Here is a 196259-nt window from a genome sequence, read left to right on the forward strand (position 1 = left end):
AGCCGTGGATCAGGACGACGGTGTCGGGGGCGGACGGCGCGGTCATGGCGTTCTCCTCGCGGTCGGGATCGTGGTGGCAGCGACCCTGGCAGCGCGTCCCCACCCCGGATCGGCCGTGCCTGCACGCCTGTGGTCCGTACGTGCCACGACACCTTCCCGACCGCGCGCCCCTCTGCCACGCTCGGCCGCGACCCGACGAGGGACGTCGCCGGCCCTGGGGGCCCCTGATGTTGCTGCTGGACACTCACGACCTCCCACGCGCCGACCGCGTGGAGGCCTTCCGCGTCGCCATGCAGGAGGCCTCGGTGCCCTGCCGCGTGGACCACCGGACGCCACCGGAGCGGATGTACGCGCGGATGCACCTGTTCCCCCTCGGCCGGGCGTCGGTCTTCAACACGGACGCCTCGGCGTTCGGCCTGATCCGGACCGCGCGGCACGTGCGCCGGGAGAGCCCGGCGGTCGTCGTGCTGGCGTTCCAGGCCGAGGGCCGCGGCGAGTTCAGCCAGCTCGGGCACGAGCAGCTGGTGCAGGGCCGCGACCTGATGCTGGTCGACCTCACCGCGCCGTACTCGTTCGGCTGTTCGGTGGGCGGGGGCTCCCGGTCGTTCCAGGTGCTGCACGACCAGCTCGGCCTGCCGGTGGACGTCGTCCGGCGCGCGTCGCCACGGCTGCGGGCCAGCCGGCTGCACGGTCTGGTCCGGACCCATCTGGGGCAGGTCTGCACCCGGGCCGGAGAACTGTCGGGCGATCCCGGCGCGACCACCCTCGGGACGGCGACGGTCGAGTTGCTGCGGGCGCTGATCGTGTCGGCCGCCGGCGACCCCCGGCTCACCGGTCCGGTGCGCGACCAGACGCTGCTGACCCGGGTGCGCACGCACATCGGCCAGCACCTGACCGACCCGCACCTGACACCGGAGTCGATCGCCGGCGCCCACGCGGTGTCGGTGCGCCACCTCTACCGGGTGTTCAGCGACGCCGGCCTGAGCCTCGAACAGGAGGTCATCGGGCAGCGCCTGGAGCTTGCCCGCGCCCAGCTGGCGTCGCCCGCCGGCCGCCGCCGGTCGATCGCCGCGGTCGCGCGCTCCGCGGGCTTCGTCGACCCCAGCCACTTCGGCCGGCGGTTCAGGCTGGCCTACGGCGTCACCCCACGGGAGTGGCAGCGGTGCCCCAGGGGCTGAACCGGGCCGGCTCGGTGGACGAGCAGCCGGTGTCGCCCAGTACTGCGACCTCATGACGATCTCCGCCCACGCTTGACCCGGACGCAGCACCTTCGGGACGTTGGAGGGGCGAGGTACCACCCCTGACCGGCCGCCGCGCGGCCCGACGACGCACTGCGCGCGCCCGGTCAGGGCACCCCGACACCGAGAGGAACCTCCACCATGCTCACGTTGACCCCGCAGGCGGCCACCGCGATCCGCGGCATCCTCGACCAGACGGAGCTGCCCGACCAGGGCGGGTTGCGGATCGCCGACGACCCGTCCGGGCAGTCCCTGGCACTGGGCCTGGCCGCGGTGCCGGCCGAGGACGACCAGGTCGTCGACCAGGACGGCGTCCGGGTGTTCCTGGACCCGAAGGCCGCGACGCTGCTGGACGACAAGACCCTCGACGCCGTCCCGGACCCCTCCGGCAAGGTGCAGTTCGGGATCGCCGACTCCGCCGGCTGACCGCCGGACCCGCACGACGACCGCCCCGCCCCGGCCCCGCCGGCGCGGGGCGGTCGTCGTTCCCGGACCCGGCCCAGCCGTGGTCACCCGCTCACGCACCGTTCGGGCACGCGCGACCGACGGCAGATGGCCGGACCACCGACCGCGCCGTCCGACACGCCGACCGCCGCCGAGGGGTCGTTCGAGGCCCTGCAGGTCGGCTTCGGCGAGTCGTGTCGCGGCCGGCAACGGGCGGTCTCGTTTCGACGTCTGCAGCACCCGATCCGGCCACCAGCGGGGTCCCGGAAGGCCGCTTACGGTCGTGCCGCCCGCCGGGTTCGAGACGTCACCGCCCGTGGTGACGACCCGCCGGGCACCGCCGAACCGGGCGGCCGCTGAGACACCGGCGGCACGATCGCCCGGGCCGGGGACCCATCGCAGTTCTGGGGTGAAGCGCGAGCCAGCACGGTCGCGCCGGGCGAGTTCCCCGCCCGAACCCGTCAGCTAACTCGGTAGGCGGTCGAGGAGAACCAGGAGACACGTCGTCCATGACGACCATGCACACCTCGCCCCGCCGCTCCCCCCGAGCCGGACGGCGGGCGCTGATCGCTCTGCTCACCGGCGCGGGAGTCGTGCTCACCCCGCTGACCGCGCAGGCCGCGGCCGGTGGCGGCGCCCCGCCGGTGGCCGCTCCGGTGGCCCCCGTCGTCGCCCCGAACGTCGCGGCCCAGGTGGCCGTCGACACCGCGCTCGCCCAGCAGGGCAAGCCCTACGTGTGGGCCGGCGCCGGCCCGAACTCCTACGACTGCTCGGGCCTGACCCAGTACGCCTTCGCCGCGGCCGGCGTCTCGCTGCCGCACTCCTCGCGGATGCAGTCGACGATGGGCACGCCCGTTGCCCGGGCCGACCTGCAGCCCGGTGACCTGGTGTTCTTCTACGACCCGGTGGGTCACGTGGGCATGTACATCGGCAACGGCCAGATGGTGCACGCGCCGACCAGCGGCGACGTCGTCCGGATCGCCGACGTCGACCAGATGTGGGGCTACCACTCCGCCCGCCGGCTGGTCTGACACCCCGGGGGTGACGGCTCCGCGGGTGCCCCCGGCCGGGGGCACCCGCGGTGCTCACCAGCGGTAGGTGCAGCTGCCGGTGGCGGTCTGGCCGGTGGCGTCGGTGACGACGGCGGTGACCTCGAAGCTGCCCGGGGTGGCGTACGTGTGCGAGAAGACGGCGGACAAGTGCTGGTCGTCGTGGGTGTAGACGTCGCCGTCGCCGTAGTCGATGGTCACCGAGTACGGCGCGGTGGCCGTGACGTCGTGGCCGAACAGCGGCGAGGCGCCCCACCCACCGGGGCAGGTGATCGCCAGCGCGGGCGCGGCCGCCACCGGGGCGACCTGCTGCGCCTGCGGGGTGGCGGGCGCGGCGTCCAGCGCCGGGTCGGCACCGGCCCCCGGCGTCCCGGCGGCGAGGACGACGGCCGCACCGAGGGTCACCGCGCCGACACCCAGCACCACCGCGCCGGCCGGGCGGCCGACGACGTGCAGGCGGTGCGCCTGGCCCCGCACCAGCGCGACCGCGCCGACGGAGGCCACGACGGCGCCGAGCACGCCCACGGCGGTGGGCAGCCCGCCGGCGATCGCGACCAGGACGACCAGCAGCGACAGCAGCGTGCCCGCGCAGACCAGGGTGCGGTCCTGCGGTGCGGTGCCGGTGCGCTCCTGGGTCACGTCACTCCTCTGCTCGAGCGCCCACTGGCGCTGCTGAGGGGAGACTGCCGACCAGTGGACCGGTGGCGGGTCAGGCCGGCGGTGTCGCGCGACGACTGGGTCGGAACCGTGCACGAGTGGCAGCTGTGACGGGGCCGGTCAGGCGGCCAGCGCGACGGGGGCGGGCGCTCCCCAGCCGGGCGGGAAGGGGCGGGCCCGGTCGCCCCCGCGGGCGGCGAGGAACGGGCGGGCCAGCCGCTCCTTCTCGATCTGGTCCCAGGCGGCGAGCAGATCCGACACCCAGCGGGCGAGGGTGAGCGCACCGCTGGCCAGCGGGTCGCCGGCGGTGACCCGGGTCGGGCGCAGGGCCATCCGCGGCCAGCGCGGGGCGACCAGGCTGCGCCGGGACGACGGCAGTGCGGCCAGGTGCGCGGCGAAGGCGGCGTCCAGCGCACTGGTCTCGGCGACGATCGCCATCGCCAGGGCGCCGACGTCGGAGCCGCGACCGAACCGCGCGGCGGCCTTGTCGGTGGCGACCAGCACGCGGCCGGTCAGCAACGTGCCGATACGAGGGTCGTCGGCCGGCAGCACCCAGGCGCCGGCCATCGTCGACTCCAGGCCGTCACCGACGCTGACGTGCCAGCCCACGACCCGGTCCTCGACCGGCTGGTCGATCACGACGATCCCGCGCATGTCGTACTCCTCGTTCCCCGATGACCACGTTCCCCGGTGATCACTCGGGTGCAGAGTGGGGCACACGGAGTCGCGGAACGCCCACGGCGCGTGGCCGTTGCCGAGTCGTCACACCACCCGGCACAGCAGTCCCACCCGGCTCAGCGAGCCCCGGTGCGCGCCGCCAGCTGCTCCGGGGAGAACGCCAGGTCCAGCGCCTCCCGGCCGGCGCCGAGCAGCGCGGCCTGCTGGCCGACCCGGCTCACCGCGATCTCCAGACCGTCGGTGATCATCGGCGGGCACTGCGCGTAGATCGCCGAGCGGACGCCGGCGACGAAGGCCTCGGCGCTGCTCAGGTGCCCGCCGATGACCAGCCGCTGCGGGTTGAAGAAGTTGAGGATGGTCGACAGCACGGTGCCGGTGCTGCCGCCCGCCTCGCGCAGCAGCTGGGTGGTCAGCGGGTGGGCGTCGCGGGCGAGGTCGAGCATCCCCTCGGTGCCCGACGAGGCGACCCCCCGCTCGGCGAGCTGCTCGACCAGCGCGGCACCGCTGGCCACCGCGTCCAGGCAGCCGACGCGCCCGCACGAGCAGGGCACCGGCGGGGCGCCGGGCACCGTGGTGTGGCTGATGTCGCCGGCGAACCCGCCGCTGCCCCGGTGCAGCTGCCCACCGACGACGACGCCGCAGCCGATGCCGGAGCCGACCTTGACGAACACCATGTCCTCGGGCGCGGACCCGCCGGCGGCGTGCTCGCCGAGCGCCATCAGGTTGGCGTCGTTCTGCACGCTCACCGGCACGTCCAGCCACTGCCGGGCGATCGCGGCGACGTCCGCGCCGTTCCAGCCGGGCATCCGGGCCGGGGAGACGACCTGGCCGGTGCGCGCGCTGACCGGCCCGGGCACGCCGACGCAGACCGCGAGCAACGGCGGGGCGTCGTCCAGGCCGGCCACGGCCTCCTCGATCGATGTGGTCACGGTGCGCAGCACGGCCTCGGGGCCGTCGGCGATCACGATGGGCAGGTGCTGCTCGGCGACCTGCCGGCCGGCGGCGTCCAGGACGGCGATGGCGGCGTGCCGCTCCCCGAGGCTCACCGCCGCGACCAGGCCGGCCGCGCCGCACATCTCCAGCCGCCGCGGCGGCCGCCCGCCGGCCGATGGCCCGCTGCCGGTCTCCACCAGCCAGCCGCGCCGGATGAGCATCTCCACCCGGGCGGCGGCGGTGGTCGCCGACAGCCCCGTCTCGCGGGCGACGTCGGCCCGGGAGGTGGCGCGGCCGAGCCGGACCAGGGACAGCACCTCGCTCGGTGAGGTGGCCGACCGGTCAGCGGCGGGGGTGGGCATGGCGGTCAGTGAAGCAACGGCCGTCGTCCGAAGCAACGGATACTTACTCCGGAAGTGGAAATACTTGATGGACTTCTCGTTGTAACGATCGCCACTTAGCCTTCCTCCAACGTTCAGGGTCGATCGTGAGGAGCAGGGCGATGAGCACGCCGATGGTGAGCACGCCGATGGTCCGCATGCGTGGCGTCGACAAGCACTTCGGCGACCTGCACGTGCTGCGCTCGATCGACCTGGACGTCGCCCCGCGCGAGGTGGTCGTGGTCATCGGGCCGTCCGGTTCGGGCAAGTCGACGCTGTGCCGCACGATCAACCGGCTCGAGCCGATCGACGCCGGCGAGATCCGGGTCGACGGTGAGCCGCTGCCCGAGGAGGGCCCGCAGCTGGCCCAGCTGCGCGCCGACGTCGGCATGGTCTTCCAGTCGTTCAACCTGTTCGGCCACCTGAGCGTGCTGGACAACGTGATGCTGGCGCCGCTGAAGGTGCGCCGGGTCGCCAAGGCCACCGCCCGCGCCGAGGCGATGACGCTGCTGGAGCGGGTCGGCATCGCCGACAAGGCCGACCGCTTCCCCGCCCAGCTCTCCGGCGGCCAGCAGCAGCGCGCCGCGATCGCCCGCTCGCTGGCCATGCACCCGAAGCTGATGCTCTTCGACGAGCCCACCTCGGCGCTGGACCCGGAGATGGTCAACGAGGTGCTCGAGGTGATGACCTCGCTGGCCGCCGACGGCATGACCATGGTCGTGGTGACCCACGAGATGGGCTTCGCCCGCCGCGCCGCCGACCGCGTCGTCTTCATGGACGCCGGTCAGATCGTCGAAGAGGCCCCACCGGCGGAGTTCTTCGACGCCACCCGGAGCGAGCGCGCCCGCTCGTTCCTCTCCAACGTGCTGGCCCACTGACGGCCGAGCGCACCCCGGGCAGACCTGCCCACTCCCCCGCCCGGCGCCGCTCCCCCGGCAGGGCTCACCAGAAAGGCAAGGCATGCGTGACATCCGCCTTCCCCGGCGTCGCCTCCCGCTGATCACCGCCGTGCTGGCCACCGCCTCGGTGGCGATCGCCGGGTGCGGCTCGTCCGACTCGTCGTCCGACGCCGTCCCCGGCGGTGGCGACGACACCGCCGCCGCGGGCCTGGACGCCGTCTACGAGGACGCGCCGGTCGCCGACGACTCGCTGATCCTCCCCGAGTCGACGATGGCCGAGATCAAGGACCGGGGCGTGCTGCGCGTCGCCGCAGCCCTGGACGCGCCGCTGCTCTCCCAGCAGGACCCGAGCAACCCCGACGACGTCGAGGGCTTCGACATCGACCTGGCGAAGATGCTGGCCATCTACATCCTGGGCGAGCCGAACATCGAGATCGTGCCGCCGGCGTCGGAGACCCGGGAGGCGCTGCTGCAGAACGGCACCGTCGACGTCGTCTTCAACACCTACACGATCACCGAGGAGCGGGCCGAGCAGATCAGCTTCGCCGGCCCGTACTTCACCTCCGGTCTCGCGGTGGCGGTCGCCGCCGACAACGACGACATCACCAGCGTCGAGGACCTCGACGGCAAGAACGTCATCGTCGGCGCCAACACCCCGGCCGTCACCGCCGTCCCCGAGGTGGCCCCCGGCGCCGAGGTGACCAGCTTCGCCACCGACCCGCAGGCGGTGCAGGCGCTGGTGCAGGGCCGCGGCGACGCCTACGTGCAGGACTACACCCTGCTGCTGGCCGCGGCCGACGCCAACGACGACATCAAGGTCGCCGTCCAGCCGTTCACCGAGGAGCCCTACGGCATCGGCCTGCCCCCGGAGGACCCGGAGTTCAAGGACTTCGTGAACACCTGGCTGACCGAGATCCAGGACGACGGCTCCTGGGCCGAGATCTGGGAGGCGACCCTCGGCACGGTCGTCGAGGGCGACGCCCCGACGCCGCCGGAGATCGGCTCGGTGCCGGGCTCCTGACCCGGCACGCCTGAGGCAGCAGCAGCGCCAGCAGAGGACGACGACGTGACTGCAGTGATCGAGAACCTGGACCCCCTGCTGAGAGCACTGGGGACGACCGCGCTGATCCTGGTGGTCTCCGCGGCCGGCTCCCTGGTGCTCGGGGTGCTGGTCACCGTGGCCCGGGTGAGCCCCATCCCGGTGCTGCGCGGGGCCGCCTGGGCCTACGTGCAGGTGTTCGTCAACATCCCCCTGCTGGCGCTGCTGCTGCTGGCCGTCTTCGCACTGCCCGACGCCGGCCTGCTGATGCCGCTGCTCACCACGGTCATCGTGGTGCTCGTCGTCTACGAGGCGGCCTACGTCGCCGAGGCGGTGCGCAGCGGGATCAACACCGTCGCGCCCGGCCAGGTCGAGGCGGCCCGCGCGCTGGGGCTGCGGCTGTCGCAGACGCTGCGGTACGTCGTCGTCCCGCAGGCGGTGCGCGCCGTCGTCCAGCCGCTGGGCAACGTGATGATCGCGCTGCTGATGAACACCGCGCTGGCGGCCACCGTCGGCGTGGTCGAGCTGACCTCGGCGGTGAACAAGGTGAACCTGGTCGAGGCCCAGCCGATCCCGATCTTCACCGCCGCCGGCCTCACCTACATGGCGCTCGCGCTGGCCATCGGGCTGGGCGCCGGGCGGATCGAGAAGAAGGTGGCGATCCACCGATGAGCCACAGCGGTGCGTTCCTCTACGACGCCCCCGGGCCGCGTGCCCGGCGGCGCATCCTGCTCGGCTCGGTGGTCAGCGCCCTGGTGCTGGCCGGGTTGCTGGCGCTCGCGCTGGCGCAGTTCGCCTCGCACGGGCAGCTGGACGCCGACCGGTGGACGCCGTTCCTGGACTGGCCGATCTGGTCCTACCTGCTGGTCGGGTTGCGCGGCACCGCGCTGGCCGCCGCGCTGGTCGCCGTCCTGGCCGGGGCGTTCGGGGTGCTGCTGGCCATCGGCCGGCTCTCGCGCAACCGGCCGGTGCGCTGGCTGGCCACCGGCTACATCGAGGTGGCCCGCACGCTGCCCGTCCTGCTGCTGATCTACCTGATGCTGTTCGGACTGCCGGCGTACGGGATCAACCTGCCGGTGCTGTGGAAGCTGGTCGTGCCGCTGACCATCGCCAACGCCGCGGTGGTCGCCGAGATCGTCCGCGCCGGGGTGCTCGCCCTGCCGCGCGGGCAGACCGAGGCGGCGTTGAGCCTGGGCATCCGCCGCGGCCAGGCGATGCGCTTCGTCGTCCTGCCCCAGGCGCTGCGGCACGTCACGCCGTCGCTGATCACCCAGCTGGTCAGCCTGATCAAGGACACCTCGCTGGGCTACGTGGTGGCCTTCACCGAGCTGCTCTACCGCGCGCAGGTGCTGAGCGCCTACAACCGGCTGCTGATCCAGACCTTCCTGGTCGTCGCGCTGGTCTACCTGGTGTTCAACGGCGCCCTGTCCTATCTGGCCGCACGGCTGCGCACCCGGGTCAGGCGCCAGGTGGCGCCGCCGTCCGCGCCCGCCGAACAGGCCGCCGACCGTGAACTGGAGACCCCCGTTGCTCGCTGAACTCGCCGTCGTCCGCCGCTCGGGCCTGGTGGAGAGCCGGCACCTCGGCTCGCTGCTCGCCCTGGACGCCGACGGGTCGGTCGCGCTGTCCCTGGGCGACCCGGACGCCACGGTCCTGCCGCGGTCGACGACCAAGCCGCTGCAGGCGCTGGCCTGCCTGACCGCCGGTGCGCCGCTGACCGGGCCGGAGCTGGCGATCGCCGCCGGCAGCCACACCGGCGAGGACGCGCACGTCGACGTGGTCCGGGCGCTGCTGGAGCGGGCCTCGCTGGACGAAGCGGCGCTGCAGTGCCCGGCCGACTGGCCGGAGGACGAGGGCACCCGCCACCGGCTGATCCGGGCCGGCTTCGACCGGAGCCGGGTGCGGATGAACTGCTCGGGCAAGCACGCCGCGATGCTGCTGGCCTCCGCGGTGAACGGCTGGGACACCGAGACCTACCTGGACCCTGCGCACCCGCTGCAGCAGCGCGTGCGCGCGGTGACCGCGGAGCTGACCGGCGCGCCGGTGCGGCACGACGCGATCGACGGCTGCGGCGCCCCGCTGTTCGGCACCACCGTGCGCGGGCTCGCGACCGCCTTCCGGTCGCTGCGGGTCGCCGCCGACGGGCCGGCTGCTCTCGTCGCATCCGCCATGCGGACGCACCCGTACTTCGTCGGCGGCACCGGGCACCAGAACTCCGCGGTGATGGAGCTCGTGCCGGGCACGGTGGCCAAGGGCGGCGCCGAGGGCGTGATCGGCGTGGCCGGGCCTGACGGTCAGGCCGTGGCGATGAAGGTCGTCGACGGCAACCCGCGGGCCACCACGCTGCTGGCGCTGACCGTGCTCGGTGCCCTCGGCGTCGACGTGTCGGCCGCGGCCGCCTGGACGTCGGTGCCGGTGCTCGGCGGCGGCGTGCCGGTCGGCGCGATCGAGCCGGGCGCCGACGTCCAGGCCTGGCTGGAGAGCCGGTGACCGCGGTCGAGATCTGCATCGACGACGTCGCCGGCGCCCCGATCGCCGAGGAGTGCGGCGCCGACCGGGTGGAGGTGTGCGCGGCGCTGTCCGAGGGCGGGACGACGCCGTCCATCGGGCTGGTGCAGGCGGTGCTGGCCCGGGTGTCCCGGATCGGGGTGCAGGTGCTGATCCGGCCGCGCGCCGGGGACTTCGTCTACTCCCCCGCCGAGGTCGACGTGATGCTCGCCGACATCGCCGCCGTCCGGGCGCTCGACGCCGCCGTGCCGGTGGGCTTCGTGGTGGGTGCGCTGACCGCCGACGGCGGGATCGACGTCGACGTGCTGGACCGGCTGGTCGCCGCGGCCGGGCCGTGCCCGGTGACGTTCCACCGCGCGTTCGACACCCTGCCCGACCTGCCGTGGGCGCTGCCGGTGCTGATCGAGGCCGGGGTGTCCCGGGTGCTCACCTCCGGTGGCGCGCCGACCGCCGCGGAGGGTGCGGACGTGCTGCGCCGGCTGGTGGAGCTCTCGGCCGGACGCATCGCGGTGCTGGCCGGCGGGTCGGTGCGCGGAGCGAACGTCGCCGCCCTCGTCGCGGAGACGGGTGTGCCCGAGGTGCACCTGCGGGCGGCCGCGCCGGTCGCCGCGTCGGCCGGATCGGCCACCGCGGTCAGCTACGACGCCGTCCCGCGGCTGGCGACCTCCGCCGCCCCGATCCGCGACGTGGTCGAGGCGCTCGCGTCGTGAGCTCGGGTGCAGCGGTGCTGGCGATCGATGTCGGCGGCAGCTCGATGAAGGGCGCGGTCGTCACCCGGGACGGGCGGCCGGTGGTGGTCGAGCGCTGGCCCACCGACCCAGCGACGGACACCGTCGGCGCGATCGCCGGCCACCTCCGCGCACTGGCCGTCGTGGCGGGCGACCACGACCTGGACGTCGTCGGCGCCGGCGTGGTGACCCCCGGGATGATCGACGAGGCGAGCGGCACCGTCGTCTACGCGTCCAACCTCGATTGGCGCGACGTGCCGCTGCGCGCCCAACTGGCCGCCGCGACCGGCCTGCCGGTCGTCACCGGCCACGACGTCCGGACGGCGGGCCTGGCCGAGCAGCTGCTCGGTGCGGCGCGCGGCGTCTCCGACTTCGTGCTCGTCACGATCGGCACCGGCGTCGCCGCGGCGCTGGTCACCGACGGCCGGCCGGTCACCGGCGACGGCGGGGCCGCCGGCGAGCTCGGCCACATCCCTCTCGTCCCGGGTGGCGAGGCCTGCACCTGCGGCCAGTTCGGCTGCCTGGAGGTCTACGCCTCCGGCGCCGGCCTGGCCCGCCGGTACGCCGCTCTCTCCGGTGTCCTGTTGCCAGCGGAGGACGTCGTGGCCCGGCTCGGTGCCGACCCACACGCCGACCGGGTCTGGGCCGAGGCGATGGCCGTGCTCGCGCAGGGCCTGGTGACCGCGACCCTGCTGCTGGACCCGACCACGATCGTGCTCGGCGGTGGCTTCACCGCCGCCGGCGACGCCCTGCTGGAGCCGGTACGCGCCGCCCTGGCCGCCGGCCTGGCCTGGCGCGCCGCCCCACCGGTCAAGCTGGCCGAACTCGGCAGCGAAGCCGGCTGGATCGGCGCCGCCGCCCTCGCCCTCCGCCACGCCGGTCACCCCGACGCCCTTCAGACCTGGACCCGAGCCCCCTTCCTCGGAGCCCCCACCCCCTGACGCCCCCGGGCGGCCATGTTCGCCAACATGGCCGCCCGGGGGGCTCCGGATGGGATCGGCTCAGCCGGTCGGCGGCGGAGGGCGGTACGCCATGGCTCGGTGCGCAACGCGCACCACGAGGACCGTTCTGGTCGGCTCGTCGATGACGATGAGCACCCGGAAGTCGCCACGGCGGGCGCTGCGCAGCCCCTCGAACTCACCTGTCAGTGGCTTGCTCAACCGCAGCGGATTCTCCGCCAGGACTGCGGTGATGAACTCGACGACGGCCGGCGCCACCCGGGGCGGGAGCTGTCGCAGTTGGCGGTGCGCCGCCGAGGAGATCCGGACGTCGTAGGGCGAGCTCACTCCGGGAGCCCGAACTCCGTCCGGACGTCCTGAGCGCTCGTGGTCGTCCCCTCGGCCAGTTCCCGACGGGCCGACTCGACGTCCTCGCGGACCCCCGGCTGCGACAGCCAGAAGATCGTCTCGTGCAGCGAGTCCAGATCGGACTTCGCCATCAGCACGGCCGCCTCACGACCGTGCCGGGTGATCGTCACGATGTCGTGCGTGGTCTCCGCCGCCTCGACCAACGCAGACAACTTGTCCTTGGCCTCGCTCAGCGGCACGGTCGTCATGTCTCCAGTTTAGCCAGAACTCAGGCCAGATAGCGCCATGAGCCGAGTGCTCACCGACGAGCCCGCACCTGCACTGTCTGAGCGCCTACCGACCGCGGGCGGACTCGTCCACACCCGCCCTTGCCCGACCACGTCGCCCCGACGACACCGTCTGCATGCCGGTCAGACCCCGAAGGGCCAAAGTCGCGACTTTGGCCCCTCGGAAGTCACGACCAGCGGGGGTCGGCGGGGAGGCGGGGGTTGAGCAGGTGGGCAACCAGCGCCGTCCAGCCCGTCTGGTGTGTCGCGCCCAGCCCCTCGCCGGTGTCGCCGTCGAAGAACTCGCTGAAGCTCGGGTGCTCCCTCCACAGCGGTGAGTCGCTGGACTCGATCCGCTTGCCGTCGGCCGGCCGCTTGCCGTCGACCGGGCGGAACAGCCCGGTCAGCGAGCTGTCGATCAGGTCGGCGGCCTCGACCAGGGTGCGGTGGTTGCCCGAACCGGTCGGGATCTCGATGGTGAACGAGTCGCCGTAGTGCCGGCCCAGCGTGCGCAGCTTGTCGGCCAACAGAACGTTCACCGGGAACCACACCGGCCCGCGCCAGTTGGAGTTGCCGCCGAACAGCTTGGTGCGCGACTCCCCCGGCTCGTACTCGATGGAGACGTCCCGCCCGCCCACGTTGGCGAACACCTGCCCGGTCGACTTTGACAGCGAGCGGATGCCGAACGGCGACAGGAACTCCTCGCTGTCGAACATCCGCTGCAGGATGCGCTGCAGCCGCTCCTTGCTGACCAGCGACAGGATCATCTTCCGACCCTCGGGCGTCGACCGGCTCCGCAGCGGGCCCATCAGCTCCGGACGGCGCTTCTGCAGCCACCGCACCCGCGCGGCGACGTCCGGCAATTGGCTCACCCACTGCGGGATCTCGGTGGCCGCCAGGATCGGCAGCAGCCCGACCATCGAGCGCACCCGCAGCGGCTCCGACGTCCCGTCCGGGGCGACCAGCACGTCGTAGAAGAAGCCGTCGTCCTCGTGCCAGAGCTTCACCTCCTGCGAGCCGAAGGCGTTCATCGCCTGCGAGATCGCCAGGAAGTGCTCGAAGAACTTGGTCGCGACGCCGTCCCAGGCCTGGTCGTGGCGGGACAGCTCGAGGGCGATCTTCAGCATCTGCTGGCAGTAGAACGCCATCCAGCTGGTTGCATCGGACTGCTCCAGCCGGTAGCCGGGCGGCAGCGGCGCGGACCGGTCGAACAGCGCGATGTTGTCCATCCCGAGGAAGCCGCCCTCGAAGACGTTCGAGCCGTCGGCGTCCTTGCGGTTGACCCACCAGCTGAAGTTCAGCAGCAGCTTGGTGAACACCCGGATCAGGAACTCGCGGTCGCGGCCTCCGTCGAGCCGGTAGACGTGCCAGGCGGCCCAGGCGTGCACCGGCGGGTTGACGTCACCGAACGCCCACTCGTAGGCCGGCAGCTGGCCGTTGGGGTGCATCGCCCACTCGCGGCACATGAGCAGCAACTGCTCCTTGGCGAACGCCGGGTCGACGTGCGCCAGCGGCAGGCAGTGGAAGGCGGTGTCCCACGCGGCGAACCACGGGTACTCCCACTCGTCGGGCATGGATATGACGTCGGCCAGCGCCAGGTGCCGCCAGGCGGTGTTGCGCCCGCCGCGCTTCTTGCGCTCCTCGGGGGCCGGCTCGTCGGGGCTGCCGTCCAGCCACTGGGCGACGTCGTAGCGGTAGAGCTGCTTGGTCCACAGCAGGCCGGCGTAGGCGCGGCGGGCGACGTGCCGGTCGTCGGCGGGCAGGCTCGGGTGGATGACGTCGGCGTAGAACTCGTCGGCGTCGGCCCTGCGAGCGGCCAGGACGGCGTCGAACTCCGCACCGAACGTCTCGTCGTCCGGAGCCGCCTGGCTCAGCCGCAGCTTGACGGTGACGGTCTCCCCCGGCGCGACGGAGTCCCAGCGGTACCAGAACGCGGCCTTGGTACCGGTGTCGGCGGGGTTGACCGCCGAGGTGTCGCCGTGGGCGACGCGGCGGTTGATCCCGTCCTTGGGGTACCGGCTGGCGTTGCGCTCGGCGCCGAAGAGGGCGACGGCGTTGGTCTCGTTGTCGCAGAAGAGCACCTCGGGGGCGCCCTCCGCGGCCAGGACGTAGCGGCCGAGGTAGCCGTGCTCGGCCTCGATCGCCTCCAGGCCGTTGACGGCCAGCGTCGGGGCGAGCAGCTGGGTGAGCACGCCCTGTCGCTTGTCGCCGCCCCACGACCAGGTGTTGCGGAACCAGACCTGCGGCAGCAGGTGCAGCGGCGCGGCCTCGGGCCCGTGGTTGGTGGCGGTCACCACGATGCAGACGTCGTCCGGGGCGTCCTTGGCGTAGGTGACCTGGACGTCGAAGAACCGGTCGCCGTCGAGGACGCCGGTGTCGGCGAGCTCGTACTCCCGCTCGTCGCGGCTGCGACGGGCGTTCTCCGCGCGCAGCTCGCCGTAGGGGAACTCGGCCTGCGGATAGCGGTAGAGCCACTGCATCCAGGAGTGCGTGGGCGTGCCGTCGACGGCCCACCAGTACTCCTTGGCGTCCTCGCCGTGGTTGCCCTCGGCGTTGGTCAACCCGAACAGCCGCTCCTTGAGCACCGGGTCGTGGCCGTTCCACATGGCGACGGAGAAGTTGAGGAAGCCGTAACGGTCGCAGATGCCGCCCAGGCCGTCCTCGCCCCAGCGGTAGGCGCGGGCGACGGCGTGGTCGAACGGGAACGACGCCCAGGCGTCGGAGTCGGCGGAGTAGTCCTCGCGGACGGTCCCCCACTGCCGCCCCGCCAGGTACGGGCCCCACATCCGCCACGGTGCGGACATGTCGGCGGACTCGGCGAGCCGGGCGTGCTCGGCGCTGCGCGGGGTCGGGGTGTCTCGGGGAGCGGGCGCCGGGTCCACGTGCTGGAGCGGGGCGCCGGGTTCAGCGGCAGACACGACCTCCACAGTGCCACGGCCGGGTTGCGTGCAAGTGTCGTACGCGGCCGTCCGAGACACGACTCACCACCGGGCGCCCCGCCCGCCGCATCCGCCCCGGGTGCTCGACGTCAGAGGGACGGCTCGCAGGCGCCGGCTCCGAGCCGACTCAGCCCGGCGAGGTCGCCTGCCGCGAAGTCCAGCACGTCGGACGTCGTCGGGTACATGAGCTGCGTCGGGTCGTCCACGTGGTCCAGGCCCACCAGGTGCGCGAACTCGTGCAGCACGATCGCGCGGGCGACGGCCTGACCACCCGGCCGGCTGAGGATGTCGGTGAACTGGGCAGCGTCCAGCTCGACGGCGCCGGTGACGTAGACACCCGGGCCGTCGCCGACGGAGACCGCGAGGCTGCCGGCCTGGCCCGCGACGTCGGCGGCGAAGTCGGGCTGCTCGGTGACGGTGTCCCAGGTGACGAGCACGGGCGCCCAGCGGTCGCCGTACCGGTCGGGCTGGAAGGGTTGACGCTGCTCGTCCGGGGCCTCGTCGGTGGCGCCGTCGACGATGAACCTCAGCCCCGTGACCGCGGACATCTGGGCGACGGCATCGGTGATGAGCTGTTCGCCGCCGTACGGGGCGTTGTCCGGCCGGACGACGTAGTGCACCGGCCGGCACGGGTCATAGGCGACCGGCGTGACGCCGTCGTCCTGGAGCTGGGCGAAGGCGAAGGTCCCACCGGCTGCTGGCGGTGTCAGGGGCGTGCCGAGCCGGCCGTCGGATGCCTCCACGCCCGGACTCGGCGCAGTGCGGTCGGCGTCCGTCGTGGCGACGCCGGGCAGCAGACCGAGGAACCACGCCGCTGAGAGGACAGCGACCACCACCACCGCTGTCCCGATGCCCGCCCACGGGCGCTGCTTCCGCGCCGGGAGAGCGGGTGGCTCCGCTGGAGTCCAGGCGCGCCAGGCCGCCGACGGCTGCCTTCCCCCGACCGCCTCGTCGAGCACCCACTGCGGCACCCGGCCGGTCGGCGACGTGCGGAGGCCGCGAGGTGTTTGCGACCGACCGTCCTGCTGCTGGCGCACTGATCCCCCCATCGGCCGGTCCCGTTCCGTTGTCCTTCGTAGTGGACGGGTGGCTCTCGATGGACCCCTCATCGCCCCTTCGGGGCAGGGTGCTCGGCCCTCAGCGCACGTTGGAGAAGGCGCCGTCCACCGACCGGGCGTCGAGCCACACCGCCAGCTCGGTGACCGGCATCGGCCGGCCGTACAGCCAGCCCTGGCCGTACCGGCAGCCGAGCCGGCGCAGTGCGGCGTCCTGCTCGGCGGTCTCCACGCCCTCGGCGACCAGCCCGAGGCCCAGGTTGTCGGCGAGCGCCACGATGCTGGCCAGCAGCTGCTCGCGGCGCGGGGACGTGGTGATCGTCGCGGTGAACGACGTGTCGAGCTTGAGGTGCTGGACGGGCAGCACGTCGATCCGACTGAGCGAGGAGTACCCGGTGCCGAAGTCGTCGGCGGCGACGACCGGACCCAGCGCCATGAGCGCTTCCAGGTTCTGCCGGACGACGGCGACGTCGGACTCCAGCTGGGTCTCGGTGACCTCGACGATCACGTGGTCGGCCGGCCAGCCGAACTCGGCGAACAGCGCGGTCACCCGCGGCACGTAGCTCGGGTCGGCGAGCTCGTGCACCGACACGTTGATGCCGAGCCGCAGCTGCCGCCCGGTCGCGGCGCGGAGCGCGGTGAGCTGAGTGAGCGCGGTGCGCAGCACCTGCTCGCCGAGCGCGGGGATGAGGCCGTGCTGCTCGGCGAGGGCGACGAACTCGTCCGGCGGGACGGCGCCCCGCTCGGGGTGCTCCCAGCGGGCGAGCGCCTCGACGCCGATCACCCCGTCGGCGCCGAGTTCGACCACCGGCTGGTACGCGATGTCGAGGCCCCCGGCGGCGATCGCGGCCGCGAGCTCGGTGGCCAGCCGGCTGTCGCGGTCGCCGTCCAGGGCGCTGCGCCCGCGGCCGGCGGCCTTGGCGGAGTAGAGCGCGGCGTCGGCGCGGCGCATCAGCTGCGCCCCGGTCTCCCCGGGGACGTGCTGGGCGACCCCGCAGGAGACACCGGTGCCCAGGTCCAGCCCGGTGAGCCGCTCCACCAGGGCAAGCGTGGCGTCGCCGGTCAGGCCAGGGGTGAGCAGCGCGAACTCGTCGCCACCGTGCCGGGCGAGCACCGCGCCGGTGGGCAGCCGGGCGCCCCAGGTCTCTGCGGCCCGGACGAGCACCAGGTCGCCGGCCTCGTGCCCGTCGGTGTCGTTGATCTGCTTGAAGTGGTCGAGGTCGAGCAGCGCCGCGGACAGCGGTTCGCTGCGGCGGTCGGCGGCGGCGAGCAGCTCCTGCAGCGCGTCGTCGAAGCCGCGCCGGTTGGCCAGCCCGGTGAGGGGGTCACGGCTGGCGCTGGCCGCCCGCCGGGACAGGTCGCGGGCGACCGTGCCCAGCGCCACGACCACGGCGACCAGCGCCAGCGCGGTGGGCACCGGGACGTCGCCGCGCAGCACGAGCACCGTGGTGACCCCGACCAGCGCCGTCCCGAGGTGCACCACCGCCGGCCCGGGCCGGAAGAAGAAGAACGCGTCGACCGCGACGAAGCACACGATCGACGCGATCGCCAGCGCGGTGAGCGGGTCGGGAGCCAGCGCGACGGCGGTTCCGATCAGACCGGTGGCGGCACCGACCGGCAGGTGGAACGCGGCGCGCGGCCAGCGCGGACCCCAGTGGCCGAGCACGGCAGCGGTGAGCAGCGCGCCGGTCGCGATCCCCGCCACCGCCCAGCTGTGGTCGGAGTGCGGGCTCGCGCCGAGCAGGGCGAGCAGCCCGGCCACCCCGCCGAAGGCGTAGAAGACGGCGAGGACGCGCGCGGTCATCCGCGGCGTCGCGACCTCGGGCGCTCCCGACCGGACCTGCCGCACGAGCCGCCTCCTCCGCTGTCGCCTGCTCCGGAGCGGGGAGCCGCCTCAGCCACGGTAGGCGGCGCGGGAGACGGCTGCCTCCGGACCGGCCCGGAGCCCGGCGAGCAGCTCGGGCAGCGGCACCGGCCGGCCGTAGCGCCAGCCCTGCGCGAAGGTGCAGCCCATCGCGCGCACGGCGTCCTCCTGCTCGGCGGTCTCCACGCCCTCGGCGACCACGTCGAGCCCGAGGCCCAGGCACATGGCCACCAGGGTCTGCAGCATCTGCGCCCGGCGCGGGGAGGAGTGCACCGTCGCGATGAACGAGCGGTCGAGCTTGAGGACGTCGGCCGGCAGGGTGTCCAGCCGGTTGAGCGAGGAGTAGCCGGTGCCGAAGTCGTCGATGGAGACCTTCACGCCGGCGGCGCGCAGCGCGTGCAGGGTGGCGACGGCGGTCGGGGACTCCCCCTCCAGCAGGGTCTCGGTCACCTCGAGCACCAGGTGGCCGACGGGGAAGCCGGTGTCGGCGAGCACGTGCCGCACCCGCAGCGCGCAGCCGGGGTCGTTCAGCTCCCGCCCGGAGACGTTGACGCCCAGGGTGACCGGCAGACCGGCCGGGGTCCGGACGTCGGCCAGCTCGGCGCAGGCGGTGCGCAGCACGTGCGCCCCGAGGGCGTGCACCAACCCGCTCTGCTCGGCCACCGCGACGAACTCCTCGGGCGGCACCGGGCCGCGCTCGGGGTGGGTCCAGCGGGCCAGCGCCTCCACGCCGACGACGGCGCCGTCCGAGAGGTCGACGATCGGCTGGTAGTGCACCTCGATGTCGCCGGCGGCGAGCGCGGCCGCCAGGTCGCGGGCCAACGGGGAGCCAGTGCCGCCCTCCAGCTCGCACCGGCCCCGGCCGGCGGCCTTCGCGTCGTAGAGCGCCCGGTCGGCCCGGCGCATCAGCTCCGCGGCGCCCTGGCCCGGGCGGAGCTCGGCAACCCCGCAGGAGACGCCGATCTCCGGGTGCTGGGCCGAGATGCGGCGCACCAGGGCGAGTGCGTCGGGGCCGGCGAGCCCGGGCAGCAGCAGCGCGAACTCGTCGCCCCCGTGCCGGGCGAGGACGGCGGAGCTCGGCAGCTCACGGCGCCACACGTCGGCGATCCGGCAGAGCACCCGGTCACCGGCCTCGTGGCCGGCGGTGTCGTTGATCTGCTTGAAGTGGTCGAGGTCGAGCAGGGCGGCCGACAGCGGTTCGCCGGTGCGGGCCGAGGCGGTGCGCAGCTCGTGCAGCGCGTCGTCAAAGCCGCGCCGGTTGGCCAGCCCGGTCAGCGGATCCCGGCTGGCGCTGGAGGCACGGATCACCAGCCCTCGGACGACGGTGCCCAACGCGACGATGACCGCGTCGAGGGCCAGCGCGATGGACGCCGGGACGTCGCCCTGGGCGAGCAGCGCGGCGGTCACCAGGCTGAGTCCGAACGCCATGTGCGCCCAGGCCAGCGGCAGGCTGAAGAAGAAGCAGGCGTCCACGGCGATGAACGCCATGATCGAGGCGGCGGCCATCGCGGTGGCCGCGTCGGGGCTGGCCGTCACCGCGAAGGCGACGAGCACGGCGGCCGAGGCGACCGGCCAGTGGAACACGTGCCGCGGCCAGTGCCCTGCCCAGCGGAACGAGACGGCGCCGCAGGCAAGCGCGACCAGCGCGACGGTGAGGATGACCCAGCGGCCCTGCTGGCCGGCGTCCGGCCCGAAGACGGCGAACAGCCCGGCGATCCCGGCGGCGACGTAGAACGTCGCGAGGATGCGCGCCATCATCCGCGGTGTCGCCACCGCGGGCGCCGTCGACCAGGTCACCCGGTGTTGGTCGGTCCGGTCGTGCACGAGGTTGATGGCCCCCGGCGGACTGACTGGTTCAGCTACCCCGCGTGGGTGACGTGGTGCGCTCCTCGACGCCACACAGCACCCAGAAGCGGGTCCGCCGGGCACCGTGCTGTCCCTCGCCGGGAACGCTGCGCAGCGCGCGGTCGATCCGCGACATCGCCGCCGGGTCGGCGAGCACCCGCGGGAGGTCCTCCACGCCGAGCACCCCGTGCGCGACGAGGATGCGGGCGTAACGCAGCACCGCCTCGGCCTTGGGCACGCCACCTCGGGTCGACGTCCGCTGCCGGTTCTGCGCCGCCTCCTCCAGCGCCTGCTCGTCGGGGAAGCGGGCGAGAAGGCGCGGCAGCGGGTGGCTGTCCGCGCCCGGCGCTGTCTCTGTAATGAGCGGTCCTGTCGCTGCGGGTTCGAGCACCCGGTGGGCCAGGGGGACGACGACCCGGTCGTGGTCGGCGCCTCCGCTCCAGACGGCGTCGAGGACGCAGGCGGCGAGGCTGGTCCAGCGCCGCTGCGGTCGCGGGACCGGGCGGACGACGGCGTCCGGCGCGTGACCGAGCTCGTCGTCGAGCTCGTCGTCGAACTCGTCGTCGAACTCGTCGTCGAACATCGACGGCGCCGCAGTCGTCACCTGTACCCCTTCGCCAGGTTGGCCCGCCTGCGCCGGTCGCAGCGAGCCGATCCAGGATGCCGTCGGCGGGACGCCGGAGCCGGGCGACACAGCGGCGTCCGTGCGGCTCTCAGCCGAGCTGGGCCAGCTCCTCGTCAAGCTGGGCTACGTGGGCGGGCGCCTCGGCCTGCACCCAGGCGGCCCGGGCGGCGGCGCAGTTCCGGTGCACCGCCTCCAGCCGGTCATCCGCCAGCCGGGCCGCCTGCTGCCCTGCTATGGAGCGAGTTGCCTGGCGCGAGCGAAGTGCTCGGGGACCGTGACCAGTTCGACGTCGAAGACAGCACGCATCCGCGCCAGGCGGTCCTTCCAGACGCGGGACTGTTCGGAGAGCTCGGGGACGACGACAGCGGCGCGACAGGCGGTCTGGTCGAGGTCGAACTGCTCGAACCACGGGGCAAGGTGCGTCGCGCGCTGGATGAACTCGCGGTAGAGCACTGCCTGGGTCACCGCGTGCCGGTAGTAGGACGCCACGCCGGCCGACCCGGAAGTCTTGATCTCGAGAGTCCACGGGGTCGAGCCTGAGCGGAGCAGCGCATCGAGGTACCGCCGGCTGGTCGACGACGTGAGTCCCCAGCGCGTTGGGAAATGCGACCCCCAGCTGACCCGATGCTGGTCATCACCCCGCAGCAGGTCCAGCCGCCCACTGGATGTGTGGATCGGGACAGCGCCCCGCAGAATCCGTGATTCGAGCGCGTGCTGGCTGTGCTTGATCCCGCCGTCGACGCCTTCTCCCATGAGTCCGCGAAGGAGTTGATGACCTCCGCTGCCCGAGCCACGGACGCGTCGTCGTCGACGACCGGAACTCGTCCCTCGGGAGCGATGTCCAGCCAGGCCGCACGTTCGGGGCCCCCGTCGTCCCTGATAGTCCCGGCCGACATCGAGCCGACCGTGACGCGGCCCCATCTGGGCGACCTCCAGGCCCTCGAGCCGCAGTGACCACCAGTTCTTCTGGGTCAACATGGGGTATGCGCGGAACGCCTCCCGTGGAACGCCCGCCAAGAGCCGTTGGACGAGTGCAGGCGGTTGCTCCCCCAGGTCCATGAGGTAACGCAGCCACTCGGTGTACCGGTACTTCTGGTGGTCACCCAGGTCGTCAAGGCCGTGAGCACTGATGGGCAGCACATCACCCTCGCCGGTCAACCGTCGCAGGGAGACCGTGATCGGCGCGCGCAGCCGAGCTGCCAGCGTCCGGAGAGCGCCTCCTGCCTCGGTGTCCCACCTGTCCTGGACGAGCAACAACGTCGCCTCATCCGGTGCAACCGGCGTGTCACCCGACGACGCCCGGCGCCTCCAGATGGAGCTCGACCAGGTCGACCAGCGAGTTGATCTGGGTCTTGGGATCGGCGTCCACGACGACGGTCCGACGGCCGTCGTACACGCAACGCACCACGCCCGCTGCAATGGAGTTGGCTCGGTCGGCAGCGGCCTCGATCTGGGAGACCTCGGGCAGCTGGTTGAGGAGCGCGACCACGTCCTCGACGGGTATTCGGACCCTTCCGTTGAGTCGGTCAGTCAGCACGACGGTGCTTCGCGTGAGCGAGATGGGCTACGACCACTCGTCAGAGAGGAACCGCTCGACGGCTGCCGGTTCCTCGATGAGAGCGAGGCCGTCACTGATCAACTGGACGTCGCTGTCCATGGTCCGAACTCCTCGAGGCACAGGGCGGGAGTGTGGGCTCCGAATGGGGACGCGGCCTGCTCACACCGACGGCAGCGACTCCAAGAACACGGCTTCACCGATCACCCGGACCCCGAGCGCACGGGCCTTGCGCGCCTTGCCCGACTGTGACTCGGGATCGGCGCAGACCAGGACGTTGGTCTTGCCCGAAACCGACGCCACAGGGACCCGCCCTGCAGTCCGAGCCGCCTCCTCGAAGTCCGACCGCGGCCGCGACATCTCCCCGGTGAACCGCTACAGCTCACCCACTCTCCGTACGGCGCGCGTGACAACGCGGGCCAAGTCGACACATCGCTGCAAGTCACCCGGCAAGACCTCACCGGAGCCGTGCACAAGTTTGTTGCGCGTCTCCACTAGAAAGTGCACATCTTCCGAAGGCAACCCGACTGGAATCCGCTCGGCGGACAATTCAAGCAGTTGCCGCAGCCCTGCGTGTCTCGACCCCCGCCGCCCATCCGGGCGACCATCTCCGATACCCCCCTCCGGAAACGTCAACCTCAAAGCTCGCTCCATTTCGATAACCTCTAGCAGCGCAGAACTTCTGAGGTCGATGTCTTTTGCCCTAGACGCCGACAAGGGAGCCTCGTCGAAGAAGCTAAGTTGACCGCTTACACCGGTTGCCCAGTTGGCGATTACCTCTGCCACCTCCGTCCACCCATCCACAGATGGCGGTGGCGCCATGGTGTACTCATCGTCATCATCCGTCGACCTACCGACAACGAATACGTTCTCCCTTCCAACCGACGCAATAGCCCGTCGCACGACAGGGTCGCCAACTCGATTCGTATGGATGACAACTTGAGACGAGATTCGAAGGAGTGCTTCAGTGGTAGCTACTCGAAACCCTGGCGGATGCGCTACATCCTGCCTCGTTAACGGCAACAATCCTCGATCCGCGATGTTCGGGAAGACGAAGTCGTCGTAAACGCTAACCATTTCGTCTGGCAACAGGAACAAAACTGCTTCGTCGACGCGAACTCCGGCTCTCAGTAGTGCCCGCACCGGGGCCGTCGTTCCTTGCAGACGCGAAGGAAAATTTGCGATCCAGTAGTCGTACAACGCATCGAATAGTTCCGTGAGCACGCCGTAGCCCAATGGTCCCCAGGGAAGGTTGACAACCCTGACGCCGCGACGCCTGTACCGATCAATCTTAGCTGGGTCCGCGCCGACTTCGATAACATAAAGGTCCGGCGACGCCTCTCCTAGCCTACTGCGGACCATTGCGATGATTTGGCGAAAGTCTGCATCATCCAAGCTGTAACCAATCAGAACGCCAGTTTTTGAGATCAACTGATTGGCGAGCCAGGTGACAAACATTGGCCGCCGGAGAGAAAACTCGTCGTAATCTCTCTCGGTAAGAACGAGGCTTCCAGGGTGGTGCACATCCCCATGAAGCTTCAGCAAGGTCGGCGCCTCGTATGGGTTGGCCAACCGCAGCTGCTGCTCCTCTATTATCGCCAGGACATCGCCGTGTCGAGATCTGTAGGCAGATTCGAGTAGCTGCTCGACGTTGGTCGTGACCACCGAGTCGAAAGGAATCTGGCAGAACGCCTCGTGCATGGCGCCTGGCAGTGCATCCCGAACTCTAAGCGCACGCATCACTCGCTCAACGAGCTTGTTTCGTCCATAGGCGTGCTCGTACGAGGAAAGACTTTCCAGTGGCGAGTCGCTTCTGTACTCCGGCGGCAGTTCTTTCCCGACCCGCTTGCCGAGGCCTCGCCAGTCCGGCAGGCCACCATCAGTGCCCGGCACGACGGCGTTTCGACTCAAGCCCGCACCTACGACAGGCAGCCAGCGACCTGCGACAAGGTCATCCAAGAGGGGTCGCGGCAAGTAGTCGATGATTGAACGATTAGGCACGCCCCATACCTACACGAAGACCAAGACCGGCGTGCTCTCGCCACGCCACCTCTGACCGGCCAGCTCAGCCCGAGACTGCACCAACTGGGGTCAACCAGTGGCGTTCAGTCGGTTGGACGTACCAGCAGCGCACTTGCGCCTATGCTATCTCCACCTCGCTGGCCGAGGGTCATTGCAGCGAGTTCTGGCGGCAGCAGATCGGAAGACTTCAAATGCTTCATTGCTTCAGCCGATACGGGCGGTTGCACCCCGTCCAAGTCGTCGCCGACCCGCCTCCGAATCTCGCGGACTGCGTCACGGACCACACCGGCCGCCGCATCACCGCGCAGCTTGATGTACCGGTTGTCGTAGCGATCTAGCTGATCGACTACTCCGGTTTCCACCGCCACTAGGGCCGCGGCCAGCGTCGCGTTGGCCCGGCCACCTGCCCACGTCCACCAACGTGCCTGCCCCCTGTCGTGCGGCAGCACGAGGCTGCTGTCAGCGGCAACGGCCAGCAGCACCTCCTCGCGCACAGCCGACAGCCGATCGGTGGCTCGACGCGTCAACGAGACGCCCGCCAAGTCCGCGCCGGGGACCACCCGGCGCGTCGCATCGGTCAACGCGAACGACAACGGCTGCCCCCTCCCCGACCTCTTCGAGGCTCCTACGAGGTCTGTCGGCTCGACGAAGGCCCGGTAGCGCTTCCAGTCGATATACGTGACCTTCCACGGCCGGCCGCCCAGCGACAGAACACGAGGCCCCTCGACCCGGCGGGTCATGACGATCGGGTCGACAGTGCCCAGCTCTGCGCGACCGTGCAGCACGGTGAACTCGGGGTCCGCGGTGAACGCCGACAGCAAGTCCAAGAAGTGCTTGTGCCCGTACCGACGTTCCGCCTCGGGTCTCACAAACAACATCCCGAAGTCCTGGTCGAGATGGCCGGTCTCGATCATCCACTCGGTGATCCGCTCGACCTCGTCCGGGCGAGCGAACTCCAGCCCGGAGAGGCTCTCGCTCCAGCCGGTGCGCGCCCGACTCGTGATCTCTGAAGTGCGAGCACCAGCAGCTGCTGCCCCAGCAGATGCCGCGGCGACTCCGGCGCCACCGCCGGCTCGACGTAACCCTCCGACCACAACTGAAGCAGCCCAGCAGCCCTCAGCAACGCGTCATCATCCGTGGCGAGGAACAGCATGTTGCGCGTAGTGCCCGAGCGGCGACCAGTCCGACTGCGGGAGCAGCTCACGCACGATCCGTAGGCCCTCGGCCTCGTGCGGGATCGGCGAGGGGGTCACCTCAATTCAGCGGGGCGGCTGCGGCACCCGTCCTCCTTCGCTCGTGGCTGATCTGCATGAGTCTGACAGCCGTCTGCGATTCGCCTGACTCCCTGGCTACAAGTTCCACTCGTCCGAGAGCGTGGAGAGGAGCTCCTGCTGGCGCTTCTCGAGCACCTCCGGCGTCCACGCTGCCTCGGTGACGACGCCCACCGTCAGCGCGAACGGCGCGACACCGGTCTTGCCGGTGAAGTAGCGCGCCTTCTTGGTGTCGAAGTCGTAGTTCTGCGCCTCGGAGTTCTTGGCACGGTTGAGCAGAACCAGGTTCCCCAGGCGGTGCGTCCACTGCAGCCGGTCGTCGTCCGTGAAGTCCTGGACCCACTTCGAGGTGGTGGAGGGGTTTTGCGGCAGTACGTGCTCGACGGTGATGATCGCATGGTCATACGTGACCCCGGGGTTGTTGGCCAGGGCCTCATCCAGCCGCAGGAGGACGTATTTGCGCACCTTGGTGACGAGGTAGATGTCGCCGTTCAAGCGGTCGACGGTCTCGGCGCGCTCCTCGGGCGTCAGCTCGAAGCCCGGCGCGTCCAGGCCAACCCGTTCTAGATCAGCCAACAAGTCCGCGTACCGCTGTGCTCGTGGGGTGGCGTAGACGCGCCGCAGGAGCATGCTGGCCGCGAGCCGCTCGAGCTTGCGGAAGAACTCGTCCAGCCAAGTGGCGTCATCCGGGTGGTGGCGCAACGCCCACAGCGCCGGCGGTCGCCAGTCGTTGTTGTCCAGCTGGGACAGGCGCGTCAGCCAGCGGTTGACCTTTTCCGCACCCACGCTGGCGGAGTACGACTGGTCGCGCAGTTGCTCGTACGCGTCGGCGTACGGCAGCAGGACCTGATCGATGAACGCGGCTGACTTTCCCTTGAACTGAGCCAGCACCTGCTCGGGAAACTCCTTGAGCAGCTCCCTGCGCGCGCGTTCCTTGGAAAAGATCATGCGCAGGTGAAGGAACAGGTCGGCGAAGTCGTCGCGTCCGAGCGCCTCTTCGGCGTCCTCCCACTTGGTGGCGTACTCGCTGGATGCGCCGCCGGGCAGCTCGCCGATAATAAGCGACTTGAAAATGTCAGCCGGCGACAAATCTAGCCCTCGAGCGTTCATCACACTGAAGATGCGGTGCGCGCTGTCGAGGTCGGGCGTGCTCACCACCACCAGGAAGGTCCGCTCGCTGAGCATCCCAACCAGCTCGAGGCGTCGATCCTCGTTCCAGGTCTTCAGCTTCTCCCGGAGGGCGATGGCGTTCTCTCGGACTGACCGCTGGGCGTCGGTTTTGAGGCTGTCCTTGTTCACCGCGACCAAGGTGGTGGTCGCGCCACTGCCCTGAATGTGGTCGTGGAAGAAGCCAGCGTCACGAGCCCGGAGCGCCAGACGAGGCTTGGGCGCCAGCTTCCGGATCTTGCTGCCCGGCTCGACGATCAGCGTCTCCAGGTTCTGACGCAGCTCGTCGTCCTCGGTCAGGTCGCGGAGGACCGCCAGGAGGATGGTGAGCGTCGTCAGCCGCTGCTGGCCGTCGATGACCTCAGCCTCCGACACGCTCTTCCGCTTGACCAGCACGATCGAGCCCAGGAAGTACGGCTCTTCGTCACCGCGGTTTAGGGCATCGACCAGGTCCTCCAGCAGCTGGGTCGCCTGCTCCCGCTCCCACGCATACGGGCGCTGGTAATCGGGGATGCGAAAGTCGTAGTCACTGCAGAAGATCTTGTGCAGCGGGACTTCGTGGGCTTCCAGCTGTTGCATGCCCGCAGTCTGCGCGATGCCCGCCTCCGCCCGGACGATCCGGCCGACCGCGTGTCGGCTCTCTTCCGTTTCACGCGACTCGGGGCTGCCACGGAACTCGCGAGGCGCGTGCCCGTCACCGCGGCTATGTCGGTCGTTCGGCAACCAGTCTCGGAGCCGTGGACTCGAAGCCATCGCCCGTCTGCCAGATGACCGCGACATCCTGGCTGGCCGCGAGGTCCTGCAAGTCAGGTCGCGGCTTTCCGGGCAGGAGAACAGCGCGATGCGTGGCGTCCACGAATCGGCTGTAATCGGCGAGCTGCCCCAGTGCCATCCGCACGGCTTCCCGTGACGTGGTTCCCTTCGCCTCCACCAGCGCCATGACTGTGTCGTCGTAGAGGTCCGTGTACATCGGCTTGTGCTCCCCAGGCGGGAGGACTCGCTTACGGGACACAGCCCGACCCCTCGCCCGTAGGTGGGCTTCGAAGGCGAGCACCAGCTTCGCCTCTCGACGTTCGGCCTCGATCGGTTCGGCCTTCGGGTTGGTCCAGGCCTTCTCCGTGTGCTGCTGTTCGATAGGGACGTCAGCAACGATCGGGCCAACGGTGACCGACGCAAGTGGGGAGCGCTCCGCTGGTGCACTTGCCGTGAGCGAGCGAAGCCGGAAGACGATCACCTTGCGAACAGGCCCGTCGCCCGTCTCGGGGGCGTCTGTCTCGTAACAAGGCTCGCGCTCGTCGAGTTCGAACCGGCCCATGTACCGGACGACGTCCTTCGAGCCCTCGAAGACCTGAAGCGCCCGACCGGTCGCCCGGTGGTCCACGATGGCCCGGTTCCCCCGGATCATCAGCTGGTCCCCGCGCTGCCCCTCGCCGGTGTAGTGGAACAGCCCATCCGCCTGCCAGCCGTCGAAGTAGCCGTGCTGCTCCCCGGTCTTCGGGTCCGTGAAGATGAGGATGTTCGGCGACTGCGACGACGGGCTGATGCCACCCTGTCCGCTGCCCCCATACCGCTGGTGCAACGCAGTGCGCTTGATCTGTTCGCCCGGCTTGAGGTGCAGACCGCCGCTGCCCTGCGCCTTGCCGCCGGCGAACCGGCTGTCAGCATCGAGCAGCGAGACGACCGACGGGGCGCCAGCGACGACGACGTCCTCCCGGCTGGCGAGAACGGCGCCAACGAACGAGCTCCGGTGTCCGAGCGTCGGGACGTCGACGGTGACCTGCCCGTCCCGACCAAGCAGGTCGAGGGCTGTCTGCACCTCGGCGATGGGGACCAGCTGCCCCTGGGGGGACTTCGACGTTGCGACCAGGACGTTCGGCGGTTCGACGGCGAGGACCTCATTGACAGCGCCAGTCGTCGACTCAAGCCTGCGTCCGATGAGCCCGGTCAGGAGATCGACAGCTTCCTGGTTCTCGTCCTCACCGGCGTGGACCTCCGGCGCTGGAGATCCCGCTGGGAACAGCGAGCCGAGGGCGGTCTGCAGTGCGGGATGCTCCGCGACCGGCGCGGTGAGGAGCTCGATGGCGCGGCTGCGGAACGCCTGGTCGTCTCGCACACGGTCGTGAGCCGCCCGGGCCAAGCCCGCGACCGGATTCTCCGTGCGGACGAAGTCCCTGCCTCCTCGGGGCACGGGACCGTCTGGTGCCCCGAACAGCTGCCACCACGGCGACTTGCGGAGCGCGAACCAAGGAAGCTCCGGCTCCGGCTGGCTCTCGCCGACCGCGAACGGCCCCAGCAGGTTGCGCAGCTCGTCCCGTACATCGGAGAAGGGCTGCATCCGCTCTCGGCCGTGTATCGCCTTGCTGATCGCCCACAGGAGGACGAGGTACTGATAGGGCGTCGGCTGACCAAGCTGTCGGTCCACCTTCAGCTCGGTCAGCGCCTTGAGCAGCGGCTCGTCCGTGTCGACTGGCAGCGGCGCCGGCGTCCTGTCGCGGGCGCGGTGGGGCTCGAAATTCTCGGCCAGAAGGATCGTCAGATGCTCTGCTCGCTGGAGGTCGATGCGTGGAAACTGAGGCAAGCGAACGGTGTCGATGCCGACGGTGCGCTTGAGCTCAGGGCCCGCCATGGCGACCGGCGCGGCAGGCTCGTCGAGAACCTCGACCGGGATGAGCGCCTTGTAATGCTGTGGATCCGGCCAAGGGACTTCTTCGGTCCCGGCAGGGCGACGTGCATCTTCAGTGGCCCGGCAGCGCGCCAGCCAGCCCTGCTTCGAACCCCAGATGAAGAGCTCATCTCCCGCCCGCACGCCCAGCGCGGTAGGGGTGTTCGAGCCGAAGAGCGACTCGCGCTTGCAGATCTGCCAGTTATCACGCTGTTCGAAGGAGATCGAGCCGACCCAATACGTCACTCATCCGCGCCGTCCGGTGTTCGCAGCGGGTGAGGGCATGTCCTGAGGGAAGCCCGTTGGGCCGTGCTCGCTGTGCCGACACCCATCGCGCCGGCCCGTTGACTATGCGAGGCCGCCGGCAGGAGCGTGGAACGACACTCCGACGTCCTCGTCAGTCGCGAACAGGAGCGACGCCCAGGTTGGTGGCAACCGGAAAGCGGTGGCTGTTTGCTTCCAGCTTGGACCGAGCCGCAGCAGCGAGGTCGACACCGGCCACGTCGGCCAGCCGCACCAGGTAGAGCAGGACGTCCGCCAGCTCTTCCCCCAACCGTTCACGCAGGTGACCGCCCTCCGCTGTCCCGCCTGCTCCCTCAGCAGGCAGCCACTGCACGAGATCGGCGACCTCCCCCACCTCGCCTACCAGCGCGAGCGTGAGGGACTTGAGGTCGTGGAAGCGACCCCAGTCGCGGACCTCGGTGAACGCACGCATCCGGGCGGTCAAGTCAGCCAAGTCGCTCACTCCTGGAGTATCGGTCACCGGATGTGACCGGCGTCCCGTCTAGGGTGACGAGTACGCGGTCCGACTGGCTTCCGATCCCTGGACATGCCCCCACCCGCACGTTGATTCGTGCTGCCCGGGGACAGGTCCTTGCCACTTCTTCGCACGTCCGGCCATGGCCTCAAGACGCTCGCTGACGCCGGCACGCTGGCGACCACGCTGGCGACTCAGATGTCGCACCGCATGAACCGCTCGCCCTCGGCCGGCGAGACGCGCTCCTGGGACGCCAGCCTCACCGCTCTCGCTGCCGACCTCGAGCAAGCCGGGCTGGGCGGCGTCGAGGTGCTGCTCGAGTACCAGCTCCCCCTGTCCAGCAAGCGGATCGACGTCATCCTCGCCGGCGAGCACCCGAGGCGCGGTGGGCCGTCCTACGTCGTCCTCGAGCTGAAGCAGTGGACGCAGGCAACCTTGTTCGAGAACGAGCCGGAGCTCGTCGTCCAGCCGACGTACGGCGACCGTCCCGTGCTGCACCCGGTCGCCCAAGTGCGCTATTACGGCGAGTACCTGCTCGACTTCCTTGGCGTCCTGCACGGCACGACTGACGTCCTCGCCGGAGCCGCCTACCTGCACAACGCGACCGATGACCGCGTCAGTGCGCTCCGCGGCTACCCGCAGGACGAGCTGGGGCGCCTGTTTACCGGACGCGAGCGCGGCGACTTCCACGATTTCCTTCGGTACCGCCTCTCCCCCGCCAATGCCTCGATCCACGCCGACCAATTGCTGCGGTCGTCTGTCGCCCCGAGCAAGCAGCTGCTCGCCGTCGCGGCGGAGGAGATCCGTACGCGCGAGCAGTTCGTGCTCCTCGACGAGCAGCGGGTCGCCTTCGACCTGGTGCTCCACGAGGTGGAGAAGGCCCGCGGAGGCGACCACAAGTCGGTCGTCATCGTCTCCGGCGGGCCTGGCAGCGGGAAGAGCGTCATCGCGCTGTCCCTGCTGGGTGAACTCAGTCGGCGCGGCGTCCGCGTCGCGCACGCCACCGGATCTCGGTCGTTCACCCAGACGCTCCGTAAGGTGGCCGGCCGCCGAGCCCCACGCACGGCAGCTCTGTTCCGGTACTTCAACCAGTTCATGGACGTCGCCAGGAACAGTCTCGACGTGCTCATCGCCGATGAGGCGCATCGACTGCGAGAGACATCGGCCAACCGCTGGACGAAGGCCGAGCTGCGCAGCGACAAGCATCAGATCGACGAGCTGATCGACGCAGCCTTCGTGTCGGTGTTCCTGCTCGACCAGAACCAGGTCGTGCGCCCCGGGGAGATGGGCACGGTCCAGGACATCGAGAAGCACGCGCGCGAACGCGGCATCGGTGTCCACGAGATCGACCTGTCGACCCAGTACCGCTCCGGCGGGAGCGCCACATATGTGGAGTGGGTCGAGCGGCTGCTCGGTCTGGCGACCGGGGGTCCAGAGAAGTGGACGGGCGACGAGCGGTTCGAGGTCCGGACGGCGCCGTCGCCGTCCGCGATGGAGGCTGCGCTGGCCGAGAAGCTGGCCGCCCACCAGAACGCGCGCATGGCTGCTGGCTACTGTTGGCCGTGGAGTGATCCGCTCAAGGACGGCTCACTGGTCCCGGACGTGCAGATCGGCGACTGGTCGCGGCCCTGGAACCTCAAGGGCGACCGCTCCGTGGGCAATGCGCCGCCGGCTGCGCTGTGGGCGAGCGATGAGCGCGGCTTCGGCCAGGTGGGCTGCGTCTACACGGCCCAGGGCTTCGAGTACGAGTGGAACGGCGTCCTACTTGGTCCCGACCTGGTATGGCGGGACGACCGGTGGGTGGCCGTACGCAACGCCAACCGAGACCCGGACTTCAAGAACACCAAGAAGGTCAGCGATCAGGACTTCGACGCCCTTGTACGCAACGTCTACAAGGTGCTGATGACCCGGGGCTTGCGCGGGGTGTACCTCCACTCGACCGATCCGGAGACGCAGCGGATGTTGGAACGTCTCGTCGATTGAGCCCCGGCCACTGCGTGACGGGCGTCCAGCTCCAGCTCACCGCGAGCCGCGGTGAGCTGGAGCCGTGAAGCAACTCGGGTAGGACCTGGCTACTCGCAGCCGACTCCGTCACCGTCGCGATCCAGGTGACCCGCATAGCCCGGGTCGCCGACCCGAACAGGAGCCGCCCCAGCGGCACGGGCAGCATCACAGTTCTTAAAGTAGGTGCTCGCTGGGGCCTGCGGTGCAGGCGCGGCGGAAGGCGCCGCCTTTGGGGCGGGAGCCGGCTGGAGGACTGCCCCTGACTGGGCGGACACCCGCAGTGCACTCTCACGCCCGGCCAGCTCTGTCTCTCGCTGGTCGAGTGCCACCGTCCGCTGCTCGAGCTCCGTAGCCTGCGCGGCGAGACGCGCCTCGCCGTCTGCGGTCGCCTGACGGATCCGGGCCTCGGCATCGGCCACCTCGTCCGCGAGCTGCTCGGCCTCCTGCTGGGAATCCGTCAGCTCACTTTGCAGCGAGAGGTAAGCCGGCGATACCTCCACGTCTGGCTCAGCGCCCGCCGTACCCACGCCGGCACCGATCAAGAAAGCCAAGACAGGGACGCCCCAGCGCAGCCACTTCTTCGGCTGCTTTTCCTGTGCGGCGGGCGGCTGCGCCCCATAGCTCGGCATGGCAGTGGTGTCAGGCACGATCGCTCTCCATCCCCGGAAGTGGAACGCGACCGTATAGCGAAGGCGCTATACCGAGGGAGAAAGGCGAGTCGGCTGGTTCAGACGGCGCGTATGTGGCGGAAGAGATAGCGCCTGACTTGCCCACTCGGCGACCCGATGACCCGATTGGCGTGGACCGGTGCCCGCGCCGGCCTCACCGCTGCGCTCACCGGGGTGAGGCTCGATGAACTGCTGAGAACCAGCATTCAGTGGCGGGGCCATCGCTGCATCGTGCGATGGTTGCTGCCCGGCTTACCCGACGGAGGTGACGCCACCGTGCCCGGACGGCTCGACGACATCGACGAGCTCACCGCCCGGCTCCTGACCTCACCGTGGGGCCGCCCCCGGACGCGGGCCCGCTCCCGCCGCTGTCCAGCGGCTCCTCGTGAGCGGGCTGCAACGGCCTCGGTCACCCTTCCTGTGGGCACCGCGCCACGTCGGCCGACTGCTCGATCCCGGCTGCACGACCTCGACTCCGACGCAGTCGACCTCGACCACAGCTCGAGCTGCTGCGCGCCTCATCCGCTCTAGCCACGGCGGGCGCGGCGCACGCCCGGAACTCGCCGACGTGTCGCTGTTCCGCGATGTGCAGAGGTGGCGGGATCTCAGCCGGAAACCCGCCACCGACGCACACCTCTGGCCGGTGATCCGGTCTGAGTGGGGCATCACGTATCGCCGCGCGCACCGTCCCGCCAGCGCTTCCGGGCATCGCGCACAAACTCGTACAGCGGGTGCGACTGGTTGTCGGCCTGGTTGAGCGGCGGTTCCAGCGCGGCGATGACCTGGGCCTCGACAGTCCAGGGCTCGGGGTGCTCCGCCCAGGTCAGCCGGAGCTTCTCCCCCATCCACTCCGACAGCCGCAGCTCGTCGGCGTTGACCAGCACCGGCCGGGTCGTCCACCGGCTGCGCCAGCCCTGCTGCTCGCTGAGCAGCGCCGCCAGCGACCGGCGGAGCGTCGAGGAGCCCGTCGTCCCGCGGATGTGGTCGCCCACCACCCGGCTGCGCAGCGTGGCCTGCGACGCCGCCCCGTTCGGCGCGATCCCGACGTACAGCAACTGCAGCGCGGCTTCCGGGTGCCGCGGCCCGGAGATGCCGGGCAGCGCACCGAACCGTGCCCACCAGGCGTACAGCCCGGGCGCCGCCGGCAGCTCGGCCTGCACCTGCTCCAGGGAGACCGGCTCCGAGCAGAGCGCAGCGGTCACGTCGTCCATGCGCCCAGTCAACGGCACGACGCAATCAGCCTGTGGACGACGCCAGCGGGAGGGGGGCCTGGTCACCGGGACGTCAGGGTGCAGCCGGGTCTCCATGGCCGAGGACTTCGCCGCGAAGCGCCTGTCAGTCGAACGACCCACTGCCCCCTCCGGGTCGGCAGAGCAGGCACATCCCGGCGCGACCGGGCCGTATCGGTTATGGTCGTGCGGTTCCTGTAACTCGTGTGTAACAACCTGCGGCCGGTGGACCCGGTGGAGCAAGGCGGCACGCCCGACACCGCCAGCAGAGGTCATGTTCCACACGCGCTCCTCCCGCTCCGAGCTCATCCGGCACGCCGGGTTCTCCTACTTCCCGCTCGCCTTCATCGCGCGGCTCCCGTTCGCGATGATGACCGTCGGCGTCCTCACCCTCGTCGTCGCCGAGCGCGGCTCGGTCACCCTCGGCGGGCTCAACTCCGCCGCTGCCGGCATCGGCACCGCGCTGGCCGGGCCCCTGCTCGGCGCGGCCGCCGACCGGTTCGGCCAGCGGCGGGTGCTCGTCCCGGTCGGGCTGGTCAACGCCGCCCTGCTCGGCGCCTTCCCGTTCGTCGTCGGGAGCTCCGCCTCGGCCCTCGCGCTGCTCGCGCTGTCGGTGCTCATCGGTGCCTCCGCCCCGCAGATCGCCCCGATGTCCCGCACCCGGCTGGTCGCCATCATCAAGCGGTCGATCCGGCGCGACCGGCGCGAGAAGGTGCTCAACGGGACGATGGCCTACGAGTCCGCCGCCGACGAGACCGTCTTCATCGTCGGCCCCTTCCTGGTCGGACTGCTCGCCACCGCCATCGCCCCGTGGGTGGCCATCGCCGGCGCCTCGGCGCTGACGCTCGTCTTCGTCACCTGGTTCGCGCTGCACCCCACCGGGCGGCTCGACCCGAGCACCCCGCACACCACCGCGCAGCAGGCGCCGGCCCGCGAACTCGCCCGCTTCTCGCTGCTCACCGTGGTCGCCGGCACGCTCGGCATCGGCTTCTTCTTCGGCGCCACCCTCACCTCCCTCACCGGGTTCCTCGCCGACGGCGGGGACGGCGACCGCGCCGGGCTGCTGTACGGCGTCATGGGCATCGGGTCGGCCGCCCTCGCGCTGGGGTCGGCGGCGTTCCCGGAGCGGTTCAGCCTGCGCGCCCGGTGGCTGGTCTTCGGGTCGCTGATGCTCGCCGCCGCGATCGTCTACGCCACCGCGCGCTCGGAGCTCACGCTGGTCGTCGCCCTGGCGGTGCTCGGCTGCGGCATCGGCCCGACCCTGGTCAGCCAGTACAGCCTCGCCGCCCAGCTCAGCCCGCTCGGCCGCTCGGCGACCACCATGACGATGCTCGGCTCCGCGGTCGTCGTCGGCCAGGCGGTCTCCTCCGCGGTCACCGGCGTCGTCGTCGACCGGCTCGGCTCGGGCACCGGGCTCGCCGTCCCCGCGATCGCCGCCGCGTTCGTGGTCGCCGCCGCCGTCGCGCACGCCGCCGCCACCCCCCGCGTCGACCAGCAGCCGGAGCCGGTCCCCGCCTGAGGGGCCAAAGTCGCGACTTTGGCCCCTCAGGCGGGGCCGGGTCGGGCGTGGGCGAGACTGCCGGCGTGGACGTCGAGGCCTTCTACCTGCCGCTGGGGAACAACCGCTTCTCCCCCACCCGGGCCACCGAGAGCCCCTGGGAGACCACCGCCCAGCACGGCGGGCCGCCGTCCGCGCTGCTGGCCCACCTGGCGACCAGCGCGACGGGTGAGCACCTGCGCGCGGCCCGGGTGAGCGTCGATTTCTTCGGCGCCATCCCCCGCCGCGAGCTCACCGTCGAGGTGTCTCCGCTGCGCCCGGGCCGGCGGATCGACCTCACCGAGGCCACGATGACCGTCGACGGGCGCACCGTCGCCGTCGCCCGGGTCTGGTCGATCGCCACCGGGCCGACGCCGCCGGTGGTCACCGAGCTCACCCCGCCACCCGCCGTCCCGGCCGAGAACGACCACTTCCTCCCGCACCTGTCCGACTGGGGCTACGGTCAGGCCCTCGACTGGCGCTGGACCGCCGGCTCCCCCGACCGGCAGGGCCCGGCCGACGTCTGGACCCGGGTGCGCATCCCGCTCATCGCCGGCGAGGAGCTGACCGGCACTGACCGCGCGCTCATCGCCGCCGACGCCGCCAACGGCCTCTCCGCCGAGCTGCCGATCAGCAGCTGGCTGTCCATCCCGCCGGGCATGACCACCCACCTGACCCGCGAGCCGGACGGCGAGTGGGTGCACCTGTCCTGCCGCAGCCAGCTCACCGACGACGGCATCGGACTGTGCTCCGGCACGCTGTCCGACACCCGCGGTTCGATCGGCGAGGTCTCCCAGCCACTGCTGGTGCGTGAACGCTGAGCGACGAACGAGGTCACGCGGAGGTCACTTCACGGACTCGTTACCCGGCTGACACGGACCACGACCAGACGGCCCGTTGAGTGCAGGCCGACGGCGCACCGCGCGCCGTCCGCCGCCTCTGAGGAGACCAGTTGAGCCCCTCCGCCGTCCGCCGTGCGATCGCCGGCACCGCCGTCGCCGCCGCCGTCCTCTCCCTCGCCGCCTGCGGCTCGGACTCCGCCGAGGCGGACGCGTCCGGCAGCGGTGAGACCCAGACGGTCACCGTCGGCACGCTGCGCGGCCAGCCGCACTTCTACGCACCGTTCCTCTACGAGGACCACGCGGTGGACGGCGTGGAGTTCGAGGTCGTCACCCTGGACAGCACCCCTGCGCTGACCGACGCGGTCTCCTCCGGCACCGTCGACTTCGCCATCACCGGCGTCACGGCCACCATCTCCGGCATCTCCCAGGACCGCGACCTGACGATCGTCGCCTCGGCCGCCGACGGCGGTTCCGGGTTCATCGGCGGCGACGACATCGAGACCGTCGCCGACCTGGCCGGCAAGAAGATCGGCTACATCCAGGGCAGCGCCCCGGAGATCGCGATGCGGTTGATCATGGCGGACAACGGCCTGGCCGACGGCGACGTCGAGCTGATCGCCGTCCCGCCGACGGAGATGGCCTCGGCGTTCGAGAGCGGCTCGATCGACGCCTTCTTCGGCACCGAGATCGCCGTCTCCCTGGCCACCGCCGCCGGCGGCCACTCGATCACCGACCCCTACGACACCCCCATCGGCAAGGTCAACATCGGCCTCGTCACCACCGGATCACTGGTCGCCGACGACCCGGAGCTGGTGCAGAAGGTCGTGGACACGCACGCCGCCACCACCGAGTACATGACCGACAACATCGACGAGTGGCTGCCCGAGATGGTGCAGGAGTTCGGTGGTGACCAGGAGGTGCTGGAGTCGGCGCTGGAGAACTTCTGGCTGCGCGCCGACCTGAACGAGGAGTACCAGGGCCAGGTCCAGGCGCTGGCCGGCGCGATGGTCGAGCTGGGGCTGATCGAGACCGCCCCGACCGCCGAGGACCTCGTCGACACCCAGTTCGCCCCCGAGGCCTGACCCACCGGGGCGCCGGCGCGCTCAGCGCCGGCGCCCCGCCCCCACCCCGGAGGACCGCCCCATGAGCACCGACGTCGCCACCGTCCCCGTGGCCGCCGCTGTCCCCACGGCGCCGGCCGAGCCCCCGCGGAAGGGCCGTGGGCGGCTGCGCACCGTGCTGCTCGGCCTGCCCGTCCCGCTGCTGTTCCTGCTCGTCTGGCACCTGGGCCGCGCCGGCGAGTGGGAGCTGCCCTTCGGCATCCGGATGGGCTTCCTGCCCTACCCCACCGACGTCGCCGCCGGGCTGGCCAACTACGTGGCCGGTATCCGGGACGACGCCTTCAGCAACCTGCTCTGGGAGGACCTGCCGGCCAGCGCGCTGCGGGTCTTCTCCGGTTTCGCCCTCGCCACGCTGATCGCCGTCCCGCTGGGCGTGCTGATGGGCCGGTTCAGCACGGTCAACTCGCTGTTCGACCCGATGATCAACCTGTTCCGGCCCATCCCGGCGACCGCCTGGGTGCCGCTGGTCGCCCTGCTCATCGGCTACGGCGACCAGGCCTCGATCTTCCTGATCACCCTGTCGGCGTTCTTCCCGATCGTGCTCGGCACGATCAGCGGCGCCCGCCAGGTGCCCGAGCGGCTGCTGGAGGCCGCCCGCATGCTCGGGACGACGGGCGTCGGCACGCTGCTGCGGGTCGTGCTGCCCGCCGCCGCACCGGCGATCGTCAACGGCATGCGGGTGGGCCTGGGCCTGGCCTGGGTGATCCTCGTGCTCAGCGAGACCACCGGCGTGCCGACCGGGCTGGGCTCGACGATCTTCCTGGCCCGCGACGTCGTCCAGACCGACCAGATCGTGGTCGGGATGATCTGCATCGCCGTCGCCGGGTTCCTCTCCGACCGGCTGCTGATGCTGGTCTTCCGTGTCCTGTTCCGCGACCGCCCGCTGATCAAGTAGGAGCCGACGATGGACACCGAACACCTCGCCGCCGGCCGCACCGCCGACGTCCGCATCGCCGGGCTGAGCAAGGTCTACGCCGGCGCGGTCACCGCGATGGCCGACGTCGACCTGACCATCGCCTCCGGTGAGTTCGTCGCCGTGGTCGGCGCCAGCGGCTGCGGCAAGAGCACCCTGCTGCGCATCCTGGCCGGCTTCGAGCGGCCCACCGCCGGCACCGTCGAGGTGGGCGGGACGCCGGTCACCGGGCCCGGCCCCGACCGCGGCGTCGTCTTCCAGGACTACGGGCTGTTCCCCTGGCTGTCGGTGCGGGAGAACGTCGCCTACGGACCCTCGCGCAAGAAGCTGTCCAAGGCCGAGGTCGCCGCCGTCACCGACCGGTTCATCGCCGCCGTCGGCCTCACCCGGTTCGCCGCCAAGTACCCCGCGCAGCTGTCCGGGGGCATGCAGCAGCGGGTGGCGATCGCCCGGGTGCTGGCCAACGACCCGTCACTGCTGCTGATGGACGAGCCGTTCGGCGCCCTCGACGCGCTCACCCGCACCGACCTGCAGGCCGAGCTCAAGCGCATCCACGTCGAGACCCGGACGACTGTGGTGTTCGTGACCCACTCGATCGAGGAGGCGGTCTACCTCGCCGACCGGGTCGTGGTGATGACCGGCGGCGCCTCGCACGGGGTGCCCGGGCACGTTCAGGCGATCGTCCCGGTCGACCTGCCCGACCGCGACGTCACCTCTCCTGCGTTCAACGAGGTCAAGCGGCAGGTCGCCGAGCTGGTGCACACGGTGCCGGTGGCCGTCTGACGGCACGGGGTGCCACCGGCCCGGGCGACTGCCGATGACAGGGTCCATGAGCACCACCCGGACCGACGACGCGCTGGACAGCTGGCTGGCCGACCTCACCGGCGGCGAGCCCTCGATGCGGCGGCTGCGCCGGCGGTTGACCGCCGAGGGCGCCGTCACCGCCGACGCCTGCCCCACCTGCCACCGCGCAGCCGACGACCACACCGCGAACTGGGTCGCCGAGCCCCTCGACTGAGCCGGGCACAGCACAGCACGGCTGCAGCGAGAACCAGTGGTGCTCAGACCGCCGGCGACCAGCCGAGCGCCGGGCCGAGCTTCTCGGCGGTGTCGGTGAGGATCTGCACGTAGTCCTCGTGCTCGAAGCTGAACGGCAGCGCGAACGCCACCTCGGTCACCTCGCGGAAGCCGGCGTGGGCGTACAGCTGCTCGGCGATCTGCTCCGCCGTCCCGATCAGGTCGGCGGCGAACATCATCCGCGCCGGGCCCTGCGGTGACCGGGTCCGCGGCGTCCGCGCCTCGACGTAGGCCTCGTACCGGGCCCGCTGCGCCGGGGTGGCCGAGTCGGTCGGGATGACCACCAGCCCCTGCGACACCCGCCCGGCCGGGTTCGCTGCCTTGAACGCCTGCACCTGCCGCGCCTGCTCGGTGGCGAAGTCCTCCGATGCCTCCGCCTTGACCACCGACGAGGTCAGGAAGTGCATCCCGTTCTCCCCCGCCCACTGCGCCGACCGCCGCGACCCGCCGCCGTACCAGAGCCGCGACCGCAGCCCGGGCGAGTGCGGCTGCACCCGGGACGACCACTCCTCCACCACGCCCTCCCGGCCGGCGAACGACGCCGCCGGCTCACCGGCGACCAAGCGCAGGAACCGGGCCACCCGCTCGTAGGAGAAGTCCTCCACCTCGGCGGTGTCGGGGTAGAGCGCGGACCGGACGTCGTCCCAGTGCATCGGCGGGCCGACCGACACCCCGGGGTTGAGCCGGCCGCCGCTGAGCACGTCGACGGTGGCCAGGTCCTCGGCCAGCCGCAGCGGGTTCTCCCACGCCAGCGGCGTCACCGCCGTCCCGAGCTCGATCCGCGACGTCCGCTGGGTGGCCGCCGCCAGCACCGCCACCGGTGAGGAGATGCCGTACTGCAGGTGCCGGTGCCGCAGCCACGCGCTGTCGAAGCCCAGCTGCTCCCCGAGCTCGATGATCCGCAGCGTCGTCTCGTGCCCGGCGCGCGGATCGGCCTCGTCGAACAGACCGATGGTCAGGAAACCCAGCTTCTCCAGCGGCACCCCGGGCGATGGCATGCCTCGATCATCCCCGTCCGGCGTGTCGGGCGCCGACGCCCCCACGAGCCTTGACGCCCCACTGTGCCCTGGGCCACAGTCGCCGCACGGCAACCGCTTTCCCGATCGATTGGAACGATTCACGACCTGGCGGGGCCGGCCCCGGACAACTCGAGACGAGGACACCCACATGCGGACGACGAGGTCCCCATTCGTACGAGGCCTGGCGGTCGTGGCCGCCGGCACCGCCCTGCTGGCCGCCGGCCCACCGGGCATCGCGACCGCCGCCCCGGCGCGCGACGCGGCCCGCGGCCCCCAGCTCGAGCAGCTCGACCGCGGCCTCGTCGCGGTGACCACCAGCGAGGGCACCTTCCTCAGCTGGCGGCTGCTGGGCACCGAGGTCACCGGCGCGGGGGCGACCGGCATGACCGGCCCGGACTTCCGGGTCTACCGCGACGGCCAGCTGCTGGCCACGGTCACTGACAGCACCAACCACCTGGACGCCGGCGCACCGGCCGGTGCCAGCTACCGGGTCGCCGCCGTCGTCGACGGCACCGAGGTCGACGTCTCCGCCCCGGTCACCGCCTGGGCGCAGGGCTCCTACGACCTGCCGCTGACCAAGCCCGCCGACGGGGTCACCCCGGCCGGGGAGGCCTACACCTACGCGGCCAACGACATGAGCGTCGGCGACGTGGACGGCGACGGTCAGTACGAGTACGTCGTGAAGTGGGACCCGTCGAACTCCAAGGACGTCTCCCAGGTCGGCTACACCGGCACCGTCTACCTGGACACCTACGAGCTCGACGGCACCCTGCTCAACCGGCTCGACCTGGGCCCGAACATCCGGGCCGGCGCGCACTACACCCAGTTCCTGGTCTACGACTTCGACGGCGACGGCCGCAGCGAGATCATGCTGAAGACCGCGCCGGGCACGAAGAGCACCACGTACACCGACGGCCGGGCCGAGGAGCGGTACATCACCCTGCCCGCCGAGGACGTCGCCGCCGGCGTCACCAACGCCGACGACTACCGCCTCTCCGCCGAGGGCTACGCCGAGCACCTGGTCGACGTCTTCCAGGGCTGGAGCAGCCACCCCGGGGTCGTCGCCGGCAACTGGCCGGCCACCATCGAGGAGGCACTCGGCATCGAGCCGCGCTACGCCTACCCGCTGAGCCGGGCCGACGCGACGGCGCTGGTCGACCACTTCATCGACGTCTACGCCCGCAACCGGCACTCCAACCCGGCCTACAACCAGCTGCGGCAGTTCGAGGGCTTCATCCTCACCGGCCCGGAGTACCTGTCGGTGTTCGACGGGGCGACCGGCCGCGAGCTGGACACCGTGCCCTACACCCCCGAGCGGGAGGACGACGGTCTCCGCTGGGGCGACTACTCCGGCACCCGGATCGAGCCCGGCAACCGGGTCGACCGCTTCCTGTCCGGGGTCGCCTACCTCGACGGCGCCCACCCCTCGGCCGTCTTCGCCCGCGGCTACTACACCCGCTCCACCGTCACGACCTGGGACTGGGACGGCCGCGACCTCACCGAGCGCTGGGCGGCCGACAGCGGCTGGGTGCCGATGAGCAACCCGTTCAACGACAGCCCGCACGGCCGCGACGGCACCGACCCGGAGTACGGCAGCCTGGCCAACCAGGGCTTCCACTCCCTGTCCGCCGCCGACGTCGACGGCGACGGCAAGCAGGAGGTCGTCTACGGCGGCGCCACCCTGGACGACGACGGCGGGCTGCTCTACAGCTCCACCGGCGTGATCCCCACCGGTGCCAACGCCGGGAAGACCGCGAAGCTGGGTCACGGCGACGCCATGCACGTCACCGACATCGACCCGCAGCGCCCGGGCCTGGAGATCTTCACCGTGCACGAGAACGGTGCCGGCGCCCCGTACGGCTACCTGCTGCGCGACGCCGCCACCGGCGAGGCGATCTACGGCGGCTACACCGGCCGGGACACCGGCCGCGGCATGGTCGGTGACATCGTGCCGGGCGAGCCGGGCCTGGAGACCTGGGCGACCCAGCTGCGCAGCGCGGACGGCGACGTGCTCGGCGCCCGCTACCCGGGCACCAACCAGAGCATCCACTGGGCCGCGGACATGACCACCCAGATCGTCGGGGGCAGCGGCGACGCCGACGTCACCATCGACGACTGGCAGGACGGCCGACTGCTCACCGCCACCGGCACCCGGTCCAACAACGGCACCAAGGGCAACCCGTCGCTGGTGGCCGACGTGTTCGGCGACTGGCGGGAGGAGCTGTTCGTGCGCACCACCGACAGCAGCGCGATCCGGGTGTTCACCAGCACCGAGGTGACCGACCGGAAGCTGTACACGCTGATGCACGACCCGCAGTACCGGGCCGAGGTGGCGCGTCAGCAGACCGCCTACAACCAGCCGTCGTACACGTCCTTCTACCTGGGCTCGGACATCGACTGGTCGGCCACCCCGGTGCCCGACCCGTGGCTGCCCGGCGCCCTGCCGGCGCTGCGCGCCGACCTGGAGGCCGTGCTCGCCGGCGGCGGGGTCAGCCGCGGGACGGCGGCGCAGCTGCGGGCCGACCTGGACGTCGTCGCGCGGCACGTCGAGGGCGGCCGGGACCGCCAGGCGGTGCGCACCCTCGAGTCGTTCGTCGACCGGCTCGACCGCGACCGGCGCCGTGACCAGATCAGCGACGCGGACCGGGCCTCGCTCACCTCCCAGGCCCGCTCGCTCATCGCGATGCTGAGCTGACCCGGACGGGGTGGCGCCGCGGATCGCGCGGCGCCACCCCGCACCTCAGAGGTCCTTGCGGCGGAACGACAGCGCCGCCAGCCCCCAGATCATCAGCACCCAGAACGCCGCCCACGCCAGGTAGGCCACCGTCAGCGGCGCCTCGCTCAGGAACGGGAAGCCCTCCATCTCCTGACCGAACTGCAGCAGCGCCGCCGGGTCCTGGAAGGCGTGCATCGCCCCGCGCCACAGCCCGTCGGTGGGCAGCAGCATCCGCGAGATCGTGCCCACCCGGGCGACGCCGTCGTTGCCCAGCGCCTCCCCGATGCCGCCGACCACCCCGGCGATCCAGGTCGCGCCGAACAGGCCGACCGCGACCACCCCGGAGGCCATCGGCGAGATGACCGTGGACAGCAGCAGCCCCAGCGTCAGCAGCACGACCGTCTGCGCGGCCAGCAGCGCCAGCGCCACCACCGGCTGCGGCGGCCAGTAGCCGACCGTCGCCTGGACGACGAGGCACTGCGCCAGCCCGGCCAGGACGACGAACCCGCTGCCGAAGGCGGCCAGCCCCAGCCACTTGCCGGCCAGCACCGCCCAGCGCCGGACGGGGCGGGCCAGCAGCGACAGCGAGATGCCCGACTCGATCTCACCCGAGAGCGTCGGGCCGGCCAGGAACGCGGTGCCCAGCGCGGCGATCAGGCTGAGCCCGAACATCACCAGGTTCAGCAGCTGGGAGGCGACCAGCCGGGCCTCGCCGCTGGTCAGCGTGCCGAACTCCGACTCCGCCGACAGCCGGGAGAACCCCCAGGCGCTGAGCACCAGCAGCACGATCGTCAGCCCGGCCAGCGCCCGCAGCACCTTGCGCCGCGACGCCTCGCGCAGGGTGAGACCGGCGATGGTCAGCACGGTGCGGGCGGTGCTCATGCCCGCTCCTCCGCCTCGGCCCGGGCATCCGCAGTGGCGCGCAGGATGCCCAGCAGCCGCTCCTCCAGGCTGATCCGCACCGGCTCGACCGCGTGCACCCGGACCCCGGCGGCGACCAGGTCACCGACCAGGTCGGGCACCGCGTCGCCGGCGTCCTCGGCGGGCAGCGCCACGGTGAACCAGTCGCCCTCGCGCTCGACCAGCCCGGTCGCGGCCAGGCGGGCCTCCGCCGCCGGGGTGACCCCGGTGAGCTCCAGCCGCAGCTCGCGCTGGCCGAGCAGCTCGGCCAGGGTGCCGGAGGTGGCGACCCGGCCGCGGTCGAGGATGACCACCCGGTCGCAGACCCGCTCGACCTCACCGATCAGGTGCGAGTTGAGCAGCACGGCGACCCCGCGCTCGCGCAGCGACAGCACGATGTCCCGGACGTCGGCGCGGCCCAGCGGGTCCAGGGCGCTGGTCGGCTCGTCGAGCACCACGAACTCCGGCCGGGCCACCAGCGCCACGGCCAGCCCCAGACGCTGCTGCATGCCCTTGGAGAAGCCGCCCACCCGGTCACCGGCCCGCTCGCCCAACCCGACCAGGGCCAGCACCTCCCGCTGCTCGGCCGCCGGCACCGCCACTCCGGAGAGCCGCACGTGCAGCGCCAGCACCTCTGCGGCGGACAACCACGGCTGGTAGCGGAACAGCTCTGGCAGATAGCCAACCTTCGTGCGGGACGCCGGGTCGGCCGCGGGCGAGCCGAAGAGCATCGCCTCGCCGGCGTCCGGGGTGACCAGACCCAGCAGCATCTTGATCACCGTGGTCTTGCCGGCGCCGTTCGGGCCGAGCAGGCCGACCACCTCGCCGCGGCCGACCTGCAGGGACACCTCCTCGACCGCCTGGCGCTTGCCGTACCGCTTGCGCAGCCCGGAGCACCAGACCGCGGGCGCCGGCGGCAGGTCGGCGACCAGCTGCGCCGCCGCCTGCCGTGCGGCGTCCCCGGCCGGGGACGCCCCGGCCGGAGCGGCTCCGGCCGGGGCGTTCGTGGGGTCGGCCGCCATGCTCAGCGCAGACCCTGCGCGACCGACAGCACCTCGTCGACGTCCAGCGACCCGGCGACCGCGGTCACCACGCCCTCGTCGACCCAGACCACCGCCGACATCGACAGCTCGTCCAGCCCCAGCACGGTGGCCTGCACGCCGTCCACCTCGGCGGTCGAGGTGCTGACCCGGTCGCTGGGCACCGGCAGCGGCAGCGTGCCGCCGTCCGCGGTGAAGGTGCTCAGCTGCGCGGCGACGTCGTCCGGCAGGCCGGGCAGGGAGAGCAGGTGGTCGCGCACCGTCTCGAACGGGACGCCGGAGGAGTACGCGGTCGGGGCGACCGCGCGACCCACGACCAGGGCGGGCACCCCGGCCGAGGACTCCCACGCCTGAGCGACGCCCGGGCCAGCGACCATCCGCACCGTGGCGCCGTCCAGCCCGGCGGGCGCCGGCGGCAGGGTCTCCCCCGCCGCGGCCGCGGCCTGGGCGGCCCGGTCGGCGGAGAAGGTGAACGTCGCGCTGATCTCGCTGCCCACCTGGTAGGTCGGCTCGCCGCTGATGCCGCGCGGCAGGTCGGCCACCTCCGGCAGCTCCAGGCCGCTCTCCGCCTCGGCGGCCGCCGCGTCGTCGACGGTGCGCAGGTCGCCGTCGCCGGTGACCACCACGTCGCCGTAGGCGCTCAGGTCGGGCAGCGCGATCAGGTCGGCGGTGCTGAGGGCCACCGGCTGCACCTGCTCGGTGCGGAAGATCTGCAGCCAGTCGTTGGCGGCGGCGGTGCCGGCACCGGTGAGCACGACGGCGGCGGCGACGGCCGCGACCACCGGCCGGCGCATCGCCGGGCGGAACCGGCCGGCCCGGGCGGGGGTCGCGACCCGCTCCGGCTCGGCGGTGGCCGCGGACAGCCGGCGCCAGGCGGCGTCGACGTCCGGGCTGCCCTGCGGCGCCAGCGCCGAGTCGAGGGCGGTGGCGTCGGTGCGCATGGTGGCCAGCGTGCCGAGGCACTGCGGGCAGCCGGTCAGGTGCGCGCGGTCGGCGTCGGAGACACCGGCGGGCTCGTCGAGCAGCCGGCGCAGCACGCCGTCAGAGGGATGACGCATGACGGTTCAACTCCTTGCGAAGAGCGGACTCGGCGCGCCGCACGGTGGTGCCGACGCTGCCTGGGGAGAGGTCGAGGGCGGCCGCGACCTCGGTGTAGCTCAGGCCGCTGTGCCGCAGCACCAGGGCCACGGCCTGCTTGCGGGGCAGCTGGGCGAGCGCCGTCCGCACCCGGCGGCGCTCCTCCCGGGTGACCACCGCGTCGGCGACGTCGGAGACGACGGCGTCCTGCGCGACGGCGGAGAACTCCTCCCGGGACGCGCGGCGGCGCCCGGAGCGGAGCAGGTTGAGCGCGGTGTGCGCGGCGGCCACCGACAGCCAGCCGCGCGCCTCCCCGGCCGGCACCGCGGAGTGCCCGAACGAGAGGAAGACGTCCTGGGCGACGTCCTCGGCCTGGTCGCGGGAGCCGAGCACGCGGGCGGCCACCCCGACGACGAGCGGGTAGTCGCGGCGGAACACGTCCTCGAGGTCGGCGCGCACGGCACCGGGGGACGAACGTGACACCGCCCCGCGCTCCCTCCCCACGGCCCGTCCGGCCGAGATCCCGCCGACCGCTCCGGGGGCGGCGAGGGCGGCCGCGGCCCGCGCTCCCCCGTGCCTGATCAGTTCCATGTCTCTACAGCACCGCCGGCGCCGGGAATGTGACACGGCCCCCGCAGGGAGTTCCTGCGGGGGCCGTGTCGGTGTGCCTCGGGGGTCAGCGCTCCTCGGAGAGCGGCTGCAGCAGCTCCGCCGCCGGGCGGGGCGCCGGGACGGTCGTCGTCCCGTACAGGCTGACGCCGGACGGCGCGGCCATCATGGCCTCCAGCTCGCCGGTGTCCAGGGTGGGCTCGACGGTCGGCAGCGTCGGCTCGATCAGCGCGGGCTCCGGCAGCGGCTTCGCAGCCGGGCCCTGCCCGGTGACCAGCCGCACCAGGCGACGCAGCGAGCGCGCCTCCTTGCGGCGGGCCTTGCGCTCCGCGGCGCGCTCGGCCTCCTCGCGGGCGGCGTTCTCCCGGTCCAGGATCTCCCGGGCCATCCGGTCGGTCTCGGCGGCGACGATCAGGTCGGCCCGGGCCTGCTGCGCCCGCTGCCGGCCGTCGCGGCGGATCTCCTCGGCCGCGACCTCCTCGTCGTCCCGGACCTTGAGCAGCCGGTCGTAGGCACTGGGCAGCTGCATGTTCAGCAGCGCCTTCATCAGCACCGGGAGGATCTCGACGCTCAGGAAGAGCAGGAACAGCATGAGGTGCGCGGTGCCGACCATCGGCCGCTCGGCCGACAGCCGGTCCATCGCCTCGAGCCGGGCGAGGATGCCGTCGCTCTGGGAGTTCTCCGCGTCGAAGGCGGCCTGTTCGGCCCGCCGCGCCTCGGTGAGCCGGGCGAGCTCGGCCTTGTCGGTGACCAGGTCGGCCTGGGCGAGGGCGACGCTGCGGGCATCGGCGCTGGCCGCGGCCTTGCCGGCGTCGGTGCGCACCTGGGCGAGCTCGGTCTCGGCGGCGTCCAGCTCGGCCTTCGCCGCGTCACGCACGCCGGCCTGCTGGGTGGCCGCCGTCGCGGCCGCGAAGTAGGCCGCGCCCTGACCGACGTCCCCGGAGCCGCAGGTGCCGTCCAGCTCGCACTGTGCCTTGGCCTGCAGTTCGGTGAACCGGTCGACGGCGGTCTGGAAGGCGGTCTGCTTGGCGTCCCGCTCGGCCTGCGCCGCGATCACCCGCGGGTCGGCGTTCGGGTCGGCGGTGCCGCCGCTGGCGATCACCGCCTGCTCCTCGGCGACCCGCGCCTCGAGCGTGGGGATCTGGGCGTACCGGGCGTCGGCGTCCAGCTCGGCGGTGAACTCCTCGGCGGCCTCGGCCTGCATCGTCACGATCGTCGCGTCGATCTCCTTGCCGAACACCTGCAGCGTCAGCGGCGTCGAGATCACCGTGCCCAGGACGACGGCCAGCGCCACCCGCGGCAGCGCCATCCCCAGGTTCCGCTTCCAGGACGGCTCGTGGGACATGCCGACCAGCAGCATCCGGTCCAGGTTGAGGATCACCAGCCCCCAGCCCAGCCCGACCAGGACGGCGACCACCCACGGCGCACCGAGCGCCATGTGCAGGGCGAACGCCATCGACAGCGCGGCCAGCGCGCCGGTGCTGATCAGCACCCCGCCGAGGGCGATGAACCTCGCCCGCGCACCGGGGGCGACCCGCAGCAGATCGAGGCGGGCCCCGGCCAGCACGGCCAGTCGGTCGCCGGAACGGGTGCGGGTGCGGCTGCGCACGGGGTGGGGTCCTCTCGCCGAGTTGTACCCACCCGTCATCGGCCGTCCGGCTCCCCGCCGGTACCGCCGCCCACCTGTGAGGTGGACCCCGTCCGGCCATGTTGGCGAACATGGCCGATCGCTCGGCCATGTTCGCCAACATGGCCGGGCAGCGGCGGGTCAGACGCCGAGGTGGGCCAGGGCCTGGAGGAGCAGGGTGCTCTGGCCGTTGGCCAGCTCGGCCAGCACCTCCGGACGGCGGGCCTCCTCCGGGCTCACCCAGGTCAGCTCCAGCGCGTCCTGCTGCGGGGCGCAGTCACCCTCGACCGGGACGACGTAGGCCAGCGACACCGCGTGCTGGCGGGGGTCGTGGAACGGCGTGACGCCGGGGGTCGGGAAGTACTCGGCGATGGTGAACGGCTGCGGCGCCGGCGGCACCCGCGGCAGGGCGAGCGGACCGAGGTCCTTCTCCAGGTTGCGCAGCAGGGCCGAGCGCACCCGCTCGTGGTACAGCACCCGGCCGGACACCAGCGCCCGCTTGACCTGGCCGTCCTCGCCGATCCGCAGCAGCAGGCCGACCGCGGTCACGACACCGTGGTCGTCGACCCGCACCGGCACCGCATCGACGTAGAGGATCGGCAACCGCTCGCGGGCGGCGTCCATGTCCTCCCGGGAGAGCCAGCCGGCATCGGTGAAGTTCACGTCGGTCATGTGCCCTGTCTATCCGACGCGGCCCGGACGCGAACCCCGGACGCGGCCGAACCGTCCCGCCGAGCGACCCCGGACCGTCGCCGGCGCATGTGTCGCCCCCCGCCGGATCGGGCACGGCGGTTGTCATGGCCGACCAGTTCACGTTCACCGACCCGACCACGCAGTACCGCACCGACGGCTTCCCGGAGCAGACCCAGGACGCCCCCGGCCTGGCCGCAGACCTCGAGCCCGGCGCCGACCACGGCGAGCAGAGCTACCGCGGCACCGGCCGCCTCACCGGCCGCAAGGCGCTGGTCACCGGCGCCGACTCCGGCATCGGCCGCGCCGCCGCGATCGCGTTCGCGCGGGAGGGCGCCGACGTCGTCCTCAACTACCTGCCCAGCGAGGAGACAGACGCGAAGCAGGTCGCCGGGCTGATCGAGGAGGCCGGCCGCAAGGCCGTGCTCGCCCCGGCCGACATCTCCGACGAGGCCGCCGCCCGGGCACTGGTGCACACCGCGGTCGACGAGCTCGGCGGGCTGGACATCATCGCCAACGTCGCCGGCAAGCAGACCTACGTCGACGACCTCGCCGACCTCACCAGCGAGCAGTTCGACGCGACGTTCAAGACCAACGTCTACGCGCTGTTCTGGATCGTCCAGGAGGCGCTGCCGCACCTGCCGGCCGGCGCGACGATCATCAACACCAGCTCCATCCAGGCCTACCAGCCCTCCCCCGGCCTGGTCGACTACGCCACCACCAAGGCCGCCATCAACACGATGAGCAAGGCGCTGGCCCAGCAGCTCGCGCCCAAGGGCATCCGGGTCAACGTGGTGGCGCCCGGCCCGTTCTGGACGCCGCTGCAGGCCTCCGGTGGCCAGCCCACCGAGGCGCTGCCCGAGTTCGGCCAGGAGACCCCGATCGGGCGCGCCGGACAGCCGGCCGAGCTCGGCCCGGCCTACGTGTACCTGGCCTCCCCGGAGTCCAGCTACGTCTCCGGGGAGACCCTCAACGTCAACGGTGGGATGCCGACCCCGTGACGCCGGAGCACTCCACCCGGCGCCGTCCGACCCTGCACTGGGGCGCGGACGGCGCCGGGGCCGGCCCGGTCGACGAGCGGGACGCCGACGGCTACGCCGACCTGCGCTCCTACGCCGCGATCGGTGACGGCCGCACGATCGCGCTGATCGCCCGGGACGGCCGGATCGACTGGCTGCCGCTGCCGGACATGGACTCGCACGCCGTGTTCGGCGCGCTGCTGGACGCGGAGAACGGCGGCTGCGTCGAGCTCTGCCCGGTCGAGGAGTTCACCGCCGAGCGGGAGTACGTCGAGCACACCAACGTGCTGACCACGACGTTCACCACCGCCTCGGGCCGCGTGCGGATCACCGACTCACTCAACTCCGGCATCGCCGGCCGGCTGCCGTGGTCGGAGCTGGGCCGCCGGATCGAAGGGCTGGACGGCGAGGTCGAGCTGCGCGCCGCCGTCCGGCCCGGCACGTGCCTGAACACCGTCTCCCCGTGGGTGCACCAGACCGCGCAGGGCCCGGTGCTGCGGGTCGACGACCTGACCCTCGCCGTCCGCACGTCCGGAGCGGACGACGTCCGGGCCGGTGACCGGCGGATCGACGTGGAGTACACGACCAGCCCCGGGTCACGGCACCTGCTGGCCCTGGTCGCGACCGAGCGGGAGCCGCTGTTCCTGCCGCCGGTCGAGGCGATCGACGCCGGGATCGACCGGACGATCGGGAACTGGGCGGCGTGGATGCGCGCCTTCGAGTGGGACGGGCCCTGGGGCGCCGCCGTCCGGCGCAGCACGCTGCTGCTCAAGCTGCTGATCCACGCCGAGAGCGGGTCGATGGTCGCTGCGGCGACCACCTCGCTGCCGGAGGACCCGGCCGGCGGCAAGAACTGGGACTACCGCTATGCCTGGGTGCGCGACTCCGCCTACGCGCTCACCGCGCTGTTCCGGTTCGGCCTGCGGGAGGAGACGCACGGGGCGATCAGCTGGCTGCTGTCCACGATCCGCGAGCACGGCCCCGAGCCGCAGGTCGTCTACTCCCTGGCCGGCGGGCCGGTGCCGCGAGCGGATTTCCGGGACGCACCCGGCTGGCGCGGCACGGCACCGGTGGTGGTCGGCAACAACGCCGCCGAGCAGCTGCAGCTGGGTGTCTTCGGCGACCTGTTCTCCATCGTCTCGCTGTACGTGGAGAACGGGAACGTGCTCGACGCGCACACCGGCCGGCTGCTCACCGAGATCGCCGACATCACCTGCGACCGGTGGCAGAGCAAGGACTCGGGGATGTGGGAGCTGCCCGAGCACCGGCACTACACGACCTCGAAGCTGGGCTGCTGGGTCGCGCTGAGCAAGGCCGTCGAGCTGGCCGAGGCCGGGCACATCCCCGGCGACCCGGCCCGCTGGCGCAGCGAGGCCGAGCGGATCCGCACCTGGGTGTCGGACAACGCCTGGTCCGAGGAGCGCGGCGCCTACGTCTGGTACCCCGGCACCCAGGAGCTGGACGCCTCGATCGTGCTGCACGCGATCAGCGGGTTCGACCGCGGCGAGCGGATGAGCCGCACCCTGGACGCGCTGCGCGAGGAGCTCGGCGACGGCCCCCACCTCTACCGGTACAGCGGCGCGGCGAAGGAGGAGGGCGTCTTCCTCGCCTGCTCCTACTGGACGGTCTCGGCGCTGACCCTGTGCGGCCGGGTCGAGGAGGCGCGGGAGCTGATGGAGCAGCTGATGGGCGCCGCGAACGACGTCGGGGTGCTGGCCGAGATGCTCGACCCGGCGACCGGCGACCTGCTCGGCAACCTGCCGCAGGCGCTGAGCCACCTGGCGCTGGTGAACGCCGCGATCACCGTCTCCGAGGCGCTCGACGCCGACTGAGCGGTGCGTGCCCGGCCGGGTGCGGACGGTGGGCACGCACCGTCCGCACCCGCCGAGACAGGCCCGCGGGACGCCGGCGGAGCGGGCGTGCGAGGACCCTCGAGGCGACGGCGGCGCCGTCCGGGCACCGCCAGGGAGGAGGGCGCCCGATGTACGCCAGGACCACCACCGTCCGCGGCGACCCGGCCGCGGTGGACGACGGGATCGCCTACGTCCGCGAGGCCGTCTGGCCGATGCTGCGCGGCATGAGCGGCTGCGTGGGCACCTCGATGCTCGCCGACCGGGACGCCGGCCGCTGCATCGTCACCGCCGCCTGGGCCACCGAGGAGGCGATGCGCGCCAGCGCCGTCCCGGTCGGTGAGCTGCGGGACCGGGCGGCCGAGGTCATGCGCGCCGATGCCATGCACGTCGCCGAGTGGGACATCGCCGTCCTGCACCGGCTGCACCCCACCGGCGAGGGCGCCTGCGCGCGGGTCGTCTGGACCGAGAGCGACCCGGCCCAGCTCGACCGGGTGGTCGACGCGGTCGGCATCAGCCTGCTGCCCCGACTGTCCGACCTGCCCGGCTTCTGCAGCCTGAGCCTGCTCGTCGACCGGGCCACCGGCCGCGCGGCGACGACCACCACCTACACCGACCGGGCGTCGTTGCAGCAGTCCCGGGACATCGGCGCGGCCCTCCACGCCGACGTCGCGATCGCGCTGGGCATGCGGACCATCGAGGTGGCCGACTTCGACCTGGCGATGGCGCACCTGCGCGTCCCCGAGCTGGCCTGACCGGTCGCTCCCCCTGCCGGGACCGCAGGATGGTGGCAGGGTGCAGGGTCGGCGCCCGACCGGGCGCCCGGTCCGGAGCACCACCACCGACCAGCGACGCCGACGACAGGGGACGACGTGCAACCGCGGGTGCTCGGCGGGCGGTACGAGCTCACCTCCCTGATCGCCACCGGCGGCATGGGCCAGGTCTGGCAGGCCCGTGACCGGGTGCTGAGCCGGGACGTCGCGGTCAAGCTGCTGCGCAGCGAGTACACCGGGGACCCCACGTTCCTGGCCCGCTTCCGGGCCGAGGCCCAGCTGGCCGCCGGCCTGGTGCACCCCAACATCGCCACCCTCTTCGACTACGGCGAGGTCCCGCCGGCCGGCCCGGGCGAGGAGCACCTGGCCTACCTGGTCATGGAGCTGGTCCGGGGCGAGTCGCTGTCCGGGCTGCTGCGCCGCGAGGGCCGGCTGCCGGCCGACCGCACGCTGGAGGTGCTGCGGCAGAGCGCCGCCGGGCTGGCCGCCGCGCACGCCGCCGGGGTGGTGCACCGCGACGTCAAGCCGGGCAACGTGCTGCTCGGTGCCGACGGCACGATCAAGATCACCGACTTCGGGGTGGCCGTCTCCGGGGCCAGCGTCCCGCTCACCCAGACCGGCCAGGTCATCGGCACCCCGCACTACCTCTCCCCCGAGCAGGCACAGGGCGCCCGGGCCACCCCGGCCAGCGACGTCTACGCCCTGGGCCTGATCGGCTACGAGTGCCTGGCCGGCCACCGCGCCTTCGACGCGGACAGCTCGGTGCAGGTCGCGCTCATGCAGATCCGGGACACCCCGCCGCCGCTGCCCGGCGACGTCCCTCCGCCGGTGCGGGCGTTCATCGACGCGACGCTGGTCAAGGACCCCGCCGCGCGCTTCCCCGACGGCGCCGCCGTCGTCGCCGCGATCGACGCCGTGCGCGCCGGGCGGCCGCTGCCCCTCCCGGCCGGCGACGACCGGACGACGGTGCTGCCCGCCGACGACGACCGGACGACGGTGCTCCCCCCGGCCGCCGCCCAGACCTCGGTGCTGCCGGCGGTCGGTACGGCCGCGGGAGCCGCCGCCCGCCCGATGCCCCCGTTGCGCCTGCCCCCGGAGGCCGAGACCGGGGCGCGGGCCTCCGGCGCACCGGCGGACCGCCCGGCACGCCGGTGGCGGCAGGTGCTCCTCCCGCTGATCGCCGTCCTGGTGCTCGCCGGGCTGGTGTTCGGCGGGCTGCAGCTGGCCGGCAGCGACGGCGACGAGCCCACCGCCGACACCAGCACCTCCCCCAGCTCGACCGGTCCTAGCTCCACCCCGTCGGCGACCGCGGAGCAGGTCACCATCTCCTCGTCCGACTACGAGGGGCGGCCCTACACCGACGTCCAGGCCGACCTGACCGCGCTGGACCTGCAGGTGGCGCTCCGCCCGGTGACGACCGGCGACGCCGACGACGGCGACGTCCTCTCGGTCAGCCCGGACGGCCGGCTGACGGCCGGCTCGACCGTGACCGTCAGCTACGCCGTCGCCCCGGCGGCCACCCCGACCCCGTCGCGGCAGCCGGTGCCGGTCCCCAGCGTCACGCCCGACTCCGGGGGTGAGGGCAACGAGGACGAGCCGGACGAGGACGAGCCCGACGAGGACGAGGGCGGGGGCAACGGCAGCGAGGGCGGGGGCAACGGCAGCGAGGGCGGCGGGAACGGGAACAGCGGCGGCAACGGGAACGGGAACGGCGGCGGGAACGGCCAGGGCAACGGGAACGGCTGACCGGGCCGCTCCACTGCTGCCCCTCCCGCCGGCGCCCGCCGCAGGGGAGGATGAGCGCGTGCAACCGGACGGGCAGCTCCTCGGCGAGCGCTACGAGCTGCTCGGGTCGATCGCGGTCGGCGGCATGGGCGAGGTGTGGCGGGCCCGGGACACCCGGCTGAACCGGGACGTCGCCGTGAAGGTGCTGCGCCGGGAGTTCACCGCCAACCCCACGTCGCTGGCCCGGTTCCGCGCCGAGGCCCAGCACTCCGCCGGCCTGCTGCACCCCAACATCGCCACGCTGTTCGACTACGGCGAGGTCCTGCCCGGCCCGGCCGGGGGTGAGCACCTGGCCTACCTGGTGATGGAGCTCGTGCGCGGCGAGTCGCTGTCCGGACTGCTGCGCCGGGACGGCCGGCTGCCGGCCGACCGCACACTGGAGGTCATGCGGCAGGCCGCCGCGGGCCTGGCCGCCGCACACGCCGCCGGGGTGGTGCACCGGGACGTGAAGCCGGGCAACGTGCTGCTGGCCACCGACGGCGCGGTGAAGCTCACCGACTTCGGCGTCGCCGTCTCGGCGGCGAGCATGCCGCTGACCCGCACCGGCGAGGTGATCGGCACCGCCAACTACCTCGCCCCCGAACAGGCACAGGGCCTGCGGGCCACCCCGGCCAGCGACGTCTACGCCCTGGGCCTGGTCGCCTACGAGTGCCTCGCCGGGCAGCGCGCCTTCGACGGCGACGACCCGCTGGCGGTCGCGCTGCGCCAGGTGAACGAGACACCGCCCCCACTGCCGGACGACGTCCCCGAGCCGGTCCGTCGGCTGGTCGAGCGGACCATGGCCAAGGACCCGGCCGAGCGGTTCGCCGACGGCGCCGCGCTGCACGCCGCGGTCGACGACGTCATCGCCGGGCGGCCCGACGGTGCGGCCGGTGAGCCCCGCACCGCGGTGATGCCGGCGCTGCGCGCACCGGAACCGGCGGCGCGACGGACCCCCACCCCGGTGCCGCCGTTCCCGCCGACCCGCGCCTTCGCCGTCCCCGACCCGAGCGCCACCGGGCGGCACCACGCTGCACCCGAGCCGGCGGACCGACACCTGGCCGACCTGCCCGACCTCGACGACGAGGAGCTCGACGACCTGGAGCGCCGGCGCCGGTGGCCGATGGTGCTGGCCGCGGTGCTCACCCTCATCGTCGTCGCCGGGGGCACCGTCGCCTTCCTGCAGCTGGCCGGCGACCGAGGGGCCGAGCAGGCAGCTCCCCCGACGGCGAGCGCCCCGGCGACGTCGTCCGCGCCGGTGGTCACGCTGATCAGCCTCTCGACCGCCGACCACGTCGGCCAGCCGATCGCCGACGTCGAGGCGAGCCTGGTCGAGCGCGGGCTGCAGGTGACCCGGCAGCCGCTGGAGACCGACGACGTCCCCGACGGTCAGGTCATCGCGCTCAACCCGGTCGGCCAGGTCATGCCGGGCACCGTCGTCACCGTCACCCATGCGGTCGCCCCACCCCCACCGGCGCCCGCGCCGTCGCCGTCGCCGGAACCGGAGCCCGAGCCCGCCCCCGCGCCGGCACCGGAGCCGGCTCCCGTGGAGGAGCCCGCCGAGCCCACCGGGGACGACGGCCAGCGCTGGGACGGCGAGGACTGGGAGCGCTGGCTCGAGGAGAACTGGGACGGCTGGGAGGACCGCCGCGGGCGGCAGGGCGGCTGAGCGCCACCGCCGTCCGGCCGGTCCGGGGGTGACCGCGGGTTGACAAAGCAGCTTGCCGTGTCAGCAAACTGTTCGGCATGAGCGACGTCGACGCGGTGCTGCAGGCCGTCGGACCCCGGCTGCGCGCACTGCGCCAGCGCAAGGACACCACGCTGACCCAGCTGTCGGAGACCACCGGCATCTCGATCAGCACGCTGTCCCGGCTGGAGTCCGGCCAGCGCCGGGCGACCCTGGAACTGCTGCTGCCGCTGACCCGGGCGCTGCAGGTGCCGCTGGACGAACTGCTCGACGAGCCGCCGTCGGCCGATCCGCGCGTCCACCCGAGGCCGGTGCAGCGCAACGGCATGACGATGCTGCCGCTCACCCGCCGTCCCGGTGGCCTCCAGGCCTACAAGATGATCATCCCGCCGGGCTGGCCGGGCGGCCAGATCGAGCTCAAGACGCACGAGGGCTACGAGTGGGTCTACGTGCTCAACGGCCGCTTCGTGCTCTTCCTGGGCGAACAACGACTGGAGCTCACCCCCGGCGAGGTGGTCGAGTTCGACACCCACGTGCCGCACGCGCTCACCAACCCCGGCCCGGCTCCGCTGGAGCTGCTGGCGCTGTTCGGCCCGCAGGGCGAGCGGATGCACGTGCGCGCCCGCCCACGCGGCAGCGACGACGCGCGGGGCAGCGAGCAAGCGGGCACCGACGACTGACCCGGAGGTGGCCGGCTCACCGTGCGAGGCGGCGCGGACTCCGTGAGGCTGGGGAGAGCGGGACCTGAGTCCACGGGCCCGCTCCACCCGCTCCCCCGGAGGTCAGTCGTGCCCGACCGCGAACCGCAGGAGATCGCCCAGGTCGCCGCCGCGACCGGGGCGAAGAAGACCCGCCGCACCTGGGACCGGGTGGTGGTCAGCGCCTTCCTGGCCGGTGCCTACATCGCCTTCGGCGGGCTGGTCGCCATCACCGTCTCCTCCGGGCTCGACCCGGAGACCTGGGGCACCCTGCCCACGCTGTTCACCGGCGCCACCTTCACCCTCGGGCTGGTGCTGGTGCTGATCGCCGGCTCCGACCTCGCCACCGGCAACATGGCGCTGGTCCCGCTCGGCGCGATGCGCGGCAAGATCGGCGTCGGCGACGTGGCGAAGAACCTCTCCCTGGTGCTGGTCGGCAACCTGCTCGGCGCGCTGTTCGTCGCCTACTTCCTGGCCGTGCAGACCGGGGTGATCGGCGACTCCGGCGCCACCGGCACCGGCGGGCTCACCTACGAGCGGCTGGCCTCGATCTCCGAGGGCAAGGCGCTGGGCGAGTCGGCCTGGCAGACGTTCCTGCGCGCCGTGGGCTGCAACTGGCTGGTCTGCCTGGCGGTCTGGATGTCCCTGGCCGCCAAGACCGTCTCCGGCAAGATCCTGGCGATCTTCTTCCCGATCATGGCCTTCGTGGCGATGGGCTTCGACCACGTGGTGGCCAACATGTTCTTCCTGCCGGCCGCGATCTTCGCCGGGGTGCCGGACATCGGCTGGGGCGACGTGCTGCTCAACTGGCTGCTGGCCGGGGTCGGCAACCTGGTCGGCGCAGTGGTCTTCGTGGCGACGTCCTACTGGTACCTGTTCCTCAAGGACGCCCCGGACGAGGCGGACACCTCCGAGAACACCCGGACGCCGGACGCCGAGCGCGCCTGATCAGGCGGCGGGGCCGTCCCGGGGGTCGACGACCTCGGCGGCCCCGCCGTCCTCGGTGGCAGCCAGCTGCTCCTGCTCGCGCCGGAACCGCCGCGACTCCAGCACCACGTAGCCGAAGACCACGACCAGGGCGAAGTTGAAGAACGCCTCGCCCGCCTGGCCGTCGAACAGGTGCTGCACCAGCTGCACGACGTTCCAGGCGGCGGCAGCGGCGGCGGCCACCTGGACGCCGACATGACCGAACCACGGGGGGCGGGAGGGGGCGTCGGCCATGCCCCGAGGCTAGCCGGGCGGGGAACGCCACACGCGAGCCGCACTGCGCCTCGGTCCCCGGTCGGGGAGGGTGGGGTGGTGAGCACCGAGCGAAGCGGCAGTGGATACGTCGAAAAGGGCCAGGAGTACCAGCGCGACCAGAACTACATCACCGACCGCATCACCTCGGACGGCTCCGGTGGCTGGCCGGTCGAGGCCGGCCGGTACCGCCTGGTGATCGCCCGGGCCTGCCCGTGGGCCAACCGGGCTGCGATCGTCCGGCGGCTGCTCGGCCTGGAGCAGGCCATCTCGATGGGCATCTGCGGGCCCACCCACGACGCGCGCAGCTGGACCTTCGACCTCGACCCGGACGGCCGTGACCCGGTGCTGGGCTACGAGCGGCTGCAGCAGGCCTTCTTCGCCCGCGACCCGGAGTACCCGCGCGGCATCACCGTGCCGGCGATGGTCGACATCCCGACCAAGGCCGTGGTCACCAACGACTTCCGGCAGATGACCCTGGACTTCTCCACCGAGTGGACCGCGTTCCACCGCGACGGCGCCCCCGACCTCTACCCCGAGCACCTGCGCGAGGAGATGGACGAGGTCATGCAGCGGGTGTTCACCGAGGTCAACAACGGGGTCTACCGCTGCGGCTTCGCCGGCTCCCAGCGCGCCTACGACAAGGCCTACGAGCGGCTCTGGACGGCGATGGACTGGCTGGAGGAGCGGCTGAGCACCCGCCGGTTCCTGATGGGCGACACGATCACCGAGGCCGACGTCCGACTGTTCACCACGCTGGCCCGCTTCGACGCCGTCTACCACGGCCACTTCAAGTGCAACCGGCAGAAGCTGACCGAGATGCCGGCGCTGTGGGGCTATGCCCGCGACCTGTTCCAGACCCCGGGCTTCGGCGACACCACCGACTTCCCGCAGATCAAGGAGCACTACTACGTGGTGCACGCCGACATCAACCCGACCCAGATCATCCCGATGGGGCCGGACACGTCGGTGTGGCTGACCCCGCACGGCCGCGAGGAGCTGGGCGGCCGCCCGTTCGGCGACGGCACCCCGCCCGGGCCGCCGATCGACGGCGAGGTCGTCCCGCCCGAGCACGGCCCGGGCGGCATCGGCCACCGCTGAGCGCACGCGCCCGGAGTTCCACGACCAGGGCTCCGGGCGCATGCTGGCGCCCATGACCGGCCCGGTGCACGCCGACGACGTCCGGCCCGCCCTCGACCTGCCCAGCGCGGGGCCGGAGCCGCTGCCCTGGTCGACCGCGCTGGCCGCCGTCCTCGGCTATGCCCGGGGCCGGCGGCCGCTGCGGTACCGCTCCCCCATCGAGCGCGAGGGCCGGTGGGTGCAGGTGCCGGCGTTCGGCCACGACCGGTTCGACGCCCGCCCGGTGCCCGCCGGCCCGCTCGGGGACGACGACGTGCTGGTCGCCGAAGGGCTGCACGGCCGGCTCGACCCGGACGGCTGGACGGCGGTGCGCACCTGCCTGGACGACGTCCAGCCGGCCGCCGAGGCGCTGGTCGCCCGCGCGGCCGGCCGGGCGTTCTGGGAGCTGCCGGACGAGGAGCTGTCCGTGCTCGGCGAGCCGGGCACCGTCGGCGCCGCGCTGCGCGGGCTCGGCGAGCTGCCCGACCAGCGGGCCCGGTACGTCGTCGCCGCGCTGCACCACCGGCACCCGGCACTGGTCCCGCTGTCGAACCGGGCCAGCTGGCTGCAGACGGTGCCGCACCTGCGCGAGGGCGACAGCAGCGTCGCCGCGGTGGTGCACCGGGAACTGCGCGCCAACCCGGCTGCCTTCGCCGCGCTGGAGGTCGCCGCCGCCGAGCTGCTCGGCCGGGAGCTGACCCGGCTTCGGCTGCACGACGTGCTGGTCTGGCTGGCCGGCACCCTCCGGCTGACCACCGCGGTGGCCCTGGGCGAGAGCACCGAGGAGTGGCGGCAGCGGACCGCCGGCCGCACCGGCGTCAGCCGCTGACCGGCGGCGCCCAGCGCGGGTCCCGCCCGGTCGCACCCAGCAGCCGGTCCAGCGGCGGGGCGTCCGCGGCCACCGGCACGGCCGGACCGAAGAGGCCCGGCGCCTCGTCGGCGGGGGCGTCGGTCCGGTCACCCACGAAGGCCAGGCACTCCGCGACGCTCGCCGGGTCGGGGTGGTAGCCGGCGCCGACCGCCGCCGCCACGTCCCAGCCGTGCACCACGAGCTCGTCCAGCACGACCCGGGCCCACACCGCTGCCGGGAGCACGACCCCGGCGCCCTCGCCGACGCCCTCCCAGGCCGCCGGCGCTCGCCAGGCGGCCACGAGCGCGTCGAGCTCTTGCGGGATCCGGGTGCGCCAGTCGGCCGGCAGCGCGTCCGCCCCACCGGCCGGCGGCCCGCCGGGCGGCTGCTTCTCCGCCACCCGCCGCAGCCCCACCGCGAGCCCGTGGACGTGGGCGAGCAGCGCGGCTACGGAGGTGTCCGCGCACGGCGTGGGGTCGATGAGCTGGTCATCGCGCACCGCGGCCACCACGCGGACGAGGTCGTCAGCCGCAGGGCCGAGGTCGAGATCGATCGTCGTCGTCATGCAGGTCAGACCGGAGCGGGCCCGGGAACTCACCGCCGGCGCGGACCGGTGTGCCGCGCAGTGGGCGCGTGCTGCACGCGCGAGGTCCTGGTGGGCTGACCGGAGGGGTGACCAGCGCCGGGCTGATGGCGGCCGGTCGTGTTGGACTGATCGGAGCTGCGGTGGGCCGCCACTCTCGGGGGCGGGCGGCCCTCCGCAGCCACCCGCTCGCGGAGGGTGCTGACCCGCCCGGCGAGCGCGCGCGGCACCCGTCGTCGACGCGCCGTGACCGCGCCCGGGCGAGCACAGTCGCCCCACGGCAGCGCTGCCGGGGCTCTGCCGGTGTCCCGCTCTCCGGAGAGGAGCCGCAGATGTACGCACGGACCGCCACACTGCGAGGCGACCCCAGGCGGGTCGACCAGGCGATCACCTTCGTCCGCGACGAGTGGCTGCCGACCGCCACCGACCTGGACGGCTGCACCGGGCTGTCCATGCTCGTCGGCCGCCGCACCGGCCGGTGCATCGTCACCAGCGGCTGGGCCGACGAGCAGGCGATGCTCGCCAGCGCGGAGAGCATGCGCCCCGACCGCGCCCGGCTGGGCAAGGTCCTGGGCGCGGTGCCGGTGGTTGCGCAGTGGGAGATCGCGGTGCTGCACCGGGTGCAGCCGACCGGTCCGGACGCCGTCTGCCGGCTCGTCTGGAGCACGCGGCCCGACCCGTCCGCCCTGGACGACGACGTCGCCACCTTCCGGATGGCCCTGCTGCCCCGGATCGAGGAGCTCACCGGGTTCTGCAGCGCGAGCCTGCTCGTCGACCGGGTCTCGGGCAACACCGTGCTGGCCGTGGCCTACGCCGACCGGGAGGCGATGCTGGTGGCCGGCCAGCGCGCCGACGCGGTGCGGGAGCAGTACGCCCGGGCGATGTGCGGCCGGATCACCGAGGTGACCGATCTGGACCTGGCCGTCGCCCACCTGCGGGTCCCCGAGACCGTGTGAGGGCGGGTCAGGTGGTGGGGCGACCGAGGTACACGACGCCCGTCGCGCCGGGGACGGCGATCTCGGTGAAGCCCAGCCGGGCGTAGAACCCCAGCGCCCGGTTGTTGGCCGGGTCCACGCCCAGGTTCACGCCCGGCGCCCCGGCCGCGGCCACCGCGGCACAGAACGTCTCGATCAGCGCCCGCCCCCAGCCGGCGCCCTGCACGGCCGGCAGGAGGTCGACGTGCAGGTGCGCCGGGTGGCCCGCGAGCTCGGGCAGGAGCATCCGCTCCGGCCGGTGCAGCAGGGCGGTCATCGCCTCCTCCGGTGTGCGCGGCGGGTCGGGCGGTGCGGGGTACCGGTCGGCCAGCCGGGGCAGCCACCTCTCCCGCCAGGCGGCCACGAAGCCGGCCGTGTCCGCGGTGCCCAGCACGTAGCCGACCACCTGCCCGCCGTCGTCCAGCACGAAGGCGCGCTCGGGCTCCAGGTCGACGTAGGGCCCGGCGAACAGGTCGGGCATCAGGTCGTCGGTCGACCACCGGCCGCGGGCGTCACCGCCGGCGTCGGCGGTGCGCACGCAGACGTCGTAGACCGCCGCCCGGTCCGCGGGCCGGTAGGGCCGGACGGCGGCTTCCCCCGCGGGCTCAGGCATGCCGGGCCGCACGGGGGTCCTCCCTCACACGACCCGGGTCAGCGCCGGCCACAGCGCGTCGGGCCCGTCGCCGAGCAGCCCGGCACCGAGCACCCGGGCCCACGCCGTCTCGGTGCCGGCCTCGTCCCGCCACGACCAGCAGCGCCGGGTGAGGTGGTGCAGCCGGTGCTCCTGGGTGAAGCCGATCGCGCCGTGCACCTGGTGGGCCAGCCGGGCGACCACCTCGACCGCGGCGCCGGCCCGCACCTTCGACGCCGCGGCCGCCAGCACCAGCGACTCCCCCCGCTCGACCGCCTGCACCGCCGCGTCGACCAGCGCCGCCACCGCGGTGACCTCACCGGCCATCTCGGCCAGCTCCATCTGGATCGCCTGGAACCTCCCCAACGGCCGGCCGAACTGCTGCCGTTCTCCCGCGTACTGCACCGTCCAGGCCAGCACCTGCTGCAGCGCCGCGGACAGCTGCACCGCCCGGGCCAGCGCGTACCGGGCCCGCAGCTGCTCGGCCTGCGCACCGGTCAGCAGCGCGCCGGGTGCGGTCACCCCCTGCAGCACGTACGAGCCGCGCGGCTCACCGGCCAGGTTCGCCGCGGCGGTGACCTCCCGGCCGGCGACGTGCACCAGCGCGAGCACCGGTCCGACCGGGCTGGTCGCGAGCACGGCGAGGTGCTGGGCGACCCCGGCCCAGGCCACGTCCGTGGCGGTGCCGGTCAGCGTCCAGCTGCCCGGGCCGTCACCGTCGTCCCGGGGCTCTGCGGTGACCGCGCCGTCCACCGCGATCGACAGCGGCTCCTCGGGCGCGGGCAGGTCCAGGTCCGCGGCGAGGACGGCGGGAGCGGCCACCAGCAGCTGCTCCGCCACCGGTACCGCGGCCGCGCCGGCGGCCAGCGCGCCCACGATCGCGACCGCGTCGGCGAGCTCGCCGCCGGAGCCGCCGGCCTCCTCGGGCACCCCCACCCCGGTCAGCCCGGCCTCGGCCAGCGCCGACCAGAGCCCGGCGTCCCAGGGCCGCTCCGGCGTGAGCACGAACGGCTCGTGCCCGGTCAGGATGTCCCGGACGGTCTCGACGACCAGGTCCACGTCGGAGGAGGTCATCGCAGGCCCAGCCCTCGTGCCACGATCCCGCGCAGGATCTCGTTGGTGCCGCCGCGCAGCGTGTAGCCCGGCGCGTGCAGCTGTGCCTCGGCCAGCGCCCGGCCCAGCGGGTCGGGTGAGTCCAGCGACGCCGGGACGTCGACCGCTCGGCGCACCTCGTCGATCACGTCGGCCTCGAACGTCGTCCCCACGTCCTTGACCAGCGCGGCCGGGATGTCGGGCAGCTCGCCGCGGTCGAGTGCGCCGGCGATCCGCAGCGACAGCTGGCGCAGCGCGAGCAGCCGGGCGGAGATCCGGCCGAGGGCGGCGAGCTGGGCGGGGTCGGACGCGCGCCGGGCGAACTCGGCGATCAGCGGGTAGGTCGACAGGAACCGCTCCGGCCCGGACCGCTCGAACGCCAGCTCCGCGGTCACCTGGTGCCAGCCCGCGCCCTCCTCCCCCAGCAGCATGTCGCCGGGGACGACGACGTCGTCGAAGACCACCTCGTTGAAGTGGTGGCCGCCGTCGAGGATCCGGATCGGGTTGACGGTGATCCCGGGCAGCGACAGGTCGACCAGCAGCTGCGACAGCCCCGCGTGCCGGTTCGCCGGGTCGGCCGGCGACGTGCGCACCAGGGTGATCGCGTAATGGCTGGTGTGCGCGTTCGACGTCCAGACCTTGGCGCCGTTGACCACCCAGTCGCCGTCGCCGTTGCGGGTGGCCCGGGTGCGGATCGAGGCGAGGTCCGAGCCGCTGTCCGGCTCGCTCATCCCGATGACGAAGTAGCACTCCCCCGCCGCGATGCGGGGCAGGATCTCGGTGCGCTGCGCCTCGGTGCCGTAGCGCAGCAGGTTCGGCCCGGACTGCCGGTCGGCGATCCAGTGCGCCGCGACCGGGGCGCCGGCGGCCAGCAGCTCCTCGGTCACCGCGTAGCGCTCCATCGCCGTCCGCTCGTGCCCGCCGTACCGCTTCGGCCAGGTCATGCCCAGCCAGCCGCGCTCACCGAGCTTGCGGGAGAACGCCGGGTCGACCCCGGAGAGCCAGGTGTCCACGTGCGTGGTGAAGCTCCCGGCGGCCAGCTCGGCGGCGAGGAACTCGCGCACCTCGGCCCGTACCTCCTCGGCGGCGGCCGAGCGCGGCGCGGGCGCCAGCGTCAACGAGTTGCTGCCCATGCAGTGCTCCCCACGTCGGTGTGGTGCCCGGTCGGTGCCGGTCCGGTGTCGGTTCTACAGGGCGGGCTGCGACGGTGCGCACCGGAGGTCGGTCCGCCCGGACCGTTGCGGGCCGAGTGGCCCGGCGGACGGACGGGGCGGCGCCCGCTGGTGCGCCTCGTGGTGGACTGGACGCCGCCCAGCCGCCGACCCCGGGAGCCACCGATGAGCGACCCCTTCGACCTGCAGCGGTTCGTCGACGCCCAGGAGGGCGGCGGCACGTACGACCGGGCGCTGGCCGAGCTGCGCGCCGGCCGGAAGACCAGCCACTGGATGTGGTTCGTCCTCCCGCAGCTGGCCGGGCTGGGCTCCAGCGAGATGGCCCGGCGGTACGCGGTCAGCGGCGCCGACGAGGCACGGGCCTACCTGGCGCACCAGGTGCTCGGCCCGCGGCTGCGCGAGTGCGCCCGGGTGCTCACCGACCTGGACACCGGCGACCCGGTCGCCATCCTCGGTGGGATCGACGCACGGAAGCTGCGCTCGTCGATGACGCTGTTCGCCGAGGTGTCCGACGACCCGGTGTTCGGCGAGGTGCTCGACCAGTACTTCGACGGCACCCGTGACCCGGAGACGACGTCCCGGCTCTGATCGGCAACCGGACGCCGAACGTCCGCAACCGCCCCTACGGTGCCGCCATGAGCGACGACACCCCCTGGGAACCACCGATGGACGGCACCGAGGCCGAGCACCTCCTCGGCGCCCTGGACCGGCTGCGCACCACCTTCCGCTGGAAGGCCGCCGACCTGGACGCCGCCGGGCTGCGGACCCGGATCGGCGCCTCGAGCCTCACCCTCGGCGGACTGCTCAAGCACCTGGCCGTCGTGGAGGACGACGTCTCCGCCCAGCGGCTGAGCGGCGCGCCGATCGGTGAGCCGTGGGAGTCCAGCTGGGCCGGCGACCACGACTGGCCGTTCACCTCCGCCGCCGACGACAGCCCCGAGCAGCTCTACGCCTCCTGGGACGACGCGGTCGCCCGGTCGCGTGGCCGGCTGACCGCCGCTCTGGCCGAGGGCGGGCTGGACCAGCGGGTGCACCTCACCGGACCGGAGGACGAACCGGTCGGCCTGCGCCGGCTGGTGTGCGACCTGATCGAGGAGTACGGCCGGCACACCGGCCACGCCGACCTGCTCCGGGAGGCCGTCGACGGGCTGGTCGGTGAGGACCCGCCGGCCGGCTGGCACCCGAGGGTGGGTCGCCGACCGGTCGGCTGACCCGGCACCTCGTCGTCGCCCTCGACCCCTCCGCGCGGGAAGAGGTTGCCAGGCACTGGCTAAGTACGTTAGCTTGGGGCTAAGCGCATTAGCCACATGGGAGGCAGACATGACCGAGCACCTGACCGTCGACGGCGGCACCCTCGCCTACGAGGTGACCGGCGACGCCGGTGACCTCGTCGTGCTCGCCCACGGCATGGGCGACAGCCGCGAGGCCTACCGTTTCCTCGCACCGGCCCTGGTGGCGGCCGGGTACCGGGTCGCCGCCGTCGACCTGCGGGGCCTCGGCGAGTCCAGCGTCGGCTGGGCGTCCTACAGCCGGACCGACATCGCCGGTGACCTCATCGCCCTGGTGGAGCACCTGGGCGGCCCGGCGGTGCTCGTCGGTCACTCCATCTCCGGCGGTGCCGTCACGATCGCCGCAGCGCAGGCTCCGTCGCTGGTCACCGCGGTGGTGGAGCTGGCGCCGTTCACCCGCAAGCAGCAGGTCGGCCTCGGCGACCTGCGGGTGGCCCGCTTCCGGCGCGGCATGCGGCACCTGCTCGGCACCGCGCTGCTCGGCAGCACCGGTCAGTGGCGCAAGTACCTCGAGGTCGCCTACCCCGGGCCGAAGCCGGCGGACTGGGACGTCCGGCTCGACCGGATCGAGGCGATGCTCCGGGAGCCGGGCCGGATGGCGGCCATGCAGCAGATGGGCAAGAGCACCCCCGCCGACGCCGGCGAGCGGCTGGCCGACGTCCGCTGCCCGGTGCTGGTCGTGCAGGGCACCCTGGACCCCGACTGGGCCTCGCCGCAGGCCGAGGGCGAGGCGATCGTCGCCGCGCTGCCACCCGGGCTGGGGCAGCTGGCCCTGGTCGAGGGTGCCGGGCACTACCCGCACGTCCAGTTCCCCGACCAGGTGAGCGCTCTGGTGCTGCCGTTCCTGGCGGCCGCCCGTGCCTAGGGCGGGCCTCGACCAGGCCGCGGTCGTCGCGGCCGGAGCCGCGCTCGCCGACGAGATCGGCTTCGCCGGCCTGACCATGGGCCGGCTGGCCGAGCGGCTCGGCGTGCGCACCCCGTCGCTGTACAAGCACGTGGCCGGCCAGGAGGACCTGAACCGCGGGATCGCTGCACTGGCGCTCACCGAGGCGGCCTCCGCGGTCGGCACCGCGATCCAAGGGCGGGCGGGCCGGGACGCGCTCGGCGCCGCCGCCCACGCGTTCCGCGACTTCGTGCTCGCCCACCCGGGCCGGTACGCGGCCACCATCGGCGTCGAGCCGACCGGTCCGGACGACCCGATCGCGGTCGCGGGGCTGGGGCTGCTCGAGGCGTTCTCCGCGGTGCTCCGCTCCTACGCCGTCGGGCCCGCGGAGACGGACCACGCGCTGCGCACGGTGCGCAGCGCCTTCCACGGCTTCGCCACCCTGCAGTCCGCGAACGGCTTCCAGTGGTCCGCCGACGTCGGCGAGAGCTTCGAGTGGCTCATCGACCTCCTCGACCGCGGCCTGCACACCGCCGCAGGGCCGGTCAGCTGATCGGCGGCTCGGTGGCGGCGAGCAGCCGCCGGCCGAGCTCCCGGGTGGTGTGCTGCAGCTCGGGGCCGCCCACCACCCGGAACGGCGCGGGCAGCGCGGCGAGCTGCTCGGCGTACCACCACGGGTTGCCGGTGCTCCCGACCAGCGAGGTGGTCGACCCGTCCACCGCCGTGAGCCGGCCGAGCGAGCGCGGCACGCACCCGGCCAGCCGGTCCAGCGGTGCGTCCACGAGCACCTCGCACGTGTACTCCCAGCCGACGGCGAGGTGCTCCTCCAGCTCGGCGACCGGGTCCAGGCCCGCCGGGACGACGAACGTCTGCTCCAGCCGCTCGACGCCCCGCACCCGGTCGACCCGGTAGGCCCGCCGGGCGCCTGCCGCGTGCGCGTGGCAGAGCAGGTACCAGCGGCCGTGCCGGACGACGACCGCCCACGGGTCGACCTCGGCGGTCCACTCCGTCCCGGCCTCGGAGCGGTAGCCCAGCCGCACCCGCCGCCGGTCCGCGCAGGCCTGCACCAGCGCGCTGGTGGTCGCCGGGTCCGGGCGGGCGGCCGACCGGTCGACCGCCGGCGCCGCACTGCGGCGGACCGCCTCGGCCTGGGCAGCCACGCCCTCGGGCAGGGCCCGCAGGATCGTGCCCAGCGCGCTGCCGACCGGGTCGGTGCGGTCACCGGCGTCGTGGTGGCCGTCGAGCACCGCCATGACCAGACCGAGCGCCTCGGTGGCGGTGAACACCAGTGGCGGCAGCCGCAGCCCCCGGCCCACCCGGTAGCCGCCGTGCGGGCCGCGCTCGGACTCGATCGGGATGCCCGCCTCGCGCAGGGTGGCGACGTACCGGCGGGCGGCCCGGTCAGAGACGCCGAGCTCGGCGGCGAGCCCGGCGGCGGTGATGCCCGGCCGGCCCTGCAGCACCTCCAGGGCGATCAGTGCCCGTGCTGTGGGGTTCCCGTCCGGTCGCACGACTCCGCCCATCCGGACGCCCCTCGTCCGGTTCGGACCGTAGCCTGCCCGCCTGACCGACGACAGGGAGCAGGTACCCGGGCATGGAGCTGGAGTTCAGCGGCGCGATCTGGCACTGGCGCGGGCCGGCACCGTTCCACTTCCTGACCGTGCCGGACGACGAGTGCGACCGGCTGCACGAGGTGGCCCGGGCCGTCACCTACGGCTGGGGCATGGTGCCGGTGCAGGCCCGGATCGGCGCCACCACCTGGCAGACCTCGCTGTGGCCCAAGGACGGGCGCTACCTGCTGCCGGTCAAGGACGCCGTCCGCCGGGCCGAGCTGATCGACCTGGGCGACACCGTCACCGCCCGGCTGACCGTGGCCGCCCCCGGCTGACCGCTGGTTCAGCGGTCGCGGACCAGCCAGACCAGCCGGCTCCTCCGGGGTGAGCACCAGCCGCTCGGTCTCGATCCGCAGCGACATCGGCGTCAGCGGCACCTGCCCGCGCGGCCCGGTCGCCATGCCGAGATCCTGCCCGACCACCCGGGCCGCCGCCGCTCCACCGGGTGGGCGGCATCGCACCGACCAGAGCGCCCCGACGTGACAAGGTGGACGCCGCCGTCGCACGACGGCACCGCCGCGACCGGCCCGCCGGTGCAGCCCCATCCCCCCTCCCGAGGAGACCGCGCCCGTTGTCGAGCCACTCCCCCCGGCCCATGACCGACTCCGCGGCCGGGGCAGACCCGGAGCTGGCGGCCGAGCAGGTCGCCGTCACCGACCTCTACCGGCGGCTGGACGCCAACCGGGACCACGCGGTGCACCGCTTCAAGCAGGCGCTGGCCATGCCGGTGATCAACCCGCAGTCCCTCGGTGAGCGGGAGGCCGCCGCCCGCTTCCAGTCCGCCCGGATCACCGCGCTGGACGCCGCCGACCACGCCCTGGTCATCGGTCGGCTGGACCGCGAGGAGCAGCCGCAGCCGCTCTACATCGGCCGGGTCGGTCTGCCCGCCGACGACCCGGCCGGCGACCCGGCGCTGGTCGACTGGCGCGCGCCGGCGTCCCGGCCGTTCTACACGGCGACCCCGTTCCGCCCCGAGGGCGTGGTCCGCCGCCGGCACATCCGGCTGCGCGGCCGCACGGTGACCGCGGTGCACGACGAGGTCCTGTCGATCGACGCGACGGCCACCGACGGCCCGGCGCTCACCGGCGAGGCCGCGCTGATGGCCGCGCTGACCGCCGAGCGCACCGGCCGGATGACCGACATCGTCGCCACCATCCAGGCCGAGCAGGACGCGATCATCCGCAGCGACGCCCGCGGGGTGCTCGTCGTCCAGGGCGGGCCGGGCACCGGCAAGACCGCGGTCGCGCTGCACCGGGCGGCCTACCTTCTCTACACCCACCGCGACCGGCTGGCCCGCAGCGGACTGCTGGTGGTCGGCCCCACCCCGACGTTCCTGCGCTACATCGCCGACGTGCTGCCCTCCCTCGGCGAGACCGGCGTGCTGCTGGCCGGGCTCGGCCAGCTGCGCCCGGGCCTGGACGCCCAGGGCACCGAGTCGCCGGAGACCGCCGAGGTCAAGGGCCGGCTGGCGATGGTGTCGGTGCTGACCTCGGCGGTCCGCGCCCGGCAGACCGTGCCCCGCACCGGTCGCGAGCTGGTCATCGACGGGGTGCGGATCACCCTGCGCCCGGCCGACCTCAACGGCGTCCGCACCGCCGGCCGGCGCGCCTCCCGGCTGCACAACCTCGGCCGCCCGGCGTTCGCCCGGGCCCTGGCCCAGCTGATCACCGACCGCTACGTCGGCCGGATCAGCGGCGACGTCCGGGACGGCGGCGAGCTGCTCGACCGCCGCGACGTCGAGTCGCTGCGCGATGAGATCGCGACCGAGCCGGCCGTGCGGCAGCTGGTCGACGAGCTGTGGCCGGTGCTCACCCCCGAGCAGCTGCTCACCGACCTGTACTCCTCCCCCGCTCGGATCAAGGCCGCGACCCGCGGCTGGAGCGACGCCGACCGCGCCCTGCTCGCCCGCCCGGCCGGCAGCCCCTGGACCCCGGCGGACGTGCCGCTGCTGGAGGAGGCCGACGAGCTGCTGGGCCACGACGACAGCGCCGAGCGGGCCCGTGAGGCCCGGCGCCGTCGGCAGGCCCGCGCCGAGGCGCAGGACACCCTGGACATGCTGCACGGCTCCCGCTCCACCGACCTGGACGACGACGAGGAGGGCGAGGAGCTCACCGCCGGGGACCTGCTGGACGCCGAGTCGCTGGCCGAGCGCAGCTCCGAGGTCGACTACCGGACCACCGCCGAGCGGGCCGCCGCCGACCGCACCTGGACCTTCGGGCACGTGGTCGTGGACGAGGCGCAGGAGCTCTCGGCGATGGCCTGGCGGCTGCTGGTGCGCCGCTGCCCGACCCGGTCGATGACCGTCGTCGGCGACCTGGCCCAGACCGGCAGCCTGGCCGGCGCGTCGGCCTGGGACGAGGCGCTGCGGCCCTCGGTCGGCGACCACTGGCGGCTGGCCGAGCTGACCGTCAACTACCGCACGCCCACCGAGATCATGGCCGTCGCCGCCGACGTGCTCGCCGCGAGCGACGCGGTCACCGCCGCTCCGCAGTCGGTGCGCAGCAGCGGCAACCCGCCGGTCGCCGAGCGGGTCGAGGAGGACCAGCTGCTCCCGCGCGTCGCCGCCCGCACCGCCGAGCTCGCCGGCCTGGGCGGCACGGTCGCGGTGGTCGTGCCGCCGAGCCGGGCCGCGGCCGCCGCCCGCGCCGTCGCCGACGCACTGCCGGCGCAGCGGGACCCCGACCGCGCCCCGGTGGTGCTGGTGCCCGCCGAGGCCAAGGGGCTGGAGTTCGACTCGGTGCTGCTGGTCGACCCGGCCGCCGTGCTGGCCGAGGGGGTGCGCGGGCACAGCGACCTCTACGTCGCCCTCACCCGCGCCACCCAGCGGCTGGTCGTGCTCCACCCCGGCGAGCTCCCGACAGTGCTCGATCGCCTGGCCGACGACCCGGCGCAGCTCGACTGAGCAGTTCCGGTCGCCCGGCACGGCGTGCCGCCGCGCGTCGGCGACCGGAACTGCGCACTCGCCGGGTCAGCCGACCCGGCGCACCTCAGGCGTCGCGGGTGAGCGCGAGCAGGGCGATGTCGTCGGCCCGGTGGGTGCCGGCCAGGTCGGCGAGCAGCCGGTCGCACAGCTCGTCCGGACCGACCGCCGCCCAGCGCTCCGCGGCTGCCCGCAGCCGGCCCAGCCCGGCGTCGATGTCGCTGCTGCGGCTCTCCACCAGGCCGTCGGTGAACAGCACCAACGTGGCGCCGGGCGGGACGGCGCCGGACCACTCGACCGCCGGGGCGGGCGGGGCGCCGAGCATCCGGCTGGGCCGCACCGGCAGGTACTCCGCCCGTCCGTCGGCGATCAGCAGCGGCGGCGGGTGGCCGGCCGAGGCGACGTGCAGCAGGCCGGTGGGCAGGTCCAGGGTGGCGAACAGCGCGGTGGCCATCCGCTGGAGGCCGAGCAGCGGCCAGCTGGCCTGCAGCCGGTCGATGACGGCAGCCGGCGCGGGCGCCTCGACCAGCAGTGCCCGGTACACGCTGCGCAGCTGGCCCATGGTGGCCGCGGCGGTGATGTCGTGCCCGACGACGTCGCCGACCGCGATGGCCACGTGGTCGCCGGGCAGCGGCGCGACGTCGTAGAAGTCCCCCCCGATCTCCACGCCGGAGGTGGCGGCCAGGTAGCGCACCGCCACGGTCATCCCCGGCACCTGCGGCGGCGGCGGGGGCAGCAGCGTGGCCTGCAGGGTGTGCGAGGTGCGGGCCTCCAGCTCGTAGCGCTGCGCCTTGGCCATCACCAGCGCCACCTGGTTCGCCAGCTGCTCGACCACCTCGACGTCCCCGGCGGTGAACGGGCCGCGCCTGCGGTCGGTGCTCAACGTCAGGGCCCCCAGCGACCGCCCCTCCGCCACCAGCGGGACGCTGATGATGCTGGCCAGCTCCAGCTGCTGGACGGCGGCGAGCTCCCGCGGGTCGCGCACCACGCCGGCCAGCCAGGCGTCGTCCGGCGCGACCAGCCACTGGGTGCGGCCCTCGGCCAGCGCCCGCTGGGCCGGGTAGGGCAGCTCCCGGGCCGGGGGCGCCCACTCCAGCAGGGCGTCGACCACGTGCTGCCGCGCCGGGTCACCGTGCCGGGCCACCACCCGGCGCGCCCCGTGCTCGGTCACCAGGTCCAGCAGGCAGACGTCGGCCAGCTGGGGCACGGCCAGGTCGGCCAGCCGCTCGACCGTCTCGCCCACCCCGGTCGCCCCGGCCATCTGCCGGGCGGCGTGCAGCAGGAAGGCCGAGCGCTCGGCCTGCCGGATGGTCTGTTCGCGCAGCTTGGCGCGCTCCAGGGCCTGGCCGGCCTGGCGCCCCAGCGTCCAGAGCAGGTCGACGTCCCCGTCGGAGAGCTCACCGGCCTCCGGTGCGTCCAGGTCGATCAGCTCGCCGTCGTCCGGACCGCCGAGCCCCAGCACCAGCACACCGAGCCGGCGGGTGTCGGCCGCCACCACCGGGACGACGGCCATCGCCCGCAGCCGCGCCGCCTCCAGGGCGGCGGCGACCCGCGGTCGGCGCTCGTGCAGCCGCTGGTCGACGGTGACCACCCGCAGCCCCTCGGCCAGCTCGAGCGCGATCCGCCCACCCGCCGCGGTGGCCAGCTCCGTCAGCAGCTCGACGGGCAGCCCGTCGCTGCGGGCCACGAACAGTTCCGGTTCCGCAGCGGGGACCGGGCCCCCGCCGACCGGAGCCGGGCCGGGCGTGCCCTCGTCGACCAGCAGCAGCGCCGCGCCGCGGGTGCGCAGCGCCGAGCCGGCCTGCTGGACGACGACCGAGGCGACGTCGGCCACCGACGTGGCCCCGGCCAGCTCGACCACGACCTGGTGCAGCGTGCGGGACCGCGCCTCGGAGGCCTCGGCCGCCCGGTGCGCGGCGAGGATCTCGCGCTCGTACCGGCGCCGGGCCGTCGCCTCGAACAGCGTGGCGCGGACCATCAGCGCCTGGCCGTCGGGGCCGCGCACCTCCACCGCGTTCACCAGGCAGGGCAGCAGCGAGCCGTCCGCCCGGACGACGTCGAGCGCGACCTCCCGCACGGCCCCCTGCATCCGCAGCAGCGGGGCCAGGTGGGTGTCGTGGAAGACCTGGCCGCCGGTGCTGAGCAGGTCGCGCAGCCGGGTGCGCAGCACCTGCTCGGCGGGCAGCCCCAGCCAGGTGCACATCGTCCGGTTGACCTTGACGATCGTCCCGTCCGGGAGGGTGGACAGGTACCCGCACGGCGCATTCTCGTAGAGGTCGGCGGGGTCGTCCTCCAGGAGCTGGTCCAGCCGCGCCCGCTGGTCCCCCTCGTGGCGCCGTTCGGCCGCAGCCACGTGGGGCGCCGTCACAACCAGGCTCGGACGGCGGCGGTCGTCTCCTCCGGGTCGCTGAGGTGCGGGCAGTGACCGGTCGCGGCCAGCTGGGTGAACACCGACCCGGCGATGTGCTCGTGCACGTACCGACCGGCCGTCTCCGGGGCGATCACGTCCTCGGAGCACTGCAGGACGAGGGTGGGCACGTCGACGCCGGGCAGGTCGGTCCGGTTGTCGGAGAGGAACGAGACCCGGGCGAACTGGCGTGCCACGTCGGGGTCGGTCCGGCAGAAGCTGTTGGTCAGCTCGGCGGCCAGCTCGGGCCGGTCGGGGTTGCCCATGATCACCGGGGCCATCGCCGCGGACCAGCCCAGGTGGTTGGCGTCCAGGCTGGCCAGCAGCTCCTTGATCTGCTCCCGGGAGAAGCCGCCGACGTAGTCGCCGTCGTCGACGTACCGGGCGCTCGGGCCGACCATCACCATGGCGCCGAACAGCTCCGGGGCCATGGCGTGGGCCAGTACGCCGATCATCGCGCTGACCGAGTGCGCGACGAAGACGGCGTCGGTCAGCTCGAGCTCGCGCATGACCTCCACGACGTCGGCGGCGTACCCGCGCAGCGAGCCGTAGCGCACCGGGTCGTAGGCCGACAGGTCCGACTGCCCGAAGCCCACGTGGTCGAAGGTGACCACCTGGTGGTCGGCCTCGAAGTCGGGCGCGACGAAGCGCCACATGTTCTGGTCGCAGCCGTAACCGTGCGCGAAGACCATCGGCCGGCCGCCGATCCGGCCGCTGACACGGACGTCGTTCCGTGTGCGGACGCTCATGACCCCGAACCTACGCGACCGCAGCGTCCGATCACCAGCCTCCGTGCCGGCCGGTCCGGGGTCAGCCCGGCCGGACCCCGCTGAGCACCATGCCGCTGGCCGGCCGGGACGGGATGCGCCGCAGCGAGATGCCCAGGTCCTGCTCGGGCACCGTGTACTGCAGCCGGGCCAGCCGGATGGAGAGCGCCGAGAGCACCGCCACGGTGATGTCCTCGCCCGGGCAGCGGTGCCCGGTGCGCGGGTCACCCGCTCCCTGCGGCACCAGTTCCCAGGCGCCGATCTCCCGGACCTCGTCCCCGTCGAGGAAGCGCTCCGGGCGGAAGGCGAACGGCTCGGGGAAGAGCTCCGGGTCGTGGCCCTGCCCCCACAGGTCCAGCAGCACCATCGAGCCGGCCGGCACCCGCTCGCCGTCCCACTCGACCTCCCGCGGGGACCGGCCGCCGATGAACGGCGCGAACGGGTAGAACCGGCGCACCTCGTGGGCGAAGGCGACGGCGAAGGCCCGGTCACCGGAGCGCAGCCGCTCCCGGTGCTCCGGCCAGCGGTGCAGGGCGTGCGCCGCGTAGGCGACGAACCAGCAGATGGCCGTGGTCGGCCGGATCACGTTGAGCACCTCGACCGCAGCCACCCGCGGCTCGAGCACCTGCCCCTGGGAGTCCCGGTGCGCGGACACGGCCTCCAGCACCGATCCGGCCGGCGCCGTGCGCGCACCGGAGCGCACGTCCGCCACGATGCCGGCCAGCCACGCCTCCCGCCGCTGCCGGGCCCGGCGGGCCCGCCAGTGCCGCGGTGCCCCGGTGGCGAAGCCGTCGACCATCGTGGTCAGGTCCCGGGCCAGCGCCGGCACCTCCTCGTCGGTCACCGGGACGCCGGCCCAGGCGCAGATCCCGCGGGTGAGCACCTGGGCCGCCGCGTCGATCAGCACGACCTCGTCCTGCTCGGCCCAGCGGGGCACGGCCTCGTCCCAGGCCGCGGTGATGCACCCGACCGCCTCCCAGACCCGGGCCGGGTCCATCAGCAGGTCGACGAACATCGACTTGCGCACCCGGTGCGCCTCGCCGTCCAGGGTGTGCACCGCGCCGTGGCCGAACAGCGTGCTCACCACCGGCTCGGGCAACGCCCCGCTGCGCCGGACGTGGCCCTCGTCGTAGAGGAACCGGGCTCCGGCCGGCCCCTCGACGCCCAGCGTCTGGCGCAGCATCACCCGGGTGCGCACGGTGTCCCGTCCGGCGGCGCGGCGCCGGTCGGGCAGCCAGGCGTAGCCCTTGGCCAGCATCGGGATCGACTCGTCGAAGCGCGGCCTGCGGATCATGGGAGACCCCGTGCCCAGCCCGGCGCCGGCACAACCACCCGTCCCCTCCCCGGCCGGCTCAGTCGCCGTGGTCGCCGTGGCCGAGCCGACGCAGCAGCCGCAGCACCTCGTGGCCGGCCCAGCTCCGCCCGGAGCCGGTGGCCAGCGCCGCGCCGACGTGGCCCAGCGCGTCGGCCAGCGCGGTCTCCTCCTCGTCCAGCAGCCCGCGGTAGGCCGGGTCGAGCAGGTACCCGGTCGGCTGGCTGGACAGGCAGCCGAGCAGGTCCAGCAGCACCTCCAGCCGGCGGGCCGCCTCCGCGTCGGAGACACGGCCTGCCTCGTCCGCGGCGGCCATCGCCACGGTCGCCACGTCCCGCTCCCAGAGCCGGGCCCGCACCGGGTCCTCCTGCAGCGCCAGCACCGTGCCGCTGCGCCGCTGGGTGGCCCGGTCGCCGAGCACGGTGCGCACCTGGTGGGCGATCCGGATGAGGTCGTCGTCGAGCATCGAGGTCCCGACGAACAGCACGTGCCGGGTGAGCAGCAGCGACTGCAGGACGCCGGCCAGGGCCGTGCGGTGGTCGCCGAGCTCCAGGTACTGCTCCCGGGTCAGCACGATGCTCTCCGGGTGGTCGGCGTCCCCGTGCAGCTTCAGCAGCCAGGGCCGCCCGGGCGCGGGCTCGTCGAAGGGCAGCAGCTGCAGCGGCCGGCCCACGTCGGCGGCGGCCAGCTCGACCAGCGGGTCGTAGTTGGTGGTGACGTGCTCCTGCACCGGCAGCCCGGCGATCAGGGCGTGCGCCAGGGCGTACGGGCCCGGCCCGAACCGCTCCTGCACGTACCCGGTGAGCTGGTCCCGGCCCAGTTCGCGGGCCAGCAGCGCGGCGGCGTCCTGCGGCGGCAGACCGGCCAGCCCGGCCCGCAGTCCGTCGTCCAGGCCGGCCCGGTCGGCCAGCTCCCCCAGCAACGCCTCCCAGGTGGGGAGGCCCGCGGCCGCGCTCACGCCGGCGCCCAGGAACACCGCCAGCTCACCGTCGCGGGCCCGGGCGCCCAGGTCCTCGGCGACGGCCCGCAGCTCCGCCGGCAGCGCCCACCCGCCGCCGGCGGCCCGGCGGACCCGCTGGGCCGCGGCCAGGTCACTGGGCCGCCGCAGCACCAGGGCGACGTCGTAGCCGTGCTCCTCGGCGGCCCCGCGCAGCACCGGCAGCAGCTGCTGGAGCAGCTCGCCCCGCCGTCCGGCCGCGCCGCCCCAGCCGGTGCCCAGCGCGGGCAGCCCGACCAGCCGCCGGGCCCGTCCGTGCGCGGGGGCCGGGACCTGCCGCCGGGCCACCGCGGCCAGCGCCTCCCGGGCACCGTCGAGCAGCCAGGTCAGCCCCGCGTCGTCGGCCCGGTGGTCACCGTCGGAGTCGCCGGCGTCGTCCACGGTGTCGACCAGCCAGGCCCGTCGCTGCCCGCAGCCGGGCACCTCGGCGACCCGTTCGTCACCGGCCCACGCCCCGGCCACGCACGCCCCGTCCGCGTCCTGCTCGGCGAGGGCCTCCGCCGGGAGCAGCGGAAGCCAGCTGCCGGTGACCCGCCGCGTCCGGTCGGTGGGCACCAGCACGTCGTCGCAGGACAGCCGGGCCAGGTCGGCGCCGACGACGAACACGTGCCCGGTCACCGGCTCCCCGGTTCGTCGGCCAGCGGCTGCCCCAGGGCGCGCCGCGCCGCGGCGTAGGCCGGCCGTCGGAACCGGGCCAACGGCCCGTCGGCGCGCAGCCCGGGCGGGGCGTGCAGCACCGCGTCGAAGTGCACCGGCGGATCGGGCGGGTCCGGCGGGGTGCCGAGGGTGATCCGGGCGAAGGGCTCCCAGGGGCCCGCCCCGATCGCGGCGCACAGCGTGACCTGCAGGCCGGGGCCGGCGGCGATCAGGCCGGTGCGGTCGGACGGCAGGCCTGTCGCCGCCGGGGAGGCGGTCAGCCAGACCGGCCCCGCGCAGCTCCGGTAGGCCATGATCGAGCCGTAGGGGCCGGCGGCGTCCCGGCGGAGCAGCGGCACCCGGCGGGTCAAGCGCCCCTCCCCGGCCGAGGACAGCAGCAGGTCGACCGGCGGGTCACCGGCCACCCGGACCGCCAGCCCGAGCAGGTCCGGGAGGGGGCGGGGCAGACCGGCCCCCCGCGACAGCCGGACGACGACGTCCTGGGTACCGGTCCCGTCCAGCCACCCGATGCCCGTGCGGCGGCCCAGCCCGGACCGTTCCAGCCGGCCGGGGAACGCGACGCCGACAGGGTGCATCGGCTTGCCGGCGCGCGCCCGGGCGAGGGCGGCGAGCGGGCGGGCGACCACCCGGCCCGCGGCGTCGATCAGGAGTGCGGGGACCGGGCCGACCATGCCCTGCGGATTACCAGCCGGCGGTGCGGTCACCCATCAGTTCACGCAGTGGTGCGCTGCTGCCGCGGCCGGGCGCGCCCTCGGGCACGGCCGCGGAGCGGTGCCGATCAGTCGCGGGTGGTGCCGCAGTCGGCGCAGCGCTTGCGGGCGCTGGAGTTGGTGCGCCTGCAGTTCTCGCAGGTCCACACGGTCCGTTCGATGGTGCGCATGTCCGGTTCCTCTCGCCCCGCCAGGTGTCCCGGCGTCGTCCAGGCGGCAGGCAGGGCCCACCCGCCGCCTGGACCGACGCTAGGTCGCCCTCGTGACGCGGAGGTGTCCGTGGTGGAACCACTGGATGGCACCGGGCGTCACCCGCCCCGGACGTGTGCCCCGGGTGGCGACGGGGAGCAGGGCTCAGCCGCGAGAGCCGCAGCCGCCGGCCCCGCAGGCGCAGCCGCCGCAGCCGGCCGAGGGAGCCGGCTCGGGTCGGCGGGCGATCCGGGCGAGCCCGCCGGCACCGGCCAGGTTCGCCACCCCGAGGACACCGACGACCAGCGCGCCCAGCAACCGGCCGGCGTCCAGCAGGGTGTCCACCCCGCCGAGCGCCGCCAGCAGCACCGCCGCCGCGGCGACGACGACCGCACCGGCCACGGCGGCGGCCCGGCGCACGGCAGCGACCGCAGCCAGCGCGGGCAGCGCGAGCACCCCGGCGACGACGAACGCCCAGCCGGTGGCGGTGCCCGACAGCAGCGCCACCCCGACCAGCACGGCGCTCAGCCAGGTCAGGCCGGCACCGACCAGGGCGCCCGACCGGTCGAACCGGCCGTTGCGGGCACCGCGCAGCATCGTGGTCCCGCGGACGGCGGCCAGCACGCCGATCCCGGCCAGCAGCAGACGCGGCCCGACGCCGTCCCAGACCGCCGCCACGACGGCGAGGACGAGGAGGACGGCGCCCAGCAGGGCCATCCGGGGCCAGGTCGACCGGGCCTGCGCCGGGGTGGTCGGGGCGGTCGCGGCCAGCCGGCCGGCGGTCACGGCGTTCGTCACGCCGACCAGTCTCCCCCACCGTCGGCGCGGTGCACGGCTGCCCCGGCGGAGCACGCCCCGCTGTGCCAGGCTGAGCGCCGCCATCCCGGCGATCGCCGAGCACACGGGCGGCAGGAGGAACTGGTCATGGGCACGTCGGACACGGTCTCGGCAGCGGGGCGGGCGGGCGACAGCGACGCCCTCGAGCACCTCGCCCGGGTGGGCCTGGTCGCCTACGGCGTCGTCCACCTGCTGATCGCCTGGCTGGCGCTGCAGCTGGCCTGGGGCGGTGGCGGCGGCTCGGCCGACCAGTCCGGCGCGATGGCCACCCTCGCCGCCCAGCCGTTCGGCACCCCGCTGCTGTGGGTGCTCGCGGTCGGCCTGCTGGCGCTGGCCGTCTGGCAGCTCGCCGTCGTGCTGCGGTACCGCGGCGCGCTCAGCGGCTCCGGCGACGCCCGCAAGCAGGCAGCCACCAAGGTCGGCAAGGCGGTGGCCAAGACGGTGGTCTACGTGTTCTTCGCCGTCACCGCGATCCGCTTCGCCACCGGCAGCGGGCAGTCCAGCTCCGGGCAGGAGGAGCAGACCGTGGCCGGCGTGCTCGGCTGGCCGGGCGGGCGCTACCTGGTCGGGGCGGCCGCCCTGGTGCTGCTCGGCGTCGGGGTCTACCACGTGCACAAGGGCCTGACCAAGGGCTTCCTCAAGGAGATCGACACCGTTGACGCCTCCACCGGGCAGCGCCGGGTGATCGAGCGGCTCGGCCAGGTCGGCTACCCGGCCAAGGGCGTCGCCCTGGGCGTGGTCGGCGGCCTGATCGGCTGGGCGGCGATCACCTTCGACCCGGAGAAGGCCAGCGGGCTGGACGGCGCCATGCACACCCTGCTCGACGCCCCGTTCGGGCAGGCGCTGCTCACCCTGGTCGCGCTGGGCATCGCGGCGTTCGGCGTCTTCTGCTTCTTCCGCGCCCGGTTCCCCCAGCGCACCTGACCCGCAGCACCCGAGCGCCCGCAGCACCCGGGCGCAGCACCGAGCGCCGCGCCGGCGGGTCGGGCACCATCACCGGGTGAACGCCGTCCCGCAGCGGGTGCACGACGCGGTCACCCGCGCCCGCGAGGTCACCGACCACCCGGTGCTCGAGCACCTGGCCCGCGTGGGGCTGGTGGCCTACGGCGTCCTGCACGTGCTGATCGGCTGGCTGGCGTTCCGGATCGCCTGGTTCCTGCAGCCGGGCACCGAGGACGCCGACCAGACCGGCGCGCTGCAGACCGTCGCCGACACCCCCGGCGGCCAGGTCCTGCTGTGGGTGATCGGGCTCGGCATGCTGGCGCTGGCGCTGTGGCAGGCCGGGGAGGTGCTGCGCTGGTGGACCGGGCTGCTGCGCCCCGGGCACCGGCTGCGGGTCGCCGTCGTCTGCGCCAAGTGCGCGGCCAAGGCGGTGGTCTACGCGGTGCTCGGCGGGACGGCGCTGTTCTTCGCCGCGGGCGTCCGGTACCAGGCCGACGAGCGGTTCCAGGAGATGACCGACGACGTGCTGGAGTTCCCCGGCGGCTCGACCCTGATCGGGGCGGTGGGCGTCGGGGTGGCCGCGGTCGGGCTGTACGTGCTGGTGCGCGGGGTCACCGGGAAGTTCATGCGGGACGTCGACCTGGACGCCACCCCGGACCGCTGGGAGCCGCTGATCCAGCGGGTCGGGACGGTCGGCTACGTGGCCAAGGGCGTCGCGTTCACCGTCTCCGGCGGCCTGCTGGTGTACGCGGCCGCCACCCGGGACGTGTCCACGGCGACCGGCCTGGACGGCGCGATGAACGCGATCGGCGCGGTGCCCACCGGGCAGTGGCTGCTCACCGCGGTGGCCGCCGGGTTCGTCGCCTTCGGCGGCTACGCGCTGGTCCGGGCCCGCTTCCCCGACCGCGACCCCGCCACCTGAGCCCCGCGGCAGAGACGGCGTCCGGCGGCAGGGTCAGCGGAGCTGGACCAGGCCGGCGCCGGTCGGGGTGAAGCCGCACTCGGCGAGGTAGAAGCCGCGCAGGTGGTCGTCGAAGTCGACGTGCAGCCACTCGCAGGCGCTCTGCCGCGCCCCGGCCACCGCGGCGGCCACCAGGGCCCGGCCGATGCCCCGGCGCCGCCGGTCCGCCCGGACGACGGTGTCGAGCAGGAAGGCGTGCACCCCGCCGTCCCAGGCCACGTTCACGAACCCGACCAGCTCGCCGTCCTCGACCGCGGTCACCCACCCGAGGCTGAACCGCTCGACCTGGGCGACCCAGTCGTCGTCGAGCAGCCGGTGCCCGAACCCCTCTGCGTGCAGCGCGTTGACGTCGGTGTTGGCGAACGGCCCACGCCACGAGTACTCGATCACCGGGGCACCGTAGGCGCGCTGGGTCCGCATCCGCACCCCGGTTCTGCGCGGTCCGGTCACCCGGGGAGCACCAGCCGGGCCGCGCGGTCGAGCACGAGGGACAGGGCGGCGTCGGCTGCCGGGGAGAAGGCGACCAGGTGGGCGAAACCGTGCGGCATGTCCGGCAGCTCGAGCAGCTCGGCCGGGCTGCCCGCGGCACGCAGCCCCTCGACGTACGCCCGGCCCGAGTCGCGCAGCGGGTCGACCCCCGCGGTCACGACCAGGGCCGGCGGCAGCCCGGCGAGGTCGCCCTCGGCCGGGCTGATCCGCGGGTCGCCCAGGTCCGTCCCGCGGGGGACGTAGCTGCGGGTGTACCAGCCCATGTCCGCCAGGGTCAGGAACGGCAGGTGCCCGAACTCGCGGACCGACCCGTGGTCGGCGCCCCGCGCCACGTTCGGGTAGAGCAGCAGCTGCGCGGCCGGCTGCGCTCCCCCCGCGTCACGCAGCTGCTGGCAGGCGACCGCGGCGAGGTTGCCGCCGCCGCTGTCGCCGGCCACCACGACCCGCGCCGGGTCCCCGCCCAGGTCGGTCGCGTGGTCGAGCGCCCAGCGGGTGGCGGTGACCGCGTCCTCGACCGCCGCCGGGAAGGAGTGCTCGGGCGCGCGCCGGTACTCGACCGACAGCACCACCGCGGAGAGCCCGGCGGCCACCCGGCGGGCCAGCCCGTCGTACTCGGCCACGCTGCCCAGCGTCCAGCCGCCGCCGTGCAGGAGGACGACGGTCGCACCGCCTGGGCGGGCAGGGCGGTACACCCGGCCGGACAGCCCCTCGGCGAGCGCCACGTCCTCGGCCGGGACGTCGGGGCCGGCTGCCAGCCCGGCGTCGAGCAGGGCGGCGAAGCGGGTGCGGGCCGCCTGCAGGCCGGCCTCGCGGGCCGGCGGGCTGAGCAGGGCGCTCAGCCGCGGTACCAGGGCGGCGAGCTCGGGGTGCAGCTGCGGAGGAACGGCGTCAGTGGCGTCCATCGGGCCATCCTGGCCCCCGCTGCGGGGCCCAGCGGCCAGGGGAGCTGCCCAGGTTCCCCGGCTCAGGCGTCGACGACGGTGAAGAGGTTCCAGAGACCGGTGATCTGCAGCGGGCGGATGACCGCCCGGGCGGTGCCGCAGCGCATCGACAGCTGACGGCCGGCGGACTCGGCGGCCCGGTGGGCGGTGGCCAGGGCGGAGAGCCCGGCCGAGTCGAGGAAGGTGACCCCGCTGAGGTCGACCTCGACGCTTGCCGTGCCCGGGCGGCCGAGCACCTCGAGCAGGCAGTTGCGCAGCCCGGGAGCGGTGGCGGAGTCGACCTCACCGCTGATCGTGATCGTGCAGCCGGCCGAGGAGGTGGCGGCTCGTACGTCGATGCGGGTCGGGTCGATGTCGATCGGGAGTGCGGTCATCAGGACCTCCGGCAGACCCATCGCGGCCGACAGCAACGCCGCCGGCCTCGTGCGCCGGGCAGTGGTGCGCCCGGTCGCGGCTGGTGGTTGAACCGCACACGCGACGTTAAGGACACGGACGGTTGCGCACAAGGGGCCTCCGGCGTGGCGGGGTCCGCCACTCCGATCGCCGGTGACCGGTGTGACGGGCGTGTCCACCCCGGGTCCCGGAGTGCCACCCCGCTCCTCGTCGGGGGAACGGGCGGATACTGGTCGGCATGTCGAAGCCGGCCCTGTCGCAGCGGACCCTGGTGGCCGGGCTCGCCTGGGTGGCGCTGACCGTCCTGGCGTTCCTCACCGACCCGGTGCTCGGCGCGGTGGTGCTCATCTTCGGCGGCATCGGCGTCGTGGTCGTCCAGCTGTCCAGCACCTGGTCCGAGCACCCCGACTTCGAGGCCCGCGAGCAGGCCCGCGCGGCACGCCGCAAGGTGAAGTGGGAGAAGAACACCCCCAAGCGGGAGAAGGACGCCGCGCGGTACGCCGCACACCAGGCCCGGCAGGCCGCCAAGGCCCGGGAGTCCGAGGCGCGGCAGTCCCGGGACCGGGCGGGTTCCTGACCCGGTAAAGCGGTGGACGGCGCCGGACGCCGTCCCTACCGTCCCCTGCATGGGCGACACCTCGCTGCGGCTGCGGCTGCACACCTCCTGAGCTGATCCCCGGGCGCCGCACTGCCGGCCCCGCCGTCCGCCGGTCCGTGACCGGCCGACTCCTCCCCCGTTCCCGGCGCGCCCGCGCCGACGTCGCGGGCTGCCCCCTGCCCTCCTGGAGGTCCCCCATGTCACGACCCACCCCTGCCCTCTCCGGCCCCGCCGGTGATGCCCGCGCCCAGCTGCCGGAGGACGCGCACGCCGGCTTCGACCGGCTGGTGCACGCCGTGCTGGCCGCCCCGGGGGCGAGCAGGCGCCCCGCGCTCGGCGCAGCGCTGCGCAGTCAGCTGCCCGGCACCGCCGGGGTGCGGTGGCTGCACGCCGAGGGCCTGTCGCCCACGTCGCGGGCCGGCGACCTGACGGCCGCGCACTGGCTGTCGCTGTACGAGGCGTGGCTGGCCAACCAGCAGGCGCCACGGGCCGGTGGCCGCGAGAGCGGGCACGGTCCCCGGGCCGACAGCCGGCACGGTCACGCCGCCGGTGCGCAGGCCATCCCGCGGTACTACTGAACCGGCCCCTGGCCGACGGCGTCCTCGGCGGCCAGCTCGGCCGCGCGCTGCGGATGGGCGAACGCCTCGGCGAGTGCCTGGCGCTGCGGCCACGCGCCGCAGCGCCAGGCCAGCGCCCGCCCGAGCGCGCCGGGGCTGCCGTCGACGGCGTCGACGTCCTCCCCCGGCCACCACGCGACCGTGCGGCCGCCGGTCACGGTGAGCTCGGGGTGGACGGCGACCGACCCGGGGAGCTCGACCAGCCCGAGCCGGGCGGCGGCCAGTCCGGCGCCGGGCACCTCCCCCCACGGGACGGTGCGGGCCGGGCGGCTGGTCACCCGGGCGCGCACCCGCTCGCTGGCCAGCGGCAGGTCGAGCAGGTCGGCCACCGCTGCCGGTGCTCCGCCGGCCGGCACCGCTGGCACTCGCTCCAGTGGCTGCAACCACGGCGCATCGAGCACGACGGCGTCGCCGACGACCTCGGCCGGACCGACCCGGACCCGGTCGGGCGGGTCGACGTCGACGTCCGCCAGTGCCGCGGCGAGCTGGGCGTACACCGTGCGGAGCAGCGCCGGGGAGACGGTGCGGGCCGGGTCGCCGAGCCGGTCGAGCAGGTCGAGGGCGTCGTCGACGTCGGCCACCACCTCGCTGACGGCGGCCAGGGGGCACAGCAGGTCCAGCACCGCCGGCGCCAGCTCGCCCACCGGTTCGTACAGTCCCTGTAACTCGACTGCTCCTGCGGCCCGCAGCCGGTCAGGCCGGGCACCGTCCAGCACCGGCGACGTCCGCAGCCACCAGCGCAGGTAGCCCGGGACGGGCACGCCGCCGAGGTCGACGTCGGCCCGGGCCGCCGCGGGCAGCGCCGCCAGCATGGGCAGCGCCCGCTCCCAGTCGCGCACCAGCTCCAGGTCCCGGACGGCGGTCAGCGTCGGCCAGGCCGGCGGCGGCGCGCCGGCCGGCAACCGGTCCAGGACGGCGTCCACCCACTCCTCGACCCGGTCGACGTCCAGCTCGTCGGGGTCGTCGGCGGACAGCAGCGCGAACGTGTCCAGCACCCCCACCGCGCGCAGCGCCCGCTCCTCGTACGCCCGGGCGAACTCCGGGTCCAGTGCGCCGAGCGCGCCGGGGCGGAGCACGTCGGCCAGCGGCGACCCCGGGCGCACCAGCTCACCGGCCGGTGCCCAGCCGCCGTCGTCGTCGGGCAACGCCAGCTCGGCCAGCCACGGCAGCTCCCCGGGTGCCGGGTCGGCTGCCGTGACGAGCGTCAGGACGGCGTCGGCCAGCTGCTCCACGTCCTCGCCGTCGTCGGCGCGGTCCAGCGAGCTCTCCACCGCGGCCCGCACGTCAGGATCGGCGAGCACGGCGGCAGCCGTCGCCGGCCGGGCACCGAGCCGCTCGAGCACCCGGCGCGCCGGCCCGGCCGCCGCCACGGGGTCGGCGATCCGCAGACCGAGCGGGGCCAGCCGGGCAGCGGGCAGCTCCGGCTCGGCCAGCAGCACCCCCGCCGGGCTCTGGGCGACCCGGCCGTCGGCCAGCGGCACCGGGAGGGCGGCCAGCTCCTCCCGGTCGGCGCCGTCCAGCGCGGCGTAGAGGTCGGCCCACCACTCCCCCGGCCGCCGCACACCGCGGACGGCCTCCACCACGTCGGCCAGACCGGCGCGTCGGACGCCGAGCGCGCCGCGCACCGGGGCGTCTGCGCGCCTGGACCAGCCGGCGGGCAGCAGACCGGGCAGCACGCCGACCAGCGCGGCCACCCGCTGCTCGGTGGGCTCGTCGAGGGCCACGGCGCGGTCCGGTCGCAGCGGCGGCTCCTCCGGGTCGGCGGCCGGCAACCAGGCGTGCTGCCGGAGCCGCTGGAGCACCGCCCGGCAGAGCGCCGCGTCGAGCTCGGCGGCAGCGAGGCCGACCGCGGGGACCAGCCGCAGCAGCGCGGGGTCGGCAGGCAGGTCGGTGAGCAGCTGGAGGAAGGTGTCGGCGGCCACCTCGACCAGTGCGTCGGTGACCGGCCCGGGCGCGACGTGCCGCCGGTCGGGGCCGAGCGGGAACGGCGCGATCAGCCGGGCCGGCAGGGAGAGCGGCTCGTCGCTGGGGGTGGGTGCGTGCAGCACCTGCCGACCGGGCAGCGGAGCCGGGACGCCGCCTTCGGTGGGCACCGCCCAGGTGACGGTGTGGCCGCGGCGCTCGCGTTCCTCCACCGGCCGGTCGGCGAACAGCTCCGGGGGCAGCTCGCCGGACCGTCGGAGGACGCGCCAGGTCGTCGTCCGCTCGCCGTCGCGCAGCCGCACCTCGGCGCCGTCCCGCTCGGCGGTGAGGGCGCGGGTCGCGCCGTCCACGACGACGTCGATCCGCGCCAGTGCCGGCAGGGCCAGCAGCAGGTCGGCGTCCAACGCGCCCAGCGCCGAGCGGACCTGGTCGAGCACCTCCGCGCGCAGCGGCAACACCACCTCGGTGGCGAACCCGGCGGGCGGGTACCCGTCCGCGGCGAACGGGAGCCGGAGCACCGGGACGCCGCCGTCCCGGCGGGCCAGCTCGGTCGCCAGGGCGGGGACGGCGGCGACCGCGGCCCGGGTGTCGGCGGCACTGAACCGCACCGACCGGTCGGTGGACAGCACGACCGGCTCGTCGGTGACCGCGAGGACCGCGGCGAAGCCGACACCGAAGTGGCCGACGCTCGCTGCGCTGTCCCGCTTCGCGCTGGCCCGCAACGTGGCCATCGCCTGCACCCCGTCGTCGTCCAGCGGTGCGCCGGTGTTGGCGGCGCGGAGCGTGCCGCCGCTCAGCTGCAGCCGCAGGTGGCCGGGCACCCCGGCCCGGGCCGCGGCGTCAGCGGCGTTCTGCGCGAGCTCCACCAGCAGCCGGTCGCGGTACCCGCCGCGGACCAGGTCCTCCTCGGCGTTGGCGTCCTCCCGGAAGCGCGCCGGGGAGTCGGTCCAGGCGGCGAGGACGCGGCGACGCAGCTCGGCGGGCTCGGGCATCCGCGCAGCATCCCACCCGCCCGACGCCCAGCCGGCCCGTTCGTCGCTGCGGCAGGTCCCGCTGGCGCGGCCGCCCCTCGCAGCCGGTCAGCCCTCCATCGGCTCGGCCACCTGCCCGGTCGCCCCATCGACGACGACGCGGTCTGCCAGGGGCGCGCCGAGCGTCACCGTCACCGAGTCCTGGCAGGCGTCGCCGGGGTCCCGTCTCGTCGAGACGACGGTGATGGTGACCTCGTCGTCCGCCTCGACGACCTCGGCCGCCGGATCACCGTCACAGGTGCCGACCCACACGTGGACCACGTCCTCGGCTGCCGACCACCCGGCGATCGGCTGCGGCGCACGCTCCTCGGTGGCCGAACACGCCGCCAGCACGGTGACGACCGCCGCCGCCCCGACGAGGCTCCTCGACCGGTGGGCTCCCGCACCCACCGCCGACGCCCTGATTCGCATCGCACCCTGCCTCGAGTCGTTCGTCGTGACGCTGCGCAGGATCGACCGTCCGTGGTGCCGCCGCCACACATCGCCCCCCGGCCGGCACGGTGGCTGCGGAGAGGTGACACCGGTGTCGCGTGACCAGGCCACGTGACCGGGCCCGCGCGGCTGGGCCGCCTGAGTGGGCCGCGTGAACTGAGCCGCGTGACTGGGCGGCGTGCCGCTCCCGCCCACGGCGTGCGGCATCTCCGTGAGTCGCCATCACGGACCAGCTCAGGCGCGCAGTGGCGCGATGAGGACCTCGGTGCCGTCGGGTCGCCAGGTACGCCATCGCCCGCCGGGATCTCGCTCCACCCGGAACCCGTGGTGGACCTTCGTGTGGTGCCGCTCGCACAACAGCGCCGAGTTCTCGATGCTGGTCCCGCCACCGTGCAGCCAGTGGATCAGGTGGTGGACGTCGCACCACCACGACGGGGCACCGCAGCCGGCGAACACACATGACCTGTCCCGCCGCTCGACAGCCTTGCGCAGCCCAGGGGTGACCACCCGGTGGTCCCGGCCCAGGTCCAACGGGGTCCCGTCCGGGCCCATCACGATCCGCGAGACGCTGCCGTCGCAGGCCACCCAGCGGGCCCGGGCCGCGGAGATCGTCGCCCCGAACCCCATCTCGGCAGCCCCGGCACCGGTGGCCGGGTCGACCAGGTCATCAAGGTCGATGCCGACGACCACGTGCGGCTTCACCGTCCGCAGGATCGGCAGGTCACCCGAGGCCAGCTGGTTGTCACACAGCTGGATGAAGGCATCGGCTTGCCGCTGAGCGCGGGTCCTGGTGTCACCCCTGGGTCGGTCGGCCTGGACGATCGACTCGATCGCCGCCTGCACCTTCTCCCCACCCACGGCGTCCAGGTCGAACCGCCCGGTCACCGTCCCGTCGGCGTGCTTGGCGATCGTCAACCGCCGCCCCTCGGTCGGATCGGGCTCGACACCGTCGGGGTCCAGCGCCGCCTCGAACGCCTGCACCGCAGCGACCAGCGACTGGTGCGGCGACCCCACCGCCACCGCCGCCCACGCTTGGTCGAACGCACCCAGGTCCACGCCCTGCTCAGCCGCCCGGGCACGCTCGGGCTCCCCCACCGCGCTGGCGACGACGTCCATCTGCGCCGCCGTCACCGCACCGTCGGCGAACCCCGCCGCCAGCACCGGAGAGTGCGCCAACGCCCGCCCCGACCGCACCACCCGCGACGCATCCGCCGCCGACAACCGCACGTGCCCGATCAGCCACGACCGCATCGACGTCAACCCGTCACGCTCAGGCGCCCGCGTGACCTCTCCATGCCGCACCGTGCGCGTCAACTCCGCCGACGCCCGGTTCACCAGCCGGACCAGCTCCGCCGTCCGATCCAGCACCTGACCATCCGTGAGACCGTGCAGGTCGTCAGCCGCCAGGGCGTCCAGAGCCGACATCAACTCGCTCACGACACCTCCCGGCCGCTTCGAACGTGTGTTCGAAGTCTACCGCCAGTGGGATGGTCGAACAACCCGAACGCCCAGCTCAGAAGCCTGTCCACAGATCTCTTCGCGGCCTTGACGGCCACGGGATCCAGCCGGCGGGTCGGCGGGGGCGCCAACGGATGAGGCTGGCTCGCAGGCTGACGACGCGGTCGCCACCGGTGAGCCGCACCGGCCGGCCCGGCGGAGCCCGCGACGGGGGCGCCAGCGGTGAGGGCGCCGCGACACATCCGGACATGGCCGTGCGGCAACGGGGCATGCCTGGTGCATGCCCCTCTCCGACGTCCTCTTCGGTGACCTGTCCGCCACCGGTCATGCGGCACTGAAGGCCGTGCTCATGTTCCTGACCGCGCTGGCCGTCCTCCGGTTCAGCGAACGCCGCACCGTCGGCCAGATGACGCCGTACGACTTCATCGTCGCGGTGGCGGTCGGTGCGATCGTCGGGCGCACCGCGACGTCCGCGCAGACCCCGTGGCTGACCGGCGCGGTCGCCCTGCTCGCCCTGGCCCTCGTCCACACGGTGGTCAGCCGGCTGCGGCTCCTCCCCTGGGTGCACCGGGCCATCGACCCCCAGGTGCACGTGCTGGTCCGGGACGGCGAGGTCGACCACCGCAAGCTCCGCCGGGCCGGCCTGCTCGACTCGGACCTGGCCGCGCTGCTCCGCCAGCAGGGGGTCTCCGACGTCGGCCAGGTGCACCTGGCGGTGTTCGAGTCCAAGGGCGGGGTCTCGGTGCTCACCTCCCCCGCCGAGCACCCGGACAGCTCCACCGAGCCGGCCACCTCCTGAGCAGCCGCCCGCCCGATGTGATCAGTCCCTCGCTCGGATGCGCCCGGTGACCGGACGGGTCTGGCAGAGTGAGGGCACCGGCGCCGCCCCCCGCTCATCCGAGAGCAGGTGGACTCGACGTCGGCGCGAGGCTGCGCCACCGAGGCGCGCCGGCGACCCGACGTCCGACCCGGACATGCGACGCGGCCCCACTGTGGCGGCCCCGCACCGGTGGACGAACGGTGGCCACCGGAGTGTTGAGGACCACCAGATGACTTCCAGCCCGTCCAGTCCTGCTCAGAACGACGGCGCCGACCGCCAGCGCCGTCGCGCCACCCGCCCGGCCGCCGCCCCCTCGGCGACCACCGGCTCCCCCGCCTTCCGCGCCCCCACCGCGCCGTCCGGCTCGCCCGCCGAGGGCGGCTCCGAGGGCGGTCGCCGCCGCCGTGGCGGCCGTGGCCGCGGCACCGGCCCGCGCCCGGAGGGCCAGCCGACCGCCACGCACGGCCCGCAGGACTTCCCGGCCCGCGCCCAGGAGACCGTGCCGGTCGCCCCGGTCGTCCCGGCCGGCGACGTCGCCACGGTGCTGCCCACCGACACCACCTTCGCCGAGCTCGGCGTGCCCGCCCCGCTGGTCGAGGTGCTCACCGCCAGTGGCATCACCGCGCCGTTCCCGATCCAGGTCGCCACGCTGCCGGACACCCTCGCCGGGCGCGACGTGCTCGGCCGCGGGCGCACCGGCTCGGGCAAGACGCTGGCCTTCAGCCTCCCGCTGGTCGCCCGCCTCGCCGGCTCCAGCAGCAAGCGCCAGCCCAAGCGGCCCCGCGCCCTGGTCCTGGTGCCGACGCGCGAGCTGGCCAACCAGGTCAACGCCGTCGTCGACCCGCTCGCCCGGGCGCTCGGCATGCGTTCGACCGTCGTCTTCGGCGGCGTCGGCCAGAACCCGCAGGTGCAGGCGCTCGCCGCCGGCGTCGACGTGCTCATCGCCTGCCCCGGCCGGCTGGAGGACCTGATCGGTCAGGGTCACGCCGACCTCGGCGCGGTGGAGATCACCATCCTCGACGAGGCCGACCACATGGCCGACCTGGGCTTCCTGCCCGGCGTCAAGCGGCTGCTGGACCGCACCCCCAAGGTCGGCCAGCGGCTGCTGTTCTCCGCCACCCTGGACAACGGCGTCGACGTGCTGGTCAAGCGTTACCTGACCAGCCCCACCACGCACTCGGTCGACCCGGCCGTCGCCCCGGTCTCGACGATGACCCACCACGTGTTCCGGGTCGACGCAGCCGACAAGGGCGAGATCGTCAAGCAGCTGGCCTCCGGCCTGGGCCGCAGCGTGCTGTTCACCCGCACCAAGCACCAGGCGAAGAAGCTGGCCAAGCAGCTGACCGCCGCCGGCGTGCCCGCCGTCGACCTGCACGGCAACCTCAGCCAGAACGCCCGCGAGCGCAACCTCGAGGCGTTCAGCTCCGGCGAGACCCGGGTGCTGTGCGCCACCGACATCGCCGCCCGCGGCATCCACGTGGACGACGTCTCGATCGTCGTGCACGTCGACCCGCCTGCTGAGCACAAGGCCTACCTGCACCGCTCGGGCCGCACCGCCCGCGCTGGTGCCGGCGGCACCGTGGTCACCATCGCCACCCCCGACCAGGCCGCCGAGGTGCGCACCCTGGCCCGTCAGGCCGGGATCACCCCGGAGGTCTCGGCGATCAAGCCCGGTGCCCGGGAGATCACCGCGCTGACCGGTCCGGCCGCCCCGTACGTCGAGCCGGCCCCGGCACCGGCCCCGCAGCCGCAGGGCACCGGCGGCGGTCGCCGTCGCCGCTCCGGCGGTGGTGGCGGTGGCGCCTCGACGTCCACCGGTCAGTCGTCGTCCGGTGGTTCCGGCCGCGGTGGTCAGACCCGGTCGGCCGGGCCGGCGCGCACCCGCGCCGAGCTGGCCGCGCGTGCCGGTCAGGCACCCAGCGGCGCCGGCCGCGGCCGCGGCCGCACCGGCCGCTGACCCCGAGCTGAGCACCGGCGGGCCGGTGGTGGTCGTCCTCCGTGGACGGCCACCGCCGGCCCGTCCTCGTTCCCGGCCCCGGTCGCGGAGTGGCTGCCGGACGGAGACGATGATGTTGAGAACTGCAGCATCCCCGTCGCGAGTGAGGTCCCCATGCGCCTGCCCATCACCCCCAGCGAGATCGCACCGCGCATCGCCACCGGCGCGTTCATCCTCAACTCCGGGCTCGGCAAGCGCGGCGCCGACGCGGAGACCGCCGCGGGGCTGCACGGCTTCGCCGCCGGCACGTACCCGGTGCTGAAGAAGGTCCCGGCGACCACGTTCGCCAAGGGGCTGTCCACCGCCGAGATCACCATCGGCGCCCTGCTGCTGACCCCGCTGGTGCCCGGCGCGGTCGCCGGCGTCGCGCTCACCGGCTTCTCCGCCGGGCTGCTGGGCCTGTACCTGCGCACCCCGGGCATGACCAAGCCCGGCAAGAGCGTCGCCCCGACCCAGGACGGGCTGCCGATCGCCAAGGACGTCTGGATGCTCGGCATCGGCCTCGGCCTGATCACCCAGGGACTGGTCGGCCGTGAGGCGCGCATCGGCACCCGCAAGCCCTCCCGGGCCAGCCGGAAGGCCACCAGGAAGGCCGCCGCGGACGCCGCGAAGCTCTCTGCGGCGAGCAAGGCCCTGACCCGCGCCCGCGAGGCCGTCGCCGCCTGACCGGCGGACGTCCGGGAGCGCCGGCCGCGCGGTCACCAGGCTCAGGTGGCCCGGCGGCCGGTCAGCTCACGGGCCAGGGCTGCGACGGCGTCCGGGCGGGTGATCGGGAGCATGTGCGCCGCGCCGGGCAGCTCGACCAGCCGCCCGCGCGGCGCGCACGCGGCCAGGTGCACCGCCCAGTCGTGCGCGCACAACGCGTCCCGCGCACCGCGGACGACGAGGACCGGCACCTGCACCCGGCGCAACCGCTCGTCGACCCGGTCCGGTGAGGTGCGCTGCCAGAGCCGGGTCATCGCCGGTGGGCCGGTGCGCAGCCACTGCCGGACGATGAGCGGTGCGTGCCACCACTGCTCGCACAGCGCGGTGCGCAGCCAGCGGCCGGCCAGCACCCGGGTCCGGCGCAGCCGCGGGTCGGTGGTCGGGCCGAGCAGCAGCAGGCCGACGACCCGAGGGTCGCGCTCGGCCGCGGCGACCACCACCTGGCAGCTCTGCGAGTGCCCCGCCAGCACCACCGGCCCGGGTCCGAGCGCGGCGACCAGCTGGTCGGTCAGCTCGCTCAGGGAGCCGACCGGAGCCCGCTCCCCCATGCCCGGCAGCCGCACGACGACCCCGCCGGAACGCCGCCGGACCCGCGTCCAGGAGCGGTCGTCGAGACCGAGACCTGGGACGCACACCAGTTCGGGAACACCGTTCGCCTCCAGGCTGCTCTCCTTCATGCCGACTGTGTCCGGGACGACGGCGCCCCGCAGCGGAGGGCGGCCGGAAGATCCAGAGCAGTAGTGGGAGGATGAGTCATCATGACGACATCAGGAGGCACCGTGACCACCGCAACCCAGTCCACCGGACGTCGGCCCCGGGTGGTCATCGTCGGGTCCGGGTTCGGCGGTCTCTTCGCCGCCCAGGGCCTGAAGAAGGCCCCGGTCGACGTCACGTTGGTCGCCAAGACCAGCCATCACCTCTTCCAGCCGCTGCTCTACCAAGTCGCCACGGGCATCCTCTCCGAGGGCGAGATCGCCCCGGCCACCCGGGAGATCCTGCGCAACCAGGACAACGCCCGCGTGGTCCTCGGTGAGGTCACCGACATCGACCTGACCGCCCGCACCGTCACCTCCACCGTGCTGGGCCGCACCACCGTGCACGAGTACGACGAGCTCATCGTCGCCGCAGGCGCCGGGCAGTCCTACTTCGGCAACGACCAGTTCGCCGAGTACGCCCCGGGCATGAAGAGCATCGACGACGCCCTGGAGCTGCGCGGCCGCATCTTCGGCGCCTTCGAGCTCGCCGAGCTGGCCACCGACCCGGCCGAGATCGACCGGCTGCTGACCTTCGTGGTCGTCGGCGCCGGCCCCACCGGTGTGGAGATGGCCGGCCAGATCGCCGAGCTGGCCCGCCGGACGCTGCGCAAGGACTTCCGGCGCATCGACCCGACCTCCGCCCGGGTGATCCTGCTCGACGCCGCGCCGAAGGTGCTGCCGCCGTTCATCGACAAGCTGGGCCAGGCCGCGGCCAAGCAGCTGAACGAGATCGGCGTGGAGATCCAGCTCGGTGCGATGGTCACCGACGTCGACGCCGACGGGATCGTGGTGAAGGACGGCGACGGCCACGAGCGCCGCATCCACGCCGCCACCAAGATCTGGGCCGCCGGCGTGCAGGCCAGCCCGCTGGGCAAGATCCTGGGCGACCAGTCCGGCGCGGCCGTCGACCGCGCCGGCCGGATCTCGGTCGAGCCGGACCTCACCCTGCCGGGCCACCCCGAGGTGCACGTGGTCGGCGACATGATCTCGCTGAACCGGCTCCCCGGTGTCGCGCAGGTCGCCATCCAGGGTGGCAAGTTCGCCGCCGAGGCCGTCAAGGCCCGCGTCGCCGGGCGACCCACCAAGCCGGAGTTCCACTACTTCGACAAGGGCAGCATGGCGACCATCTCGCGGTTCCACGCGGTCGCCGACACCTGGAAGTTCCAGTTCAGCGGCTTCATCGCCTGGGTGCTCTGGCTGGCGGTGCACATCATGTACCAGGTGGGCTTCAAGAACCGGTTCAGCACCGTCTTCCACTGGGCGGTCAGCTTCCTCGGCCGTGGCCGCTCCCAGCGGACCGCCACCCAGCAGCAGGTCTACGGCCGGCTGGCGCTGGAGGAGCTGGGCTCGGACTTCGAGGTCTCCAAGACCGGTGGCCGGCGCCACCTCGGCGAGCCGGTCGACGTCACCGGGCGCGAGTCCGCCTGACCCCGACGCCCCACGACGACGGCCCGGCCCCCGCAGCTGCGGGGGCCGGGCCGTCGTCGTCCGGAGCTCCTGGGCCGAGGCGCTAGGTGTCGGATCTCAGAAGGGGTAGACCGGCAGGTCCCCGCGCAGGGTGACCCACTGAGTCTCGGTGAACGCCTCGATGTTGGCCTGCGCCCCGCCGTGCCGGGAGCCGGTGCCCGAGGCGCCGACGCCGCCGAACGGGGCGACCGCCTCGTCGTTGACCGTCTGGTCGTTGATGTGCACCAGCCCCGCCGGGATCCGCTCGGCCAGCTGCAGCCCGGCGTGGACGTCCCGGGTCAGGATGCCCAACGAGAGGCCGTACTCGGTGCCGGCGGCCAGGGCCGCGACCTCGTCCACCGAGGAGAACGGCGTCACCGGGGCCACCGGCCCGAAGATCTCCTGCTGGTAGGCGGGTGCGTCGACCGGCACGTCGCCGAGCACGGTCGGCCGGTAGAACAGCCCCTCGAAGGTGCCGCCGGTGCGCACGGTCGCTCCCCCGCCGACGCTGCTGGTGACCAGCTCGTGCACCCGGTCCCGCTGGCCCGCGTCGATCAGCGGGCCGAGGGCCACCTGCTCCCGGAACGGGTCACCGACCGGCAGGTGCTCGACCTTGCCGGCCAGGACGGCGGTGTACTCCTCGGCGATCGACTCGTGCACCAGGTGCCGGCTGGTGGCCATGCAGATCTGCCCGGAGTGGGCGAAGGTGCCCCAGGCCCCGACCGAGGCGGCCGCGGTGACGTCGACGTCGGGCATGACGATGAGCGCCGAGTTGCCGCCGAGCTCCAGGTGCGCCCGCTTGAGGTGCTGCCCGGCCAGCGCACCGACGGCGCGGCCGGCCCGGGTCGAGCCGGTGAAGGCGATCACCCGGACGGCCGGGTCGGTCACCAGCGCCTCACCCACGTCCGCCCCGCCGGGCAGCACCTGGAACACCCCGGCCGGCACGCCGGCCTCCTCGAAGACCCGGGCGAAGACGGCGCCACCGCAGATCGCGGTGCGTGGGTCGGGCTTGAGGACGACGGCGTTGCCCAGGGCGAGAGCGGGGGCGATGGCCCGGATCGCCAGGATCGTCGGCACGTTGAACGGCGCGATGACGCCGACCACGCCGGCCGGCACCCGGCGGGAGAAGGACAGCCGCGGCGACCCGCTGCGCAGCAGCTCGCCGTAGGGGTGGCTGGGCAGCGCCGAGGCCTCGTAGCACTCCTGCGCCGAGGTGTGCACCTGGAAGTCGCCGAAGGGCTGGATGGCCCCGGACTCCCTGGCCAGCCACTCCTTGATCTCCTGCGCGTGCTCGGTCAGCAGGTCCCCGGCCCGGCGGAGCACGGCGGCGCGCTGCTCGAACGGCAGCGCCGCCCACTCCCGCTGCGCCGCGACGGCGCGCACGCCGGCCGCTGCCACGTCGGCGGGGGTGGCCTTCCCGACCTCACCCAGCTCGGCGCCGGTGGCCGGCTCGACGGAGGTGTAGGTGCCGCCGCTGCCGTCGGTCCACGACCCGGTCCAGACCTTCCCCTGCCACGCGCCGTCCTGGAGCAGTGCCATGTGTGTCCTCGTCTCGTCGGTGAGCTGTGGTGAGCGTGCCGTACCCGCCCGAGCGGACGGCACGGGGCGTTCCGTCCAGCAGAAGGCCCGATGCGGTGGCGCAGGTCACCGCGCCCTAATCTGCCACGACGCCGCAGCGCCCCACGCCGCAGCAACGACGCTCGCCCCGGAGGCCCCGCGTGACCACCGCCCCACCCCCGACCCCGCGCGCCTCCGGCTGGGTCGCCGCGCTGTGCTGGGTCGCCGTCCTGCTCGACGGCTTCGACCTGGTGGTCGTCGGCACGGTCGTCCCGACGCTGCGGACGCCGGAGGAGTGGGCGCTGTCGGACGGCGGCGCCACGTTCGTCGTCACCATCGGCCTGGTCGGGATGACGATCGGCGCGCTCACGATCGGCGCGCTCACCGACCTGGTGGGCCGGCGCAAGGCGCTGATCGGGGCGGTGGCGTCGTTCTCGCTGTTCACCCTGCTCTGCGCGGTCGCGCCGAACGCCGGGGTGTTCGGGCTGCTGCGCTTCCTGGCCGGGCTGGGGCTGGGCGGCTGCCTGCCCACCGCGATCGCCATGGTCAACGAGTTCACCCGGCGGGCGGCCGGGCGGGCCACGACCACGATGATGACCGGTTACCACGTGGGTGCGGTGCTCACCGCGGCGCTGGCGATCGTCGTCGTCGAGCCGCTGGGCTGGCGCTGGATGTTCGTCATCGGCGCGGCGCCCGCGCTCGTCGTCGTCCCGCTGATGCTGCGGCACCTGCCGGAGTCGCCGTCCTTCCTGCTCGCGCACGGACGCCGGGCCGAGGCCGAGGAGATCGCCGGACGGCACGGCCTGACGCTGGAGGCGGCACCCCCGCCGGCGACCGGGGCGGGCGCGACGATCCGCACGCTGTTCACCGGTGGGCGGCTGGTCACCACCCTGGCGATCGCGGTCACCTCGTTCATGGGGCTGCTGCTGGTCTACGGCCTCAACGGCTGGCTGCCGACGATCATGCGCGAGGCCGACTACGAGCTGGGTGCGGCGCTGGCCTTCCTGCTGGTGCTCAACGTCGGCGCGGTGGTGGGCCTGCTGGTGGCCGGCACCGTCGCCGAGCGGATCGGCCCGCGCGCCGCCGGCATCGTCTGGTTCGCCGCCGGCGCGCTGTTCCTGGCCCTGCTCTCGGTGCGGCTGCCGCTGCCCGGCGTGTACGCGATGACCTTCCTGACCGGCTGCTTCGTGTTCAGCGCCCAGGTGCTGGTGTACGCGTTCGTCAGTGCTGACCACCCGCCGCAGGTGCGGGCAACGGCGCTGGGCTGGGCCGCCGGGGTCGGCCGGGTCGGGGCGATCACCGGTCCGGTGATCGGTGGCGCGCTGCTCGGTGCGGGGATCGCGTTCCCATGGGGCTTCTACGTCTTCGCCGTGGTCGGCGCGCTGGGCGCGCTCGCCCTGGCGGTCACCCGGGTGCGCCGCGACACCGCCACCGTCGCCTGAGCGGCGCTCACCCCGTGGGGGTGCCGCATGCCCCAGGATCATGCCGCTGAGTGCCTGCTCAGCGGCATGATCCCCCGGGGATGAGCACCGGGACGGGGACGGGGGCGGCGTGGGGATGAGCGGCCGACTGCCTCCGCGGGTGGGACTGCTCGCCCTGCTGCACGGCTCCGGGGGCCTGCTGTGTGCCCTCAGCGCCCTCCACCCGATGAGCCCGCGGACGCCGGTGGGCCTGCTGTGGGCGCTGGCCGCCGTCGGCGGGGTGGTCGCCGCCGCACTGCTGCTGGCCGGCCAGCGGGTGACCGTCGCCGTCGGGCACGTCGCGCTGGCCCTGTACTCGACGCTGCTGGCGGTGCTCGCCGCCTGCTCGGCGACCGCGGTCGGGGTGGTCGGGCTGGGGCCCGTGCTCATCGTGGTGGGGCTCTACGCCGCGCACTTCCTCCCGCTCCGGGCCGCCCGGGCGCACGCCGTCTGGCTGGTCACCGCCGCGACCGCCGGGGCCGTGGTCGCAGTGCCGAGCGGGTTCGCGATGGCCTGGCTCGTCGCGGTGGTGAACACGCTGCTGCTCACCGAGGCGCACGGCCGGCTCAGTGGCCGGCTGCGCACCGACGCCGCGACCGACCCGCTCACCGGGCTGGCCAACCGCCGGGCCTGGCAGGAGGAGGCCGAGCGCTGCCTCGCCCGCGCGCAGCGGGTCGGCGAGCCGCTGACCGTGGCCCTCCTCGACCTGGACGACTTCAAGCTGGTCAACGACCGGGACGGGCACAGCGCCGGCGACCGGCTGCTGCACGAGGTCGCCGCGCACTGGCAGGCCCGCCTGCGCGCCTCCGACCTGCTCGGCCGGCACGGCGGCGACGAGTTCGTGCTCTGCCTGCCCGACACCGACCTCGCCGGGGCCGAGGACCTGCTGGCCCGGCTGGACGGCGCCCCGATCAGCTGGTCGTTCGGGACGGCGACCGCCCGGCCGGGCGACTCACTGCAGTCCTTGCTGCAGCGGGCCGACGCCGAGCTCTACGCCCTGAAGCGCCGCCGCGGCCGGGCCGCCGACCCCGGCGCCCGTCTCGGCGACGGCTGATCCGGGGGCCGGTCAGCGATCGGCCAGCGACCGGCCGCCGGGCAGCCGGCGACCGCCGAGCAGCGCCACCAGCGCACCGCCGTCCGCCCGGACGACGTCACCGCTCCCCCAGCTCCAGTCGGCGTCGGTGGCCTCGAGCCGGACCCCGTCGAGGACGAGACCGAAGAACGCACCGTCGACGGCGGTGAGCTGGTCGAGGACGGCGACCACCGCCGCGGCCGGCGCCACCGCCGGTCGGCCGAGGGCGACGGTGACGTCCAGGGAGTGGATGACGGCGTGGCTGAGCGCACCGGCGGCGCCACCGCCCGGGGGCTGCCACGCGTGCAGGGCCGGCGACCGGAGCGCGGCCAGCAGCTCGGTGACCGGCAGGTGTGCGTCGCGGGCGGCCACGGTGTCCGACAGCCGGGTGAAGTCCCCACCGGCCGCGGCCATCTCGGCGCCGAACTCCTCGGCCGACAGCCGCGCCGGCATCGTCACGTGCGCCACCACGTGCCGGACCTGCCACTCCGCGCACAGCGACGCGGCGTCCCAGGTGTCGGTGGTCCCGGCTGCCAGCAGAGCGGCCAGGCCGTCGTAGGTCTCCCCCACCCAGGGCTGGCGGTCGTGCGCGTCACCGTCGTGCTCGGTCATCCCGGTCTCCTCCCGCGCCACCGATCGCGGCGTCCCCAGCCAGGACGCCGCCCAGTACCGGAACTCATCGCCCGGCCGACGTGTCCCGGTTCAGTCGGCCCCGGCGGCCAGCTGCTCGACCCGGGCGGCGGCCCGGTCGCGGATCGCGGCGGCGGTCTCGGCCCGGCGGACGGCGGCGTCCCGCCGGTGCTCGGCGTGGCCGACGGCGGTGACCGCCTCCCCCGCCCGGCGCTCCAGCCGGCGCAGCTCCTCGGCCAGCCGGGCGGCCTGCTCCTGCAGCTCGTCGCGCCGGTCGGTGGCGGCGACCAGCTGCTGCTCGGCGTCCTCGGCGGCCGCGGCGGCGTCCCGGGCGACGCCGGCGGCCTCCTCGGCGTCCCGCCGGGCCTGCTCCAGCTCCCGGCGGCGGCGCTCCTCCTCCCGCCGGCGGTCCTCTTCCTGTCGGCGGCGCTCCTCGGCTTCCCGCCGGCACTCCTCCGCGTCCTGCTGCCCATCGGCGGCGTGCGCCGGGCTGGGCGGTCGCACCGTCGTGGCGGGTTCGGCGACCCCGCTCCCCGCCGGCGCCGTGCGGCCCGCGCGCACCGGTGTGGCCACCGCGCCGCTGAGGTCGACCGGGCCGAGCCCGCTGTAGGTGAGCGCGGTGGTGAGCCGGCCGGCCAGCAGCGCCTGCCCCGCGTCCGGGTCGGCCATCGCGGCGCGCAGCGTCCCCTCCACCTGCTCGGCCACCGCGCTGCTCACGTCGTGGCCCTCGCCGTGCGCGACCGCCCGGGCCTGCCGGGCCAGCGCCGCGACCACCTGGTTGCGCTGCCGGCCGAGCGCACGCAGCTGGTCGGCGGAGAGGTCGACCTGGGCCTGGCGCAGCAGCTCGCCCAGCAAGATCAGCTGGCCGACCTCGTCGGGCCGGCGCCGGGACAGCAGGTTGCACACCCAGGCGGCGGTGGTCGGCTTGGGCAGGGCAGCGACCGCCTTGGCCAGCTCCTTGTCCCCGGCGGCCCTGGCCCGGTCGCGTGCCGCGGTGCGCGCGGCGACGAACTCCTCCGGCGGGACGGCGTAGAGCTCGTCGGCCAGCTCGTCCAGCTCGGGCACCGGGCCCCTCTCTCGTGGGTGGTCAGGGGGCGGCGCCAGTCGTCGGCGGTCAGGTGCGAGCCGGCCTGCGGCCCATCTGCATCATGCCGCCGTCCACCGGCCCGGACGCGCCGGTGACGTAGCCGGCGGCCTCGGAAGCGAGGAAGGCGACCACGGCGGCGACCTCCCGGGCGTCGCCGGGCCGCGGCACCGGGATGCCGGGACGTCGCTTGCCCGGCGCGGTCGGGTCCTTCTCCTCCTGGCCGGTCATCGCGGTGGCGATCTCCCCGGGGCGACGGCGATGGCCCGGCCCATGCCCGACTCCGAGCCGGTGACGACGGCGACGCGCTGCGGGCTGCTCCCGGTCATGGCCGCCCGCCACCCGGCCTCGACCCGCCCGGCGCACGGCCGACTTGTTCTAGTCTGCATAGAACAGTTAGGTTGCTGCCGTGCTGGTGCGCATCGACCCCGACTCGTCGGCGCCGCTGCACGCCCAGATCTCCGCGGCGATCCGGCGGGGCATCGCCCAGGGCGAGATCGCACCCGGCGAGCGCTTGCCCGGCGCCCGTGACCTCGCTGCCGCCCTCGGGGTCAACCTGCACACCGTGCTGCGCGGCTACCAGGAGCTGCGCTCCGAGGGCCTGGTGGAGCTGCGCCGCGGGCGCGGCGCCCAGGTGCGCACGGACGCCGCACCGGCGGTGGCCGCGCTGCGCCAGGCCGTGCACGCGCTCGTCGAGGAGGCGCGGCGGCTCGGGCTCAGCGCCGGCGAGGTCACCGCCCTGGTGCGCGAGGCGATGACGTGAACGGACGGGGCGCACACCACCCCCGGTCGACGGCAGGTCCACCCAGGACGAGGACGGAGCGGCGGAGATGAGCAGCAGCACGAGGAACGGCCCGGGCAGCACCGAGGGGCCGCTGCGACGGGTCCGCGCGGTCGTCGCGGTGGCCGCCCCACTGGCCGCCTGGGCCGCCGGTGTGGCCGTCGTGGCCGCCTGGCGGGCCGAGCTCCCCGACCCGGTCGCCGTGCACTGGGGCACCGCCGGCGCCGACGGCTTCGCCGCCCCGCTGACCACCGTGCTGCTCACCGGCATCGTGCCGGCGCTGGGCGCCGCGGTCAGCGTGCTGACGCTGCGCGCCCGCCGGTTCGCCGTCCCGGAGCGCCGGCTGCTGGTCGGCTCCGCCGCGGGTGTCTCGCTGTTCTGCACCGGTCTCACCGTCGGCAGCATCGCCGGGCAGCGCGGGCTGATCGACCCGGCCGCCGCGCCCTCCCCCACGGCGGCCGTGCTGGTCGCCGGCGCGCTGGCCGTGTTCGGTGGCCTGGCGGTCGCCCGGCTCCTGCCGGCCGCACCGCCCGGGACCGCGCGGACGACGGCGGCGCCGCCTGAGTCGGCGCCCCGGGTGCCCCTGGCCGCCGGGGAGCGAGCCGTCTGGTCGGGCTGGACGACGATGGAGCCCACCGGCCTGGCCCTGCTGGTCAGCACCGGCATCGTGTTCGGCGGGCTGGTCGTGTTCGGCATCGCCCCGCCGGTGCTGCTGCTGGCCCCGGCGCTGCTGCTCGGGATCGGCCTGGTGTTCGGCAGCGCCCGGGTCTGGGTGGACGAGCGCGGGCTGACGGTGCACTCCCCACTGGGGTGGCCCACCTGGTCGGTGCCGCTGGCCGAGGTCGCCGAGGCAGGCGTGACCGACGTCCACCCGCTGCGGCAGTTCGGCGGCTGGGGCTACCGGGTGGGCCGCGACGGGCGCACCGGCGTCGTGCTGCGCGCCGGCGAGGCGGTCGAGGTGGTCCGCGGCGACGGCCGGCGCTTCCTGGTGACGGTGCCGGGCGCGGCCGGGGCGGCGGGGCTGCTCAACAGCCTGGCGAGCCGGCAGCGGGCCTGACCCGGCTCGTCCCGGCCCCCAGGACGGCCGGCCGTCCTTCGTCCCCGCGGACGAAGACCGCTCCCCGGCCACCCAGCAGGCTCGACCCATGGGTCGACCGCTCGCGCTCGAGGACGTCCTCTCCCTCCAACTGCCCGGGGAGCCCACGATCGCCCCGGACGGCCGCCAGGTCGTCTACGTGCTGCGCACCACCGACGCCACGGCCGACGCCGACCACTCCGCGCTGTGGTCGGTCGCGGCCGCCGCCGACGGCTGGTCGGCGCCCCGACCACTGACCCACGGCACCGCGGACACCGCCCCGGCGTTCTCCCCGCAGGGCGATCGGGTGGCCTTCCTCCGCGGCGGCAACACCCCACCCCAACTGCACGTGCTGCCGCTGGACGGCGGTGAGCCCGAGCGGGTGACCGACCTGCCCGCCGGTGCCGGCGCCCCGGTCTGGGACCCGGCCGGCACCCGGATCGCGTTCACCGCCCCGGTGCGCCCGGAGCGCGCCGACCACGACCCGGTCCGCGCCACGCGGATGGGCTACAAGGCCGACGGAGCGGGGCTGCTCCGCGGCGCCCACCAGCACCTGCACGTGCTCGACCTGGCCACCGGCGAGGTCGAGCAGCTGACCTCCGGCGACTGGCACGCCGGCCGGCCTGCCTGGTCCCCGGACGGCGCCCGGCTGGCCTTCGCCGCCGCCACCGACCCGGACGCCGACCTGACCCACCGCACTCCGGTGCACGTGGTCGACGCCGGGGGCGGGCCGCTCCGCCGGGTGGGTGACGGCCTCGGCATCGCCGGCCCGCTGCTGTGGACCGCCGATGGGACCGCGCTGCTGGTCGCCGGCCAGCCCACCGTCGCCGTGGGCCACACCGGACTGCTGCACCAGCCGCTGGACGCAGCCACCGCCGGGCGCGACCTGGCCGCACCGCTGGACCGCAACGTCATGCCCGGCGGCCCCGGGTACCCCGGTGGGCTGCCGCAGCTGACCGCCGACGGCGCCGACGTCGTCTTCTGCGTGCGCGACCGGGGCTGCTCGCACGTGTACGCCACCGCCGTGGACGGCTCGGGTGCCCCGCGGCCGGTGGTCACCGGGGACGACGTCGTCGTGTCCGGGCTCGCGGTGGCCGCCGCCGCGGGCGTGGCCGCGATCGTGCTGGCCGACCCGGCGACCTACGGCGAGGTGGCCGTCGTCGACCTGGCCGACGGCACCCTCACCCGGGTCACCGCACACACCGCCGCGAGCCTGCCGGACGTCGACCTGGTCGCCCCGCGACCCCGGACGTCCACCGTGCACGACGGCACGCAGGTGCACGGCTGGCTGCTGCTGCACCCCGACACCCCCACCCCGGCACCGCTGCTGGTCGACGTGCACGGCGGCCCGCACAACGCCTGGTCACCGGTGGCCGACGCGGCGCACCCGTACCACCAGGCGCTGGTCGCGGCGGGCTGGGCGGTGCTGCTGGTCAACCCGCGCGGCAGCGACGGCTACGGCCGGGAGTTCTTCACCGGCGCGGTCGGCGGCTGGGGCACCGCCGACGAACGCGACTTCCTCGACCCGGTCGACCAGCTGGTCGCCGAGGGGGTGGCCGACCCGGCGCGGCTGGCGCTGACCGGCTACAGCTACGGCGGGTACATGACCTGCTGGCTGACCGGCCGCACCGACCGGTTCGCCGCGGCGATCGCCGGCGGGGTGGTCGCCGACCTGACCAGCATGGCCGGCACCAGCGACGCCGGGGAGGCACTGGGCCTGGAGTACGGCGACCCGGTCACCGACCCCGACGGCGTCCGGGCGCACTCCCCGATCACCCACGTGCACCGGGTGCGGACGCCGACGCTGGTGCTGCACGGCGGCGCCGACGAACGGTGCCCGGTGGGTCAGGCCGAGCAGTGGTTCGCCGCCCTGCGCGCCCAGCGGGTGCCCACCGAGCTGGTGCTCTTCCCCGGCGGGTCGCACCTGTTCATCCTCACCGGCCGCCCGTCCCACCGGGTCGGCTACAGCCGCCGGCTGATCGACTGGGCCGAGCGGCACGTGACCGGCCCGCGGCTGGACCAGCAGCACTGGCAGCGCCGGCTGACCGAGCTCGCCGCGGCGCACGGGGTGCCCGGGGCGAGCCTGGCGATCCGGCGGGTGCGGGCCGGTCGCCCCGACGAGCTGGTCGAGGCAGCGACCGGCGTGCTGAGCCGGGCCACCGGCGTCGAGGTGACCCCCGACTCGGTGTTCCAGATCGGCTCGATCACCAAGGTCTGGACGGCGACCCTGGTGATGCAGCTGGTCGACGAGGGGCGGCTGGACCTGGACGCGCCGCTGGTCGAGGTGCTGCCCGAGCTGCAGCTGGGCGACCCGGACGTCGCGAAGCGGGTGACCATGCGGCACCTGCTCACCCACACCAGCGGCATCGACGGCGACGTCTTCACCGACACCGGCCGGGGCGACGACTGCGTCGCGCGGTACGTGGCGGGCCTGGCCGAGGTGCCGCAGAACCACCCGCTGGGCGCCACGTTCTCCTACTGCAACTCCGGCTTCGTGCTGGCCGGCCGGGTCGTCGAGGTGCTCACCGGCCAGACCTGGGACGCCGCACTGCGCGAGCGGGTGGTCGAGCCACTGGGGCTGGGGCACACCTCGACCCTGCCGGAGGAGGCGATCCTGCACCGCGCCGCGGTGGGGCACGTCGCCCCCGAGCCGGGCGCCGACCCCGAACCCGTCCCCACCTGGATGCTGCCGCGCTCGCTGGGCCCGGCCGGGCTGGTCAACGCCACCGCCCGCGACGTCACCGCGTTCGCCGCGGCGCACCTGCGCGGTGGCCTGGCCGCCGACGGCACCCGGCTGCTGTCCGCGGAGTCGGCGGCGGCGATGCAGGCCCACCAGGCCGACCTGCCCGACGCGCACACCCTCGGCGACTCGTGGGGGCTGGGCTGGATCCGCCACGACTGGCACGGTGCCCGCCTGGTCGGCCACGACGGCGGCACCTTCGGGCAGGGCGCGTTCCTGCGGGTGCTGCCCGGCGAGCGCCCCGGTGAGGGTCTGGTGGTGTCGCTGCTGACCAACGGCGGCCAGATGCTGGACGTCTACGCCGACGTCCTCAGCGAGGTCTTCGCCGAGCTCGCCGGGGTGCGCCTGCCGGCCGCCCTGGAGCCCCCGGCGCAGCCCCCGACGGTGGATCCCGCCCGGTACGTCGGTGAGTACGAGCGCAGCTCGGTGCGCACCGAGGTGTTCGAGCGGGACGGCGGGCTGGTGATGCGGCAGACCGCGTCCGGCGCGGTGGCCGAGGCGACCGGCCGGCCGGTGCAGGAGCACGCCCTGGTGCCGGTGTCCGAGGGACTGTTCGCGATGCGCGCCCCGGGTACCCGGGGCTGGTCGGCGGTCACGTTCTCCGAGCTGGCCGACGGCACCCGCTACGTCCACTCCGGTGGCCGCGCCAACCCGAGGAAGGGCTGATCCCCCGGTGACCGACCTGCGCCCCGACGTCCTGCCCGCCGACCTCTCCCCCGCCGGCTTCGCCGGCCTGCTCCCGGCGATGCTGGCCGACCTCGAGGAGCTGGTCACCTGCGAGACCCCGTCGGCCGACCTGGCCGGGGTGGCCGAGGGCGCGCAGCGGGTGGCCCGGCTGGGCGCCCGCGACCTCGGCGCCGAGCCGGAGGTGCTGGTCCGTGCGGGCTGCACCCACCTGCGCTGGCGGCTGGGCACCGGCCCCCGCCGCGTGCTGGTGCTCTGCCACCAGGACACCGTGTGGCCGCACGGCACCCTGGCCGCGATTCCCTGGTCGGTGACCGACGGTGTGGTGCGCGGGCCGGGCTGCTTCGACATGAAGGCCGGCATCGTCCTGGCCGGCACCGCCCTCGCCCGGCTCCGTGCCGCGGGCGTGGACCTGGACGGGGTGACCGTGCTGGTCACCGGGGACGAGGAGGTCGGCTCGCCGACCTCGGCCGACCTGATCCGCGACGAGGCCCAGAGCTGCGCGGCGGTGTTCGTGCTGGAGGCCAGCGCCGACGGCGGCGCGCTGAAGACCGGCCGCAAGGGCGCCTCGATGTACGACCTGGTCGTGACCGGCCGGGCCGCGCACGCCGGGCTGGAGCCGGAGAAGGGGGTGAGCAGCACCGTGGAGCTGGCCCACCAGGTGCTGGCGATCACCGAGCTCGCCGACCCTGGGCTGGGCACCACGGTGACCCCCACGGTGCTCACCTCGGGCACCACCACCAACACCGTGCCGGCGACCGGGCGGCTGAGCGTGGACGTGCGGGCGCTGACCGCCGCCGAGCAGCAGCGCGTGGACGCCGGCATGCGGGCACTGACCCCGCGGCTGCCCGGCGCGGTGCTGGAGCTGCACGGCGGGATCAACCGTCCGCCACTGGAGGAGGCCGCCTCGGCCGGGCTGTTCGCCCTGGCCGAGGAGGTCTCCGCCGGGCTCGGGCTGCCCGCCCCGGCCGGGGTGACCGTGGGCGGTGCCTCGGACGGCAACTTCACCGCCGGCATCGGGGTGCCGACCCTGGACGGGCTGGGCGCGGTCGGCGGTGGGGCGCACGCGGTCGACGAGCACGTGCTCGCCGATGCCCTCCCCGGCCGGGCGGCGCTGCTGGCCGGCCTCGTGCAGGCGGTGCTCGCCGGCGGGGGCCTTGGCCTACCGGACGAAGAGCCCTCCGGTGAATGAGCAGCCCGCACCAAGCCCGGCCGGGGTCGCCGCACCGACCATGGGCGGCGTGACCGAGCTGATCGACGCGACGCCGCCCGCCTCGCTCGCCGTGGTGAGCACCGCGGCCGCCCGGGCCGCCACCGACGTCGCCGCCGGGGCCGCCGCCCGGTCGGGGGTGCAGGTCCTCGAGCTGACCGCCCTGGACGACCTGCGGGCGGTGCAGGCGCTGTTCGACTCGATCTGGCACCCCGCGCCGGACAACCCACCGGTGACCGTGGAGCTGATGCGGGCGCTGACCAAGGCCGGCAACCCGCTCACCGGCGCCTACGCCGACGGGGTGCTGGTCGGCGCCTGCGTCGGGTTCTTCGCCGCGCCGTCCGGCACCGCGCTGCACAGCCACGTCACCGGCGTGGTCCCGGCCGCGCAGCGGCGCAGCGTCGGCCGGGCGCTGAAGCTGCACCAGCGCGCCTGGGCGCTGCGGCACGGCATCACCCGGATCACCTGGACCTTCGACCCGCTGGTGCGCCGCAACGCGTGGTTCAACCTCGGCCGGCTGGCGGCCAGCCCCGTGGAGTACCTGCCGGACTTCTACGGCCCGATGGAGGACACGATCAACGCCTCCGACCAGTCCGACCGGCTGCTCACCCGCTGGGACCTCGACAGCGCCGCGGTGTCGCGCGCGGCCGCTGGCGAACCGTGGACGGTCGACCTGGGCGCCGTACGTGCCGCCGGGGCGGTGGCCGTCGTCTCCACCGGACCCGGTGAGGGCCCCGTCGTCGCACCGGCTCCCCCCGGCGTGCCCTGGCTGGTCGCGGTGCCGCCGGACGTCGAGGCGCTGCGCGCCCGGGACCCCGCGCTGGCCGCGGAGTGGCGGGTCGCCGTGCGGACCGCGCTGGGCGGAGCGCTGTCGGCCGGTGCGCAGGTGCTCGGGTTCGCCCGCGAGGGCTGGTACGTCGTCGACGGTGCGGCACCCGGCCGCGCCCCCGAGGCCGGGAGGGCCGCACGGTGAAGCTCGAGTCCGTGGAACTGCGCCGGATCGCCATGCCGCTGGTCGCGCCGTTCCGCACGTCGTTCGGCACCGAGACCACCCGTGACGTGCTGCTGGTGCGGGCCCGCACCGACGCCGGCGAGGGCTGGGGGGAGTGCGCCGCGCTCGCCGAGCCGAAGTACTCCGCCGAGTACGTCGACGGCGCCGCGGACGTGCTGCGCCGCTACCTGGTGCCCGCCCTGGCCGCCGTCCCCGACCTGGACGCCCACGCCGTGGGCCGCACCCTCGCGCCCTTCACCGGGCACTTCATGGCCAAGGCGGCGATCGAGACCGCGGTGCTGGACGCGCAGCTGCGCGCCGCCGGGCAGTCGTTCGGGTCGTTCCTCGGCGCGGCGGTGGACCGGGTGCCCTGCGGGGTGTCGGTCGGGATCATGGACTCGGTCCCGGCGCTGCTCGACGCCGTCGGTGGGTACCTGGACGCCGGGTACCTGCGGATCAAGCTGAAGATCGAGCCCGGCTGGGACGTCGAGCCGGTGCGCGCCGTCCGCGAGCGGTTCGGCGACGTGGCGCTGCAGGTGGACGCGAACACCGCCTACGCCGTCTCCGATGCCCGGCACCTGGCCCGGCTGGACCCGTTCGACCTGCTGCTGATCGAGCAGCCGCTGGCCGAGGACGACGTGCTGGGGCACGCCGAGCTGGCCCGCACGGTGCGCACCCCGATCTGCCTGGACGAGTCGATCACCTCCGCGCGCACCGCGGCGGCGGCGATCAGCCTGGGCGCCTGCTCGATCGTCAACGTCAAGCCCGCCCGGGTCGGCGGATACCTGGAGGCGCGCCGGATCGCCGAGCTGTGCGCGGCGCACGGCGTGCCGGTGTGGTGCGGCGGGATGCTGGAGACCGGGCTGGGGCGGGCGGCGAACGTCGCGCTGGCCGCGCTGCCGAACTTCACCCTGCCCGGGGACACCTCGGCGTCGAACCGCTACTACGCCACCGACATCACCCCGCCGTTCGAGCTGGCCGACGGTCACCTCGCGGTGCCCACCGGGCCCGGGCTGGGGGTCTCCCCACTGCCGGAGATGCTGGAGGACGTCACCACCTCGGTGGTGGAGGTCCCGCTGCGCTGACTCGTCCAGCCGCACCAGATCCGGTCGATCAGTGGTGCGCGCGGACCAACCGGAACGGCCCGGGTGGTCCTAGGGTCGGCCCGGTGAGTGCCTCAGCGATCACCGTGCCGGGCATGACCCCGTTCGCCGTGCCGCCCGCCGCGCCGCGGGCCGGCCTCGGCCACCTGCTCGCGCACCTGGGCACCACGCTGCTGGAGGTGGCCGCCGGCGACCCGTCGCTGCCGCTGGCCGCCCAGGGCATCGGCGGGGTGGTCATCCACGACCCCGTGGACGCCCCGGTGCTCCCCCCGGGGGCGCTGGTGCTCGGCGTCGGCGTGCACGAGCCGGACGACGTCCTGGCGCTGCTCACCCAGACGGCGGTGGCCGGCGGCGCCGGGCTGGTGGTGCGCGCCCCCGCCCCCGCCGATCCCCGGATCAGCGAGGTCGCCCAGCGCACCGGCACGGTGCTGCTGGCGCTCACCCGCGGCGCGAGCTGGAACCAGCTGGCCGCGCTGGTGCGGGCGCTGCTGGGCGAGGGCGAGGTCGGGACCGCGGAGCCGGAGTCGTTGGGCGGGGTGCCGGCCGGTGACCTGTTCGCGCTGGCCAACGCGATCGGCTCGCTGCTGGACGCACCCGTGACCATCGAGGACCGCAGCTCCCGGATCCTGGCGTTCTCCGGCCGGCAGGACGAGGCCGACGAGTCGCGGATCCAGACCATCCTGGGCCGGCAGGTGCCCGACCGGTTCACCCGCGGGTTGGAGGCGCACGGGGTGTTCCGGCAGCTGTACGCCAGCGACCGCCCGGTGTGGCTGTCCACCGACGTGCTGTCCATGCCCGAGGTCACCGTGTCCCGGGTGGCGATCGCGGTGCGGGCCGGCGACGAGATCCTCGGGACCATCTGGGCGGCGGTCGACGCACCGCTGGACGCCGCCCGGGAGCAAAGCCTGGTCGACGCCGCCAAGCTGGTCGCCCTGCACCTGCTGCGGATGCGCGCCGGCGCCGACGTGGAGCGGCGGCTGGCCAGCGAACTGGTCGCCACCGCGCTGGAGGGCGGCCCGGGCACCGTGGAGGCGCTCAGCCGGCTCGGCCTGGCCGGTCGGCCGCTGATCGTGCTGGCCATGGGGCTCACCGACCCGGACGCCGAGCCGGGGACGCTGACGCTGGCCCGGCGGGAGGCCGAGCGGCAGCGCTCCGCCGACGCCCTGGCGGTGCACCTGACCGCACTGCACCCCGGCTCGGTGGTCGCCGTCGTCGGTGGGGTGAGCTACGCCGTCCTGCCGGTCACCGCCGAGCTCGCCGGCGCCGACGAGCGGGCCGCCGCGGTCGCTGCCGAGTTCCTGCAGCGCACCGGCGGCCGGGTGCCCGGGATGATCGGCGTCGGCACCGTGGCCCCCGACGTCTCCGCGCTCACCCGCTCCCGGGACGGCGCCGACCGGGCACTGCGGGTGCTGCGCAGCGGCACCACCTCCCGTCGGGTGGCTCGCGCCGCGGACGTGCACATCGAGTCGCTGATGCTGCAGCTGGCCGACCTGGCCGCCGCCGAGGGGTACGAGGCCTCCGGCCCGGTGGCCCGGCTGGCCGCGTACGACGCCGCGCACCGCACCCAGCTGGTGGAGACGCTGCGCGCCTGGCTGGACGCCTTCGGCGACGCGATCACCGCCGCCGGGCAGGTGCACGTGCACCCCAACACCTTCCGCTACCGGCTGCGCCGGATCGCCGAGGTCGGCGGGATCGACCTGGACGACGCCGACTCCCGGTTCGCGGCCATGCTCGAGCTGCGGCTGCTGCGCTGGTGAGCCCGCTCAGTCGCTGACCGCCCGGGCGAACCTCGCCGACCAGTCGGCCAGCCGCTGGCGCAGCTCGTCCGGGGCGAGCACGGTGAACTCCGCCCGCGTCGCGCCCAGCACCAGCGCCGGCCAGTCCAGGTCGTCGGTCTCCAGGTGCAGCCGGCAACGGTCCGGTCCGTCGTCGGTGACCCGCGCCCAGCGGCCCACCCGGTCGCGGACCACCGCCGCAGGCGCCTCGACGACCGCCTCCACGACCACCGGCGTGCGCCACCGGTCGATGCCTGCCCGGACGAAGGCCGCCGCGTCCTGGGCCGGCAGCGGCCGCGGGGCGAACCGGGCACCGGTGCCACGGGCGGCGGAGACCCGGTCCAGCCGGAAGCTGCGCCAGTCCCCGCGCGAGGGGTCGTAGGCGACCAGGTACCAGCGCCGGCCCAGCGGCACCAGCCGGTGTGGCTCCACCAGCCGCTCGGCCGGGTCCCCACCGGCCGCGGTGTGGGTGAAGGCCAGCCGCTCGCCCTCCCGGCAGGCCTGGGCGACGGTCACCAGCAGCTCCGCGTCGACCGGCGGGCCGCCGTCGGACCAGGGCTGCGCGGGCACGGTCATCGCCTGCAGCGCGTCGACCCGGCGGCGCAGCCGGGCCGGCAGCACCGGCACCACCTTGGTCAGCGCCCGCACCGAGGCCTCGGCCATGCCGCCGACCGCGCCGGCCGCGGCGGTCTGCAGCCCGACGGCGAGCGCGACCGCCTCGTCGTCGTCCAGCACCAGCGGCGGCAGGGCGGCACCGGGGGCCAGCCGGTAGCCGCCGTCGACGCCGGGCTGGGCCTGCACCGGGTAGCCCAGCTCCCGCAGCCGGTCGACGTCCCGGCGCAGGGTGCGCAGCGAGACGCCCAGCCGGTCGGCGAGGTCGGTGCCGGACCAGTCACGGCGCCCCTGCATGAGGGTGAGCAGCCGGAGGGTCCGGGCGGTCGGGTCGGCCATGCGCCCAGATTGCCACCGATCGCGGACAGGATCTGGCACCGATGCCCACCAGCATGGTCTGCAGCACGCCCCATCGATGAAGGAGCAGACCGATGACCAGCACCGCCGTCCCCACCGAGACCACCACCGGCGAGCGCGCCGACCTGCTCGACGCCCTCACCACGCACCGCCGGTTCCTCACCCACACCGTGCAGGGCCTGACCGACGAGCAGGCCCGGCTGCGCCCGACGGTCAGCGAGCTCACCCTCGGCGGGCTGGTCAAGCACGTCACCGCCACCGAGCGGACCTGGGCCGAGTTCGTCGTCGTCGGCCCCGCCGCCTTCCCCGCGTTCGACGAGTCGACCGCCGCCGACTGGGCCGCGGAGTTCACCATGCTCCCGGAGGAGACCCTGGCCGGGCTGCTGTCCGACTACGCCGTGGTCGCCGCGCGGACCGACGAGCTGGTGCGCACGCTGCCCAGCCTGGACACCGCGCACCGGCTGCCGGAGGCGCCGTGGTTCACCCCGGGGGCGAGCCGGTCGGCCCGCCGGGTGTTCCTGCACATGATCGCCGAGACCGCCCAGCACGCCGGGCACGCCGACGTCCTGCGCGAGACGATCGACGGCCAGAAGACGATGGGCTGACCGGTTCGCCCGCGCCTCAGTCGGCGGCGCGGGCCAACGGCTGCTCGGCTGCGGCGAAGTGGCAGGCGGCGGCGTGCCGGTGGTCGGTGGTCGGCTCGGTGGTGCGGCAGACCTCGCGCTCGGGCCGGGCCAGCGGGCCGACCGGGCAGCGCGGGTGGTACCGGCAGCCCGGCGGCGGGGCGTGCGGGTCGGCGGGCTCGGCCGCGGCCACCTCCGGCGGCACCGCGGTGTCCGGTGCGGCCGGCGACCAGCCGGGCACTGCGGCCAGCAGGTCCCGGGTGTAGGGGTGCTGGGGGTCGCCCAGCACCTGCGCGGCCGGCCCGTGCTCGACGATCCGGCCGAGGTACATCACCGCGATCTCGCTGGCCACGTACCGGACGACGGCCAGGTCGTGGGAGATGAAGAGCATCGAGGTGCCCAGCTCGTGCTGCAGTCGGCGCACCAGGTTCAGCACGGTGCCCTGGATGGAGACGTCCAGGGCGGAGGTGATCTCGTCGGCCACGACCACCTGGGGCCGGGCGGCCAGCGCGCGGGCCAGCGCCACCCGCTGGCGCTGCCCGCCGGAGAGCTGACCGGGGTAGGCGCCGGCCCGGGACGGGTCCAGCTCCACCAGCTCCAGCAGCCGGGCCACCTCCCGGCGCCGGTCGGCGGAGCGGATCCCGCGCGGGACGGCCTCGGCGACGCTGTCCCCGATGGTCATCCGCGGGTCCAGGGAGGAGTAGGGGTCCTGGAAGACCATCTGCACCGGGCGCGGGCCGGAGGTGCGCCGCAACGGCTCGCCGTCGAGCAGGATCCGCCCCGCCGACAGCGGGGTGAGCCCGACGGCGGCCCGGGCCAGCGTCGACTTCCCCGACCCGGACTCCCCGACCAGGCCGACCACGGCGCCGTCCGGGACGGTCAGGTCGACCCGGTCGACCGCGGTCATCCCCCGCCGCCGGGTGCCGTAGCGCACGCTGACGCCCTCGAACCGCAGCTCGCTCATGCCCGCTCCCCCAGGGCCAGCGCGACCGGCGCGGCGCCGGGCACGTCGCGGTCGGCGGCGACCTCGCCGGCGTGCCAGCAGGCCACCCGCCAGCCGGCGCCGTCGTCGTCGAGCGCCGGGTCCTCGTCGGTGCACCGCGCCGACGCCAGCGGGCACCGCGGGGCGTAGGCGCACCCCGGTGGCTGGTGCGCCGGGTCGACCGGCCGGCCGGGGATCACCGGCAGCGGCTGGTCGAGGTCGACGTCCATGTCCGGCACCGCGGCGACCAGCGCCCGGGTGTAGGGGTGCCGCGCGCCGGTGCGCAGCTGGTCGGCGGGCAGGTCCTCCACCACCCGGCCGGCGTACATCACCAGCACCCGCTCGCAGACCTGACCGACGACGGCGACGTCGTGGCTGATCAGCAGCAGCGCCACGTCGTCCTCGGCCCGGACGGCGGCCAGCAGGTCCAGCACCTGCCGCTGCACGGTGACGTCGAGGGCGGTGGTCGGCTCGTCGGCGACGATCAGCGACGGCTCGCCCATCAGCCCCATGCCGATCATGGCCCGCTGCCGCATGCCGCCGGAGAACTCGTGCGGGTACTGGTGCGCGCGGCGCTCGGCGGCGGGCACCCGCACGCTGCGCAGCCTGTCGACCGCCCGGGCCAGCGCCGCACCGCGGGACATCCCCTGGTGCTCCTGCGCCACCTCGGCGAGCTGGCGGCCGATCCGCCGGGTCGGGTTGAACGAGGTCATCGGGTCCTGGAACACCATGGCGAACGACGTGCCGAGCAGCCGGCGGTGCGCCCGGTCGGGCCCGGTGAGCAGGTCCGCACCCTGGAAGTGCAGCCGGCCGGCGGTCACCTCGCCCGGCTGCTCGACCAGCCGGGCGATCGCCAGCGCGGTGAGCGACTTGCCGGACCCGGACTCCCCCACCACCCCGACGGCCTCGCCGCGGCCGATCCGGAAGCTCACCCCGCGCACCGGCCGCACTGGGCCGTGGGCACCGGGGAAGGTCACCGAGAGGTCCTGCACCTCCAGCACCGGCCGGCCCGGCTCCGGGCCCGGGTCGGTCACCGGCAGGCCCTGGTCCTCGGTTGCGGCCCCGCGCCGCGCGTCCCGCCGGGTGGCCTCCCGGCGGGACGCACGACCCGGGGCGAAACCGCCGCCCAGGGCGGTGGTCAGCCCGATGCCCTTGGCCACCGCCTCACCGAAGAGGTTGAAGGCCAGCCCGGCCACCACGATCGCCACGCCGGGGGCGAGCGCGGCCACCGGGTGGATGTAGATGCCCGACAGCCCGTCCTGCAGCAGCCGCCCCCAGTCGTAGCTGGGGGCCTGCACCCCCAGCCCGAGGAACGACAGCCCGGCGAAGGCCAGCAGCGCGCCCCCGGCGCCGATCGTCGCGTTGACCACCAGCGGCTCGCCGATGTTGGGCAGCACGTGCCGCAGCAGCACGCGGAACCGGCCGACGCCGGCGATCCGCGCGGCGGCCACGAAGTCCCGCTCGGCGATCCCGGCGGCCAGGGTCTGGGACAGCCGGGCGAAGGCGGGGGCGCCGGCGAAGCCGATCGCCAGCACCGCGCCGGTCATGCCGACGCCGAACACCACCGCGAAGAACAGCGCCAGCAGCAGCCCGGGGAAGGCGACGGCGATGTTCACCCCCGCGGTCACCAGCCGGCCGCCGCGGCGGCCCAGCAGCAGCGGCGCGCAGCCCAGCAGCAGGCCGAGCACGACCGCGATCGAGGTGGCGGCCAGCGCCAGCCCGATGGACAGCCGGGTGGCCACCAGCACCCGGGCGAAGACGTCCCGTCCCAGGGCGTCGGTGCCGACCCAGTGCTCGGCGGAGGCGCCCTGCAGCACCGCGGAGGTGTCGATCCGGTCGGCCTGCCCGGACCACAGCAGCGGCGCGACGAGGGCCAGCACCAGCACCAGGGCCAGCAGCAGGCCTGCGCCGGCCCCGACCGGGGTGCGCAGCACGGCCAGCCAGCGGGCCCGAGCCGCCGAGCGCCGCGGTGCCACGGCGGGAGCGTCGAACGTCGTCGAGGTGGTCATCCCTCAGCTCTCCCGGATCGCCGAGCGGGGGTCCAGCAGGGCCAGCACCACGTCCACCGTCAGGTTCACCAGCAGCACTCCCGCGCCGTAGACGAGCACGATCCCCTGCACCACCGGGTAGTCCTTGAGCAGGATCGAGGAGGCGATCGTGCTGCCCAGCCCGGGCCAGGCGAAGACGTTCTCCACCAGCACGGTGCCGGCGACCAGGGCGGTGAGCAGCAGCCCGCCGAGAGTGATGGTGGCGGTCAGCGCGTTGGGCAGCGCGTCGCGCAGGTAGATCCGGCGGCGGGGCAGTCGTTTGGCCCGGGCGGTGCGCAGGAAGTCGGCCTGCAGCACCGACACCATCTCCACCCGCATGATCCGGGCCAGCGCCGCGGCCGGGCCCAGGGCCAGCGAGAGGACCGGCAGCACGTAGGACTCCGGGCCGCCCCGCCCGGCCACCGGCAGCCACCCCCACTGCACGCCGAACAGGTAGACCAGCCCGACCCCCAGCAGGAACTCCGGGATGGCGCCGAGCACCACGCTCGTCGTGGAGAACGCCAGCTCCCCGCCGCGGCGCCGGCCGCCGCGGGTGAGCACGCCCATCAGCACCCCGAGCGGGACGGCGAGGGCCAGCGCCACGAGGAAGGCCAGCAGCGCCAGCTGCAGCGTGGCCGGCAGCCGCTGCGCGATCACCTGCGAGACCGGCAGCCGCGAGGTGAGGGACTCGCCCAGGTCGCCGGTGAAGAGCCCGCCCAGGAAGTGCACGTACTGCACCAGGAGCGGGTCGTCCAGGCCGAGGGACTCCCGGCGGGCGGCCACCAGCGACGCCGGGGCGGTGGGCCCCAGGGCACTGCGCACCGGGTCACCGGGGATCAGGTGGATCATCAGGAACGAGGCGGTGACCAGCACCCACATCGAGACGACCAGCTGGCCCCCGCGCCGGACGGCGAACCGGACCCAGGGCCCGTCCAGGACCGCGGTGCCCCGCCGGCTCGCCCCGGTCGCGGGGTGCGCCTCCGCCGTGCTGGTCACCCGCGCCTCCTCCTGCTCGTGCCCACCCGGTCCCCGGTCCGCTGCCGGCTGCCTCCCGTCCGGGTGCTCAGCCGGCCGTCATCCGGATGCTGGTCGGGACGACGGCGACGCCTCCGGACTCGAAGCGGGCCCCGCTGCCGAAGGTGTTGACGGTCTGGTTGGCGAAGGGGATGACGTCGGCGTCGCGCACCAGGGCGGACTCCGCGGCCAGCCAGGTGTCGCAGCCCTCGCTGCCGTTCATCGCCATCGCCTCGGCGACGCCGGCCGTGTAGTCGGCGTTGTCGATGGAGGCGAAGTTGTTGCCCTCCGGGGCGGCCGGCCCGGACACGAAGGGCACCAGCTGGTCGGGGCTGCTGACGTTGAGGGGCAGCCAGGTCACGTCCCAGTTCCCGCTGCCGAAGACGGTCTCCAGCAGCGCGGTGTCGTCCTGGCCGCTCATGCTGACCTCCGCGCCCAGCTCCTGCCAGGTGGACGAGGCGAGCTCCGCCGCGGCCGAACCGCCGGTGCCCAGGCCGCTGTTGTAGATGAAGGTCAGCTCCAGCGGCGTCCCGTCCTTGGACCGGGTGCCGTCGGGTCCGGCCGTCCAGCCCGCGGCGTCCAGGGTCTCCGCGGCGGCCTCCGGGCCGCCGCTGGGCAGCGCGCCGGACACCGAGTCACCGGGGCAGGCGACCGGCGCGGAGGTCGCGAACGTGGTGCCCGGGGAGCCGGTGCCGCCGGTGAGCACCTCCTGCAGCTCGCCGAGGTCCAGCGCTTGGGTCAGCGCCGTCCGGACGGCCGGGTCGGCACCGGGCCGGCCGGCCGCGTGGTTGAACCACATCTCCCCCAGCACCGCGTCCTGGGTGCTGGCGAACAGGTCGGCCCCGGTCAGCCGCTGGGCGTCCGGGCCGAGCACCGTGGCCGCGTTCAGGCCGCCGGAGAGCAGCAGGTTCGACGACGTCGTCTCGTTGGGCACGACCTGGACGACGACCTCGTCGGGCATGCCCTCGGCATCGGTGCCTGCCCCGTCCGGCCCCCAGGTGTAGCCCTCGCGCAGGCTGTAGGTGACGTGGTCGGTGGGCACGACCTCGGTCAGCTCGTAGGGCCCGGTGCCCCGGCTCTCACCTGCCAGCACCGACCGGTCGGCCAGCCCGCTCGCGCAGACCATCGGGAGGCTGGTCAGCCCCTCCAGCACGAACGGCGCCGGGGACTCCAGCGTCATCGTCACCGTCGAGCCGTCGGCCGTGGCGGTCGCCCCCGGCGGCAGGAAGGTGCCCAGCAGCGGGCTCTGGTTGGCCGGGTCGCCCACGTAGTCGATGTTGTCGGCGGCGTCGGCAGCGGTGAACGGCTCGCCGTCGGCGCAGGTGATGCCGTCGGCGATGGTGAGGGTGACCTCCTGGCCGTCGACCTGCCAGTCGCTGGCCAGGCCACTGACCAGCTGCCCGTCGGCGTCCATGTTGAGCAGCGGGTCGTAGGCGAACCGGCTCAGCTGGAGGACGTTGGACGACGCCGACATCTGCGGGTCCAGGCTGCCGGGGTCGGCGTCCATCGCCATGGTGAAGGTGCCGCCGTCGACGACCTCGCCGCCGGCGGCGCCCCCGCCACCGTCGTCGCCGCCGCACCCGGCGAGGACGGTCACGGCGACGCACGCACCGACGCCGGTCCGGATGAGCCTCATGGTGTGTCCTCTCCCTGGAACGCGACCACCGGGTACGCGAGCACCTGGACTGCGATTGCGAGAAGGCTGCCCCCGACGGGGCGGGGGGTCTTCGTCCGACCGGACGAGGTGGCCTGCCTCCGCTCGTCGGCGCTGACCAGCCGCGGCGTCACGCCCGGGCCCGGGGCACGGCGCGGCCGATGTGCATGAACCGGGCGTGACCCTCGCCGTCGTCGCCGAGGAAGGCGAACGGCACGTGCAGGCCCGACTGCGGCTGCACCGGGATGAGCGTGTCCGGGGCGAAGGAGACGAGCTCGGTGCGCTCGGGGTGCTCCCCCAGCTCCAGCGCCTCCTCCTTGGGGCGCATCTCCAGCCAGATGCGCCCGTCGTCCTCCTGGCTGACGACCAGGTCGGCCACCCGGCTGCGGTAGGTGCCGGTGTACCGCGTCGCGTCGATGCGGGGCGGGTCGGCCGGCGGGGTCGGCAGCTCCCGCAGCCCGACGTCGGCCAGCTCGCGCAGCACGTGCCCGACGACGTCCCGGTAGAGCCCGTAGGGGTCCCCGCCGTTGGTGAGCAGGACGACGGCGATGCCCCGCTCGGGCAGCACCCGCAGGAACGAGGCCTGGCCGATGGTGTTGCCGTCGTGGCCGACCACCGGGGTGCCGTGGCCGTCGAACAGCTCCCAGCCCAGCCCCCAGGCGTCGCCCATCACCCGGATGTCGGGCAGCTGCACCCGGTGCTGCTGCATCGCCGCGACCGTGCCGGCGTCCAGCACCGTCGAACCGTCGGGCGCCTTGCCGGCCTCCAGGTGCATGCGGGCGAAGGCGAGCAGGTCCCGTGGGCGCATCGCCAGCGTGGAGCCGGCCGGGGCGTTGGACCGGGCCAGCGCCCACACCGGAGCCGGCACCTCCGGGGCGCCCGGCTCGGGTCGCACGTGGCCCACCGCGACGCGGTGCACGATCGCCTCGTAGGGGCTGGCCGCGGCGTGGGTGAGGCCGAGCGGGGCGAACAGGCGCTCGGCCAGGCACTGGTCGAACGGCGTGCCGCGCAGCACCTCGACCAGCCGGCCGAGCACGCAGTAGCCGGCGTTGTTGTAGGAGAACTGCTCGCCGGGCAGGAAGAGCTGCGCCAGGTCGCCGAGCCCGGCGACGTAGCGCTCGAGGGCGTCGTCGCCGCGGCCGGTGTCGGTGAAGACGTCGCCCTCGAACCCGGCGGTGTGGCTGAGCAGCTGCCCGACGGTGAGGGTGCGGGCGGCGGCCTCGTCGGCCAGCGTGAAGCCGGGCAGGTGCCGGCTGACCGGGTCCTCCAGCGCGACCAGGCCCTCGTCGACCAGCTGCATCACCAGGGTCGCCGTCCAGACCTTCGTGATCGAGCCGATCTGGAACAGCGCGTCCGGCGTCGCCGTCACCCCGGTCGCGGTGCTGAGCAGCCCGGCGGCGGCGTCGACCACCGCACCGTCGGCGAGCACCGCCACCCCGGCGGCCGGCACCTCGTGCTCGGCCAGCAGCGCGGGCAGGCGGTCGCGGATCCAGGCTCCGACCTCGTCCAGCTTCGTCATGTCGGCACGGTAGGAGCGCCGGTGAGCTGGTGGTTCGTGGTCGCGGCCAGCCCTGGTCCGCCGCGTTCGTCGTCGCGGACGAAGGCGCGCGGCAGGGCACGCGGCAGGCTGCGGCCACGGGCCGACCAGGTGGACGCCGACCCGCGCAGCCCGACGGACGGAGCAGCACGTGACCAGCAGCCCGACGACCGACGCCCGGCCCGCACTCGACCGGGAGCACTGGCAGGAGCGGCTGGACGAGCTCGCCGCCAAGCACCAGGTGCCCGGGGCGAGCCTCGCCGTCCTGCGACTGGGGCCGGCCGGCGACGAGCTGGTCGAGGCGGCCACCGGCGTGCTGAACAAGTCGACCGGCGCGGTGGTCACCCCCGACTCGGTCTTCCAGATCGGCTCGATCACCAAGGTCTGGACGGCGACCCTGGTCATGCAGCTGGTCGACGAGGGGAAGCTGGACCTGGACGCCCCGCTGGTCGAGGTGCTGCCCGACCTGCGGCTCGGCGACCCCGAGGTCACCCGCCAGGTCACCATGCGGCACCTGCTCAACCACACCAGCGGCATCGACGGCGACGTCTTCACCGACACCGGCCGCGGCGACGACGTGCTGGAGCGCTACGTCGCCGCGCTGTCCGACGTGGCGCAGAACCACCCGCTGGGAGCCACGTTCTCCTACTGCAACTCCGGCTTCACCCTCGCCGGCCGGGTCGTCGAGGTGCTCACCGGCAAGACGTGGGACGCCGTGCTGCGGGAGCAGCTCGCCGAGCCGCTGGGCCTGACGCACACCTCGACGCTGCCGGAGGAGGCGATCCGGCACGGGGTGGCGGTCGGGCACATCACCCCGGAGCCGGGCCAGGAGTCACAGGTCGCCCCGGTCTGGATGCTGCCCCGGTCGCTCGGCCCGGCCGGCCTGGTCAACGCCACCGCCCGGGACGTGACCGCCTTCGCCCGGATGCACCTGTCCGAGGGCCGGGCGGCCGACGGCACCGCGGTGCTGTCCCCGGCGTCGACCGCGGCCATGCAGGCGCACTCCACCGACCTGCCCGACCGCTGGTCCCTGGGTGACTCGTGGGGGCTGGGCTGGATCCGCTTCGACTGGCAGGGCGAGCGGCTCTACGGCCACGACGGGACGACCTTCGGCCAGAACGCCTTCCTCCGCGTCCTGCCCGGGCAGGGCATCGCGGTGGCCCTGCTGACCAACGGCGGGCAGCCCCGCGACCTGTTCAACGACCTGTACAGCGAGGTGTTCTCCGAGCTGGCCGGCGTCCGGGTCGCCGAGCAGCTGGAGCCGCCGGCGGAGGCGCCGGAGGTGGAGCTGACCCGCTACGTGGGCACCTACGAGCGCAGCTCGATCACCACCGAGGTGTTCGAGCGCGACGGCGGCCTGGTCATGCGGGTGATCCCGACCGGGCGGATCGCCGAGGAGTCCGGCGCGACCGTGGAGGAGCTGGCGCTGCACCCGGTGGAGCAGGGGGTGTTCGCCACCCGCGCTCCGGAGTCGGAGACCTGGATGGCGGTGGTCTTCTACGCCCTCCCGGGCGGCGCCGAGTACCTGCACTACGGGGTGCGGGCGAACCCGCGGATGGCCTGATGCCGGCACCGGTCGCCGACCTCGTCCTGACCGGGGCCCGGGTGATCGACCCGGAGACCGGCCTGGACGGGGTCCGCGCCGTCGGGCTCACCGGCGGCACGATCACCTCCGTCGGGGCGGTCGCCCCACCGGCCCGCGAGGTCTGGGACGTCACCGGGCAGGTGCTGGCGCCGGGCTTCATCGACCTGCACAGCCACGCGCAGAGCACCACCGGGCTGCGGCTGCAGGCGCTGGACGGCGTGACCACCGCGCTGGAGCTGGAGGCCGGCGTGCTGCCGGTGGCCGGCGCCTACGCCCGCGCCGAGGCGGAGGGCCGGCCGGTCAACTTCGGCTTCTCCGCCTCCTGGACCGACGCCCGGATGCACGTGCTGGACGGCGTGCCGCTGGACGCCGACGGCTCGCTGGACCTGTTCGCCACCCACCAGTCGCTGCCGAACTGGCGCGGGCCGGCCGGCGACCGGGACGTGGCCCGCGTCCTCGACCTGCTCGAGGGGGCGGTGGCCGACGGGGCGCTGGGCATCGGGGTGCTGGTCGGCTACGCCCCGGACAGCGGCCGGGCGGAGTACTTCCGGCTGGCCGGGCTCGCCGCCCGGCTCGGCGTGCCCACCTTCACCCACACCCGCTACATCTCCACCGCCGAGCCCGGCACCTCGCTGGAGGGCGCGCTGGAGGTGATCGCCGCCGCGGCCGGCACCGGCGCCCACATGCACATGTGCCACGTGAACAGCACCTCGACGCGGATGATCGACGAGGTCGCCGGCGCGATCGACACCGCCCGCCGTCGTGGCGTCCGGGTCAGCACCGAGGCCTACCCCTACGGTGCCGGGGCGACGGTGATCGGTGCGGCGTTCCTGGCCCCGGAGGTGCTGTCCCGGCTGGGGATCGGCCCGCAGCAGCTGACCTACCTCCCCACCGGGGAGCGGGTGGCCGACGCCGCGCGGCTGGCCGAGCTGCGCGCCGCCGACCCGGGCGGTGACGTGGTGGTGCACTTTCTCGACGAGGACGACCCCGCCGACCTGGCCGTGCTGGAACGCTCGTTCACCCTGCCCGACACCGCGATCGCCACCGACGCTATGCCCTTGGTCGCCTCCGGCGGGATGCCCCTGGTCGCCTCCGGCGGGATGCCCTTGGTCGCCTCCGGCGGGATGCCCTTGGTCGCCTCCGGCGGGATGCCCCTGGTCGCCTCCGGCGGGGAGCCCGGCCCCGGTGACGCTGCCGGACCGGACGAGTGGCCGCCGGCGCCCGGGCTGCTCACCCACCCCCGGTCGGCGGGCTCCTACGCGCGCACCCTGCGCTGGCTGGTCCGGGAGCGCGGCCTGCTCACCCTCACCGAGGCGCTGCGGCGGTCCTCGCTGCTGCCCGCGCAGCTCCTGGAGGACGCCGTCCCGGCGATGCGGCGCAAGGGCCGGGTCCAGGTGGGTGCCGACGCCGACCTCGTCGTCCTCGACCCGGACACGGTCACCGACCACGCGACCTACACCCGGGTCGTGCCGTCCACCGGGTTCCGGCACGTGCTCGTCGGGGGCACCCCGGTGGTCCGGGACGGCGAGCTGCAGCTGTCCGCACTGCCCGGCCGGCCGGTGCGCTCGGGTGACCGCTGAGCGGCTCATGACCATCTCGTGACCTCTCCGCCGGCCGGGCGTGTGCCCGCCGGCCGGGGGTAGGCGGAGCCGGTGAACGCCGTCCGGGTCCTGCTGTCGGCCCTGCTGGTGCTGGGGGCCACCAATGGGTGCGCCGTGGTCGAGCAGGGCTCCGTGGCCACCGCACCGCCACCGGGGTCGGCACCGGCCGGGGACCCGTCGGCGCCGCCCGAGGAGCAGATCGCCCGTGCCGTCTTCGACCGGGTCAACGCCGAGCGGGAGGCCCGCGGGCTCGAACCGGTGGCCTGGGACGACGCGCTGGCCGGCGTCGCCCGGGACTGGAGCGCGGAGATGGCCGACACCGGCCGGTTCGAGCACCAGGACATCGGCGCGGTGCTGCAGCGCGACGAGCTGTCCGGCTTCCGGGCGATGGGCGAGAACATCTTCCGGGCCACCGGCCCCGTGCCCGCCGGCGCTGTCCACGCCGGCTGGATGCGCTCGGACGACCACCGGGTCAACGTGCTCAACCCCGGTTGGGACCGGCTGGGTGTCGGGGTGTTCTGCGCCGCCGACGGGTCGGTGTGGGCCACCCAGGAGTTCGGCCGGACCGCGGGCGCCGACCGGCCGCCGGTGGCCAGCACCACCCCGCCGGTCGAGCCGATCACCCGCCCGGACGAGGACGGCCCGACCTGCTGAGGGCCCGCACCGCGCTGCTCGCGCTCGGCGCCTCCGTGGTCCTGACCCTGGTCATCCGCCGTGGGGTTGGCGGGCACCGCGCCCCGGGTAGCCGGGGCAGGATGATCGACGTCGACGCCTCGCCGACCGTCACCCCACCGGCGGATCCGGCGGACCTGCCAGGCTGCGCCGGTCCCGCCGGGCGAGCGGCCGCCCGGGTGCCGGGGGCGCTGCGCCCGGCGAGCACCCGACCGAGGAGCCATCGATGAGGCGTCGAGCCAGGGCGGCCGACCGCGCGCGGTCGCGGGACGCCACACCCACCGCCGCGCGGGAGCCACTACCCACCGCCGCGCGGGAGGCAGTACCCACCGCCGCGCAGGACGGCCACCGCCCGGCGGCCCCGGCCCCCCTCGCGCCGCCACCTGCTGCGCCCCCGGCGTCCGGACCGCGCGGGACGGCGTCCGGCGCGGTCCCCGGCTGGGCGTTGCGGGTGATCGTCCTCGGGGGTGCGGCGGTCGCCATCAGCGCGGTGGTCTGGCTGGTCTTCTGGCTGCTGTTCCGGCTGCCGATGGTCACCTTCGCCGTGGCCGTGGCCGTGCTGCTCACCGCGCTGACCGCCCCCATCGCCGGGCTGCTCCGCCGGGCCGGCGCACCCGCCGCGCTCGCCGCGCTCGCCGGCGTGCTGACCCTGCTCGCCGTCCTCGGCGGGATCGCCTTCCTCGTCGGCTTCCGGGCCGTCGCCACCCTGCAGGACCTGACCCGGCCGCTCGCCGCCGGCATCGACCGGATCCGGGTCTGGCTGATCGAGGGCCCGCTCGCGCTGGACCCCGCGCAGGTGGCCGAGGTGCGCAACCAGATCGTCAGCCGCCTCTACGAGGCAACACCCAGCCCGGGCGACGGCGCCCGGATGGGCCTGGTCGTGCTCGGCGCGATCGTGCTCGTCTTCTTCCTGGTGTTCTTCCTGCTCAAGGACGGCGACCGGATGTGGTCCTGGCTGCTCGAGCGGGTGCCCGACCGCAACCGCTCCCGGGTGGACGGCGCCGGCCGGGCGGCGTGGAGCGCACTGGGCGGCTACACCCGCGGCGTCGTCGTCGTCGCGTTGATCGACGCGGTCGGCATCGGCGCCGCGCTGCTCCTGCTGGGCGTGCCGCTGTGGCTGTCGCTGACCCTGCTCACCTTCATCGGCGCGTTCGTGCCCATCGTCGGCGCCACCGTCAGCGGGGCCGTCGCCGTGCTGGTCACCCTGGTCACCAACGGCGTCACCGACGCGGTCATCGTGCTGGTCGTCGTCCTGGTCGTGCAGCAGGTCGAGGGCAACGTCCTGCAGCCGGTGATCATGGGGCGGGCCCTGCAGCTGCACCCGATCGTCATCCTGCTCGGGGTGACGGCCGGTGGACTCGCCGCCGGGGTGCCCGGCGCCCTGCTGGCCGTGCCGATGCTGGCGGTGGCCTACCGCGTGGCCGAGTACCTGCGCACCCACCCCGCGCCGCGGGACGAGTCGCCTACGCCGGCTGCTCCGAGCTGACCCGGTCAGTCGGCGCCGTCGCCCTCCAGCCGCACCTGGTCGGCGGCGACGGCCAGCCGGCCGGCCTCCTCTGCCAGGAAGGCGTCCGGGTCGTCCAGGAGGACGTCGGCGGCGATGCCGAAGTCCCGTTCGAAGCTGCTGCGCTGCACCCGGGTGGCGGTGCCGGTGACCTGCACGACGTCGCCGGGGTCGAGGTCGGCGACCGGGGTGGCGGAGACCACGCTGACCGTGGCCCCCGACTCGGTGGACACCCGGACAGCGGTGCCGATGTCGGTGGTGGCGACCAGGTCGACCACCTCGCCGCGGAACGACACGTCATCCCCGGCGCGGAAGGTCGGGGTCGGGGTGGCCGTCGGGGAGCTCGTCGCGGTCGGGGTCGGCGGTGCGGACGTCTCCCCCGATGACGGCGCCGACGACCGGGCGGCCTCCAACTCGGCGACCCGCTCCTCGAGGGCGGCCACGTCGTCCTGCACGTCCCGGAGCTGCTCGGCGGTCACGCCGTCCGGGGTGGCCTGGTCCTGCCCGCAGGCGGCCGTCCCCCCGAGCCCGAGGACCGCGACCAGGGCTGCTGCCGCCCGGCGCCCGGTCGGCCGATCGGCGGCACTGCTCATGACTGCTCCTCTGCTCCGCTGCTGCTCGGCGCTGCTGGCTCTGCGTCCATGCTCGGCTCTGGGTTCATGCTCGGCTCAGCGTCCGTGCCCGTCCGTGCGTCCCTGCCCGGCTGTGCACTCCTGTCGGGCCGGGCGCCCCGTCGTTCCGCACCACCGTCCCGACCGGCCTACCCGGGCCGGCCGAGGTCCAGACGAGCGGATCCCCCAGGGTGCCCGTGCCGGGCCACGACCGTCAGGTGAGGTCCCGGCGCACCACCAGACGCGGCAGCCCGCCGGCCACGGCATCGGTCGTCCCGATCACGCGGAAGCCGGCCCGCTCGAACATCGACCGGGTGCCGACGAAGGCCATGGTCAGGTCCATCCGCCCGGGCGGGTCGACCGGGTGGGCCTCGACCGCCGGCGCACCGTGCGCGGCGGCGTAGGCGACCGCACCCTCGAGCAACGGCTGAGTCACGCCCTGCCGGCGATGGCCCGCGCGGACCACGACGCACACGATGCTCCACACCGGCAGGTCGTCGACGGGCCGGATGAGCCGCGAGCCGGCCAGGCGGGTGATCTCGGCGCGCGGACCGATGTTGCACCAGCCCACCGGCTCGCCGTCCCGGTAGGTCACCACCCCCGGTGGGTGCTCCCGCTCGCACAGCCGCCGCATGGCCTGCTCCCGGCTGCCGCCGCCCAGCTCCTCGATCTCGGCGGCGCGCAGCCGATGGGACAGGCACCAGCAGTGGTTGGCCCGGCGGGTGCGGTTGACGACGTCGGCGAAGTCGTCGAAACGGTCCGGGGTCACCGGGTGGGTCTCCCACGTCATGCGCGCACTCCACCACAGCCCACCGACGACCCGGGCCGCCCGGCGACCGGGGCCCGACGGCGCTCAGGAACGGTCGCCGACCGGGGCCGGCCGACGCCGTGCCGCCATCGCCGCCCCGCTCCGTCAGGGCAGGGTGTAGGCAGTCGGCCGGACCTGCAGGGTGCCGGTGCCGGGGTCGACGGAGAACAGCAGCGCACCGGACTGCCGGCTGCGCGGCGGGACGTAGGCGATCGTGGCCGTGGCCTCCTGGAGCTCCTCGCCGTCGCGTTCGAGCACCCCGGTCACCTGCACCTCCTCGGCCGTCGTGCCGCCCGAGTTGTGCACCTCGAACGGCACCGACCAGCCGTCGTCCACCGGCTCGGCCGTCGCTGAGGTGACCGACAGCTGCGGGTCGCCGTCCCGGACGACGACCGCCTGGTGCGCCAGGAAGCCCAGCACCAGCAGGACGATCAGCGCACCGAGCACCCCGAGCGCGTACTCGCCGCGGCTGGTCTCCCCCTCGGCGTCCACTCCCGGCTCGCGGCCGTCCCCCTCGCGGGGCGGGCCGTCGTCTGCCGTCACCCCGTCCACCGTCTCCCCGTCCACCGTCTCCCCGTCCACCGTCTCCTCCTCACAGGATCAGCCGGGCGGCGGCCGCGCCGAGACTGGCCGGCAGCGCCAGGACCACGGACTCGGTCACCGCCATCAGCAGGCCGACGTCGTCGAACCGGCCGAAGGTCCACAGCAGGTAGGCCGACAGCAGCAGCGCGATCACGTAGCCGACGACGGTCAGGGTGAGGAACGAGCGCAGCACCCCGCCCACGGCGGCCTCCTGCCCGCGGAACCCGACCCAGTAGACGAAGCCGTGCATGAAGACCAGGCACAGCACGACCAGGGCCACCGGGTGCCAGGGACCGACCTCGGCCGCCAACAGCACCACCTCCTCGGTGGGGGCGATGTTCGCGGCGAAGACGATCGCCCCGGCCGCCATCAGCAGCAACTCCCCGCCGTAGGTCGTCGTCGGTACCCGCCGGCCGCCCACGCCCAGCTGGCTGCGCGCGAACGAGGCGCCGATGGCCGCCGGGAGCATCTCGATGGCGATGACCGAGAGGCCGTCGCGCCAGCCGCGCAGCGGTTCGACCACCGACAGCACCCCGAGGACCAGGGCGGCGGCAACCGCGGCCATCGCGAACGCCACCCCGGCGTCGGCCAGCGACCCGCGCCAGCCGACCCCGGGCGACCCGGCACCGAAGTGCTGGGACAGGAAGACGACGAGCAGCACGGTGCCCACCATCAGCAGGGCGAGCCGGTACCGCGGGATGGTGAGCCCCAGCTGCCAGACCTCCATGGTCATCAGCAGTGGCAGCGAGAAGAGCAGCGCACCGCCGAACGCCCGGCCGCTGCTCTGGGCGAGCTGGTGCGCGCCGGTCACCGCGGCCCCCACCGGGTCCACCCTCCCCGCCGTCCGTGGGCGGCCGGTCGAGGCCACCGCCGCTGCCCGGCGCGGGCCTCGCTGTACCCAGCGGTGATCATCTTCCGGCCCTACCCGCGGCAGCGTGGCTGACCCCTTCGTGGCTGCCCGACCCGGGTACGCGGCCCGACACGCCACTGGCCCGGTCCCCCGAAGGGGACCGGGCCAGTGAGACCGGGCACTCAGGCCAGCGAGTCCAGGTCAGCTGCCCACCCGGACGCCGTGGCCGCCTGCGTCAGCTGCAGCCGCTGGTGGAGCCGCAGCCCTCGCAGACGTAGCAGCTGCCGGCCGGGCGCATCTTCGTCCCGCAGGTCATGCACAGCGGGGCGTCGGTGGCGGTGCCGGTGACCAGCTCCAGCAGCTCGGCCGAGGAGTGGGCCTCCTTCACCGACTTCGGGCCGGCCGGGGTGACCTTCTCCTCCACCTTGGCGGTCTCGATCGGCGCGGAGCCGCGCAGCTGCTCCAGGTCGACGTCCTCCTCCTCGGTGACCGCGGGGGTCGAGGCCGTGGTGCTGCCGTAGGAGCCGGACACCTGCGCCGCGCGCTCCTCGGCGGAGAAGATGCCCAGGTTGGCCCGGGTCTCCACCGGCAGGTGGTCCAGTGCCAGGCGACGGAAGATGTAGTCCATCACCGACTGGGCGATCCGGATGTCCGGGTCGTCGGTCATGCCGGCCGGCTCGAACCGCATGTTGGTGAACTTCTGGATGTAGGTCTCCAGCGGCACCCCGTGCTGCAGGGCCAGGGAGATCCCGATCGAGAAGGCGTCCATCACACCGGCCAGGGTCGAGCCCTGCTTGCCCAGCTTGAGGAAGACCTCACCGAGGCTGCCGTCCTCGTACATGCCGGCGGTCATGTAGCCCTCGGCGCCGGCGACGCTGAAGGACGTGGTGACGCTGGTCCGCTTCTTCGGCAGGCGCTTGCGCACCGGGTGCGCCAGGGCGGTGGCGGCCGGGGCGGTCTCCTCGACGGTGGCCTCGGCCTTGGTGCCGTCGTTCTTGCCCTTGCCGCCGGACAGCGGCTGGCCGACCTTGCAGTTGTCGCGGTAGATGGCCAGGGCCTTGATGCCCATCTTCCAGCCCTGGAAGTAGATGTCCGCGACCTCCTCGACGGTCGCCGACTCCGGCATGTTGACCGTCTTGCTGATCGCGCCGGAGATGAACGGCTGCACCGCGGCCATCATCCGGACGTGGCCCATCGGGGAGATGGAGCGCTCGCCCATCGCGCAGTCGAACACCTCGTAGTGCTCGGGGCGCAGGCTCGGGGCGTCGACGACGTGCCCGTGCTCGGCGATGTACTCGACGATCGCCTCGACCTGCTCCTCCTGGTAACCCAGGCTCTTCAGTGCCCGCGGGACCGTCTGGTTGACGATCTGCATCGAGCCGCCGCCGACCAGCTTCTTGAACTTGACCAGCGAGAAGTCCGGCTCGATGCCGGTGGTGTCGCAGTCCATCATGAAGCCGATGGTGCCGGTGGGGGCCAGCACCGAGGCCTGCGCGTTGCGCCAGCCGTTGTCGGCGCCGATGGCCAGGCAGTCCTGCCACTGCTGGGTGGCGACCTTGAGCACGTCGGCGTCGTCGGCGCCGACGGGGCGGATGGCGTCGTTGGCCGCGGCGTGCTTGCGCATGACCCGGGCGTGGGCGTCGGCGTTGCGGGCGAAGCCCTCGTAGGCGCCGACGACGCCGGCCAGCTCGGCCGAGCGGCGGTAGGCGGTGCCGGTCATCAGCGAGGTGATCGCCGCGGCCAGCGTCTGACCGCCCCGGGAGTCGTAGGCGTGGCCGGTGGCCATCAGCATCGCGCCGAGGTTGGCGTAGCCGATGCCCAGCTGCCGGTAGGCCCGGGTGGTCTCACCGATCGGGGCGGTCGGGAAGTCGGCGAAGCAGATGGAGATGTCCATCGCGGTGATGATCAGCTCGACGGCCTTCACGAAGTTCTTGGAGTCGAACGTGCCGTCGTCCTTGAGGAACTTCATGAGGTTCAGCGACGCCAGGTTGCACGAGCTGTTGTCCAGGCTCATGTACTCCGAGCAGGGGTTGGACGCGTTGATCCGCCCGGTCTCGGGGTTGGTGTGCCAGTCGTTGATCGTGTCGTCGTACTGGATGCCCGGGTCGGCGCACTCCCAGGCGGCCTTGGTGACCTTGCCGAACAGCTCCCGGGCGTCGACGGTTTCGATCACCGAGCCGTCGGAGCGGGCGCGCAGGCCGAACTCCGTGCCGTTCTCGACCGCGCGCATGAACTCGTCGTTGACCCGGACGGAGTTGTTGGCGTTCTGGTACTGGACGCTGGTGATGTCCTTGCCACCGAGGTCCATGTCGTACCCGGCGTCCCGCAGCGCGCGGATCTTGTCCTCCTCGCGCGCCTTGGTCTCGATGAACTCCTCGATGTCGGGGTGGTCGATGTCGAGGACGACCATCTTCGCCGCGCGGCGGGTGGCGCCACCGGACTTGATGGTGCCGGCGGAGGCGTCGGCGCCACGCATGAAGGAGACCGGACCGGAGGCGGTGCCACCGGAGGAGAGCAGCTCCTTGGAGGAGCGGATGCGGGAGAGGTTGAGGCCGGCGCCGGAGCCGCCCTTGAAGATCAGGCCCTCTTCCCGGTACCAGTTCAGGATCGAGTCCATCGTGTCGTCGACCGCGAGGATGAAGCAGGCGCTGACCTGCTGCGGGGACGAGGTGCCGACGTTGAACCAGACGGGCGAGTTGAAGCTGAACACCTGGTGCAGCAGCATCCAGGTCAGCTCGTGCTCGAAGACCTCGGCGTCGGCCTCACTGGCGAAGTAGCCGTTCTCCCGGCCGGACGCGCCATAGGTGAGCACCACCCGGTCGATGAGCTGGCGCAGGCTGGTCTCGCGCTGCGGGCTGCCGACCGCACCCCGGAAGTACTTGGTGGTGACGATGTTGGTGGCGTTGATGCTCCACTCGGCCGGGAACTCGACCCCGCGCTGCTCGAAGTTGATCGAGCCGTCCCGCCAGTTGGTCATGACGACGTCGCGGCGCTCCCACGCGACCTCGTCGTAGGGGTGCACACCAGCGGTGGTGAACACGCGCTTCACCTTCAGCCCCTTGCCCCGGGTGGGGGCCTTGGCGGTGGTGCGGCGGTTGCGGCTGGTGGCGACGCGGTCGGCTGTCTCGGTCAAGGCGTGCTCCCCTGGAAGGCGTTCTCGTGTGCGAGTGGTGGCTGCGACGTCGATGGGCGTCACGAGCCGCTGGTCGTGCTGCTGCCGGCGCGGGCGCCGGTGTCAGCGGGACGGGGCGGGTCCGGCGTCGTCGCCGGGCGGGGCCCCGTCGGTGGGGTCGGTGGACTCCGGGTCAGTGGAGTCGGACTCGGGGCGGCCGGTGGCCCCGTAGCGGAGCCGCCGGAGCTCGGCGATCTCCTTCTCGAAGTCGGCCGCAGAGCTGAAGGACCGGTAGACGCTGGCGAACCGGAGGTAGGCCACCTCGTCGAGGTAGCGGAGCGGGCCCAGGATGGCCAGGCCGACCTCGTTGCTCGGCACCTCGGCCGAACCCGTGGCCCGCACGGCGTCCTCGACCTTGGCGGCGAGGACGGCCAGCTGAGCCTCGTCGACGGGCCGGCCCTGGCAGGCCCGGCGCACCCCGGCGATGACCTTGTTGCGGTCGAAGGGCTCGCTGACGCCGCTGCGCTTGACGACGGCGAGCACCGGCTCCTCCACGGTCGTGAACCGGCGGCCGCAGACCGGGCAGGACCGGCGGCGACGGGTCGTCGCCCCCTCGTCGGTCTCCCGCGAGTCGACGACCCGACTGTCAGGGCTGTGGCAGAACGGACAGCGCACCGGGCACCTCCTCGATCGGCGGGCCGCGAGTGCGACCGTCCGACGCTCCCTGTGGACCGACCGGGGGACATCCGGTGGATGTCCTGGGGCTGACCTGGGGAAGCGCCTGTGGATGGGAACTACATCTCTGTCACACAAGATGTTGGGGTCAGGTTAGCTCCCAACCCCTACAGGTATGCAACCCCGGGGCGGCGTGTCGTCTTCCTCCGTCGCGCCAGCCCCGCCCGCACCAGGCTCGGGAGCCTGCGACCGACGCCCCGTCGCGACGCGACCGGGCAGGTCAGGGCAGCTGCAGCTCCGCGCCGGGCAGCAGGCCGACGCTGTCGAGCCCGTTGAGCTCCACGATCGCGTCGACCACCGCCCGGGGGTCCTCCTCCGGCGCCACGTCCCGGGCGATGGACCACAACGTGTCCCCCGACTGCACGACGACGGTCGAGGACCCGGCCAGCCGGAGACCACCGTGGTCGCCACCGAGCTCGACGACGACCACGGTGGCCGCCGCGATCGAGAGGCCGATGGCGACCGACAGCCCGGCGACCACACGCCGACCACGCTCGGTCAGCCGCAGGGGCGCGGGAGCGTGCTCGTACGGCGGGCGCACCCCCACACCTCGACCGACGGCGCCGGACCCCTCGCGCCCACACCCTCCCCGGACCGGACGGCCGGCGGCGACCCCGTCGGTCCGGAACGGCCGACCACCCGGCCTGACCGGGTCGCGGCGGACGACGGCCGGCGCGACGGGCTGCGAACCCCGGAGCCCGGCGGCACGCACCGGTGCCGGACGGGCCGAGGCAGGCCGGACCGGACCCGGCCGGGACGGCGCCTGGGTGGGGGTGGTGAGGCTGCGCTGCGGGCTGACCATCGGGGACGCTCCTGCTGTCTGACTGTGCCGGACGGGACGACGACCGCGGGACCAGGCGATGTGCGCTCGCGGATGAGCACCCGCACTCGAACGCCTGTTCGACTCGAACGTCTGTGCGATGTCTACCGCACGCCGGTGACAGATCCACCCCTCGACACCGGATTTCTTCGAACACCTGTTTGAACTACACCGGTGCAACCCGCTACGGTGCACCTGCGATCGACACGGGGCCGCCCCACCCAGCCGCTGGTCCGGCGGCCGGGCGCCCCGGTCGACAGGCACCCGGAGACGCTGCCCCGGCAGCCGGACGAGGAGGACACATGGCGGCCGACGGCCCGACAGCAGACGGCGGCACGGGCTCCTCCCGGCGCAAGCGCGCCACGGAGGACACCGCCGCCGCAGGTGGCGCGGCGGTCCGCGAGTTCCCCGACCGCGGGGAGGCCGGCGACGGCCTCACCCAGCGGCAGCGCCGGGTGCTCGAGGTCATCCGCGACTCCATCGAGCGGCGCGGCTACCCGCCCTCGGTCCGGGAGATCGGCGAGGCCGTCGGCCTGTCCTCGGCCTCCTCGGTGGCCCACCAGCTGTCGGTCCTGCAGCGCAAGGGCTGGCTCCGTCGCGACCCGAACCGGCCGCGCGCCCTCGACGTCCGGCTGCCCGGCGACGCCACCGGCGCACCGGCCGCCGACCCGGCCGCCATGGCCGGCGCCGGGGCCGGCAGCGACCTCGACGAGGCCTCGACCCCCCGCCCCACCTACGTACCCCTGGTCGGCCGGATCGCCGCCGGTGGCCCGGTGCTGGCCGAGCAGGCGGTGGAGGACGTGTTCCCGCTGCCGCGGGAGCTGGTCGGCGAGGGCACCCTCTTCATGCTCAAGGTGGCCGGTGACTCGATGGTGGACGCGGCGATCTGCGACGGCGACTGGGTCGTCGTGCGCCAGCAGCCCACCGCGGAGAACGGCGAGATCGTCGCGGCCATGATCGACGGCGAGGCCACGGTGAAGACCTACAAGCGCCGCGACGGCCACGTGTGGCTGCTGCCGCACAACGACGCCTACGAGCCGATCCCCGGTGACGACGCCACGGTGCTGGGCCGGGTCGTCACGGTGCTCCGCCGGGTCTGACCCCGACGCGGGGGCCGGGCCACTCGGGCACGAGGCGGCCCGGTCCCCGCCGGGAGCGCAGGGCGTGGCCCGTCAGGACGGCTCAGGCGGGGCGACGACGCAGCTTGCCACCCAGCCAGACCAGCACCGTGGCGACGCCGGCCGCGATGAGGCCGGCCGTCACCGGTGCGACGCGGCGGGTGTCCCCGCCCGGGCCCGCAGCGGCGTCCGCGGGGGCGCTGGCTGGCGCGACGGAGAGGTCCCCGCCCGCCGGCACGAGGGTGACCACCGAGGGGAGCCCCTCGCTCGCGACCAGCAGGTCACGGTCGTTGGCCGCGAAGGCGATCGCCTCGCCCTGGGGCGCCTCGGGCAGTGGCACCCGCACCGGGGTCCCACCCAGCGCGCCGACCACGTCGGAGCCGGACAGCGGCCACACGTAGGCGTCGGTGTAGGTGCGCAACGCGATCCGCTGGCCGTCCGCGGAGACCGCGCCGCCGGTGACCAGCAACTGACCCGCCCGTCCGACCGGGCCACCCGGGGTGCCGGTCAGCGTGAAGCCCAGCCCCAGGACCCGGCTCATCGGCACGGTCGCCCCGTCGGCGAGGGGTGCGTCGGGCCGGTAGACCGAGCTGGCCCCCAGCACCTCCTTGGTGACCAGGTACGGCGTCCCGTCGGGGGCCATCAGCAGTGCCTCGGCGTCGTGCGCGCCGTCGGGATAGGTGAGCCGGGTCAGCGTGCTGCTGCCGTCGGGCCGGATGCCGATCAGCGCCACGGTGGCCCGCTCGCCGGCGTTGTCCCCGATGTCGGCCAGCCAGAGCGTGCCGTCCGCGGCGAGGGCCAGGTCCTCGGGGTCGTAGGGGTCGACGGCCGCGGTGCGCACCTCGGCGACCGCGCAGTCCCCGCCGAGCACGAACACCTCGGCCTGGTCACCGCCGTCGTTCATCGCGAGCATGGTCTCGCCGGCACCGGCCAGGCCGGAGAGCTCCGGCAGCCGCGGGTCGGTGATCTCGCAGCGGGTGCTGGGGGTGCCGTAGGGAGCGGCGTCCTCCGCAGCGGCCGGGGCGGCCGGCAGGAGGGCCACGAGCACGCCGAGCGGCGCGCAGGCCAGCAGACCGGAGGGCCGCACGCGGCGACCGGTCCGGCTACGCCTGCCTTCGGCCCGCCCTGGCACGGACCCAGCGTGACACCGTGACCGCGTCGAGTGCATGAACCACGCCCAAGAGCAGCAGCCCCACGGCCAGGCCGACGACCGCGTCGGTGACCCAGTGGAAGTCCAGCGCCACCATGGCCACTCCGGTCACCACCGGCCCCGCGATGCTGAGCAGCCAGGCGGCACGCTGCACCGGGGCGGGCAGGGAGAACTCCACCGCCTGCCAGCGGGCCACGCCCCACATGAGCACCGCGTTGGCCACGTGGCCGGAGGGGTAGCTGGCGCCGTCGCGGTGGAAGAAGGAGCCGGGGAACGCCGGCGCCGTGCGACCGGTGCCCCACTTGAACGCGTAGACCACGGTGGTCAGCAGCACCAGCGCCATGACCACCCGGGCCAGCGGAACCAGTGTCCGCTGCCGGACGGCCAACCACCCGACGAGACCGGCCAGCACGATGAGGATGAACCCGCGCCCGCCGGCCTGGGTGAACGCCCAGACCAGCCAGTAGGCGTCGGAGTTCCGCAGGTCCCAGTCGCTGACCACCTCGGAGACCCGCAGGTCCATCCGTTCCAGCCAGCCCCGGCTGAGCAGGTCGATCGTGACCACGACGGTGACCAGAGCGGCGAGCACCAGCACCCACCAGGGCGGGCGTCCGATGCCGATCCCCGGGGGCGACGGCGCCGACGGGGGGCCTGCCGCCGGGGACGACTGGTCCACCGCTCCCCTGGTCACCGCGTCACGGTACCGGGACCGTGACCTCTCCGTGATCCGCCAGGCCGTCCCGCGGCCCCGCTGCCCGAGCCCATCGCCCGAGCGGTGGAGGGCAGCGGGGTCCTCGTTCAGACGCCGGCGACCGGTGCGGCGAAGTCCCCGAGCTGGGCGGCCAGCCCGGCGTCCACGCGCGCGGTGAGCCGGGTGCCCTCGGCCTCGTGCCGCTCCTCGATGACCTCGCCGTCCTGGTGCACCCGGGAGACCAGGTCACCCCGGTCGTAGGGGACGAGGACGTCGACGTCGATGTGCGGGTGCGGCAGGCGCTGGGCGACCACGTCACGCAGCGCCTCGATGCCCTCGCCGGTCCGGGCCGAGACCCAGGCCGCCCCCGGCAGTGCCTGGCGCAGCGCGAGCACGTCGTCCTCGCTCATCGCGTCGATCTTGTTGACCACGATCAGCTCGGGCACCGACCGGGCGTCGATCTCCTGGAGCACGACGCGCACCGCGTCGATCTGGCCCAGCGGGTCGGGGTCGGAGCCGTCGACCACGTGCAGGAGCAGGTCGGCGGCGGCGACCTCCTCGAGCGTGGAGCGGAAGGCGTCGACCAGCTGGTGGGGCAGGTGCCGCACGAAGCCGACGGTGTCGGTCATCGTGAACTCCCGGCCCTCCGGGGTCTGCGCCCGCCGGACGGTGGGGTCCAGGGTGGCGAACAGCGCGTCCTGCACCAGCACCCCGGCGTCGGTGAGCTGGTTGAGCAGGCTGGACTTCCCGGCGTTGGTGTAGCCGGCGATCGCCACGCTCGGCGTGGCGTTGCGGTCGCGGGAGTTGCGCTGCGTCGTCCGGGCGGTCGCCATGCCGGCGATCTCCTTGCGCAGCTTGCTCACCCGCGACCGGATCCGGCGCCGGTCGGTCTCGATCTTGGTCTCACCCGGGCCACGGGTACCGATCCCGCCACCGCCGGCGACGCGGCCACCGGCCTGCCGGCTCAGCGACTCACCCCAGCCGCGCAGCCGCGGCAGCATGTACTGCATCTGGGCGAGCTCGACCTGGGCCTTGCCCTCCCGGCTGGTGGCGTGCTGGGCGAAGATGTCCAGGATCAGCGCGGTCCGGTCGACCACCTTGACCTTGAGGATCTTCTCCAGCTGGTTGAGCTGGCCAGGAGCGAGCTCCCCGTCGCAGATCACGGTGTCGGCGCCGGTGGCGGCGACGACGTCGCGGAGCTCGGCGGCCTTGCCCGACCCGACGTAGGTGGCCGGGTCCGGCTTGTCGCGGCGCTGCATCAGCGCGTCGAGGACCTGCGAGCCGGCCGTCTCGGCGAGGGCGGCGAGCTCGGCCAGCGAACGCTCCGCGTCGGCCGCGGTGCCCTCGGTCCAGACCCCGACCAGGACGACGCGCTCCAGGCGCAGCTGCCGGTACTCGACCTCGGTGACGTCGGTGAGCTCGGTGGAGAGCCCGGCGACGCGCCGCAGGGCGCCGCGCTCCTCCCGGACGTAGGAGCCGGTGGTGTCGTCGGGGGCGTCCCACTGGCCGGCCGGCGCGGGCCGGGCTCCGGCGGCGCGGGCGCGCGCGGCCTTGTCGACCCGGGCCTCGGCCTCGTCGAGGACCGAGCGGTTCTGGGCTGTCGTCATCGGGTCCAGCGTGACATGCCTCTCCGCGGAGGGCGACTGACTTGTGGTGCGAGCTGTTGTCATCGCCGGGTACAACGCATCAGGGGTCCGGGTGCATCCCGAGGTAGACCGACCACTTCTCGCCGTCCGGGTCGGCTGGCAGCCGGGCGTACTCGTCGAGCAGCCCGTAGAGCCGGCGGCGGAACTCGGCCAGGTCCCCTGCGCCCAGCCGGAGCCCGAGCCGGCTGCTGGACAGCCGCTGCTCCCCCACCGCCGCGACCTCGGCGAGGAACGCGGCCAGCATCGGGTCCCGCGCCGGGGCGGGTCGGCCCTCGAGGTCCATCAGCCAGCTCTTGCCGGTCGCCCGGTAGGGCACCTCCCGCGCGCCGCGGGTGCCGCGCCGGGCGCCCTCGGCGACCAGGAAGCCGGTGTCCACCAGCGTGCGCACGTGGTGCAGCACGCTCGCCGGGTTGCGGTCCAGCCGCTCGGCGATCTGCTTGTTGGTCAGCGCTTCGTCCAGGCACAGGCGGAGGATCCGGATCCGGACGGCGGAGGCCAGGGCCCGCGCCTCGGCGTCGGTGGCCGGCCGGCGCTCGCCCGAGATCCGCCCGACGGGCTCGGGCGCGGGCTGCTCGGTCATCCCGGCCAGCCTAGGACGACGCGCCGTGCAGTGATTGACATCTCTCAATCGCTGGCGGGAGGCTCGCCCGGTGACGACCGACCGGAGCCTGCTGCGGCACCGCGACTTCCGCCAGCTCTGGGCCGCCGAGACGGTCAGCCAGGTCGGCACCCAGGTGACCCTGCTCGCCCTCCCCGTCCTGGCGGTCTCGCTGCTGGACGCGACGCCGCTGGAGATGGGCTTCCTCACCGCGCTGGAGACGGCGGCCTTCCTGCTCATCGGGCTGCCGGCCGGCGCCTGGGTGGACCGGTGGCGGCGCAAGCGGGTGCTGGTCACCGCCGACCTGGTGCGCGCGGCGTTGCTGGCCACGCTGCCGGTGGCCTACCTGCTCGACGTGCTGAGCCTGGGCCAGCTCTTCGTCGTCGCCGCGCTCACCGGCGCCGCGACGGTCTTCTTCGACGTCGCCTACCAGAGCTACCTGCCCGCACTGGTCGACCGGGACCAGCTCGTCGACGGCAACGGCAAGCTCGAGGCCAGCCGCGCGGTCGCCCAGGTCGCCGGTCCCGGCGTCACCGGGGTGCTGCTGCGGGTGATGGGCGCCCCGTTCCTGATCGCCCTGGACGCGGCGTCCTTCCTGCTGTCGGCGTTCTTCCTCGGCCGGATCCGCCGGCCCGACGTGGTCCCCGACCGGGCCGGCCGCCGGTCGCTGCGCGCCGAGATCGCCGAGGGCCTGTCCTTCGTCGTCCGGCAGCCGCTGCTGCGCCGGATCGTGGCCTGCACCGGCACCTCCAACCTGTTCTCCTCGATCACCACCACGCTGCTGGTGCTCTACGCGCTGCGCGAGCTCGAGCTGTCGGAGAGCACGCTGGGCCTGGTCTTCTCCGCCGGCGCGGTGGGCGGGCTGGTCGGCGCGGCGACGGCGGCGCGCTTCGCCCGGCGGGTCGGCGAGGGCCGGGCCATCCCGTTGGCGATCCTGGTGGCGCTGCCGTTCACCGCGCTCACCCCGCTCGCCGCCGTCGGCGCTCCGCTGGTGCTGCTGACGCTGGGCCAGCTCGGGTTCAGCTGGGCGGTCGTGGTCTACAACGTCACCCAGGTGAGCTTCCGGCAGCGGCTCTGCCCGCCGGCGCTGCTGGGCCGGATGAACGCCTCGGTGCGGTTCCTCGTCTTCGGCACGATGCCGCTGGGCGGGCTGCTCGGCGGCGTGCTCGGCACCTGGGTCGGCGTGCTGCCGACGCTGTGGATCGCCGTGGCCGGCCAGCTGCTCGCGGCCGGCTGGGTCGTGTTCAGCCCCCTGCTGCACCTGCGTGAACTCCCCGACGGCCTCGACGACCCGGTCCCCACCGACCCGGGCGCGGTCGACGCGACGTCGCTGCCCGAGGCCCGCACGCCCACGGCCGGCACCGACCCCGAGCGGGCCGGCTGAACCCGCCGACCGGTTGACCAGCCGGACGCCGGGTAGGGCGGCGGGACCAGTCCCACCGCTCGAGAGGACGACGATGACCAGCCCTGAGCAGGAGATCGACGACCCCGGCCGCGACCCGGCCGGCCTGGACCCGCCGCGCAACGTCTTCGGCGGCGCCGACCAGGACACCGGGCGGGGCGCCCCCCGGGGCACCGGCAACGTGGGCCCCGGCGACAAGCCCGAGGCCCCGACCGACTCGCCCGAGACCCGCGCGGACGAACCCGACCGGACCTGACCGGGTCAGCCGGCGAGCCACTCCGAGGTGAGCACGCCGGTGGCGACGACGACGGCCGGGCCGGACAGCACGGTCGTCGCGCCGTCGAACTCCACCGACAGCCGGCCGCCCGGGACGTCCACCGCGACGGTCCCGGCGGTCCGGCCACCGGCCGCCAATGCCGCGGAGGCGGCCGCGCAGGCGCCGGTGCCGCAGGACCGGGTCTCCCCCACCCCGCGCTCGTACACCCGCAGCCGCACGTGCGCGCACGCCCCGGCCGGCGCGTCCTCGGCGGCCAGCACGTTGACCACCTCGACGTTGACCCCGTCGGGGAACATCGCCGCGTCGACGCCGGGCAGCACGGACAGGTCGAGCGTGTCGATCTCGACGTCGGTCAGGCAGACCAGGTGCGGGTTGCCCATCGACACGCCCACGCCCGGGAACGACCGGCCGGCGATCTGCGCAGCACTGGGCCCCAGCGGCCGCGCGGGGCCCATGTCGACCCAGTAGCCGCCCTCGGGGCGCGCGCCCACCCGCCGCGGGCCACCCCGGGTGCCGACCAGGACCCCCGCCTCGGCGGCCGACCGGTCCAGCAGCCCCTCGGCCAGCAGGACGTGCAGGAACAGCCGGATCCCGTTGCCGCACATCTCTGCGTGCGAGCCGTCGGCGTTGCGGTGGTCCATGAACCACTCGCACTGCCCCAGCGCCTCGCCCAGCACGGCCGGGGCGTCGGGCACCAGCCGGCTCGGGACGACGCGCAGCACGCCGTCCCCGCCGAGCCCGGCCCGGCGGTCGCAGAGCCGGCGGACCAGGTCGGAGTCCAGCCGGGCCTCCGGCCAGACCGAGCCGTCCGGGTCGGGGAGCACGACGAAGTCGTTCTGCGTGCCGTGCCCCAGGAGGACCCGCGGGCCGCCGTCGCTGTCGATCACAGCTCGATCGTACGGTCGGCGAGCAGCGCCCCCACCGCGTCGACCAGGTCGGGGCGAGCGGCGTCGAACCAGGTGGTCGCGGTGTCCCGGCGGAACCAGGAGCGCTGGCGCCGGACGAACCGCCGGGTGGTGCTGACCGTGCGCTCCCGTGCCTCGGCGGCCGACAGCTGCCCGTCGAACTGCTGGAGCACCTGGGCGTAGCCCAGCGCCCGGGAGGCGGTGGGCCCCTCCCGCAGGCCGTCGGCGTCCAGCGCCGACACCTCCTCCACGAACCCGGCGGCCCACATCGCGTCGACCCGGCGGGCGACCCGCTCGTCCAGCTCGGCCGGCTCGCGGTCCAGCCCGACGGTCACCGCCGGGTAGTGCGCGGTGGGCTCAGGCAGCCGGGCGGTGAAGGGCTGCCCGGTCAGCTCGATCACCTCCAGCGCCCGCACCACCCGCCGTCCGTTGCTGGGCAGGATCGCCGTCGCGGCGGCCGGGTCGAGCTCCGCGAGCCGGGCGTGCAGCACCGCAGCGCCCTCGGTGGCCAGCTCGTCGGTCAGCCGCGCACGGACCACCGGGTCGGTGCCGGGGAAGTCCAGCTCGTCCAGCACCGCGCGCACGTACAGCCCCGACCCGCCGACCAGCAGCGGGACGACGCCGGCGGCGCGCAACCGGTCCACCTCGGCCCGGGCGCGCTGCCGGTACTCCGCCACCGAGGCGGGCTCGCGGACGTGCCACAGGTCGAGCAGGTGGTGCGGCACGCCGTCCCGTTCGGCCACGGTGGGCTTGGCGGTGCCGATGTCCATGCCGCGGTAGAGCTGCATCGAGTCGGCGTTGACCACCTCCGCACCGACGCCCTGGTCGGCCAGCCGGTGGGCCAGCGCCACGGCGAGCGCGGTCTTCCCGGTGGCGGTGGGGCCGACCACCGCCACCACCGGCGGCCCGCCGCTCACCGCACCTGCCAGGTGGCGACCGGGTACGCCACGCCGAAGGGCGCGTCGTCGTGCCGGAGCTGGGCGCGCGGCGCCTGGCCCGCCAGCGCCGCCCCCACCGCCCGCCAGACCGGGACACCCGCCGCCAGCAGCCGCTCACCCACCGCGGGGTCCAGGGCGGCGAGGGCCGCCGGGTCACCGGCGGCGAGCGCCGCGGCGACCGCGGCGTCGAACGGTGCCGCCGCCGGGTCCAGCGCCCCGGGGGCCTTCCCCCCACGGCGCGCCGAGCCGTCGCCCATGGCCAGCACCCCGACCGGGCCGGGCACGTCGGCCAGCGCCGACGCGAGGTCGTCGGGGCCCACCCCCAACCGCACACCGGTGTGGCCGGCGTTCTCCAACAGCCAGGCTCCGACCAGGTGCGGCAGCGGCACGCGGCGGCCACCCGGGCGCGCCCACCCGGCGAAGGGCACCTCGAGGTCGACTCCGAAGCCGCGCAGGTCCCCGGCGTCCCCGGGGCCGAACCGCACCCCGCCGGCACCGTCCCCGACGACGACCACCACCTCCGGCTCGTCGGCCAGCAACGTCTGCACCGCGCCGAGGACGGCGGCCCGCAGCACCGACAGGGCGTACCCCGGCGCACCGGCCACCGTGGGCAGCAGCAACGGCGTCTGCGGACAGAAGGCGACCGTCACCGGACGAAGAGGTCTCACGCCAGGGAGTGTCGCGGATGCATCGTGGGAGACTGCTGCCGTGTCGAGCACGGAGAACACCGGAGACCGGACGCAGCAGCCCGCCACCGCCCCCGAGGAGGCGGTCCTCGAGGCCACCCCGGTGGACGAGGGACCGCTGGCAGCGACGCCGGACGCCGCCGTCCCGGCGGCCGAGGCCGAGCAGCCCGCGGTCACCGAACAGCCCGCCGGCGGTGAGCCGGACGACGCCGAGCCGCCCGTCGTCCCGGCGATCGGTGAGGGCGTCGAGGGGACGACGTCGCAGGCCGTGACCCCCGAGGCCGGGACCCCGGCCGCTGGGTCGCCCGCCGAGGCGCAGGTCGCCGACCCGACCACCGACGCAGCACCCGCCCCGGCCGCCCCGAGCGCCGGCCCCGCCGACGTCCCCAGCATCGTCCCGGCCGTGCCGACCTCCGACCCCACCGCCTGGGGCCGGGTCGACGACGACGGCACGGTCTACGTGCGCACCGCCACCGGCGAGCGCTCCGTCGGCTCCTGGCAGGCCGGCTCTCCGGCCGAGGGCCTGGCGCACTACGGCCGGCGGTTCGACGACCTGGCCACCGAGGTCGCCCTGCTCGAGGCACGGCTGGCCGCGCACACCGGCAACCCCGGGGAGATCCGCACCAAGGCCCAGGAGCTGGCCGACGCGATCCCGCTGGCCCAGGCCGTGGGTGACCTGGACAGCCTGTCCGCCCGCGCCCGGGCGATGGTGAGCATGGCCGACACCGCGGTGGCAGCCAACCGCGCCGAGAAGGCCGCCCAGCGTGCCGGTCAGATCGCGCGCAAGGAGGCCCTCGCCGCCGAGGCCGAGCAGATCGCCGCCGAGTCCACCCAGTGGAAGGCGGCCGGAGACCGGCTCAAGGCGATCGTCGAGGAGTGGAAGACGATCAAGGGCATCGACCGCAAGACCGACGAGGCGCTGTGGCAGCGCTTCGCCGCGGCGCGCGACGCCTTCGGTCGACGGCGCGGCGCGCACTTCGCCGAGCTGGACAAGCAGCGCGGGGAGTCGCGGGCGGCCAAGCAGGAGCTGATCGCCGAGGCCGAGCGGCTGTCCACCTCCACCGAGTGGGGCCCGACCAGCGCGGCGATGCGCTCGCTGATGGACCGCTGGAAGGCCGTGCCGCGGGTCGGCCGGGACACCGACGACGACCTGTGGAAGAAGTTCCGCGCCGCCCAGGACGTCTTCTTCGCCGCCCGTACGGCCAACGACCAGGCGCGCAGCAGCGACGAGCTGGCCAACCAGAAGGCCAAGGAGGAGCTGCTCGCCGAGGCCGAGAAGCTCGACCCGGCCAACAAGGGCAACCAGAACGCGCTGCGCAAGATCCAGGAGCGCTACGACGCGATCGGGCACGTGCCCCGCGGCGCCATGCGCGAGCTGGAGGACCGGATGCGGACCGTGGAGGAGAAGTTCCGCGGCGCCGCTGAGTCCTCGCGGCCGCGGGTGCAGCCGGAGAACCCGCTGCTGACCTCGATGCGGGCCGCCGTCACCAAGGCCGAGGACCAGCTGGCCAAGGCGCAGGCCGCCGGCAACGCCAAGCGGATCAGCGAGGCGGAGGCCAACCTGGCCACCCGCCGGGAGTGGCTGGCCGAGGCGGAGAAGTCCGCCGGCCGCCGCTGAGGCACTGACGACGAAGGGCCCCCGACCGGCTGGTCGGGGGCCCTTCGTCGTCCCCTGCCCGGTTCGTGGGCACGGGGTCGTCCGCGTCAGCTGCAGGCGGCCACCGCGGCCGGCAGCGGGGCCGGCACGCCGACCGCCGGCATGCCGAGGGAGATCCCCTGGGTGGTCGGCCGGGTGCCGGCCTCGCTGGCGTCGCCGGCCTGGGTCCGCCGATGCGACAGCAGCTCGCCGTCGGCGACCAGGAAGTGCGGCTTGCCCTCGGTGACCACGGTCTCGACGACGTCGCCGGGCCGCACGCCGTCCGCGGCGGTGAAGTGCACCAGCCGGCCGTCACGGGCCCGCCCGGACAGCCGGCCGCGGTCGGCGTCCTTGCTGCCCTCACCCGCGGCGACCAGCAGCTCCACACGGTGGCCGACCAGCGCGCGGTTCTCCGCCCAGCTGATCTCGTCCTGCAGCGCGGTCAGCCGCAGGTACCGCTCCTGCACGACCTCCTTGGGCAGCTGCCCCTCCATCTCCGCGGCCGGGGTCCCGGGGCGCTTGGAGTACTGGAAGGTGAAGGCGCTGGAGAAGCGGGCCTGCCGGACGACGTCCAGGGTCTGCTGGAAGTCGGCCTCGGTCTCGCCGGGGAAGCCCACGATGATGTCGGTGGTGATCGCCGCGTCGGGCATGGCGGCCCGCACCCGGTCGATGATGCCGAGGTAGCGGTCCTGCCGGTAGCCGCGGCGCATCCGGCGCAGCACGTCGTCGGAACCGCTCTGCAGCGGCATGTGCAGCTGGTGGCAGACCGCCGGCGTCTCGGCCATCGCGGCGATGACGTCGTCGGTGAACTCCCGCGGGTGCGGGCTGGTGAACCGGATGCGCTCCAGCCCCTCGATCCGGCCGGCGGCGCGCAGCAGGTCGGCGAACGCGCCGCGCTCGCGGAACTCCACGCCGTAGGCGTTCACGTTCTGCCCCAGCAGCGTCACCTCGAGCACGCCCTGGTCGACCAGCGCCTGCACCTCGGCCAGGATCTCGCCGGGACGACGGTCCTTCTCCTTGCCGCGCAGCGCCGGGACGATGCAGAACGTGCAGGTGTTGTTGCAGCCGACGCTGATCGACACCCAGCCGGAGTAGGCGGAGTCCCGCTTGGCCGGCAGCGTGGAGGGGAAGACCTCGAGGGACTCGACGATCTCCACCTGGGCCTCGGCGTTGTGCCGGGCCCGCTCCAGCAGCACCGGCAGCGAGCCGACGTTGTGGGTGCCGAAGACGACGTCGACCCAGGGCGCGCGCTTGACGATCTCGCCGCGGTCCTTCTGCGCCAGGCAGCCGCCGACGGCGATCTGCATACCGGGGTGGGCGTCCTTGACCGGGCGCAGGTGGCCGAGGTTGCCGTAGAGCCGGTTGTCGGCGTTCTCCCGGACGGCGCAGGTGTTGAGCACGACGACGTCGGCGTCGGTGCCCTCGGGAGCTGCCGTGTAGCCGGCCGACTCGAGCAGCCCGGAGAGGCGCTCGGAGTCGTGCACGTTCATCTGACAGCCGTACGTGCGCACGAGGTAGGTCTTGCCGTTCACCACCGCATCGTACGGAGCCGCCGGCGCCGGCCGGTCGCGCGTCAGCGGCGGGGCGCGAGGAACCGGTCGTGCACGAAGGCGGTGGCCTGCAGGGCGACGTACTTGTCCAGCACGTCGACCACCCAGTCCTGCCTGCTCCAGCGGCTGGGGTGGTAGACGCCCAGGGCCATCGCCACCAGGACGTCGGCGGGGTAGCCAAGGGCGAAGACGACGTGCACGGCCCGCTGCCCGCGCAGCCCAGCCCCGGAGGCGAGGGCGTGGCCGGCGCCCCACACCGTGCCGAAGCCGAAGTGCGCGACCCAGTTCAACCGGCTTCGCGCCGCCGGGGTCGAGGGGTGCACCGGCAGGAGCGCCTCGGCGATCTCCGCCGGCGCCAGGCTGTCCGGGCGCCTGGTGATCGGCTGCTCCACCAGCCGCTGGAAGGCGGTCATCACGGCGGTGCCGGCGAGCCCGGCGCCCACGCCGCGGGCGAGGGTGGCCAGGACGGTGGGGGTGCGCATGCGTCCTCCGGTACCCGCGGGAGCGCCTGCGACGCCCGCAGATCGTGACCTGCCCGACACCGAGGCAGGGAACTCACGGCCAGGCCAACGCTTCGTTACAGCTTCGTGATGGCCCGGCGACGTCCCGGCTGGTGAGCGCCGCCTAGGGTCACCCGCTGTGACCGAACGTCCGACCGGAGAGCCTCTCGTCCGCCTGACCGGCGTCAACAAGTGGTTCGGCCAACTGCACGTCCTGCAGGACATCGACCTGACGATCGACCGCGGCGAAGTGGTCGTGGTCATCGGGCCCTCGGGCTCGGGCAAGTCGACGCTGTGCCGCACCATCAACCGCCTGGAGTCGATCGAGAACGGCGAGATCACCATCGACGGCCAGCGCCTGCCCGAGGAGGGCAAGGAGTTGGCCCGGCTGCGCGCCGACGTCGGCATGGTGTTCCAGAGCTTCAACCTCTTCGCGCACAAGACGGTGCTGGAGAACGTCACGCTCGGCCCGATCAAGGTGCGCAAGCAGTCCAAGGCCGACGCCGAGAAGCGGGCCCGTGAGCTGCTCGACCGGGTCGGCGTCGGGCACCAGGCCGACAAGGTGCCGGCCCAGCTGTCCGGTGGCCAGCAGCAGCGCGTGGCGATCGCCCGGGCGCTGGCGATGGACCCGAAGGTGATGCTCTTCGACGAGCCCACCTCGGCACTGGACCCCGAGATGATCAACGAGGTCCTCGACGTGATGACCTCGCTGGCCCGGGACGGCATGACGATGATCGTCGTCACCCACGAGATGGGCTTCGCCCGCCGGGCGGCCAACCGGGTGGTGTTCATGGACGGCGGCCGGATCGTCGAGTCCGCGACGCCCGAGGAGTTCTTCACCAACCCGACCTCGGACCGGGCCAAGGACTTCCTCTCCAAGATCCTGAACCACTGATCGTCCGTACACCCACGAGAGGACCCACCATGCGCATCACCCGCTACGCCGCCGCCCTCGCGGCCGCCGGCGTCGTCCTCGCCGGCTGCTCCAGCGACGCCGGTGAGACGGCCGACGACGCCGCGGACAACACCGCTGCCGTCGCCACCGACGTCGAGTTCGAGCCCGGCAGCACCATGGCCGAGATCGTGGAGGCCGGAGAGCTGCGCGTCGGCACCAAGATCGACCAGCCCGGCTTCGGCCTGGCCAACACCGCCGGCGACCCCGAGGGCTTCGACGTGGAGATGGCCAAGCTCATCGCCGCGAAGATGGGCCTGACCGAGGACCAGATCACCTTCACCGAGACGGTGTCGGCCAACCGCGAGCCCTTCCTGCAGAACGACCAGGTCGACATGGTCGCGGCGACGTACACCATCAACGACGCCCGCAAGCAGGTCATCGACTTCGCCGGGCCGTACTACGTGGCCGGGCAGGACATCATGGTGGCCGCCGGCAACCCCGAGGGCATCGAGGGCCCGGAGGACCTGGCCGGCAAGACGGTCTGCTCGGTCGAAGGCTCGACCCCCGCGGAGACGATCCGCTCGGAGTACCCGGAGGCCGAGCTGGTCCTCTACGACGTCTACTCCAAGTGCGCCGACGACCTGCGCAACGGCAACGTGACCGCCGTGACGACCGACAACGTCATCCTCACCAGCTTCGTCGCCGGTGACCCGGAGAGCTTCGAGCTCGTCGGCAACCCCTTCACCGAGGAGCCCTACGGCATCGGTGTGCAGAAGGGCGCCGACGACTTCCGCGACTTCATCAACGACGTGCTCGAGGAGTCCTTCGAGGACGGCACCTGGGCCGAGGCCTGGGACCGCACCGCCGGTGCCATCACCGACACCGAGGCCCCCGAGCCGCCCACCGTCGACCGCTACTGATCGACCGCTCGACACCGCTGGCGCCCCGGACGACCGGGGCGCCAGCGGTGCGCTCTGACACCATCTGAACGAGAGGAGGCTCGATGTCCTTCCTGGCCGACAACTTCCCGCTGCTCCGGGACGCCTTCCTGACCACGCTCAGCCTCGCCGTCCTCAGCGGGCTGGTCGCGCTGGTGCTGGGCACCGTCCTCGCGGCCATGCGGGTCAGCCCGATCGCCGCACTCCGCGGGCTGGCGACCTTCTACGTCGAGACCTTCCGCAACACGCCGCTCACGGTGGTGTTCTTCTTCCTCGCGTTCGGCATCGTCTACATCGACCTGCAGTTCCCGAGTCGCTTCATCACCGCCGTCGCCGCCCTGTCGCTGTACACGGCGGCGTTCGTCTGCGAGGCCGTGCGGTCGGGCATCAACGCGGTGCCGCCGGGCCAGGCCGAGGCCGCCCGGGCCATCGGGCTGGACTTCCGCCAGAGCCTGTCCACGGTCGTGCTCCCGCAGGCCTTCCGCACCGTGGTCCCGCCGCTGGGCAGCGTGTGGATCGCCCTGGCCAAGAACACCTCGATCGCCGCGGGCTTCGCGGTCACGGACCTGACCGCCGTGCTCCAGCGGCTGGCCAACGCCAACGCCGACCAGCTGGCCATGGTCTTCATCGCCGTCGTGGCGGCCTATCTGCTGATCACCCTCACGTCGGCGTGGCTGATCGGCATCCTCGAGCGCCGGCTGGCGATCGTCCGATGAGCGACTCCCGAGTCCTGTTCGACCTGCCCGGTCCGCGGGCCCGACGCCGGCAGCGGCTGGGCAGTCTGCTGGGCGCCCTGCTGGTGCTGGTGCTGATCGGCCTGGCCCTCTGGCGGCTGGGCATCAACGGGCAGCTGGAGCCCGAGCGGTGGGCCATCCTGTTCGACCCGGCGACCAACGTCCCGCAGCGGCTGCTGGAGGCGCTGGGCAACACCCTCGAAGTGGCCGCCGTCGGCATGGTCGCGGCGACCGCGCTGGGGGCGCTGCTGGCCGTCGGCCGGCTCTCCGAGCACGCCTGGGTGCGCGTCCCCGTGGTCACGGTCATCGAGTTCTTCCGCGCCGTGCCGCTGCTGGTGCTGATCCTGTTCTGCTTCCTCTTCCTGCCACAGGTGGGGGTGTCGCTGAGTGCGTTCGGCGCCCTGGCGCTCGGGCTGACCCTCTACAACATGGCGGTGCTCGCCGAGATCTTCCGGGCCGGCATCCTGTCGATCGACCGCGGGCAGAGCGAGGCGGCCTACGGCCTGGGCCTGCGCAAGTGGCAGGTGATGACCTTCATCCTGGTGCCGCAGGCGGTCCGCCGCATGCTGCCGGTGCTCATCGCCCAGCTCGTGGTGCTGCTCAAGGACAGCTCGCTCGGCTTCATCGTGGGCTACCTGGAGCTGCTGCGGACCTCCCGGAGCCTGGTCGAGACGCTGAACTTCAGCTTCGGGCCGCGCTACACCTTCCAGCTCTACGTGGCGGCCGGTCTGATCTACATCGTCGTGAACGTGCTGCTGTCGCAGCTGGCCAAGTTCGTCGAGTCGCGCACCCGCCGCAGCCCCAGGACCACGGGCACCGCCGACGCGGTGCCCACCGGCGCGGCCTCGGCCTCGGCCCTGGGCCCGGCCATCAGTGCAGGCCCGGCCAGCGCGGTGGTGCTCAGCCCGGGGCGACCCGGCGAGGAGAGCTGACCGGCACCAGCACACGGAGCGCAGGGCAGCCACCGGCAGGTGGCTGCCCTGCCGCGTTCCCGGGGCCCGCTGCCGCCGGACGTGGCCACCCTCGGGCTCCTGGCCGCGGGCGCATCGCCGAGCCCGTGGGAGGCACCGACCGCGAGCGCACCCGGAGGGTGTTGCGACCCGCGCCGTCCGGCGTGGCGCCTGAGGTCCCATCGCCCTCCACTGCCCCACCTGGCGCTCCTCCCCCGGCCGGCTGGCCGACTGCCCGAGTCCGCGGTCCGAGTTGGCACATTCAGCCGATGACGATGGCGTGCCAGCCTGCCGAGAGTGGAGGTGTGACCTCGACTGCCGCCGCGCCGCGCCACATGCACCGCGACCTCGACGACGACAACGACCTGGAGACGACCACCCAGATCTTCGTCGGCAAGCTGCGGGCCAGTGCCCGGCGCTTCGCCTCCGCCGCCGGTGCCGAGTCGGCCATCGTGCGCGAGGCCGTGCCGCCGGCCCGCCACCGCCGGGCCCGGTGCCGCGTCGTGCTGCTCTACCCCGCCGGCCGCGAGGCCGACGTGACCTTCCTCGGCCCGGCCAGCGCCATCGCGGGCAAGGAGATCACCATGTCGCAGTTCGACACCGCCATCGAGCTGTGGCTGCGCGCCGGCCAGGAGCGCAGCCGCCGGTGGCTGTCGCCGGACGAGGAGGCCGCGGACGGCGTGGCCATCGACATCACCGCTTGGCTCAACCGCTGACCAGCCATCCTGGCCGCTGAGCCTGTCGTCGCCGATCGTCCGCCGGGGCGATGGACGACGGGCTCAGGGCAAGGATCCCGGACACCCTTGATCTCCTGCCCGGGCGCAGCGGCCGCGCTCGGGCGACCGAGGCACCGAACGCAGTCAGCCGATGCGACGTCCGTCGCATCGGCTGACTGCGTTCCTGGGGTCGGCAGACCGCCCAGGTCAGGGCAGGTCGTCGGCGGGCAGAGCACCTGGAGGTGGCCGCAGCCGGCCGACCGGCCGGGCGAGCCCCTCCCCCACCTCTGCGGCCGGGTCCAGTCCGCCGGCGGGGGCGGCTGCGCCGGCGCGTGCCGCAGCCCGCGCGGCAGAACGCTCGCGGGACCAGGGCACCGGGGAGGGCGCGTCCGGGTCGTCGTCGGCGAGCGGCTCGTCGACCTCTTCCTCCGCCGCGGAGGCTGCCGTGGCGCCCCGCCGCCAGGAGCTGCCGCGACCGCCGTTGCGCGAACTCCCGAACGAGGAGTTGCCGAACGAGGACCGGCGGGCAGCAGGCGCCTCGTCGGTCGAGTGGCCCACGGAACTGGCATCGTCCGCGGCAGCGGCCGGTGCGTCGTCCGCGGCGTCCTCGGCCCTGAGCTCCTCGGCCAGGGCGTCGAGCGCCTCGCGGACGACGTAGCCGGCCAGTCCGCCGCCGTAGCCCTTGCGGGCGAGCATGCCGATCAGGCGGCGCTCGGCGGTGACCCGGTCGAGGCGGCGCATCGCCGTCATCTTCCGCGCCACCAGCGCCCGGGCAGAGTCCCACTCGTCCTGCGGGTCGACCTCGGCCACCGCGGCGGCCGCCACCTCGTCGTCGACGCCCTTGGCCCGCAGCTCTGCGGTCAGCGCCCGGCGGGCCAGCCCCCGACCGGACTGCCGGGAGGTGACCCACGCGGCGGCGAACGCCGCGTCGTCGATCAGACCGACCTCGGTGAACCGGTCGAGCACCGCGGCCGCGGCGTCGGCCGGCACCTCCTTCTTGGCCAGCAGGTCGGCCAGCTGCTTACGGGTCTTCGCGGCGCCGGTGAGCGCCCGCAGGCAGATGCCGCGGGCAACGGCCTCCGGGTCCTCCATCTCGGCGGGGCCATCGGCGTCGTCGCCGGCCGTGGAGCTGCGGCTCCACTGCGGCCCGGAGCTGCGCTTGCCACGGCCCCGGGAGCCGCCCGTCGACCCGTCGTCCGGCCCGCCCGATCGGGCTGCCGCGTCCGGGCGACCGGTACGGCGCCGGCCGGACCGGCGGCCTGCGCCGCCGGTCCGGCCGGCGTCGTCTCCGAAGCCGCCGCCCTGGCTCTCGCCGAAGAGCGTGTCGGACACCGGGACGATCAGAAGTCGGCGGGGGCAGCCGCGGCCTCGGCCGGCGCGGTGACCCCGATGCCGAGCTTCTCCTTGATCTTCTTCTCGATCTCGTCGGCCAGGTCGGGGTTGTCCCGCAGGAAGCCGCGGGCGTTCTCCTTGCCCTGGCCCAGCTGGTCGCCCTCGTAGGTGTACCAAGCGCCGGACTTGCGCACGAAGCCCTGTTCCACGCCCATGTCGATCAGGCCGCCCTCACGGCTGAAGCCCTGGCCCCAGATGAGGTCGAGCTCGGCCTGCTTGAACGGGGCGGCGACCTTGTTCTTCACGACCTTGACCCGGACCCGGCTGCCGACGGCGTCGGTGCCCTGCTTGAGGGTCTCGATCCGGCGCACGTCCAGGCGCACCGAGGAGTAGAACTTCAGCGCGCGGCCACCGGTGGTGACCTCCGGGGAGCCGTAGACGACGCCGACCTTCTCGCGCAGCTGGTTGATGAAGATCGCGGTGGTGCCGGAGTTGTTCAGCGCACCGGTGATCTTCCGCAGCGCCTGGCTCATCAGCCGGGCCTGCAGGCCCACGTGGCTGTCACCCATCTCGCCCTCGATCTCGGCGCGGGGCACCAGGGCGGCGACCGAGTCGATGACGATGACGTCGAGTGCACCGGAGCGGATCAGCATGTCGGCGATCTCCAGTGCCTGCTCACCGGTGTCGGGCTGGCTGACCAGCAGCGCGTCGGTGTCGACACCGATCGCCCGGGCGTACTCGGGGTCGAGCGCGTGCTCGGCGTCGATGAAGGCGGCGATGCCACCGGCGGCCTGGGCGTTGGCCACCGCGTGCAGGGCGACCGTCGTCTTGCCGGAGGCCTCGGGGCCGTAGACCTCGATGACCCGGCCGCGGGGCAGGCCGCCGATGCCGAGGGCGATGTCGAGGGCGACGGACCCGGTCGGGATGACCTTCATGGCCACCTCCGGCGAGTCGCCCAGTCGCATGACCGAGCCCTTGCCGAACTGCTTGTCGATCTGGGCGAGGGCCATGTCGAGGGCCTTGTCGCGGTCGAGCGTTGCCATGGTGGCCACCTTCGGATGTCGCTGTAGCGGGTCGTCGCCGACGCTAGGGCGGGGGTCTGACAGTTTCCGCGGGCCGGGCTCGTCTGTGGACGGGGACCGGACCTGTGGACGCCACGGTATGCCGAACACCTGTTCGATTCCAGTGACACGCCGACATCGGCGCGTCCCGGGTGGCGCGAGGGGTCAGCGGGCGGAGCGGGCCTCGTCGGCGGCCGCCCGGGCGGCCCGCACGGCCGGCATCCGGGTCTCGACGAACTCGATCAGGCCGAGCAGGTGCGGGACGAGCTCGGCACCGGCGTCGGTGAGCCGGTACTCCACGTGCGGCGGGATCGCCGACCGCACCTCGCGGTGCACCCAGCCGTCCCGCTCGAGCGTCTGCAGGCTCTGGGCCAGCATCTTCTCGCTGACCCCCTCGATCCGGCGGCGCAGCTCGCCGAACCGGTGCGGGGACTCCGCCAGGGCCGACAGCGCCAGCAGCGACCACTTCCCGGTCACGTGCTCCAGCGCCTCGCGCGAGGTGCAGGCACGGCTGAAGACGTCGGCCACCAGCTCCTCGACCGCCTGCTCCACCACACCTCCCTCTGCCAGGACGACAGCCAGCGTACCGTCCAGCCCGACCGTACTAACGATTCGTTAGTGCACGCCTGACAGCTAGCACTCGGAGGAGCCACCTTGATCACCGTCACCGGAGCCACCGGCCACCTCGGCCGTCTCGTCGTCACCGGACTGCTGGACGCCGGCGTGCCGGCCGAGCAGGTCGTCGCCGTGGTCCGCAGCCCGGAGAAGGCCGCCGACCTCGCCGACCGCGGCGTCCAGGTCCGTCAGGCCGACTACAGCGACCCCGCCGCGCTGCAGACCGCCCTGCAGGGCACCGACCGGCTGATGCTGGTCTCCGGCAGCGAGGTCGGTCAGCGGGTCGCCCAGCACGGCAACGTCCTGCAGGCCGCGACGGCCGCCGGCGTCGGACTGGTCGTCTACACCAGCGCGTCGAAGGCCGACGACACCTCGCTCCCGCTCGCGCCCGAGCACATCGCCACCGAGCGGCTGATCGCCGACTCCGGCATCCCGGCGGTGGTGCTGCGCAACAACTGGTACCTGGAGAACTACGACGACCAGATCCGGACGGCGGCCGAGACCGGCGAGGTCGTCGGCAGCTCGGGCAGTGGCCGCATCGCCGCGGCCACCCGTGCCGACTACGCGGCCGGGGCGGTCGCCGTCCTCGTCGCCGACACCCCGGAGCCGGGCGTCCTGGAGGTCGGTGGCGACGAGGCCTTCACCCTGGCCGAGCTGGCCGCCACCGTGGCCGCCGAGTCCGGCCGGGAGGTCGCCCACCGCGACCTGTCGGCGGCCGAGCACCTCGAGTTCCTGATCGGGCTCGGGCTGCCGCAGCAGACCGCCGAGTTCGTCGTGGGCCTGGACCAGTCGATCGCCCAGGGCGCACTGGACACCGGCAGCACCGCCCTGTCCACGCTCATCGGCCGGCCGACCACCACGCTGGCGCAGTACGTGCGCACCGTGCTCGGCCGCTGAGCACCGCGCCGTCCCGCCGGAGGAGCTCAGCGCTCCTTCGGCGGGACGTCGTACTCCTTGCAGATCTCCAGCCAGACCCGGCGCACCGGGACGCCGGCGTCGATCGCCTCGAGGGCGGTCAGGCCGCCCAGCTGACCGAAGACGTGGTCACGGGCCACGCTCTGCGACCGGATCGACCCGAACTGCCCTTCCATCCGGGCCCAGAACTCCTGCAGACGCACGCCGACGACCGTACCCACCGCCGTCCACCCCGCGGCACGCCCGGCGGACCTAGGCTGGCCGCATGATCCCCAGCACCGGCTCGGCCACCTGGGACACCGTCGGGCAGATCGCCATCGCGCTGATGCTGGCGACCTCACTGGTGCTGATGGTCCGCCACTACCGCAACCGGCGCTGAACCCCGCGCCCCCAGACCAGCGCCAGCGGGACGACGAGCGCGGCCGAGACCGCGGCCACCAGCCCGAATCCGCCGAGCGCCAGCAGCGGTCCGCCGACCGCGCCGGCGACCGCCGCCCCCAGGCCCATCAGCAGGTCGGTGGCGCCCTGCGCGGTCGGCCGCAGGTCGGCGTCCACCGACTCGGTGACCATCGTGGAGCCGGCCACCAGCCCGCACGACCAGCCCAGGCCCAGCAGGAAGAGCCCGATGCCGAGCTGGACGGCGGCCCCGGCGGGCGCGGTGCCGGCGACCAGGGCGGCCAGCAGCAACAGCAGCCCGCCCAGGGCGACGGTCGCCGCCCGGCCGGCCCGGTCGGCGAGCCAGCCGACCACCGGCGAGAACAGGTACATGCCGGCGACGTGCACGCTGATGACCAGGCCGATCACCCGCAGCGTCGTCCCGTCGGCGGCGGCGTGGCCCGCGCCCATGTGCACCGGCGTCATGACCATCAGCCCGACCATCACCGCGTGCGAGACGACCACCGCGGTCAGCCCGAGGCGGCCGCCGGGGGTCGCCCAGACCGCTCGCAGCGCCGCGCCGGAGCCGGTTCGCGGCGGCGGGCCGGCCGGTCCGGTCGTCGTCGCCAGCCGGCGGGCCAGCAGCAACGGGTCCGGCCGCAGCAGGAGCAGCGCGCCGAGGACGACGACGGCGAACACCGCGATGGAGAGCACGAACGCCCCGCCCAGCGCCGGCAGCCCGAGCGCCCGGCCCAGCTCGTCACCCGGCCCGGCGAGGTTGGGCCCGAGCACCGAGCCGATCGTGGTCGCCCACACCACCAGTGACAGCGCCCGGCCGCGGTGCTCGGGCTCGGCCAGGTCGGCCGCCGCGTAGCGGGCCTGCAGTCCACTGCTGGTCGCGGCACCGAAGAGGAACAGGCCGACGAGCAGCAGCGTCAGCGACGAGAGCGCGGCCGCGGCGACGACCAGCAGCGCGCCGAGGACGGCCACGCCGTAGCCGAGCGCCAGGCCGGCCCGACGGCCGTGCCGGTCGCTGACCCGGGCCAGCGGCACCGCGACGAGGGCGGCACCCAGCACGCTGGCGGTCTGACCCAGCCCGGCGGCCGCGTCACCGCCGGCCACCTCGCGAGCCAGCAGGCCGCCCACGGTGATGCCGATCGTCACGCCCAGACCGCCCAGGGCCACTCCGGCGGAGAGCACCGCCACCGTCCGCCGCTGCACCGCGGCACGGTCGGCGGTCACCAGCGGGGTCCCGGTCACGGCGCGAGTCTGCCGGACGCCCGGTCGCGCCGGCAGTCGGCGGACCGGGTCACCGACCCACGGCCGACCCGCCGGCGCCCGGGCACCGGCGGGTCAGCGGGTGGTCAGCGGATGCGGACCGAGTCGGTCAGCCGGACGTCGTCCGACGCGGTGCCGACCAGCACCGGACGAATGCCGGCGGCGGGCTCCCACCGGTCCTTGCGGGCGTTCCAGACCGAGAGCTGACGTTCGTCGACCTGGATCGTCACCCGCTGCCGCTCCCCCGGTTCCAGGGTGACCCGGTCGAAGCCGGCGAGCTGGACGGCCGGTGTGCCCGCCGCCGAGCCCTGCCCCAGGTAGACCTGGGGCACCTCGGTGCCGGTCACGTCGCCGGTGTTGGTGAGCACGAACGACACCTCCATCCCGTCCCGACCGGTGCGGGTGCGCAGCCGCGAGTAGTCGAACGACGTGTACGACAGCCCGTGCCCGAAGGCGAACAGCGGCTCGGTGCCGGTCGCCTGGTACCACCGGTGGCCGACGTTCGTGCCCTCGGTGTAGGTCTGCTCGTCGGGCACGCCATCCCCGTCGGTGTCGGTGCCGGGGTAGTTGGCCGGGTCGCTGACCGGGGTCCGGGCCGGGTCGGCCGGATAGGTCTGCGGCAGCTTGCCGGCCGGGTTGGCGGCGCCGGTGAGCAGGTCGACGGTGGCCTCGGCGCCCTCCTGGCCGGGGTACCACATCTGCAGCACGGCGGAGACGTCCGCGAGCCAGGGCATCAGCACCGGGTCGCCGGTGTTGAGCACGACCACCGTGCGGGGGTTGGCCGCCGCGACCGCGGCGATCACCTCGTCCTGGAAGCCGGGCAGTGCCAGCGACGCCCGGTCCTCGCCCTCGGTGCCCTCGTTGTAGCCGAAGACGACGGCGGTGTGCGCGCCCCGAGCGGCCGCCACGGCCTCATCGATCCGCTGCTGCCTCAGCTGCGGGGTCGTCCAGTGCAGCCGCAGCTGGACCGGCGCCGCCGCCGTCCCGGTGCCGCTGACCGTGAAGGCGACCTGCTCACCGGCCGCGAGGTCGACGGTCCAGCTGTCGTTGAGGTAGCCGTCGGAGGTGGGGATCAGGCTGCCACCGAGGGCGCCGAACCGGTTCTGGGTGGACGCCACCTGCTCCTCCCCGACGGTGACCTGGGCGCCGGGCCCGGTGGTCTGCAGGTGGAACGTGTAGGTGCCGGCCTCGGGTGCGGTGACGGTGACCGCCTCGCTGAACTCCCCGGTCAACGCCGCGTCGCCGGTCCGGTCCAGCGGGGTGCCGCCGCCCAGCGCGGAGCCGGGCACCAGCTCGCCCTCCAGGTCCTCACCGGTCGCCCAGGTCACCTCGGCACCGGCGGCCGCGAGCACGTCGACGGTGCTTTCGACCGCACCGGCGTCGGGGTTCACCCGGGCGCTGCCGCCGCCGCCGATCAGCGGGGTGGCCGCCGTGGGGCCGACCACCGCCAGGCTGCCCAGCGCGTCCTCGGACAGCGGGAGCGTGCCCTGCTCGTTGCGCAGCAGCACCGCGCCCTCGGTGGCCACCTGCCGGGCCACCGCGGCGTTCTCCTCGACCGCCCGCTCGGGGTCGTCGGTCGCCCCGTCGAGCAGCCCGACCTGGTCCATCGCGGTCAGCACGCCGGTGACCGCGCGGTCCAGGGCGGCCCGCACCGGACGGGAGAGGTCCCGCTCGGTCACCCGCCCGTCGCCGTCCACGTCCTGGGCGAGCTCGGGGAAGGCCGCCGGCCGGGGCATCTCGACGTCCAGCCCGGCCACGAGCGCGTCGGGTCCGTGGATGGCGAACCAGTCGGTCATGACGAACCCGTCGAAGCCCCACTGCTCGCGCAGCACCTCGGTGAGCAGCTCGGCGTTCTCGCAGGCCTGCACGGAGTCGACCTGGTTGTAGGCGCACATCACCGCGCCGATGCCGGCGTCCACGACGGCCTCGAAGCCGGCGAGCTCGGTCTCGTGCAGCGTCTTCTCGTCGACGTGCACGTCGATGCCGGCGCGGCCGAGCTCCTGGTTGTTGGCCGCGTAGTGCTTGGCGGTGGCGATCACGCCGTGGTCCTGGATCCCGGCGACCTGCGGCGCGGCCAGCGAGGCGGTCAGCAGCGGGTCCTCGCTGAGCGTCTCGAAGTTGCGGCCGGCGTAGGGGGTGCGGACCAGGTTCATCATCGGCCCGAGCAGCACCTCCATGCCCAGCGCGTCGGCCTCCTGACCGAGCACCCCGCCGTAGGCGGCGGCCAGGTCCGGGGAGAACGTGGCCCCGAGGGCCACCGGCGCGGGCAGCGCCGTCGCCGGCTCCGCCGCCCGGACACCGGAGGGCCCGTCGGCCATGTCGAGGGTGGGGATGCCGAGCCGGGGCACCCCGGCCAGGGCTCCGGCGGCGCCGTTGCTGCCCGTCGTCCCGCCGAGCAGGCCGAACTTCTCCGGCACGGTGAGCTGAGCGACGAGTGCGGCGATCCGCCGGCTGTCCGGGTCGTGGTGCCCGTGCCCCTGGCCGTGCCCGTGGCCGGGGCCGTTGCCGTGCGGACCGGCGAGCGCCGGGGCGGCCCCGCCGGTGACCACCACGGCCGCGGCGGCGAGGGCGACGCCGGCGCGCAGGCGTCGAGTGCGGTGCGGTCTCATGAGCGACTCCTGTGTCGCGCCCAGGGCGACCCCGATGTCCCCCGGACCTGGAGGGCACCCAACCCGGCGCTCAGCGGGCGCACAACCACGGTTCCGGTGAGCGGGAGCGTCAGAGCCCCATGGACCGGCCGATGATCTCCTTCATGATCTCGTTCGTCCCGCCGTAGATGGACTGCACGCGCGAGTCACGCCAGGCCTTGGACACCCGGTACTCGCTCATGTAGCCGTAGCCGCCGTGCAGCTGCAGGCACCGGTCGGCCACCTTGTGCTGCAGCTCGGTCGTCCACCACTTGGCCATCGCCGCGTCGGTGGCCGTGAGGTCGCCGGTGCCCAGCTGGCGCACGCACTCGTCGACGAACGTGCGGGCGACGGTCACCTCGGTCTGCAGCTCGGCGAGGACGAACCGGGAGTGCTGGAAGGAGCCGATCGGCCGGCCGAACGCCGTCCGGCTGGTCACGTACTCGACGGTGAGCGCCAGCACCGTCTCGGCCGAGGCGACCGCGGAGACGGCGATGTGCAGCCGCTCCTGCGGCAGGTTCTCCATCAGGTGCGCGAAGCCGCGGCCCTCGGTGCCGAGCAGGTTGGCTGCAGGCACCCGGACGTCGTCGAAGAAGAGCTCGGCGGTGTCCTGGGCCTTGAGCCCGACCTTCTCCAGGTTCCGGCCCCGGGAGAAGCCGGGCATGCCGCGCTCGACCACCAGCAGGCTCAGCCCGCGGGAGGCCGGGACGTCGACGTCGGTGCGGGCCACGACGACCACCAGGTCGGCGTTGATGCCGTTGGTGATGAAGGTCTTGGACCCCGACAGCACCCAGTCGTCGCCGTCCCGGCGGGCGGTGGTCTGGATGCCCTGCAGGTCGCTGCCGGCCCCCGGCTCGGTCATCGCGATCGCGGTGATCAGCTCCCCGGCGCAGAAGCCCGGCAGCCAACGTTGCTGCTGGTCATGGGTGGCCAGGTCACGCAGGTAGGGGCCGACCACGTCGTTGTGCAGCCCGAACCCGACGCCGCTGGCGCCGATCCAGGTGAGCTCCTCGCTCAGCACGCAGGACCAGCGGAAGTCGCGCAGGCCACCGCCGCCGTGCCGCTCGGGCATCTCGATGCCCAGCAGGCCCTGCGCGCCGGCCGCCGTCCAGAGCTCCCGGGGCACGATGCCGGCGCGCTCCCAGTCGTCGTGGAACGGCGCGACCTCCGCGTCCAGGAAGGCGCGCACGCTCTGCCGGAAGTCCTCGTGCTCGGCCTCGTACCGGGTGTGGCGCATGCCACGGAGTCTGGCGCAGGGGTACGACGGTCCGACAGCCCCGCGGGGTCAGCTCGCGCGTGGCACCGGCCGGCACTCGTAGGCGGGCTTGATCTCGGCGTTGAGGTGCCGGCCGATGCTGTCGGCCTCCAGCAGGGCGAGCGCGGCCTCCGGTGGGACGTCGAGGTAGTGGTAGACCCCGCCGCCGACGAACCCGACCTCCAGCACCTGTTCCTCGAGGTCGTAGCCGACCCACCGCACGCTCGAGGACTCGACTCCGGCTCGCTGCACGGCACCCACCCGGATGACAACGCCGTAACTACTTCGGTGTCATCCCATGCTCCCCTCGACGAATCGACTTGTCGACCGGTCGACGTGGCGGGCAGCCTGCCGGGGTGCCGACGTTCGAGGAGCTGGTCGCCGAGGGAGCGGCCGTGCCGACCGACGGCTGGGACTTCTCCTGGTTCGCCGGCCGGGCCACCGAGGAGCGCCCGTCCTGGGGCTACGTCGCCCGGCTCACCGCCGCGCTGTCCGCCGCGTCGTCGGCGCTGGACCTGCAGACCGGCGGTGCCGAGGTGTACGCCGAGGCCCTCGGCCGGGCCGGCCGCCGGCCCGGCCGGGTGCGGGCGACGGAGTCCTGGCCACCGAACCTCGCACTGGCCCGCCGCCGGCTGGCCGCCTGGGACGGCGCGGTGGCCGAGGTGCCCGACGACGCCCCGCTCCCCTTCCCCGACGGGGCCTTCGACCTGGTCAGCAGCCGGCACCCCACGACGCAGCACTGGGGCGAGATCGCCCGGGTGCTCGCCCCCGGCGGCACGTACCTCTGCCAGGGCATCGGCTCGGGCACCCACCGGCTGCTGGCCGAGGCGCTCCTCGGCCCCCGCCCGGAACCGGACGAGCCCACCGCGGACCTGGTCGCGGCGGCTGCCCGGGCGGCCGGTCTGCAGGTCGTGGACCTGCGGTCACAGGCCTGCCGGGTCGAGTTCGGCGACGTCGGCGCGGTGGTGCACTTCCTGCGCAAGGTGGTGTGGACCGTGCCGGACTTCTCGGTCGAGCGGTACCGACACCAGCTGCTCGCCCTGCACCGGCGGATCGAGCGGGACGGCGCCTTCGTCTCCTGGTCGCAGCGGTACCTGCTCCAGGCCCGCCGCCCCGGCTGACCCGGGACCCGCCGCCCGGCCGGCCGCACGTCCGCGCACCGGCTGGCTGCACGTCCGCGCACCGGCTGGCCACGGCGAACTGTCGGACCCGCGTGGACACTGGACGGCGTGTCGGCTCTCGATCGCTTCTCCGCACCCACCCGGGCGTGGTTCACCGGCGCGTTCGAGCAGCCCACCGCTGCCCAGGAGGGCGCGTGGTCGGCGATCAGCAGCGGCGAGCACGCCCTGGTCGTCGCCCCCACCGGCTCGGGCAAGACGCTGGCGGCGTTCCTCTGGTCGCTGGACCGGCTGGCCACCGCACCGCCACCGGATGAGCCGCTGGCCCGCTGCCGGGTCCTCTACGTCTCCCCGCTCAAGGCGCTGGCCGTCGACGTCGAGCGCAACCTCCGGGCGCCGCTGGCCGGCATCGGCCAGGCGGCGGCCCGGCTCGGCCAGGAGCGTCCGGAGATCACGGTCGGCATCCGGTCCGGCGACACCCCGGCCGACGAGCGGCGCACCTTCGCCCGCCGTCCCCCGGACATCCTGATCACCACCCCGGAGTCGCTGTTCCTGCTGCTCACCAGCCAGGCGCGGGAGGCGCTGCGCGGCGTGGAGACGGTGATCCTCGACGAGGTGCACGCCGTCTGCGGCAGCAAGCGCGGCGCGCACCTGGCCGTCTCCCTCGACCGGCTCGACGAGCTGCTGGAGCGGCCGGCGCAGCGGATCGGCCTGTCGGCCACCGTGCGGCCGATCGAGGAGGTCTCCACCTTCCTTGCCGGTGGCCGGCCGGTGCAGGTGGTCGCCCCGCCCTCGCAGAAGCAGTGGGACCTCTCGGTCGTCGTCCCCGTCGAGGACATGTCCCAGCTGGGCCAGCCGACCGGTGAGCTGGAGGGGTCGGCGGCGGGCAACCAGCCGCGGACGTCGATCTGGCCGGCGGTCGAGGAGCGGGTGCTCGACCTGATCGAGGCCCATCGCAGCACCATCGTCTTCGCCAACTCGCGTCGGCTGGCCGAGCGGCTCACCAGCCGGCTCAACGAACTCGCCTACGAGCGGGCCACCGGCGAGCCGCTGCCGCACGGGGCGAACCCGGCCGAGCTCATGGCGCAGGCCGGCTCGGGCGGAGGCCTCCCCCCGGACGTCCGACCGGTCGCCTCGGCCCACCACGGCTCGGTGTCCCGGGAGCAGCGCGCCGTGGTGGAGGAGGCGCTGAAGTCCGGGCAGCTGCCGGCGGTCGTCGCCACCTCCTCCCTGGAGCTGGGCATCGACATGGGCGCGGTCGACCTCGTCGTCCAGGTCGAGTCACCGCCCAACGTCGCCGCCGGGCTGCAGCGGGTCGGCCGCGCCGGTCATCAGGTCGGCGCGGTCAGCGAGGGCGTGATCTTCCCGAAGTTCCGCGGTGACCTGGTGCAGAGCGCCGTCGTCGCCGAGCGGATGCGGGCCGGGGCGATCGAGTCGACCCGGTACCTGCGCAACCCCCTGGACGTGCTGGCCCAGCAGATCGTCGCGATGGTCTCCGAACGCCCGCGCACCGTCGACGAGGTCGCCGCCGTGCTCCGCCGCTCGGCCGCGTTCGCCTCGCTGCCCGAGTCCGCGCTGCACGCGGTGCTGGACATGCTGGCCGGCCGCTACCCCTCCGACGCCTTCGCCGAGCTGCGTCCCCGCCTCACCTGGGACCGGGTCACCGACACCCTCACCGCCCGCACCGGCGCCCAGCGGCTCGCGGTCACCAGCGGCGGCACCATCCCCGACCGCGGGCTCTTCGGCGTCTTCCTGGTCTCCGGCGCCGGGGAGAACGGCGGCCGCCGGGTCGGCGAGCTCGACGAGGAGATGGTCTACGAGTCCCGGGTGGGCGACGTCTTCCTGCTCGGGTCGTCATCGTGGCGGATCGAGGAGATCACCCACGACCGGGTGCTGGTCAGCCCCGCGCCCGGGCTGCCCGGGAAGATGCCGTTCTGGCACGGCGACACCCTGGGCCGGCCGCTGGAGCTGGGCCGGGCGCTGGGCGCCTTCCTCCGTGAGGTCGGCTCGGCGACCCCGGAGGCCGGGGCGGAGCGGGCCCGCGCCGCGGGCCTCGACGAGTGGGGCGCGGCCAACCTGCTCGCCTACCTGGCCGAGCAGAAGCAGGCCACCGGGCACCTGCCCGACGACCGCACCATGCTGGTCGAGCGGTTCCGCGACGAGCTGGGCGACTGGCGCCTGGTGGTCCACTCCCCCTTCGGCGCGCAGGTCAACGCCCCCTGGGCACTGGTGCTCGCCGCCCGGCTGCGCGAGCGGTACGGCGTCGACGTCGCCTCGATGCACTCCGACGACGGCATCGTGCTGCGGCTGCCCGACACCACCGGCGAGGCGCCCGAGGCCGACCTCGCGATCCTCGACCCGGACGACGTCGAGCGGGAGGTCACCGCCGAGGTCGGCAACTCCGCGCTGTTCGCCAGCCGGTTCCGCGAGTGCGCGGCCCGCGCGCTGCTGCTGCCCAAGCGCGACCCGCGCAAGCGCACCCCGCTGTGGCAGCAGCGCCAGCGGGCGGCCCAGCTGCTCTCGGTGGCCAGCGAGTTCTCCGGCTTCCCGATCACGCTGGAGGCGGTCCGGGAGGTGCTGCAGGACGTCTACGACGTGCCGGGACTGGTCGAGCTGATGCGCGACGTCCGCGCCCGCCGGGTGCGGGTCGTCGACGTGCAGACCCAGAGCGCCTCGCCGTTCGCCCAGTCGCTGCTGTTCGGCTACGTCGGCCAGTTCATCTACGAGGGCGACGCCCCGATGGCCGAGCGCCGCGCCCAGGCCCTGGCCCTGGACACCGGCCTGCTGGCCGAGCTGCTCGGCCGTTCCGAGCTGCGCGAGCTGCTCGACGCCGACGCGATGGGCGAGATCGAGGCCGAGCTCCAGCGGCTGCCGACCGAGCGGCACCCCCGCGACGTCGACGGCGCAGCCGACCTGCTGCGGGTCGTCGGCGACCTGACCGTCGCCGAGGCCGCCGTCCGCGGGGTGTCCGCCGACTGGCTGAGCGAGCTGGTCACCACCCGCCGGGCGCTGGTCGTGCGGATCGCCGGCGAGGAGCGGTACGTCGCGATCGAGGACGCCGGCCGGCTCCGGGACGCGCTGGGCACCGCCCTTCCGGTCGGGGTGCCCGAGGTGTTCACCGAACCGGTCGCTGATCCGCTGGGCGACCTGATCGGCCGGTACGCCCGCACCCACGGACCGTTCGTGCCCGCCGACGCCGCGACCCGGCTGGGGCTCGGGGTCGCGGTCGTCACCGCCACGGCGCAGCGGCTGGTCGGCACCGGCCGGCTGGTCACCGGGGAGTTCCGGCCCGGCGGGACCGGCCAGGAGTGGTGCGACGCCGACGTGCTGCGCTCGATCCGGCGCCGTTCGCTGGCCAAGCTGCGCCAGGAGGTCGAGCCGGTGCCGATCGGCACCCTCGCCCGGTTCAGCCCGTCCTGGCAGTCGGTCGGCGGGCGGCTGCGCGGCGTGGACGGCGTGCTCGCCGTGGTGGAGCAGCTGGCCGGCGCCCTCGTGCCGGCCTCAGCGCTGGAGTCCCTCGTGCTGCCGTCCCGGGTACGCGACTACTCCCCCGCTCTGCTCGACGAGCTGACCAGCGCAGGCGAAGTGCTGTGGGCCGGCGCCGGCGGGCTGTCCGGCGGCGACGGCTGGGTCACCCTGGTGCCCGCCGACCTGGCGCCCCTGCTGCTGCCCGAGCCACCCGGCGCCGCCTCGGTCGAGGGCGGCTACGGCGCGGCGCTGCTCGACGAGCTCGCCGGTGGTCAGGCCCTGTTCTTCCGCTCGCTGTCCGACCGGGTCGGCGCCACCGACGACCCGGCGCTGGCCGAGGAGATCTGGGACCTGGTGTGGGCCGGCGCGCTCACCAACGACACGCTCGCCCCGCTGCGCACCCGGTTGTCCGGCGGCGGCACCCACAAGCGACAGCCGGCCGCTCCCCGGGCCCGGCTGGACCGCACCCGGCACGGGCGCACGCGACTGGGTCGCCCGGCGATGCCCAGCCGGACCGGGCCACCGTCGATGGCCGGCCGCTGGTCCCGGCTGCCCGACCTGGAGACCAACCCGACCAAGCGGACCACCGCCCGGGCCGAGGCGCTGCTGGAACGGCACGGCGTGCTGACCCGCGGCGCGGTGCAGGCCGAGCAGGTCACCGGCGGGTTCTCCGCCGTCTACCCGGTGCTGCGCGCGTTCGAGGAGAACGGCCGGGCCCGCCGCGGCTACTTCGTCGAGACCCTGGGGGCCGCCCAGTTCGGCACGCCCGGGTCGATCGACCGGTTGCGCAGCTTCGCCAGCCCCGACCGGGTGCCGGCCGGCCCGGTGGTGCTGGCGGCCACCGACCCGGCCAACGTCTACGGCGCCGCGCTGCCGTGGCCGGAACGCGCGGTTGCCGCCGGAGCCGACGACGCCGTCGACCTGGGTGAGGGCACCGGGGCCGGCACCAGGAAGAGCGGCCACCGCGCCGGGCGCAAGGCCGGGGCACTGGTCGTGCTGGTCGACGGCGAGCTGGTGCTCTACGTCGAGCGGGGCGGCAAGACCCTGCTGTCCTGGACCGAGGAGGAGACGGTGCTCAAGGAGGCGGCCACGGCCCTGTCCAGCGCGGTGGCCTCCGGAGCGCTGGGTCGGATGACGGTGCAGAAGGCCGACGGGGCCTCGGTGCACGAGTCCGGCCCATTGAGCACCGCGCTGCAGGCGGCCGGTTTCGCCGCCACCCCCCGCGGCCTCCGCCTGCGCAGCTGACCCGGCTGCACCCGTCGCCGTCCAGCCTCGGCGCCGTCCGACACCGTTGGGCGCTCGTCGTCGGTCCGAGCCGACGGAAGCGACGATCAGCGCACACTGACCGCGGCTGGGGCCTGCCCGGGCCGGAGGCGGCTCAGCGGCGGCGGCCGCCCTGGAGCCAGCCACCCAGCCAGCGGCTCAGCCGCGGCATGGCCACCCGCAGCCCGCTGACCACGTAGACCGCCGAGACCAGCAGCCGCAGCGGCCACGGCCAGTCGCCGATCAGCGGCACCGCGACCAGCTGGAAGCTGCTGGTGAAGACCAGCACCGCGGCCACGGTGAGCAGCCAGCTGCGCCAGGCCGGCCCCGGTCGCGCCGGCACCGCGAAGAAGCTCTCCAGCCCGACCGCACGGGACACCCGCTCGTCCTCCACCAGCCGGTGCACCCGGTCCAGCGCCGTCCGCCGCTCCTCGGACCGCTCCCAGACCGCCAGGGACTCGTCGTCCCGGAAGCGGTAGACCAGGTGGTACTCGTCGCTGGCCGGCCCGGGCCGCAGCAGCGAGGAGCCCAGGTGACCGGGGAAGCGCGCCACGAGCTCCTGCACGTCGGCGGCCCAGCGCTCGAAGGCGTCGTGCTGCTCGGGCCGCACCACCCGGGCGACGGTGATGGTGACCGGCTCCGGCCGCGCGACGGGCTGGCGGGCCACGGTGTTGCCGGTCAGTCGCTCCGGCAGGCTGCGCAGGCGGGTCGTCACGGTCACAGGGTGCCCCAGCGCTGAGGAAACGCAGGCTGTTCCCGCCTGTCGCCCCACTCACAGGAGGCCACCCGGCCGAGGGAGTCCTCCGATCATCGGCAGCCCACCCGGCCGTCACTGGTGCGCCGGCACGGCTGACGGGCGCCGGGGACCATGGACCGCGTGCCCGAGGGAGACACCGTGTGGTTGGCGGCGCAGCGGATGAACACCGCCCTGGCCGGTGCCACGCTCACCACCGGCGAGCTGCGCGTGCCCCAGCTCGCCACGGTCGACCTCGCCGGTGCCACCGTCACCGAGGTCGTGCCCCGCGGGAAGCACATGCTCACCCGCTTCGCCGACGGGCGGACCCTGCGCACGCACTACCGGATGGACGGCAGCTGGCACATCTACCGGCCGGGGACCCGCTGGCGGGGCGGCCCGGCGTTCGCCGTCCGGGCCGTGCTGGCCACGGACGCGTGGGAGTGCGTCGGCTACCGGCTGCACGACATGGCCCTGGTGCCCACCGCGCGGGAGCACGAGCTGGTCGGCCACCTGGGGCCCGACGTGCTCGGCCCGGACTGGGACCTCGACGAGGCGCTGCGCCGGCTGCGCTCCCACCCCGACGAGCAGATCGGTGTGGCGGTCCTCGACCAGCGGAACCTCGCCGGCATAGGCAACCTCTACAAGGTCGAGTCGCTGTTCCTGACCGGCGTCAACCCGTGGGCCCGGGTCGCCGACGTCCCGGACCTGCGGGCACTGGTGGAGCGGGCCCGCACCCTGATGCTGGCCAACCGGGACCGCCCCGCGCAGAGCACCACCGGGATCACCCGGCGCGGGCAGGACCACTGGGTCGCCGGCCGGAAGGGGCGCCCCTGCCGCCGCTGCGGCACGGCCGTGCTCCTCGGCGACCAGGGCCCGGACCTGCAGGAACGGGTCACCTGGTGGTGCCCCACCTGCCAGGCCACCCCGCTGCCGGTCGACCCGCGGGCGCGCACCGGGCTGCCGGGGACCGAGGCCCGTCGCGCCTCGTACTGACGCACGCGGCGCCGGCGGGCACGGCCGGGGATCATCAGGGGATGCCCGAGGGAGACACCGTCTGGTTGGCGGCGCAGCGGATGAACACCGCCCTGGCCGGTGCCACGCTCACCACCGGCGAGCTGCGCGTGCCCCAGCTCGCCACGATCGACCTCGCCGGCGCCACCGTCACCGAGGTCGTCCCCCGCGGGAAGCACATGCTCACCCGCTTCGCCGACGGCCGCACCCTGCGCACGCACTACCGGATGGACGGCAGCTGGCACATCTACCGGAAGGGCACTCCATGGAAGGGCGGCCCGGCGCACAGCATCCGGGCCGTGCTGTCCACCGAACAGTGGGACTGCGTCGGGTACCGGCTGCACGACCTGCGGATCGTGCCGACCAGCGCGGAGAGCGAGCTGGTCGGCCACCTGGGGCCCGACGTGCTCGGCCCGGACTGGGACCTCGACGAGGCGCTGCGCCGGCTGCGCTCCCACCCCGACGAGCAGATCGGCGTGGCGGTTCTCGACCAGCGGAACCTCGCCGGCATCGGCAACCTCTACAAGGTCGAGTCGCTGTTCCTCACCGGCACCCACCCGTGGACCCGGGTCGCCGACGTCTCGGACCTGCCCGGCCTGGTCACCCGCGCCCGCACCCTGATGCACGCCAACCGCGACCGTCCGGAGCAGAGCACCACCGGCTCCACCCGGCGCGGCGAGGACCACTGGGTCTTCGGCCGCAGGGGCCGCCCGTGTCGCCGGTGCCGGACGCCGATCCTGCTGGGTGACCAGGGTCCCGACACCCAGGAGCGGGTCACGTACTGGTGTCCGCGGTGTCAGGCGGCGCGCAACCCGATCGACCCGTCGGCCCGCACCGGGGAGCCCGGCCACCCGGCGTCCATCGCCGCCACCTGACCGGACACAGCCCGACGGCCGCCCCACGCAGTGCGCGGGACGCCGTCGGGGTGGTGCCGGAGTGCTCAGGCGCGCTCGGGTCGCTCGGCCGGCTGGTCGGCGCCCAGCGCGGTGCCGTCGACCGAGGGGGTGCCGGACTCGATCGCGCCGGCCGCCTGGTTGCCACTGATCGCCTGGGTGCCGCCGCCCATCGACGCGCGGATCTCGGCGAGGCGGGACGCACCGGCGACGTCGATGGTCGCCTTCTCCACCTCGAGCATCCGGCCCTCGACCGAGTTCTGCGCCAGCTCCGCCTGCCCCAGTGCATTGGCGTAGCGGGCCTCGATCTTGTCGCGGACCTCGCTGAGGCTGGGGGTGTTCCCCGGCGCCGACAGCTCGTTCACCGACCGGAGGGAGGCGGAGACCTGCTCCTGCATCTTCGCCTGCTCCAGCTGGGACATCAGCTTGGTGCGCTCGGCCAGCGTCGACTGCAGCCGCATCCGGCTCTGCTCGACCGCGCCCTTGGCCTGCTCGGCGGCCTGCAGCGCCTCGTCGTGGCTGCGCTTGAGGTCCTCCATCGCCTGCTCCTCGCTCACCAGCTGGGTGGCGAAGGCCTGCGCGGCCTGCTCGTACTCGGCGGCCTTGGCCGCGTCACCGGAGGCGCGGGTCTGGTCGGCGAGGTTCAGCGCCTGCCGCGCCGAGGCCTGCAGCTTCTCGACGTCCCCGAGCTTCCGGTTCAGCCGCATCTCCAGCTGACGCTGGTTGCCCAGCACGGCGGCTGCCTGGTTGCTCAGCGACTGGTGCCGCTGCTGCTCCGCCTCGATCGCCTGCTGGATCTGGATCTTCGGGTCGGCCCGCTGGTCGATCTGGTCGTTGGCCGAGGCCGTCAGGTACTTCCACAGCTTCACGAACGGGTTGGGCATGGCGGCTTCCTCCTGATCCGGTGCTCCGCTCCGCCGGCGGCGGTCCGGCGCGCACACGGGCGACGCTGTCCCGATCATCGTCCCAGGCCGCTCACCCGGCCAGCCACCGCACGCACTCGGCCACCCTCGCGCGGTGTCCCGGCGCACGTCCTGCTGCACCGATGGCCGTCCTCCAACACCATCGCTGGTGCGGGAGGACGGCCGTTGATCAGGTCACCAGATCAAACCCCGCGGACGGCAGGCGGGTCAGACGGGGCGGCCGCGGAGCCGGCGGTAGTGCTCGACCAGGGCGACGGTGGAGGCGTCCTGGTCCATCTCCGGGGCGGTCTCGCTGACCAGCGCCGGTGCGAGCTGACGGGCCATGACCTTGCCCAGCTCGACGCCCCACTGGTCGAAGGAGTCGATCTGCCAGATGACGCCCTCGACGAAGACGGTGTGCTCGTAGAAGGCGATCAGCTGGCCCAGCGTCCCGGGGGTGAGCTTCGGGGCGAGGATCGTCGTCGACGGCCGGTTGCCCGGCATGACCTTGTGCGGGACGACGTCGCTGGGGGTGCCGTCGGCGGCGACCTCCTCCGCCGTCCGGCCGAAGGCGAGCACCGCGCTCTGGGCGAACATGTTCGCCATCAGCAGGTCGTGCATGTCCTTGATGTCGTGGTTGGGCTCGCCGAACCCGATGAAGTCGGCCGGGATCAGGCTGGTGCCCTGGTGCAGCAGCTGGTGGAACGCGTGCTGCCCGTTGGTGCCCGGCTCGCCCCAGTACACCTCACCGGTCGCGGTGGTCACCGGCTGCCCGTCCCACTGCACGGACTTGCCGTTGCTCTCCATCGTCAGCTGCTGCAGGTAGGCCGGCAGCCGGGACAGGTACTGGCTGTAGGGCAGGACGGCGTGGGTCTGTGCGCCGAAGAAGTTCGTGTACCAGACGTTGAGCAGGCCCTGCAGCACCGGCAGGTTCTCCGCCAGCGGCGTGGTGCGGAAGTGCTCGTCGACGGCGTGGAAGCCGGCGAGCATCTCGTCGTAGCCGTCCGGCCCGATGGCGACCATCAGGGCCAGCCCGACCGCGGAGGTGAAGGAGTAGCGGCCGCCGACCCAGTCCCAGAAGCCGAACATGTTGTCGGTGTCGATGCCGAACTCGGCGACCGCGTCGGCGTTGGTGGAGACGGCGACGAAGTGCTTCGCGACCGCCGACTCGTCGGCGCCGGAGGCCAGCAGCCAGTCGCGGGCCACGGTGGCGTTGGTCAGCGTCTCCAGCGTGGTGAAGGTCTTGGAGCAGACCACGAAGAGCGTGGTGGCCGGGTCCAGGTCGCGGGTCTTCTCCGCGAAGTCGGTCGGGTCGATGTTGGAGACGAACCGGGCCGTCAGGTCGCGGTCGCTGTGGTCGGCCAGCGCGGTGTAGGCCATCGCCGGGCCGAGGTCGGAGCCGCCGATGCCGATGTTGACCACCGCGCGGATCCGCTCACCGGTGTGCCCCGTCCACTCCCCCGACCGCACCCGGTCGGCGAACCCGCGCATCTTCGCGAGCACCTCGTGCACGTCGGCGGTCACGTCCTGGCCGTCGACGGTCAGCGGCTGGGACGCCGGCGCCCGCAGCGCCACGTGCAGGACGGCGCGGTCCTCGGTGACGTTGATGTGCTCGCCGCGGAACATCGCCTCGATCCGCTCGGGCAGCCCGGCCCGCTCGGCCAGCGCCACCAGCAACTGCACGGTCTCGTCGGTGACCCGGTGCTTGGACCAGTCGACGTAGAGGTCACCGGCCGTGCCGGTCAGCCGGGCGCCGCGGCCGGCGTCCTCGGCGAACAGCTCGCGCAGCGTGCGGGTGCCGACCTCGCGGTGGTGGTCGGCCAGCGCCGCCCACTCGTCGGTCGCGGTGATGTCCATCCAGCTGCCTCCAGGGTCCGACCAGGGTCTCCACGGGACAGGTGCGCAGCACGGCTGCGACACAAACCCCGGACCCGATCATGCCGGGCGGCACGACCGGCCCGGCGCGGGCCCTCCCGCGCCGGGCCGACCGCCGCTCAGGCGGCGCTGATCCCCTGCCCCTGCTCGGACTGCACCTGCTCGATCCGGTCCTCGGCGGCCATCCGGGTCAGCGCGGCGCCGGCCTCGGCGTCCCGGGTCAGGTTCTCCCCCGTCGTCGGGTCGAAGACGTGCACCTTGCGGCTGTCCAGCCAGAACTCCGCGTCCCGGCCCTCCCGGATCCGGCTGGTCGCGTCGATCGACACGATCGCCTGGGTGCGCAGCTCCTCGGCGTCCAGCTCCTTGGACAGCTCGCGCAGCTGGCTGCGGATCTCGTCCGGGGCCTCGTAGGGGATGTAGGCGAACTGCGAGTCGCCCAGCCACTCGGTGACGTCGACCCGGGCGGTGAACACCGACCCCAGCGGCCGCTTCGCCTCGTCCACGAGGGAGGCATCCTCGAAGTACTCCGGCCGGATGCCGACGAGCAGCAGGTCTCGGCCGGCGACTGCGGCGGCTCGACGCTCGTCGAGGTCGATGTGGCCGAACGGGGTGGTCAGCCGGGACCCGTCGAGCTGGGCCGGGAGGAAGTTCATCGGCGGTGAGCCGATGAAGCCCGCCACGAAGAGGTTCACGGGCTGCTCGTACAGCTCCCGCGGCGAGGCGACCTGCTGGATCTTGCCCTTGCGCAGCACGCAGACCCGGTCGCCCAGGGTCATCGCCTCGGTCTGGTCGTGGGTGACGTAGACGGTGGTGATGCCCAGCCGGCGCTGCAGCCGGGAGATCTCCGTGCGCATCTGCCCGCGCAGCTTGGCGTCCAGGTTCGACAGCGGCTCGTCGAAGAGGAACGCCTCGGCCTGGCGGACGATCGCCCGGCCCATCGCCACCCGCTGGCGCTGACCACCGGAGAGGTTGGCCGGCTTGCGCTCCAGGTGCTCGTGCAGCTCCAGGACGTCGGCCGCCTCGTTCACCCGACGGGTCACCTCCGCGTCGTCCACCTTGGCCAGCCGCAGCGGGAAGGCGATGTTCTCGAACACGGTCAGGTGCGGGTACAGCGCGTAGTTCTGGAACACCATCGACAGGTTGCGCTCCCGCGGCGCCTTGTCGTTGACCCGCTTGCCGCCGATGACCATGTCGCCGCTGGTGATGTCCTCCAGCCCGACGATCATCCGCAGCAGCGTCGACTTCCCGCAGCCGGACGGGCCGACGAGGATCATGAACTCCCCCTCGTCGATGTCCAGGCTGACGTCGTTCACCGCCGGGAAGCCGTCGCCGTACTTCTTGACGATGTTCTTCATCTCGATCGAGGCCATCAGTTCGTCCCTTTCGCGATCAGCATGGGTCGGCGGGAGGGCGTCAGCCCTTGACGGCGCCGTTGGTGAGGCCGGCGACGATGCGCCGCTGGAAGAGCAGGACCAGGACGACGACCGGGATGGTGACGATGACCGCGGCCGCGGCGATCGCCCCGGTGGGGTCCTCGAACTGGGAGGCACCGGAGAACAGCCCCAGCGCCGCCGGGACCGGTCGGGCGTCCTCGGTGGAGGTCAGCGAGATCCCGTACACGAAGTCGTTCCAGGCGATGAAGAACGCGATGATCGCCGTGGTGAACACCCCGGGTGCGGCCAGCGGGACGATCACCTTGCGGAAGGCCTGCCAGGTGGTGGCGCCGTCCACCTGGGCCGCCTGCTCCATCTCCCAGGGGATCTCCCGGAAGAAGGCGGACATCGTCCAGATGGAGATCGGCAGCGTGAGCGACAGGTACGGGATGATCAGCCCGGGCCAGGTGTCGTAGAGCCCGATGTTGCGCCACAGGTTGAACAACGGCGTGACGATCGAGATCACCGGGAAGATCGCCACCGCGAGCGCCGTCCCGAGGATGAACTTCTTCCCCGGGAAGTCGAGCCGGGCGATCGCGTAGGCCGCGAACATGGCCAGCAGGCAGGAGATCGCCGTGGCGATCAGGCAGATGCCGAACGAGTTGCGCAACGCCGGCAGGAACAGGTCGCTGGCCCCACCGGTGAGGATCAGCGAGTAGTTGTCCGTGGTCGCGTTCGTCGGCAGGAAGTCGCCGTTGTTCAGGTCGCTGGGCGCCTTGAACGACAGCGACACGATCCAGGCGATCGGCGCCAGCGCATAGAGGACGATCGCCACACCGGCGACGCCCCACCAGGCCTTCTCCTTGCCCGACATCAGCCTTCCCCCCTCGACTGGGACAGGTCGACCTTGAAGCCCTTGATGAAGCTCATCGCGATGAAGACGACCGCCAGGAACAGCAGGACCGAGACCGCCGACCCCAGCCCGATCTCCAACCGCGAGATGGTCTGCCGGTAGGCCAGGAAGGAGACCGACTCGGTCGCGTTCGCCCCGCCGGTCATGATGAAGATGCTGTCGAAGACGCGGAACGCGTCCAGGGTGCGGAACAGCAGGGCCACCATGATCGCGGCCTTCATGTTGGGCAGGGTGACCCGGCGCATCCGCTGCCACCAGGTCGCGCCGTCGACCTTCGCCGCCTCCTGCAGCACCTCCGGCACCTGGGCGAGCCCGGCCAGCAGGAGCAGCGAGATGAACGGCGTGGTCTTCCAGATCTCGGCCAGGCAGATGACCAGCAGCGAGGTCCAGGTGCCGCCGAACCAGTCCGTGTCCTCCCCGATGCCGGGGAGGAAGGAGAACCACGAGTTGATGAAGCCGGTCTGGATGTCGAAGGCGAACTGCCACGCGAAGGCCGACACCACGGTGATGACGGCGTAGGGGATGAGGATCGCCGCCCGGAGCACCGGCCGGATCGTGCTGAGCGCCTTGGCCATCACCATCGCCAGCGCGAAGCCGAGCACCAGCTCGACGGCGACGGTCACCAGCGTGATGAACCCGGTGACCAGCAACGACCGCCACCACAGCCAGTCGGACAAGATCACGCCGTAGTTCGACAGGCCGGTGAACGACCGGTTGTCCGGGTCGGTCAACCGGAAGTCGAACAGCGAGTCGTAGACCGCCTGGGCGATCGGGTAGGCGGTCACCAGCAGCATGACCGCCAGGGCCGGGCCGGCCAGCAACCAGCCGAGCTTCCGCTCGCTCCGGGCCCGGTCGCTCGTCGTCCCGCCGGGGGCGGAGACCGGCTGGGTCTTCTCCACCGGGGGCAGCGTCGTCTGCGTCACAGCAGCTGCTCCTTCCGCAGCACGGCGGTGATCAGGTCGGTCGCCGCCTCCGGGGTCTCCTGCGGGTCGACCGACGACGGCGGGTGGTAGACCCGCTGGATGCCGCCGGACACCTCGCTGTAGTACGGCGTCTGCGGCCGCGGTGCGGCGAGCTCGAGGGAGTCACGGATGGTCGGCGCCATCGGGAACTGCTCCAGCACCTCCGGGTCGTCGTACACCGCGGTGTCCGACGCCGGGTTGCCGTTGGTGGTGAAGTAGTACGCCTGGTTCTCCGTCGAGGTGATGCACTCGGTCGCCTCGTAGGCGAGGTCGACGTTCTGGCTGAAGGCACCGACGCCCAGGTTGATCCCGCCGTAGGGCGGGGCGGCCTCGGTCTCGGCGTCCACCCGGGGGTAGATCGCCCAGCCGTAGTCCTCCGGGACCGACGCCTCCATCGTCCCGGCCTCGACCGCCGCCAGCGCCCGCGGGTAGACGAACGGGTAGTTGACGTTGAACCCGCCCTCGGGGCTCTCGAACGCGGTCGCCGTCGAGTCCTCGTTCGCCGTGGACAGCGCCGGCCCGGCGGTGCCGCTGGTGGCGATGTCCCGCATCACCTCGGTGGCCCGGCGGCCGGCGTCGGACGTCAGGCCGAGCTGGATCTGCGAGGGGTCGGTGGAGTTCTCGGCGATGATCGAACCGCCCGCCGACTCGATCAGCGCGTTGAACCAGACCGTCAGTGCCTCCGCACGGATGCCCTGGACACCGACGCGCACGTCCTGCTCCTGGGCCGCCTGGACGATCTGGTCCCAGGTCACCGGCTGGGTCATGTCCAGCCCGGCCGCCTCGGCCACCGACTCCCGGTACCAGAGCAGCTGGGTGTTCGCCCAGAACGGGACGGCGACCAGCTCGTCGTCCCAGGTGGAGCCCTCGATGGCGCTGTCCACCACGTCCTCGGTGACCCGCTCGGCGACGTCCTCGGGGACCGGTGCGAGGAACCCCGCCTCGGCGAACTCCGGGATGAACGGCGGGTCCAGGCTCATGATGTCGATCGAGGCGTCATTGGCGGCCAGCCGGCGGATCAGCTGCTCGCGCTGCTCGGACGCCTCACGCGGCAGCACCGACGTCTCGATCCGGTAGCGCCCGCCCGCCTCGTCGGTGCAGCGCGCGGCGATCTCCGCCTGCCCGCCCGAGTCGGGGTTGGTGTACCAGGTGAGCGTCGGGACGCCGCCGTCGTCGCTGCCGCACCCGGCCAGCGTCGAGGCCAGCACCCCGGCCGCGGCCGCACCGGCGAGCGCCCGGCGCACCCGGCGCGACCGGAGCGGCCCGGCCCGCCCTGCCCGTCCTCCGTCGTCTCCGACCCAGCTGACGTCCGGCACCGGCCACCGCCTCCGTTCACCCGCAGCGACCTCGTCGTCGCCGTGGACATCGGAGAGTGGCCCAGCCCACAGGGAGTGTCAACCGGAGCGAGACGCAGCGGTGACCAGCGGGAGACGGGGTCAGGAACGCGCGGCGATCACCGACGGCGTGGTCACCTCACGCGGGGTGCGGGGCAGCACGTACTGCACGTAGGAGCGCACCGCGGCCCAGGTGCCGACGTCGAAGCCGGCCCGCTCGGACAGGAACCAGCGGTGCTCCAGCACCTCGTGGAAGAACTCCGCCGGCTCGAGCCGGCCGGCCAGCTCGGGCGGGACGGCGTGGACCACCGGCAGGTAGACCTCGGTCAGCCAGCGGTGCGCGGCGACGGTCTCGGGCACCGGCTCGCCGCGGCGCTGCTCGAGGTAGGCACGGAAGGAGCGCAGGTCGTTGAGCAGGCGCAGCGCCTGGTTCTCCTGCACCTGCAGCCCGGTCAGCCGCACCAGCTCGCGCCGGTGCTGCCCCGGCTCGGCCACCCGGGTCTCCACCCGCAACCGGGCGCCCTCGGCGGAGGTGACCAGCTCGATCTCCCCCACGTCGAAGCCCAGCTCGTTGATCCGCTGCACCCGCTCGGCCACCCGGTAGGCCTGCTCGTCGGCGCGGAAGACCTCCTCGCGGGTGACCTCGTCCCACAGCGCCTCGTACCGGCCCGGGAGGGCGTTGGCCACCTCGATCGGGTCGATCTCCTCCGGCAGCAGCTCACCGGCGGCCAGGTCCATCAGCTCCGCGCCCACCCGCTCCCGGGCGAGCTCGACGTCGTAGGCCCGCTTGCGGGGCGACAGCGACCCGTGCCGCTCGGCGGTCTCGGCGTCGACCAGGTAGGCGGTGTAGGTGCCGGCGTCGGGGCGGAACAGCGTGTTCGACAGCGAGCAGTCACCCCAGTAGACGCCGGCCAGGTGCAGCCGCACGAGCAGCTGGACCAGGGTGTCCAGCAGCTGCTCGGGCGCCTGCTCGGCCCGCGGCCCGGAGAACAGGTAGCGGTAGGACATCGAGTACTCGAGGTAGCGGGTGACGAGGATGGCCTGCTGGTCGTCGGGCCGGTCGAAGCAGATGCCGAGCACCGACACCGAGGGCAGACCCTCGCCCTCGAACTCCGTCAGCAGCGCGTACTCGTGCCGGGCCAGCGGCTCGGCGATCTCCTTCAGCGCGTAGACCCGGCCCTCGCTGGCGGTGAACCGCACGACGTGCCGGGAGATGCCCCGCTGCGGGACCTCGAGCAGCAGGTCCTCGTCCCACTCCTCCAGCGGCTGGTGCCAGGGCAGGGTCAGCAGCCCCGCCGCCTCGGCGGCCGGGGGTCGGAACAGGTACCGCATCGCGCGCTCCGGATGTCGATCGACCGGGGATGTCCCTCCCCGGTCCTGGCACGGCCGTCAGCGCCTCCAGTGGCGTCCTGCGGTCACCCTGCCATGGTGGCCGGGGGCGGGGCCCCCGGCGCCCCCGGCCGGCCCGCTCGGCCGCGGGCGCCCCAGGGTGCTCCCGACGTCGGGAGCACCCTGCGGGCACCGCCGGGGTCAGCCGACGAGCTGTCCGGTGACGACGGCGGCCTGGGCGGCGCGCTCCTGCACTGTGCCCGGCTGGAGCACCAGCCCGAGCAGCCAGCGGCAGACCAGCTCGGCCTCCGGGCGGGAGATCCGCAGCGAGGCACCCAGCGTGCTCACCACGTCGCCCCAGCGGACGGCGTCCAGCGCCATCATCTGCACCAGGGTCTCCGGCTCGGTCTCGGCCAGCCGGCGCAGCACCGGGTGCCCGCCGACCTCCTCGGCCAGCGCCGGCACCGCGACGGTCAGCGGCAGCTCGGCGGCCAGCGCGGCGAGCCGGTCCAGCTCGAAGGCGATCAGCGCGTGCGCCACGTCGTCCTTGGTGCGGAAGTGGTTGTACAGCGTGGCCTTGGCGACGCCGGCGGCGGCGGCCACGTGCTGCATGGTGGTCTTCTTGACCCCCCGCTCGGCGAAGGCGGTGCGGGCGCCGGAGAGCAGCCCGCGGCGGGTGCGGCTCATCGCGACCCCGGTGCGGGGGGCGGACCGGCGTCCCTCCGTGCGGGGCGGCGCCGGGGTGGTCCGCGGCGCGGGGACGGCGACGGCGAGCGACGGCACCGGCGCGGTGAACTGGTGGCCGGGGGCCGGGGGCTGCATCAGGGCCGCACCGGAGGGCACCGGGGTGGTGAGGTGCTGACCGTGGACCGCGGCGGCCTCGGCGGCGGCCGCCTCGGCGGCGTCGGCCGCCAGCACGGTGACCCCGCCGCGGCCGGCGGTCGGCACCGGGAGGGAGGGGTGCGGCGGCAACTGCGAGCGGGATCCCGGGGAAGACATGGACACTTTGTGCCCTCCCGGTCGCACTGGGTCAAGGAGGTGGACACCGAGCGAAGATCGTGTCGCGCGCCGAGGCCCGCCGTGGACGGATCATCGGCCCCGTGACCGGCCCGGCCGCCTCAGCTCGTGGACAGGACGGCCCCCTCGCAGGGGCCCACCACGAGCGTGCGAGGAGTGGGGGGCGAGGGGGTCCTCGTTCAGGCAGCGAGGGAGACGGCGCCGCGGCGGCGGCCGGCGGAGCGGGCCGGCTGGCCGCCGCCGACCAGCGCGAGGGCCGGCTCGGCGACCGGCGCCTCGACCGCCGTGTGCGGGGCGGCCTCGTCGACCTGGGGGGTGTCCGCGGCGTCGTCCTCGCGGCTGCCCGGCCGGGCCAGGGCGACCTGCCGCACCGGGCGGCTCGGCTCGGCCAGCCGCATCTCCAGGCTGACCTCGGCCAGCAGGTCGGCCAGCTCGACGTCCAGGGCGTCGCAGATGGACGCCAGCAGCTCGGAGGAGGCCTCCTTCTGCCCGCGCTCGACCTCGGAGAGGTAGCCCAGGCTGACCCGGGCCGCGCCCGAGACGTCGCGCAGTGTGCGCCGCTGCCGCAGCCGGTGCCCCCGCAGCGTGGTGCCGAGCTGGGTGCGCAGCAGCGTCATGGCCGTCTCCTGTCCACTCTTCCGAGCAGGTCGAACGAGGCAGCGGTGACCACCGGACCGGCCGGGGACACCGTGTGCTCACCGTACGCGGCGATGACCCTGGTCACCGTCCCGGTCGGGGCACGTCCGCTGATGGCGTAACGCCCCCGCCCGCTCACCGCTTCCCGCCCTCCGCCGCCCCGGACGGCGGCGGCACGGGGTGCTCGACCAGCCGGGCCAGCAGCCGCTGCACCGCCTCCCGCACCGCACCCGCCCGCACCGCCGCGCGGTCGCCGGGCAGGTCCAGTTCGTGCACCACGGTGAGCACGCCGTCGCTCAGCCCCAGGTACACCCGGCCTGGCCCGTGCCCGTCCACCGGGTCGGGTCCGGCCACCCCGGTCAGCCCGACGCCCCAGGTGGCCGAGCAGCGGCTCCGGACGCCCTCGGCCAGCGCTGCCGCGGTCGGCTCGCTCACCGGCCCGTGCGCGGCCAGCAGCTCCGGCGCCACCCCGGCCAGCGTCGTCTTCAGGTCGGTGGCGTAGACGACGGCACCGCCGCGCAGCGTGGCGCTCGCGCCGGGCACCTCGGCGAGGGTGGCGCAGAACAGGCCCGCGGTCAGCGACTCGGCGGCGGCCACGGTCTCACCGCGGACGAGCAGCGCCTCGTGCAGCCGCTGGGCGACCAGGGCGGTCCCCGGCTCCGCGGGGGCGCTCACGCGGCGTCGTCCCGGCGCTCCTGACCGGCGGCCCGCTCGTCACCGGCCGCGGCCCGCCGGGCAGCCGCGGCCTGCATCGCCCGGGCACTGGTGCGGCGCAGGGTGAGCGCCCGGTAGACGTAGTCCAGCCCGGTCACGACGGTGAGCACGAGCGCGGCGGCCATCACCCACCAGCGGGCCGAGGCGAACACCCCGCTCATCGGCAGGATGTACATGCCGATGGCCAGGGCCTGCAGCACCGTCTTGGCCTTGCCGCCGCGGCTGGCGGCGATCACCCCGTGCCGGATCACCCAGAACCGCAGCAGCGTCACCCCGACCTCGCGGACCAGGATCGTCAGCGTCACCCACCAGGGCAGCAGCGCCAGCACCGACAGCCCGATCAGCGCGGTGCCGGTCAGCGCCTTGTCCGCGATCGGGTCGGCGAGCTTGCCGAACTCGGTGACCTGGTTGCGCCGGCGGGCGATCATGCCGTCGTACCGGTCGGTGATGATCGCCAGGGCGAAGAACAGCGTCGCCCAGCCGCGCCGGGCGTCGTCCATGCCGTCCTCGCTGAACAGCAGCAACGCGAACAGCGGCACGACGGCCAGCCGCAGCAGCGTGAGGGCGTTGGGCAGGTTCACCAGGCGCGCGGTCTGCGGTGGCGTGGCCGCCGGGTCGGCCGCCCCCTCCGGTACCACCGCACTCATCGACTCAGACCCCGGCCGCTACGGCGATCGGGGCAGGCAGTCCGGACGGCGCGGGCAGCGCGCGGGCGACCAAGTCCACGCCCTCGGTGTCGACCACCTCGGCCGTGACGACCTGGCCGGCGACGGCGCCGGCCGGCACCCCGCTCACCGTCGTGGTGCCGTCGGCGTCCGGGTCCTGGTGGGCGGCGTGCCCGCCCCAGGTGCCCGGCTCGGTCACGCCGGAGAGGTCGTCGGTGAGCAGCACCTCGACGGTGCTGCCGATGCGCTCCTCCGCCCGCTGTGCGGTCAGCTCCTCGACCAGGTCGGTGATCCGCCGGACGCGGGCGTCGATCTCCTCCTGGTCCAGCTTCCCGGGCAGGCCGAGCGCCTCGGTGCCATCCTCGTCGGAGTAGCCGAACACCCCGACCGCGTCGAGCCGGCCCTCGGTGAGGAAGCGCTCCAGCTCGGCGACGTCGTCCTCGGTCTCGCCGGGGAAGCCGAGGATGACGTTGGTGCGGAAGCCGGCTCCCGGCGCCAGCGACCGGGCTCGCTCGATGATGCCGAGGAAGTCCTCGGTGCCCCCGAAGCGCCGCATCCGGCGCAGCAGCGTCGGGGAGGAGTGCTGGAAGGACAGGTCGAAGTAGGGGGCCACACCAGGGGTGCCGGCGATGACCTCGAGCAGACCGGGCCGCAGCTCGGCCGGCTGCAGGTACGCCACCCGCACCCGCACGATGCCCTCGACGGCGGCCAGCGCGGGGAGCAGCTTCTCCAGCGACCGCAGGTCGCCGACGTCCTTGCCGTAGGAGGTGGAGTTCTCGCTCACCAGCACGATCTCGGTGACGCCCTGGGAGGCCAGCCACTGCGCCTCGCCCAGCACCTCGGTGGCCGGCCGGGAGACGAACGACCCGCGGAACGCCGGGATGGCGCAGAAGGCACACCGCCGGTCACAGCCGGAGGCGATCTTCAGCGCCGCGGAAGGCCCGCTGGCCAGCCGCTTGCGGCGCAGCCAGTCGTGCCCGGGGATGGCCGGGGCGTCGGGGGCCTGGACGGCCGCCGTGCGCTGCGCCGGGCTGATCGGCAGCAGGGTGCGCCGGTCGGTCGGGGTGTGCGGCACGAGCGGGCGGCCGGCCAGCACGTCGTCGAGCCGGTCCCCGATGGCGCCGTAGTCGTCGAAGCCGAGCACCGTGGCCTCCGGCAGCGCCCCGGCCAGCTCGGAGCCGTACCGCTCGGCCATGCAGCCCACGGCGATCACCTCGGCACCGGAGTCGGTGGCGGCGAGGATCGCGTCGACCGAGTCCTTCTTGGCGCTCTCGATGAAGCCGCAGGTGTTCACCAGGACCGCGTCGGCGTCCTCGGCGTCGGCCACCAGTTCGTAGCCGTCGCCGGCCAGCCGGCCGGCGAGCTCCTCGGAGTCGACCTCGTTCCGGGCGCAGCCCAGGGTGACGACGGCGACCCGCCGCGGCGATCCGGAGGAGCCAGCGGCGAGCTGCTGCCCTTCAGGGGAGGTCATGGGACGGGGCAGAGCTGGCACCTGTCCATCCTATGCGCCGTACGGGGTGCGACCGGGGGCCCCGCACCGGGGAGCCCCGGCCTCGTCCCGTCCGGCCTGCCTGCCGGGGCACGTGGGGGCAGGCAGGTCCTCCGACTACTCGCCGCCGCCGCGCAGCACGAACAGGGTCGACTCCAGCTCGTCGGGCTTGACCAGGACGTCGCGGGCCTTGGAGCCCTCCGAGGGCCCGACGATGCCGCGGCTCTCCATCAGGTCCATCAGCCGCCCGGCCTTGGCGAAGCCGACCCGCAGCTTGCGCTGCAGCATCGAGGTGGAGCCGAACTGGCTGGTGACCACCAGCTCGATCGCCTGGACCAGCAGCTCCATGTCGCCGCCGACGTCCTCGTCGATCTCCTTCTTCTCCCCCGCCGCGGCGGTGAAGACCTCCTCGCGGTACTCCGGCTCGGCCTGCCGCTTGGTGAACTCGACGACCGCCTCGATCTCGGCGTCGGAGACGTAGGCGCCCTGCACGCGCATCGGCTTGCCCGCACCGATGGGCAGGAAGAGGGCGTCACCCATGCCGATCAGCTTCTCCGCGCCCGGCTGGTCGAGGATGACCCGGCTGTCGGTGAGGCTGGAGGTGGAGAAGGCCAGCCGGGAGGGCACGTTGGCCTTGATCAGGCCGGTGACGACGTCGACCGAGGGCCGCTGGGTCGCCAGCACCAGGTGGATGCCGGCGGCACGGGCCTTCTGGGTGATCCGGACGATCGACTCCTCGACGTCCCGCGGGGCGACCATCATCAGGTCGGCGAGCTCGTCGACGATGGTGAGGATGTAGGGGTAGGGCTGGTAGACGCGCTCGCTGCCGGGCGGGGTGGTGATCTCGCCGCGCTCGACCTTCTTGTTGAAGTCGTCGATGTGCCGGACGCCGGTCGACCGCATGTCCTGGTAGCGCTGCTCCATCTCCTCGACCAGCCAGGCCAGCGCGGTGGCGGCCTTCTTGGGGTCGGTGATGATCGGCGTGATCAGGTGCGGGATGCCGTCGTAGGGCGTGAGCTCGACCATCTTCGGGTCGACCAGGATCATCCGCAGCTGGTCGGGGGTGGCCCGCAGCAGCAGCGAGGTCAGCAGCGAGTTGATGCAGCTGGACTTACCGGCACCGGTGGCGCCGGCGACCAGCAGGTGCGGCATCTTCGCCAGGTTGGCGCAGACGAACCCGCCCTCGATGTCCTTGCCCAGGCCGACCAGCATCGGGTGCGGGTCCTGCTTGGCCACCTGGGAGCGCATGACGTCGCCGAGGCTGACCGTCTCGCGGTCGGTGTTGGGCACCTCGACGCCGACCGCGGACTTGCCCGGGATGGGCGCCAGGATGCGGATGTTGTCGTTGGCCACGGCGTAGGCGAGGTTCTTGGTCAGCGCGGTGATCTTCTCGACCTTGACCGCGTTGCCCAGCTCGATCTCGTAGCGGGTCACCGTCGGACCGCGGGTGTAGCTGGTGACCGCGGCGTCGATGTTGAACTGCTCGAGCACGCCGGTGATCGCCTCGATGGCGACGTCGTTGGCCTTGGACTTGGCCCGCGGCGGGGTGCCAGGGCGCAGCACGCTGACCGAGGGCAGCGTGTAGCTGCCCTCGACCGGCTGGATCCGGAGCTGCTCGGGCTCCTCGATCGGCGGCAGGTCCTCCGGCGGGGCGGTGCGGTCAACCACGGCCGGCCGGCGGACCGGCTCCGGCGGCGGAGGCGGCTCGTGGACGACGGCCTCCGGCGCCTCGTCCAGCGCGCCGACGTCGATCACCCCGGTGTCCAGGGTGTCCTGCACGGAGGCGGCCGCGGCGGCCTTGCGGCCCTTGCGACTGCGGGGGGCCGGCTCCTCCTCCGGCTCCTCGTCCTCGTACTCGTCGTAGTCGTCGTACTCGTCGTCGTCGCGGCCCAGCTGGCGGTCGACCCACTCGCGCAGCCGCTCGGGCACCTGGTGCACCGGGGTGGCGGTGACCACCAGCAGCCCGAAGAAGGCCAGCAGCACCAGCAGCAGCACGGTGACCACCGGGCCCACACCGGCGGTCAGCGGTGTGCCCACCGCCCAGCCGAGCAGGCCGCCGGCACCGGAGCGGTCGGCGTCGTCGACGTCGGGCCCGGTGACGTGGGCGGTGCCGACGACGGCGGCGACGACGCACAGCCAGCCGATCATCAGCCGACCGCGGGCCTCCGGGCGCGGGGGGTGCCGCAGCAGCCGCAGGGCGACCAGCAGCAGGACGACGGGCAGGACGGCGGTCAGCGCGCCGATGGCGAAGCGGACGCCGTTGGCCAGCCCCTCCCCCACCGGGCCGATGCCGGAGGTCCAGGTGGCCGCGCCCAGCACGATCGCCAGCCCCAGGACGGCGAGGCCGACCCCGTCGCGGCGGTGCTCGGGGCCCAGCGGCTCGGTCTCCTCCGGTCGGGCCACCGACCGGGCCAGGCCACCGGCGCCCTTGGCCAGCAGACCCCAGGCGCCGGACGCGCCGCGCCACAGGCTCCCGGCGAGGGTGCCCTGCTTCTTCTTCGGCGCCGGCCGGCGCGCGGCGGTGGAACCGCCGCGCTTGGCCGGGGGGCGCTTCTTGGCGGTGGAGCCGGCGGCGCGGGGCCGCGAGGAGCCGCTCCCACGAGCCGGCGCCCGGTTCGACGTCGTCGCGCGAGCAGGCATGCGTCGACGGTACGGCCCCTGAGCGTCCAGCTGGACGATCCTGAGCCGCGTGTCCGCCCGCCGGGCTGGCTAGCGTGATCCCCGTGACCTCTCCGCGGATCCTCCCCTCCGGCAGCTGGCCGACCCCGATCACCTCCGAGCTGGTGGTGCGGGCGGCCGCCCGGCTCGGCGAGGTGGTCGTCGACGGGGACGACGTCTGGTGGGCCGAGGGCCGGCCCAGCGAGGGCGGGCGCACCGTGCTCGTCCGCCGCTCCCCCGACGGGACGACGGCCGACCTGCTCGCCGCCCCCTGGAACGCCCGCACCCGGGTGCACGAGTACGGCGGCGGCGCATGGACCGTGGCCGCCGGCACCGTCTGGTTCACCTCCTACGCCGACCAGCGGCTGTACCGGGTCGCCCCCGGCAGCGCCGAGCCGGTCGCCGTCACCCCCGAGCCGGCCATCGCGGCCGGCGTCCGGTTCGCCGACCTCTCCGCCGACGGCGACGGGGTGCTGGCGGTCCGGGAGACCCACTCCTCCAGCGGCGCCTCGGCCGATGTCGTGCACGAGGTGGTCCGGGTCGGCGCCGACGGCGCAGTCGACGTGCTGGTCTCGGGCAGCGACTTCGTCTCCGACCCGCGGCGGGCGCCCGACGGGGTGACGCTGTGCTGGCTGCAGTGGCAGCACCCGGACATGCCCTGGGACGCAGCAGGGCTGGTGGTCCGCGCCGCCGACGGCACCGACCACGTCCTGGCCGGCGGCTCCGGCGAGTCCGTCGTCCAGCCGGTCTGGGGCGCGGACGGCACGCTGTGGTTCCTCGCCGACCGCACCGACGTCTGGGCGCTGTACCGGCGCCGCCCGCACGGTGAGGTCGAGCTGGTGTTCGACGCCGGCAGCGACATCGCCGGTCCGCAGTGGGTGTTCGGGCAGAGCCGGTTCGACCTGACCGGCGACGGCCGGGTGGTGCTCGCCTACGGCCGGGACGGCGCCGACCGGCTCGCCGTGCTGGAGCCCGACGGCACGGTCCGGGAGCTGCCGACGGAGCAGACGTCGTTCGGGCAGGTCCGGGCGGCCGGGGACGCGGTCGTGTGCGTGGCCGGCGGCCCGGCGTCCGAGCCGGTCGTGCTGCGCGTCGGCCTGGACGGCGGCCGCGCCGACGTGCTGCGCCCGGCCCGGGAGCTGGGGGTCGACCCGGCCTGGTTCTCCCGCCCGGTGCACGTCACCTTCCCGACGGAGCCCGGCCCCAGCGGGGTCGCCGAGGCCCACGCGCTGGTCTACCCGCCGACCAACCCGGAGGTCTCCGCCCCCGACGGCGAGCTGCCGCCGCTGCTCGTGCTCGTGCACGGTGGGCCGACCGCGGCCGCCCGGTCGGTGCTGGACCTGGGCGTGCAGTACTGGACGTCCCGCGGGTTCGCCGTCGCCGACGTCGACTACCGCGGCTCGACCGGCTACGGCCGCCGCTACCGCGAGGCGCTGAAGGGGCAGTGGGGCATCGCCGACCTGGACGACGTGGTCGCCTGCGCCCGGTACCTGTCCTCCGGGGACGGCCCGGCGGGCCTGCGGGTGGACCCGGCCCGGATGGCGATCCGCGGCGGCTCCGCCGGGGGCTACACCACCCTCGCCGCGCTGACCTTCCGCCCGGGGGTCTTCGCCGCGGGGGCCAGCCACTACGGCGTCGCCGACCTGGCCGCACTCGCCGCGGACACCCACTCGTTCGAGTCGCGCTACCTCGACGGCCTCATCGCGCCGTGGCCCGCGGGTGCCGACGTCTACGCCGAGCGCTCCCCGATCCACTCCACCGACGCCCTCGACACCCCGCTCGCGGTCTTCCAGGGCGACGAGGACGAGGTGGTGCCGCCGGCACAGGCGGAGATGATGGTCGCCGCACTGCGGGCCAAGGGCGTGCCGCACGCCTACGTGCTGTTCGCCGGTGAGCAGCACGGGTTCCGCAAGGCCGAGAACATCCGCACCGCCCTGGACGGCGAGCTGTCCTTCTACGCCCAGGTGCTCGGCTTCCCGCTCCCGGCAGAGGAGGGCATCATCCCGGTCACCGTCGTCCGGTGAGACCGCCGGGAGCCGCCCGCGCCCGGTGAACCGATCGGCCGCCGGGTGCGTATGTCCTGCGGCGGAGCCCACCGGGGGCGTCCCGACGGTCCGGCGAGGGAGCGCGATGGGGCGCCACCGAGGAACGGCTCAGGCCGAGGTCCTGGACGTGCAGGCGGCCTACGCCGCGCACGGCCCGGAGCTCTACCGCTTCGCCCTGCGGCAGCTGGGTGACGGCGGGGCCGCCCAGGACGTCGTCCAGGAGGTGTTCCTGCGGGCCTGGCGCGCCGAGCGCTCCTACGACCCGCAGCTGGCCAGCCTGCGCACCTGGCTGTTCGCCATCGCCCGCAACGTGGTCGTCGACGAGGCCCGCCGCTTCGCCGTCCGGCCGTGGCAACGGGACCTCACCGACGGCACCGACCTGCCGCCGGCCGGTGAGGCCGGCCCGGACGAGCGGCTGGTCGACGCCTGGGTGGTGGAGGAGGCACTGCGACGGATCGGGCCCGAGCACCGGACGGCGATCGTGCAGACGCACCTGCGCGGCCGGCCGCACGCCGAGGTCGCCGCCGAGCTCGGCATCCCGGTGGGCACACTGCGCAGCCGGGTGTTCTACGGGTTGAAGGCCCTGCGCCTGGCGATGGAGGAGATGGGAGTGGAGCCGTGACCGATCAGCCGCGGGACGCCCACCGGCGGCTGCGCGAGCAGCTGGGGGTCTACGCCCTGGGGCACGGCACCCCCGAGGAGCGCGCCGCGGTCCGGGCCCACCTCGACGGCTGCGCTGCCTGCCGGGCCGAGCTCGCCGAGCTGACCCCGCTCACCGGGCGGCTGGCCGGCGTCGACCCCGACCGGCTCGACGACCTGCCCGCCCCGCCGCCGGAGCTGGCCGACGCCGTGCTGGCCCGGATCGCCGCGGCCGGCCCGGGTCCGGTCGACCTGGCCGCCCGGCGCGCCCGCCGCACCCGGTGGGCGGCGGCCGCTGCCGCCGCGGTGGTCGCCGCGGTGGCCTTCGGCGCGGGCTGGCTGAGCCGACCGCTTCCGCCGGCCCCGCCGCTGGAGCCGGTGGCGGTGGCGGTGGTCGCCGAGGGGGTCCGCGCGACCGCCGACGTCGTCCCGCACACCTGGGGCGTGGAGGTGAAGCTGTCCGGTGCCGGGTTCACCGCCGGGCAGGTGTACCGGGTCACCGTGCTCGACGAGGCCGGCCGCGACGTCCCGGCCGGGCAGTTCATCGGCGTGGGCGCCGAGCAGCTCGACTGCAACCTCAACTCCTCGGTGCTCCGGGAGGACGCCGCCGGCTTCGCGGTGCTGGACGCCTCCGGCGCGGTCGTGCTCAGCTCCACCTTCTGACCGCTGCGGTGACGCGGCGGCAGCCGCTCCCGACGGGGTCCGGCGGCCCGGGGCGGTGCTCGGCCCGGCGCGTCACACGCGTCGGCCGGACCGGTCGGCAGGTGCCGGCCGGTCCGGCCGATGCGTGGGGACGCCCGTGTGGTCAGCCGCCGGCGGGGACGCGCTGCCCGTCGACGGTGAAGGTGCCGGTCGCCGTGCCGCCGGGGCCGACCTCCTGGTAGACGTCGTCACCCTCGCCGCCGGCGGTGTTGCCCCGGATCGTCGTCCGCGTCACCGTCATCGTGCCGGTCGGGGAGTTCCACAGCCCACCGCCGTCGTTGGCGGCCCGGTTGCCGGTCACCTGACCGCGGTCGATGCGGACGGTCCCAGCACCGGTGAGGTGCAGCCCGCCGCCGTTGCCCGGGCCCGCTCCGGTGACGTTGCCGGTCAGCTCGGTGCGCTCCAGGGTCGTCCGGCCCACGTTCGCCTCGATGCCGCCACCGGCCCGGACCGCCGAGTTGCCCTCGACCCGGGTCCGCTCGACGACGAGCGTCGCCTGGTCGTTGAGGATCCCCCCGCCGGAGCCGGCCGCACCGTCGGCGACGTTGCCGGTGACCTCGGAGCGCGTGACGGTCAGCGTGCCCGTCGGGCCGGCCTCCTGGAACAGGCCGCCACCGCCCATGGTGGCCTCGGCGCCGCTGGCGGTGTTGCCGGACACGGTGGTCCGGTCCACGGTCATGGTCCCCGCACCCGAGTTCCACAGGCCGCCGCCCTCGGAGGCGGCCGTGTTGCCCGAGACGGTGCTGCGCTCGACACGGACGGTGCCGGCGCCGGTCAGGTGCAGGCCGCCGCCGTTGCCCGGCCCTGCACCGGTGCTGTTGCCCGACAGCGTCGAGCGGTCGATGGTCGTGGTGGAGCCCGGCGACGCCTCGATCCCACCACCGGCCCGGACAGCCGAGTTGCCGGTGACGGTGCTGCGGTCGACGGCGAGCGTGCCGGCGTTGCGCACCCCGCCACCGGACGCCGGGAGACCGGTGCCCTGCGCCGCGCCACCGGACACGGTGAGGTCCCGCAGCGTCAGCGATCCGCCGGCCAGCACGTCGAGCACCCGGTCCAGGCGCTGGCCGTCGATCCGCGCTCCCCGACCGTCCAGGACGACCCGGGACGTGACGTCGAGGTCGCCGGTCGCCGCGGCGTCCTCGCCGGTGCCCCGCAGCGTGAGCCGGTAGGTGCCCTGCCCGAGGACGACGGAGCCGCCACCGGACGCGTTCGCCTCCTGGACCGCGGCCCGGAGCGAGCAGCGTCCCGACGCGTCGGCACACGTCCCGTCACCGGGCCGGGCGTCGGTGCTGTCCACGGTGGTGGTCACCGAGAGACCCCGGCCGCCCTCGCCGGTGGGTCGTGACTCGTGGGCCGAGGCCGGGGTGGTGGCCAGCAGGCTCAGCGCGAACGCCGACGCCGCGGCACCGGCCAGTGATCTGGTGCGCATCTGTCGTCTCCCTCGTGGATCGCGGTCGCCGGCGTCCGAGCACCGACGCAGAGGGATACGGCAGCCGGGCGACCGGCGTTCGACCGGAGGGCGGGGATGCGGGCCGGGACGGCCCGACGGCCGGCGCGGGCGGCGCGCCGCTACCGGCCGTCCCCGGAGGCGCACCCGGACGCGCCGGGAGCGTGCCTCGCGGGCGACCCGTGGTGAGAGGTCCCGCTCAGACCTCGAGGACCGTCGGGATGATCATCGGGCGGCGACGGTAGGTGTCCGACACCCACTTGCCGACCGTCCGGCGGATCACCTGGGACAGCCGGTGGGCGTCGACCTGCTCGTCCTCCAGCGCCCGCCGCAGCTCCTCGTCCACCCGGGCGAGCACCTCGTTGAAGGCGGTCGGGTCGTCGGAGAAGCCCCGGGTCGACAGGTGCACCGGCCGCACGATCGTCCGGGTCGAGGGCTCCACGACCACGGTGACCGCGACGAAGCCCTCGTCACCGAGGATCCGCCGGGCCTGCAGCGACTCCTCGCCGACGTCGCCGACGTTGAGTCCGTCGACGTAGACGTTGCCGATCGGCACGCTGCCCACGATCGAGGCCTTGCCGTCGACGAGGTCGACGACCACGCCGTCCTCGGCCAGCAGGATGCGGTCGCGGGTCATGCCGGTCTGCTCGGCCAGCGCGGCGTGCGCCCGCAGGTGCCGCCACTCGCCGTGCACCGGCATCAGGTAGCGGGGCTTGGCGACGTTGATCAGGGTGCGGAGCTCGCCGGCGGGGGCGTGCCCGGAGACGTGCACCATCGCCGTCTCCTTGTGCACCACGGTGGCGCCCAGCCGGGCCAGGCCGTTGATGACCTTGTAGACGGCGGTCTCGTTCCCGGGCACCAGGGACGACGCCAGGATGATCGTGTCGCCGGCCTCGATGGTGACCTGGTGGTGGTCGCCCCGCGCCATCCGGCCCAGCGCCGAGAGCGGCTCACCCTGCGACCCGGTGCTGATCAGCACCACCTGCTCCGGGGGCATCGACGTCGCCTCGTCCAGCTTCACCATCAGCCCGGGGGCGACCCGCAGCAGCCCGAGGTCCTGCGCGACGCCCATGTTGCGCACCATCGACCGGCCGACCAGGGCGACCTTGCGGCCGTGCTTGACCGCGCAGTCGAGCACCTGCTGGATGCGGTGCACGTGACTGGCGAAGCTGGAGACGATCAGCCGCTGGGTGGCCCGCTCGAACACCGAGTCCAGCACCGGGCCGATGTTCCGCTCGGAGGTGACGAAGCCGGGCACCTCGGCGTTGGTCGAGTCGGCCAGCAGCAGGTCGATGCCCGCGACACCGAGCCGGGCGAAGGCGCCGAGGTCGGTGAGGACGCCGTCCAGCGGGAGCTGGTCCATCTTGAAGTCGCCGGTGTGCACCAGCGTGCCGGCCGGCGTGTGCACGGCGACGGCGAGCGCGTCGGGGATCGAGTGGTTGACGCTGATGAACTCGCAGTGGAAGGGCCCGGCCAGGTGGTCGTCGCCGGCGGCGACCTCGACCAGCACCGGGTCGATCCGGTGCTCGCGCAGCTTGGCCTTGACCAGCGCCAGGGTGAACCGGGAGCCGACCAGCGGGATGTCGGCGCGCAGCCGCAGCAGGTAGGGGATCGCGCCGATGTGGTCCTCGTGCCCGTGGGTGAGGACGACGGCGGTGATCTCGTCCAGCCGGTGCTCGATGACCCCGAAGTCCGGGAGGATCAGGTCGACGCCGGGCTGCTCGGCCTCGGGGAAGAGCACCCCGCAGTCGATGACCAGCAGCTTCCCGTCGAACTCGAGCACGGCCATGTTGCGACCGATCTCGCCGAGCCCGCCGAGGGCCATCACCCGCAGGCCGCCCGGCGGCAGCGGCGGGGGTGCCTTGAGGTCCAGGTGCGGCTGCAGCGCGGGGGCCGCGGTCGCCGTCACAGCGCCACGCCCCCGGCGGCGAGGTCGGCGCGCAGCTGGGCCAGCTCCTCGGGGGTGGCGTCGACCAGCGGCGGGCGGACCGGGCCGGACGGCAGCCCGAGCTCGCGCAGCGCTGCCTTGACCATGATCGTGCCCTGGGTGCGGAAGACCCCGGTGTAGACCGGCAGCAGGCTCTCGTTCACCGCGCGGGCCCTCACCAGGTCACCGTCCTCGACCGCGGCGATCAGCTCGGCCAGCCGGGTGCCGACCAGGTGGCTGACCACGCTGACCACGCCGACCGCACCGGCCGCGAGCAGCGGGAGGTTCAGCATGTCCTCGCCGGAGTAGTAGGCCAGGTCGGTGCGGGCCAGGGTCCACATGACCGCGCCCAGGTCGGCCTTGGCGTCCTTCACCGCGACGATGTTCGGGTGCTCGGCCGCGCGGACCAGCGTCTCGACCTCGATCGGCACCACCGACCGCGGCGGGATGTCGTAGAGCATCACCGGCAGGTCGGTGGAGTCCGCGACCGCGGTGAAGTGCCGCAGCAGGCCGGCCTGCGGGGGCCTGTTGTAGTACGGGGTCACGACGAGCAGACCGTGCACGCCCAGCCGGGCCGCGGACTGTGCCTTCTCGATCGAGTGCGCGGTGTCGTTGGTGCCCACGCCGGCGATCACCGTCGCCCGGTCACCGACGGCGTCCAGCACCGCCTCCAGCACGGCGTGCTGCTCGCTGTCGCTGATGGTCGGCGACTCCCCCGTCGTCCCGAAGACGACGAGCCCGTCGTTGGCCTGCCGGTCGACCAGGTGCGAGGCCAGCTGCTGCGCGCCGGCCAGGTCGATCGTGCCGTCCTCGGCGAGGGGCGTGACCATGGCCGTCAGCACGCGCCCGAACGGCCGTGCGGGGTCGGTGGACATGCCTGGAATCTACCGGCCGCTCCCGACGCCGCCGGACCGCCCACCGCCGGTCCACGCGCCCGCCTGCTCGGCCAGCACCCCGGACACCGGGTCCGCCCCGGTGGCCGACCGCCGCCACTGGGAGACCCGGAACGGCAGCCCACCGGCCGACTCCGCCCAGCCGGTCGCCGGCAGCCGCACGCCCGGCACCCAGTCCGGCCCGAGCACCGGCGCCCAGGTGTCCCCCGGCAGCTGCGCGTCGACCTCGGTGACCACCACCTCGTCGGCGTGCGGCAGGAACGCCGCGTACACGCCACCACCGCCGATCACCCAGAGGTTCTCGCCCCGCGCCAGCACGTCCTCCACCGACCGGACGACCTCCGCCCCCGGCTCCGCCACGTCCAGCGTGGAGCTCAGCACCAGGTTGCGGCGCCCCGGCAGCGGCCGGACCCGCGGCGGCAGCGACTCCCACGTGCGTCGGCCCATCACCACCGTCGACCCGAGGGTGAGCGCCTTGAACAACCGCAGGTCCTCCGGCAGGTGCCAGGGCAGTGCGCCGTCCACGCCGATGACGCCGCCAGCCGCCTGCGCCCAGACCATCCGGACCGCGCCCCGTTCGGTCACACGGCCACCGCACCGCGGATCGCCGGGTGGTGCCGGTAGTCGAGGACGTGGAAGTCCTCGTAGCGGTGGTCGAACAGCGAGGGCGCCGGGTCGATCTCCAGCCGCGGGAACGGCAGCACCTCCCGGGAGAGCTGCTCGCGCACCTGCGGCAGGTGGTTGCGGTAGATGTGGCAGTCCCCGCCCACCCAGATGAGGTCGCCCGGCTTCAGGCCCACCTGCTGGGCGACCATCCGGGTCAGCAGCGCGTAGCTGGCGATGTTGAACGGGACGCCGAGGAACAGGTCGGCGCTGCGCTGGTACAGCTGGCACGACAGCTTGCCGTCGGCGACGTGGAACTGGAAGAGCGCGTGGCAGGGCGCCAGCGCCATCTCCGGCAGCGCGGCGACGTTCCAGGCCGAGACCACCATGCGCCGCGAGTCCGGGTCGGTGCGCAGGGTCTCCAGGACGGCGGAGAGCTGGTCGATCGACCCGCCGTCCGGCGTGGGCCAGGACCGCCACTGCACGCCGTAGACCGGCCCCAGGCTGCCGTCCTCGGCGGCCCACTCGTCCCAGATGGAGACGCCGTGCTCCTTGAGCCAGCCGACGTTGCCCTCGCCGCGCAGGAACCACAGCAGCTCGTAGGCGATCGACTTGAAGTGCACCGACTTCGTCGTCACCAGCGGGAAGGAGGCGGACAGGTCGTAGCGCAGCCGCTCGCCGAACAGGCTGAGCGTGCCGGTGCCGGTGCGGTCGTCCTTCGGCGCCCCGGTCTCCAGCACCCGGCGGAGCAGGTCCTCGTACTGCGTGTCGACCTGCTGCTGGACGGCCACCTCGGCCATGTCGACTCCTCGTCGCGTCCTGTGGGTCCGGGAGCTCCGGACCCGGGTGGGTGGTGTGGTCAGCCCTCGGCTGGGCGGTCCGGTCAGCCTTCGGCGACGAACGGGCTGGCGGCGACCGCCGTCCCGTCGGCCAGCCGGCTGACCCGGAAGTCCTCGAAGACGTGCGGGGCCACCCGCTGCAGCTCGCGCAGGCAGGCGACGGCGAGCTCACGGATCTCCACGTCGGCGTGCTCGCTGGCCCGCATGGCGACGAAGTGCCGCCACGCCCGGTAGTTGCCGGTGACGACGATCCGGGTCTCGGTGGCGTTGGGCAGCACCGACCGGGCGGCCTGCCGGGCCTGCTTGCGGCGCAGCGCGGCGTTCGGGACGCCGGCGAGGCGCCGCTCCAGCCCCTCGAGCAGGTCGGTGTAGGCGGCCACCGCGGCGTCGGTGGCGGCCAGGAAGGCCGCGTGCAGCTCCGGGTCCTCGGCGATGACCGCGGGCTCGACCACGGCGGCGTCGGACTCGGGCACGTAGCGCTGGGACAGCTGGCTGTAGGAGAAGTGCCGGTGCCGGATCAGCTCGTGCGTCAGCGACCGCGAGACCCCGGTCAGGTACATCGAGACGGTGCCGTGCTCCAGCACCGAGAGGTGCCCGACCTCCAGGATGTGCCGCAGGTACCCGCGGTTGGTCGCCGTCGCAGGGTTCGGCTTGTCCCAGGACTGGTAGCAGGCACGTCCGGCGAACTCGGCGAGCGCCTGGCCGCCCTCGGCGTCGGTCTCCCACGGCACGTCCGCCGGCGGGGTGAACTGCGTCTGCGCGACGACCTGCACCTTCAGCGGGGCGATGGCGGGCACGCGTCGAGGGTACGGTGCCGCGCTCGCCGTCCTCGCTCCCGCGGCCCCGGGGGCGACACCAGCACCAGCGGCCCCAGCCGGTCAGCCCACCGCAACGCGCAGGTCCGGCGCCAGGTCGCCCCGATCGGCCACCCCGACGTCCTCCAGTGCCATCCAGTCGGCCATCGACCGGAGCTCGGCGGCCAGCTCGGACGCCACCTCCGCGGCGCCGACCCCGGCCTCGGCGTGGGCCGCCTGCACCTGCAGCACACCGGCCTTCCGGTCGGCCTTGAGGTCCACCCGGGCCACCAGCCGGTCGCCCAGCAGGAACGGCAGCACGTAGTAGCCGTGCACCCGCTTCTCCGCGGGGGTGTAGATCTCCAGCCGGTACCGGAAGCCGAAGATGCGCTCCACCCGCGGCCGCTCCCACACCAGCGAGTCGAACGGGCTGAGGAGGGCGCGGGCCCGGATCCAGCGCGGGCGCCGGGCCTCTGGGTGGGCCCACGCCGGACGGCCCCAGCCGGCGACCTCGACCGGCTGGAGCTCCCCGGCGTCGGCCAGCTCGGCGATCGCCGTCCGCGCGTCGGCCGGCGGCAGCCGGAAGTAGTCGCGCAGGTCGGTCTCGGTGGCCACGCCCAGCGCGCGGGCGGCCGTCCGCACCAGCTCGCGGAACGCCTCGTCGCGGTCGGGGGTGGGCGTCTGCACGACGGCCGCGGGCAGCACCCGCTCGGTCAGGTCGTAGACCCGTTCGAAACCGGCGGTCCGATGCCGGGCGGTGAGCACGCCGGTGTAGAACAGCCACTCGAGCGCCACCTTGCCGGCGTGCCAGTTCCACATGGAGCCGGGGCGGTCCGGCCGCGGCTCCATCAGCTCGCTGGCCCTGAGCGGGCCGCCGTCGCGGACCCGGTCGAGCACCTGGGCGACGTAGCCGGGGCGCTCCCGCTGGATCCGGACCATGTTGCCCCAGGCGTGCTGCTCGGCCGCCGCCATCCGCCAGCGCAGGTACGGCTGCAGGTGCACGGGGAGGAACGACGCCTCGTGCGCCCAGTACTCGAACAACTCGTGCCGTCGTGCGGACAGCCCGTCCAGCGCCGACCGGTCATAGGCCCCCAGCCGGCTGAAGTACGGCAGGTAGTGCGACCGGGACAGCACGTTGACCGAGTCGATCTGGACCACCACCAGCCGTTCCGCCGTCCGGCGCAGCTGGCGGGTGCCGACGACGCCGGCCGGCCGTGGCTCGGCGAAGCCCTGGGCCGCCAGGGCCACCCGCCGGGCCAGGGCGGCGGGCAGCCGTTCCGCGGACGTCGTCACGGGCACCGATCCTGCCGTGGGGGTACGACGCTCGCTGCACCGGACCGACGGCCACCTAGGCTGCCCGGGTGGACCTCCCCGGACGGCCGGACCTCCCCGCGGGACGCGGGCTCCCCGGCCGCGCCGACGTCTCGGTCCGGCCCGCGACCGCGGCGGACGCCCCGGAGCTGGCCCGGGTGCAGCTGGTCACCTGGCGCACCGCCTACCGGGCCGTCCTGCCACCCGAGGTCCTCGACGACTGGGACGACGAGGCGGCCGCCGGCGCCTGGCGCACCGCGGTGGTCGCCCCACCGACACCGGGGCACGGGGTGCTCGTCGCCCTCGACGGGGGCACCGTGGCGGGGTTCGCCGCCCACGGCCCCGCAGAACAGACGGCGGACGAGGAGCCGTTCCGCGGCGGGCCGACCAGCGAGCTGGTGACGCTGCTGGTCGAGCCGCGGTGGGGCCGGCGCGGGCACGGGAGCCGGCTGCTGGCCGCGGTGGTCGACCTGACCTCGGCCGCCGGGGCGGCCCGGCTGCAGATGTGGGTGCCCGAGGCCGACGAGGTGACCAGCCGGTTCCTGACCGCCGCCGGCTGGGCACCCGACGGCTGGGTGCGGACGCTGGACACCGGCGGGACCCCGCTGCGCCAGACCCGCTGGCACACCATCCTGGACGACGAACGAGGAGCGCAGTGACCTTCTCCGGCTTCCCCGACGAGGGACTGGTCTTCTACGAGGGCCTCGAGGCCGACAACAGCAGGACCTACTGGGCGCAGCACCGTCACCTCTGGGAGCAGCACGTCCGGGCACCGATGCAGGCGCTGGCCGACGAGCTGGCGCCGGAGTTCGGGACGGCGAAGCTGTTCCGCCCCTACCGGGACGTCCGGTTCAGCCACGACAAGACCCCGTACAAGACGCACCAGGGCGCCGTCCTGCACCGAGACGGCCGGGGAACGGGCTCGGTGTACGTCCAGGTGTCCGCCGACGGGCTGCGGGTGTCGGGCGGGTGCTGGCGGCTGCAGCCGGACCAGGTGGAGCGCTACCGCCGTGCCGTGGACGACGCCGTCCAGGGCGCTCAGCTCGCCCGGGTGGTGAGCCAGCTGCGGGAGGAGGGGTTCGCGATCGAGGGCGACCAGCTCGTCCGGACCCCGCGCGGCTACCCCGCCGACCACCCGCGGATCGAGCTCCTCCGGCACAGGTCGTTGCACGCCTCCCAGCAGTGGACGCCGGAGGACTGGCTGCACACCCGGACCGCGCTCGACCGGGTCCGCGACAGCTGGCGCCGGTTCGGCGCGCTGAACCAGTGGCTGGCGGACAACGTCGGCGCGTCCACGGCGCCTCCTGACCGGCGGCGCTGAGACCAAGCGTCACGTGACGCCAATGGAGCCCCGGCCGTGGGCCCTGCCCATCGAGGGCGACCGGCCACTGCCACTGCGACTGCACCGACGGCTCGGCGCGGACGTCGCCACCCGACACCCGAACTGATCCCGGGAATGCAGAAACGGGGTCACAGCCGTAGCTGTGACCCCGTTCCTGGGAGTTATGTCCGGCGGCGTCCTACTCTCCCACCCGGTCCCCCGGGCAGTACCATCGGCGCTGAAAGGCTTA

General features: G+C 74.2%; 177 protein-coding genes and 1 riboswitch (1 of these 178 cut by a window edge). Of the genes, 76 read left to right on the forward strand and 101 right to left on the reverse strand.

Annotated features, from left to right (window positions below):
* A protein-coding gene (locus tag HLA93_RS15625; protein WP_222195342.1) for an alpha/beta hydrolase crosses the window boundary here: on the reverse strand, window positions 1–46 show its beginning. It extends 791 nt beyond the left edge of the window; 46 of the gene's 837 nt are visible here — the first part of the coding sequence; it begins with the start codon at window positions 44–46; its stop codon lies off the left edge, out of view.
* Between the two features lie 181 nt (window positions 47–227).
* Between HLA93_RS15625 and HLA93_RS15630 the strand changes: the two genes are divergently transcribed.
* From HLA93_RS15630 to HLA93_RS15640, 3 genes are all read left to right on the forward strand, one after another.
* Complete coding sequence (locus tag HLA93_RS15630; RefSeq protein WP_222195343.1) at window positions 228–1178, forward strand: helix-turn-helix domain-containing protein; 951 nt, start codon at window positions 228–230, stop codon at window positions 1176–1178.
* Between the two features lie 201 nt (window positions 1179–1379).
* Complete coding sequence (locus HLA93_RS15635; protein WP_222195344.1) at window positions 1380–1664, forward strand: HesB/IscA family protein; 285 nt, start codon at window positions 1380–1382, stop codon at window positions 1662–1664.
* Between the two features lie 373 nt (window positions 1665–2037).
* Window positions 2038–2176: riboswitch (cyclic di-AMP (ydaO/yuaA leader) on the forward strand.
* Window positions 2177–2191: 15 nt separating this feature from the next.
* Complete coding sequence (locus tag HLA93_RS15640) at window positions 2192–2713, forward strand: C40 family peptidase (RefSeq protein ID WP_222195345.1); 522 nt, start codon at window positions 2192–2194, stop codon at window positions 2711–2713.
* Between the two features lie 54 nt (window positions 2714–2767).
* On the opposite strand, the gene HLA93_RS21830 is transcribed toward HLA93_RS15640, so the two are convergent.
* From HLA93_RS21830 to HLA93_RS15655, 3 genes are all read right to left on the reverse strand, one after another.
* Window positions 2768–3370 (reverse strand): PKD domain-containing protein, encoded by a 603-nt coding sequence (locus HLA93_RS21830; RefSeq protein ID WP_222195346.1) that lies wholly within the window; start codon window positions 3368–3370, stop codon window positions 2768–2770.
* A gap of 138 nt (window positions 3371–3508) precedes the next feature.
* Window positions 3509–4042: a hypothetical protein gene (locus HLA93_RS15650; protein ID WP_222195347.1), complete on the reverse strand. Its 534-nt coding sequence runs from the start codon at window positions 4040–4042 to the stop codon at window positions 3509–3511.
* A gap of 140 nt (window positions 4043–4182) precedes the next feature.
* A complete protein-coding gene (locus HLA93_RS15655) occupies window positions 4183–5361 on the reverse strand; it encodes an ROK family transcriptional regulator (protein WP_222195348.1) in 1179 nt (392 codons plus the stop codon).
* Between the two features lie 140 nt (window positions 5362–5501).
* Between HLA93_RS15655 and HLA93_RS15660 the strand changes: the two genes are divergently transcribed.
* The 7 genes from HLA93_RS15660 (at window position 5502) to HLA93_RS15690 (ending at window position 11494) form a co-directional block, all read left to right on the forward strand.
* Window positions 5502–6257, forward strand: coding sequence for an amino acid ABC transporter ATP-binding protein (locus HLA93_RS15660; RefSeq protein WP_306433409.1), 756 nt, complete (start codon window positions 5502–5504; stop codon window positions 6255–6257).
* Window positions 6258–6339: 82 nt separating this feature from the next.
* Window positions 6340–7299 carry a glutamate ABC transporter substrate-binding protein gene (locus HLA93_RS15665; RefSeq protein WP_222195349.1) on the forward strand — a complete coding sequence of 320 codons (960 nt, stop codon included), beginning with the start codon at window positions 6340–6342 and terminating at the stop codon, window positions 7297–7299.
* A 45-nt stretch (window positions 7300–7344) separates the two neighbouring features.
* Window positions 7345–7989 (forward strand): amino acid ABC transporter permease, encoded by a 645-nt coding sequence (locus tag HLA93_RS15670; protein WP_222195350.1) that lies wholly within the window; start codon window positions 7345–7347, stop codon window positions 7987–7989.
* Window positions 7986–8855, forward strand: a complete 870-nt coding sequence (locus tag HLA93_RS15675; protein ID WP_222195351.1) for an amino acid ABC transporter permease — start codon at window positions 7986–7988, stop codon at window positions 8853–8855. Before HLA93_RS15670 ends, HLA93_RS15675 begins: the two co-directional genes overlap by 4 nt.
* Window positions 8827–9807, forward strand: a complete 981-nt coding sequence (locus HLA93_RS15680) for an asparaginase (protein ID WP_222195352.1) — start codon at window positions 8827–8829, stop codon at window positions 9805–9807. The genes HLA93_RS15675 and HLA93_RS15680 overlap by 29 nt, the downstream gene beginning before the upstream one ends.
* Window positions 9804–10535, forward strand: coding sequence for a copper homeostasis protein CutC (locus tag HLA93_RS15685; protein WP_222195353.1), 732 nt, complete (start codon window positions 9804–9806; stop codon window positions 10533–10535). Before HLA93_RS15680 ends, HLA93_RS15685 begins: the two co-directional genes overlap by 4 nt.
* Window positions 10532–11494, forward strand: a complete 963-nt coding sequence (locus tag HLA93_RS15690) for an ROK family protein (RefSeq protein WP_222195354.1) — start codon at window positions 10532–10534, stop codon at window positions 11492–11494. Before HLA93_RS15685 ends, HLA93_RS15690 begins: the two co-directional genes overlap by 4 nt.
* 60 nt (window positions 11495–11554) lie before the next feature.
* On the opposite strand, the gene HLA93_RS21640 is transcribed toward HLA93_RS15690, so the two are convergent.
* The 14 genes from HLA93_RS21640 to HLA93_RS15760 form a co-directional block, all read right to left on the reverse strand.
* Window positions 11555–11839 carry a type II toxin-antitoxin system RelE family toxin gene (locus tag HLA93_RS21640; protein WP_222195355.1) on the reverse strand — a complete coding sequence of 95 codons (285 nt, stop codon included), beginning with the start codon at window positions 11837–11839 and terminating at the stop codon, window positions 11555–11557.
* Entirely contained in the window at window positions 11836–12108 is a 273-nt protein-coding gene (locus HLA93_RS15700; protein WP_222195356.1) for a type II toxin-antitoxin system Phd/YefM family antitoxin, read from the reverse strand. The genes HLA93_RS21640 and HLA93_RS15700 overlap by 4 nt, the downstream gene beginning before the upstream one ends.
* 206 nt (window positions 12109–12314) lie before the next feature.
* Window positions 12315–15044, reverse strand: coding sequence for an MGH1-like glycoside hydrolase domain-containing protein (locus HLA93_RS15705; protein WP_246626807.1), 2730 nt, complete (start codon window positions 15042–15044; stop codon window positions 12315–12317).
* A gap of 110 nt (window positions 15045–15154) precedes the next feature.
* Entirely contained in the window at window positions 15155–16114 is a 960-nt protein-coding gene (locus HLA93_RS15710; protein ID WP_222195358.1) for a matrixin family metalloprotease, read from the reverse strand.
* Between the two features lie 88 nt (window positions 16115–16202).
* Window positions 16203–17969 carry a putative bifunctional diguanylate cyclase/phosphodiesterase gene (locus tag HLA93_RS15715; protein WP_222195359.1) on the reverse strand — a complete coding sequence of 589 codons (1767 nt, stop codon included), beginning with the start codon at window positions 17967–17969 and terminating at the stop codon, window positions 16203–16205.
* A gap of 45 nt (window positions 17970–18014) precedes the next feature.
* A complete protein-coding gene (locus HLA93_RS15720) occupies window positions 18015–19781 on the reverse strand; it encodes a putative bifunctional diguanylate cyclase/phosphodiesterase (RefSeq protein WP_222195360.1) in 1767 nt (588 codons plus the stop codon).
* Window positions 19782–19839: 58 nt separating this feature from the next.
* Window positions 19840–20433 carry a hypothetical protein gene (locus HLA93_RS15725; RefSeq protein ID WP_222195361.1) on the reverse strand — a complete coding sequence of 198 codons (594 nt, stop codon included), beginning with the start codon at window positions 20431–20433 and terminating at the stop codon, window positions 19840–19842.
* A gap of 252 nt (window positions 20434–20685) precedes the next feature.
* Complete coding sequence (locus HLA93_RS15730) at window positions 20686–21708, reverse strand: hypothetical protein (RefSeq protein WP_222195362.1); 1023 nt, start codon at window positions 21706–21708, stop codon at window positions 20686–20688.
* A gap of 31 nt (window positions 21709–21739) precedes the next feature.
* Complete coding sequence (locus HLA93_RS15735; RefSeq protein WP_222195363.1) at window positions 21740–21991, reverse strand: hypothetical protein; 252 nt, start codon at window positions 21989–21991, stop codon at window positions 21740–21742.
* 393 nt (window positions 21992–22384) lie between these two features.
* A complete protein-coding gene (locus HLA93_RS15740; protein ID WP_222195364.1) occupies window positions 22385–23920 on the reverse strand; it encodes an SIR2 family NAD-dependent protein deacylase in 1536 nt (511 codons plus the stop codon).
* 194 nt (window positions 23921–24114) lie between these two features.
* On the reverse strand, window positions 24115–24945 hold the full coding sequence (locus tag HLA93_RS15745) for a hypothetical protein (protein ID WP_222195365.1): 831 nt from the start codon (window positions 24943–24945) through the stop codon (window positions 24115–24117).
* 435 nt (window positions 24946–25380) lie between these two features.
* Window positions 25381–27048, reverse strand: coding sequence for a DUF262 domain-containing protein (locus tag HLA93_RS15750; RefSeq protein WP_222195366.1), 1668 nt, complete (start codon window positions 27046–27048; stop codon window positions 25381–25383).
* A 124-nt stretch (window positions 27049–27172) separates the two neighbouring features.
* Window positions 27173–29377 carry a hypothetical protein gene (locus tag HLA93_RS15755; RefSeq protein WP_222195367.1) on the reverse strand — a complete coding sequence of 735 codons (2205 nt, stop codon included), beginning with the start codon at window positions 29375–29377 and terminating at the stop codon, window positions 27173–27175.
* A 151-nt stretch (window positions 29378–29528) separates the two neighbouring features.
* Window positions 29529–29876: a nucleotide pyrophosphohydrolase gene (locus HLA93_RS15760; protein ID WP_308128168.1), complete on the reverse strand. Its 348-nt coding sequence runs from the start codon at window positions 29874–29876 to the stop codon at window positions 29529–29531.
* Between the two features lie 129 nt (window positions 29877–30005).
* Between HLA93_RS15760 and HLA93_RS15765 the strand changes: the two genes are divergently transcribed.
* Window positions 30006–31871 (forward strand): DUF2075 domain-containing protein, encoded by a 1866-nt coding sequence (locus HLA93_RS15765; RefSeq protein WP_222195368.1) that lies wholly within the window; start codon window positions 30006–30008, stop codon window positions 31869–31871.
* Between the two features lie 89 nt (window positions 31872–31960).
* On the opposite strand, the gene HLA93_RS15770 is transcribed toward HLA93_RS15765, so the two are convergent.
* On the reverse strand, window positions 31961–32539 hold the full coding sequence (locus tag HLA93_RS15770) for an excalibur calcium-binding domain-containing protein (protein ID WP_308128169.1): 579 nt from the start codon (window positions 32537–32539) through the stop codon (window positions 31961–31963).
* Window positions 32540–33225: 686 nt separating this feature from the next.
* Window positions 33226–33771, reverse strand: coding sequence for a GIY-YIG nuclease family protein (locus tag HLA93_RS15775; RefSeq protein ID WP_222195369.1), 546 nt, complete (start codon window positions 33769–33771; stop codon window positions 33226–33228).
* 292 nt (window positions 33772–34063) lie between these two features.
* Between HLA93_RS15775 and HLA93_RS15780 the strand changes: the two genes are divergently transcribed.
* The 6 genes from HLA93_RS15780 to HLA93_RS15805 all read left to right on the forward strand — a co-directional run bounded on the left by HLA93_RS15780 (window position 34064) and on the right by HLA93_RS15805 (window position 39220).
* Entirely contained in the window at window positions 34064–35308 is a 1245-nt protein-coding gene (locus HLA93_RS15780; protein WP_222195370.1) for an MFS transporter, read from the forward strand.
* A 47-nt stretch (window positions 35309–35355) separates the two neighbouring features.
* Complete coding sequence (locus HLA93_RS15785; protein ID WP_308128170.1) at window positions 35356–36147, forward strand: thioesterase family protein; 792 nt, start codon at window positions 35356–35358, stop codon at window positions 36145–36147.
* A gap of 131 nt (window positions 36148–36278) precedes the next feature.
* Window positions 36279–37250, forward strand: a complete 972-nt coding sequence (locus HLA93_RS15790) for an ABC transporter substrate-binding protein (protein ID WP_222195371.1) — start codon at window positions 36279–36281, stop codon at window positions 37248–37250.
* A gap of 61 nt (window positions 37251–37311) precedes the next feature.
* Window positions 37312–38184, forward strand: a complete 873-nt coding sequence (locus HLA93_RS15795) for an ABC transporter permease (protein ID WP_222195372.1) — start codon at window positions 37312–37314, stop codon at window positions 38182–38184.
* A 9-nt stretch (window positions 38185–38193) separates the two neighbouring features.
* A complete protein-coding gene (locus tag HLA93_RS15800) occupies window positions 38194–38985 on the forward strand; it encodes an ABC transporter ATP-binding protein (RefSeq protein ID WP_222195373.1) in 792 nt (263 codons plus the stop codon).
* Between the two features lie 46 nt (window positions 38986–39031).
* A complete protein-coding gene (locus tag HLA93_RS15805; protein ID WP_222195374.1) occupies window positions 39032–39220 on the forward strand; it encodes a hypothetical protein in 189 nt (62 codons plus the stop codon).
* Window positions 39221–39263: 43 nt separating this feature from the next.
* Here HLA93_RS15805 and HLA93_RS15810 read toward each other — a convergent pair whose 3' ends face one another.
* A complete protein-coding gene (locus HLA93_RS15810; protein ID WP_222195375.1) occupies window positions 39264–40277 on the reverse strand; it encodes an LLM class flavin-dependent oxidoreductase in 1014 nt (337 codons plus the stop codon).
* 169 nt (window positions 40278–40446) lie between these two features.
* Here HLA93_RS15810 and HLA93_RS21645 point away from each other — a divergent pair, with 169 nt between their 5' ends.
* Window positions 40447–42993 (forward strand): rhamnogalacturonan lyase, encoded by a 2547-nt coding sequence (locus HLA93_RS21645; RefSeq protein ID WP_222195376.1) that lies wholly within the window; start codon window positions 40447–40449, stop codon window positions 42991–42993.
* A 45-nt stretch (window positions 42994–43038) separates the two neighbouring features.
* Here the strand turns inward: HLA93_RS21645 and HLA93_RS15820 are convergent, their stop codons facing one another.
* The 6 genes from HLA93_RS15820 to HLA93_RS15845 form a co-directional block, all read right to left on the reverse strand.
* Window positions 43039–43896 (reverse strand): ABC transporter permease, encoded by an 858-nt coding sequence (locus tag HLA93_RS15820; RefSeq protein WP_222195377.1) that lies wholly within the window; start codon window positions 43894–43896, stop codon window positions 43039–43041.
* A complete protein-coding gene (locus tag HLA93_RS15825) occupies window positions 43893–44936 on the reverse strand; it encodes an ABC transporter ATP-binding protein (RefSeq protein ID WP_222195378.1) in 1044 nt (347 codons plus the stop codon). The genes HLA93_RS15820 and HLA93_RS15825 overlap by 4 nt, the downstream gene beginning before the upstream one ends.
* A 2-nt stretch (window positions 44937–44938) precedes the next feature.
* Window positions 44939–46012: a hypothetical protein gene (locus HLA93_RS15830; protein ID WP_222195379.1), complete on the reverse strand. Its 1074-nt coding sequence runs from the start codon at window positions 46010–46012 to the stop codon at window positions 44939–44941.
* A complete protein-coding gene (locus HLA93_RS15835; RefSeq protein WP_222195380.1) occupies window positions 45996–46622 on the reverse strand; it encodes an RNA polymerase sigma factor in 627 nt (208 codons plus the stop codon). The genes HLA93_RS15830 and HLA93_RS15835 overlap by 17 nt, the downstream gene beginning before the upstream one ends.
* Before the next feature lie 85 nt (window positions 46623–46707).
* On the reverse strand, window positions 46708–48249 hold the full coding sequence (locus HLA93_RS15840) for a DUF4407 domain-containing protein (RefSeq protein WP_308128171.1): 1542 nt from the start codon (window positions 48247–48249) through the stop codon (window positions 46708–46710).
* A 159-nt stretch (window positions 48250–48408) separates the two neighbouring features.
* Entirely contained in the window at window positions 48409–48939 is a 531-nt protein-coding gene (locus HLA93_RS15845) for an NUDIX hydrolase family protein (RefSeq protein WP_222195382.1), read from the reverse strand.
* 125 nt (window positions 48940–49064) lie between these two features.
* On the opposite strand from HLA93_RS15845, the gene HLA93_RS15850 reads away from it, so the two are divergent.
* The 7 genes from HLA93_RS15850 (at window position 49065) to HLA93_RS15880 (ending at window position 57696) form a co-directional block, all read left to right on the forward strand.
* Window positions 49065–49958 (forward strand): glucose 1-dehydrogenase, encoded by an 894-nt coding sequence (locus HLA93_RS15850; protein WP_222195383.1) that lies wholly within the window; start codon window positions 49065–49067, stop codon window positions 49956–49958.
* Window positions 49955–51808 (forward strand): glycoside hydrolase family 15 protein, encoded by a 1854-nt coding sequence (locus HLA93_RS15855; RefSeq protein WP_222195384.1) that lies wholly within the window; start codon window positions 49955–49957, stop codon window positions 51806–51808. Before HLA93_RS15850 ends, HLA93_RS15855 begins: the two co-directional genes overlap by 4 nt.
* A 149-nt stretch (window positions 51809–51957) precedes the next feature.
* The gene (locus HLA93_RS15860) at window positions 51958–52581 is read left to right on the forward strand and encodes an antibiotic biosynthesis monooxygenase (RefSeq protein WP_222195385.1); all 624 of its coding nucleotides are present in this window, start codon (window positions 51958–51960) and stop codon (window positions 52579–52581) included.
* Between the two features lie 117 nt (window positions 52582–52698).
* Entirely contained in the window at window positions 52699–54345 is a 1647-nt protein-coding gene (locus tag HLA93_RS15865; protein ID WP_308128172.1) for a protein kinase domain-containing protein, read from the forward strand.
* 58 nt (window positions 54346–54403) lie between these two features.
* A complete protein-coding gene (locus tag HLA93_RS15870) occupies window positions 54404–56032 on the forward strand; it encodes a protein kinase domain-containing protein (protein ID WP_222195386.1) in 1629 nt (542 codons plus the stop codon).
* 77 nt (window positions 56033–56109) lie between these two features.
* A complete protein-coding gene (locus tag HLA93_RS15875; RefSeq protein WP_222195387.1) occupies window positions 56110–56730 on the forward strand; it encodes a helix-turn-helix domain-containing protein in 621 nt (206 codons plus the stop codon).
* A gap of 108 nt (window positions 56731–56838) precedes the next feature.
* Window positions 56839–57696, forward strand: a complete 858-nt coding sequence (locus HLA93_RS15880) for a formate/nitrite transporter family protein (protein ID WP_222195388.1) — start codon at window positions 56839–56841, stop codon at window positions 57694–57696.
* Here HLA93_RS15880 and HLA93_RS15885 read toward each other — a convergent pair whose 3' ends face one another.
* Window positions 57697–57969 carry a hypothetical protein gene (locus HLA93_RS15885; protein WP_222195389.1) on the reverse strand — a complete coding sequence of 91 codons (273 nt, stop codon included), beginning with the start codon at window positions 57967–57969 and terminating at the stop codon, window positions 57697–57699.
* Window positions 57970–58047: 78 nt separating this feature from the next.
* Between HLA93_RS15885 and HLA93_RS15890 the strand changes: the two genes are divergently transcribed.
* Both HLA93_RS15890 and HLA93_RS15895 read left to right on the forward strand, forming a co-directional pair.
* The gene (locus tag HLA93_RS15890) at window positions 58048–59088 is read left to right on the forward strand and encodes a glutathione S-transferase family protein (protein WP_222195390.1); all 1041 of its coding nucleotides are present in this window, start codon (window positions 58048–58050) and stop codon (window positions 59086–59088) included.
* A gap of 52 nt (window positions 59089–59140) precedes the next feature.
* Window positions 59141–59935 carry a DUF6308 family protein gene (locus HLA93_RS15895; RefSeq protein WP_222195391.1) on the forward strand — a complete coding sequence of 265 codons (795 nt, stop codon included), beginning with the start codon at window positions 59141–59143 and terminating at the stop codon, window positions 59933–59935.
* On the opposite strand, the gene HLA93_RS15900 is transcribed toward HLA93_RS15895, so the two are convergent.
* On the reverse strand, window positions 59925–60521 hold the full coding sequence (locus HLA93_RS15900) for a TIGR03086 family metal-binding protein (RefSeq protein WP_222195392.1): 597 nt from the start codon (window positions 60519–60521) through the stop codon (window positions 59925–59927). The two genes, HLA93_RS15895 and HLA93_RS15900, sit on opposite strands and share 11 nt — an antisense overlap.
* Before the next feature lie 350 nt (window positions 60522–60871).
* Between HLA93_RS15900 and HLA93_RS15905 the strand changes: the two genes are divergently transcribed.
* Window positions 60872–61495, forward strand: coding sequence for a hypothetical protein (locus HLA93_RS15905; protein WP_222195393.1), 624 nt, complete (start codon window positions 60872–60874; stop codon window positions 61493–61495).
* A gap of 7 nt (window positions 61496–61502) precedes the next feature.
* Here the strand turns inward: HLA93_RS15905 and HLA93_RS15910 are convergent, their stop codons facing one another.
* The 3 genes from HLA93_RS15910 to HLA93_RS15920 are packed head-to-tail and all read right to left on the reverse strand — an operon-like array spanning window position 61503 to window position 64369.
* Window positions 61503–62126: a GNAT family N-acetyltransferase gene (locus tag HLA93_RS15910; protein ID WP_222195394.1), complete on the reverse strand. Its 624-nt coding sequence runs from the start codon at window positions 62124–62126 to the stop codon at window positions 61503–61505.
* Window positions 62127–62150: 24 nt separating this feature from the next.
* Entirely contained in the window at window positions 62151–63218 is a 1068-nt protein-coding gene (locus HLA93_RS15915; RefSeq protein WP_222195395.1) for an acyl-CoA dehydrogenase family protein, read from the reverse strand.
* Complete coding sequence (locus HLA93_RS15920; RefSeq protein ID WP_222195396.1) at window positions 63215–64369, reverse strand: acyl-CoA dehydrogenase family protein; 1155 nt, start codon at window positions 64367–64369, stop codon at window positions 63215–63217. The genes HLA93_RS15915 and HLA93_RS15920 overlap by 4 nt, the downstream gene beginning before the upstream one ends.
* A 204-nt stretch (window positions 64370–64573) precedes the next feature.
* On the opposite strand from HLA93_RS15920, the gene HLA93_RS15925 reads away from it, so the two are divergent.
* From HLA93_RS15925 to HLA93_RS15940, 4 genes are all read left to right on the forward strand, one after another.
* Window positions 64574–64996 (forward strand): DUF1810 domain-containing protein, encoded by a 423-nt coding sequence (locus HLA93_RS15925; protein ID WP_222195397.1) that lies wholly within the window; start codon window positions 64574–64576, stop codon window positions 64994–64996.
* A gap of 47 nt (window positions 64997–65043) precedes the next feature.
* Entirely contained in the window at window positions 65044–65619 is a 576-nt protein-coding gene (locus HLA93_RS15930; RefSeq protein ID WP_222195398.1) for a mycothiol transferase, read from the forward strand.
* A gap of 109 nt (window positions 65620–65728) precedes the next feature.
* Complete coding sequence (locus HLA93_RS15935; RefSeq protein ID WP_222195399.1) at window positions 65729–66562, forward strand: alpha/beta fold hydrolase; 834 nt, start codon at window positions 65729–65731, stop codon at window positions 66560–66562.
* Entirely contained in the window at window positions 66555–67133 is a 579-nt protein-coding gene (locus HLA93_RS15940) for a TetR/AcrR family transcriptional regulator (RefSeq protein ID WP_308128173.1), read from the forward strand. The genes HLA93_RS15935 and HLA93_RS15940 overlap by 8 nt, the downstream gene beginning before the upstream one ends.
* Here HLA93_RS15940 and HLA93_RS21655 read toward each other — a convergent pair.
* Window positions 67126–68103, reverse strand: a complete 978-nt coding sequence (locus tag HLA93_RS21655; RefSeq protein ID WP_222195400.1) for a helix-turn-helix transcriptional regulator — start codon at window positions 68101–68103, stop codon at window positions 67126–67128. The genes HLA93_RS15940 and HLA93_RS21655 overlap by 8 nt on opposite strands.
* 71 nt (window positions 68104–68174) lie before the next feature.
* Here HLA93_RS21655 and HLA93_RS15950 point away from each other — a divergent pair, with 71 nt between their 5' ends.
* The 3 genes from HLA93_RS15950 to HLA93_RS15960 all read left to right on the forward strand — a co-directional run bounded on the left by HLA93_RS15950 (window position 68175) and on the right by HLA93_RS15960 (window position 71095).
* The gene (locus HLA93_RS15950; protein ID WP_222195401.1) at window positions 68175–68468 is read left to right on the forward strand and encodes a DUF1905 domain-containing protein; all 294 of its coding nucleotides are present in this window, start codon (window positions 68175–68177) and stop codon (window positions 68466–68468) included.
* 49 nt (window positions 68469–68517) lie between these two features.
* A complete protein-coding gene (locus HLA93_RS15955) occupies window positions 68518–68676 on the forward strand; it encodes a hypothetical protein (protein ID WP_222195402.1) in 159 nt (52 codons plus the stop codon).
* A gap of 112 nt (window positions 68677–68788) precedes the next feature.
* Window positions 68789–71095 carry a HelD family protein gene (locus tag HLA93_RS15960; protein WP_222195403.1) on the forward strand — a complete coding sequence of 769 codons (2307 nt, stop codon included), beginning with the start codon at window positions 68789–68791 and terminating at the stop codon, window positions 71093–71095.
* 85 nt (window positions 71096–71180) lie between these two features.
* Here the strand turns inward: HLA93_RS15960 and HLA93_RS15965 are convergent, their stop codons facing one another.
* From HLA93_RS15965 to HLA93_RS15990, 6 genes are all read right to left on the reverse strand, one after another.
* On the reverse strand, window positions 71181–73481 hold the full coding sequence (locus HLA93_RS15965) for a SpoIIE family protein phosphatase (RefSeq protein ID WP_308128174.1): 2301 nt from the start codon (window positions 73479–73481) through the stop codon (window positions 71181–71183).
* Window positions 73478–74269 carry an alpha/beta fold hydrolase gene (locus HLA93_RS15970; RefSeq protein ID WP_222195404.1) on the reverse strand — a complete coding sequence of 264 codons (792 nt, stop codon included), beginning with the start codon at window positions 74267–74269 and terminating at the stop codon, window positions 73478–73480. The genes HLA93_RS15965 and HLA93_RS15970 overlap by 4 nt, the downstream gene beginning before the upstream one ends.
* A 61-nt stretch (window positions 74270–74330) precedes the next feature.
* Window positions 74331–75581, reverse strand: coding sequence for a cytochrome P450 (locus tag HLA93_RS15975; protein ID WP_222195405.1), 1251 nt, complete (start codon window positions 75579–75581; stop codon window positions 74331–74333).
* Window positions 75582–75639: 58 nt separating this feature from the next.
* Window positions 75640–77214: an SIR2 family NAD-dependent protein deacylase gene (locus HLA93_RS15980; RefSeq protein WP_222195406.1), complete on the reverse strand. Its 1575-nt coding sequence runs from the start codon at window positions 77212–77214 to the stop codon at window positions 75640–75642.
* Window positions 77211–77957 carry a phosphodiesterase gene (locus tag HLA93_RS15985; RefSeq protein ID WP_308128175.1) on the reverse strand — a complete coding sequence of 249 codons (747 nt, stop codon included), beginning with the start codon at window positions 77955–77957 and terminating at the stop codon, window positions 77211–77213. Before HLA93_RS15985 ends, HLA93_RS15980 begins: the two co-directional genes overlap by 4 nt.
* 360 nt (window positions 77958–78317) lie before the next feature.
* Window positions 78318–78950: a hypothetical protein gene (locus HLA93_RS15990; protein ID WP_222195407.1), complete on the reverse strand. Its 633-nt coding sequence runs from the start codon at window positions 78948–78950 to the stop codon at window positions 78318–78320.
* Window positions 78951–79076: 126 nt separating this feature from the next.
* Between HLA93_RS15990 and HLA93_RS15995 the strand changes: the two genes are divergently transcribed.
* Both HLA93_RS15995 and HLA93_RS16000 read left to right on the forward strand, forming a co-directional pair.
* On the forward strand, window positions 79077–79913 hold the full coding sequence (locus tag HLA93_RS15995; RefSeq protein WP_222195408.1) for a DUF1206 domain-containing protein: 837 nt from the start codon (window positions 79077–79079) through the stop codon (window positions 79911–79913).
* A gap of 76 nt (window positions 79914–79989) precedes the next feature.
* Window positions 79990–80853, forward strand: a complete 864-nt coding sequence (locus HLA93_RS16000) for a DUF1206 domain-containing protein (protein ID WP_222195409.1) — start codon at window positions 79990–79992, stop codon at window positions 80851–80853.
* Window positions 80854–80886: 33 nt separating this feature from the next.
* Here HLA93_RS16000 and HLA93_RS16005 read toward each other — a convergent pair whose 3' ends face one another.
* The 3 genes from HLA93_RS16005 to HLA93_RS16015 all read right to left on the reverse strand — a co-directional run bounded on the left by HLA93_RS16005 (window position 80887) and on the right by HLA93_RS16015 (window position 82696).
* Entirely contained in the window at window positions 80887–81342 is a 456-nt protein-coding gene (locus tag HLA93_RS16005) for a GNAT family N-acetyltransferase (RefSeq protein ID WP_308128176.1), read from the reverse strand.
* On the reverse strand, window positions 81339–82283 hold the full coding sequence (locus HLA93_RS16010) for an alpha/beta hydrolase (RefSeq protein ID WP_222195410.1): 945 nt from the start codon (window positions 82281–82283) through the stop codon (window positions 81339–81341). The genes HLA93_RS16005 and HLA93_RS16010 overlap by 4 nt, the downstream gene beginning before the upstream one ends.
* A 62-nt stretch (window positions 82284–82345) precedes the next feature.
* A complete protein-coding gene (locus tag HLA93_RS16015) occupies window positions 82346–82696 on the reverse strand; it encodes an STAS domain-containing protein (protein ID WP_222195411.1) in 351 nt (116 codons plus the stop codon).
* Between the two features lie 257 nt (window positions 82697–82953).
* Here HLA93_RS16015 and HLA93_RS16020 point away from each other — a divergent pair, with 257 nt between their 5' ends.
* Window positions 82954–83292 (forward strand): hypothetical protein, encoded by a 339-nt coding sequence (locus HLA93_RS16020; protein WP_222195412.1) that lies wholly within the window; start codon window positions 82954–82956, stop codon window positions 83290–83292.
* A gap of 218 nt (window positions 83293–83510) precedes the next feature.
* Window positions 83511–83891, forward strand: coding sequence for a hypothetical protein (locus HLA93_RS16025; RefSeq protein WP_222195413.1), 381 nt, complete (start codon window positions 83511–83513; stop codon window positions 83889–83891).
* Here the strand turns inward: HLA93_RS16025 and HLA93_RS16030 are convergent.
* From HLA93_RS16030 to HLA93_RS16040, 3 genes are all read right to left on the reverse strand, one after another.
* The gene (locus HLA93_RS16030) at window positions 83885–86845 is read right to left on the reverse strand and encodes a sacsin N-terminal ATP-binding-like domain-containing protein (RefSeq protein ID WP_222195414.1); all 2961 of its coding nucleotides are present in this window, start codon (window positions 86843–86845) and stop codon (window positions 83885–83887) included. The two genes, HLA93_RS16025 and HLA93_RS16030, sit on opposite strands and share 7 nt — an antisense overlap.
* 87 nt (window positions 86846–86932) lie before the next feature.
* Window positions 86933–87274 (reverse strand): hypothetical protein, encoded by a 342-nt coding sequence (locus HLA93_RS16035; protein ID WP_222195415.1) that lies wholly within the window; start codon window positions 87272–87274, stop codon window positions 86933–86935.
* A gap of 276 nt (window positions 87275–87550) precedes the next feature.
* Window positions 87551–88753, reverse strand: a complete 1203-nt coding sequence (locus tag HLA93_RS16040) for an HNH endonuclease signature motif containing protein (RefSeq protein ID WP_222195416.1) — start codon at window positions 88751–88753, stop codon at window positions 87551–87553.
* A gap of 301 nt (window positions 88754–89054) precedes the next feature.
* On the opposite strand from HLA93_RS16040, the gene HLA93_RS16045 reads away from it, so the two are divergent.
* The 3 genes from HLA93_RS16045 (at window position 89055) to HLA93_RS16055 (ending at window position 92256) form a co-directional block, all read left to right on the forward strand.
* Window positions 89055–89573: a DUF421 domain-containing protein gene (locus tag HLA93_RS16045; RefSeq protein WP_222195417.1), complete on the forward strand. Its 519-nt coding sequence runs from the start codon at window positions 89055–89057 to the stop codon at window positions 89571–89573.
* Window positions 89574–89823: 250 nt separating this feature from the next.
* Window positions 89824–91551, forward strand: coding sequence for a DEAD/DEAH box helicase (locus HLA93_RS16050; protein WP_222195418.1), 1728 nt, complete (start codon window positions 89824–89826; stop codon window positions 91549–91551).
* Window positions 91552–91704: 153 nt separating this feature from the next.
* Window positions 91705–92256, forward strand: a complete 552-nt coding sequence (locus HLA93_RS16055) for a hypothetical protein (RefSeq protein ID WP_222195419.1) — start codon at window positions 91705–91707, stop codon at window positions 92254–92256.
* A gap of 41 nt (window positions 92257–92297) precedes the next feature.
* Here HLA93_RS16055 and HLA93_RS16060 read toward each other — a convergent pair whose 3' ends face one another.
* The gene (locus HLA93_RS16060) at window positions 92298–92972 is read right to left on the reverse strand and encodes an alpha/beta fold hydrolase (RefSeq protein WP_222195420.1); all 675 of its coding nucleotides are present in this window, start codon (window positions 92970–92972) and stop codon (window positions 92298–92300) included.
* Window positions 92973–93074: 102 nt separating this feature from the next.
* Between HLA93_RS16060 and HLA93_RS16065 the strand changes: the two genes are divergently transcribed.
* A complete protein-coding gene (locus HLA93_RS16065) occupies window positions 93075–94478 on the forward strand; it encodes an NAD(P)/FAD-dependent oxidoreductase (RefSeq protein WP_308128177.1) in 1404 nt (467 codons plus the stop codon).
* 96 nt (window positions 94479–94574) lie between these two features.
* Here HLA93_RS16065 and HLA93_RS16070 read toward each other — a convergent pair whose 3' ends face one another.
* Window positions 94575–96035, reverse strand: a complete 1461-nt coding sequence (locus HLA93_RS16070; protein WP_222195422.1) for a benzaldehyde dehydrogenase — start codon at window positions 96033–96035, stop codon at window positions 94575–94577.
* Window positions 96036–96214: 179 nt separating this feature from the next.
* On the opposite strand from HLA93_RS16070, the gene HLA93_RS16075 reads away from it, so the two are divergent.
* On the forward strand, window positions 96215–97495 hold the full coding sequence (locus tag HLA93_RS16075; RefSeq protein WP_222195423.1) for an MFS transporter: 1281 nt from the start codon (window positions 96215–96217) through the stop codon (window positions 97493–97495).
* 139 nt (window positions 97496–97634) lie between these two features.
* Window positions 97635–98567: a GGDEF domain-containing protein gene (locus tag HLA93_RS16080; RefSeq protein WP_222195424.1), complete on the forward strand. Its 933-nt coding sequence runs from the start codon at window positions 97635–97637 to the stop codon at window positions 98565–98567.
* Window positions 98568–98579: 12 nt separating this feature from the next.
* Here the strand turns inward: HLA93_RS16080 and HLA93_RS16085 are convergent, their stop codons facing one another.
* The 3 genes from HLA93_RS16085 to HLA93_RS21120 form a co-directional block, all read right to left on the reverse strand.
* Window positions 98580–99197 carry a maleylpyruvate isomerase family mycothiol-dependent enzyme gene (locus HLA93_RS16085; RefSeq protein ID WP_222195425.1) on the reverse strand — a complete coding sequence of 206 codons (618 nt, stop codon included), beginning with the start codon at window positions 99195–99197 and terminating at the stop codon, window positions 98580–98582.
* Between the two features lie 90 nt (window positions 99198–99287).
* Entirely contained in the window at window positions 99288–100280 is a 993-nt protein-coding gene (locus tag HLA93_RS21115; RefSeq protein ID WP_246626809.1) for a hypothetical protein, read from the reverse strand.
* 49 nt (window positions 100281–100329) lie between these two features.
* On the reverse strand, window positions 100330–100530 hold the full coding sequence (locus tag HLA93_RS21120; RefSeq protein ID WP_246626810.1) for an SDR family oxidoreductase: 201 nt from the start codon (window positions 100528–100530) through the stop codon (window positions 100330–100332).
* Window positions 100531–100708: 178 nt separating this feature from the next.
* On the opposite strand from HLA93_RS21120, the gene HLA93_RS16095 reads away from it, so the two are divergent.
* From HLA93_RS16095 to HLA93_RS22100, 7 genes are all read left to right on the forward strand, one after another.
* Window positions 100709–101062 carry a GntR family transcriptional regulator gene (locus HLA93_RS16095; protein ID WP_222195426.1) on the forward strand — a complete coding sequence of 118 codons (354 nt, stop codon included), beginning with the start codon at window positions 100709–100711 and terminating at the stop codon, window positions 101060–101062.
* Between the two features lie 67 nt (window positions 101063–101129).
* A complete protein-coding gene (locus HLA93_RS16100; protein WP_222195427.1) occupies window positions 101130–102137 on the forward strand; it encodes a hypothetical protein in 1008 nt (335 codons plus the stop codon).
* Window positions 102138–102225: 88 nt separating this feature from the next.
* The gene (locus HLA93_RS16105) at window positions 102226–105561 is read left to right on the forward strand and encodes a serine hydrolase (protein WP_222195428.1); all 3336 of its coding nucleotides are present in this window, start codon (window positions 102226–102228) and stop codon (window positions 105559–105561) included.
* 7 nt (window positions 105562–105568) lie between these two features.
* Window positions 105569–106771 carry a M20 family metallopeptidase gene (locus tag HLA93_RS16110; RefSeq protein ID WP_308128178.1) on the forward strand — a complete coding sequence of 401 codons (1203 nt, stop codon included), beginning with the start codon at window positions 105569–105571 and terminating at the stop codon, window positions 106769–106771.
* A 40-nt stretch (window positions 106772–106811) separates the two neighbouring features.
* Complete coding sequence (locus HLA93_RS16115; RefSeq protein WP_246626870.1) at window positions 106812–107762, forward strand: GNAT family N-acetyltransferase; 951 nt, start codon at window positions 106812–106814, stop codon at window positions 107760–107762.
* Complete coding sequence (menC, locus tag HLA93_RS16120) at window positions 107759–108865, forward strand: o-succinylbenzoate synthase (RefSeq protein WP_222195430.1); 1107 nt, start codon at window positions 107759–107761, stop codon at window positions 108863–108865. Before HLA93_RS16115 ends, menC begins: the two co-directional genes overlap by 4 nt.
* Before the next feature lie 83 nt (window positions 108866–108948).
* Window positions 108949–110640: a PucR family transcriptional regulator gene (locus tag HLA93_RS22100; protein WP_222195431.1), complete on the forward strand. Its 1692-nt coding sequence runs from the start codon at window positions 108949–108951 to the stop codon at window positions 110638–110640.
* A 6-nt stretch (window positions 110641–110646) separates the two neighbouring features.
* Here the strand turns inward: HLA93_RS22100 and HLA93_RS16130 are convergent, their stop codons facing one another.
* Window positions 110647–111609 (reverse strand): helix-turn-helix transcriptional regulator, encoded by a 963-nt coding sequence (locus HLA93_RS16130; RefSeq protein ID WP_222195432.1) that lies wholly within the window; start codon window positions 111607–111609, stop codon window positions 110647–110649.
* A gap of 92 nt (window positions 111610–111701) precedes the next feature.
* Between HLA93_RS16130 and HLA93_RS16135 the strand changes: the two genes are divergently transcribed.
* Window positions 111702–112232 (forward strand): DinB family protein, encoded by a 531-nt coding sequence (locus HLA93_RS16135; protein WP_222195433.1) that lies wholly within the window; start codon window positions 111702–111704, stop codon window positions 112230–112232.
* Between the two features lie 16 nt (window positions 112233–112248).
* Here the strand turns inward: HLA93_RS16135 and HLA93_RS16140 are convergent, their stop codons facing one another.
* From HLA93_RS16140 to HLA93_RS16160, 5 genes are all read right to left on the reverse strand, one after another.
* Window positions 112249–113214, reverse strand: coding sequence for an ABC transporter ATP-binding protein (locus HLA93_RS16140; protein WP_222195434.1), 966 nt, complete (start codon window positions 113212–113214; stop codon window positions 112249–112251).
* Window positions 113211–115241 carry a dipeptide/oligopeptide/nickel ABC transporter permease/ATP-binding protein gene (locus tag HLA93_RS16145; RefSeq protein WP_222195435.1) on the reverse strand — a complete coding sequence of 677 codons (2031 nt, stop codon included), beginning with the start codon at window positions 115239–115241 and terminating at the stop codon, window positions 113211–113213. The genes HLA93_RS16140 and HLA93_RS16145 overlap by 4 nt, the downstream gene beginning before the upstream one ends.
* Before the next feature lie 3 nt (window positions 115242–115244).
* Window positions 115245–116255, reverse strand: a complete 1011-nt coding sequence (locus HLA93_RS16150) for an ABC transporter permease (RefSeq protein ID WP_222195436.1) — start codon at window positions 116253–116255, stop codon at window positions 115245–115247.
* A 67-nt stretch (window positions 116256–116322) separates the two neighbouring features.
* Complete coding sequence (locus HLA93_RS16155) at window positions 116323–117909, reverse strand: ABC transporter substrate-binding protein (RefSeq protein WP_222195437.1); 1587 nt, start codon at window positions 117907–117909, stop codon at window positions 116323–116325.
* Window positions 117910–118057: 148 nt separating this feature from the next.
* A complete protein-coding gene (locus tag HLA93_RS16160; protein WP_222195438.1) occupies window positions 118058–119446 on the reverse strand; it encodes a serine hydrolase domain-containing protein in 1389 nt (462 codons plus the stop codon).
* A gap of 169 nt (window positions 119447–119615) precedes the next feature.
* On the opposite strand from HLA93_RS16160, the gene HLA93_RS16165 reads away from it, so the two are divergent.
* The 4 genes from HLA93_RS16165 to HLA93_RS16180 all read left to right on the forward strand — a co-directional run bounded on the left by HLA93_RS16165 (window position 119616) and on the right by HLA93_RS16180 (window position 124808).
* Window positions 119616–121028, forward strand: a complete 1413-nt coding sequence (locus HLA93_RS16165; protein WP_222195439.1) for a serine hydrolase domain-containing protein — start codon at window positions 119616–119618, stop codon at window positions 121026–121028.
* Window positions 121028–122629: an amidohydrolase family protein gene (locus tag HLA93_RS21660; protein WP_222195440.1), complete on the forward strand. Its 1602-nt coding sequence runs from the start codon at window positions 121028–121030 to the stop codon at window positions 122627–122629. Before HLA93_RS16165 ends, HLA93_RS21660 begins: the two co-directional genes overlap by 1 nt.
* Window positions 122630–122701: 72 nt before the next feature.
* Window positions 122702–123304, forward strand: a complete 603-nt coding sequence (locus HLA93_RS16175) for a CAP domain-containing protein (RefSeq protein ID WP_222195441.1) — start codon at window positions 122702–122704, stop codon at window positions 123302–123304.
* 244 nt (window positions 123305–123548) lie between these two features.
* On the forward strand, window positions 123549–124808 hold the full coding sequence (locus HLA93_RS16180; RefSeq protein ID WP_222195442.1) for an AI-2E family transporter: 1260 nt from the start codon (window positions 123549–123551) through the stop codon (window positions 124806–124808).
* Between the two features lie 5 nt (window positions 124809–124813).
* Here HLA93_RS16180 and HLA93_RS16185 read toward each other — a convergent pair whose 3' ends face one another.
* From HLA93_RS16185 to HLA93_RS22105, 7 genes are all read right to left on the reverse strand, one after another.
* On the reverse strand, window positions 124814–125419 hold the full coding sequence (locus HLA93_RS16185) for a hypothetical protein (protein ID WP_222195443.1): 606 nt from the start codon (window positions 125417–125419) through the stop codon (window positions 124814–124816).
* Between the two features lie 232 nt (window positions 125420–125651).
* The gene (locus HLA93_RS16190) at window positions 125652–126227 is read right to left on the reverse strand and encodes a GNAT family N-acetyltransferase (RefSeq protein ID WP_222195444.1); all 576 of its coding nucleotides are present in this window, start codon (window positions 126225–126227) and stop codon (window positions 125652–125654) included.
* 123 nt (window positions 126228–126350) lie between these two features.
* A complete protein-coding gene (locus HLA93_RS16195; protein ID WP_222195445.1) occupies window positions 126351–126827 on the reverse strand; it encodes a hypothetical protein in 477 nt (158 codons plus the stop codon).
* A 10-nt stretch (window positions 126828–126837) separates the two neighbouring features.
* Window positions 126838–127650: a TIGR02587 family membrane protein gene (locus tag HLA93_RS16200; RefSeq protein WP_222195446.1), complete on the reverse strand. Its 813-nt coding sequence runs from the start codon at window positions 127648–127650 to the stop codon at window positions 126838–126840.
* Window positions 127651–127912: 262 nt separating this feature from the next.
* Window positions 127913–130810, reverse strand: coding sequence for a vitamin B12-dependent ribonucleotide reductase (locus HLA93_RS16205; RefSeq protein WP_222195447.1), 2898 nt, complete (start codon window positions 130808–130810; stop codon window positions 127913–127915).
* A gap of 102 nt (window positions 130811–130912) precedes the next feature.
* Entirely contained in the window at window positions 130913–131464 is a 552-nt protein-coding gene (gene nrdR / locus HLA93_RS16210) for a transcriptional regulator NrdR (RefSeq protein WP_222195448.1), read from the reverse strand.
* Window positions 131465–131744: 280 nt separating this feature from the next.
* Complete coding sequence (locus tag HLA93_RS22105; RefSeq protein WP_222195449.1) at window positions 131745–132065, reverse strand: LysM peptidoglycan-binding domain-containing protein; 321 nt, start codon at window positions 132063–132065, stop codon at window positions 131745–131747.
* 581 nt (window positions 132066–132646) lie between these two features.
* Between HLA93_RS22105 and lexA the strand changes: the two genes are divergently transcribed.
* Complete coding sequence (gene lexA / locus HLA93_RS16220) at window positions 132647–133444, forward strand: transcriptional repressor LexA (protein ID WP_222195450.1); 798 nt, start codon at window positions 132647–132649, stop codon at window positions 133442–133444.
* 82 nt (window positions 133445–133526) lie between these two features.
* Here lexA and HLA93_RS16225 read toward each other — a convergent pair whose 3' ends face one another.
* The 4 genes from HLA93_RS16225 to HLA93_RS16240 all read right to left on the reverse strand — a co-directional run bounded on the left by HLA93_RS16225 (window position 133527) and on the right by HLA93_RS16240 (window position 137529).
* Window positions 133527–134549 carry a hypothetical protein gene (locus HLA93_RS16225; protein WP_308128179.1) on the reverse strand — a complete coding sequence of 341 codons (1023 nt, stop codon included), beginning with the start codon at window positions 134547–134549 and terminating at the stop codon, window positions 133527–133529.
* 16 nt (window positions 134550–134565) lie between these two features.
* The gene (locus HLA93_RS16230; protein WP_308128180.1) at window positions 134566–135303 is read right to left on the reverse strand and encodes a phosphatase PAP2 family protein; all 738 of its coding nucleotides are present in this window, start codon (window positions 135301–135303) and stop codon (window positions 134566–134568) included.
* A 107-nt stretch (window positions 135304–135410) separates the two neighbouring features.
* Window positions 135411–136910: a GTPase HflX gene (gene hflX, locus HLA93_RS16235; RefSeq protein WP_222195451.1), complete on the reverse strand. Its 1500-nt coding sequence runs from the start codon at window positions 136908–136910 to the stop codon at window positions 135411–135413.
* 79 nt (window positions 136911–136989) lie between these two features.
* Entirely contained in the window at window positions 136990–137529 is a 540-nt protein-coding gene (locus HLA93_RS16240; protein WP_222195452.1) for an ArsR/SmtB family transcription factor, read from the reverse strand.
* 70 nt (window positions 137530–137599) lie between these two features.
* Between HLA93_RS16240 and HLA93_RS16245 the strand changes: the two genes are divergently transcribed.
* Window positions 137600–138931, forward strand: coding sequence for an MFS transporter (locus tag HLA93_RS16245; RefSeq protein WP_222195453.1), 1332 nt, complete (start codon window positions 137600–137602; stop codon window positions 138929–138931).
* A gap of 73 nt (window positions 138932–139004) precedes the next feature.
* The gene (locus HLA93_RS16250) at window positions 139005–139205 is read left to right on the forward strand and encodes a hypothetical protein (protein ID WP_222195454.1); all 201 of its coding nucleotides are present in this window, start codon (window positions 139005–139007) and stop codon (window positions 139203–139205) included.
* A gap of 5 nt (window positions 139206–139210) precedes the next feature.
* Here the strand turns inward: HLA93_RS16250 and dapF are convergent, their stop codons facing one another.
* The 3 genes from dapF to HLA93_RS16265 are packed head-to-tail and all read right to left on the reverse strand — an operon-like array spanning window position 139211 to window position 141737.
* Window positions 139211–140113, reverse strand: a complete 903-nt coding sequence (gene dapF / locus HLA93_RS16255; RefSeq protein ID WP_222195455.1) for a diaminopimelate epimerase — start codon at window positions 140111–140113, stop codon at window positions 139211–139213.
* Window positions 140110–141048, reverse strand: a complete 939-nt coding sequence (gene miaA / locus HLA93_RS16260; protein WP_222195456.1) for a tRNA (adenosine(37)-N6)-dimethylallyltransferase MiaA — start codon at window positions 141046–141048, stop codon at window positions 140110–140112. The genes dapF and miaA overlap by 4 nt, the downstream gene beginning before the upstream one ends.
* Window positions 141045–141737 (reverse strand): hypothetical protein, encoded by a 693-nt coding sequence (locus tag HLA93_RS16265; protein ID WP_222195457.1) that lies wholly within the window; start codon window positions 141735–141737, stop codon window positions 141045–141047. The genes miaA and HLA93_RS16265 overlap by 4 nt, the downstream gene beginning before the upstream one ends.
* A gap of 40 nt (window positions 141738–141777) precedes the next feature.
* Here HLA93_RS16265 and HLA93_RS21665 point away from each other — a divergent pair, with 40 nt between their 5' ends.
* Window positions 141778–143373, forward strand: a complete 1596-nt coding sequence (locus tag HLA93_RS21665) for a DUF349 domain-containing protein (protein WP_222195458.1) — start codon at window positions 141778–141780, stop codon at window positions 143371–143373.
* Between the two features lie 86 nt (window positions 143374–143459).
* Here the strand turns inward: HLA93_RS21665 and miaB are convergent, their stop codons facing one another.
* On the reverse strand, window positions 143460–144923 hold the full coding sequence (miaB, locus tag HLA93_RS16275; protein ID WP_439957984.1) for a tRNA (N6-isopentenyl adenosine(37)-C2)-methylthiotransferase MiaB: 1464 nt from the start codon (window positions 144921–144923) through the stop codon (window positions 143460–143462).
* 41 nt (window positions 144924–144964) lie between these two features.
* Window positions 144965–145423: a hypothetical protein gene (locus tag HLA93_RS16280; RefSeq protein ID WP_222195460.1), complete on the reverse strand. Its 459-nt coding sequence runs from the start codon at window positions 145421–145423 to the stop codon at window positions 144965–144967.
* A 157-nt stretch (window positions 145424–145580) separates the two neighbouring features.
* Here HLA93_RS16280 and HLA93_RS16285 point away from each other — a divergent pair, with 157 nt between their 5' ends.
* The 5 genes from HLA93_RS16285 to HLA93_RS16305 all read left to right on the forward strand — a co-directional run bounded on the left by HLA93_RS16285 (window position 145581) and on the right by HLA93_RS16305 (window position 149674).
* Entirely contained in the window at window positions 145581–146336 is a 756-nt protein-coding gene (locus tag HLA93_RS16285) for an amino acid ABC transporter ATP-binding protein (RefSeq protein ID WP_222195461.1), read from the forward strand.
* A 29-nt stretch (window positions 146337–146365) separates the two neighbouring features.
* Entirely contained in the window at window positions 146366–147256 is an 891-nt protein-coding gene (locus HLA93_RS16290) for a glutamate ABC transporter substrate-binding protein (RefSeq protein WP_222195462.1), read from the forward strand.
* Window positions 147257–147339: 83 nt separating this feature from the next.
* Window positions 147340–147990, forward strand: a complete 651-nt coding sequence (locus tag HLA93_RS16295) for an amino acid ABC transporter permease (RefSeq protein ID WP_222195463.1) — start codon at window positions 147340–147342, stop codon at window positions 147988–147990.
* Window positions 147987–148940 carry an amino acid ABC transporter permease gene (locus HLA93_RS16300; protein WP_222195464.1) on the forward strand — a complete coding sequence of 318 codons (954 nt, stop codon included), beginning with the start codon at window positions 147987–147989 and terminating at the stop codon, window positions 148938–148940. Before HLA93_RS16295 ends, HLA93_RS16300 begins: the two co-directional genes overlap by 4 nt.
* A 323-nt stretch (window positions 148941–149263) precedes the next feature.
* Entirely contained in the window at window positions 149264–149674 is a 411-nt protein-coding gene (locus tag HLA93_RS16305) for a hypothetical protein (protein WP_222195465.1), read from the forward strand.
* A 207-nt stretch (window positions 149675–149881) separates the two neighbouring features.
* Here HLA93_RS16305 and HLA93_RS16310 read toward each other — a convergent pair whose 3' ends face one another.
* The 3 genes from HLA93_RS16310 to HLA93_RS16320 all read right to left on the reverse strand — a co-directional run bounded on the left by HLA93_RS16310 (window position 149882) and on the right by HLA93_RS16320 (window position 152619).
* Window positions 149882–151006: a regulatory protein RecX gene (locus tag HLA93_RS16310; protein WP_308128181.1), complete on the reverse strand. Its 1125-nt coding sequence runs from the start codon at window positions 151004–151006 to the stop codon at window positions 149882–149884.
* 8 nt (window positions 151007–151014) lie between these two features.
* Window positions 151015–152049, reverse strand: coding sequence for a recombinase RecA (gene recA / locus HLA93_RS16315; protein WP_222195466.1), 1035 nt, complete (start codon window positions 152047–152049; stop codon window positions 151015–151017).
* Between the two features lie 183 nt (window positions 152050–152232).
* Window positions 152233–152619: a winged helix-turn-helix transcriptional regulator gene (locus HLA93_RS16320; protein ID WP_308128182.1), complete on the reverse strand. Its 387-nt coding sequence runs from the start codon at window positions 152617–152619 to the stop codon at window positions 152233–152235.
* Window positions 152620–152721: 102 nt separating this feature from the next.
* On the opposite strand from HLA93_RS16320, the gene HLA93_RS16325 reads away from it, so the two are divergent.
* Complete coding sequence (locus HLA93_RS16325; RefSeq protein WP_222195468.1) at window positions 152722–153579, forward strand: NAD(P)H-binding protein; 858 nt, start codon at window positions 152722–152724, stop codon at window positions 153577–153579.
* Between the two features lie 26 nt (window positions 153580–153605).
* On the opposite strand, the gene HLA93_RS16330 is transcribed toward HLA93_RS16325, so the two are convergent.
* The 5 genes from HLA93_RS16330 to HLA93_RS16350 all read right to left on the reverse strand — a co-directional run bounded on the left by HLA93_RS16330 (window position 153606) and on the right by HLA93_RS16350 (window position 159384).
* Entirely contained in the window at window positions 153606–153800 is a 195-nt protein-coding gene (locus HLA93_RS16330; protein ID WP_222195469.1) for a DUF3046 domain-containing protein, read from the reverse strand.
* A gap of 157 nt (window positions 153801–153957) precedes the next feature.
* Entirely contained in the window at window positions 153958–155232 is a 1275-nt protein-coding gene (locus HLA93_RS16335; RefSeq protein WP_222195470.1) for an MFS transporter, read from the reverse strand.
* A 104-nt stretch (window positions 155233–155336) separates the two neighbouring features.
* Window positions 155337–157859 (reverse strand): beta-glucosidase family protein, encoded by a 2523-nt coding sequence (locus HLA93_RS16340; RefSeq protein WP_222195471.1) that lies wholly within the window; start codon window positions 157857–157859, stop codon window positions 155337–155339.
* Between the two features lie 109 nt (window positions 157860–157968).
* Complete coding sequence (locus HLA93_RS16345; RefSeq protein ID WP_222195472.1) at window positions 157969–159114, reverse strand: acyl-CoA dehydrogenase family protein; 1146 nt, start codon at window positions 159112–159114, stop codon at window positions 157969–157971.
* Window positions 159115–159162: 48 nt separating this feature from the next.
* Window positions 159163–159384, reverse strand: a complete 222-nt coding sequence (locus HLA93_RS16350; protein WP_222195473.1) for a KTSC domain-containing protein — start codon at window positions 159382–159384, stop codon at window positions 159163–159165.
* A gap of 104 nt (window positions 159385–159488) precedes the next feature.
* Between HLA93_RS16350 and HLA93_RS16355 the strand changes: the two genes are divergently transcribed.
* Both HLA93_RS16355 and HLA93_RS16360 read left to right on the forward strand, forming a co-directional pair.
* A complete protein-coding gene (locus HLA93_RS16355) occupies window positions 159489–160253 on the forward strand; it encodes a methyltransferase domain-containing protein (protein WP_222195474.1) in 765 nt (254 codons plus the stop codon).
* Between the two features lie 108 nt (window positions 160254–160361).
* Entirely contained in the window at window positions 160362–164963 is a 4602-nt protein-coding gene (locus tag HLA93_RS16360) for an ATP-dependent helicase (RefSeq protein WP_222195475.1), read from the forward strand.
* A gap of 133 nt (window positions 164964–165096) precedes the next feature.
* Here HLA93_RS16360 and HLA93_RS16365 read toward each other — a convergent pair whose 3' ends face one another.
* On the reverse strand, window positions 165097–165696 hold the full coding sequence (locus HLA93_RS16365) for an antibiotic biosynthesis monooxygenase (protein WP_308128183.1): 600 nt from the start codon (window positions 165694–165696) through the stop codon (window positions 165097–165099).
* Window positions 165697–165858: 162 nt separating this feature from the next.
* Between HLA93_RS16365 and HLA93_RS16370 the strand changes: the two genes are divergently transcribed.
* A complete protein-coding gene (locus HLA93_RS16370; RefSeq protein ID WP_222195476.1) occupies window positions 165859–166710 on the forward strand; it encodes a DNA-formamidopyrimidine glycosylase family protein in 852 nt (283 codons plus the stop codon).
* Window positions 166711–166751: 41 nt separating this feature from the next.
* Window positions 166752–167603 carry a DNA-formamidopyrimidine glycosylase family protein gene (locus tag HLA93_RS16375; RefSeq protein WP_222195477.1) on the forward strand — a complete coding sequence of 284 codons (852 nt, stop codon included), beginning with the start codon at window positions 166752–166754 and terminating at the stop codon, window positions 167601–167603.
* Between the two features lie 65 nt (window positions 167604–167668).
* Here HLA93_RS16375 and HLA93_RS16380 read toward each other — a convergent pair whose 3' ends face one another.
* The 13 genes from HLA93_RS16380 to HLA93_RS16440 all read right to left on the reverse strand — a co-directional run bounded on the left by HLA93_RS16380 (window position 167669) and on the right by HLA93_RS16440 (window position 183470).
* Window positions 167669–168505 (reverse strand): PspA/IM30 family protein, encoded by an 837-nt coding sequence (locus HLA93_RS16380; RefSeq protein WP_222195478.1) that lies wholly within the window; start codon window positions 168503–168505, stop codon window positions 167669–167671.
* A gap of 246 nt (window positions 168506–168751) precedes the next feature.
* Window positions 168752–170380, reverse strand: coding sequence for a glucose-6-phosphate isomerase (pgi, locus tag HLA93_RS16385; RefSeq protein ID WP_222195479.1), 1629 nt, complete (start codon window positions 170378–170380; stop codon window positions 168752–168754).
* A gap of 137 nt (window positions 170381–170517) precedes the next feature.
* The gene (locus tag HLA93_RS16390) at window positions 170518–171768 is read right to left on the reverse strand and encodes an ABC transporter ATP-binding protein (RefSeq protein WP_222195480.1); all 1251 of its coding nucleotides are present in this window, start codon (window positions 171766–171768) and stop codon (window positions 170518–170520) included.
* Window positions 171769–171811: 43 nt separating this feature from the next.
* Window positions 171812–172645 (reverse strand): carbohydrate ABC transporter permease, encoded by an 834-nt coding sequence (locus HLA93_RS16395; RefSeq protein WP_222195481.1) that lies wholly within the window; start codon window positions 172643–172645, stop codon window positions 171812–171814.
* The gene (locus HLA93_RS16400; RefSeq protein WP_222195482.1) at window positions 172645–173607 is read right to left on the reverse strand and encodes a carbohydrate ABC transporter permease; all 963 of its coding nucleotides are present in this window, start codon (window positions 173605–173607) and stop codon (window positions 172645–172647) included. Before HLA93_RS16400 ends, HLA93_RS16395 begins: the two co-directional genes overlap by 1 nt.
* Window positions 173604–174962, reverse strand: coding sequence for an extracellular solute-binding protein (locus HLA93_RS16405; RefSeq protein ID WP_222195483.1), 1359 nt, complete (start codon window positions 174960–174962; stop codon window positions 173604–173606). The genes HLA93_RS16400 and HLA93_RS16405 overlap by 4 nt, the downstream gene beginning before the upstream one ends.
* Before the next feature lie 120 nt (window positions 174963–175082).
* A complete protein-coding gene (locus HLA93_RS16410) occupies window positions 175083–176312 on the reverse strand; it encodes a DUF4032 domain-containing protein (protein ID WP_222195484.1) in 1230 nt (409 codons plus the stop codon).
* Window positions 176313–176510: 198 nt separating this feature from the next.
* Window positions 176511–177308 (reverse strand): TetR/AcrR family transcriptional regulator, encoded by a 798-nt coding sequence (locus tag HLA93_RS21155; protein ID WP_246626814.1) that lies wholly within the window; start codon window positions 177306–177308, stop codon window positions 176511–176513.
* A gap of 197 nt (window positions 177309–177505) precedes the next feature.
* Window positions 177506–177943: a helix-turn-helix domain-containing protein gene (locus HLA93_RS16420; RefSeq protein WP_222195485.1), complete on the reverse strand. Its 438-nt coding sequence runs from the start codon at window positions 177941–177943 to the stop codon at window positions 177506–177508.
* Between the two features lie 154 nt (window positions 177944–178097).
* Complete coding sequence (locus tag HLA93_RS16425) at window positions 178098–178637, reverse strand: CinA family protein (RefSeq protein WP_222195486.1); 540 nt, start codon at window positions 178635–178637, stop codon at window positions 178098–178100.
* The gene (gene pgsA, locus HLA93_RS16430) at window positions 178634–179323 is read right to left on the reverse strand and encodes a CDP-diacylglycerol--glycerol-3-phosphate 3-phosphatidyltransferase (RefSeq protein WP_222195487.1); all 690 of its coding nucleotides are present in this window, start codon (window positions 179321–179323) and stop codon (window positions 178634–178636) included. Before pgsA ends, HLA93_RS16425 begins: the two co-directional genes overlap by 4 nt.
* Window positions 179324–179327: 4 nt before the next feature.
* Window positions 179328–180833 carry a 30S ribosomal protein S12 methylthiotransferase RimO gene (gene rimO, locus HLA93_RS16435; RefSeq protein ID WP_308128184.1) on the reverse strand — a complete coding sequence of 502 codons (1506 nt, stop codon included), beginning with the start codon at window positions 180831–180833 and terminating at the stop codon, window positions 179328–179330.
* A gap of 114 nt (window positions 180834–180947) precedes the next feature.
* The gene (locus HLA93_RS16440; protein WP_222195488.1) at window positions 180948–183470 is read right to left on the reverse strand and encodes a DNA translocase FtsK; all 2523 of its coding nucleotides are present in this window, start codon (window positions 183468–183470) and stop codon (window positions 180948–180950) included.
* 83 nt (window positions 183471–183553) lie between these two features.
* Between HLA93_RS16440 and HLA93_RS16445 the strand changes: the two genes are divergently transcribed.
* The 3 genes from HLA93_RS16445 (at window position 183554) to HLA93_RS16455 (ending at window position 186835) form a co-directional block, all read left to right on the forward strand.
* Window positions 183554–185512, forward strand: a complete 1959-nt coding sequence (locus HLA93_RS16445; protein WP_222195489.1) for a S9 family peptidase — start codon at window positions 183554–183556, stop codon at window positions 185510–185512.
* A gap of 106 nt (window positions 185513–185618) precedes the next feature.
* Window positions 185619–186155 (forward strand): sigma-70 family RNA polymerase sigma factor, encoded by a 537-nt coding sequence (locus HLA93_RS16450; RefSeq protein ID WP_222195490.1) that lies wholly within the window; start codon window positions 185619–185621, stop codon window positions 186153–186155.
* Window positions 186152–186835: an anti-sigma factor family protein gene (locus HLA93_RS16455; protein WP_222195491.1), complete on the forward strand. Its 684-nt coding sequence runs from the start codon at window positions 186152–186154 to the stop codon at window positions 186833–186835. Before HLA93_RS16450 ends, HLA93_RS16455 begins: the two co-directional genes overlap by 4 nt.
* A 142-nt stretch (window positions 186836–186977) precedes the next feature.
* Here HLA93_RS16455 and HLA93_RS16460 read toward each other — a convergent pair whose 3' ends face one another.
* The 7 genes from HLA93_RS16460 to HLA93_RS16490 form a co-directional block, all read right to left on the reverse strand.
* The gene (locus HLA93_RS16460) at window positions 186978–188303 is read right to left on the reverse strand and encodes a right-handed parallel beta-helix repeat-containing protein (protein WP_222195492.1); all 1326 of its coding nucleotides are present in this window, start codon (window positions 188301–188303) and stop codon (window positions 186978–186980) included.
* Window positions 188304–188520: 217 nt separating this feature from the next.
* Window positions 188521–190230 (reverse strand): ribonuclease J, encoded by a 1710-nt coding sequence (locus tag HLA93_RS16465; RefSeq protein ID WP_308128185.1) that lies wholly within the window; start codon window positions 190228–190230, stop codon window positions 188521–188523.
* A complete protein-coding gene (gene dapA / locus HLA93_RS16470; protein WP_222195493.1) occupies window positions 190227–191123 on the reverse strand; it encodes a 4-hydroxy-tetrahydrodipicolinate synthase in 897 nt (298 codons plus the stop codon). The genes HLA93_RS16465 and dapA overlap by 4 nt, the downstream gene beginning before the upstream one ends.
* Before the next feature lie 9 nt (window positions 191124–191132).
* Complete coding sequence (locus HLA93_RS16475; protein ID WP_308128186.1) at window positions 191133–191726, reverse strand: dihydrofolate reductase; 594 nt, start codon at window positions 191724–191726, stop codon at window positions 191133–191135.
* Window positions 191723–192544 carry a thymidylate synthase gene (locus HLA93_RS16480; protein WP_222195494.1) on the reverse strand — a complete coding sequence of 274 codons (822 nt, stop codon included), beginning with the start codon at window positions 192542–192544 and terminating at the stop codon, window positions 191723–191725. Before HLA93_RS16480 ends, HLA93_RS16475 begins: the two co-directional genes overlap by 4 nt.
* Window positions 192545–192627: 83 nt before the next feature.
* The gene (thyX, locus tag HLA93_RS16485; protein WP_222195495.1) at window positions 192628–193380 is read right to left on the reverse strand and encodes an FAD-dependent thymidylate synthase; all 753 of its coding nucleotides are present in this window, start codon (window positions 193378–193380) and stop codon (window positions 192628–192630) included.
* 81 nt (window positions 193381–193461) lie between these two features.
* Window positions 193462–194670 (reverse strand): winged helix-turn-helix domain-containing protein, encoded by a 1209-nt coding sequence (locus HLA93_RS16490; RefSeq protein ID WP_222195496.1) that lies wholly within the window; start codon window positions 194668–194670, stop codon window positions 193462–193464.
* 68 nt (window positions 194671–194738) lie between these two features.
* On the opposite strand from HLA93_RS16490, the gene HLA93_RS16495 reads away from it, so the two are divergent.
* Both HLA93_RS16495 and HLA93_RS16500 read left to right on the forward strand, forming a co-directional pair.
* The gene (locus HLA93_RS16495; RefSeq protein WP_222195497.1) at window positions 194739–195347 is read left to right on the forward strand and encodes a GNAT family N-acetyltransferase; all 609 of its coding nucleotides are present in this window, start codon (window positions 194739–194741) and stop codon (window positions 195345–195347) included.
* Window positions 195344–196009 carry a DUF2461 domain-containing protein gene (locus HLA93_RS16500; protein ID WP_222195498.1) on the forward strand — a complete coding sequence of 222 codons (666 nt, stop codon included), beginning with the start codon at window positions 195344–195346 and terminating at the stop codon, window positions 196007–196009. The genes HLA93_RS16495 and HLA93_RS16500 overlap by 4 nt, the downstream gene beginning before the upstream one ends.
* The last annotated feature ends 250 nt before the right edge of the window (window positions 196010–196259 follow it).

Source organism: Modestobacter italicus (genome assembly GCF_019799965.1).
Lineage (GTDB): Bacteria > Actinomycetota > Actinomycetes > Mycobacteriales > Geodermatophilaceae > Modestobacter > Modestobacter italicus_A.

Excerpts from the sequence above, each read along its gene's own strand:
- HLA93_RS15630 (WP_222195343.1), top strand. The coding sequence starts at position 228 with ATGTTGCTGCTGGACACTCACGACCTCCCACGCGCCGACCGCGTGGAG.
- HLA93_RS15635 (WP_222195344.1), top strand. The coding sequence starts at position 1,380 with ATGCTCACGTTGACCCCGCAGGCGGCCACCGCGATCCGCGGCATCCTC.
- HLA93_RS15640 (WP_222195345.1), top strand. The coding sequence starts at position 2,192 with ATGACGACCATGCACACCTCGCCCCGCCGCTCCCCCCGAGCCGGACGG.
- HLA93_RS15650 (WP_222195347.1), bottom strand. The coding sequence starts at position 4,042 with ATGCGCGGGATCGTCGTGATCGACCAGCCGGTCGAGGACCGGGTCGTG.
- HLA93_RS15655 (WP_222195348.1), bottom strand. The coding sequence starts at position 5,361 with ATGCCCACCCCCGCCGCTGACCGGTCGGCCACCTCACCGAGCGAGGTG.
- HLA93_RS15660 (WP_306433409.1), top strand. The coding sequence starts at position 5,502 with ATGAGCACGCCGATGGTGAGCACGCCGATGGTCCGCATGCGTGGCGTC.
- HLA93_RS15665 (WP_222195349.1), top strand. The coding sequence starts at position 6,340 with ATGCGTGACATCCGCCTTCCCCGGCGTCGCCTCCCGCTGATCACCGCC.
- HLA93_RS15675 (WP_222195351.1), top strand. The coding sequence starts at position 7,986 with ATGAGCCACAGCGGTGCGTTCCTCTACGACGCCCCCGGGCCGCGTGCC.
- HLA93_RS15700 (WP_222195356.1), bottom strand. The coding sequence starts at position 12,108 with ATGACGACCGTGCCGCTGAGCGAGGCCAAGGACAAGTTGTCTGCGTTG.
- HLA93_RS15710 (WP_222195358.1), bottom strand. The coding sequence starts at position 16,114 with ATGGGGGGATCAGTGCGCCAGCAGCAGGACGGTCGGTCGCAAACACCT.
- HLA93_RS15745 (WP_222195365.1), bottom strand. The coding sequence starts at position 24,945 with ATGATCGAGACCGGCCATCTCGACCAGGACTTCGGGATGTTGTTTGTG.
- HLA93_RS15750 (WP_222195366.1), bottom strand. The coding sequence starts at position 27,048 with ATGCAACAGCTGGAAGCCCACGAAGTCCCGCTGCACAAGATCTTCTGC.
- HLA93_RS15775 (WP_222195369.1), bottom strand. The coding sequence starts at position 33,771 with ATGGACGACGTGACCGCTGCGCTCTGCTCGGAGCCGGTCTCCCTGGAG.
- HLA93_RS15780 (WP_222195370.1), top strand. The coding sequence starts at position 34,064 with ATGTTCCACACGCGCTCCTCCCGCTCCGAGCTCATCCGGCACGCCGGG.
- HLA93_RS15795 (WP_222195372.1), top strand. The coding sequence starts at position 37,312 with ATGAGCACCGACGTCGCCACCGTCCCCGTGGCCGCCGCTGTCCCCACG.
- HLA93_RS15800 (WP_222195373.1), top strand. The coding sequence starts at position 38,194 with ATGGACACCGAACACCTCGCCGCCGGCCGCACCGCCGACGTCCGCATC.
- HLA93_RS15805 (WP_222195374.1), top strand. The coding sequence starts at position 39,032 with ATGAGCACCACCCGGACCGACGACGCGCTGGACAGCTGGCTGGCCGAC.
- HLA93_RS15810 (WP_222195375.1), bottom strand. The coding sequence starts at position 40,277 with ATGCCATCGCCCGGGGTGCCGCTGGAGAAGCTGGGTTTCCTGACCATC.
- HLA93_RS21645 (WP_222195376.1), top strand. The coding sequence starts at position 40,447 with ATGCGGACGACGAGGTCCCCATTCGTACGAGGCCTGGCGGTCGTGGCC.
- HLA93_RS15820 (WP_222195377.1), bottom strand. The coding sequence starts at position 43,896 with ATGAGCACCGCCCGCACCGTGCTGACCATCGCCGGTCTCACCCTGCGC.
- HLA93_RS15825 (WP_222195378.1), bottom strand. The coding sequence starts at position 44,936 with ATGGCGGCCGACCCCACGAACGCCCCGGCCGGAGCCGCTCCGGCCGGG.
- HLA93_RS15830 (WP_222195379.1), bottom strand. The coding sequence starts at position 46,012 with ATGCGTCATCCCTCTGACGGCGTGCTGCGCCGGCTGCTCGACGAGCCC.
- HLA93_RS15835 (WP_222195380.1), bottom strand. The coding sequence starts at position 46,622 with ATGGAACTGATCAGGCACGGGGGAGCGCGGGCCGCGGCCGCCCTCGCC.
- HLA93_RS15845 (WP_222195382.1), bottom strand. The coding sequence starts at position 48,939 with ATGACCGACGTGAACTTCACCGATGCCGGCTGGCTCTCCCGGGAGGAC.
- HLA93_RS15850 (WP_222195383.1), top strand. The coding sequence starts at position 49,065 with ATGGCCGACCAGTTCACGTTCACCGACCCGACCACGCAGTACCGCACC.
- HLA93_RS15860 (WP_222195385.1), top strand. The coding sequence starts at position 51,958 with ATGTACGCCAGGACCACCACCGTCCGCGGCGACCCGGCCGCGGTGGAC.
- HLA93_RS15875 (WP_222195387.1), top strand. The coding sequence starts at position 56,110 with ATGAGCGACGTCGACGCGGTGCTGCAGGCCGTCGGACCCCGGCTGCGC.
- HLA93_RS15885 (WP_222195389.1), bottom strand. The coding sequence starts at position 57,969 with ATGGCCGACGCCCCCTCCCGCCCCCCGTGGTTCGGTCATGTCGGCGTC.
- HLA93_RS15895 (WP_222195391.1), top strand. The coding sequence starts at position 59,141 with ATGACCGGCCCGGTGCACGCCGACGACGTCCGGCCCGCCCTCGACCTG.
- HLA93_RS15900 (WP_222195392.1), bottom strand. The coding sequence starts at position 60,521 with ATGACGACGACGATCGATCTCGACCTCGGCCCTGCGGCTGACGACCTC.
- HLA93_RS15905 (WP_222195393.1), top strand. The coding sequence starts at position 60,872 with ATGTACGCACGGACCGCCACACTGCGAGGCGACCCCAGGCGGGTCGAC.
- HLA93_RS15910 (WP_222195394.1), bottom strand. The coding sequence starts at position 62,126 with ATGCCTGAGCCCGCGGGGGAAGCCGCCGTCCGGCCCTACCGGCCCGCG.
- HLA93_RS15915 (WP_222195395.1), bottom strand. The coding sequence starts at position 63,218 with ATGACCTCCTCCGACGTGGACCTGGTCGTCGAGACCGTCCGGGACATC.
- HLA93_RS15920 (WP_222195396.1), bottom strand. The coding sequence starts at position 64,369 with ATGGGCAGCAACTCGTTGACGCTGGCGCCCGCGCCGCGCTCGGCCGCC.
- HLA93_RS15925 (WP_222195397.1), top strand. The coding sequence starts at position 64,574 with ATGAGCGACCCCTTCGACCTGCAGCGGTTCGTCGACGCCCAGGAGGGC.
- HLA93_RS15930 (WP_222195398.1), top strand. The coding sequence starts at position 65,044 with ATGAGCGACGACACCCCCTGGGAACCACCGATGGACGGCACCGAGGCC.
- HLA93_RS15935 (WP_222195399.1), top strand. The coding sequence starts at position 65,729 with ATGACCGAGCACCTGACCGTCGACGGCGGCACCCTCGCCTACGAGGTG.
- HLA93_RS21655 (WP_222195400.1), bottom strand. The coding sequence starts at position 68,103 with ATGGGCGGAGTCGTGCGACCGGACGGGAACCCCACAGCACGGGCACTG.
- HLA93_RS15950 (WP_222195401.1), top strand. The coding sequence starts at position 68,175 with ATGGAGCTGGAGTTCAGCGGCGCGATCTGGCACTGGCGCGGGCCGGCA.
- HLA93_RS15960 (WP_222195403.1), top strand. The coding sequence starts at position 68,789 with ATGACCGACTCCGCGGCCGGGGCAGACCCGGAGCTGGCGGCCGAGCAG.
- HLA93_RS15970 (WP_222195404.1), bottom strand. The coding sequence starts at position 74,269 with ATGAGCGTCCGCACACGGAACGACGTCCGTGTCAGCGGCCGGATCGGC.
- HLA93_RS15975 (WP_222195405.1), bottom strand. The coding sequence starts at position 75,581 with ATGATCCGCAGGCCGCGCTTCGACGAGTCGATCCCGATGCTGGCCAAG.
- HLA93_RS15995 (WP_222195408.1), top strand. The coding sequence starts at position 79,077 with ATGGGCACGTCGGACACGGTCTCGGCAGCGGGGCGGGCGGGCGACAGC.
- HLA93_RS16010 (WP_222195410.1), bottom strand. The coding sequence starts at position 82,283 with ATGGACGCCACTGACGCCGTTCCTCCGCAGCTGCACCCCGAGCTCGCC.
- HLA93_RS16015 (WP_222195411.1), bottom strand. The coding sequence starts at position 82,696 with ATGACCGCACTCCCGATCGACATCGACCCGACCCGCATCGACGTACGA.
- HLA93_RS16020 (WP_222195412.1), top strand. The coding sequence starts at position 82,954 with ATGTCGAAGCCGGCCCTGTCGCAGCGGACCCTGGTGGCCGGGCTCGCC.
- HLA93_RS16025 (WP_222195413.1), top strand. The coding sequence starts at position 83,511 with ATGTCACGACCCACCCCTGCCCTCTCCGGCCCCGCCGGTGATGCCCGC.
- HLA93_RS16030 (WP_222195414.1), bottom strand. The coding sequence starts at position 86,845 with ATGCCCGAGCCCGCCGAGCTGCGTCGCCGCGTCCTCGCCGCCTGGACC.
- HLA93_RS16045 (WP_222195417.1), top strand. The coding sequence starts at position 89,055 with ATGCCCCTCTCCGACGTCCTCTTCGGTGACCTGTCCGCCACCGGTCAT.
- HLA93_RS16050 (WP_222195418.1), top strand. The coding sequence starts at position 89,824 with ATGACTTCCAGCCCGTCCAGTCCTGCTCAGAACGACGGCGCCGACCGC.
- HLA93_RS16055 (WP_222195419.1), top strand. The coding sequence starts at position 91,705 with ATGCGCCTGCCCATCACCCCCAGCGAGATCGCACCGCGCATCGCCACC.
- HLA93_RS16060 (WP_222195420.1), bottom strand. The coding sequence starts at position 92,972 with ATGAAGGAGAGCAGCCTGGAGGCGAACGGTGTTCCCGAACTGGTGTGC.
- HLA93_RS16070 (WP_222195422.1), bottom strand. The coding sequence starts at position 96,035 with ATGGCACTGCTCCAGGACGGCGCGTGGCAGGGGAAGGTCTGGACCGGG.
- HLA93_RS16085 (WP_222195425.1), bottom strand. The coding sequence starts at position 99,197 with ATGACCGAGCACGACGGTGACGCGCACGACCGCCAGCCCTGGGTGGGG.
- HLA93_RS21120 (WP_246626810.1), bottom strand. The coding sequence starts at position 100,530 with ATGACCGGCCAGGAGGAGAAGGACCCGACCGCGCCGGGCAAGCGACGT.
- HLA93_RS16100 (WP_222195427.1), top strand. The coding sequence starts at position 101,130 with ATGAGCAGCAGCACGAGGAACGGCCCGGGCAGCACCGAGGGGCCGCTG.
- HLA93_RS16105 (WP_222195428.1), top strand. The coding sequence starts at position 102,226 with ATGGGTCGACCGCTCGCGCTCGAGGACGTCCTCTCCCTCCAACTGCCC.
- HLA93_RS16115 (WP_246626870.1), top strand. The coding sequence starts at position 106,812 with ATGGGCGGCGTGACCGAGCTGATCGACGCGACGCCGCCCGCCTCGCTC.
- HLA93_RS16130 (WP_222195432.1), bottom strand. The coding sequence starts at position 111,609 with ATGGCCGACCCGACCGCCCGGACCCTCCGGCTGCTCACCCTCATGCAG.
- HLA93_RS16135 (WP_222195433.1), top strand. The coding sequence starts at position 111,702 with ATGACCAGCACCGCCGTCCCCACCGAGACCACCACCGGCGAGCGCGCC.
- HLA93_RS16140 (WP_222195434.1), bottom strand. The coding sequence starts at position 113,214 with ATGAGCGAGCTGCGGTTCGAGGGCGTCAGCGTGCGCTACGGCACCCGG.
- HLA93_RS16145 (WP_222195435.1), bottom strand. The coding sequence starts at position 115,241 with ATGACCACCTCGACGACGTTCGACGCTCCCGCCGTGGCACCGCGGCGC.
- HLA93_RS16155 (WP_222195437.1), bottom strand. The coding sequence starts at position 117,909 with ATGAGGCTCATCCGGACCGGCGTCGGTGCGTGCGTCGCCGTGACCGTC.
- HLA93_RS16160 (WP_222195438.1), bottom strand. The coding sequence starts at position 119,446 with ATGACGAAGCTGGACGAGGTCGGAGCCTGGATCCGCGACCGCCTGCCC.
- HLA93_RS21660 (WP_222195440.1), top strand. The coding sequence starts at position 121,028 with ATGCCGGCACCGGTCGCCGACCTCGTCCTGACCGGGGCCCGGGTGATC.
- HLA93_RS16180 (WP_222195442.1), top strand. The coding sequence starts at position 123,549 with ATGAGGCGTCGAGCCAGGGCGGCCGACCGCGCGCGGTCGCGGGACGCC.
- HLA93_RS16185 (WP_222195443.1), bottom strand. The coding sequence starts at position 125,419 with ATGAGCAGTGCCGCCGATCGGCCGACCGGGCGCCGGGCGGCAGCAGCC.
- HLA93_RS16190 (WP_222195444.1), bottom strand. The coding sequence starts at position 126,227 with ATGACGTGGGAGACCCACCCGGTGACCCCGGACCGTTTCGACGACTTC.
- lexA (WP_222195450.1), top strand. The coding sequence starts at position 132,647 with ATGGCGGCCGACGGCCCGACAGCAGACGGCGGCACGGGCTCCTCCCGG.
- hflX (WP_222195451.1), bottom strand. The coding sequence starts at position 136,910 with ATGACGACAGCCCAGAACCGCTCGGTCCTCGACGAGGCCGAGGCCCGG.
- HLA93_RS16240 (WP_222195452.1), bottom strand. The coding sequence starts at position 137,529 with ATGACCGAGCAGCCCGCGCCCGAGCCCGTCGGGCGGATCTCGGGCGAG.
- HLA93_RS16250 (WP_222195454.1), top strand. The coding sequence starts at position 139,005 with ATGACCAGCCCTGAGCAGGAGATCGACGACCCCGGCCGCGACCCGGCC.
- HLA93_RS16280 (WP_222195460.1), bottom strand. The coding sequence starts at position 145,423 with ATGCGCACCCCCACCGTCCTGGCCACCCTCGCCCGCGGCGTGGGCGCC.
- HLA93_RS16290 (WP_222195462.1), top strand. The coding sequence starts at position 146,366 with ATGCGCATCACCCGCTACGCCGCCGCCCTCGCGGCCGCCGGCGTCGTC.
- HLA93_RS16295 (WP_222195463.1), top strand. The coding sequence starts at position 147,340 with ATGTCCTTCCTGGCCGACAACTTCCCGCTGCTCCGGGACGCCTTCCTG.
- HLA93_RS16300 (WP_222195464.1), top strand. The coding sequence starts at position 147,987 with ATGAGCGACTCCCGAGTCCTGTTCGACCTGCCCGGTCCGCGGGCCCGA.
- recA (WP_222195466.1), bottom strand. The coding sequence starts at position 152,049 with ATGGCAACGCTCGACCGCGACAAGGCCCTCGACATGGCCCTCGCCCAG.
- HLA93_RS16340 (WP_222195471.1), bottom strand. The coding sequence starts at position 157,859 with ATGAGACCGCACCGCACTCGACGCCTGCGCGCCGGCGTCGCCCTCGCC.
- HLA93_RS16345 (WP_222195472.1), bottom strand. The coding sequence starts at position 159,114 with ATGCGCCACACCCGGTACGAGGCCGAGCACGAGGACTTCCGGCAGAGC.
- HLA93_RS16375 (WP_222195477.1), top strand. The coding sequence starts at position 166,752 with ATGCCCGAGGGAGACACCGTCTGGTTGGCGGCGCAGCGGATGAACACC.
- HLA93_RS16380 (WP_222195478.1), bottom strand. The coding sequence starts at position 168,505 with ATGCCCAACCCGTTCGTGAAGCTGTGGAAGTACCTGACGGCCTCGGCC.
- pgi (WP_222195479.1), bottom strand. The coding sequence starts at position 170,380 with ATGGACATCACCGCGACCGACGAGTGGGCGGCGCTGGCCGACCACCAC.
- HLA93_RS16390 (WP_222195480.1), bottom strand. The coding sequence starts at position 171,768 with ATGGCCTCGATCGAGATGAAGAACATCGTCAAGAAGTACGGCGACGGC.
- HLA93_RS16395 (WP_222195481.1), bottom strand. The coding sequence starts at position 172,645 with ATGTCGGGCAAGGAGAAGGCCTGGTGGGGCGTCGCCGGTGTGGCGATC.
- HLA93_RS16410 (WP_222195484.1), bottom strand. The coding sequence starts at position 176,312 with ATGCGGTACCTGTTCCGACCCCCGGCCGCCGAGGCGGCGGGGCTGCTG.
- HLA93_RS21155 (WP_246626814.1), bottom strand. The coding sequence starts at position 177,308 with ATGTCTTCCCCGGGATCCCGCTCGCAGTTGCCGCCGCACCCCTCCCTC.
- HLA93_RS16420 (WP_222195485.1), bottom strand. The coding sequence starts at position 177,943 with ATGACGCTGCTGCGCACCCAGCTCGGCACCACGCTGCGGGGGCACCGG.
- pgsA (WP_222195487.1), bottom strand. The coding sequence starts at position 179,323 with ATGAGTGCGGTGGTACCGGAGGGGGCGGCCGACCCGGCGGCCACGCCA.
- HLA93_RS16440 (WP_222195488.1), bottom strand. The coding sequence starts at position 183,470 with ATGCCTGCTCGCGCGACGACGTCGAACCGGGCGCCGGCTCGTGGGAGC.
- HLA93_RS16450 (WP_222195490.1), top strand. The coding sequence starts at position 185,619 with ATGGGGCGCCACCGAGGAACGGCTCAGGCCGAGGTCCTGGACGTGCAG.
- HLA93_RS16460 (WP_222195492.1), bottom strand. The coding sequence starts at position 188,303 with ATGCGCACCAGATCACTGGCCGGTGCCGCGGCGTCGGCGTTCGCGCTG.
- dapA (WP_222195493.1), bottom strand. The coding sequence starts at position 191,123 with ATGTCCACCGACCCCGCACGGCCGTTCGGGCGCGTGCTGACGGCCATG.
- HLA93_RS16480 (WP_222195494.1), bottom strand. The coding sequence starts at position 192,544 with ATGGCCGAGGTGGCCGTCCAGCAGCAGGTCGACACGCAGTACGAGGAC.